This window comes from Achromobacter sp. Root565, assembly GCF_001427425.1.
Taxonomy (GTDB): domain Bacteria; phylum Pseudomonadota; class Gammaproteobacteria; order Burkholderiales; family Burkholderiaceae_B; genus Achromobacter; species Achromobacter spanius_D.
Window position 1 is genome coordinate 2,864,372 of record NZ_LMGO01000001.1, and the last position, 226,811, is coordinate 3,091,182.

The following is a 226,811-nucleotide window of genomic DNA, read 5'->3' on the forward strand; positions in this document are numbered from 1 at the left end:
GTGAGGTATGTTCTTAAACTTGACGTCTAAGGTACTTCACTTCTAGTGAGCACTTGATTTCTTGTGCTTGCGAYYAGGCCGAAACCCAATCGCTGCACYCGCATCAAGCGCCCACACTTATCGGTTGTTTAATTGTTAAAGAGCGGTCTTGCTAATTCTGTACTGCAAACTTCAAATCGCAGCGCTGATTTCCCAGCGCTTAGCGACTATCGAAACGTCAGGGTAAACCCTAATTTTTCGGCAACCGCCAAGCCCTCTACTATAACACAGCTTTTGCAGATTGCGCAACCGGCTTTTGCCTAATTTGCACCGCATCTTGCAACCCCGCTTAGCTTTCAAGCGGCTCCGAGAAACTCGGAGGCTGGTTACTGCACAGGCGGCTGAAATTTCGATTCGGGTAAACCCTGATTCATCATCACCAGCCAAGCCCAAGACTATAGCACAATTTTTGCAGATCTTGCAACTGGCCTCTGCCTAATTTGCTCAGATCTTTGCAATAACCGCTTGGCTTCATTTCTGACTGCCTTTGCGGCAGGCCGGCGAAGCTCGCTGACCTGTTGCACCTGCTTGGTTTCGCTGCTCAAAACTGTTTGAACTGCGAAGGAGCGAGACTATAGCACAGAAATTCTGCGTGTGCGGTCAGCATGACACCCATTTTGCAGAAATGTGATTCTTTATAGGGACGGAGCGCGTTCTAGCCCGCTTAGCCCCGCCCCCTCTCTATATATAGGTGGAGCAAGAGCTAGGGCCAGCGCTCTCTATATGTAGTGGCCTGCTATTGCTATATACGGAGTTCCGTCGTTTCCTTGATCTGCTGGAGCGCGAAGAAGGAGCGCATGTCCACGACCGCAGGGTGGCGCATGAGGGTGTCCATGGCAAAGCGAGAGAAGTGGGCCAGGTCTGCTACCTGGATGCGAAGCAGATAGTCCATGTCGCCGGACATGGCGTAGCACTCGACGACTTCGGGCCAGAGCTGGACGTCGCGTGCGAAGTCGCTCATGGGTGCATGACTGGACCCGCTGTGCTTGTTCAAGCGGATGTTCACGTACGCGAGCAGCCCGAGCCCTACCTTGGCGGCGTCAATGAGCGCTACGTATTTCTTGATGAAGCCCTGCTCTTCCAGGCGGCGGACCCGGCGTAAGCAGGGACTGGGGGACAGGGAGACGCGGTCGGCCAGTTCCTGGTTGCTGAGGCGTCCGTCACGTTGAAGCTCAGCCAGAATCCTTAGATCTGTCCTATCAAGCTCAATTCCAGACATTTTCAACCCCTTAGTTTCAATAACGAGCAATATTATTGCTCAAGTCGCCAGGTTTCGCGCCATGTTTGCAATTGTCTGCCCGTCCTTCGTGCCTACAATCTGCGTCTAGACTTGAAGAACAAGTCGTCCTCACAAAACATGCAAGGGAGCAGACTTATGAGCAGCGCTTTCCAACCCTGGGACAACCCGATGGGCACCGCCGGGTTCGAGTTCATTGAATATGCCGCGCCGGACCCCGCCGCGCTGCGCAAGGTGTTTGAGCTGCTGGGCTTCAAAGCCATTGCCAAGCATCGTCACAAGGACGTGACCCTGTACCGCCAAGGTGGCGTGAATTTCCTGATCAACGCCGAACCCGATTCCTTTGCCCAGCGCTTTGCTCGCCTGCATGGTCCGTCGATCTGTGCGATTGGCTTTCGCGTGCAGGACGCCAACGCCGCCTACAAGCGCGCGCTGGAACTGGGTGCGTGGGGCTTTGACTCCCATAGCGGCCCGATGGAACTGAACATTCCTGCCATCAAGGGCATTGGCGATTCGCTGATCTATCTGGTGGACCGCTGGGCCGGCAAGGAAGGCCACGGCGGCATCGGCGACATCAGCATCTATGACGTGGACTTCATTCCGCTGGATCCAGCCAACGCGCAGACCGATGTGAACTGGCGCGGCGCGGGCCTGACGCTGGTGGACCACCTGACACATAACGTGCATAAGGGCCGCATGGCCGAGTGGTCGGAGTTCTACGAGCGCCTGTTCAACTTCCGTGAAGTGCGCTACTTCGACATCGAAGGCAAGGTGACAGGCGTGAAGTCCAAGGCGATGACGTCGCCCTGCGGCAATATCCGCATTCCCATCAACGAGGAAGGCACCGAAGAGAAAGGCCAGATTCAGGAGTACCTGGATCTCTACCGCGGCGAAGGCATCCAGCACATCGCCATGGCGACCGATGACATCTATGCGACGGTGGAAGCGCTTCGCCAGACGGGCGTCGTGTTTCTGGACACACCGGAGACCTATTACGAACTGCTTGATCGCCGCATGCCGAACCACGGCGAAGACGTGGATCGCCTCCAGAAGAACCGCATCCTGCTGGATGGCGCGCCGGACGGCGGACTGCTGCTGCAGATCTTCACCGAAAACCAGATCGGTCCGATCTTCTTTGAGATCATCCAGCGCAAGGGCAACGACGGCTTTGGTGAGGGCAACTTCAAGGCCCTGTTCGAATCCATCGAGCTGGACCAGATGCGACGCGGCGTTGTGAAGACCGTGGAATAAGGCTTGAAGACAGGCGCCAGGCGCGTGCGTCTACATCGCTTGTTCAAACCCCGCTGCGAAGCGGGGTTTTTCTTTGGGCGCTCAATCGGCGCAACGCAGTTCGCCGAACGGGGCCTTCAGTCGCGCGGAACGATTGCCGCGGCTCAGCGCACCAAGCGATCCTGGAATTGCTTGCGGAATTTGGCAACCTTGGGTGCGATCACAAACTGGCAATAGCCTTGCTCGGGATGCAGGGCGAAATAGTTGCTGTGATAGTCCTCGGCCTGCCAGAAATGCGCCGGCGCCAGCAGCTTGGTCACGATGGGCGCATCGTAGACTTTTTGCGCCTCGACCTCGGCGATGACGGCCTCGGCCTGCTCGCGCTGCGATTCGTTCTGCCAGAAGATGGCGGATTCGTACTGCGGGCCGATGTCGTTGCCCTGCCGCCCCGGGGTGGTGGGATCGTGGGTGGCGAAAAAGACGCGCAGCAGGTCGCTGAACGAGAGTTCGGCCGGGTCGAATTCGATGCGCGCGACTTCGATGTGGCCGGTGTCCTTGCCGCAGACCTGCTCGTAGCTGGGATTGTCGACGTGTCCGCCGCTGTAGCCCGGCAAGACGCTCTTGACCCCACGCAGCTCGGCAAACACTGCTTCGACGCACCAGAAGCAACCGCCGCCAAGAATGGCGACCTCATTGCCCGGTGATGGTTGTTCTGCCATGACGATTCCTTTGCTGTAGACGGCCGCTGCGCGCGGCCGGCGCCCCCGGCTTGGGTGCCGGGGCATGAGAATAAGGCTACTGCTTTGCCGGTGCCAGCGACAAGATCCATTCGGACAAGGCGCGGGCGTCTTCGGGCGTGACGTGGGTTTGGGCGGGCATGGGCACCGCGCCCCAGGCGCCGCGGCCGCCGCCGCGGATCTTGCCTGCCAGGTAATCCACCATGGCGTCGCCCTGCCCTGCGTATCGTTCCGCCACGCTCTTTAAGGGCGGCCCGACCCGTTTGGCTTCCACCTGATGACAGGCCATGCAGGCCTTGCTCTTGGCCAGATCCAGGCCAGTGGTTTGCGCATGCACCGCGCCAGCGCCCAGGGCGCCGGCCGCGGCCAACAACAGACTAATCTTCAAACGCATCGGTTACTGCCCCACGGCTGGCGGTGCTGGCGAGCTTGCCGAACTTGGCAAGCACACCGCGTGTATAGCGCGGCTTGGGCTGGACCCAGGCCTGGCGACGAGCCGCCATCTCTTCGTCGCTGATGTTGAGCTGCAGCAGCAGCTTGTGGGCATCGATGGTAACCGAATCGCCTTCCTGAATGAGGGCGATGGGACCGCCCACATACGCTTCCGGCGCGACGTGTCCCACCACCATGCCCCAGGTGCCGCCGGAAAAACGCCCATCGGTGATGAGCCCCACGGTTTCGCCCAGCCCTTGCCCCACCAGCGCGGACGTGGGCGCAAGCATCTCGCGCATGCCCGGGCCGCCCTTGGGGCCTTCGTAGCGGATGACGACGACGTCGCCGTCGCGAATCTGCTGGGCGATGATGGCGGTCATTGCATCGTCTTCGGAATCGAACACGCGCGCGGGGCCAGTGATGACCGGGTTTTTCAGGCCGGTGATCTTGGCGACGCAGCCTTCGGGCGAGAGATTTCCCTTCAGGATGGCAAGGTGCCCCTGCGGATAGAGCGCGCGATCAATGGGCAGGATGACGTCCTGGTCCGCGCGCGGTGCGTCGGGTACGTCAGCCAGCGTTTCCGCGATGGTCTTGCCCGTGATGGTGATGCAATCGCCATGCAGCAGGCCCGCGTTGAGCAGGAGCTTCATGACTTGCGGAATGCCGCCTGCGCGATGCAGATCGGTGGCCACGTACTTGCCGGACGGCTTCAGGTCGCAGAGCACGGGCACGCGCCGGCGGATGCGTTCGAAGTCGTCGATGGACCACGGCACTTCGGCGGCGTGCGCGATGGCCAGGAAATGCAGCACCGCGTTGGTGGAGCCGCCCGTGGCCATGATGACGGACACCGCGTTCTCGATGGCTTCGCGCGTGATGATGTCGCGCGGGCGCAGGTTGCGCTTGACCGCGTCGACCAGCACTCGCGCGGACTCGGCGGACGACGTGACCTTTTCCTCGTCTTCGTTGGCCATGGTGCTGGAATACGGCAGGCTCATGCCCATGGCTTCGAAGGCGGAGCTCATCGTATTGGCGGTGTACATGCCGCCGCAGGAACCCGAGCCGGGAATCGCGCATTTCTCGATCTGTTTGAAATCTTCTTCGGGCATGCGGCCCATGGTGTATTCGCCGACGGCTTCGAAGACGGACACGATGGTGAGGTCGTTGCCCTTATAGCGGCCCGGCTTGATGGTGCCGCCGTAGACATAGATGCCCGGCACGTTGGTGCGTGCCAGCGCGATCATGCCGCCGGGCATGTTCTTGTCGCATCCGCCGATGACGACGACGCCGTCCATCCACTGGCCCTGCGCGGCGGTTTCGATGCAGTCGGCGATGACCTCGCGCGACACCAGCGAATACTTCATGCCTTCGGTGCCCATGGACATGCCATCGGAGATGGTGGGCGTGCCGAACACTTGCGGATTGGCGCGTGACGCGCGGATCGCGTCGATGGCGGCATCGGCCAGCCGTTGCAGGCCGCTATTACAGGGCGTGATCGTTGAATGGCCGTTGGCCACGCCGATCATGGGGTTCTGAAAATCAGCTTCTTTGTAGCCCAGCGCGTAGTACATGGCGCGGTTGGGTGCGCGCGCGACGCCTTCGGTGATGTGGCGGGAACGTTCGTTGTGCGGCATGGTCAGTGTCTCCTGTCGGCCGTCGGGGCGCGGACATGGCGAACGCACCCGGGGAAGCTGGCTCGCTTGGCATGCGAATCTTCAGTGCTCGCCGGTTATTATCATTCAACTTTATTGTGTCGGGCAGAACATGCTGGAATATCCAAAAATCGACCCCATCGCCCTGCAGATCGGGCCGCTCGCCATTCATTGGTATGGGCTGATGTACCTGGCGGGCTTCGCGCTCGTGTATTTGCTAGGCCGGCACCGCATCAAAAGCGGGCACACCACGTCGCTGAACGTGCGGGACCTGGAAGACCTGATCTTCTATAGCGTACTGGGCGTGGTGCTGGGTGGCCGGCTGGGATATGTGCTGTTCTACAAGCCGGGCTACTACCTGTCGCATCCGCTTGAGGTGCTGTACCTGTGGCAGGGCGGCATGTCCTTCCACGGCGGCCTGATCGGCGTGATTCTGGTGATGCTGCTGTTTGCACGCAAGAAAGGCCTGCCGTTCTTTGCAATCAGCGATTTCATCGCGCCGTTGATCCCGCTGGGCCTGGGCTTTGGCCGGCTGGGCAACTTCATCAATGGCGAACTGTGGGGCCGTCCCACCGACGTGCCGTGGGCGATGGTGTTTCCCGACAGCGGCGACGGATTGCCGCGCCATCCCTCGCAGCTCTATGAGCTGGGCCTTGAAGGCATCGTGCTGTTTGCGCTGCTGTGGTGGTTTTCGAGCAAGCCGCGCCCGCTGGGACAGGTGAGCGGATTGTTCCTGATGGGCTATGGAACGTTCCGCTTCCTGGTGGAATTCACCCGCGAGCCGGACAACTTTCTGGGCCTGCTCGCGGGTGGATTGAGCATGGGACAGTGGCTGTCCCTGCCGATGGTCGCCCTGGGCGCCATCATGTTCAGTCTTACTGCAAAACGATCGTCCCGTTGACGGCGACGCTGACCGTCACGTTCCCTGCTTCGAGGGGAACGCTGACGTCGGCGCTGCTGAAGGAACCGCCTTTCGCCATGGCCGCGCCCATCATGCGCGGCATCGGCGCGGGAGCGCCGGAGCCGCCGAGTTCGAGCTTGGACAGGCGGTAGCCGGAGAAACCGAACGCGTTGGCCGCAGCCAATGCCCGGTCCTTGAACGCCTGCGCCGCTTCTTTCAGAAGCTTGCGCTCTTCGGCTTCACGCGCAGCATTCGACAGCGAGAAGCTGATGTTGGAAATGGCTGTCTTGTCGGAAAGCTTGGCAGCCAGCGCAGCGGCCGCCGCGAAGTCCTTCGATTCGAGCACGATCTCGCCCTGGCCGCGCCACGACGCGATCTTTCCCTTGGTGTTCATGTTGGGCCAGACATTGAAGTTGCTGGTGCGCACTTCCACGTCCTTGGTGTCGCGAGCGCGCTTGACCGCGTCTTCGAGCGCGGCAGTCAGCTTCTGGCCGGCGGCCGGCTGATCCGGCGCTTCGACTTCAGCCGACAGGGCGATGCGGACGGTGTCCTGCTTGACCTCGGAAGACGCCATCGCCTGCAAGGTCAGTTCCGGCGAACGGTTCTCGGCCGGCTCGGCGGCGGTCGTCGCTGCGGGTGCCTGGGCTTGCGCGAAAACGGGTTGAGCCACAGCAATGGCGGCCACGGCTGCGCACGCCGCACCAAGCTTGGTGAGCGAAAAAACGGGGGGTTTGAACATGGACTGGTCCTATGTGGGAGGACGAAGGGGATTTGCCGAGAGGCACCCGACGCGGACCTGCGCTATGGCAGGTCCGCTGGGATAGATGCCCCGCCTGTGCCGTCAAGGCCGGCATCTCGAACCCTGAGGTTCAAGGTGGTCGCGTTCCGAAGAGCATCGGGTTCGTCTGCGAGAGACAATCACTCCAGCTCTGCACTCCCGCAACCAATATGCCAAAAAGACATAGGTTCAGAGAATGTATGGCCTAGTCACGAACACGGCAGGGACAAACTTGAAAATCTTGAATGCAGCGTATGAACGTTAAAGCAGTTTTTCCTGACCCGACAAGGCGTCATCGAGTACTGCGTTCATGTCCTCAATTCTACTCTTGAAGTCGCCGACCGCCAAACCGCCAAGCGGACCGTCAGGCGCTTTCATTGCGAGCAGCTCGCCGGCGATCTGCAATGCGGCCATCACTGCGATGCGTTCATTGCTGGACACCTTGCCCGTGCCCTGGATGCGCAGCATGAGCTGATCGACATGGCGGACCGCGGCCAGCAGCGTGGGCTTTTCTTCGACGGAGCATGCAAGTGAATACTCACGGCCGAGGATCGATACGTCTACACGTTCCATTAGTGTTGCTCTCCGGACGGCGCACCCGGCAAGCGGGCCAGGACGGCGTCGATGCGCTCGCGGGCCGACGCGGCAGCCACACGCAAACGCTGTAGTTCTGTATCGCGCGATTGCAGGCTACCCTGCAGTTCGCTTTCGCGAGCGGCGAAGCGCGACTCGAGCGCGTGGCGCTCGGCGGTTTCGCGAGCCAGTTGTTCGCGCAGCGCGGCTTCCGACCGCTTGGCTTCTTCGAGCAGGGCCGAGACGGCACCGTCGTTATCTTGAAGCTTGCTTTGCAGCGTGACGACCTCGGCCTCGCGGTCAGCAGCGCGCTGCTTGAGCACGCGCTGTTCGGCTTCGAAGTCGTTCAGGCGAAGACGCAACGCGTCACGCTCGGCGTGGAGTTGGCGGGTGCGTTGCACCAGTTGCCCGATTCGGGCGGCGAGTTGGTCTAGATCTTGCAGCATGGGCGCTATCGTAAACCATCCTGGGTTGGACCGGGCCTCTTCACGCAAGGTGAGAAACCCGGCAATATTCAGTAGGAAATACGGTTGGGATTCGGCGCGCGAAGGTTACCGGCTCCTGCCTGCCAAGAAAAGTCCCCCTCCGTCGAAATTGCCGCATCCGGCTGATCCGGCTTTCGCGATTCTTTCTATAAACTTTCACTTAGCTTTCAAAAAGCCCTCAAACTTCCGGCCGCGTTACAAACGGGGATCGGGAGTTCCCCAATTTTAGGGAAAACCCCAGGCTTTCACCGACCTTACAGGGTTTGCAGCGTGGCAGGCGTCCATTACCATTCGGCCTTTCAAGAAACCACGACGTCGCTTTCAGAATAATTAATGGCACCCCGAAGTGCCTTTTTTGTGCCTGTCACTCGCCTTTCGGCGAGCGACTCTCCGGCTACAAACCTCTTTTATCTACATGCTGTAAACAGGAGCCAACCAATCATGCAGCTACGCAATCGACAGGACTTCTGGTCGGGGGTGATGTTCATCGCCCTTGGACTGGGATTCGCCTGGCAGGCCAGCAGCTACCAAATGGGTACTGCTGCCCGAATGGGCCCAGGGTACTTTCCTTTCTGGCTAGGCATTGTTCTTGCATTGCTCGGCGCCATCGTGCTGCTTGGCTCGCTGTCCAAGAAAGCCCATGAAACTCACGTCGACAAGTTCGACTGGCGCATCGTCTTCCTGGTGGTGGGCTCCGTCGTTCTGTACGGTCTGATCCTGAAGCTGCTGGGCGTGTACATCTCGGTGTTCGTGCTGGTGATCGTCAGCAGCCTTGCCAGCCATGAATTCAACCTGAAGGTCGCCATCGCCAACGGCATCTTCCTGGTGGTCTTCACGTACCTGGCATTCATCAAGGGGCTGGGGCTGATTTTCCCGCTGTGGCCGTCGTTTCTGGGCATGAACTAAGGAGCAACCGGTCATGGAATTGTTTGACAACCTGATGATGGGTTTCTCGGTGGCGTTCACGCCCGAGAACCTGCTGTACGCACTGCTGGGCTGCATCCTGGGGACGCTGATCGGCGTGCTGCCGGGCATCGGCCCCGTCCCGACCATCGCAATGCTGCTGCCGATCACGTACGTGCTGCCCCCGGTGGCCGGCCTGATCATGCTGGCGGGTATTTACTACGGCGCCCAGTACGGCGGCTCCACGACAGCCATTCTTGTGGCATTGCCAGGAGAAACGTCCGCGGTGGTGACCGTGCTGGACGGTCACCAGATGGCCCGCAACGGCCGGGCGGGCGCCGCGCTGGCAATTGCCGCGCTGGGTTCGTTCTTCGCCGGTTGCGTTGCCACGCTGCTGCTGGCTGCCTTTGCGCCCCCGCTGGCTGAAGTCGCGTTCAAGTTCGGCCCCGCCGAATACTTCTCGCTGATGTGCCTGGGCCTGGTTGGCGCCGTGGTGCTGGCCTCGGGTTCGCTGCCCAAGGCAATCGCGATGATCATCCTGGGCCTGCTGCTCGGCATGGTCGGTACCGACGTCAACTCGGGCGTTGCCCGCTTCGACTTCGGCGTGCCGGAACTGCAAGACGGTATCGACTTCGCCATCGTGGCCATGGGCGTGTTCGGCTTTGCCGAAATCATGACCAACCTGGAGCAGAAGGAAAACCGCGTCGACATCACCGACAAGATCGGCACGCTGTATCCCAACAAGCAGGAATTCAAGGAAGCCGCTCCCGCCGTGCTGCGTGGCACGGCCCTGGGTTCGGCCCTGGGTATTCTGCCGGGCGGTGGCGCGGTGCTGTCCTCGTTCGCTTCCTACACGCTGGAAAAGAAGATCTCGAAGAATCCGGAACGCTTCGGCAAGGGCCACCCGGCCGGCCTGGCAGGCCCGGAATCGGCGAACAATGCCGCAGCCCAGACCTCGTTCATTCCGCTGCTGACGCTTGGTATCCCCGGCAACGCCGTGATGGCGCTGATGGTGGGCGCCATGACGATTCACAACATCCAGCCCGGCCCGCAAGTCATGACGAGCCACCCGGAGCTGTTCTGGGGCCTGATCGCTTCGATGTGGATCGGCAACCTGATGCTGGTGGTGCTGAACCTGCCGCTGATCGGCCTGTGGGTCAAGCTGCTGAAGGTGCCCTACCGCATCCTGTTCCCGGCGATCCTGGTGTTCTGCACGATCGGTGTGTATTCACTTAACTACAACCCGTTCGACATCTTCACGACGGCCATGTTCGGCGTCATCGGATATGTGTGGTCGAAGCTGAAGTGCGAAGGCGCTCCGCTGCTGCTGGGCCTGGTGCTGGGTCCCATGATGGAAGAGAACTTCCGCCGTGCCCTGCTGCTGTCCCGCGGCGACTTCACCACCTTCGTGACGCGTCCGCTGTCGGCTTCCCTGCTGGCCGTCGCCGTGTTCCTGGTGATCCTGGTGGCCCTGCCGGCCATCCGCAAGAAGCGCGAAGAAACCTTCGTCGAAGAAGAGTAAAGCTCAGCCGCCGCCCTGCCGCGGCGCTGTCCTTCAAAACCCCGGGCCTGCCCCGGGGTTTTTCTTTGGGCGCGCCCTGCGCCATCCGGCTGATGACTACTGAAAATTACCTACAGCAACAAATCGTACCTGGCCGATTTCATCTACGTTAAGCTACGGGTTTACCCCACGCGATGATTCGACATGAATTTCGACTGGAAGAATCCGTATCCGAGTACCCGCACGCCCGTCTTTGCCCGCAATGTTGTCGCCACCTCCCAACCGCTGGCCGCCCAGGCGGGCCTGCGCATTCTGGCGCAAGGCGGCAATGCCGTGGATGCGGCGATTGCTGCGGCAGCAACGCTGGCGCTGGTCGAGCCCGTCAGCAACGGTTTGGGTTCGGATTGCTTTGCCATCATCTGGGCCGGCGCGAAGCTGCATGGGCTTAACGCTTCCGGACCGGCGCCCGCCGCCTGGAATGTGGACTACTTCCGGCGCAAGCATCAGAGCGCGGTGCCGGCGCGGGGTTGGGACAGCGTGACCGTCCCGGGCTGCGTGGCCGGCTGGGCTGCGTTGCACGAAAAGTTGGGCCGCCTGTCTTTCGTCGACATCCTGGCGCCCGCCATTGAATACGCCGAGCGTGGCTTCGCGATCACGCCGATGGTGCACCAGAAGTGGACGGCGCAGGCTGACATGCTGCAACCGCAGCCTGGCTTTGCCGATCATTTCCTGCCGCGCGGGCGTGCCCCGCACACCGGCGAACACTTCGTCCTGCAAGGCGCGGCGGCGACGCTCAAGCGCATTGCCGCAACCGGCGGGCGCGACTTCTACGAAGGCGAGACTGCGCACAAGCTGGTGGCGCACGCGCAGGCGCACGACGCGGCCCTGACGTTGAAGGATCTGGCAGACTACGCGCCCGAGTGGGTCACCCCGATCAGCCAGTCGTACCGCGGCCATACGCTGCACCAGATTCCACCCAACGGCCAGGGCATCGCAGCACTGATCGCACTCGGCATCCTGCAGAACTTCGATCTGGCGGCGCGTCCGGTCGATCATCCCGAGACGCAGCACCTGCTGATCGAAGCGATGAAACTGGCGTTTGCCGATGTCTACGCGCACGTGGCCGATGCGCGTCACATGCGGGTCGCGCCGGAGCAGATGCTGCGCGCCGACTACCTGGCCGAACGGGCGCGTCTGATCGATCCGCGAACGGCACAGACCTTCGCGACCGGCCACGCGCCGCAAGGCGGTACGGTCTACCTGACCGCCGCTGACCGCAACGGCATGATGGTCAGTTTCATCCAATCGAACTACATGGGGTTCGGATCCGGCGTCGTGGTGCCGGGCACGGGCGTCAGCCTGCAGAACCGCGGACACGGATTCAGCACCGATCCCGATCACGCCAACGTAGTCGCGGGCGGCAAGCGGCCGTTCCACACGATCATTCCGGGTTTTCTGATGCGGGATGGCGCACCGGTGATGAGCTTTGGCGTCATGGGCGGCAACATGCAGCCGCAGGGACAAATGCAGGCGCTGGTGCGCATGCTGGACTATGGCCAGCAGCCGCAGGCCGCGTGCGACGCGCCGCGCTGGAAGTGGAACCGCGGCCTGGAGGTGGACCTGGAGCCGACGGTGTCCCCCGCCATCGCGCAAGGACTGCGCGAGCGCGGCCATGTGCTGCAGGGAATGGACGATCCCTACATGGACTTTGGTTCGGGGCAATTCATCTGGCGGCTGGGTGATCCGGCCGTCGACGGCTACGTCAGCGCCAGCGACAGCCGCAGAGATGGACTCGCCGCCGGCTTTTGATTGCGTTAAGGTTAGTGTCCTGAAACAGACCTACCCTTATTCAGCGGAGTCCATTGCATGGCAACGATCGGTACCAAGAGCTACGACGCAGCCGTAGCCCAGAAAGTCGCTTTCCTCGGATTGGGCGTGATGGGCTTGCCCATGGCCGGTCACCTGGCCCGCGCCGGGCACGACGTCACTGTCTACAACCGGACCCCCGCCAAGGCGCAGGCCTGGGTCGCCGAGTTTGGCGGCCATAGCGCGGCCACCCCGCGCGAAGCCGTTGCCGGCGCGCAGATCGTCTTTGCCTGCGTGGGCAACGACGACGACCTGCGCAGCGTCGTGCTGGGTCCGGACGGCGCGTTCGCCGGCATGGCGCCGGGCGCCGTGTTCGTCGACCACACGACGGCTTCGGCCGATGTGGCGCGCGAACTCCACGCGAAAGCCAAGGAGCTGGGCCTGAACTTCGTTGATGCGCCCGTGTCGGGCGGTCAGGCTGGCGCCGTCAATGGCGCGCTGACGGTCATGTGCGGCGGCGAGCAGCCGGTGTTCGACGCCATCAAGCCCGTGGCCCAGTGCTTTGGCCGCGCGGTCACACTGGTCGGCCCTCCGGGCGCCGGCCAGCTTGCCAAAATGGTCAACCAGATCTGCATCGCCGGTATCGTGCAGGGCCTGTCCGAAGCCATCGCGTTCGGCCAGGCGGCCGATCTGGACATGAAGCAGGTGCTGGACGTCATCAGCAAGGGCGCGGCGCAGAGCTGGCAGATGGAGAACCGCGGCGGCACCATGGTCGACGACAAGTTCGACTTCGGTTTCGCGGTGGACTGGATGCGCAAGGATCTGGGCCTGGTGCTGGCCGAGGCGCGCAACAACGGCGCGCGCCTGCCGCTGACCGCGCTGGTGGATCAGTTCTATGGCGACGTCCAGAAACTGGGTGGCGGACGCTGGGACACGTCCAGCCTCATCAAGCGCCTGCGCGACTAAGCGTGCCATCCAAGCCGGCAATTTCCGGCCAATGAAAAGGCGAGCCTTCCGGCTCGCCTTTTTTCGTGATGTCGCCGCGCGAGGTCAGGCGGCGAGCGAGGCTTCGCGGGCGGCCGGCAGCAGCGCGTCGATGCGCTGCTTGGCCAAGGCCAATCCTTCCAGCGCGGCCACTTCACCCATGGCCATGCCTTCCGCGGCAATAAAGGTGACTTCGGTCATGCCCAGGAATGCCAGCATCTGGCGCAGGTACGGCGTCATCGTGTCGGACGGCGTGCCTTCCGCCTTACCGCCGCGCGCCGTCAGCACGACCACCTGTTTACCCTTGACGAGCCCCTCGGGCACGCCTTCCGGCGTATAACGGAACGTGACCCCGGCCCGCGCCAGGTGATCCAGATAAGACTTGAACTGCGCCGGCAGATTGAAGTTGTACACGGGCACGGCAAAGACGATGCGGTCGGCTTCCATGAGCTCGGCGACGAGGGAGTCGCTCAGTTCCACCAGACGTTGCTGTTCGACGGTGCGCGATTCAGCCGGCGTGAACAGGGCGCCAGCGGTGTTGCCGTCGAAGTAAGGAATGGGTTGCGTGCCGATGTCGCGGACCTTGATGGCCGAGGCCGGATTGGACGCCTTGACGCGGGCGATCAGATGATCGGCCAATTGCTTGCTGTTGGAACGTTCGCCGAGAATCGAGGAAAGGATGACCAGGGTTTTCATTGCAGATATCTCCAGTGGGCCCGCCCGGGGCGGACGGTCTGGATCTGTCAGCGCCGCACCCGTCAGGATGATCGGGCGGGGCCTTGCCGCTTGGGCGGCGTTGGCAGATCCTTTGTGCATGGCGAGACTGTAGCGGGACCGATTGAATACATAAATACGGGTATGATGAACTGTTCGTTCCAAACATAGAACAATCATGCAAGATCTCAATGACCTCTACTATTTTTCGCAAGTCGTCGAGCAAGGAGGCTTCAGCGCCGCAGCGCGCGCGCTGGACATTCCAAAATCCCGTCTATCCCGCCGTATATCCCATCTGGAAGAAAGCCTGGGCGTGCGCCTTTTGCAGCGCACGACGCGCCGGCTGCGGCTGACGTCCGCCGGCGAGCGCTACCTGCACTACTGCCGGGAAATGGCCGCGTCGGCGCGCGCGGCGGACGATGCCATGCGGCAATTGCAGGCGGAGCCGACCGGCCCGGTGATCGTGAGCTGCCCCGTGTCGATCGCCCAGGACGTGCTGGCGCCCCTGCTGCCGGAATTCCTGGATGCGTGGCCGGCGATATCGGTGCAATTGCTGGTGACCAACCGGCGGGTGGACCTGATCCGCGAGGGCGTGGACCTGGCGTTGCGGGTGCGCACGAAGCTCGACACGGATGCAGAATTGGTTGTCCGGCACCTGGGCACGGCGCGCGGCACGCTGGTGGCCAGTCCGGGATATCTGCAGCGCCACGGCGCGCCGGATACGCCGCAGGATCTGGCCTCGCACGTCACGCTGAGCTTCAGCGATCCGCAAAACGAAGTGCGGTGGCCCCTGCGCAATGACAAGGGCGAAGAGGTGCAGATCGAGCTGAAGCCGCAACTGTCATGCAACGACTTCATCGTGCTGACGGAAGCGGCCGTGCGCGGACGCGGCATCGCGTTGCTGCCGTCGATCGCCACGCAAGAGGAACTGCGACGCGGGCAGTTGGTGCCGGTGCTGCCGCAATGGCAGTCGCCCGAGGGCATCGTGCACTGCATTTATCCGTCACGGCGGGGCATGATGCCCGCCGTGCGGACGCTGCTGGATTTTCTGTCGCAGCGCCTGCCCTCGATGTACCAGCGGCTGGAGAAGGACGTGACGCCCGCGCCTCAGTAGCCGCGCGAGCGCTCCACCACGCCGGTGATGGATTCGCCGCGCATCAGCCGCGCGACCTTGCCCGCGATCTGTTCGATGCTTTCGTCGCGCAGCGTGCGTGCGGCGATATGCGGCGTGACGTGGACGCGCGGGTCGTGCCAGAAAGGATGGTCCTTGGGCAGCGGTTCGGTGCGAAAGACGTCGAGCGTGGCGCCCGCGATCTCGCCCTCTTCGAGCATCTGCACCAGATCGTCCTCGACCAGATGCTCGCCGCGTCCCACGTTGACCAGATGCGCGCCAGGCAGCAACTGCGACAGCGTTTCGCGATTCAGGATGCCCTGAGTGTCGGGCGTCAGCGGCAGCACGTTGACCAGAAAGCGCGTGCGGCCCAGAAACGCGGGCAAGGCGGCCTCGCCAGCAAAGGATTCGACACCGGGAATGTCGCGCGGCGAGCGTGACCAGCCGGCCACGGGATAGCCGAACTCGGCCAGCGTCTGCGCCACGCGCGCCCCCACCTGCCCCAGCCCGAGAACGCCCACGGGCCAGTCGGCCTGCCGGGTGCCCTCGCGGGTGTCCCAATGCTGCCGGGCCTGAGCCTGGTCGAAGGCTTCGAAATCGCGCGAGACGCGCAGCAGCGCATACAGCGCGTATTCGGCCATCTGCACTGACATGCCGGCGTCTTCAAGGCGCACGATGCGCACGTGGGCGGGGATCTCCGGCATCTTCAGCAAGGCATCGACGCCTGCACCAAGATTGAAGAGCGTCTGCAAGCCGGTTTCGTGCTGGAAGAGCTGGACGGGCGGACGCCACACCAGCGCGACCTCCGCGCCGGACGGCGGGCCGTCGGGATTCCATACCGAAATACGGCAGCCGGGCATGGCGGCCTCGAGGCGAGGCACCCAGGCGTCAGGATCGTGATGGGGACAAGCAAAGAGAATGTGCATGGTGGCAGCGGGGTGGCGAAGAAAAGCCAAAGCATGAGGGATGCCGCCGCACAAATCAAACGGCCCGGCAAAAGCCGGGCCGCGTGTGCCACCTGCAGGGCAAGGCATCAGGCGGTCTGCGGCACCTCGGGCTTGTTCTTGCCCTTGTTGCGGCGCACGAAGGCCCAGACCTGCAGCGCGATCAGCAAGGCGCTTGCGCCAATGAACCACGCGCTGATCGGACGCTCGACGAACACGGCCAGGTCACCGCGCGACAGCAGCAGTGCACGGCGGAAATTCTCTTCGACCATGGGGCCGAGCACGAAACCCAGCAGAATGGGCGCCACCGAGAATTCCAGCGTCATCAGAACCGCGCCGATCACACCGAAGGCCAGCACTTCCCAGATCTGGAAGAGACTGTTCTGCGTGCTGTAGACGCCCACCGCGATGAAGAACAGCGCTGAGGGGAAGAGGTAGCGGTACGGCACCTGCAGCAGCTTGACCCACACGCCGATGAGCGGCACGTTCAGCACCATGAGCAGCACGTTGCCCACCCAGAAGCTGGCGATCAGGCCCCAGAAGATGTCCGGGTGCTCGGTGATGAGCTGCGGGCCGGGCTGGATGCCCTGGATCAGCAGCGCGCCCAGGATCAGCGCCATCACGGCGTCGCCCGGAATGCCCAGGCTCATCGTCGGGATGAAGTCGACCTGCGTCTTGGAGTGCGACGACGCTTCGGGCGATGCCACGCCGGCGATCATGCCGGTGCCGAACTTTTCAGGCGTCTTGGAGACCTTGCGTTCCAGCGCGTAGGCGACGAACGTGGTGATGGTCGGGCCGGTGCCGGGCATGGCGCCGAACAGCGTGCCGACGGCCGTGCCGCGCACCATGGGCCAGAAGGCGGTCTTCAGTTCCTGCTTGCTGGGCCGCATGTCGCGCAGACGCAGCTTGGCGCCGCTGCCGATGATGGTCATGCGGTTCACGCTCATCAGGAAGTCGGCCACGCCGAACAGGCCCATCGAGATCGCGACCAGTTCCAGTCCATCGGAGAGGTCGAGCAGGCCGAACGAAAACCGGATGGTGCCCGTGTTCACGTCGGTGCCGACCACGCCGCACATCAGGCCGAACAGCGTCATCGCCACGCCCTTGAGCGGCGAGCCGCGCGACATGGTGGCGCCAGCCAAGAGGCCCAACAGCATGATCGAGAAGATTTCGGTCGGGCCGAACTTGAACGCGATCTCCACCAGCAGCGGCGAGGCAAAGATCATGACGATGATGCCGACCGACGCCGCGAAGAACGAGCAGATCATCGTGATGCCGAGCGCTGTTCCGCCCTTGCCCTGCTTGGTCAATGGATAACCATCAAGACACGTGACCGCGTGCGGCGGATGCGACGGCAGGTTGAGCAGGATGGCGCCGATGGCGCCGCCGTACTGCGAGCCATAGAAAATGCCGGCCAGCATCAGGATGGCGGGCACGGGCTGCATGACGTAGGTCAGCGGCAAGAGAATGGAAATCGCGGACAGCGCGCCCATGCCGGGCAGCACGCCGATGAGGTTGCCCACCAGCACGCCGAAGAACGACCACATCAGGTTGTGCCATTGGAACGCGACGCCAAAGCCGTACCAAAGGTCTACCAAAGCTTGAGAAATCATGGCGCATCAACCCCAGCGGAACAGCGGAAGCTGCAGTTGCAGCGCCCACCAGAAAACGACGACCGCGATCGCGGACATGGCGACCGACAGCAGGATGGCCTGTTTGATCGTGTTCTTGCGGTCGCCCAGCGCCGAGATGAAGACGATGGCGAACGTGGCGGGCAGCAGGCCGCCGTAATGACCCAGCAGCAGGAAGGCCAGGATGCCGAGCAGGATGCAGACGCTGCCCCTGATATCGGGCATGCCGGTGGGGTGGCCTTCAGCGGGCGCGGGCGTCGAGGGTTCCGCCGAGCGTGCGGACATCGCGATCAGCAAGCCCGTCAGCGCCAGCAGGCCGCCGAGCGCCGCGGGAAAGAAGCCCGGGCCCATGTGGCTGAGCGAGCCGATGTGATAGTCCGTGCCGCCATAGACAGCGGCCAGGCCGATCAGGACCATCAGCGCGCCGCCGTAATAGTCCTTTCTGTTGATTGTCTTTTTCACTTCCGTCCTCCTTCCTTGTACCGGACCGCGCCGGCCTTTCATGCGCTGCACGAAGCGGACAGCGCCCGGCCCCTGACGACAGGCCGGACCGCAGATTACGGAAGGAAGCTGCTAATCCGCTTTCTGTGCGCTGTCGCATTCCTGAATCCGGGGGTTATCCCTGATCGGCAGGCGCGGTGTGCGCGAAAAAAGCGGGCAGTGAAGACGCGGGCCTTGAAGAAGGAGCGATGAATAAGTAGCCGCGTTGTGAAGCGCCTTCTTATTCATCACCCAATTATTGGTCGCCCTTGAGCTGGACCTCGGCGGGGCGCGGGTACTGCGACACGGTGGGCGCCAGCGGCAGCCACAGCACCGACGCGAGGCCGACGCCGCCCTGGTCGTTGGGCTCGCCATCGCGCAGTTCGATGTCGCCTTCGTTGCGCCGGGCATAGGCGCGTGCGATGCCCAGACCCAGGCCGGAACCGGAGGAGGTCACCGGCTTGTCCATGCCCACGCGCTCGAAACGCGTGAATGCGCGCGTGCGCATAACGGGCTCCAGGCCGGGCCCGTTGTCGGATACGGAGACCTGGACGCGGCTGTCGGTGCGGCACACGGAAACCGTGATGCGCGCGCCGATGGGTGCGTAATGGATGGCGTTGTGCACGAGATTGGACAGGGCCTCGTGCAGTTCGGCCTCGTTGCCGGACACCGGCACCGGCGTGTCCTGGCCGTCTTCCGGGTCGGCCTGCACCCAGCCCAGGTCCTGCTGCTTTTCGTGCGCCAGCGGCAGGTACTGCAGCACGACTTCGCGCGACACGGCGTTCATGTCGAGCAATTGGCGCGGGGTTTGGCCGGCCTGGTGGGCGTGCGCCAGAGACAGCAGCTGCTCGGTCAGCCGGCGCGTGCGCCCGAGCTGGTCGACGATGGCGCGCAGTCCTTCGCGCACCCGCGTAGGATCGCGTTCCCGCAGGGTGTACTGGGCCTGCGTCAACATGATGGCGAGCGGCGTGCGCAATTGATGCGAGGCGTCGGCAAGGAAGTTGGATTGTTCGTCCAGCACCCGCCGGTAGCGGGCAATGTGGTGATTGACGGCTTCGACGAGCGGTGCGACTTCGCTGGGTACGCGCGAGGCGTCCAGCGGCGTCAGGTCGTCGGGCCGGCGTGCGCGGATGTCGGCCTGCAGCCGGCGCAGCGGCTTCAGGGCCCAGGACACGCCCCACCAGACCAGCAGCACGACCAGCGCCAGCATCCGCGAATCGCGCAGGATTTCCTGGCGCCGCGCGTTGTTCTCGGCCTCGATGCGCTTGCCGGTGCTTTCGGCCACGACGACGAGCACCTGGCGATGCTGGCCCTGGTAATAGAGATCCCGCACGACCGACACGACGCGCACGGGGTCGTTGCGGTACACGCTGTCGTAGAAGATGGGTTGGCCGTTGGACCGGGGCCAGGACGGCGGGCGCGGCATCTCCGGCATGCCGAGCAGCGTCTTGCCCTGCGCCGGCGGCACGGCCGCACCGTCGGGCAGGGGCGGATCGATTTCCTCGATGCGGAAATACTTGCGCAGGCCCGCCCGCGATTCGAGCATGACCTGCGCGTACAGCGGCGTGGCCACCTGCAAGTTGCCGTCGGGCGTGAATTCCAGGCTGCTTTCCAGCACGCGCGCTGGTTCGACCAAGGCGCTGTCGTAGGCTTCGTTGGTGATCTCGGCCAGGGTGCGGTAGTCGTTCAGGCTGTCGATAACGAGCAGCACCACCACGCCGGGCAGCAGCAGAATGATGAGAAGCGCGCGGATGCCGACGCGCGGCAGTCCGGGTATCCGCAGGCTCACTTAGGGTTCCGCGGACTCGCTGGCGACGCTTTCCAGCATGTAGCCCAGCCCGCGCACGGTCACGATGCGCACGTCGCTGCCGGCCAGCTTCTTGCGCAGGCGGTGCAGCACGACCTCGATGGCGTCCGGATTGGCTTCGCTGTCGTGCGTGAAGACCTTGCCGAACAACTGCGACTTATCCACCGGATAGCCGCTGCGCGTCAGCAGCGCCGCCAGGGCGGCGTGTTCGCGCGGAGTCAGGAACAGCAGCGATCCATCCAGCGTGAACGCACGGCTTTCGCTGTCGTAGGACAGGGAGCCGCATTGCAGGCGCGGATGCTGGCGGCCGCGGCTGCGGCGCACAAGCGCCGTCAGACGGGCTTCGAGTTCTTCGAGCGCGAAGGGTTTGGTCAGGAAGTCGTCGGCGCCGAGATTCAGGCCGCGCACGCGATCCTGCAGCGCGCCCTGCGCGGTCAGGAGCAGGACGGGCGTGCGGTCGTCGCGGTTGCGCATTTCTCGGAGGACGACGAGGCCATGCTTGTCGGGCAGGCGCAAGTCCATGACGATGGCATCGTATTCGGTGCCCGCCATGAAGGCTTCGGCCGTGCGCGCGTCTGCCGCGTGATCGGGCACGAATCCGCTCTGGGCGAGCGCGCGCATCAGCCAGGACGCCATGTCCCGTTCGTCTTCAACCAACAATATGCGCATGACCGTCCGTTCCTTCGGGCAAATTCTCTGCTGCCCGCTGACCATGCACCCGTTGGCGCAGGTAGCGGGTCTCGTGATGGCGCCGAAAGAGGATAGCCGACAACTCGTTCAACGCCTGGGTATAGACGTCTCGCTTGAACTCGATGACAGCATCCAGCGGAACCCAGTACTGGCTCCAGCGCCAGGCGTCGAATTCCGGATGCTGCGTCGCGCGCAAGCAAACATCACTGTCACGTCCCACCAGGCGCAACAAGAACCAAATCTGTTTTTGTCCTTTATAGTGGCCACGCCACTCACGCCGGACAAAGTGATCGGGCACGTTATAACGTAACCAATCGCGTGTACGCCCCAAAATACGGACATGCTCGGGCTTCAGGCCCACTTCTTCATGGAGTTCGCGATACATGGCCTGCACCGGGCTTTCGCCATACTTGATGCCGCCCTGGGGGAACTGCCACGCATGTTCCCTGATACGCTTGCCCCAAAAGACCTCGTTTCTAGTGTTGACGAGAATGATGCCGACATTGGGGCGGTAGCCTTCGCGGTCAAGCATGGGCCACCCCCACCGAATTCAATACAATTACGGTCGATTATACGTATCTGCTGCCACCTTTAAACATGCGCGCATCCAACTACCACATCAACACCCTCAAAGAAGCCCCGTCCGAAGCGGAAGTCGCCAGCCACCAGCTGATGACCCGCGCCGGGATGATCCGCAAGCTCGCGGGCGGCATCTACACCTACATGCCGCTGGGCCTGAAGGTCATCCGCAAGGTCGAGGCGATCATCCGCGAAGAAATGAACGCGGCGGGCGCCATCGAATTGCTGATGCCCGTGGTGCAGCCGGCCGAACTCTGGCAGGAATCCGGCCGCTGGGAGCAATACGGCGCCGAACTGCTGCGCATCAAGGATCGGCACCAGCGCGATTTCGTGCTGCAGCCGACGTCCGAGGAAGTCATCACGGACATCGCGCGCAATGAAATCCACAGCTACCGCCAGTTGCCGCTGAACTTCTATCACATTCAGACCAAGTTCCGGGACGAGCGCCGTCCGCGCTTCGGCCTGATGCGCGGACGCGAGTTCACGATGAAGGATGCGTACTCCTTCGACCGCGACGAAGCCGGCGCCCAGCAGAGCTACGACACCATGTTCGCCGCCTACATGCGCATCTTCGGCCGCCTGGGCCTGGAGTTCCGCGCGGTGGCGGCCGACACGGGCTCCATCGGCGGCACGCGCAGCCACGAGTTCCAGGTGATCGCCGACACGGGCGAAGACCTGCTGGTCTACAACGCAGACTCGGACTACGCCGCCAACATCGAGTTGGCCGAGGCGCCCAGCCTGTACCCGATCCGCGCGGCCGCCGCCCAGGCGATGGAAGACGTTGCGACGCCCGGCGCCGCCAAGTGCGAGGACGTGGCCAAGCTGCTGGGCATTGCGCTGGAACGCACGATCAAGTCGATCGTCCTGGCGACCGATGGCGAAAAGGGCAAGGTCGACATCTGGCTGCTCCTGCTGCGCGGCGACCATGAACTGAATGAAATCAAGGCGGGCAAGCTGCCGGGCCTGGCGGGCTTCCGCTTTGCCACCGAAACCGAGATCGTCGAGCACTTCGGCTGCAAGCCCGGCTACCTGGGCCCGGTCAAGACGGCCAAGCCGGTCCACGTGATCGCCGACCGCACCGTGGCCAACATGGCCGATTTCGTGTGCGGCGCCAACCGCGAAGATTTCCACACCCAGGGCGTGAACTGGGGCCGCGACCTGCCCGAGCCCGAACTCGTTGCCGACCTGCGCAACGTGGTCGCCGGAGACCCCTCGCCCGACGGCAAGGGCACGCTGTCGATCCAGCGCGGCATCGAAGTGGGCCACGTCTTCTACCTGGGCAAGAAATACTCCGAAGCCCTGAAGGCCACGTTCCTGGATGAAACCGGCAAGCCGGCCGTGCTGGAAATGGGCTGCTACGGCATCGGCGTGACCCGCATCGTGGGCGCCGCCATCGAGCAGAACCACGACGCGCGCGGCATCATCTGGCCCCGTGCGCTCGCGCCGTTCGAGGTCGTGATCTGCCCGGTGGGCTGGGGCAAAAGTGAAACGGTGCGTGACACCGCCCAAAAGCTCTATGAATCCCTGCTGGCGCGCGGCGTCGATGTGGTGCTGGACGACCGTGATGCCCGTCCCGGCGTCATGTTTGCCGAGTGGGAATTGATCGGTGCGCCGCTGCGTGTAACAGTTGGAGAACGCGGCCTGAACGATGGTGTGGTGGAATTGCAGGCCCGTCGGGAAACCGAAGCGGCCAAGATTCCGGTAGAGTCCGCGCTTGAGGCCGTGCTGACCAAGCTCGACACGCTCTAACCCTATAGTTGCTACGGACTTCCCGCGTCCCGATCTGCACCATCATCATTTGAGTAACGTGACCGACCCGAAGTCCGCCGAATCCACCCTGCAAGTCCGCGTCTACTATGAAGACACGGATGCCGGCGGGGTGGTTTTCTACGCCAACTACTTGAAATTCCTGGAGCGGGCCCGCACCGAATGGCTGCGGGACCTTGGCGTCAACCAGTCCGGACTGGCCGCCAGCGAGCAACGGCTGTTCGTTGTCCGCGCCTTGGACATGTCCTACCGCAAACCGGCCAGACTGGACGATTTGCTTACCATACGCAGCCGAGTCACCAAACTGGGCCGCGCTTCGATACACTTCGCGCAGCGCGCGGAGCGCAACGGGGAACTGCTTGCCGAAGGCAACATCCAAGTCTGTTGCGTCGATGCCGTTCACATGCGGCCGGCGGAGTTGCCGGCTGACATTCGCGCAAAACTGGAATTCATTCAGGAATAACCATGCAAGTCACCAACGACATGTCGTTGCTTTCGCTGATTTCGCACGCCAGCGTGCCGGTCCAGCTGATCATGCTGATGCTGTTGGGCATCTCGATCATGTCCTGGACCTATATCTTCGCCAAGCGCATGGCCATCAAACGGGCGCATGACCAGACGCGCCGCTTCGAAGACGACTTCTGGTCGGGCGGCGACCTGTCGATGCTGCAACAGGCCGTGGCCTCGCGCCGCGACGAGCAAGGCGCCCTTGCCCGCATCTTCGATGCCGGCATGACCGAATTCCTGAAGGCCCGCCGCGGGAACGCCAGCGGCGACGCCACGGCCGTGCTGGACGGTCCGCGCCGTGCAATGCGCGCCGCTTACCAGCGCGAAATGGACTCGCTGGAATCCCATCTCAACTTCCTGGCGTCCGCCGGCTCGGTGTCCCCGTACATCGGCCTGCTGGGCACGGTCTGGGGCATCATGCACGCCTTCATCGGCCTGTCGAACATGCAGCAGGCCACGCTGGCCTCGGTGGCCCCAGGCATTGCCGAGGCGCTGATCGCCACCGCGATCGGCCTGTTCGCCGCCATCCCGGCCGTGGTTGCCTACAACCGCTTCACGAATGACATCGACCGCATTTCGATCCGCTTCGACAGCTTCGTCGATGAATTCCTGAACATTCTGCAACGGCAGGTGCGCTAATGCCCTCGGTGAGCTCGCGCGGCAGGTCCGGCCGCCGCATGAAGGCCGACATCAACGTGGTGCCGTACATCGACGTCATGCTGGTGCTGCTGGTCATCTTCATGGTGACCGCGCCCCTGATCACGCCCGGGCTGATCCAGCTTCCGTCGGTGGGCGCCGCCTCCGACGTGCCGGTCAAGCCCCTGGAAGTCCAGATTTCAGAAGACGGCAAGATCGCGCTGCGCATGCGCGAAGCCGGCGCCACCATGCAGGACATCGCGCGCACCGAACTGGTCGCGCAAGTGCGTTCGCGCATTACCGCGGAAACGCCAGTGGTGATCGCCGCCGACGGCAAGGTGCCCTACGAGACGGTCGTGAAGGTCATGGACGAGCTGCGCACCAACGGCATCACCCGCCTGGGCCTGCTGGTGGACCAGTCCGGCGCCGCCTCCCAGCCCGCCACCGCCAAGAAACGCTAACGCGCCGCCCTTTGCCGGCCCGGCCGGCATGCACCGCACATGACGCCACCCATAATTCGACACCGCAGCGGCCCGCCGGCCACCCCGCCCAACAACGACAACCGGAATTCGATGATTCTGGCTGTGGCGGTGCACCTGCTGCTGCTGGTTGCCCTGATCTTTGGCGTGAACTGGCATACCGAGAACCCTGGCCCCGTCCAGGTGCAACTCTGGGCAGACGGCAATTCGCCCGTCTCGCCGCCGCCCACGCCGCAACCCGAACCGCCCAAGCCGCAACCCAAGCCCCAGCCCGAGCCGGAGCCGGAAAAGACGCCCGAGCCGCCTCCTCCGCCGCCCCCGCCGCCGCCGCCCGAGCCCGAACCGCAGGTTCAGGCCAAGACCGAGGAAGTCGATCCCGAGATCGCCATCCAGGAAGCCAAGAAGAAGCGCGAGCAGGAAGAGAAGGCACGCGAAGCCGCCGAGGCCGCCAAAGAAAAGGCGCGCCTCGAGGAAGAGCGCAAGCAGGCCGAACTGAAGGAAAAGAAACGCCTCGAGCAAGAACGCCAGGCCGCCGAGAAGGCCGCGGCTGAAAAGGCTGCCGCCCAAAAGGCGGCCGCCGAGAAAGCTGCCGCCGAGAAGGCCGCTGAGAAAGCCGCCGCTGAGAAAGCCGCCGCTGAAAAGGCCGCTGCTGAGAAGGCGACTGCCGAGAAGAAGGCCAAGGAAGACGCCGCCAAGAAGGCGGCTGCTGAGAAGGCCGCCACCGAAAAGGCCGCTGCCGAGAAGGCCGCTGCTGAGAAGGCGGCTGCGGAAAAGGCTGCCGCCGAGAAGGCTGCGGCTGCCAAAAAGGCTGCCGCCGACAAGGCGCTGAAGGACGCGTTCCGCAACGACGCCCTAGGCGCAGCCGGCATTCCTGGCGGCACCGCCGACCGCAACCAGGCTGGCGGCGGACGCGACAGCGGCTATGGCGCCAAGGTCCGCGCCTGCGTGCAACCCGGGGTGGCGTATCCGCCCCCGCCCCGCAGCGGCTCGGGGAATCCGACCGCGCAATACCGGGTACAGTTAGGTTCTGACGGGAAGGTGAATGGCGTTACGTTGACCAGTTCTTCTGGCAACTCCGGTTTCGACCGCGCGGTCGAGACGGGTATCCGCCGTTGCAATCCTTTCCCGAAGCCCTCGACGGGCCGCTACGAACCCATTATTGACGTTGTCTACAGAATGTATGACTGACAGGAGATTGACGAACATGACTCCCGCTTATAGTCGACGAGTACCCACTCTCGCGCTCTGGAGAGCGTATGGAATCGGACTGCTGATGGTGGCGCTTGCCTGCCTGATGGCCATGAAGCCCGCCCACGCACAGCTGCGTGTCGACATCTCCGGCACCGGCGCCACCCAATATCCGGTGGCCATCGCCGACTTCGCCGTTGACGACACCCACGGCCGCGCGCTGGCCGAAGTCATCCGCGCCGACCTCACCCGCACCGGCCAGTTCCGCCTGATCAACGCAGCCGGCTCCGGCCTGAACGTCGATTCCCCGATCGCCCACGACGATTGGCGCGGCAAGGGCGCCGACTTCATCGCCTACGGCAGCATCACCCGCGGGGCTGATGGCCGCTACGACGTGCGCTACCGCCTGGCCGACACGGTCAAGAAGTCGCAACTGGACGGCGTGGCCTTCTCGGGCACCGAGCAGGAACTGCGCCGCGTGGCCCACCAGATCGCCGACCGCATCTACGAAAAGATCACCGGCGTTCGCGGCGTGTTCTCGACCCGTATCGCGTACGTGCTGAAGAAAGGCTCCACCTACGAACTGCAGGTGGCTGACGCCGACGGCCAGAATCCGCAGGTTGCCCTGCGCTCGCGCGAGCCGATCATTTCGCCGTCCTGGTCGCCCGATGGCGCCAAGCTGGCCTACGTGAGCTTCGAGTCCGGCAAGCCCGTCGTCTACGTGCACACGCTGGCCACCAGCGCCCGCGCACCGGTCGCCAACTTCAAGGGCAACAACAGCGCCCCCGGTTGGTCGCCTGATGGCAGCAAGCTCGCCGTGGCCCTGACGCGTGACGGTTTGTCGCAAATTTACGTCGTTAATGCGGCCGATGGCTCGAATCCGAGCCGAGTTACGCGTTCTCCCGGGATTGACACCGAGCCGAGCTTTACGCCCGACGGCGCTTCCATTATCTTTACGAGTGACCGCAGCGGCGGGCCGCAAATCTATCAGACCGGCTCGACAGGCGGCGAAGCACGCCGTCTCACGTTTAATGGTGGTTACAACATTTCACCCCGAATTTCCCCCGATGGATCGACGCTGCTGTACGTTGCAAGACGAGACGGCGCGTTTCGAATCGCATCCCTGAACTTGTCCACTGGTTCCGAAGCATTGCTGACTGATGGTCGTGACGATCAGTCTCCCAGCTTTGCGCCCAACGGCATGCAAGTGCTCTACGCCGCCATCCAAAATGGCCGTAGCGTGCTTGCAGGCGTGTCGAGCGATGGACGCGTACGACAGACGCTTTCGGTACTGAACGGGGAAATACGTGAACCGACTTGGGGCCCATTCATTACCCGATAACACGTGTGACTCTCTTTGCAAAGGAACTATCATGAAGTCGCGCATTGCCAAAAGCCTAACCATCGCCGCTCTGGCTGCCGCCCTGGCAGCTTGCAGCTCCGTCCCTCTCGACGATAAAGCGGGTCAGGGTGGAGGCGCTGGCCAAGGATCTTCGGCCTCTGGCCAAATCCTTGATCCTTTCAACCCCCAAAGCATCCTGGCGCAACAGCGCTCGGTGTACTTTGATTTCGACAGCTACACCGTGTCGGACCAATACCGTGGCCTGGTCGAAACCCATGCCAAGTACCTGGCCTCGCACCAACAGCAAAAGATCAAGATCGAAGGCAACACCGACGAACGCGGCGGTGCTGAGTACAACCTGGCCCTCGGCCAGCGTCGTGCCGACGCCGTGCGTCGCATGATGACCCTGCTGGGCGTCAGCGACAACCAGATCGAAACCATCAGCTTCGGCAAGGAAAAGCCGCGCTCGACGGGTACGACTGAAGCCGACTTTGCCGAAAACCGCCGCGCCGATATCAACTATCTGCGTTAAGCTTTTCGCTTAGTCTGGAGCCCTACCTCGCGTCGGGACGGCCAGCCGGCCGTCCCGACGTTTGTTTTTATACCCGGGAATATTCATGCGCGATTACGTTCTGTCCCTGCGTCCCCTGATTGTGGCCACTGGCCTGGCGCTTGCCGCCCTTACGGCCCCCGCTCACGCTTTTTCCGACGATGAAGCCCGCAAGGCCATCCTGGATTTGCGCCAGCAGGTGCAGCAGCAGAACGAGCAAAGCCAACGCGCCAAGCTGCAACTGGCCGACCAGATCCAGTCGTTGCAGCAGGAAATCGCCCAACTGCGCGACCAGCTTGAACTGGTGTCGCGCCAGCAACCGAGCGCCAAGCCGGGCACCGCGCCGGGCAGCGCCAATCCCCCGGGCGCCTCCGCCGGCGATCCCCAGGAACAGACTGCCTATGACGGCGCGATGGACCTGTTCCGCAAGGGCCAATACAAGGAGGCGGCCGAATCGCTCGCCGCCTTTACCGCGCTCTATCCCAACAGCCAGCTTGCGCCCAGCGCCCAGTTCTACCAGGGCAGCAGCCGCTATGCACTGAAGGACTTCAAGGGCACCATCGAGCAACTGAACGCCATGGTCCAGAAGTCGCCGGATAACGCCCGTGCGCCCGACGCGCTGCTGATCATTGCCGGCAGCCAGATCGAACTGAACAACCGCGCCGGCGCCAAGACCACCTTGCAGCGCATCGTGCGCGACTACCCGACCACGCCGGCCGCCACCACGGCCAAGAGCCGGCTGCAACTGCTGCAGTAATGCGGCACGCCGCAAGCGCGGCAGGCGCTTACCGCCACATTCTTCGCCGCCGGGCGGGGCTTATCGCCCTGCTGCTGGCGGCGATTCTGTTTGCGCTGCTGATCGATTTCACCGTGGGCCCGTCCGGCCTGCCCTGGCGCGCGCTCTGGCAGACGCTGGTCGGGCCGGCCGACGCCGATCCGACCTACCGCGTGATCGTCTGGGACATCCGCCTGCCGTCCGCGCTGATGGCCGCGTTGGTGGGCATGGCGCTGGGCCTTGCGGGCGCCGAGATGCAGACGATCCTGAACAATCCCCTCGCCAGCCCGTTCACCCTGGGCGTGTCGTCGGCGGCGGCGTTTGGCGCGTCGCTGGCGATCGTGCTTCAGTTCGGGCTGCCGGGCATTCCCGCCGGCTGGCTGATTGCCGCCAACGCTTTCCTGTTTGCCCTGCTGGCGGCACTGCTGCTCGATGCGGTGGCCCGGTGGGGCGGCATGAATACCTCTGGCGTCGTGCTGTTCGGCATCGCCATGGTGTTCACCTTCAATGCGCTGGTGTCGCTGGTGCAGTTCACCGCCAGCGCCGAAGCCTTGCAGAACCTGGTGTTCTGGACGATGGGCAGCCTGGCGCGTTCAAGCTGGACGACCGTGGGCGTGCTGGCGCTGGCGTTCGCGGTGGCGCTGCCGCTGGCCATGCGGCAATCCTGGAAGCTGACCGCCTTGCGATTGGGCGAGGACCGCGCCGCGAGCTTCGGTGTGGACGTGCGCCGCGTGCGGGTGTCGGCGCTGGCGCGCGTGAGCCTGCTGTCCGCGCTGGCCGTGGCCTTTGTCGGGACCATCGGCTTCATCGGGCTGGTGGCGCCGCACATTGCACGCCGGCTGTTCGGCGAGGACCACCGTTTTTATCTGCCGGGCAGCGCCCTGGTGGGCGCGGTGATCCTGTCGCTGGCGTCCATCGCGTCCAAGAATCTGATGCCGGGCGTGGTCGTGCCCGTGGGCATCGTGACCGCATTGGTCGGCATTCCGTTCTTCGTTTCCGTCGTGCTGCGCAGGCAATTGCCATGACAGCATCGGCACATTCGACCAAATCTTCCGGACTGGCGGTGCACGCGCTGACGGCCGGCTACGGGCGCGAGGACGTCCTGCACGACCTGTCTATCCCTGCGCTTGCCGCGGGCGAGGTGACGGCACTGCTCGGTCCTAATGGAAGCGGCAAGTCGACATTGCTGAAGGCGTTGGCGGGCCTGGTTCGGCCCCGGACGGGAAGCGCCGCGCTGGACGGCCTGGACCTGACCCGGCTGGACCACGGCGAGCGCGCGCGCCACGTGGTGTATCTGCCCCAGAGCCTTCCCGCGGCGGTGCACCTGCGAGTGTTCGAGTCGGTGCTGGTGGCGGCGCGCGCCAGCGACGCGGCGGCGGGTCCCGTGGATCTGCAGGCCATCGACCAACTGCTGGCGCGGCTGGGCATCGCGCATCTGGCACTGCACTACCTGGACGCGCTGTCCGGCGGGCAGAAACAACTGGTGGGCCTGGCGCAGGCGCTGATCCGCCACCCGCGCGTGCTGCTGCTGGACGAGCCGCTATCGGCTCTGGATTTGAACTACCAGTTCCACGTCATGCGTCTGCTTCGCCAGGAGACGCGCGAGCATGGCCTCATCAGCCTGATCGTTCTGCACGACCTGAACGTGGCCCTGCAGCATGCGGACCAGGCAGTAATGATTCACGAGGGACGTCTGCACGCCGCGGGCGCGCCGGCGGACGTCATTACGCCGGATTCCCTGGCGGCCGTCTATGGCGTGGAGGCGCGGGTGGAGCCGTGCTCGCAAGGCCGGCGGCAGGTGCTGATCGACGGACTGCAGGCGCACCCCGGCTGACAGGGGCGGGCCGGGAGTTCAGGCCCGCAGCGCCACGTCCGCGACCGGCGCGCCGGTCATGTCCGCCAACTGGGCCGGCGACAGGTTGAACACGGTGTGCGGATGGCCGGCGGCCGCCCACAGACTTTCGTAATTGAAGAGATCCGCGTCCAGCAGCATCACGGGCTTGACCGCGTGGCCGATGGGGCAGACGCCGCCGATGGCGTAGCCGGTCATGTCGCGCACGAAACGCGCATCGGCCTTGGCCAGCGGGCCGACCTGCGCGGCCACCTTGGCTTCGTCAACGCGATTGGCGCCGCTGGCAATGACGAGCACCGGCGCGTCGTCGGTGGCGCGGCGAAAGATGATGGACTTGGCGATCTGGGCGACTTCGCAGCCCAGGCCCGCAGCCGCTTCCGCCGAGGTCTTGCCCGACTGGGGCAGCACCACGACGGGTTTGTCGTGCCCCATGTCCACCAGCAGGCGCGCAACGCGCTGGGCGGATTCCGGCAAAGCGGCGATGGATTCTGGCGACATCGTTAAGAACTCCGTTCAAGAAAACAGGCGCGGGCGGACTTGCGCCGGCGCGCCGCAGACGAGTGTATCAGCGTCCGGCACGCCCGCCGCAGCGCTGTGCCGGGCTAGAATGCGGGCCTGGCTCCACGTCCCGATCTCCATGCGTTCCGAACCCGTTCTGCCCCTTCAAACCGCGTCCGTCGGCGGTTACGCCATGTCCTACACCGAGTACGGCAGCGGCACGCCACTGGTGCTGGTGCATGGCTCGCTGTCCGACGCCCGCTACTGGAAGTCGCAGATGGCGCCACTGGGGCGTTCGTTCCGGGTGCTGGCCGTGTGCCTGCGCCGGTATTGGCCCGAAACCTGGGACGGCGAAGGCGGCGGCTTTTCGGTCGAGCAGCACGCCAGCGACGTGCTCGAATTCATCGACACGGTGGCCGGTGGCCCGGCCCATCTGGTGGGCCATTCGCGCGGCGGCCGCGTCGCACTGGAAGCCGCGCTGCGTCAGCCCGACTCGCTGCGCAGTCTTACCCTTGCCGACCCCGGCCTGCCGTTGCCGGGTTGCAGAGATGAACGCGGCGGCTTTCGCCAGCGCGCCCTGACGCTCATCCGGCAAGGTGACATCGAAGAAGGGCTGGCCCTGTTCGTGGATACCGTGACCGGACCCGACACCTGGCAGCGCATGGTGCCGTGGTTCAAGGAGATGGTGCGTGACAACGTGGGCACGCTCTTCGGTCAGGTGGACGAGCAGCCTGACACCTTGACGCCCGGGCAGATCGGCAGCCTGACGATGCCGGTCCTGCTGATCGGCGGCGCGCTCAGCCCGGCGCCCTATCCGGCCGTGCTGGACGCGCTGGCGCAGTGGCTGCCGCAAGCCCGGCGTGTGGACATCGTGGGTTCCTCGCACGGCATGAACCTGGGCAATCCGCGCGCCTTCAATGGCGCCGTCCAGGAATTCATCGGCGGCTGATTCGCGATCCCGTCAGGGTTCGACAGACGGGGTGTGCTTCAAGCGGCGCAGCACAAAGGTGGAGCGGCTGTGCCGCACGCCGCGCAACTTGTACAGACGCTTGCGCAGGAATTCCTCGTAGCCCTCCGTTCCCGCCACGGCGACCTTGATGAGGTAGTCGTACTCGCCCGTCACCAGAAACGCCTCGACGACTTCAGGCAGGCGGCTGATCTCTTCGCCAAAGCGCGCCAGCGTATCGTCGTCGTGGTGCTCCAGCGTGACCTCGATCATCACCGTGTCCGGAAGCCCCAGCGCCTTCTGGTTCAGCAAGGCCGCATAGCCTTCGATAACGCCCGCCTCTTCCAACGCCTTGACGCGGTTCCAGCACGGGGTGGGTGACAGGCCAACCGTTTCGGCCAGCTTCAGGTTCGTCAGCCGCCCGTCCGCGCGCAGCGCGCGCAGGATCTTGCGGTCGGTTTCGTCGAGTTTGGGCAATGTGGGCATTGTTGGCGACATATGAAGACAGAATCCCTGCAAAGCCGGATTCTACAGAAATAAGATTCTTCATATCACGGCAAACGGGCGTGAATCAGGAAACCTATTCTGCGCGTGGACACGTAGACTTTCCCCAAGGCGCGCACCTATCCCACGCGTCCCGATTCGGCGCTCTTGCTGCGGCACAACCCGGCAGGCGCGCCGGCAGTTCCCACGCAGCACGCCCGCGCGCCGATCCGCGCGGCTGGAAATCATGCCCAACGCAGCAGCACCCGCAAAACCTGGTCTCGGCCTGTCCGGCGCCGTCATGCTCTTCAGCGCGCCGGCGCTATTTGCCTCGAACATGGTGGCGGCCCGCTGGGCCCACGACGCCAACCTTCCCCCCGTTTTCCTCGCGTTCGGCCGCTGGCTGATCGCCCTCCTGATCCTGCTGCCCTTTGCGCTTCCCGCCTTGCGCGCCCATCGCCGGGCGCTGTGGCGCGGCTTGCCGGCGTTGCTGCCACTGGCCGTGCTGGGGATGGGCGTGGCGGTGGCGCCGCAATACATCGGCGCGCAAACCACCAGCGCCACCAACATCGCGCTGATCTTTTCATGCAGCCCGTTGCTGGTGACGCTGCTGGAAGCGGTGATCTGGCGCAAGCCGCTGTCCGCGCCGCGCGCGGCCGGCCTGGCGCTGGCGCTGGGCGGCGTATTGGTGGTGCTGACACGCGGCGACGTCAACGTGCTGGCCCGGCTGGCGTTCGGCCAGGGCGACCTGTGGGTGCTGCTGGCGGCCACCGGTTGGGCGTTCTACACGGTGCTGCAAAAGCGCCTGACCCTGCCGGCGGTGCCCGACAGCGCACGGTTGGCGACGATGATGCTGGGCGGTGCACTGGCGCTGGCGCCGTTTGCGGGCATTGAAGCGGCCGCCGGCATGGCGCCCCCCTGGACGGACCCGCGCTTGGCGGCGGTGCTGATGTTTCTGGCGGTGGTGCCGAGCCTGGGCGCCTATTACGTGTACGGCCGGCTCATCGGTCTGGCCGGTCCGGCGACCGCGGGCCTGTCGATGTTTCTGGTGCCGGTCTACGCGGCGCTGCTGGCATGGCCGCTGCTAGGCGAGGCGCCGCAGCTATTTCATGCGTATGGCTTTGCGATGATCCTGCTGGGCGTGAAGCTGGCCGCGTCGCGGTTGCGCCCGGCGGCGGCCGCAGCCGCCGCCTGAAGCACCGCGATCAGCGGCCCGCGCCCTGGGCCGCCATGATTTCCTGCGCCACCTGGCGAGGCGCTTCGGCGTAGTGCTTGAACTCCATCGTGTACGTCGCGCGGCCCTGCGTCAGCGACCGCAGCGACGTCGAATAGCCGAACATCTCGGCCAGCGGCACTTCGGCGCGCACGACCTTGCCGCCGCCGCCCGCGATGTCTTCCATGCCCTGCACCATGCCCCGGCGCGACGACAGGTCGCCCATGACGTTGCCGGTGAAGTCCTCGGGCGTCTCGACCTCGACTTGCATCATGGGTTCCAGCAGCACCGGATCGGCGCGCCGCATGCCTTCCTTGAATGCCATCGAGCCGGCCATCTTGAAGGCGTTTTCGTTCGAGTCGACGTCGTGGTACGAGCCGAAGAACAGCGTCGCCTTCACGTCCACGACGGGATACCCCGCCAGCACGCCGGCATTGAGCGCTTCGCGGATGCCCTTGTCCACCGCCGGAATGAACTCGCGCGGCACGACACCGCCCTTGATGGCGTCGACGAACTCATAGCCCTTGCCCGCTTCTTGCGGTTCGAGCTTGAGCACCACGTGGCCATATTGCCCGCGGCCGCCCGACTGCTTGACGAACTTGCCCTCGATCTCGTTGCAGGTCTTGCGGATGGTCTCGCGGTACGCCACCTGCGGCTTGCCCACCGTGGCTTCCACGTTGAATTCGCGCTTCATGCGGTCGACCAGGATCTCCAGGTGCAACTCGCCCATGCCGGAGATGATGGTCTGACCGGATTCCTCGTCGGTGCGCACGCGGAACGACGGGTCTTCCTGCGCCAGGCGGCCCAGCGCGATACCCATCTTTTCCTGGTCGGCCTTGGTCTTGGGCTCGACGGCTTGCGAGATGACGGGCTCGGGAAAGACCATGCGTTCTAGGATGATGATGTGCGACGGGTCGGTCAGCGTGTCGCCGGTGGTGACGTCCTTGATGCCCACGGCCGCGGCGATGTCGCCTGCGTAGACTTCGGTGATCTCGCGGCGCTCGTTGGCGTGCATCTGCAGGATGCGGCCGAGGCGTTCCTTCTTTTCCTTGATCGGGTTGTAGACCGAGTCGCCGGATTTCACCACGCCGGAATACACACGGAAGAACACGAGCTGACCGACAAACGGATCGGTCATGATCTTGAAGGCGAGCGCGGAGAACGGCTCGTTGTCGGTCGGATGGCGCTCGATTTCGTTGTCGCGCTGGTCATGGCCCTTGATGGCGGGAACGTCCACCGGCGACGGCATGTAGTCGATGACTGCATCCAGCATCGCCTGCACGCCCTTGTTCTTGAAGGCGCTGCCGCACAGCATCGGCACGATCTCGTTGGCGATCGTGCGGGCACGCAGGCCTTCCTTGATTTCCGCTTCGGTCAGGGGTTCGCCGGACAGGTATTTTTCAAGCAGAGTTTCATTGGCCTCGGCGGCCTTTTCCACCATCTTGTCGTGCCATTCCTGCGCCTGGTCCTGCATCGCCGCGGGGATGTCCACGTACTGGAACTTCACGCCCTGGCTGGCGTCGTCCCAGATGATGCCTTTCATCTTGACGAGGTCTATCACGCCTTCAAAGTGATCTTCGGCGCCGATCGGCAACTGGATGGGCACGGCATCGCCCTTCAGGCGTTCGGCGATCTGGCGCTGCACGCGCAGAAAGTCCGCGCCGACGCGGTCCATCTTGTTGACGAAGGCCAGGCGCGGCACCTTGTACTTATTGGCCTGGCGCCAGACGGTCTCGGACTGCGGCTGCACGCCGCCCACGGCGTCATAGACCATGACGGCGCCGTCCAGCACGCGCATGGAACGTTCGACTTCGATGGTGAAGTCGACGTGGCCCGGCGTGTCGATGATGTTGATGCGGTGTTCGGGGTAGTTGCCCGCCATGCCTTTCCAGAAGGCAGTGGTGGCGGCCGACGTGATGGTGATGCCGCGTTCCTGCTCCTGCTCCATCCAGTCCATCACTGCGGCGCCGTCATGGACTTCGCCGATCTTGTGGGTGATGCCGGTATAAAAGAGGATGCGCTCGGTGGTCGTCGTTTTGCCTGCATCAATATGGGCGCTGATGCCGATATTGCGATAAAGCTCGATGCGCGTCTTGCGGGTCATGGCCTCTTCCTACGGTTGGATGAAGATGCGTAAATATTACGCGCCGTGCGGCAAGATACAAGCCTGAAACGGGCTTCCGAAGGGTCTTTGCGATGGCAATGAGTTTGACCCTGCCATACCAACGTATAGGCGAATGCGTGGAGCATAAAAAAGCCCCTCCGAGGAGGGGCCGTGGCGCATGCAGCGGCGCGCGACGCGCACCACTTTGGCGCGCAATTACTTCTTGTCTTCCTTGACGCGGTAGACCAGCACGGCGGTGCTGGCCAGCGACAGCACCTTGGCGGTGACGCTGCCCAGCAGCAGGCGCGACAGGCCGCTACGGCCGTGGCTGCCGATGAAGACCAGGTCGCAGCCGGCGTCGGTGGCGGCCTGGACGATGCCGTCGGCGACATTGAAGTTGGACACGGCACGCGCATCGGCTTTGACGCCGGCAGTGTCAGCGCGGTCGATGATCTGCTTGAGGTACTTGTCGGCTTGCTCGGCGGAGGCCTTTTCGTAGTCTTCGTCGGTGATGGCATAGGCCGCGGCCATGCCGTCAAAACCGATGGTGGCCGCGAACGGCTGCGTCACGTAGAGGGCGACGACTTCGGCGCCAACCGAACGCGCGAAGCAGATACCTGCGTTGGCGGCTTGCGCCGAGAGCGGGGAACCGTCGGTGGGAATCAGGATCTTCTTGAACATCTTGCCTGCTCCTGTTTTAAAGGAATCTTTATGCTACCGGAAAGCCGCCGGGTCCACATCCGTCGAACCGGCGGCCTTGACGAGGGTCAAGGCCGGGTTTATCCCAACTGCTGGGCAGCCGCGAACAGGTTCGTGCAGCGGGTGCCGGTGCGGCAGTATGCCAGGACCGGGCCCGGCAGGGTGCGCAGCAGTTCCGCGAAACGCGCAACGTCGGCGGACGTCATGGCGCTGCCCACGACGGGCTGGTATTCGATCTGCAGGCCGGCTTCCTGCGCGGCGCGCGACACGTCGGCGGCGGTGGGCTGGTCAGGGCCACCCTCGAAATCGGGGCGGTTGATGATGACGCTCTTGTAGCCGGCGGCGGCCACGTCGGCCATGTCGTCGGGACCCAGTTGCGGGGCGACGGCAAAGTTCTGGGTAAGAGGCTTGATGGGTGCGGACATGACGGTTCCTTCGGTGACTAGGCGATGTGGCTTGGAATTATTGATTGTAGGACCCGTTTTGCGCGAAAAGTTTTTCCAGCTCGGCCCAGATTCCCCGATGGTCGGCAACGGATACCGAAAAGCGCAGCATGGTGGACGGCGCCTGCGTCGGCGAAAACAAGGTGCCGGGCGCCAGCAGCAGGCCGCGGTCAGCAGCTTCGCGCGCCAGCACCTCCGAATCGCGTCCGCAATCGGCCCAGACGAACATGCCGCCATGCGGCTCGTGCGGGATGGTCAGTCCCAGTTTCAGCAGCCCCTTCATGCAACGCTGGCGCGCGTCGTCGACCCGGTGCCGCACGCGCTCGATGTGGCGCCGGTACTGCCCTTCCATAAGCACCCGGTGCACGACGCGCTCGCCGAGTTCGGGTGAAGTCAACCCCGCCAGCATCTTCAGGTCGGCCAGCTTCTGCAGCAGTTCGGGGTTGGCCGCCACATAGCCGACGCGCAGGCTGGCCGCCAGCATCTTGGAATAGCCGCTCACAAAGATGACGCGGTTCAGCCGGTCCAGCGCAGCAAGCTTGATGGCGCCCCCCGGATGCAGCTCGCCGTAGGTATCGTCTTCGACCACCATGAAGTCGTGGCGCTCCGCGATGCGCAGGATGCCGTAGGCCGCCCCCGCGGACAGCGTGTGGCCGGTGGGATTGTGGACCGAGCCATTGATGATGAAGAGTTTGGGCTTGTGCTGCGCGGCCAGTTGCTCAAGCAGGTCGAGATCGGGGCCGTCCGGCCCGCGCGGCACGCCGATCAGGCGGGCGCCAAAGGCCGCCAGCCGGCCGAAGATCACGAACCAGGCCGGGTCTTCAACCAGGACGGTATCGCCCGGCTTGACCAGATGACGCGCAATGAGGTCCAGCCCGTGGGTGACGCCGTTGGTCGTGAGCAGGTTGAGCTCGGGATGGGCGGGCACGCCCTCGTTCTGCAGGATCGCGGCGATCTGCTGGCGCAGCGGCGCGAAGCCCTGGGGGCTGCCGTAGCTGACGAGGTTGGCGCGCACCGAGCGGCCCACGGCGCGCACGGCCCCCGCCACCATCTCCGGATCCAGCCAGTCCGCCGGCAACAGGCCCGCGCCGCCCGGCATGCCGGGCGCGGTGGATTCCCGGAACATGCTGCGCAACAGCCATGCAATGTCGACCCGCGCGGGCGGCGCGAGTGTGCTGGGCGCGGCCGCGGCCACCGCCGTCAGCGGGCCGCTGCGTGCCTTCACGAAAAAGCCCGCGCCCCGGCGAGACTGCACCAGCCCGCGCGCCACGAGGCGGTCATAGGCTTCGACGACGGTGAAACGGCTGACGCCCGACTGTTCGGCCATCTTGCGGATGGACGGCAGGCGCGTGCCGGGCCGCAGGCCTTGCTCGTCGATTCGGCGGGCCAGACCATCGGCCAGTTGCGCCACCAGGGTGGCATCGGCCTGGCGCACGGGCTGCCAAGGCAAGGAAGATGGGGGGGAGTGAGCAACTGTCATGGAGATTTGACCAGGCCAGTGATTAAAGTGACTGCGGAGGTGTACCGGTACTGTACTGATGACTGTGCGTAGAGTGACAGCAATGCCGCAAACCTGCAACCGCAGACGTCGCGGCCATGTCACTTTTTACGGTGCCGTCATGTCCCGTCCCGCGCTTTATGCCACGCCTTCGGCCGCCTCCGCCTCCTCGCCTTCCCTATGGGAGGGCTACGGCTACGGTTTCCTGGGCGTGCTGGTGTTTTCACTTACGCTGCCGATGACCCGCGTGGCGGTGGCCGAGTTGTCGCCCTTGATGGTCGGGTTGGGCCGCGCGCTGATCGCCGCCCTGCCCGCCATCGCCCTGCTGTGGTTGACGCGAAGCCGCCAGCCGAACCGGCAGGAGTGGCCCGGCGTGATCCTGGCCGCGCTGGGCATCGTGGTGGGGTGGCCGCTGGCCTCGTCGATGGGGATGCAGACGGTGCCTTCCGCGCAAGGCGCCGTATTCAACGGCCTGCTGCCGCTGTCGACCGCCGCGTTTGCGGCCCTGCGCAGCGGCGAGCGTCCGTCGGCCGCCTTCTGGGGCTGGGCCGTTGCTGGCGCCGCGCTGGTCACCGCCTACGCGCTGCGCCAGGGCGAAGGCACGCTGACGGCCGGCTACCTGTGGCTGCTAGTGGCCGTGGTGCTGGGCGGAATGGGGTACGCCGAGGGCGCGCGGGCCTCGCGCACGCTGGGCGGTTGGCGCACAATATGTTGGGCGCTGACCATCAGCGCACCGGTGGTTGCCCTGCCCGTCGGCTGGATGGCGGCGCAGCAGCCCCATTGGCCCAGTTCCGATGTGGTTGCCGCCTGCGCCTACCTGGCTTTCGGCTCAATGTTCCTGGGATTTTTCGCCTGGTATCGCGGCCTGGCCGCCGGCGGAATTGCCCGGGTGGGACAAGTGCAATTGCTGCAACCCTTCCTTACCGTCGTGGCCGCTGCTTTGCTGTTTGGCGAAAAAGTGGAGGCGACGACGTTCGTGTTTGCCGCTGCCGTGATCGCCGTTATTGCCGGCGGACGCCGCGCCATCGTAAGGACCCCGACATGAACCTGTTTCCCGCCAATTGGGCCGACGTCCCGCTGGCCTCGCTTTCGCTCCTGGGTCCGCTGGCGCTATTTGCACTGGTCAGTTCGATCACGCCCGGCCCCAATAACGTGATGCTGGCATCGTCCGGCCTGAACTTCGGATTCCGGCGCAGCGTGCCGCATCTGCTGGGCGTGAACCTGGGCTTCACGCTGATGATCTTTCTGGTCGGCGTCGGGCTCGGGTCGGTGTTCCAGCAGACGCCCGTCCTCTACACCGTCCTGAAGTACGCCGGCGCGGCCTATCTGCTTTACCTCGCCTGGAAGATCGCCAACTCGGGGCCGCTGGACGAGGGCGAAGCGCGCGGCAAGCCGTTCACGTTCCTGCAGGCCGCCGCCTTCCAGTGGGTCAATCCCAAGGCCTGGGTGATGGCCGTGGGCGTGGTGGCCACCTACACCCCGCAAAACGGGTTCTTCGCCAACCTGGTGATCGCGACCCTGGTCTGCGGCATCGTCAACCTGCCCAGCATCGGCATCTGGGTGACATTCGGCACGGCTCTGCGACGCGTGCTGCACCGGCCCGCCGCGATCCGCGCATTCAATGTAGGCATGGCGCTGCTGCTTGTGGCCTCGCTGTATCCGGTCGCGCTGGAACTGCTGCACTGAAGCGATCAGGCCAGCAGCCCCACCACGACGGCCGGCGTGACCAGCACGTTGAACAGGCCCGCCATGACCATCACCAGGCCCGCGACCGCGCCCTCTTCGGCAGCCAGCTCGCGGGCCTTTGCCGTGCCCGCCCCATGCGCGCCCATCCCGAATAGCGCGCCGCGCGCCAGCGCCGAACGCAGCGGCAGCCAGCGGCACATGAGCTGGCCGATGGCTGCGCCGAAGACGCCTGTGACGATGACGAAGACCGCCGTCAGGTCGGGCACGCCGCCCACGTGAGAAGACACCGCGATGGCGAACGGGGTAGCGACCGAGCGCGGCAGCAGGCTGAGCCGCAGGTCCGGCGGCAAGTCCAGCAGGCTGCCCAGCAGCCATGCGCTGACGCCCGCGATGCCGCTACCCACAGCCACGCCCGCGGCCAATACCGGCCAGTAGCGCCGGATCAGCGCCCGCTGCTCGTAAAGCGGCAGCGCGAACGCCACGATGACCGGGCCAAGCATGGCCATCAGCCAGTGCGAGCCGGCCATGTAGTCGCGATAGCCGGTATGCAGCAGGATGGCTAGCGTCAGCAGCAACGCGGGCGCGACAACCAGCGTGGACGTCCACCAATAGGCAAAGCGGCGGTAGAACAGGCGCGCGCAGACATACGCGGCGACGGTGGCGGCCGGCCAGAACAGCAGGTTGAATTCAGGCTGCATGGCGATTCATCCAGCGATAGCAAAGGTCAATCGTCAGTGCCGTGCCGGCCATGACAAGCGCCGTGCCCAGCAGGATCACGGCCAGCAATTTCACGCCCAGCACGCCCAGAAATTCGCGGTGGTCCAAAAGCGACATGACCGCCGGCACGAAGAAGAGCAGCATTTCGCCCAGCAGCCAGCTCGCGCCCCGCTGCACGTTGCGCACACGCAGCCGCCGCGTCGCCAAGAGGATGAGCACCAGCGCCATCCCGATGACCCCGCCCGGCACGGGCAGGCCCGAAGCCTGCGCCACCGCCTGGCCCAGCAGAGAAAAAAGAACGATCAATGCAATCTGCAGCAGACGGCTGCGGCGCAGCGCGCTGCGCAGGAGAACGGAATGGCGAAAACGGAGCATGAGACGAAAATCCAGCGGCAAGTCCTCGTTTTACGCCCTGCGCAGGCATAGATAAAATGAATTCGATGAATCTCACTTATTCCAAATTGGCATAGCAATGGAATTACGTACGCTGCGCGCGCTGGTCGAGGTCGTCAGGCAAGGCGGTTTCTCCCAGGCGGCCAAAGTGGTCCATGCCACCCAGCCCACGATCAGCAAGGCAGTGCGGCAGCTGGAGGACGAGCTGGGCATGCCCTTGCTGGACCGGCAGGCGCAGCCGCTGCGGCTGACCGTCGCGGGCGAGATCGTGTACCGGCGCGCCGTGAACATGCTGGCCGAACGCGACGACCTGAACGCCGAGCTCGACGACCTGAAGGGCCTGAAACGGGGCGTGTTGCGCCTGGGACTGCCGCCGCTGGGCAGCAGTTCGCTGTTTGCGCCGATGTTCGCGCGCTTTCGCAGCCGCTATCCGCGCATCGAGATCAGCCTGGTCGAACACGGCAGCCGAAGGCTTGAAGAGATGGTGATGGCCGGCGAAATCGAGCTGGCGGGATCGCTCAAGCCCGTGCCGGACCACTTCGAATGGCAGCCCGTCGCGCGCGAACCGCTGGTCGCGCTGATGCCCGCGGACCACCCGCAGGCCCGCGCCAAGTCGGTGGGGCTGCACGACCTGCGCGACTCGCCCTTCGTGCTGTTCGAAACGGGGTTTGCCCTGAACCGCATCATCCACGACGCGTGCCAGCGCGCGGGCTTCGTCCCCACCATCGCCGCGCGCAGCGGCCAGATCGATTTCATCGTAGCGCTGGTGGCCGCCGGACTGGGCGTGGCCTTCCTGCCGCGCATGAAGGCCAACGAGGAACTGCATGCGGGCGTGGCTCGCGTGCCTTTGCGCGATTCAGGGACGGATTGGGAAATGGTCCTGGTGTGGCGCCGTGGCGGATATCTGTCGTATGCGGCGCAGGCATGGCTGGCGTTGACGCGCGAGGTCCACCCCGGCTCGGCCTGACGCCTGCTGCGCCCGGTCCGGCCCGCCATCGGCAGAAATCGGGACAAACTTACGGCGGCCGCGCCGGAGTATGCTGATGCCGGAACCCGGCCCGACTTGCCGGGTCAGACCATTCATGCCCGCCCTGCCCCGATTCTCCGCCCGCCGGCTATTAGCCGCCTCTCTGCTCGTCGCCGCCGGCGTGGTCGGCTGCACTCAGCTCGATTCCTGGCAGCGTCAGACCATTTTTTCGCCGCAGTCCGAACCGCAATCCTGGTGGCGGGATCCTGCCGCAGGAACGCAGGTCTACGACCTGACGCTCGACAACGGCGACAAGGTGCGCGCCTGGTACCTGGCCAGCCCCAAGAAGGGCGCGCCCACCGTGCTGTACCTGCACGGCGCGCGCTGGAACCTGAACGGCAGCGCATTCCGCATCGACGGTTGGAGCCGCATGGGGTATTCCATGCTGGCGATCGATTACCGCGGATTTGGCGCGTCCACGCCGCGCCTGCCGTCCGAAGAAAGCGCGCTGCTGGACGCCATGGCGGGTCTGAAGGAGTTGGCGCGGCTGCAGCCGGACCCGGCGCGCCGCTTCGTCTATGGTCACAGTTTGGGCGGCGCGATCGCCATCGACCTGGCTTCGCGCCCGGAACAGCCAGACTTTGCGGGCCTGATCGTGGAATCCAGCTTCACCAGCATCGGCGCGATGCTGTCCACGCTGCGATGGGGCAATGTCCCCGGCGCCAGCCTGCTGGTCACGCAGCCATTCGCATCGGTGGACAAGCTGGCGCAGTTGCACACGCCCATGCTGTTCATGCACGGCACCGCGGACCGCGTGGTGCCTCACACCATGAGCGACGAACTCTTTGCCGCCGCGCGCAACGTGTCGCCGGACTTGAAGCGGCTGGTGAAAATAGAAGGCGCCTCGCATTCGGGCGCCTTCCGCAGCGGCACGCAGTACGAAACCGCGGTCAGGACCTTCATGCAGGACGCCAGCCAGGCGTACGAGCGCAAGAAGGGTTGAGGCGTCAGGCGCCGGCGGCGGCGGCGCCGTTCCGGCGGGTCAGCCACGCGATCACGCGGGGACGGCTGCGGTCGTACGCCAGGTTGTAGAAGAATGCGTAGGGCAGATAGAACAGCACCAGCGCGATGTCCAGCACGAAGGCTTCCCACAGGCTGATGTTGAGCCACCAGGCCGCCAGCGGGATCACAATCAGGATCAGGCCCAGCTCAAAACCGAACGCATGCAGCACGCGGATGCGGAAGGTGCGGGTCCAGCCCAGACGGTTTTCGACGCGGTCAAAGCCGGCGTTGTAGATCATGTTCCAGACCAGCGCGATCCAGGCGATGACTGCGGTCAGCACGCCCATTTCGAATAGCGACTTGCCCATGGCCCATGCTGCCACGGGCGCACACAGGCCGATGGCGATGATTTCAAACAGAAAGGCGTGGATGAAACGTTCTTTGAGGGTTTTCTTGGCTTGGGTCATGACCCACCTGCGGTCGATTGCTGTGAAGTGACCGCATTGTCCGCGACATTTCCGTTACGAAAAAGATAATATCCATCGGAAAAACCGATACAGAGTTTTCTCATGCGCCACTCTCTAGAATCTCTGGCCGCCTTCGCCCAAGTCGCCTCGGAAGGCTCGTTTTCGGCTGCGGCGCGCAAGCTGGGCAAGAGCCAGTCCACCATCAGCGAGACCATCGCCAATCTTGAGGTGGACCTGAACGTCGCGCTGTTCGACCGCAGTCAGCGCCAGCCTTCCCTGACCGCCGCGGGCAAGGTGCTGCTGGGACAGGCCTTGCAGGTGCTGGCCGCCAACGATCGCCTGAACCGCAGCGCCAGCCAGTTGTCGGAAGGCCTGGAACCCCGGCTCACGGTGGTTCTGTCCGATACGTTCCAGTCGCGCACGTTCGAGGCCATGCTGAGCCAGATCGACGCGCGCTACCCGGCGCTGCGCTTCGAGTGCCTGATCGCGGAATACGAGGACGTGGTGGCGCTGGTGCAGCAGGGCCGCGCGCATGTGGGGTTGATGGCGGCGCAGGAAAGCTACCCGCCGGACGTGGCGCACGCGTGCCTGGCCGAACGCTCTGAAATCGTCCTGTGCGTGGGGCGTTCGCATCCGCTGGCCAGCCTGGCATCGGTCACGTCCGATCACTTGAAGACCGAACGCGAATTGCGCCTGAGCACCTACGAACTGGACGACAAGGAAGCCACACCCGCTCACTCGACGTGGTCGGCGCCCGGCTATCTGATGCTGCTGGAAATGGCCAGCCTGGGGTTCGGCTGGACCGAACTGCCGCGTTGGATGATTCAGCGCTTTGGCCGAGACCAGCTCGTGGAGCTGAAGGTGCCGGGTTGGCCGCGCCACATCCATGTCGACGCAGTCTGGTCCACGCGCCGCGCGCTGGGGCCGGCGGGCGCCTGGCTGCTGGAAAGCCTTACGCAGGGATAGCGCGCGCCAGCACCGGCACACCGGGATCGGCCTGCGTCAACGCCAGGCGCGTGATGCTGACCCCGTTGGCGCAGAGCCAGTCGCCCAGCTTCGGGTTGGCCAGCACGTCGAACTCGGCGCGCCGCTGGCGTGCCATGGCGCTGCCCTGCGCGCTGCCCAGCGCCGGATGGCACATGACAAGGTCGCCTTCCCGCGCGTTGAACAGCCAGGTTTGCAAGAGGTGCGCGTACCGGCGCTCGCCACCGTCGAACGCATACACGCCCAGCAGCCGCCGGTTGGTGCGCAACCCGCTTGAGCGGGCCTCGCGCGCCAGCGCCGCCGCCCCCAACGCGCCGATTACGCGCGCCTTCAACGATTCCTTCAGCGGTATGCCGCACTGCACGCCGGGCGCGGTCTGGCGCAGCCAGGGAGCCTGCACGCCAGTCTGCGTTCCATAACGCTGCGCGAGCAGCGCCAGGACGCGCTTGCGGATGCCGGGCAGTTGATGCACGTGCTGGTGTCCATCGACATAGTCGGGCGCGCGGCCGAAGGCGGCTTCGAAGGCGTCGAACTGCCGGGTGATCTGCGCGTCGACCCACGCCGCATGGAGCAGGCCCGCGTATGCCTTCAGGATCAGCGCGCTCAGCGCAGGCATTGGTTCAGCGCCCAGCTCCAGCGTTTCCGACAGATTCAGGTGCAGGCCGATGTCCACATCCAACGCGGCGAGCCGCGGCGCATTGGCCGCGAACGTGGGGCCCAACGTCAGGCAACTGACCGCGCTGACGCGCCGCATGCCGGCCAGCGCAATCATGCCCTCGTCAATGTCCGCATTCATGCCAAAATCATCACCGCACACCACGACGCGTTTGCTCATCGCCGCCTCTCCGTCTTTCTGTCCGCCACATCCCACATGCGCGCCCTCATCCGGCAAATCACCTTTTTCGTCGCCGTCGGTTGCGCCGCCGCGGCAACGCATTGGGCCGTTGCCGTGGGCTGCGTCGAAGCGTTCGGCGCACCGCCGCTGGCGGCCAACCTGATCGGCTGGATGATCGCCTTCGTGGTGTCCTTCAGCGGCCATTACCGGCTCACGTTCCGACATTCGCCCATACCCTGGACCGTAGCGGCCCGTCGTTTCCTTTTCATTTCAGCGATCGGTTTTTTGATCAACGAATCGGCCTACGCCTGGCTGTTGCACGCCACCAACGTGCCGTACGACATACTGCTGGCACTGATCCTCATCGGCCTGGCGTTCGCAACGTTCATCGCGAGCCGGCTGTGGGCGTTCCGGCACAAAGCCGTTCCTTAAGCGCCGCATCCGCCTGCAACAGCCACATTGCATGCCGAGCGCTGGTGGCGATCGGCTTGACCCCGTGCATCGGCGAGTAGACCGCGCCGTCGCCATGGTTACCCCACACCCAGAACCGCGCGCCGTCCGGCGCCGCGCACAGCCGCGCATTGAATTGGTCGGCGCTGACCAGCACCTGCGCGCCGGTGACCGGATCGAACTTCGCGGCGTCGTACAGTTCCTTGCGCCAGTTATCGCGCACCGGCACTTCCGGATTGAGCCAGTCGTCCACGACCCACGTGGGCCGCGGCGCCCGTGCGTATAGCGCCAGATCGAAAGGGTAGGCGTGCAGCGAGACAAAGGTGTCGTCCGGGCGCGCCTCCTGCCGCACCACCTTGGCCAGCGGCGCGGCGCTGCCCCGGACATTGAACGCCGCAATGCCCACGGCGATGACGCAGATTCCGGCTGCGACGGCAGCGCTGATGCGCACCAGGCGCGGCGTTATCCCGCCCGTGTCGGTGCGCCACGCCGCCAGAATGACCTCGGACAGCAAAAAGGCGAGCGGCGCCAGCGCCGGCAGCACATAGCCAATCAGCTTGGAATGCGGCAACGAAAAGAACACCACCACCACGGCGAACCACACCGCCGCCAGACGCCGCAGGCTGCGCGCTGGCCCCTCGGCCCAAAATGCGCGGCGCAGGATGCCGCCGCCCCACAGCGACCACGGCAGGCTCAGGCCGGCCAGGACCGGCAGATAGAACCAGAATGGCTGGGCATTATTGAAGCCGGCGGCGGCGAAGCGCTGGAAATGCTGATAGACGAAGAAGTAGTCGTAAAAACCGGGATACCGCAGTTGCATCAGCACGAACCACGGCGCGGCGATCGCCACGAACACCAGCAGCGCCGGCGGCCAGACCAGCGCCACCAGTCCGCGCCAGCGCCGCTCCCAGACCAGCCAGAGCAGCAGGATGGCGCCCGGCAGCACCAGGCCGATCAGCCCCTTGGCCAACACCGCCAGCGCGGCCAGCGCCGCGGCACCCACGACCATCCCGCGCGCCCCCTCGCCGTGTTCAACGCGTAGCACACCTTCGGCGGCGGCCAGCACGCACAGCGTGATGAGCCCCGCGACAAGCATGTCCAGGTTGGCGAACTGCGCGCCGCCATAGAAGAATGGCATGGTGCAAAGCGCCAGCACGGACAGCGTGGCGGCAAACGGGTCGCGATGGCGGCGCACGAAGGCGTACAACCCGGCGGCGGCAGCCCAAGCGGCCAGCCAGGACGGCACCCGCGCCGCCCACGGGTGCGCGCCGAACACCGTGAACGACAGCTCGGTCAGCCAGTAGAACAGCGGCGGCTTGTGAAAGTACGGCATGCCATCCAGCAGCGGCACGGCATGCGAGCCGCTGCGCAGCATGTCCCATGCCACCCCGGCATAGCGCCCCTCGTCGGGCAGGGTCAGCGGACGTATCCACGCCAGCCAGGCCAGCCAGATGCCGACGGCCAGCAGAAATCGTCCTGCCGGCGGGGTCCATTCGGAGCGCGCCGGTTTGATGGGGTCCGCCATCATCAGCCCTGCGCCTTACCTGCGGGACGGCCGCGGCTGCGCCGCACGACGAACAGCGGCCGGCCTTTCACCTCGTCGAAGATTCTGGCCACGTATTCGCCCACCACGCCCAGCGAAATCAGATTGACGCCAGCAAAGAACAGCACCGCCGTTACGATGGTCGTCCACCCGGAGACGGCGTTGCCGGACATCAGGTAGCTGCCCACGAGGAACGCGGCATAGGCCAGCGCCAGCACGGCAAACACCACCCCCACCAGGCTGACCATGCGCAGCGGCCACGTCGTGAACGCGGTCAGGCCGTCCAGCGCCAGCCGAAAGAGGCGCATCCCGCTGTAGGTGCTGGTCCCGTGCATGCGCTCGTCCGGCGTGTAGGGCACGGCCTCGCCCTTGAACCCGACCCAGGCATACAAGCCCTTCATGAAGCGCGTGCGCTCAGGCAGCGCGATCAGTGCGTCGACCACGCTGCGGTCCATCAGCCGGAAGTCGCCTGCATGCGCCGGCACCTGCACGCCGCGGGCGTTGCTAAGCAGTTGGTAGAACCAGCGCGCACCCGAACGCTTGAGCCAGGATTCATCGGCGCGATCACGCCGCACGGCGTACACCATCTCGGCCCCGGCGGACCATCGCGCCAGCATCAGCTCGATCAAGGCGGGCGGATGCTGCAGGTCGGCATCCAGGCAGACGACCACGTTGCCGCTGGCGGCTTCCAGGCCCGCGCTCAGCGCGGCTTCCTTGCCGAAATTGCGGGACAACTGCACGTGGCGGAAGCCCTCGTGCTCGGTCCATTCCGCCATCAGCGCGTCGGTGCCATCCGTGCTGCCGTCGTCGGCCACGATGATCTCCCAGCTTGTGCACAGCGCGGAGAGCCGGTTGCGCAGCAGCGGGAGCAGCACCCGCAGGTTCTCGCATTCGTTCAGGCACGGAATCACGCAGGTGACCCGGATGTCATACGGCACGTCGGCCGCCTGCGGCGGCCACACGGACCTCAGTGGCAGAGATTTGGCCAGCACTTGCGGTGCTGGCGGATCGGACCGGAACTGGATGTGCATAAGGTTCTGAAAAGGCGGCATGCGGGACACGATGCGGTGCAGTATGCGCAGGGCCTCGTCGAATTTTCATGAAATGCCGGCGCGGGCCCGGCCGCTAAAATGGCGGCCACCTCCAATCTTCGGGGTTGCCATGCAATACCAAGTCCGTCCCATGCTGGCCAGCGATGTGGACGCGATCCTCCAGGCCCAGACCCTCGCCTATCCGCAGTTCCTGCTGGAAGGCGCCAGCTTTTTCCTGAACCGCCTCGCGCTTGCGCCGCGGTACTGCTGGGTCGCCCAACCGGACTCGCCAATGGCTTCTGGCGCCCTGCTGGGCTATCTGATTTCCTATCCGTGGGATGCGGGCCTGCCTCCCGCCCTGGATGTGCCGCTCTCCGCGCTGCCGGCGCGGGCCGACCACTGGTTTCTGCATGACTGCGCGGTCGTGCCGGCGGCGCAGGGCATGGGCGTAGGCCAGGCACTGGTGGGCGCCGCCGCAGCAAGCGCCATGGACAACGGTCTGACATGCGCCAGCCTGGTGTCTCTGGCATCGGCGGCAGGCTATTGGATGCGTCATGGCTATGCGCCGCTTGCCCCGCAGGCGCCCGGCCTGGCCGAAAAACTGTCTGGCTACGGCGAGGGCGCCAGTTACATGTCGCGCGCCTTTCCCTTCCCGGCGGCACGCCCGTTGCGCCCCTGACGGCGCCCCCCTCCCCGTGTACACGCGCACGGGGCTGGACGTAAGATAGCTTCGCAGTCCGCAAGCGATGCGGCGGCAAGTGGCCTGAACAGCGGGCTTGAACAGCGGGTTTGAACAGCTTGTCTTGCTGCGCCCCGGCGGGGCGCGAAGGTTCATATGATCTCCCTTTCGCCCGTCCAATCCCTACTCGCCTGCTGCCTCGTGCTCGTCATCGGACGAGTCATGACCACGCGCATCGGCGTCCTGGCGCGGTACAGCATTCCGGATCCCATCGTGGGCGGGCTACTGTTCGCGGTGGTGGCCTACCTGCTGTCGACGTGGGGCGGCGTTGCTGTCTCGCTCGAGACCAGCATCAAGCCGACGCTGCTGCTGCTGTTCTTCGGCTGCATCGGGCTGACCGCCAACCTGAAGCTGCTGGCGCGCGGCGGCCCGCGCCTTATCGCCTTTCTGCTTGCGCTGATCCCGTTTCTGGTCCTGCAGAACGCCGTGGGGTTGGGCATGGCGTGGTTGCTGGATATGCACCCGCTCATGGGCCTGCTCGGCGGCACGATCACGCTGGTGGGCGGTCACGGCACCGGCGCGGCCTATGCGACGCGCTTTGCCGACTTCAACAACATTCAGGACGTGATGCCGCTGGCCATGACGGCGGCGACGCTGGGACTGGTGCTGGGCGGCGTGGTGGGCGGCCCCGTGGCGGAATGGATCATGCGCCGCCACAAGGTGTCGGGCAGCCTCGACCACACCGCGGCCGAAGGCCACCAGGCCGTCGACCTGAACGACGATCACCAGCCGCCCACGGCCGGATCGTTCATCCTGTCCATGACCGCCGCGTTCGTCTGCCTGGTCGTCGGGGGCCTCCTGGCGGCGCTGGTGGAAGATGCCCCGGTCAGCCTGCCCAACTTCCTGTGGTGCCTTGCCACCGGCGTGCTCATCCGCAATGCCGGCCCGCTGGTGGGCATCCGGCTGGATGATCGCGCAACCGACATCATCGGCACGATTTCCCTGTCGTTGTTCCTGGGCATGACGATGATGACGCTGGACCTGTCCAGCGTCGCGCGCCTGGCCGGTCCGCTCGCGCTGATGCTGGCGGTGCAGACGCTGGTCTGCGCGCTGTATGCCTCCTGGGTGGTGTTCCGGCTGCTCAAGCGCGACTACGAGGCCGCCATCATGTCCGCCGCGTTCTGCGGCTTTGCGCTGGGCGCCACCGCCACCGCCATCGCCAACATGCAGGCGCTCACGCGCCGCCATGGCCCGGCGCCGGAAGCGTTCATCGTGGTGCCCGTCACCGGCGCTTTCCTGGTGGACATCCTGAACGTGATCGTCCTGAGCTCGCTGATCTCCTTGCCGTTCGTGGGAGGGATGTAGCCATGTTCAAAAGATTCTTGATCGTCCTGCTGTGCGCGATGCTGGCCGCATGCGGCCGCGCGCCCGATGCCGACGCCCTGCGCGCGGACGTCACGCGCAGCCTGAACGCCACGTATGGGCAGGATCTGTTCCGCATCGCAGATCTCAAGCGCATGGGATCGGCCACGGACAGCACCGCCCCGGCCGGCGAAACCCGGCGCGTCGTGTATTACGACGTCGACCTGGAACTGACCCGCGACATTTCGCTGGGCGCGTGGGACCAACCCGGCGCGGCGTCGCTGGTGACGCTGCTGGGCGCCGGTCCGCGCAGCATCAGCGGCGTGAAGTCCGGAGGCAACAAGGCCGGCGACCGCATCATTGCCCATGCCAGCGCCATTTACCGCGAAGACGACGGCGCCTGGAAGCTGGTGACGCCCGCGGGATTCAAGGCGGCCGAGGCGCCCTCGCTGGATACTGGCGCGCCGCCGCCCGTTACGCGCCAGCTACTCGACACGCTAGACCAGATCACCCACTCGGTAACCTACAGCGCGTCCAGCACGGCCCAGCACGTCGTCCAGCAGGAACTGGAACGCTCGGTCGCGCGCATCAACGGCCGGCTGTCCCGGTTGCAGCAGGGTTACCCGCTGGCCGGCGGCCCGGACCGCGGCGAGTACCTGGCCTTTGCCCGCGCGCTGGGCGATGTGGCGCGCGCGCGCCAGATCCGGGTGTCGCCGCTTATCACCGGAGGCGGGGCCGACAACATCGCCTTGCTGCGTGGCGGCGACGCCGTGGTGGCCCTGGCGCAGGCCGATACCGCGCGGATGGCCTACGAGGGCACGGGTCCCTTCGCGGGACAAGGGCCGTTTCCCGGCCTGCGCGCGCTGGGCAGCCTGTACCCGGAAATGGTCCATATCGTCGTGCGCGACGATCCCGCGATTCGCGGTGTGCGGGACCTCAAGGGCAAGACGATCGCGCTGGGTCCCGAAGGGTCGGCCGTGCGCGCCACGCTGCAAACCGTGCTGGCGGCGCACGGTCTGCAGGCCGGGCGCGATTACAAGGTGTCGGATACGCCGTTCGTTGCCGCCCTGCCGCTGCTCCAGTCCAGGGCGGTCGATGCCGCCGCCCAGGTGATCGGGGTGCCTGCCACGCCGCTGCGCGACGCGCTGATTCCCGCGCAGCTCAAACTGCTGCCGCTCGATGCCGAGGCGATCAAGACTCTCACGTCCGGCGACAGCGTGCTGATGCCGCTGGACATCGCAGCCGGCACCTATCCCAATCAGCAGGAACGCATCCCCTCCGTGGGCGTGGCGGCCCTGATGCTGACCACCACCGACCTCACGCGCGACGAAGCGCTTGTCGTGGTGCGCGCGGTCTACCAGGCCGGCCAGGACCTGCTGGCAGCCGGTTCGACGCAGGGCTCGCAGGTGTCGGCGGCCACCGCCCGGCTCGGCCTGAGCGTGCCGCTGCACGACGGCGCCGAGGAAGGCATTGCCCAACTGGAGCTTGCCAAACCGCGCTGAGGCGCGTTGCGTCTATGATGGCGCTCCCTATCAGGAATTCCGATGAACAAATTCGATCTTCAAAAGAACCAGGCCCTCAAGCTGGCCGGCCAACTCAAGCAATCGGCGACGCCCGACCGCTTTGGCGCCTCGTCCCAAGTGCCCGACCGCCGCGAGCAGCGCAAGCTGGATCAGGCCGCCGGCCTGGTGCCCTTCCCGCTGAAGCTGTCGCAGGCGCAGGCCGACAAGCTGCGCGCCGCCGCCGCCGAACGCGGCGTGTCGACCAACGACCTCGTGGCCGAGGCGCTTGAGAAAGCGCTGGGCGCATAAGCGCGATGCACATCTGGGTCGACGCGGACGCCTGTCCCGCCGTCATCAAGGACATCCTGTTCCGCGCCGCGCAGCGCTGGCAGGTGCCTCTGACGCTGGTGGCCAACCAGGGGCTCTACACGCCGCCGTCGCCGCTGATCCGGGCCGTGCAGGTGCCGCGCGGCTTTGACGTGGCCGACGCGCACATCGTGGAGCGGGCGGAAAAGGGCGACCTGGTCATCACCGGCGACATTCCGCTGGCCGCGCAGGTGCTGGAAAAAGGCGCACAGGCGCTCAATCCCCGCGGCGAACGCTATTCGCCGGAAACCATCCGCGAACGGCTGGCGATGCGGGACATGATGGAAGAACTGCGCGCCAGCGGCGTGGACACGGGCGGTCCGTCGTCGTTCAGCCAGTCCGACCGCAAGGCGTTCGCGAACCAGCTCGACACCCTGCTCGCGCGGGTGGCCCGCCAGCAGGCGCAGAAAAGCTAGAAACCGCCGGCAGGGCCCGCGGTCAGTTATCAGCGTCAGTAGAAGGTGATATATGCCTTGTAGATGATCGCGCCGATCGCGGTGACAAGGCCCAGGCCCATCAGGGTCATGCCGAGATTGCGGTCACGAAACCCGAAGCCGATCAACATGAGCGCCACGCCGGTGCAGATGATGATGAGCATGGTGTTGGTATGCGGACCCATGGCCTTCTCCTGTTTTGCTCGGCAGTGATTCGCCGATTTATCGATGATAGGCAGGCGTGCAACACGGCTCGTCGCAACCGGCAGCAGCCAGGTTGCGGCAGATCAGAAGAAGAGTAATGAATCGAAAACAAAAAAGCCAACCGATGAAGGTTGGCTTTTTGCGTGTTGCCTGACTAGTGTTGCCTGGCTACTTACTGCCCGAAAAACAAAACCGATATCGCTGAATTACTGCTGCATTACTTCCGCGACCCAAGCCTTGTCTTTTGGGGCACTTCGAAGGCTGTTAAGCCTGAGAAGGTCTTTGGTGGGTAGTACTGGGTTCGAACCAGTGACCCCTGCCGTGTGAAGGCAGTGCTCTACCACTGAGCTAACCACCCCGAAAGAGGCGAAATAATAGCACGAAAATTTAAACGTGCGCAAGTCGCCCCTGAATAACTTTCAGGCGGCCGCCGCAACCGGCGCATCGAGCTTGCGCCAGATGCTCTCGCCGCCGACGCTCTTGTCCAGCGCGGCCACGTAAGCCTCGTGCTCGGCCAGTTCTTCGGCGCTGGCGTACAGCACCGGCAGCCCCGAGGCGTCAAACTTGGCCAGCACCAGGCCGTCGCTGCCGGTACCCGCGTTGTCGTCCACGTCGATCAGCAGCGCGTCCTGGCCGCGCGTCATCGCCAGCCAGACTTCGGCCAGGAGCTGCGAGTCGAGCAATGCGCCGTGCAGCGTGCGATGCGCATTCGAGATGCCGAAGCGGTCGCACAGCGCGTCCAGTGAATTGCGCTTGCCGGGGAACATCGACCGGGCATGCATCAGCGAGTCGGTGACGGTCTCGCAGAACTCGGTGATGGGACCGCGGCCCGTCTTCGCGAGTTCGGCATTGAAGAACTTCACGTCGAACGCGGCGTTGTGCGCGATCAGCTCGGCGCCCTGGATGAACTTGACGAATTCGTCCGCGACCTCTGAAAAGCGCGGCTTGTCCGACAGGAACTCGGTGGTCAGCCCGTGCACCGCCAGCGCCTCGGGATCGCTGTCGCGGTCCGGATTCAGGTAGATGTGCAGGTTGTTGCCCGTCGCCATCCGGTTGACGAGCTCCACGCAGCCGATTTCGACGATGCGATGACCCTGTGCAGGGTCCAGTCCGGTGGTTTCTGTGTCAAAGATGATCTGGCGCATAACGATTCCGACGCGTCTAGTCCGACGCTTCTATTCCAACGGGTCGATTCCGAAAGGTTTATTCCGACGGGTCTATTCCGAAGTTTGGGGCTGCGAGGCCGGCGGTGTGTGCGGTTGGTGCGCTTCGCTGCCGGACTTGCCTGGCTTCTTGCGTGCGGTGGCAATCAGCGTATAGGCCACCGGCACGACGAACAAGGTCAGTAGTGTACCCAGCAACAGCCCGCCGACCAGAACCCAGCCGATCTGCTGGCGCGATTCCGCCCCCGCGCCCGTGGACAGCGCCAGAGGGACGGTGCCCAGCACCATGGCGCCCGTCGTCATCAGAATGGGCCGCAGGCGCAGCACGCTGGCTTCGATCACGGCCTCGAACAGTTCCCTGCCCTCGTCGCGCAACTGGTTCGTGAATTCCACGATCAGGATGCCGTGCTTGGTGATCAGGCCGACCAACGTGATGAGCCCGATCTGGCTGTAGATGGACAGCGTGCCGCCCGTCAGCCAGAGCGCCAGCAATGCGCCCGTCATGGACAGCGGCACCGACAGCATGATGATGAACGGATTGCGCCAGCTTTCGAACTGCGCGGCCAGCACCAGATAAATGAACGCCAGCGCCATCGCAAAGACCAGATAGATGCTGCCCGACGAGTCGCGGAACTCCCGCGACTGGCCGTCCAGGTCGGTGATGATCGTGTTGGGCAGGACCTCGCGCGCCACCTGGTGCATGTGCTCAAGCACTTCGCCCAGCGCGTAGCCCGGTGCGACGGCCGCATCGATCTTCACGGCACGCAGACGGTTGAAGTGGTTGAGCGACTGCGGCGACACGCCTTCGTGCACGCCCAGCAGGTTGTCCAACTGGACCATGCTGCCGTCACGCGCACGCACATAGATGCCCGAGATGTCGGTGGGATTGGCGCGGTCGCGCGGCGTCACCTGCACGATCACGTCGTACTGCTCGCCTTCGTCCTTGTAGCGGGTGACCTGGCGGCCGCCCAGCATGGACTCCAGCGTGCGGCCCACGACGTCCACGTTGGCGCCCACGTCGGCCATCTTGTCGCGGTCTACGCGCACGCGCAGCTCCGGCGTGTTCAGGCGCAGGTCGGTGTCCAGGTTCAGCAGGCCCGGATACTTGCGCAGCTCGGTCAGGAAAATCTCGGTCAGCCTCGACAGCTCTTCGTACGAGGCCTGGCTCATGATGATGAATTCCACCGGCTTGGACCGGGCCGATTGGCCCAGCGACGGCGGATTGGTCGGGAAGGCGCGCACGCCCGGCAACGACGCGAACTGCGGCTGCAATTGCTGCGTGATGGCCTGCTGCTTGCGCTCGCGTTCTTCCCAGGGCTTCAGGCGCAGGATCGCGGTGCCGTCCGTGACCGTCGGAAAGCCCACCGTGACCTGGCTGCCGCTGGCTTCGGGGATGTCGGCATAGAACTTCTCGATGCCCAGCATGCTGTCCAGCGTGTAGTTCAGCGTAGCGCCCTCGGGCGAGTTCACGATGCCGAACACCACGCCCCGGTCCTCGACCGGCGCCAACTCGCTCTTGACCACCTTGAACAGCACACCGCTGCCCGCAGCCACGGCCAGCCCGATCACCACGACGATCCAGCGGTGCCGCAGCGACGCGCCCAGCAGGCGGCGATAGCCGTTGCTCATGCCGTTCAGCCAGCCTTCGATCAGGTTGTACCAGCGGCTATGGCTGGTCTCGTGCCGCAGCAGCACGGAACACATCATGGGTGTGAGCGTCAGCGCCACGAAGCCCGACACCAGCACCGCGCCGGCCAGCGCCAGCGCGAATTCAATGAACAGCCGGCCCGTGCGCCCCGTGGCGAACGCCAGCGGCGCATACACGGTGACGAGCGTCATGGTCATGGCGACCACCGCGAAGCCGATTTCCTTCGACCCCCGCAATGCCGCTTCCTTGCGCGGCATGCCGTCCTCGATGTGCCGGTAGATGTTCTCCAGGACCACGATCGCGTCGTCCACCACCAGGCCGATCGCCAGCACCATGGCCAGCAGCGTCAGCGTGTTGATGGAAAAGCCGAACAGGTACATCAGCGCGCATGCGCCCACCAGCGACACCGGGATGGTGACGATGGGAATGATGCTGGCGCGCAGGTTGCGCAGGAAGAAGAAGATCACCAGCACCACCAGCACGATGGCTTCAACGATGGTGTGGAACACGGAATCGATGGACCGCTCGATGAACACCGACGAGTCGTACGCGATGTTCAGCTTCATGCCGGCGGGCAGCGTCTCGTTCAGCCGGGCGACTTCCTGGCGGGCCGCCTTGGACAGTTCCAATGGGTTGGCCGTGGACTGCCGGGTGACGCCGATGTTTATGGCGGGCTTGCCATTGAAGCGGGACAGGATGCGGTCATTGGCGGCGGCGATCTCGACCTTGGCCACGTCGCGCATCCGCACCGGATAGCCCTTCACGTTGGCGACGATCACGTCCTCAAACTGGGCCGGAGTCTGCAGATCGGTCGCGGACACCACCGAGAATTCCCGCGCACGCGATTCGATGCGCCCGGCCGGAATCTCCACGTTCTGGCTGCGCAGCGCGGCTTCGACGTCCTGCACCGTCAGGCCGTAGGCGGCCAGCTTGTCGCGGTCGACGTAGATGCGCATGGACGGCAGCCGCTCGCCAAAGACGCGCACCTCCGCCGCCCCCGGCAGCACCGACAGGCGGGTCTTGATGTAGCGGTTGATGTAATCGGACGTCTGGATGGCCGAGAACGATCCGGATTCCACCGCGATGTAGATGATGGGCTGGGAATCCGCCTCGACCTTGCCGATGATGGGCTCGTCGATCTCGTCCGGCAGAAAGCGCCGCGCGCGCGAGACCTTGTCGCGGACTTCGGCCGCCGCGGCGTCCGGGTCGCGCGTCAGGTTGAACTTGATGTTGATCTGGCTGCGCTCGGACCGGCTGCGCGAAGTCATCACGTTCACGCCTTCGATGCCGGCCAACTGGTCTTCCAGCGGCTTGGTCACCTGCGATTCGATCACCTCGGGCGAGGCGCCCTTGTACGTGGTGTCGACCGACACGATGGGTTCGTCGATCTTGGGGTATTCGCGCACCGTCAGGCGCGAATACGAGATCAGGCCGATCAGCACGATGATCAGCGACAGGACCGACGCGAACACCGGGCGCTTGATACAGGTTTCCGAGATACGCATGGTGCTATCGCTGAAAGGGTAAGGGGCCGGCTATTGGCCGTTGCCCACAATGGTCACGGGCGCGCCATCGGTCACGCGCTGCAGGCCCGAGACCACCAGCTGGTCGTTCAGGGCGACGCCGGTCAGGATCTCGACACGGCCCTCGCGGCGCTCGCCGATGGTGACTTCGCGCCGGTGCGCCACGCCGTTCTCGACTCGGTAAACGTACTGCGTTTCGCCCGACGGCGATAGCGCGGCTTCCGGCGCGACCAGCGCCTTGTCCTGGTTGAACAGCAGTTGCACGCGGGCGAACATGCCGGGCCGCAGCACGCCGTCCTGGTTGGCGACGGTGGCGCGCAGCAGGATGGACCGTCCGCCCGCGTCGACCAGCGGGCTTACCGCGTACACGAGCCCTCGGCGCTCCTGGCCGGGCAACGCGTCCAGGCGCAGCGTCAGTTGCTGGCCGACCCGCACCTTGCTCAAGTACATCTCGGGCACGCGGAAATCCACCTTGAGCGGATCGATCGCCTCGAGCGGCGCCAGGTCCTGGCCCTGATTCACGTAGTCGCCCACCGACACGCTGCGCAGGCCGACGATGCCCGCGAACGGCGCGGTGATCGTCATCTTGTCGAGCCGGGCCTGGGCCAGCGCCACGGCGGCCTCCTGCACCTTCAGCGTGCTGGCCGACTCGTCGCGGGCCTGCTGGCTGACGAAGCCTTTGCCCTGCAGCTCGACGGCGCGTCGGTAATGGCTTTGCGCCAGCGTCAGGTTCGCGCGCGCCTGCGCGAGTTCAGCGCGCGGCACCGAGTCGTCCAGGCGGATGAGCAACTGGCCCTGCTTGACGGGCTGCCCTTCCTTGAAGTCAATGGCCTGGATGCGCCCGGCAACTTCCGGGCGTAGGACGACGGATTCATCGGACCGCAGGCTGCCCACGGCCGACAGGCCACGCGCAAAGGGAATTTCCTGGACGGCGGCCACGGCGACGCGGGACGGCGCGGCGGGCGCGGTTTGAGGTTTGGCGTTGACCGGGACGGGAGTGGCGGACGGCGCCAGCCAGCGCGGCACAAACACGCCGAGCGCGGCCCCCGCGGCCAACCCTGCCGCGACGGCGGCCAGCAGTACAGCTTTTTTCATGCGCGAAAGTGGCGGTGTTGCGGCGCGGACCGGGCATGCCCCACTCGGACGTCGCCGCAGGAACTGGAGGAAGGGTTGGCACTTTAGCACCCGGATTTACATACTGGAACAATCCTGAAGCGCGATGAAAGAACTAAATCTGCCCTAGTGGGCCGATTTGAGGGTATATCCCGATGCCCGACGGGGCGACCGATCCGGTTCAGGCGCGACGGGCGACCTCGACGCCCATGTTGGCAAGCTGGTCCGCGCGCTCGTTGCCCGGGTCCCCCGCGTGGCCGCGCACCCAGCGCCACGAGACCTGGTGGCGCTGCACCTGTTCGTCCAGCGCCTGCCAGAGCTCGGCATTCTTGACGGGCTTTTTCTCGGCGGTGATCCATCCGCGCCGTTTCCAGTTGACCAGCCACTCGGTCATGCCCTTCATGACATATTGCGAGTCGGTGTGGATGGTGACGACGCACGGGCGCTTGAGCGCGCGCAGGCCTTCGATGACCGCCAGCAGCTCCATCCGGTTGTTGGTGGTCTGGAGTTCGCCGCCATGCAGCGTCTTTTCGTGCGCGCCGGCACGCATGAGCACGCCCCAGCCGCCAGGACCTGGATTGCCCTTGCAGGCGCCGTCGGTCCACATTTCCACTTTCTGATCGTTCGCTTTGGTGTCCTGCATGGTGCTGCGTGCGTGTCCTTGTTCTTGCAAAGTGAGGCCGGCCCGGCCGTTCAGGAGGGGTCGAAGCCGTCGTCCGCCTGGCGGTTGACCACCACCGAGGCCGCGCGTGCGCGCTTGGGTTTGGTCTTCCAGGCAGGCCCGATGATACGCATGCCGGTCACGCGCTTGACCGCCGACACCATGTAAACCGCGCCGCCCAGGCTCCACCAGCGGGCGCCGGCGGACTCCAGGAAGCTCCAGCGCTGGAGCCATTTTTCGCTGCGGCAGGCCGGCGCGTAGCAGCCGAACTGGCTTTCATCGACCTCCAGCGACAGCAGCTTGAACCAGTCCTTGAGCCGCACCAGCGATACCTGGGACGACGGCGGCTGCGGCAGCCAGGGCTCCATGCCGGGCATGCGGGTGCGCGCGCCCCACATGCTCCAGGGATTGAACCCGGAAATGACGACGCGGCCCTCCGGCACCAGCACGCGCTCGACTTCGCGCAGCACGTTGTGGGGCTCGGGGGTCAGTTCGAAGGCGTGCGGCAGGATCAGGAGGTCGACGCTTTGGGATTCGAATGGCAGGGCCTCGGGCTGCGCGACGACCACGCGCGACTGCCAGCCGGGCATGTTTTCCGGTGTAGGGGTCTCGGTGCCCACATAGCCCTTGAACGGCATGCGGTTCGCCCGCAACAGGTTCAGGTCGGCAAGGCCGACCTGCCAGGCGTAATATCCGAAGACATCCGCGACGGCCGCGTCGAACTGGGCCCGCTCCCACGCCAGCACGTACTGGCCCGGCGGCGTCTGGAACCATTCGGCCAGTTCTACAATCGGCGGAGTTTCTTCTGCCACGTTTTTTCCTTCGAATCCCATGCAAGCCTTGACCGCCCCCGCAGGCGGCCGCGAACGCAACGCCGCGGTCTTGCCTTTGCCAGCCTTTTCCGACAACTACATCTGGGCGATCGTCCGCGACGGCCAGGCGGCTGTCGTGGACCCCGGCGAAGCCGGACCCGTATTGCAGTTTCTGGATCAGCAAGGCTTGAAGCTGCGCGCCATTCTACTCACGCACCACCACGGCGACCATGTGGGCGGCGTGCTCGAATTGTCCCGCATCGAGGGCATCACCGTATATGGTCCGGCGCGCGAAAAGCTGCCGCGTTGCGACGTCCGTCTGGCCGAAGGCGACCGCGTGACGCTGCCGGAACTGGACGTGGACCTCACCGTGCTGGACGTCCCGGGGCACACCGCCGGGCACATCGCCTATGCCGGCCGCGCGGCTGGCGTCGAGCACGCACTGTTCTGTGGCGACACGCTTTTCGCGGGCGGCTGTGGCCGGCTTTTCGAGGGCACTCCAGCGCAAATGTTTGATTCCTTGGAAAAATTTTCCGCTTTACCCCCGGATACAAAAGTTTTTTGCGCACACGAGTACACTCTAGCGAACCTTCGCTGGGCATCGGCCGTCGAACCGGCCAACCGCGACCTGCAAACGTGGCACCTGCGGGCCCAGCAATTACGCGCGGATGGTCACCCCACGCTTCCTTCGACCATCGGTCAGGAACGCGCGACCAATCCGTTCTTGCGCACGCAGCAGCCCGACGTCGTTCAGGCCGCCGCAGGCTGGGCCGGACGCCACCAGAATACGCCGGTAGAGGTTTTTGCCTCCCTTCGCGAATGGAAGAACGACTTCAAGTGACCACCTGATGAATCTATCCCGACTCCTTCTGCCGCTCATGCTGGCAGTCCTCGCCGGTTGCGCAGGAACCAAAGCTCCCGATAGCAAGAACCTCACCACCAATTCCCAAGGCCGATACATCGCCCGGGACACTTCCCGCACGATCGACCTGACCAACCCGCCGGCCGACGCCTGGGACCGCATCCGCCGCGGTTTCGCGATCCCCAACCTGAACACCGATCTCTCCAAGCAGTGGACCGACTACTACGCGTCCCACCCGGAAGCGGTGCAGCGCATGGCGGAACGCGCAGGCAAATACCTGTATTTCATCGTCGACGAGATCAACCGCCGCGGCCTGCCGACCGAGCTGGCACTGCTGCCCTTCGTCGAAAGCGCGTACAACCCGACGGCGTTGTCGCGCGCGCAGGCCTCGGGCCTGTGGCAGTTCGTGCCGGCCACGGGCCAGCACTTCAACCTGAAGCAGGATTGGTGGCGCGACGAGCGCCGCGATCCCATCGCCTCGACCAACGCGGCGCTGGACTACCTGGAAAAGCTGTTTGAAATGCAGGGCGACTGGTACCTCGCCCTGGCCTCGTACAACTGGGGCGAAGGCTCGGTGCAGCGTGCCATGGCCAAGAACGAGGCCGCCGGCCAGAACACCGACTACCTGTCGCTGAACATGCCGGACGAGACCCGCAACTACGTGCCCAAGCTGCAGGCCATCAAGAACATCATTGCGGATCCGCAGCGCTACGCCGTGGCCTTGCCGCCCGTGGGCAACACGCCGTATTTCGTGACGGTGCAGAAGAACAGCGACATCGACCTCGAAATCGCCGCCAAGCTGGCCGAAATGCCGCTGGACGAATTCAAGGCCCTGAACCCGTCCTTCAACCGCCCGGTCATCCGCGGCGACCACGGCCCCACCCTGCTGCTGCCGGCCGACCGCGTCGAAATCTTCAACGCCAACCTCACCAATTACAAGGGCGACCTGTCCGCCTGGAAGGTCTACCATTCGCGCCGTGGCGAGTCCTACGCGGCCATCGCCAAGCGCTTTGGCGTGTCCGAGGCCTCGCTGCGCGAGACCAACGACATCAGCCGCCGCCAGAAGTCCGCGAACGGCCAGGCGCTGCTGGTGCCGGGCGACCCCGGCACGGGCGGCGTGCAGATCGCATCGCTGGCCCCGCCGGTGGGCGCGCTGGACGCGGCGCCGCAAGACAGCAAGGCCGCCGCGCCGCGAGGCCGCGCCGCGCAGGCGCCCGCCGCCCGCGTCGCCAGCGCCCGTCCCAACGTGCGCAGCCACAAGGTCCGCCAGGGCGACACCCTGTTCTCGCTGGCCAAGCAATACGGCACCACGGTCGACGCGCTGCGCGCGCTCAACAACATCAAGGGCAGCGCCCTGAAGATCGGCACGCAGCTTCGCGTGCCGGGTACGAACGCGCGCGGCTGATAGCCGCCACACTCGACGCGGCACCCCGGCGCGGCGCCCCGCACGGGGGCCGCGCCGTCTTGCCCGCTGGCCCGCCAAATTCCCTAAAATAGGCGGCCTCCAGAAGGGAAAAAATTTCAAGGACACATCTATGGGCTTTCTCGCCGGCAAGCGCATCCTGGTTACCGGGGTGCTTTCCAACCGTTCCATCGCCTACGGCATCGCGCGCGCCTGTCATCAGCAAGGCGCCGAGCTCGCGTTCACGTACGTGGGCGATCGCTTCAAAGACCGCGTGAGCGAATTCGCCGCCGACTTCGGCAGCAACATCGTGCTGCCCTGCGATGTGGCCGAAGACAGCCAGATCGACGGCGCCTTTGCCGAGCTGGCCAAGCACTGGGACGGCCTGGATGGCCTGGTCCACTCCATTGGCTTTGCCCCGCGCGAAGCCATTGCCGGCAACTTCCTGGACGGCCTGTCGCGCGAAGGCTTTCGCATCGCCCACGACATCTCCGCCTACAGCTTTGCCGCCATGGCCAAGGCCGCACTGCCCCTGATGGAAGGCCGCAACGGTTCCGTGCTGACGCTGACGTACCTGGGCGCCGAGCGCGTGGTCCCCAACTACAACACGATGGGCCTGGCCAAGGCGTCGCTTGAAGCCAGCGTGCGCTACCTGGCCACGGCGCTGGGCCCGCGCGGCATCCGCGCCAACGGCATCTCCGCCGGGCCGATCAAAACCCTGGCCGCCAGCGGCATCAAGGACTTCTCGGCCATCCTGAAGTTCGTGGAAAGCCAGGCCCCCCTGCGCCGCAACATCACCATCGAAGACGTCGGCAACGTCGCGGCCTTCATGTTGTCGGACCTGGCTGCCGGCGTGACCGGCGAGATCACCCACGTGGACGGCGGTTTCTCGACCATCGTTCCGGGCATGGAAGAGTAAGACTTCCTCGGGCGGGGCCTGGCGCCCCGCGCTCTCAGTCCTGCCGCACGATCAGCGTGGACACCTGCACGTCCACTGCGGTCATCAGCTTGTGGATCGGGCACTTCTCGGCCACTGCCAGCAATTCGTCGATCTGCGCATCGGACAGCTCGCCGTGCAGCGTCAGCTTGGCGGTCAAACGGTAGATGCCTCGGCGTTCCTCGCTGGCATCGCGCACCACTTCCACCCCCACCGATTCCAGCGGCAGGCCCTTGCGCTGCGCGTAGACCATCAGGGTCATCGCCTTGCAGCCGCCCAGCGCGGTATCGAAGTAATCATGCGGATCCGGCCCCTCGCCTTGCGGCTTCGGCATGTCCAGCGGCAGGTCGTGACCTTCGGCCGTTGCGGTGAATTGCAGGGTCTGGGGCGCATTCTGGCGCACGCGGATGCTCATGGATCGGTTCTCCTGTGTTGGGACTGCCAGGGACAGCCTGGATGATCGGGCTGGGCCTGCTTAAGACGGCCGGCCGGCGACAAGGACGTTTGTAGCACTTGCCGCAGCCTTGCGGGGCCGGATCGTCCGCCTGACGGATAGCTGAACTTACTTCCGCGGCCGTGGTCCGATATCCCTGACCGAACGTTTTACAGGAGGCCGCATGAGCGCCCGGCAATTACTCGATCAACTGTTGCAGTCCGGACAAGGCCTGCTTTCCGACACCACGAACCGCGTCCAGAACGCCACCGGCGGCAAGGGTTCGTCCCTGCTGTCCGGCTTGGGCGGCGGGGCCCTGGGGGCTGGCGCCCTCGGCCTCTTGATGGGCAGCAAGAAGGCCCGCAAGATCGGCGGCAAGGTCGCCATGTACGGCGGCATGGCCGCGCTGGGCGCTTTGGCGTATCGCGCCTACGGCGACTGGCAGCGCAAGCAGGCGGGCGCGCCCACTGCCCCGCCCCAGACGCTGGACCGCTTGCCCGCCCCCGAGGCCGAACAGCACAGCAACGCCGTCCTCACCGCCATGATCGGCGCGGCCAAGGCCGACGGCCACATCGGCCCCGAGGAAAAAGCCCTGCTGGAAACGGAACTGGCCAAGCTGTCGTCCGACGCCCAGGACCGCCGCTGGCTGGAAGCCGAGCTGTCACGCCCGCTGGATCCCAGCGTGATCGCCCAGTCGGCCAAGACGCCCGAAATGGCGGCGGAAATGTACCTGGCCAGCCTGCTCGTCGTGGACGAGGAAAGCTACATGGAACGTGCCTACCTGGACGAGCTGGCGCGTCAGCTCAAGCTCGAACCGGGCTTGAAGGAGCAACTGGAGCAGCACGCCAAGGCTGCTGCCTGATCGCAGAAGCCGAAATTGCGGCCGAACACGCGGCCGCATTTCGTTCAATCCGCGCGCAGACCGCTCGCCTCGGTCAGCGCGGTATAGCGGTCGATATCCGCGCCGATCATCTGCTGAAATTCCTGCGGCGAACTGCTGGCGGGCGTAAAGCCCTGCTCGCGCAGCGCCGCCTGCACATCCGGCCGCCGCACGATCTTCGCCACCGCCGCATTCAGCTTGTCGACCACCGCGGGCGACGTCGCTGCCGGGGTCAAAAGCCCGTGCCACTGATCCAGCGCATAGCCTGACACGCCCTGCTCGGCCACCGTCGGCACCGTGGGCATCAGCGGCGACCGCGCGGGCGACGTCACGGCCAGCGCGCGCAGCTTGCCCGCGGCGATCAGCGGCGCCGCGCTGGAAGCCGTCACCACCCCCACGCCCACCTGCCCTGCCATCACATCGGTCAGCGCCGGGCCACATCCTTTGTACGGCACCTGCTGCATCACCGCGCCCGTCTTGCGCGACAGCATCTCGCCCGCCAGATGCTGAGGCGTGCCGTTGCCGCACGTCGCAAACGCCAGCGGCCTGTCCGGCACGGCGGCGGCCACCGCGTCATCAAGATTGCGCAGGGGCGACGCCGCCGGCACGACAAACACCGAGGGCACGAAGGCCACATTGATGACCGCCGCGAAATCCCGCTTCGGAGAGAAACCCAGGTTGCGATAGACGCCCGGGTTGATCGCGAACGAACTGTTCACCATCAACAGCGTGTAGCCGTCGGGCGGCGACTCGGCCACGATCCGCGCGCCGATGTTGCCGCTGGCTCCAGGCCGGTTCTCCACCACCACCGGTTGCCCCAGCGACTCCTGCAGACTGGCGCCAATGCGGCGGGCAAGCAGATCGGTGCCGCCACCCGGCGGAAACGTCACCACGATCGTGATGGGATGCGACGGATACGACGCATCGCCCGGCGCCTCGCCCGAGGGCGGATTGCCGCAGGCCGTCAGCGACAGCACAAGAAGCGTAAGAGACTTAGGCAGCAGGCGTTTCATGTTGGGGACCAATGAAAAGTCAGGCGTCCAGGCCGATGTCCAGCACCTTGGCGCTGTGCGTCAGCCAGCCCACGGCGATCTGATCCACCCCGGTAGCGGCCACGGCCGCCGCGGTGTCGGGCGTGATGCGACCCGAGGCTTCCGTGATCGCCCGACCCCGCGCCATGGCGACGGCGCGGCGCAGGTCATCCAGGCTCATGTTGTCCAGCAGCACCACGTCCACGCCAAGCGATAGCGCAACTTCCAACTGCTCCAGCGTGTCGACTTCCAGCTCGATCTTCACCATGTGGCCCACGCCGGCGCGCGCACGCTCGACGGCCGTTGCCACGCTGCCGGCCAGCGCGATGTGGTTGTCCTTGATGAGCACCGCGTCGTCCAGCCCATGGCGGTGATTGCTACCGCCGCCCACGCGCACCGCGTACTTCTGCACCGCGCGCAGGCCGGGCATGGTCTTGCGCGTGCACGTGACCCGCGCACCAAAGCCGGCGATGACCCGGGCGATCGAGGCCGTGGCCGTCGCCACGCCGCTCAGGTGGCACAGGAAATTGAGCGCCACGCGCTCCGCGCTGAGCATCGCGCGGGCATTGCCGTGAATGCGTGCGATCTCCATCCCCGGCTCCAGATCACTGCCGTCGCGGCGCGACACCGTGAATGCCAGACCCGGGTCCATCGTGCGGAACGCCAGGCGGGCCAGATCCAATCCCGCCAGCACGCCCTCCTGCCGCGCCACCAGTCGCGTCTCGGCGGTGGCGTCGGCCGGCACGACAGCGTCGGTGGTCAGGTCGCCAGCGCGTCCCAGATCCTCCAGCAAGGCCGCCCGCACGAGCGGCTCCAGCATGACGTCCGGCAGCGGCGGAACGGGAAGGCGATCGGCTGCGAGGGGCTTTGCGGCTTTAATGCTCATTTTGAGTATTTGTAGCGTAAAAAAAGGCGCGCAAGATTTGCGCACCACTTATGCTAAATATGAGTATAAGCCTTGTCAAGCGTCAAACGACGCGCGACAGGGGAAGCTTGCTGCCTGCAATGGCCCGCTCCAGCAGCACATCGCGCCGGAACCGGAACAGCTTGGCGGGACGCCCGGCCGTGCCGGTCGCCATGGCGCCGGTCTCTTCGACCAGATCCTGCTGCTCGATGAAGCGGCGGAAATTCTGCTTGTGCAGCCCCCGTCCCGCCAGCGCCTCGACCGCCATCTGCAACTGCAACAGCGTGAATTCGTCGGGCATCAGCTCAAAAACCACCGGCCGATACTTGATCTTGGCGCGCAGCCGGGCGATTCCGGTGGCCAGGATGCGGCGATGGTCGTGACGCATTGGCTGCCCCGGCACCACCGCCGTCTCGCCGGTGCGCCGCACCGACTCGGGCACCAACCCGGCTTCGAACAGCAGCTCGTAGCGCTGCAGCACCATGTCCTCGTTCCACGCCGCGCCATCCAGCCCGAAGGTGATGGCCGCGCGCTGCTGGCGGCGCGCGCGGACCGATGCGTCCGCGCTGCTTTCGCACCATGCGGTAAGCCGCGGCACGATCACGTCCTCGACGAGCGCCGGCGTGCCCGCGCGCCGGTCCTCCCACGGAAAGTAGCGATACCAGTCCTGCCAGCCGACTTGCGCCACGCCCGTCTCGCCCGCTTCGCGCGTCAGGCCCAGGTAGCTGACAGAGATGACCCGCCCGCCCGACTCGTCGGAACGGTCGCCGTCCGCAAAGGTATACAACTGCTCGACATACCCCAGCGGATGATGGGTCTGCGCCTCCACCCAATCGCGCAGGCCGGCCTGCAGCGACCGGTGCGACAGCTCGAACGGCCCGGCCGGCAACGCCCGCGCATCGTCCGTCGTCAGCACGCGCGGCTCGCCATTGGTTACCGCGACCAGCACGGCAACGAGTTCAGCATGGACGGAGCGTTCGACGGATTCGGTCAAGGTGGGCGTGGGGTATCGAGGATGGACGTTCGGTGGAAACGGCGGCGCGAAGCTCGAGATTATAAGGATGCAGTGTGGCAAGTTTTGATGCCCGCGTCCTGCAACAGCCCCTTGCAATCGTGACATCCGGATCGCTGTCTGACTTGGGCGGCGGTTCTAAGATGGGTCCATGTCCAGGCGCGGCGCCATCCTGGCCTCGCGCGCAGTCGGAGCAATCGCCATGCTGAAAACCACCCCTGATCCCACCACCGCGTCCAAGGGTGCGGACGAACAAAAGCCCCCGACCGACCCGCGCAAGGGCACCGAGACCCTGCCCATGCCCGACGAAAGCAAAGTCGTGGCAGGCATGCCGCGCCGCGGCCGCGCCATCGCGGAACCCGGCGAACCCGGCGTCATCACGCCCGAGGACGACGTGCTCGATACCTCGTACGACACGCCCAAGACATAAAGCGGCCGTCGTCGCGCGCACACGGATCGCCGGCGTAAAGCCGGCGATTCACATTTCAGCGGGCAACCCCTGGCAACGCGCCGCCAGGATATCCACAAATGCTTCCGTGACAAGGGATGGCGCCGTCTGCGTGGGATAGGCCATGCTGACGCGCACCGGCAGGCGCGGCGTGAAGGGACGGATGGCAAGCTGCCCTGCAAACACCCCCGCGATGTACGGATTGACGATGCCCAGCCCGCTGCCCGCCGCGGCCAGCGCGCAGATCGTCGATGAATAAGTGGTTTCGATTTCGGAAGCGGGCTGGACGCGGTGGTCTTGCATCGCGCCCCGAAGCTGCAAGTACACGTCGTCATCGGCATTCAGCACAAGCAGCCGGCGCGCGTGCAAGTCCATGATGTCCACGGACGCCCGATCGGCCAACGGATGATCCGGCCGCATCACGCACACTGCCGCGCTTTCATGCAGGCTGCGTAGATCGAATTGCATGCCTTCCAGCGGCGCGGTGGTTACCACCAGGTCATACGTGCCATGCAGCAATCCCTCGCGCAGATACTGGCTGCCGACCGTCTGCATGTTGATATGGACGTCCGGATAGCGCTGCGCGAATTCCTCCACCGCGCCGGGCAGCATGCCCAGGCCCAGCGCTGGCGTGCACGCCAGGCGCAGCACCCCGCTGCCGCTGCGCCGCATCGCCGCGACGCGGTCCTCGATGCGCTCCAATCCCACGAAATGCCGCTGGACCGTATCGAAAAGATCCTTCGCTTCCCGAGTCGGCCGCAGGCGCCCGCGCTCCATGTCGAACAGGCGCAGACCCGTCGCCTGTTGCGTCTGCGCCAGCAGACGGCTGACCGAGGGTTGAGTGGTACGCAGCATCTGGGCGGCGCCGGTCGTGGTGCCCGCCAGCATGACGGCATGGAAGGCTTCGATCTGGCGGAAATTCAGCGGTCGGCTCATGGCATTCACAGGGTATGGCAATTCTGCATAGACTATGTGCAAAAAAGAATTTTTTCAAATAGTCGGCGACTCCTACACTGGCTTGGCCAGGTCGCCGCCAGATGCGCCCGCACCGAATCCACTATTTGGGGAAATCATCATGAATCGACGCCGCTGCCTCTTGCAGGCCATGTGCCTGACCTTCGCGGGCGCCGCCTTGCCGCTCGCCGCCCAGGCCCAATCCCACTATCCCGATCGCCCGGTACGCATCATCGTTCCGTTTACCGCGGGCGGCAGCTCCGACATCCAGGGGCGCCTTCTGGCCGAACATCTGGGCAAGCTGTATGGCCAATCGGTCGTCGTCGAAAATCGGCCGGGCGCCGGCGGTCACATCGGCGGCAAATTCGTCGCGGATTCCGGGCCGGACGGCTACACCCTGCTGCTCGGTTCGATCGGTCTGCATGCCACGTACGGCGTGTACAAGTCGCTCAACTACCAGCCCGCCAAGGATCTGAAGCTGATCACCGTCGTGGCCGAGATGCCGCACGTCGTCGTGGCCAACCCCGCGCTGCAGGCCAACACCCTGGCCGAGCTCACCACGCTGGCCAAGGCGCAGCCCGACACGCTGCACTTTGGCTCGGCCGGCGTCGGCTCATCCGTGCACATGGTCGGCGAGCTCTACAAGATGGCCGCGCAGGCGCCGATCGTTCACATCCCGTATCGCGGCAGTTCGGCCGCGACGAACGACCTGCTCGGGGGCCAGATCCAGTTGCTGTTCGAAAACGTGCCAACCACCATCGGCTACATCCAGGCCAACAAGCTGAAGGCATTAGCCATCACCGGCGCCACCCGCTCGCCCGCCCTGCCCGACGTGCCGACCGCGGCGGAAGCCGGCCTGCCCGGCCTGACCGTTACGTCATGGACCACGCTGGCAGCCAGCAAGGACGTGCCCGACGCGCTGATCGAGAAGATCAGCGCCGACCTCAAGCGGATCTACGCCGACCCTGCGTTTCGCAGCGGCCTGGAACGCCTGGGCATGACGCCCGTGGGCAACTCACCCGCTGATGCGCGCGACTTCGTTGAGCGCGAGCGCGCCCGCTGGAACAAGGTCATCGAAACCGAACACATCACTGCTGGTTGAACTCATGAATCGCATGCTTGCCGCGCCCATCGCCTGCCGCCGCCTGGACGACGCGCCGTATCACCACTTCTTCGGCTACTACAACAAGACCGTCTGGCATCGCGACGGCCGCTACCTGCTGGCCAACCGCACCGCCTTTGCCGATGCCGTGCTGACGCCCGACCTAACCGCGCAGGTGGGCTATTTCGACCTGCTAGATAATGACCGCTACCACGCGGCCGGCGAAACCTCCGCGTGGAACTGGCAGATGGGCTGCCAGCTTCAATGGCTGGACGGCGCCGCCAGCCCGCAGATGATCTACAACTGCCGCAGCGCCGACGATAGCGGCTTTTACCCCGGCTTCCGATCGGCCATCCACGACATTGCCACCGGCCAGACACGTACGCTGCCGCTGCCCATCTACGTCGCCGCCCCCAGCAGCCGCTATGCGCTGTGCGTCGACTACCGCCGCCTCTACATCACCCACCAGACCATCGGCTACAGCGAACACGCCCCCGCCCCCGTCGAACTCGCGCCTGCCAACGACGGCATTCATACGATGGACCTGGAAACCGGCGCGCACCGCCTGCTGGTCAGCTACGCCGACCTGCGCAACTTCCATCCGCGCGACTCGATGGCGCGCGCCATACACTGGGTCAGCCACATCGAGGTCAATCCGTCTTCCACGCGCATCCTCTTCCTGCACCGCTGGACCGAACGCGTCGCGGACGAAACCTGCTTTCTGCATCGGCTCATCACCATGAACGCGGACGGCAGCGACATGCGCCTCTTGGAATGCTCCGACCATCCGCTGCCGCAACTGGCCGATGACTTCGATCCGAACGCCGTGGGCACCTTCGACTACGAGAAGTCCGAATATCAGATCTCGCACCCGCTCTGGCGGGACGACACGTCGATCATCGTCTGGGGCCCCCACGCCGGCAGCATCCACTATCACCTGTATGAAGACGCCCCTGACGGGCACGTACAGGTCGTGGGCGACGGCGTGCTGACCGAAAATGGCCACATGACATTTTCGCCGGTCAACACGCGCTGGCTGCTCAGCGACACCTATCCGGACAGCACGACGCACGAGCGGATCCTGTTCCTCTACGACATGCAGACCGGCCAGCAGCACGCGCTGGGCAGCTTCTATGCCGATCCCAACCTGTCAAAGGAAAACCGCTGCGACCTGCACCCGCGCTGGAGCCGTGACGGCAGACAGGTCTGTATCGACTCCGTGCACGAAGGCGAGCGGCAGATGTATGTGCTGGACGTGTCGCCGATTGTGGAGAGCGACGGGCAGGCCGTTATTTAAACGGCAAATCCGCGACGGCATCGCGCAGTTGTGACGCCCGGTGATAGTTGAGCGCCGCCACGCATCGCAACCTGCCGATCTCTCGCGAATTGCCCGCGCCCCCGCCGATCAACGACATCGAAAACGCACATTGCGCCGTCCGGTATCGCGCGAACTCCTGATTCGAGGCCGCGAGCTTCTTCGCCGCCTCGTCCTGATACTTGCGATCTTCGTCCCAACGCGCCAATGCACCGGCCGCGGCCTTCTCGGCAGCTTGCAGGACCTGCTGACTATCGTCAGCCTTGTCCGCCAGGCAGTCCCGCATCCCAGCCTGGGAATATGTCGAACACATCTCGAGCAGCTCGTGCTCGTTAGAAACCTGGCTCTCTGCCGCGTTGGCGGCAACCTGGGCGATGATCGACACCACGCAAAGCACCAGTGCATTCAGGGCGCGCATGTAGCCCCCTTGGCCGCATTCACCAATCCGATCGCATGCTCCAGCTTTTTCGCGTAGTTCAAATCTGACCGCATTGAGTTGTAGCGAACGGCCACCGACATGGCCGACAGCGGCCGCCAACCGGTGATGATCCGGCGCACCGAAGCCTTCTGATATTTCAAGATCTGCCCAGGACGCAGAACTTCCGCAGCCGGATTGAGCGTCTTCAACACTGCCGTGGTGCTCCCATTGCGTCTTGCAATCTTGTCCATGGTGTCGCCGGGCGCGACCTTGACTTCATACACCTTGGCATCCCGATCCAACACGCTGCGATACTCGTAATTCGCCATGCGCATCAGCAGATACCCAATGCCTGCGCGGATATTGTGTGACGGCATCGTCGTGGCTGAACTCATCGTCAGCCGGCTTTTCCAGATTGGCGGGATGATCAGATCTCCCCCTTCATTGCCTGACAGCAGCGACCGCAGTCCCGGATCCCCTTGCACGCCGATCTGCAATGGCTTGATGTGCCATTGCGGATGGTTCGCGCCCGTCTCGATCCAGGCAATCGCCTTGATCGTCCGCCAATCCAAGGACAAGTATCCGGCCGTGGCGGACAGATGCCTGTTGTACTCGTTGACGGCCGCCTGGATCTCGCAATCCCATGCGTGCCATTTGGCATCCCCCACGGTCCGGGTCAGCCCGTCCTGCCATTCGCTCAAGCTCGTCTTCGCCGGTGCCGCCATCTCCCCTCCTTGCATGCGTATGCGAGTCAAAGAGTGTCGGTCTGTGGCGCAGGAATAAATATAGTCCGCGTCCGAAAGCGGGCAGCGGCCATTGCGTGCTGCATTTTGCGTACTGCGTTGCGTGCAGCATTTTGCGCGGACAAACAAAAAGCCCCTGAATTCGTAAGAATTCAGGGGCTTGCATTCTTGGCGGACAGAGGGGGATTCGAACCCCCGATACGCTTTTGACGTATACACGCTTTCCAGGCGTGCGCCTTCAACCGCTCGGCCACCTGTCCTACTGCATTCCAGGGGCCATTCGATATTGCCGAAAGGCGCTGCTGAAAATGCGAATCCGCGATTCTAGCAGAATTCGCGACAGCACAGCAAGCGGGCAAACAAAAAGGGACGCACTACGCGCGTCCCTTCCCCTGCCGGAGCCATTACTTCGACGCTGGCGGGTCCTGCTCCCGGTAGGAGCTGATCGTGCCGTCCGGTTCGGTTTCTTCGAGCCGGACGCGGAATCCCCACAGCCGAGCCAGGTGCTTCATGACCTGTTCGGCATCCTCCCCTGCCAGTGGCCTGCCGCGGCTCTTCAAGTGGCGCAGCACCAGCGAGCGGTCGGTGTCGCGGTTGAAGCGGACGACCTGGATGTCGGGCACCAGGTTGTCGCGGTTGTGCTGCGCGGCGAGCAGGCGCCGGATGTCGCGGTAGCCCTCGTCGTCGTGGATCGCGGCCACTTCCAGCTTGGGGTTGGCCTGGTGGTCCGAGATCGCGAAGAAGCGGAATTCGCGGATCAGGCGCGGGGACAAATACTGCGAGATGTAGGACTCGTCCTTGAAGTTGCGCATGGCGAAGTCCAGCGTCTTCAGCCAGTCGCCGCCCGCAATGTCGGGGAACCAGCGGCGGTCTTCCGGCGTGGGCGACTCGCAGATGCGGCGGATGTCCGACATCATCGCAAAGCCCAGCGCGTACGGGTTGATGCCGCCATAGCCGCGCTCGTCAAAGCCGCGCTGGCTGACGACGTTGGTGTGGCTTTGCAGGAATTCCATCATGAAGCCGTCGTTCACCAGGCCCTTTTCATGCAGGCGGTTCAAGATGGTGTAGTGCCAGAACGTGGCCCAGCCTTCGTTCATGACCTTGGTCTGGGTCTGCGGATAAAAATACTGCGCGACCTTGCGGACGATGCGCACCAGCTCCTTTTGCCAGGGGGCCAGCTTGGGCGAGTACTTCTCGATGAAGTACAGCAAGTTTTCCTCGGGCTCGGGCGGAAACACCGACGCCGCGATGCGCGTGTCCTTGTCCGCGTCGATGCGCGGCAGCGTGCGCCACAGGTCGTTGTATTGCAGGCGCGCGTGTTCCTCGCGCTCGGCCTGCCGGGCGGCCTCTTCCTTGAAAGAGGCTGGCGTCGGGCGCTTGTAGCGGTCCACACCGTGATGCGACAGCGCATGGCACGAGTCCAGCAGCGACTCCACGGCGTCGATGCCGTACCGGTCTTCGCACGCCATCACGTACTTGCGCGCGAACACCAGGTAATCCAGCACGCCGTCGGCGTCCGTCCACTGCCGGAAGAGGTAGTTGCCCTTGAAGAAGGAATTGTGTCCGTAGCACGCGTGCGCGATCACCAGCGCCTGCATCGGCATGGAATTCTCTTCCATGAGGTAAGAAATGCACGGGTTGGAATTGATGACGATTTCGTACGCCAGCCCCTGCATGCCGCGGCGGTAGAACTGTTCGTTGCGGATGAATTCCTTGCCGTACGACCAGTGCGGATAGCCAATCGGCAAGCCCGCCGACGCGTACGCGTCCAGCATCTGCTCCGAGGTGATGACCTCGATCTGGTTGGGATACGTGTCCAGGCCATATTCGCGCGCGATCTGCGAGATCGCATCGTCATAGGTCTGGATCAGTTCGAACGTCCATTCGGAACCCTGCGAGATCGGCCGGACGCCGCCGTCCGATCCCGGCTCCACGAGCGCACCCATGTTGGCGTTCATGCGGTCTCCTTCTTGAACAGGTCGTGGAACACGGGGAAGATCTCCCCGCGGTCGCAGATGCGCCGCATGACGAAGTGCGGTTCCAGTTTCTGTTCATACTCGGCCCACAGACTGCTCTTGCGGGCCTCCTGCGAGTCGGGGATTTCGATGTAGGCAAAGTAGCGCGACGAAGGCAGCAGATGTTCGGCCAGGAATCGCGCGCTCTTGCCCGCATCGGCGCCAAACGAATCGCCGTCGCTGGCCTGCGCCGCGTAGACGTTCCACGCGGACGGCGGATAGCGCTTTTCCAGGATCTCGCGCATCAGCTCCAGCGCAGACAGCACGATCGTGCCGCCGCTTTTGGGGTCGTAGAAGAAGGTGTGTTCGTCCACTTCCTCGGCGTTGTCGGTGTGGCGGATGAACACCAGATCGACATGCTCGTACTTGCGCGACAGGAAGAGGTAGAGCAGCGTGAAGAAGCGCTTGGCGAGATCCTTCTTGCCCTCGTCCATGGAGCCCGACACATCCATCAGGCAGAACATGACAGCACGCGCCATGGGGATGGCGACCGACACGCGGTTGCGATAGCGCAGGTCCAGGTCGTCCAGGAAGGGCACGCGAGCCAGACGCTCACGGCAATCCTCGACCTCCTGTTCCAGCTCGCGGATTCGCGCTTCTGCCGCGCCGGCAGCCTTCGCCTCTTCCAGCGCGTCCTCGGCATCCTGCAGGTCGGCGCGCGCCTTCACGCCCAACGACACGCGCCGCGCCAGCGACGACTTCAGCGTGCGGCTGATGCTAAGGGTGCTGGGCGAGCCGGTGGTGGTGTAGCCGGCGCGTTGCCATTTCTTCTGGCTGACTTCGCCGAGCTGGTTGCGCGCCAGGTGCGGCAGTTCCAGATCCTCGAAAAAGAGATTCAGGAATTCGGCGCGCGAGAGGCTGAAGGTGAACTGGTCCACCGATTCGCCTTCTCCCGGTTCGGAGCCACCCTCGCCCTGCCCGCCTTGCGGCCGGTCGAAGGTGTCGCCCTTGGCGAATTCGCGGTTGCCCGGATGCACCATTTCGCGGTCGCCGCCCGCGCCGTGCCGGAACGTCGGCTCGGAAATATCGCGGGCGGGCAGGTTGATCTCGCCGCCTTGATCCATGTCCTGGATCGAGCGGTCACGGATCATCCCGTGTACCGCCTTGCGGATCTGATCCTTGTAACGCCGCAGAAAGCGCTCCCGGTTAACGGCGCTCTTGTTGCGCCCGTTAAGACGGCGATCGATCAGTGAATTCATGATTCACCTCGCTCAGGAAGACTTCCTCACACGGAGATACCACTCGCACAGCAGCCTGACCTGCTTTTCCGTGTAGCCCTTCTCCACCATCCGGTCGACGAAGCTCTGGTGTTTCGACTTGTCCTCGGCCGAGGCCTTGGCGTTGAACGAAATCACCGGCAGCAGGTCTTCCGTGTTCGAGAACATCTTCTTCTCGATCACTTCGCGCAGCTTTTCATAGCTGGTCCAGTTCGGATTTCGGCCGCTGTTGTTGGCGCGCGCCCGCAGCACGAAGTTCACGATCTCGTTGCGGAAGTCCTTCGGATTGGCGATGCCAGCCGGCTTCTCGATCTTTTCCAGTTCATCGTTAAGCGCGCTGCGGTCGAAGCTTTCGCCGGTTTCAGGGTCGCGGAACTCCTCGTCCTGGATCCAGCAGTCGGCAAACGTCACGTAGCGGTCGAAGATGTTCTGGCCGTATTCGGAGTAGGACTCGAGATAAGCGGTCTGGATCTCCTTGCCGATGAACTCCGCGTAACGCGGCGCGAGGAAGCCCTTGATGAACTCCAGATAGCGCCGGCGGATCTCGTCGGGATAGTCTTCGCGGCCGATGCGCTGCTCCAGCACGTACATCAGGTGCACCGGATTCGCAGCCACTTCGGTCTGGTCGTAGTTGAAGACGCTGGACAGGATCTTGTACGCAAACCGCGTCGACACCCCGGTCATGCCTTCATCGGTGCCCGCGTAGTCCTTGTACTCCTGCAGCGCCTTCGCCTTGGGATCGACGTCCTTCAGGCTTTCGCCATCGTAGACCCGCAGCTTGGAATAGATGCTGGAATTCTCGGGTTCCTTCAGGCGCGTCAACACCGAGAACTGCGCCATCATGTCCAGCGTTCCGGGCGCGCATGGCGCTTCGGACAGCGAGCTGTGATGCAGCAGCTTCTCGTAGATGCGGACTTCTTCGGACACCTGCAGGCAGTAAGGCACCTTGACGATATAGATACGGTCAAGGAACGCTTCGTTGTGCTTGTTGTTGCGGAAGGTCTGCCATTCCGATTCGTTCGAGTGGGCCAGGATCGTGCCGTTGAACGGGATGGCCGAGAAGCCTTCCGTGCCCTTGAAGTTGCCTTCCTGGGTGGCCGTCAACAGCGGATGCAGCATCTTGATCGGCGCCTTGAACATTTCCACGAACTCGAGCAGCCCCTGGTTCGCCAGGCACAGACCACCGGAATAGCTGTACGCGTCCGGGTCATCCTGTGAATGGCGGTCGAGCTTGCGGATGTCGACCTTACCCACCAGCGACGAAATGTCCTGGTTGTTTTCGTCGCCCGGTTCGGTCTTGGCGATGGCGATCTGGCGCAGCACCGACGGATTCAGGCGCACGACACGGAACTTCGAGATGTCGCCATCGAACTCCTTCAAGCGCTTGACTGCCCACGGCGACATGATGCCGGTCAGGTAGCGCTTCGGGATGCCGTATTCCTTTTCGAGCATGTCGCCGAATCGTTCGGGATGAAACAGCCCGAGCGGCGATTCGTTTACCGGCGATCCCTTCAACGCGTAGATGGGAAAACTTTCCATCAGCGCCTTGAGCCGTTCGGCGATGGACGACTTGCCGCCGCCCACCGGTCCCAGCAGATAGAGAATTTGCTTGCGCTCTTCCAGTCCCTGGGCGGCGTGCTTGAAGAACGCGACGATCTGGCCGATCACGTCCTCCATGCCGTAGAACTCCTGGAACGCGGGATAGCGCCGGATGGTTCGGTTGGAAAACAAACGGGAAAGACGTGGGTCGTTGCGCGTATCCACGATTTCAGGGTCGCCGATCGCGGCCAGCATGCGCTCAGCGGGGCTGGCGTAGGCCATGGGATCACGCTTGGCGAGGCTCAGATACTCCTCGAGCGAGAGCTCTGATTCCTGCTCTCTTGCATACTGCGACTTGAAGCCTTCGACGATGTTTTGCACGGAAACCTCCTACATACAACACGCGAAAAATTCAATACGTCCCTACATGCCCATTGTGCCTCAGCGTTTGCGCATTACTAAACAACTTCGCGGCTTGCGCTTCTGGCACGTCGTTATGTTGCTTTCGCCACACATCAACCATAAGCAGTATCGGACCCTTTCTGATTAGGCTGCCCCCCAGGAATACTAGTTCCGTCAGGGATTGCAACCAACGTGAGCAAGTTCGCTCGTCGTTTCGAGCATAGACCCGCATATTGCGTGCCTGACGCAACCGCACATGAAATGGTCGGCAACGAAACGACGGAATGAGCGATATCCAATGGATTCTTATGGGCCCGGGATAAACCCGGAGCGTTCGCCATGCGATCGCAGCGAACGGGCTGAACGGCGCTAGGCGGCTTCGTTCAGTGGCGTACCGGTCGGTGTTGAACTGCGCCGATTCGCGGCACGGGAATCCGTGGTGACGAGGGCGCGCGGCGGCTGTGCGGGTGGTCCGTGAGCGCGTAGCGCCAAGTCATGCGCTTATGCTAAGCCCGTGACTCTTTTGTGGCAATTCATTTTGCGCGAATATCCAACTGCGTAATCACGCGAAACGCCTTCGTGCACGAAGCCGCACATGTCCATCGCGCATGCCGATCCGCCCGCATAGACAGCGTGCGTCGAGAAGACGCACGCTGCGCGCGGCTTTCAAAGGATTGGCAGCCGCACGCGCGGAGTGCTAACAGCACATTCGTTACGACAGCGCAGGCAGCGCCACGCTTTCCATCAACTGGCGCCACGTGCCGGCCACGCGCGCGCGCACGCACAGATCGGCGCCCACGCGCACAGTATCGGTAAATTCGTAGCGCCGCGCCGCGTCCAGATGCTCGAGCATCGGCAAGCGCACCATGCCCGCCGCGTCGCCAAGCAGCACCGGCGCCAGATACAACAGCAGTTCATCGACGCAGCCGGCGGACACGAGCGCGCCGCTCAGCCCCGCGCCCGCTTCGACGTGCACCTCGTTGAACTGCTGCTCGGCCATCCAGCGCATCATCGCGGGCAGATCGACGCGGCCCGACTCCGTGCCCGGCAAGCACACCACGCGGGCATTTCGGTCCGCCAGGCGCGCCGCCTTCGCGGCATCTTCGCGTGCGGTGAACACGATGACTTCCGCACCATCGAAAAGCCGCGCGGTCTCGGGGATCTCGAAACGGCCATCCACGACGGCCTTGCGCGGCTGGCGCGGCGTATCGACGTCGCGCACGTTCAACTGCGGATCGTCCTTGAGCAGGGTGCCCATGCCGGTCAGAACGACGCAACTGCGCGCCCGCCAGCGGTGTCCGTCGGCCCGCGCTTCCGGTCCGGTGATCCATTGCGACATGCCGTTATGCAGCGCACTGCGGCCGTCGAGCGACGCCGCCATCTTCATCCACACCCACGGCAGACCGCGGCTCATGCGCGAGATGAATCCGACGTTCACCGCCAGCGCCTCTTCGCGGCAGACGCCGGTCGTCACCGCGATGCCCGCTTCGCGCAGCCGCGCCAGCCCCTGGCCGTTGACGAGCGGATTCGGATCACCCATGGCCACCACCACGCGCGCCGGCCGCGCCGCCAGCACCGCGTCCACGCACGGCGGCGTGCGGCCGAAGTGGCTGCAGGGCTCCAGCGTGACGTACAGCGTCGAGCCGGCGACCGACTCGCCGCGCGACTGCGCGTCGCGCAGCGCGCAGATCTCGGCGTGCGGACCGCCCGGCGGCTGGGTCGCGCCTTCGCCCAGCACGCGGCCGTCACGCACGATCACGCAGCCTACCCGGGGGTTGGGTGCGGTGGTGAACATGACGGTGTTCGCCAGCGACAGCGCGCGTCGCATCCAGAAGAGATCGTCAGAATCGGGGGAAATGTCCATGCCGAGGATTGTATGTCCGCCGCGCACCGTTCTGCCGCCCCGTGCGGGAGCAGGCCCGGCGCTGCCCGGAGATGTCCGTTTTGGGCCGCCCGCCGTCTTGGAAGGCGCTCGCGCGCAGACCGGAACGGGAGTAAAAATGGCGTCACCCCCTCGAATTCACGGCCAGGAGCCCCGGAAATGAAACAGGCACTTATCGTCATCGACGTCCAAGAATCCTTCCGCCAACGTCCGTTTTGGGACGAATCGGAGTACCCGGCGTTCCTTTCGCAGATCCAGCCGCTGATCGATGCCGCCGCCGCGCAGGATATCCCCGTCCTGCAGGTATTCCACACCAGCCCCTCCGACGACCCCGCCAATCCATTTTCGGTCGCCTCCGGCCACGTCAAGACGCTCAAGGAATTGCGGATTTCGCCCACGGCGGTGTTCCACAAGACGGTGCATTCCTCGCTGTACGCCAAGGACGAGAACGGCGGCTCGCTGCACGATTGGCTGCTCAAGCATGGCGTGGAAGGCATCATCGTGGCCGGCATCCGTACGGAACAATGCTGCGAAACCACGTCACGCCACGCCAGCGACGCCGGCTTCAAGGTGGTGTTTCCCACTGACGCGACGCTGACCTTCGCCATGCAAAGCCCGTCCGGCAGGACCTACACGCCCGCCGAGATCCGCGACCGGACCGAGCTGGTCCTGCACGGCCGCTTTGCCCGCATCGTGCGCGCAGCCGACGCGTTGGCGGCGTAGGGTCCGGCGGGAGGCGCAGATGATCCCGGTGTATTTCGTGGTGCCGCGGGGCATTGTGCTGCTGGACCTCGCGGGTCCGGCGGAAGCCTTCCGCGTAGCCAACAAGCTGTGCCCGGACACGTTCGCGCAGCATTTCTGCGGACCTTCCCGCGACGTCGAAAGCGGCATCCCCGGCCTGCACCTGGCGCATGTGCAACCGCTGCCGGCTGCCGTGCCCCGCAATGCCCTGGTCATCATCTCGGGCGTGGTGGGCAAGCACACGCGCCTGGACGACGACGATGCCCGCGCCATCGTCGACTGGCTGGCCATCCGGCATCCGGCTGACGGCTTCACCTTGATGACGGTCTGCGCGGGCGCGCTGTTCGCGGCGGCGGCCGGGTTGACGCGGCAGCGCGAATGCACGACGCATCACACCTGTTTGGAACAGCTGGCGGCCCTGGATCCCACCGCCCGCGTGCTGGACAACCGCATTTTCGTCGAGGATGGCAATCTGGTCAGCAGCGCGGGCATCACGGCCGGGATCGATCTGGCGCTGCACATGGTGTCGCGCCATTGCGGCCCCCGCGCGGCCAGCGAGGCGGCGCGCGACATGGTCGTTTACCAACGCCGCGCCGGCTCGGATTCGGCGTTGTCGCCCTGGCTGGACCATCGCAGCCACATGCACCCGGGCGTGCACCGGGTCCAGGACGCCGTCATCAGCGATCCGGCCGCGCCCTGGTCGGCCCAGTCGCTGGCGGATCAGGCGCACACCAGCGCCCGGCACCTGACGCGCCTCTTTCGTGAACACGCAGGCTGCACGCCGATGGACTATCTGTACCAAATTCGTGTGGCGCTGGCGCGCGACCTGCTGCGCGACACCCGGCTGGACCTGGAACGCGTGGCGGAAAAGTCCGGGTTCGGATCGGCGCAACACATGCGCCGCGTATGGCGCAAGTTCCAGCCCCTGACGCCAAGTCTGATGCGGCGCTAGTCCTTGCGCAACTTGCCCGGCAGGAGCGGCCCCTGCATTTCGCGGATGGCCTCGACGAATTCGCCGATGTCCTCGAAGCTCTTGTACACCGAGGCAAAGCGCACGTAGGCCACCTTGTCGAGCTTGCGCAGTTCGGTCATGACGAGTTCGCCGATGTGTTCGGAGGGTACTTCGCGCTGGCCGCTGGCAAGCAGTTGTTCCTCGATGCGCGCCACGGCCGCGTCCACGTCTTCCGTGCTGACGGGGCGTTTGCGCAGGGCCAGGCTGAGGCTGGCGCGCAATTTGACCGGATCATATTCGCTGCGGCTGCCATTGCGCTTGACGATCGAAGGCATGGCGAGCTCCACCCGTTCATAGGTGGTGAACCGCTTGTCACAGGAGAGGCAGCGGCGGCGACGGCGAATGGCGTCGCCCTCTTCGGAGACCCGGCTGTCGACGACCTGCGTTTCGGCATTGCCGCAAAATGGACACCGCATGTGTGATCCCTAAAGGCGCTGAAGGCAATAATTGAGCATATTGTAACGATGGCTTGATGCAAAGCATCATTAGGGACGAATCCGGCGCCGGCGCCGGATCGCCCCATCGTGCGGCAGGATGCCCCCTGCCCGCCCACAAAGACCAAGGGACGGCGCCTTGCGGCGACGTCCCTTGGTCTGATGCTGCCCGGTAGCGGCAAGGCCGCGCCCGGACACCTGCTTACTTCTTGCCGTACACCGGCAGGCGCGAGGTCAGTTCATTGACCTTGGCGCGCACGGCGGCGATGTTCGCTTCGTCGCGCGGGTTGTCCAGCACGTCGGCGATCAGGTTGGCGGTCAGCTCGGCGTCGGCTTCAGTGAAGCCGCGGGTGGTCATGGCTGGCGTACCCAGGCGAATGCCGCTGGTCACGAAGGGCTTTTCCGGGTCGTTCGGGATGGCGTTCTTGTTGACCGTGATGTGGGCCTGGCCCAGCACCGCTTCGGCTTCCTTGCCCGTGATGCCCTTGGAACGCAGGTCCACCAGCATGACGTGGCTTTCGGTGCGGCCCGAGACGATGCGCAGGCCACGCTTGACCAGCGTGTCGGCCAGGACCTTGGCATTCTTGACCACTTGCTGCGCGTAGTCCTTGAACCCGGGTTCCAGCGCTTCCTTGAAGGCCACGGCCTTGCCAGCGATGACGTGCATCAGCGGACCGCCCTGAATGCCGGGGAAGATCGCCGAATTGATGATCTTCTCGTGCTCGGCCTTCATCATGATGACGCCGCCGCGCGGGCCGCGCAGCGACTTGTGCGTAGTCGAGGTGACGAAGTCGGCGTGCGGAACCGGGTTGGGGTAGGCGCCGCCGGCAACCAGACCCGCGTAGTGGGCGATGTCGACCATGAACAGCGCGCCGTTTTCACGGGCGATGCGGGCCATGCGTTCGAAGTCGATATGCAGGGCGTAGGCCGAAGCGCCAGCCACGATCAGCTTGGGCTTGTGCTCCTTGGCCAGCTGCTCGACCTGCTCGTAGTTCAGGACTTCGTTTTCGTCCAGGCCGTACGAGATGAAGTTGTACAGTTTGCCCGAGGCGTTGACCGACGCGCCATGCGTCAGGTGGCCGCCTTCGGCCAGGCTCATACCCAGCACGGTGTCGCCCGGCTTGAGCACAGCCATGTACACGCCCTGGTTCGCCTGCGAGCCGGAATTGGGCTGCACGTTGGCGGCTTCGGCGCCGAAGATCTGCTTCAGGCGGTCGATGGCCAGTTGCTCGACCACGTCCACATACTCGCAACCACCGTAGTAGCGCTTGCCCGGGTAGCCTTCGGCGTACTTGTTCGTGAGCTGCGTGCCTTGCGCTTCCATGACGGCCGGGCTGGCGTAGTTCTCCGAAGCAATCAGCTCGATGTGCTGCTCTTGGCGCTGGTCTTCCTTCTGGATGGCGGCCCAAACGTCCGGGTCAGCCTTGGACAAGGTGAGGTTGCGGTCAAACATGACGGGGGTTTCCTGAGGCGGTAAAGGGGAAGAAAACGAGAGAAGAAAACAAGAGAAGAAATCGGCCGACGAGAAAACGGCGGCGGGTGGGTAAACCCGCAGAATGCTGAGTAGTTTACCCCGTCACGCGGGATCATTTGCGCTCAAAACGGATAGAACCGGGCCAAATTCCGGCGCACGGGCGCGAAAACCACGGCATCGCCTCGGGCCCGGAAACACCCCTCATGACGACTTGAGAAAGATTCATGTAAACGGCGATGGGCAATAAAAAGGGCCGCCCTTGGCGGCCCTGCGTACATGGCGGCGCAGTCAGGCCGACGTGGCCCCGATTTGCTTGGGCGCCAATTCCGGATTGAGCGTATAGGTGCCGGTCAGCGACGCCTGCGCCAGCACGTGCTTCTGAATGGCCCGCAGCGCGTCTTCGCCGTTGAACGAACCTTGCAGGTTCAGGCTGGGCACATCCAGCGCGTACAGCGTGAAGATGTAACGATGGACCAGGGCATCGTTCCAGGGCGGGCACGGGCCGTCGTAGCCGAAATACTCGCCGCTCATGTCGTGGTCATTGGCGAACCACGACGAATAGGAATTGATGCCTTGCCGAGCGTCCATGGGCGCCAGCGGGCCGCCCTTGCCGCGTGGCGTGATGCCGTTGGAAAACGCGCCTTCGTCGATCTCGCGCAGGTCGGCCGGCAGATCGACCAGCACCCAATGGAAGAAATCCACGCGAGCCAGGTCGGCGGGCACTTCGCGGCCTTCCTGGTTGACGTCGTCAGGACGCGAGGGCACATCGGGATCATGGCAGATCAGTGCAAACGACTGCGTGCCCGCCGGGACGTCGTCCCAGGAAAACTGCGGGTTGAAGTTATCTGCCAGCGCGACGTGCGATTGCGCATCGATCTTGCCGAAAGCGTAGCGTTCGGGAATCGACTCGTGATCGGAAAAAGACAAACTCGAAAGTTCCATGTCGTGCTCCTTTAAATGCCGCAGAGGCGCCAAGCGCCCGTGTGATCCCTGAGCGTATCAAAACTTCGCAGTTACGGCTTCAAGTTAACACGTGCAAACTTGCGCTTGCCCACCTGAACGACGTAAGTCCCAGCCGGCAATTGCAACGATTTGTCTTCCACACGATCACCGTTGACGCGCACGCCGCCCTGCTCGACATTGCGCTGCGCTTCCGAGCCGGAGGCGACCAGTCCGGCCTCGCGCAGCAGCTTCAGGATGCCCACCGGCGCGCCGCCGATGTTGACTTCAGGCATGTCTTCAGGAATGGCGCCATCGCGGAAACGCGCCTCAAATGACGCCAGCGCATCGTCTGCCGCCTTGGCGGAATGGAAGCGCGCGATGATTTCCTGGGCCAGCATGACCTTCGCGTCGCGCGGGTTGCGGCCGCCGTCGATCTCCTGCTTGAGCGCCGCGATATCCTCCAGCGAGCGGAAGGACAGCAGCTCGAAGTAGCGCCACATCAGCGTATCGGAGATCGACATGAGCTTGCCGAACATGGAATCGGGCGACTCCGAAATGCCGATGTAGTTGCCCTTGGACTTGGACATCTTCTCTACGCCGTCCGTCCCGACCAGCAGCGGCATCGTCAGGATGCACTGCGGCTCCTGTCCATACTCTTTTTGCAGTTCGCGCCCGACCAGCAGGTTGAACTTCTGATCGGTGCCCCCCAGCTCCAGATCGGACTTCAGCGCGACCGAGTCGTAACCCTGCATCAGCGGATACAGGAATTCATGCACCGAGATCGGGATGCCGCCCTTGAAGCGCTTGGTGAAGTCTTCGCGTTCCATCATGCGGGCCACCGTATAGCGCGATGCCAACTGGATCATGCCGCGCGCGCCCAAGGGATCGCACCACTCGGAGTTGTAGCGGATCTCGGTGCGGGCCGGATCCAGCACCAGGCTGGCCTGGGCGTAATAGGTCTTGGCGTTGGCCTCGATCTGCTCACGCGTGAGCGGCGGGCGCGTGCTGTTGCGGCCGCTGGGATCGCCGATGGTGGAGGTGAAGTCGCCAATCAGGAAGATGACGTTGTGTCCCAGGTCCTGGAGCTGGCGCATCTTGTTCAGCACCACCGTGTGGCCCAGGTGAATGTCCGGCGCGGTCGGATCCAGGCCGAGCTTGATGCGCAGCGGCACGCCGGTGGCGCGGCTCTTGGCCAGCTTGCGGGCGAATTCGGCTTCGACCAGCAGTTCATCGCAGCCGCGCTTGGCTATACGCAGATCCGCTTCGACTTCGGGAGTAATGGGGGCTTCGGTGGGTGACATGACAGGGGGGCCAATGCGGCTTCAGCCGACAAAAAGGTGTAAAAAGTGACGAAAACTATCGTAAATTCTAGCCGAATCGGCTAGGATACCGGCCTAATCATACGCAACTGCCATATGTACGCAGGTGCGTTCGCTCTACCATCCCTTGTTCACAAGATGCGCCCTCGCGCCAGCCCTTGCCCCGGAAACGTGGCGCGCGAGGGCCGTACGTGTACCGCACCCTGCGAGTTCAAGCCACCTGAGAGGGTATTTTCACGATGAATCGTGGCCTCCACGAACTGGCGAGTGGCATCAAGCGCAAAGTCGCTGCCGTATTTGCGCCCGTTGAGCCCAAGCCGCATCGCTCGGGACTTCTCCGCCGCACGCTTCTCGTCACCGCAATTGGTCTGTTCGCAGGCGCCGCCGCTCTCGGCATGGTGCAGCAACCCGACCGCACCGAACTCCCCCCCTCGCGCGTCATCCAGAGCATTTTGCCGCTGACCGCCGAGCAAGTCGAAGTCAGCACGCCCAGCGCCGCCCCCTACATCAGCGAAACCCGGATCCGTCCGGGCGACACGTTGTCGGCAGTGCTGCAGCGCCTGGAACTCGACGCGCCCAACCTGCAATCCTTCCTGACGCACGACGCCAGCGCCCGCAGCATCTACAAGCTGTATCCCGGCCGCTCGGTGCAAGCCGCCACGGACGAACAGGGCAACCTGGTCTGGCTGCGCTACATCCACACGCCCGGCAATGAAACCGACGGGCAGGTCGTGACGCGCATGCTGCACGTGGCCCCGACCGGCGACAGCTACAAGGCCGAGGAAGTCACCGAAAGCACCGAGCGCCAGACCCGCGTTGCCGTCGGCACCATCAAGTCCTCGCTCTTCGGCGCCACGGACTCCGCTGGCATCCCGGACTCGGTCACCATGCAGATGGCCGACATCCTCAGCGCCAAGATCGACTTCCTGCGCGACCTGCGCCAGGGCGATCAATTCCGCGTGGTCTATGAAGTGCGTTCGCACGACGGCCGCTACGCCGGCGCTGGCCGCGTGCTGGCCCTGGAGTTCATCAACGGCGGCAAGACCTACAACGCCGTCTGGTTCAGCCCCGACGAAAAGTCCGGCTCCTACTACGACTTCGACGGCACCAGCCTGCGCGGCGCGTTCCTGCGCACCGCCCTGAAGTTCAGCCGCATCAGCTCGACCTTCGGCATGCGCATGCACCCCATCCACAAGACCTGGACGGGCCACAAGGGCGTCGACTACGCCGCACCGTCGGGCACGCCGATCCACTCTACCGCGGACGGCACGGTCGAATTCTCGGGCTGGCAGAATGGCTACGGCAACGTCGTCATCGTCAAGCACCACGGCAAGTATTCGACGCTGTACGCGCACCAGAGCCGCATCGCCGAAGGCGTCACCAAGGGCTCCAAGGTGTCGCAAGGCCAACTGCTGGGCTATGTCGGTTCCACCGGCTGGGCCACCGGTCCGCACCTGCACTACGAGTTCCGCGTCGACAACCAGCCCATCGACCCGCTGTCGGTGGACCTGCCCGTGGCCCGCGCCCTCGAACCCGCGGAAGTCCGCGCGTTCAACCAGGCGGTCGACCCCTACAAGCAGCAGATCCAGTTGCTGACGCAGTTCCAGCAGACGCTGCCCGACGCGCTGACCAACGTGGCCAGCCGATAAGGCGGGTCGACAAACAGGCCCGCGCGCAGCGGGTGCGGCGGCGGGGCGACAAGCCCCAGCCGCCTTTTTTATTTGGAGGCGCCCGTGAATGCCACCCCGCCCTTGCAGCATGACCGCCGCACGCTCTACATCGGGCTGATGTCGGGCACCAGCGTCGACGGCGTCGACGGCGTGCTGACCCGGCTCGAAGACGGCCACACGCCGCAGGTGCTGGCCAATGCCAGCCTGCCCATGCCAGAAAATCTGCGGCGCGAGCTGCTGGCGCTGAATGCCTCGGGCGGCGACGAGCTTGCCCGCGCCGCCCTGGCGGCCAATGCGCTGGCGCGCGTGTATGCCCAGGCTGTGTCGAAGCTGCTTGCGGATACCGGCGTGGCTGCGGACGACGTCTGCGCCATCGGCGCGCACGGCCAGACCGTGCGGCACCGCCCTGACCTGGGCTACACACTGCAGCTCAATGCGCCTGCCTTGCTGGCGGAACTGACCGGCATTGCGGTGGTGGCGGATTTCCGCACGCGCGACGTCGCCGCTGGCGGCCAGGGCGCGCCACTGGTGCCGCCCTTTCACGCCGCCGTCTTCGGCGACAGCCACGGCCGCGCGGTGCTGAACCTGGGAGGCATTGCCAATGTGACCTTGCTCGTGCCCGGCCAGCCGGCGCGCGGCTTTGACACGGGTCCGGCCAACGTGCTGCTGGACGGCTGGTGCCAGCGCCATCTGGGCCGGCCTTATGACGCAGGCGGCCGCTGGGCCGCCTCGGGACAGGTGCTGGCGCCCCTGCTCGAACAACTGATCGGCAGCGAACCGTGGTTCGGCCTGCCGCCACCCAAATCCACGGGCCGCGACCTTTTCAACATGCAATGGCTGGACGCCCGGCTGGCGGAGTTCGACGGCCCCGCGCCCGCTCCCCAGGACGTTCAGGCCACGCTGCAGCGCTTGACCGCCAGGACCATCGCCGACGCCATCGACCGGGCCGCCGCGGGCACGCGGGAAGTCTTTGTGTGCGGCGGCGGGGCTTACAACACCGGCCTGATGCAGGAACTGGCGTATTGTCTGCAGCGTCCCGTTCGTCCGACCGATGACCTTGGAGTGCCAGCACAGCAGGTGGAAGCCTTGGCGTTTGCCTGGCTGGCGCATGCGTTCATGATGGGCAAGCCTGCCGGGCTGCCCAGTGTGACTGGCGCACGGGGACCGAGAATTCTGGGGGCTTTGTATCCCGCTTGATGCGGGTGATCGCAATGATCGGCACGAAATCAGCGCACCAATGCAAAAAGCCCTTCGGCAAACCGAAGGGCTTTTGTCTTTCCTGCCTGGGCGATTACACCGAGAACGAGGAACCGCAGCCGCAGGTGGTGCTGGCGTTGGGATTGCGGATGACGAACTGCGCGCCTTCCAGGTCTTCCTTGTAGTCGATCTCGGCGCCGACCAGGTATTGAAAGCTCATCGGGTCGACGAGCAGTTGCACGCCGTCCTTGTCCAGCACGGTGTCATCTTCGTTGACGACTTCGTCAAACGTGAAACCGTACTGGAAGCCGGAACAGCCGCCGCCCTGCACGAAAACGCGCAGCTTCAGTTCGGGGTTGCCTTCTTCGGCCAACAGGTCTTTCACTTTGGCGGCAGCCGAGTCGGTGAACACCAGGGGGATAGGCGGGGGGGCCTGAAGGTCGACGGTTTCGGTCACTGCATTCATGGTTCACTCCTGGCCGATTCGGCCATATTTCAGTGAGCGGCGTCGCCGCTCGTATGGTGTCACTATAGCGCAGGGCTTGACCAGACTCAAAGTTCCAGTTTGACACTGCGCGAGGCGCGGACGGTTTCACCCTCGAGGACGCTGACAGTCACACTTTCGGGGACAAATCCGTCGGGCACGGCCAGGATGCCCTGACTGCGCTGGTACTGATCGAACTGCAGGGCGAGCGAGGCGGCAGCCAGGTTCTCGCCCGTGGCCGTGACGGGTCCGGTTTCGGCCTTGACTTGCATGGGAGCAAGGTCGACGGTGACGGTTTCGCCCTTGAGCATCCCGGTGGCCTGAAAACGTAGGGCGCCCGCGAAAGGCGTGCCGCCATTGCGGCCGCTGCGCATTAGCAGCACCTTGTAGCGCAGACCGCCGCCTTCGCGGTCGATCTGCACGCCGCGGATATCCACGGACCCTTCCGGACCGGGCGGCAGCAGTTGTTCATAGAACGCCAGTTGGTCTCGCACCCGGCCGACCTCGGCCTGCGCGGCGTGAAGCTGGGTTTCCAGCTCCTGGCGGGCGGATCGCTCAATGACCAGTTCGCCGTCGGCGGTATCGAGTTGGCCGCGAATGTACCGGAGCTGCGTGGCCTGCTGGCGCATGGCCTCGTCCTGGGCCTCGGCCTGCTGGACACTGATGACCACGGCGTCCTGCGGGCGGTAGAGGTGGCGCGCGTGAAAGAACCCGGCAGCCCCGCCCACCAGCACGCCCAACAGCAGCATCGCGCATAGGCGCACGATTGCGCTATGGTTGGCGCGCGGCTGGGGACGGGCTGAGGGATCTGCGGGCATAAAGAGCAGGGTTGGCGGCCCGCTGGAGCGGGCCGCCCTGGCCTTACGGCAGAATGGCGACCTGGTCGAGGCCGACCGTTTCGGGGATGCCGAACATCAGGTTCATGTTCTGCACCGCCTGGCCGGCGGCGCCCTTGACCAGATTGTCCTGCACCACCATGACGATCAGCAGGTCGCCGTTGCCCGGGCGGCTGAGCGCGATGCGCAGGTTATTGGAACCGCGCACCGAACGCGTTTCGGGATGGCTGCCGGCAGGCATGACGTCCACAAAGGGTTCATCGGCATAGCGCTGCTCGAACAGGGCCTGGAAGTCGGTATCGCGCGCTTCGGGGTTGATGCGGGCATAAATGGTGGAGAACATGCCGCGGATCATCGGCACCAGATGCGGCACGAACGTCAGGCCCACCTTGCCGCCAGCCAGCTTTTCCAGCTGGGCAGAGATCTCGGGGTGGTGGCGATGGCCGGCCACGCCGTAGGCCTTGAAGTTGTCGGAGGCTTCGGAGAACAACGAGCCCACTTCCGCCTTGCGGCCCGCGCCGGACACGCCCGACTTGCAGTCGGCGATCAGCGTTTGCGTATCGACCAGCGGCTTGCCGCCTTCGAGCAGCGGCGCCAGGCCCAGCAGCACCGTGGTCGGGTAGCAGCCGGGGTTGCCGATGACGCGCGCCTTGGAGATGGCCTCGCGATTCAGTTCCACCAGGCCATATTGCGATTCGGCCAGGATGTCCGGGCAGGTATGGGGAATCTTGTACCAGCGCTCGAACGTGGGGATGTCCTGCAGGCGGAAGTCGGCGGCCAGGTCGATGACGCGGGTGCCGGCGGCGATGAGCTCTTGCGCTTGCGCCATGGCTACGCCGTGCGGCGTGGCAAAGAAGACGACGTCGCAGTCCGTCAGCGAGGCCTTTTCCGGGGCCGAGAAGGCAAGCTTTACACGGCCGCGCAGGTTGGGATACATGTCAGCGACGGGCAGGCCGTCTTCCTTGCGGGACGTGATGGCAGTCAGTTCCACGTTGGGATGCTGCGACAGCAAGCGCAGCAGTTCGACGCCGGTATATCCGGTGCCGCCGACGATACCAACCTTGATGCGGGTGTTCGATGCTTGGGCCATGATGGATGCTCTTCGGAGAACGAATGACGATTGTATCGCTCGGGAAACGGGGGATTGCACCGGCGTGCCGGATTTGGCACTGCAAACCTTTTTTCCGACCGGGTGGGCGGCGCGGAGTTCCACGCAGGGCCGGCGATGACGCAGCATTGCCGGCCCAAAAACAAAAAGCCCGCCGAAGCGGGCTTTTTGCAGGGCATTAACGCTTGCTGAACTGCTTGCGACGACGCGCCTTGCGGAAGCCGACCTTCTTACGTTCGACTTCACGGGCATCGCGCGTGACGAAGCCAGCTTGCGACAGCGAGGGCTTCAGCGTGGCGTCGTAATCGATCAGGGCACGCGTGATGCCGTGACGGATTGCGCCGGCTTGGCCGGTTTCGCCGCCGCCGTGCACGTTGACCTTGATGTCAAACGATTCCAGGTGGCCGGTCAGTTCCAGCGGCTGGCGCACGACCATGCGGCCGGTTTCACGAGCGAAGAACTCGTCGACGGGCTTGCCGTTGACGACGATCTTGCCAGTGCCCTTCTTGATGAAAACGCGAGCCACCGAAGTTTTGCGACGGCCGGTTCCGTAATTCCAGTTACCGATCATGGCGTTTCCTTAGAGATCCAGCGTCTTGGGCTGCTGGGCGGTATGCGGGTGCTCGGCACCGGCATAGACCTTAAGCTTCTTGATCATGGCGTAGCCCAGAGGACCCTTGGGCAGCATGCCCTTGACAGCCTTCTGAATGGCACGGCCGGGAAAACGCTCTTGCATTTTCTCGAAGTTCGTTTCACGGATACCGCCCGGGTACGTCGTGTGGCGGAAGTACTTCTTATCCTTCGCCTTGGCACCGGTAACAACGATATCGGACGCGTTGATGATGACGATGTAGTCACCGGTATCAACGTGAGGCGTGAATTCAGGTTTGTGCTTGCCACGCAGACGACGTGCGACTTCGCTGGCCACACGACCGAGGACTTTGCCCTTGGCGTCGATCACAAACCAGTCACGTTGGACTTCATGCGGCTTGGCCACAAAGGTCTTCATGATGGTTCCTAAGAATAAAAATTTGCTCTGGCCGGAACATCCCGCCAGTGTTCTTTCCCAAACTAGACCGCAAATTGCAGCCCCTGGGTTTCAGCCCCTGGCCTACAAATTCCAGCCCTTATCGCCCCCCGCCTAAGCGTTATGAATCCGCCCGTGCAAAGGTCAAAATGAGGGAAAGCCTGAAATTCTAACACGGATGCTCAAAAAATGGGCAAGCGGAAAGATTCCAGATGGCTTGCGGCTGACCGCCACAGGCGGCAGCCGCAAATCTATTCAAGGGGACAGATTAAGCCCCTGCCCGTTCAGGCGCCCAGATAGGCTTCCAGAACGCGGGGATGACCCAGCAGTTCGCGGCCGGTGCCCTTCAGCGCCAGGGCGCCGTTTTCGAGCACGTAGCCGTGCTGCGCGATCTTCAAGGCCTGACGCACGTTCTGTTCGACGAGGAACAGCGTGAGGCCGTCGGCGTTGATGGCGCGCAGCGAACGGAAGATTTCCTGGACCACGATCGGCGCCAAACCCATCGACGGCTCGTCCAGCAGCAACAGACGGGGCTTGGCCATCAAGGCGCGGCCGATGGCGAGCATCTGCTGTTCGCCCCCCGACAGGTTGCCGGCCATGCCGTTGATCCGCTCCTTCAGGCGCGGGAACAGGTTGAACACGTATTCCAGGTCGGTGGCGACGTTCTTCAGGCCGCGGCGGTAGGCGCCGAGTTCCAGGTTTTCCAGCACCGTCATGGTGGTGAGGATGGCCCGGCCTTCCGGCACCTGCACGATGCCGCGCGACACCAACTGGTTCGGCGCGAGGTTGGTGACGTCTTCACCCTCGAAGAGGATGCGGCCGCGCGCCTTGGGCAAGAGGCCCGACAGCGCCAGCAGCGTGGTCGACTTGCCGGCGCCGTTGGCGCCGACCAGGGCGGTGATTTCGTTGGCGTTCAGGTCCAGGTCGATGCCGCGCACGGCTTCGATGTGGCCGTAGTTGACCTCGAGTCCGCGGACTTCCAGCATGGCGCTCATTTGGCGGCCTCCGCTTGTTCGGTGTCTTCGTCGTCTTCGCGGCCCAGGTAGGCCTCGATGACCTGCTCGTTGTTGCGGATTTCCTCGGGACCGCCGCAGGCGATGATCTTGCCGAAGTTCAGCACCGCGATCCGTTCGCACAAGCCCATGACGAAGCGCATGTCGTGCTCGATCATGAGAATGGTGTAGCCGCGATCGCGGATCGCCAGGATCTCGCGCATCAGTTCGGCGCGTTCGCCGGTGTTCATGCCGGCGACGGGCTCGTCCAGCAGCAGCAGCTTGGGCTCGGTGGCCAGCGCGCGCGCCAGCTCCAGGCGGCGCTGCTCGCCGTAGGACAGGTTGTCGGCCAGATCGTTGGCCTTGTGATCCAGGCGCATCCACGTCAGCAGTTCGTGCGCGCGCTCACGGGCGCGCTGCTCGTGCTCGCGGTAGCCGGGCAGGCCCAGCAGGAGGCTGGGGAAACCGTAGTTCATGTGCCGGTAGGCGCCCACGACGACGTTTTCCAGCAGCGTCATCTCCTTGAAGAGGCGGATGTTCTGGAACGTGCGGGCAATGCCCATGCGCGTGATGCTGTGCGGCTTCTTGCGCAGGACGCTTTCGCCCTGGAACGTGATGGCGCCGCCGCTGGGCGGCAAGAGGCCGGTGATCAGGTTGAAGACCGTGGTCTTGCCGGCGCCGTTCGGGCCGATCAGGCCGAAGATGGCGCCTTCGGGCACGGACAGGCTGACGTCATGCAGCACATGCAGGCCGCCAAAGCTCTTGGAGACGGAGGACAGCTCAAGCATGACGCTTCCCTCCCTGGCGGCTTTGACGCATCCAGCGCTTGAAGCGCGCCGGATCCCAGATGCCTTGCGGCAGGAACAACACAATCACCACCAGGATCACTCCATTCGCGATCAGGCGCAGATCCGCAAATCCGCGCAGCAATTCGGGCAGCACCGTAATGATGAAGCTGCCGATCACGGGGCCGGCCAGGCCGCCGATGCCGCCGAGGATCGCCATCGTCAGGATTTCGACGCCGCGGTCGAAGCCGTATTCGTTGGGACCGATGAAGAACGTCAGGTGCGCGTTCAGTGCGCCGGCCAGGCCGGCGATCATCGCGCCGGCGACGAAGGCCAGCATCTTGTTCGAACGCACGTTGATGCCCATCAGGCCAGCCGCCGTCTCGTCGCCACGGATGGCGTCGAAGGAACGGCCGATCTTGGAAGCACGCACGCGCCACAGCACGAACAGCACGATGATGACGGACAGCAGCACGTGCCACCACTGCGTGAGCTGCGGAATGCCGTTCAGGCCCAGCGCGCCGCCCGTGAGGGACTCGGTGTTCAGGATGGTCACGCGGACCACTTCACCGAAGCCCAGGGTGGCCATTGCCAGGTAGACCCCGGACAGCCGCAACGTTGGCAGGCCGATCAAGGCCGCCACCAGCGCGGGCGCGGCCATGCCGCCAGCCAGCGCCACCGCGAACGGGGCGTCGTAATTCATGGTGAGCAGCGCGGCGGTGTAAGCCCCGATGCCCATGAAGGCGGCGTTGGCCATGGCCAGCATGCCGCAGGCCAGCGTCAGCCAGATGGAGAGGGCCAGGAGTGCATTGGTGCCAAGCGTCAGCACCAGGTTGCCGTAGATGGCCCAGAAATTTTCGAATCCGCTCATACCTTAAGCCTTGCGTTGAACCACTTTGCCGAACAGACCTTGCGGGCGGACCAGCAGGATCAGGAACAGCAGGCCGAAAGCCACCGCGTCGCGCATGGTGGAGCCGATGTAAGCCACGGACAGCACCTCGGCGAAGCCCAGGAAGAGACCGCCCAGCATGGCGCCGCGGATGTCCCCCATGCCGCCCAGGATGATGACCGCGATGCCCTTGTGCAGCATCGGTTGGCCCATCAGCGGGAACAGCGCGTTCGAGTACAAGCCGATCAGCACGCCGGCCACGCCGCCCAAGGCGGCCGCGGCGAACGAGGTGGTGATGAACAGCTTTTCGACGTTGATGCCCAGCAGCCAGGCCGCCTTGGGCGATTCGGCAATAGCGCGCAGCGCGCGGCCGAACTGCGTGCGGCGCATGACGTACATCAGCACGGCCATCAGTGCGAACGACAGGAAGATGATGCCCAGCTCGATGACGGTCAGATGCAGGCCGGCGACTTCGATGACTTCCTCGGGCACGGTGCCGTGCGGGAAGCGCAGGTTGCTGGCGCCAAAGATGCTTTGGGCGCCGTTGTTCAGGATGATGCCGACACCAATGGTGGCGATCATGGGAATCAGGTGGGGTGCGTTGCGCTTGCGCAGCGGCTTAAGGACCAGGTAGTCGATGATGACCCCGGTAAAGCCGGCGACGAAGAACGCGACCATCAGCGCGGCCCACAAGGGCAGGCTGAACTGCTGAACCACGACAAGTGCCGCGTAGGCGCCAACCATGAAGACGGCGCCATGCGCCAGGTTGATCACCCCGAGCACGCCGAAGATCAGCGTGAAGCCGAGCGCGAACAGTGCATACACACAGCCCAGCGACAAGGCATTGACGAATTGTTGTTCGAACATGATGGGACTTTCCAGATCTGAGAGGGCCACCTCGCCGTGCCCACAGCGAGGTCTTTTCTGCTTCCGGGGAAGCTTTCTACTTGGGACGGCCCTGCGATAAAAAGCGCCTTGCAGACGGCCGTGAGGCCATCCGCAAGGCGCATCCCCCCGCGCGGGGATGCGTACTGCTTACTTCTCGATGACGTACTTGCCGTCCTTGGTCACGCTGACGATCGGCGCCTGGTCGGCGTCGTAACCGGCCGGCTTGCCGGCGCGATCGTTGGCCTGGCGGAACTTGAACGGGCCGGTGGCGCCGGTCCAGGTCACGGCCGGCAGGGCGTCGCGCAGGGCAGCGCGATCCTTGGCCAGTTCGCCGGAGATCTTGGTGTTCTTCAGGGCCTGGGCGACGATGTACATGGCGTCATACGATTGCGCCGCGAACTGGTCGGGAGCATTCGTGAACTTGGCCTTGTAGGCGTCGATGAACTTGACGTTCTCGGGGGCCTTGTTCTCGATCGACCACGGGCTGCCGATCCAGAGATTGTTCGATGCGCCGCCGGGGGCCAGGTCGAAAATCTTGACCGAGTTCATGCCGTTGCCGCCGATGACCGGCACGTTCAGGCCAAGCTGGCGGGCCTGAACCATGATCGGGGCGCCTTCGGCCAGCAGTGCGGACAGCACGATGGCGTCGGGGTTGGTGCCCTTGATCTTGGTGAGCTGGGCCTTGAAGTCCACGTCGCCCTTGGCGAACGTTTCGGTCGTGGTGACCGGGATCTTCTGGTCTTCCAGGGCCTTCTTGAAGTTGTCGTAGCCGCTCTTGGTGAAGACGTCGTCGTTGCCGTAGAGCACCGCCACGTTCTTCAGGCCGGTCTTGGCCTTGACGGTGGAGATGGTGGCGGGCAGCACGTCGGCTTCGGTGACCGAGTTGCGGAACACGTAGTTGCCGATGGAAGTGATGCCGTCAGCGGTGTTGGAGGTGCCGAAGGCGACCGTCTTGGCGGCCTGGGCGACCGGATCGGCGGCCTGGGCGGAGTTCGACAGGGTGGGACCGAAGACCATCAGGACGTTGTCCTTGAAGATCAGCTTCTTGAAGACGTTGATGGCTTCTTCTTTCTTGCCTTGTTCGTCTTCGATCACCAGCACGATCTTGTTGCCGTTGATGCCGCCTGCGGCATTGATTTCGTCGGCGGCAAGCTGGAAACCGTTGCGGATCGACACGCCATACTGGGCGGCGCCGCCGGACAGGGCTTCAGCCACGCCCAGCTTGATGTCGGCAGCGTGGGCGGCCGGGACGATACCGGCGGCGATCAGCGCGGCCAGCAGCTTTTTGGTCTTGGATTGCATGGTTGTTACCACCTTAAAGTCTGTCTCGGAATATTGGTAATCCGGGCTGATGTAATCCTGCCGGATTGACGTCGATGCTGCCTAAAGGCCGCATGTATGCGCGTCAAGACCCGGGATATTACTCCTTTGTATCAGGCCGAAACTCGAATGCCGTTCAACAAAAGCCTCAAAACCGCCCATTTTTTTGTAAAAAACGTGTGGTTACTAGCACAAACCCTGAAACTCACCGAATGCCATTCGGCACCGGCTTCCTCCTAACTCCTGGCCGACAGCCCCACGCCCAGATATTGGCCGAACGCGCCCTCGGTCAGGCGAAACCACGGCATCTCGCTGTCGCGAAAGCCCATGTAACTATCATGCAATGCCTTGAATCTGGGGTCTTTGGCGCCCAAGTCCTTGTAGACCTGCTGCGATGCCTCAAAGGCTGCGTCCATGATCGACCGGGGAAAAGCGCGCACTTGCGCGCCATTCGTGGTCAGTTGCGCCAGCGCCTGGGGATTGAGGGCATCGTATCGGGCCGTCGCGGTGGTGTGCGCGGCTAGTGCGGCGGATTGCACGACGGCTTGATAGTGCTTGGGCAACTGGTTCCAGACCTCGTCGTTGATGTAGAGGGACAGCTGTTCACCGCCCGCCCACCACCCGGGTGCGTAGTAATACTTAGCTACTTTATTCAGCCCAAGCTTCGCGTCTTCATACGCGCCCGCCCCCGCAACAGCCTGCAGCCCATCTTTCTCGAAGGCCTCGGCCAGCTTGGCCAAGTCGACCTGCTGCGGCACGACGCCCAGACGGGACAGCACGTCGCCCGCCAATCCGCCGACCTGCATCTTCAGGTCTTTCAGGTCGCCGGTGCGCTTGATTTCCTTGACGTACCAGCCGCCCATCTGGGCGCCGGTATTGCCCAGCGGAAAGTTGATGATCTTTTCGGGCTTGAAGAGTTCGCGCGTCAGGCGCAGGCCGTCGCCTTCGCTCATCCAGGCGCTCATCTGGCGCGCGTTCAGGCCGAACGGCACCGCCGCGTCGAAGCTGAAGGCGGGATTCTTGGCGTAGTAGAGGCGCGAGGAGACGTGGCCGCATTCCACCTTCCTGGTGGACACGGCTTCCATCAGATCGGCGGCGGCAACGACTTCGCCGTCCGGAAAGTGGCGGATGTTGAACTTGCCGCCCGTGGATTCGGCAACGATCTTGCAGAAGTTTTCGGCGGCGCCGACGCGCAGGTCCAGGGCGCTGGGAAAGCCTGAAGACAGGCGCCAGTTGATCGAGGGCATGTCCTGGGCGAACGCGGGCGCGCTGACCGCGGCGCCAGCGACGGCGCCCAGGCTGGCGCGCTTCAGGAATGAACGTCGTTGCATCACTTTGCTCCTATACGGCAACACCCGGGACTTTGAGCAATACCCGCCGGATATTACACGGTGGCAATGACCGGAACGGCTAGAGGAAATCCCGAGCGTAAAGGGATTGCAAAGCGGGCAAATAGAGGGAACCGGCGGCGCCTTGGCCGCCGCCGGTCCGCGGGATCAGGTCCCGGCGATCGCCATCTGCTCGATGAGGATCGAGCCCGTGGTCTTGGTGCCGCGCGAAATGGTGTCGGCGCCGACCGCGACGATCTGCTGGAACATGTCGGCCAGGTTGCCGGCGATGGTGACTTCCTGCACCGCGTGCTGGATCTGGCCGTTTTCGACCCAATAGCCGAAGGCGCCGCGCGAGTAGTCGCCCGTCACGTAATTGACACCCTGCCCGATCAGTTCGGTCACGAGAAAGCCCGTGCCCAGCTTCTTGAGCATGGCTTCGAAGTCGTCGCCGCGGCGGGTCTGCGTGGAGCTGAACACCAGATTGTGCGAGCCGCCGGCGTTGCCGGTGGTGGTCATGCCCAGCTTGCGGGCGGTGTAGGACGACAGGAAATAGCCTTCGAGCACGCCATCCGACACCACGTTGCGGCGGCGCGTGCGCACGCCCTCGTCGTCGAACGGCGAGCTGCCCATGGCGCCGCGGATATGCGGGTCTTCGACCAGGTTGATGTGCTTGGGAAAGAGCGGCTTGCCCAGCGAATCCACCAGGAAGCTCGCCTTGCGGTACAGGGCGCCGCCGTTGACGGCCTGGGTCAGTGCGCCGACCAGGCCAAGCGCCAGCGGCGCCTCGAAGAGGACCGGGAACTTGCCGGTGCGCACGCGGCGGGCCGACAGGCGCGACAGCGTGCGTTCGGCGGCATAGCGGCCGATGGCCTCGGGCGAGGCCATCTTGGCGGGATCGCGCTCGGACGTGTACCAGTAGTCGCGCTGCATGCCATTGCCGCGGCCCGCGATGGGCGCCACGGACAGGCTGTGGCGCGAATACGGGTATCCGCCCAGAAAGCCGCGCGTGTTGCCCATCACGAACTGGCCTTCGTACGTGCCGACCGAGGCGCCGTCGGTGTTGGTGATGCGCGGATCAACCTCGCGGGCGGCGCGCTCGGCGCGCAGCGCCAGTTCGGCCGCTTCCTCGGTGGAGACGGTCCAGGCGCGGTGCAGGTCCAGGTCGGGGAATTCGGTGGCCAGCTGGTCGGCGTCGGGCAGGCCGGCGGCCGGGTCGGCGGCGGTATGGCGGGCGATGTGCCAGGCAGCTTCGACCGTCTGGCGCAGGGCGGCTTCGGAAAAGTCGGACGTCGACGCGGAGCCGCGGCTTTGCCCGGCGTAGACCGTCAGGTCCAGCGCCCGGTCGCGCGTTTGCTCAACGGTTTCGATGTCGTTCTTGCGGACCGAGACGGACAGTCCCAGGCTTTCGGAAACTTCCGCGGCGGCGTCGGAGGCGCCAATCTGGCGCGCGTAGGCCAGGGTTTGCTCGACAAGTTCGGAAAAACGCGCGTGATTCGCCGCCAGCGGCAAGGATGAGGAGGTTTTAACCATTGCAGTCCAATTTGCAGAGACGGTTATCATAGCCAAGTCTGTCATTGCGCAGTTTTCCATGAATTCCAATTCCCAAGAAGATTCCGTCGACGACGGTTACGACGAGAACGGCTACGACCGTCCCAGCAAGTCCCAGGTCAAGCGTGACATGCACGCCCTGCTGGACCTGGGTAAGCAGTTGATCGCGCTGTCGCCCGAACGTCTGAAGCAATTGCCGCTCGAAGAACGGCTGTACGAGGCCATCCGCATGGCCCAGCGCACCACTGGCCGCGAGGGTCTGCGGCGTCAGGTCCACTTCGTGGGCAAGCTGATGCGCGACGCGCCGGCCGATGTCATCCGCAAGCAGCTCGACGTCTGGGAGAACGGCTCCCGCGAGGAAACGGCCGCCATGCACCGTCTAGAGGGGCTGCGCGACCGCCTGCTCGATGACGACGACGCCCTGACCCGCCTCCTCAGCCTCAATCCGCAGGCCGACGTGCAGCAGTTGCGCACGCTGATCCGTGCCGCGCGCAAGGAAAAGCTGGCCAATGCATCGCTGCTGCAGGGCCAGGAGCCGCAGAAAAAGCACTACCGCGCGCTGTTCCAGGCGCTCAAGACCCTTACCCTCTGACCAGCCCGACCGCCCGTCCATGACCGCACCGACCGACCTGCTCGACTGCATCGAGATCGAGACCGCCCCCAATCCCACGCATGCCGTGATCTGGCTGCACGGCCTGGGCGCCGACGGCAACGATTTCGCGCCCATCGTGCCGGAACTGCGCCTGCCCGCCGGGCGCGGTGTGCGCTTCGTGTTCCCGAATGCGCCGGTTCAGCGGGTCACCATCAACAACGGCATGTCGATGCGCTCGTGGTACGACATCCTGGTGATGGATCTGGTGCGCGTGGAAGACGGCCGCGGCATCCGCGCCTCGGAAGCCGCCATCCACCAGTTGATCGCCCGCGAAAACGCGCGCGGCATCCCGACGTCAAACATCGTGCTGGCCGGGTTCTCGCAAGGCAGCGCCATGACCTTGCACACAGGCCTGCGCCTGAAAGAAAAACTGGCCGGAATGATGGCGCTGTCGGGCTATCTGCCGCTGCTGGACACGGCTGAGGCCGAGCGCCAGCCCGCCAACGATGCCACGCCGATCTTCATGGCCCATGGCCAGTACGATCCGGTGGTGTCGCTGGCGCGCGCCGAAGCGTCGCTGGCGGAATTGAAGCGGCTGGGCTATGACGTGCGCTGGCACACGTATCCGATGCCGCACTCGGTCTGCGCCGAGGAAGTGGCGGACATTTCGGACTTCCTGAACGAAGTGCTGGTCTAGGCAGCACGGGCCGGGAGCAATATCGGGCGGCGCGCAAGGCGCGGCTCGTGTTCCTGGCCGATGGGCGCGCAGCCCTGGCGCGCCTACGATGGATGAGCCGCCCGCAATGGCTCAAAGTTCCGAACGTCCCCAAAACGCCCCAAAACGTCATTTTGTATACCAACTGGTATTCCAGCGTCGCATTGTCGGGGCTTCGAAGGCGTGCGTCCATAGAGAAAAACGCCAATCGTAAAAGGCTTGTCGCCTGCCTGTCTTGAATATAGTATTCGATCCAAGCCTTACCGGCCCGGGCCAACTCTGTTCGGGCTTCCCTGTTGTTGCAGTCGATCCATCCCATTGGCCGTGTTGCGCCGATCCATTGGCGCATTCAAGACGCAGGAGAAAGTCCCGTGAAGACCTTGCCCTTGCCCCGCCTGGCAGGCGCGGCGCTGCTCGCGCTGCTCGCCCCTCTGGCCGCCCAGGCCGAAGCCCTGAACCCGCCCGTGAAGGTGCGCTACGAAGAAGTGGTGCGATCCATTCTGTATGTGCCGAAGTACGTCGCGCTATCGCAGGGGTACTTCAAGGACGCCGGGCTGGACGTGTCCATGAAGACCTCGCAAGGCACCGACAAGGGCATGACCGCCCTGCTGTCGGGCAGCGCGGACATCGTGCTGATCGGACCCGAGGCGTCCATTTACGTGCAGAACAGCGAATCGCCGGTCAAGCCCAAGATCTTTGCCGGCTTGACCGCCACCGACGGCTTTTTCCTCTTGGCGCGCAAGCCGGTCGACAAGTTCGACTGGTCCATGCTCAAGGGCAAGGAAGTCATCGGCTTTCGCCCCGGATCGAATCCCATCGTGTTCCTGGAGACCGCGCTGCGCAAGCACGGCCTGGATCCCCAGAAAGACGTGAAGCTGCTCAACAACATCGGCATCCCGGCGCGCGCCGGCGCCTGGATGGCGGGCCAGGGCGAGTACGGCATCTTCCTGGAGCCCGAGGCCGGCGAGCTGGTACGCAACGGCAAGGGGCACATCGTCGCGTCCGTCGGGCATGAAGTCGGGCAGGTGGACTACACAGTCTTCACCGCCACCGACAAATATATCCGCGACAATCCCAAGGTCATCCAGGCCTGGACCGACGTGGTGGCGCGCGCCGAGAAATACGTGAAGGACACGCCCGCGGCCACGCTGGCCCCGCAGATCATGACCTTCTTTCCCGGCATGGACCAGGCCGCGGTGACCGAGGCGATCGAGCGCTACAAGCAATATCAGATCTGGAAGACCACGCCGCTGGTGACGGCGCAGGCAATGTCGCAATTGCAGGACATGCTGGTCGCCAGCGCCGTGATGAAGGACAGCGCCCGCGTGAAGTACGAGGACGTGGTGATCGCCGACTTTGCCAAGAAGGCGCAATGATGGGCGCCGCCATCCACAACCTGAAGCCGGCGCCCGCCACGGCCAAGATCGAGCTGCGCGAGGTCTGTCTTTCCTACTTCACGCCGGAGGGCGAGACCGAGGCGCTGTCGAACGTCTCGTTCAGCCTGGCGCCGGGCGAGTTCGTCAGCCTGATCGGGCAAAGCGGCTGCGGCAAGAGCACGCTGCTGTCGTTGATCGCCGGCCTGATTCCGCCAACCTCGGGTGCGGTGCTGGTCGACGGGCAGGCGGTGACCAAGCCAAACGCCCGCATCGGCTACATGCTGCAGCAGGACTACCTGTTCGAGTGGCGCACCATCCTGGACAACGTGATGCTGGGCGCCGAGATCCAGGGGCGGCGTGACGCGCGCAGCGAGGCGCGCGCCGTGCACCTGCTTGAAAAATGCGGCCTGGGCGCGTTCCTGTCGCATACACCCCGGCAGTTGTCGGGCGGGATGCGGCAACGCGCGGCGCTGGCGCGCACGCTGGTGACTGAACCCGATGTGATCCTGCTGGACGAACCGTTTTCCGCGCTGGATTCGCAGACCCGGCTGGCGATCTCCGACGAAGTCGTGGACATCCTGCGGCGCGAAGGCAAGACGGTGGTGCTGGTGACGCACGACATCGGCGAGGCCATCGCAATGACCGACCGCGTGATCGTGCTGTCGCGCCGGCCGGGACGCCTGAAGAGCCAGTACCGCATCCATTACGGCGACGGTCAGGTCCGCCCCACGCCTTTCCAGGCGCGCTCGCGTCCGGAGTTCAACACCTACTTCAAACAGCTCTGGGACGAGCTGGATGTTCACGTGGAGGGCTGACCCATGAACGCGCCGATTGCCAATACCGTTGCGCTGCGCGCCGTACCCGGCCCCAGCGAGAAATACCTGAACTACCTGCGCCGCGACCGCGCCCGCCGCCGCAATATCCGCGTGGCCCAGGCGCTGCTGCTGGCGGTCTTTCTATGCGCGTGGGAAATCCTGCCGCGCATGCACATCCTCAATCCGCTGCTCACCAGCTATCCCAGCGCGCTGTGGCCCACGTTCCTCGAACTGTGGAACCACGGCAGCCTGGGCAAGCACATCATGACGACGCTGTCGGCGACGCTGGTCGGCTTTGTGCTCAGCATGGGAATCGGGATCGTGGTGGCGGCCGCGCTGTGGTGGTCGGACTTTCTGTACAAGGTGCTGGACCCCTTCCTGGTCGTGGCGAACGCCATGCCCAAGATCGCATTCGTGCCGATCTTCTATCTGTGGCTGGGGTCGGACTATGCGGTGTACGGCATGGCGGTCGCGATTGCGGTGTTCGTGACCATCATGGTGGTGTATGCGGGATTCCGCGGCATCGACCTGAACAAGGTGAAGCTTGCCCACACGTTTGGCGCCAGCCGCTGGCAGGTGCTGACCAAGGTCGTGCTGCCGGGCAGCGTGCCCACGCTGATCGCCGCCGTGAAGATGAACATCGGCCTGGCGCTGGTCGGCGTGATCGTGGGCGAATTCCAGTCGGCGGATTCGGGACTGGGCTTTCTCATCATGAACGGCAGCCAGGTGTTCAAGCTGAACATCGTCATGACCGCCATCGTGATGCTGGCGCTGATCTCCAGCGTCATGTATCTCATCATCTACCGCGTCGAGTCCGCCGTGGCGCGGCGATACGGCTAAGGAGGCAGCATGGAATTCCCCCAATGGGTGAAGGATCGCGTCGTGGCTCGCCAAGGCTGCCTGCATCCCTATGACGAACTGCCAGGCGCGCGCACGGCGGTGGTGGTCATCGACATGCAGCAGTATTTCCTGATGCCGGGCTACCAGGGCGAATGCGCCCCCGCGCGTCAGATCATCGAACCCATCAACCGCCTGTGCAGCGCGGTGCGCGATGCGGGCGGGGTCGTGGTGTGGGTGCAGACGGCGTCGGACAACGCGGACGTGTTCTGGTCGCATCACCACGGTGTGATGCTGACGCCCGAGCGCAGCGCCCGCCGCCTGGAGACGCTGCGGCGCGATTCGCCGGGCTTCGCGCTGCACCCGGACCTGCACGCGCAGGCTACCGACCTGCGCGTGGTCAAGCGCTTTTACAGCGCCATGGCGCCGGGTTCGTCGGAACTGGAGCCGCTGCTGCGCGGCCTGGGCGTGGATACGCTGCTGATATCCGGCACCGTCACCAACGTGTGCTGCGAATCCACCGCGCGCGACGCGATGATGCGGGACTTCCGCACCATCATGGTCGACGATGCGCTGGCGGCCGTGACGCCGGCCGAGCACGAAAACGCGCTGCATGGCTGGATGCTGTTCTTTGGCGACGTGCTGTCGGTGGACGAAGCGGCCGCGCGGCTTAAACCGGCGCAGCCGTCCCGCAGGACCGCCTGAAGCATCCCGCCTCGTCTCACCCCAGGTCCAGCCAGACCCGGCGCATCGTCGGATCCTCGGGGTCGCGGTCGTTGGTGAAGCCCAGGCTGGTCATCAGCGCCAGCATGGGCCGGTTGGTCGACAGCACCAGGCCGTCGATGTATTCCAGGCCCTGCTCGCGCGCGGCGTCGATCAGCGCGGTCATGAGCTGACGTCCCAACCCGCGCCGCTGCCAGTCGTCGCCGATCACCAGCGCGTATTCGGCGCCTCGTCCGTCGGGGTTGCGAAGGTAGTGGGCAAAGCCCACCAGCACCTCGCGCGGATGGCCGCGATTGGCGGGATTGGGCACCTGCGTCGCCGCCACCAGCGCGAGCTCGCGGTGATAGTCCACCTGCGTGTAGCGCGACACCATGCGCGGCGTCAGTTCGCGCATCATCGACACGAACCGCATGTAGCGCGACCGCTCCGACAGACCGCGGATGAATTCCTGCAGCGCCTCGCCGTCTTCGGGACGGATCGGGCGCAGCACCCATGGGATGCCGTCATCGAAACGACGCACCTGCACCAGCCGCGCCGGATACGGATGGATCGCCATGTGCGGGTAGCCGGTGGTCTGCGGCGACGCGCAGCCGGGCGTTTCGGTCAGCGTCATGCGCAGGCCGCCGGCGCGCAGATGCGTTTCGCCGGCATAGAGCGGATCGATGTCCAGGGATTCGATGTCGGGCAATTCCGACACCAGTTCGGACACCAGCACCAATGCCTGCTGCAGCGCCTCGGCGGCCAGATGGCCGACCCGGGGAGCCAGCACCCGGCGCCACAGCCGGCTGCGTTCGATGAGCTGGCGCGCCAGATAGCCGTTCAGCGGCGGCAGGTCCATGCCGCGCTCGGCCAGCGACAGCACCGCGTCCGGCCCGCCCGCGCCAAAGCGGATCACGGGGCCGAACTGCGGATCGCGCCGCACGCGGATCGCCATGGGCCGGGACTCGGCCTCGCCCGACGCGGATGGCACAGCGGCATCCGACAGCGGCACATAGAACAACGACAGCAACGTGCGGATCTCGGCGGTGTTCAGTTCGCGCCGGCAATCGGCACGCACGCGCGCAACGATCTCGCGCGCGGCCGCCAGATCCGGCACATGGCTGGCGGGTTCGGGCGGCTGCGTCTGCAACAGCAATTGCTGGTTGTAGTGGTGCGACGCCAGCACGCCGAAAGCGTCCGCGGCCGACTCGGGCGTGCGGAACGCCGACGTGCCCGCATCGTCCAGCATGCGCCGCAACGGTCGCATGCCGGCATCGCCCATGAAGCAGGTCACCACGGGTTTCTTGGCCGACGGCGCGATCTGCGCCAGTTCGCGCGCCACCGCAGGCATGTCGGCCAGGGCATCGGGCGCCAGCAGCACCAGCACGCCGTCGACGCCGGCGTCGTCCAGGACGGCTTCGAGCATGGCGCGGATGCGCTCGGGCGTCATCGGCAGATAGGTGATGACGGGGTTGGCGGTGCCGGCGTCGGGCTCCAGCATCTCGGCCAGCGCGCGCTGCGTGGCGGGCGTCAGGTCGGCGCGCAGCACGGCGGCGTCGGGGCCGATCAGGTCCATGGCGAGCTGCGGAGGGCCGCTGCCGTTGGAGATCAGCGCCACGCGGCGGCCCTTGGGGCGGCGCGTGTAGCCCAGCACTTTGACGGCCGAGAAGAGCTGCACGAAGTAGCGCACGCGCACGGCGCCGGCCCGGCGCAGGGCCGCGTCGAAGATGGCGTCGCTGCTGTCGGCATCTGAGCGGCCGGCCTTGAGCACGATGACCGGCTTGATGCTGGCTGCGGCCCGCAGGGTGCTCATGAATTCGCGGGCGGGCCCGACATCTTCCAGGTAGAGGACGATACTGTCCGTGCGCGGATCGCTGGCCAGGTAATCCAGCAGCTTGGGCAGGCCCACGACGGCTTCGTCGCCCAGCGACACGGCGGTGGAAAAGCCGATGTGCACGTCCTCGGCCCAGTCCATGACTGCGGCCATGATGGAGCGCGACTGCGCCACCAGCGCCACGCGGCCGGCGCGGGCCAGCACCGGGTGCTGGCTGAAATTCAGGCCCGCGTGCGGCCGCTGCGCCCCAAAGGAGCGCGGGCCCAGCAGTTCGCAGCGGTTTTCCTCGGCCCAGGCCCGGCACAGCGCCAACGTGCCACGCGGGTACGGGTCGGGCAGTTCGTGGGGCAGCAGGATCACGGCGCGAGGCGACAGCGGCGCCAGGCGGCGCAGCGTTTCCGGCAGCACGGCGGGCGACACGCAAACCAGGGCCAGATCAGGCCGATCGCCCGCGGCCAGGCCTTCGAGCTTGTCCGGCAGGCAGGGCGCGGCGCCGGGTTCGACGGCGACAACCGTGGTCTTTGCCTTCAGGGCGGGAGACAGGGAACTTGCAGCGGGCAGCGGGCGGTCGGCCACGATCACCAGCGAGGCAGGTTCGAACATCGGCGCAAGAGCGTGTCTCAACATAGGGAGGTCGGGCCAGGGCCTGTTCACACTAATCTAAAATAGCGTTCATCGTATCAAGACAAGCCCGCTGTCCGCTTGATGAGGACACTGCCCGACGCCGCTTTGTGGCGCCGCAGCCGCTAACACTGCCACCTATGACTTCCAACGCCACTACTCCCATTCGCACCCGCTTCGCGCCTTCGCCCACCGGTTTCCTGCATTTGGGCGGCGCGCGCACCGCGCTGTTCTCCTGGGCCTTCGCGCGCCATCATCAGGGCACCTTCGTGCTGCGCATCGAGGACACGGACGTCGAGCGGTCCACCCCGGAAGCGGTGCAGGCCATTCTGGACAGCATGGAATGGCTGGGCATGCAGCCCGACGAAGGCCCCTTCTACCAGATGCAGCGCATGGACCGGTACCGCGAAGTCGTGGCCCAGATGCTGGCCGCCGGCACCGCCTACCACTGCTACAGCTCGCCCGAGGAAGTCGAAGCGATGCGCGAGGCTGCCCGCGCCCGCGGCGACAAGCCGCGTTATGACGGCACCTGGCGCCCGGAACCCGGCAAGACGCTGCCCGCCATCCCCGAAGGCCGCAAGCCCGTCGTGCGCTTCAAGAATCCGCAGGACGGCGCCACGGCCTGGAACGACATGGTCAAGGGCACGATCAGCTTCGACAACACCGAACTCGACGACCTGATCATCGCGCGCCCGGACGGCACGCCCACCTACAACTTCTGCGTCGTGGTCGACGACTGGGACATGGGCATCACGCACGTGCTGCGCGGCGATGACCACGTCAACAACACGCCCCGTCAGATCAACATTCTGCGCGCGCTGGGCGCCACCCTGCCCGAGTACGGCCACGTGCCGATGATCCTGGGTCCGGACGGCGAAAAGCTGTCCAAGCGCCACGGCGCGGTCAACGTCATGGAGTACGACAACGAGGGCTACCTGCCCGAGGCCATGATCAACTACCTGGCCCGCCTGGGCTGGAGCCACGGCGACGACGAACTCTTCTCGCGCGATCAGCTCGTGTCGTGGTTCGACACCAAGCACCTGTCCAAGTCCGCGTCCCAGTGGGATCCCAAGAAGCTGAACTGGGTCAACGCCCACTACATCAAGCAGATGGACAACGCCGAACTGGCCGAGCGCGTGGCCACGCGCGTCGCGTCGCGCGGCGGCTTTCCCGAGAAGATCGACCTGCCGGGCGTCATGGGCCTCTTGAAGGACCGCGCTGAAACGCTGGAGCAACTGGCCGACGGCGCCATGCTGTTCTGCGGCGAGTTCAAGGGCGCGCCGGCCGACCTGGCCGAACAGCACCTGACCGCACCGGCTCGCGAGGCGCTGGCCGACTTCGCGCAGCGCGCGCAGGATGCGGAATGGACGCGCGAAGCGCTGTCCGCGCTGATCAAAGGCGTACTGGCCGACCGCGGGCTGAAGATGCCGCAACTGGCCATCCCGCTGCGCGTGGCGGTCACCGGGCAGACGCAAACGCCTGCGGTGGATGCGGTGCTGGCGCTGCTGGGCAAGGAAACGGTGCTCAAGCGGCTGTCGGCGATCTGAACCCGGGTGTCAGACATGCCCACTACCCAGGTGTCTGACATGCCCAATACCCAGGTGTCTGACATGCCCAATACCCAGGTGTCTGACACCCTTGAGATAAATCGCCGCGCACCCGCGACGGCCTACGCAGGGTGTCTGACACCTGCATAATCCAAGGGTGTCTGACACCTGCATAATCCAAGGGTGTCAGACACCCACCTAAACAAAGGGCCTTCTCATCCCGGGATGAAAAGGCCCTTCTGCTTTCAGTCTGGCGTGGCACGAAGTCGCCTCACCCCTGCTGCAAGGCCGCCCTCGCCTTCAGCGCCCGGGCGAAGAACGCCCCCAGCAGCGGCAACAGCACAGCCGAGCCGCCGAACAACGCGCCCGGTCCGATCTCGTCTACCACCGCCCCCGCCAGCGCCACCCCCGCCGCCTGTCCCATGAACAGGCACGACGCGAACCACGCAACCGCCGTGCCGCGCGCCGACGGCACCATCTGCGTTGCGTTCGTCTGCAGCGTCGCGTGCAGCAGGTAATACCCAAAACCCGCCAGGACGCTGGCCAACAGGCTCCACATCCACACCGGCCCCAACAGGTACGACAGGAACGCCACGCCCAGCACCAATCCACCCGCAACAGCCAGACCGCGCTCGCCGAGCCGCTTGAGGATGCGCCCCGCGACCACCGTGTAGATCAGCCCGCCCACCGCGTACACGGCGACCAGCGCGCCGGCGGCAGTCAGCGAGATGTCGAATCGCTCGTGCAGGTACGAGGGCGCAAAAGCCAGCGCGCCAAACACCAGCAGCCCTTCGATGAACACCGTCGCCAGCACCACGCGCGCCCACGGGGCGCTGAGCACCAGCCGCGCCTGCGCGATGAAGCCCTGCCGGGGCGCGCTGGGATCGACCTGCGCAAAGCCGGCCGCGCGCTGGCGCCGCACTTCCAGATGCAGCAGCACGCCCACGATCAGATAACCCGCCACGAGCGCGGCGAAGGCCCAGCGCCAGCCGACGGTGTCGGCGAACAGGCCGCCCGCAAGCTGGCCGGCGGACATGCCGAGGATGGTGCCGGTCAGAAAGCGCGCCAGCGTCGCCTGCCGGCGCTCGTAGGGGACGTTGTCGCCGATCCAGGCCATGGACAGCGGCACGATGCCCGCGCCCGCGGCGCCCGACAAGGCGCGGCAGAACACCAGCATGTCGAGCGATCCGGCCATCACGGCGCCGGCGCTACCCAGCGCGCACGCCACGGTGGCGACGCTGACAACACGGTACTTGCCATAACGGTCGCCAACCGGACCGAAGAACATCTGCAGCACGCCATACGCCACGGCAAACGCCGTGACCGCTCGCGCAGCCTGTCCGGTGGTGGTGCCGAACTCCGCCGCCAATTGCGGCAGCATGGGATCACAGATACGGAAAGCGCTGGCGCTGACGAAGGCGGCCAGCGCCAGCAGCGCGATCGCGCGTGCTTCGGAGGACAGGGCGGGCATGGATAACCGGCGGCGGGGCGAAAGTCGAAGCCCGCACCTTACCGCAGCCCGGCCCGCTTGGCGAAACCGCCGGGCGAAGTGTCCGCCCGGCGCAACGCTCAATACGGGAGGCGATAGCCCGCCGGCATGCGGCGCGCGATGAGCTGCATGCCGCCGGTCTTGAGCTCGCGCAGCGACAACTTGGTCTTCTCGACCTTTTCGACGCGGTAGCGGTTCAGATAGATCGGATCGGTGGCATCCACCGGCTCGCCCGCCGATTTGGTGGTGCGCATCGTGTAAACGCCGTCTGCCACGCTCCAGCAGCCCGTCTCCCGCAGCGCGGGACGCGTCTTGCGGCCGATCTTGAGCAGGGATTCGTAGGACATCGTGCCGTCGGCCGACAGCACGATCAGCGACTGCATGTCGCCGGCCACATCGCGGGGACGCGAATTCGACAGCCAGGTGCCGATCATCGGATCACCGGCCTTGGCGGGCGTGCAGGCCACCGGCTTGGGCGCTTCCGCGGGCTCGGCCTCGGTAATGGCGGCGGGCTTCCTGGCGGCGCAACCGGCCAGGATCACGAGGGCGCAGGCAACGCCTGCCGTACGCAAAAACACACTGCTCATGACTTCCTCAAGACGTCCGCCGACGCGCCGCGCCGATCACACCGGCACGTCCCAGGCGCAGCGGACTTCACGCACTCTAAATAGGCGTCAGGGAAGAATCAACGGAGATCCGCGCGATGTGCAAATGCGCAACAGTGCGACCGCGAGCGCGCCTGGAATCCGCGCGGAAACCGCAAAAATGCGTTGGTTTCAAGCGACACCGCCCCTCTCTATATATAGAGCGCGTGCCGCGGCTTAGAGCGGCAACCGCTGTTCGTGCTTGATCTCGCGCAGCGCCACGATGGTGCGCGTCTGCCGTATGCCCGGCATGTTGAAAAGGAACCGGTGCAGGAAGCGGTCATAGGCTTCCGGGCTTTCCACCAGGATCTTCAACAGAAAATCCGAATCTCCGGTGACCGCATAGCACTCCAGGATTTCCGGCGCGTCACGCACCGACCGCTCGAAGTTCTCGACCGTGTTGGCCGAGTGCCGCTCCAGGCTGATCTGCGCAAACATGCAGCCCAGCCCCACCTTGCTGCGGTCGACCTGGGCGCTATAGCCCTGGATCACCCCGCTCGCCTCCATCGCTTTCACCCGCCGCCACACCGGCGCGGCGGACAGTCCCACCTTTTCGGAAAGCTGCTGCGCCGAGGCCCGGCCGTCCTCCTGCAGGGCCTTGAGGATGCCGATATCGGTCTTGTCCATTCGTTTGTCTCCTGGTTTTCTTCGAATACGAAATGTTCATTGCGAATTATAGGGATAGCACGATCCGAAAACGCAATAAACCTGATCCCTCGCGAACCTATCATGGTGCCAAATACGAGGAGCATTGACTATGGACGGTACCCCCGCCGCCGCACCCGAGCTGGACCTTGAGTATCAGCTGGCTGACAACCTGACGCGCGAGTCCGGCCGCATCTTCCTGACCGGCACGCAGTCCCTGGTTCGCATGATGCTCACGCAACGCCGGGTGGACCGCGAGCGCGGCCTGAACACCGCCGGCTTCGTGTCGGGATATCGCGGATCGCCGCTGGGCGGCGTGGACATGGCCATGTGGAAGGCGCAGAAGGCGCTGGACGCGAACCAGATCAGCTTCCTGCCAGGCATCAACGAAGACATGGCGGCGACCGCGGTCATGGGAACGCAGCAGGCGGGCGTACGCGACGACCGCAACGTCGATGGCGTGTTCGCCATGTGGTACGGCAAGGGCCCGGGCGTGGACCGAGCCGGCGACGCGCTACATCACGGCAATGCCGCGGGCGCCTCGCGCAACGGCGGCGTCCTGGTAGTGGTGGGCGACGACCACACCGCCGTGTCCTCCTCGATCCCGCACGCCAGCGAAGCCTCGCTGATCGGCTGGCAGATGCCCATCGTGCATCCGACGTCCATCGACGAATACGAGACCTTCGCGTTGTGGGGCTGGGCGCTGTCGCGTTATGCGGGCACGTGGGTCGCGTTCAAGGCAGTGTCCGAGACCATCGAAAGCGGCCACTCCTTCACCCCTGCCCCGATCCAGACCTACGACATGCCCGCGGACCCGGACATGCCGCCCGGCTCGCTTGAGTATTCGGCGCGCGACTTCCTGTCGCTGGCTGTCGAGACGCGCATGAACCTGCGCATGAAGGCGGTCGCCGCGTTCGCGCGCCGCCACAGCCTGGACAAGCTGACCTGTCCGGCGCCCAAGGCAACGGTGGGCATCGTCACGGTGGGCAAGGCGCACCTGGACACCATGGAAGCGCTGGCGCGGCTGGGCGTGGATACGGTCACGGCGAATGCGCCCGTGCGCATCTACAAGCCGGGTCTCACCTGGCCGATGGACACTGGCCGCCTGCTCGAATTCGCGCGCGGCCTGTCGCACATCCTGGTCGTCGAGGAAAAAGGCGCGGTGGTCGAAAGCCAGATCAAGGACATGCTGTTCAACCTGCCGGAGCGCCCGACGGTCGTAGGCAAGAAGGGGCTGGACGGCGAGCCGATGGTGCCGTCCGCCGGCCAACTGCGCCCGTCGCTGCTGGCCGCGCCGCTGGCCGGCTGGCTGTCGCGCGCCGCCGGCATGCCCATGGGCCGCGACCTGTCGGCCTTCGAATGTCAGGCCCCGCTGTCCAACGACGCAGACGGCATGCGCCGCCGCCCCTATTTCTGCTCGGGCTGTCCGCACAGTACCTCGACCAAGGTGCCCGAGGGCAGCCAGGCGCTGTCCGGCGTGGGCTGCCACTACATGGCTGCATGGATGGACCGCGACACGGGCGGCCTCACGCAGATGGGCGGCGAAGGCGTCGACTGGATCGGCCTGTCCCGCTATACGAAGATGCCGCACATCTTCCAGAACATGGGCGAAGGCACGTACTACCACTCGGGCTACCTGGCCATCCGCCAGGCCGTCGCGGCGCGCGCCAACATCACCTACAAGATCCTGTTCAACGATGCCGTGGCGATGACGGGCGGGCAGCCCGTGGACGGCCCCATCTCCGTGCCCCAGATCTGCCAGCAGCTGCGCGGCGAGAACGTGGCGCGCATCGTGGTCACCACCGACGAGCCCGAAAAATATCAGGGCGTGGACCTGGGCCCCGGCATCAAGGTCCACCACCGGCGCGAGCTGGACGCGCTTCAGCGCGAGTTGCGCGAAATCCCCGGTGTGACCGTGCTGATCCATGACCAGACCTGCGCCGCCGAAAAGCGCCGCCGCCGCAAGAAGAACCAGTTTCCGGATCCGGCGCGCCGCATGCTGATCAACAGCGCGGTGTGCGAAGGCTGCGGCGACTGCGGCGTGAAGTCGAACTGCCTGTCGGTCGTTCCGCTGGAAACGCCGTACGGCCGCAAGCGCGCGATCGATCAGTCGAGCTGCAACAAGGACTATTCCTGCGCGGAGGGCTTCTGCCCCAGTTTCGTGTCCGTGATGGGCGGCAAGCCCAGAAAGAGCGCCGCGCCGAAGGCCGACCAGGAGCGCTTGCAAGGCATGATTGCCGGCCTGCCGCAGCCCGATCTCCCCGCGCTGGACCATCCGTATCGCCTGCTGGTCGCCGGCATGGGCGGCACCGGCGTCATCACCATTGGCGCCATCGTGTCGATGGCCGCGCACCTGGAAGGCCTGTCGGCCGCGGTGCTGGACCTGACCGGACTGGCGCAGAAAGGCGGCACCGTCGTCAGCCACATCCGCTTGGCCCCCGCCGGCGCGACCGCCGGCCCCGTGCGTCTGGACTGGCAGCAGGCCGACTCGGCGATCCTGTGCGATCCGGTCGCTGCCGTGGCGCCCGATTCGCTCGGCGCCCTGCGCCGCGGCCACACCAAGGTCACGGTGAACACGTACGTGGCGCCCGTCTCCGACTTCACGCGCAATCCCGACGCCGCGATGCGCCCCGAGGCGCTGCTGGCCAAGATCAAGCATGCGGCCGGCGAGACGCACACGGCGGCGATCGACGCACACGCGGCGGCGCTGGCGCTGTTCGGCGACAGCATCCTGTCCAACATGTTCATGCTGGGCTATGCGTGGCAGCGCGGCGGCGTGCCGCTGTCGCAGGCCGCCATCTATCGCGCGATCGAGTTGAACGGCGTGGCGGTCGCGGCCAACCGCGCCGCGTTCGACAGCGGCCGGCTTGCCGCGCATCAACCCGACGCGCTGGAAGGCGCGCTGCGTCCGCGCGCCCAGGTCGTGCAGCTCCACGTCCCCGAAACGTTCGAACACGCCGTGGCGCGCCGCATCGAAGACCTGACGGCTTATCAGGATGCCGCGTACGCCCGCACCTACCAGCAGGTCGTCGACGCCGTCGCGGCGCGCGAACGGGAACTGGCGCCGGACGCCAAGACGCCCCGCCTGGCGATGGCGGTGGCGCGCGGTCTGTACAAGCTCATGGCCTACAAGGACGAGTACGAAGTGGCGCGCCTCTACACCGGCGACGCGTTCAAGGCGCAGCTCGAGGGACAGTTCGAGGGCGAGTACAGCCTGCGCTTTCACATGGCGCCGCCCATCTTCGCGCGCAAGGACCCGCGCACCGGCGTGCCCCGCAAGATGACGCTGGGTCCGCGCACGATGTCGGCACTGAAATTGCTGACGCGTTTGAAGGGCCTGCGCGGCACGTGGTTCGACCCATTTGGCCACACGGCCGAGCGCAAGATGGAACGGGCGCTGGTCCAGGAGTACCGCCGAACCATAGACCAGCTCGTTGAAGGGTTGACCTCGGACAACCACGCGCAAGCGGCTACAATCGCCGCCCTGGCAGAAAACATTCGCGGTTTTGGCCACGTTAAGACCGCGAATGTCGACAAGTATCGGACCGAATTGGCCCGACTCATGCAGAGCTATACAGCACCGGCTTCGCACGCCATCGCCTTGCGGAAAACCGCATAAACAGCCGGTCTGAGTGGTCACTGACCTGGGCGCGCCTTACAGGGCGCGCCTAGTGCATTTGGTTACAATCTTTTGTGGGATTCGTCTTATCTTCTTCTTGTCCCTGTAAACCTCGATCACTAGAATTAGTGTCCAACGAGGGGTGCTACACTACATCTTGTGGTCGCCCAAGCGCGGATTCCCGCCGGCCACGCCTTTCGGACTAGCCTGTCCGGACGTTGCGACCCCCATTACAAGATCCAATTTTGACCCGACATGACGCCGTCATGCCGTTATCTACGCGCTTTTTCGCACAGGAGCTTCCATGCAGACTACGATCGCCTCTGTGACCCGGCCTTCGGCCGTGCCGCCCTCCCAAACCGACTCCCCCGCCGACGCCAATAGCGGCCAATGGGCCAGCTACAACATCATCCGCCGCAATGGCTCGGTGGTTGGCTTTGAGCCCAGCAAGATCGCCATCGCCATGACCAAGGCCTTCCTGGCCGTCAATGGCGGCCAAGGCGCCGCGTCCGCGCGTGTGCGCGAACTGGTCGAAACGCTGACCGGCCAGGCCGTCAACGCGCTGGTTCGCAACCGCCCCAACGGCGGCACCTTCCATATTGAAGACATCCAGGACCAGGTCGAATTGGCGCTGATGCGCTCTGGCGAGCATGACGTCGCGCGCGCCTACGTCCTGTACCGCGAAAAGCGCACGCAGGAACGCGCCGCCGCTGCTGCCGCCGAAGGCCAGCAGAAGGCCGCCGCCGCGCCGCAGGAACACGTGCTGAACGTCACCGACGGCGGCGTGCGCCGTCCGCTGGATGTCGCCGAACTGCGCGCGACCATCGTCGCCGCCGGCGAAGGCCTGTCCGAGTTCATCGACGCCGAAGCCATCCTGAAGGAAACGGTCAAGAATCTGTACGACGGCATCCCCGTCGACGAAGTCTTCAAGTCCGCCATTCTGTCCGCGCGCGCGCTGGTCGAAAAGGATCCGGCCTACAGCCAGGTCACCGCCCGTCTGCTGCTGCACACGATCCGCAAGGAAGTGCTGGGCGAGGAAGTCTCGCAAGACGGCATGGGCACGCGCTACGCCGAATACTTCCCCACGTTCATTGCCCGCGGCATCGAAGGCGGACTGCTGTCGCCCGAACTGGCCAACTATGACCTGACCAAGCTGGGCAAGGCACTGAACGCCAAGCGCGACCTGCAGTTCGGCTACCTCGGCCTGCAGACGCTGTACGACCGCTACTTCCTGCACATCCGCGGCACCCGCATCGAACTGCCGCAGGTCTTCTTCATGCGCGTGGCCATGGGCCTGGCGCTGCGCGAGACCAACCGCGAAGCGCGCGCGATCGAGTTCTACGAGATCCTGTCCTCGTTCGACTTCATGAGCTCCACGCCGACGCTGTTCAACTCGGGCACGCTGCACTCGCAACTGTCGTCGTGCTACCTGACCACCGTCTCCGACGATCTGGAAGGCATCTACGACGCCATCAAGGAAAACGCGCTGCTGGCCAAGTACGCCGGCGGCCTGGGCAACGACTGGACCCCGGTCCGCGCGCTGCGCAGCCACATCAAGGGCACCAACGGCGAAAGCCAGGGCGTCGTGCCGTTCCTGAAGGTCGTCAACGACACGGCTGTCGCCGTGAACCAGGGTGGCAAGCGCAAGGGTGCGGTCTGCACGTACCTCGAGTCGTGGCACCTGGACATCGAAGAATTCCTGGAACTGCGCAAGAACACCGGCGACGAGCGCCGCCGCACGCACGACATGAACACGGCGAACTGGATTCCCGACCTGTTCATGAAGCGCGTCATGGAAGGCGGTGAGTGGACGCTGTTCTCGCCGTCCGACTGCCCCGACCTGCACGACAAGTACGGCCGCGCCTTCGAAGAAGCCTACGTGGGCTACGAAGCCCGCGTCGCCAGCGGCGAACTGAAGCTCTTCAAGAAGATGCCGGCGCTGACGCTGTGGCGCAAGATGCTGTCGATGCTGTTCGAAACCGGCCACCCGTGGATCACGTTCAAGGATCCGTGCAACATCCGTTCGCCGCAGCAGCACGTGGGCGTCGTCCACAGCTCGAACCTGTGCACCGAGATCACGCTGAACACCAACGAATCTGAAATCGCAGTTTGCAACCTGGGTTCCGTGAACCTGGTCGCTCACATGAAGCCGGCTGCCGGCGGCGGTTTCGAACTGGACCACGACAAGATCAAGCGCACGGTCAGCATTGCCATGCGCATGCTCGACAACGTGATCGACATCAACTACTACGCCGTCGACAAGGCTCGCAATTCCAACGCGCGCCATCGTCCGGTGGGCATGGGCATCATGGGCTTCCAGGATTGCCTGCAGATGATGCGCGTGCCGTACGCATCGCAAGCCGCTGTTGAATTCGCGGACCGTTCGATGGAAGCGGTGTGCTATCACGCCTACTTCGCGTCGAGCCTGCTCGCTGAAGAACGCGGCCGCTATCAATCGTATGAAGGCTCGTTGTGGTCGCGTGGCATCTTGCCGCAAGACACGTTGAAGATGCTGCGTGATGAACGTGGTGGTCACGTCGACGTTGATGAATCGAGCACGCTCGATTGGGATACGTTGCGTACGCGCATCAAAGAACACGGCATGCGCAACTCCAATTGCATCGCAATCGCCCCAACCGCCACTATTTCCAATATCATTGGCGTATCTGCGTGCATCGAACCCACTTTCCAGAACTTGTACGTCAAATCGAATCTCTCCGGCGAGTTCACGGTCGTTAACGATTACCTCGTGCGTGACCTGAAGAAACTCGGTCTCTGGGACGAAGTCATGGTCGCCGACCTCAAGTACTTCGACGGCAGCCTGTCCCGCATCGATCGCGTACCTTCCGAACTCCGCGAACTCTACGCCACCGCGTTCGAAGTCGAACCGAGCTGGCTGGTTGAATGCGCGTCGCGCCGCCAGAAGTGGATCGATCAAGCCCAGTCGCTGAACATCTACATGGCCGGCGCATCGGGCAAGAAACTGGACGACACCTACAAGCTGGCATGGACGCGTGGCCTGAAGACCACGTACTACCTGCGTACCCTTGGCGCCACCAGCGCCGAGAAGTCCACCGGACGCGGCGGCGAACTGAACGCTGTCAGCGCAAGCGGCCATTCCACGGCTTCGGCCATGGGCGCAGCACCTGTTTTGCCGGAACCCGAAATTCTCGGAGCGGTTTGCACCATGCGGCCGGGTGACCCCGGCTTCGAAGAGTGCGAAGCCTGCCAATAACCGCATCCGGAGAATGAATCATGATTAATTGGGACGACGACACCACCGCCACGCAACCTGCACAACCTGCCGCACCCGCGGCGGGTGGTCAGGCTGCCCCGGAAGTTCGGGCGGCGACGGGTGTGTTCGGCGATACCGCCATGCCCACGCCGGCTGCGCCTGAACACGCTGCCGGCCTGGCCGCCAGCGGCTCGGCAACCTCGCAACGCGTGAAGGTTGCCGACAAGCGCATCATCAATGGCCAGACCGACGTCAATCAGCTTGTGCCTTTCAAGTACAAGTGGGCGTGGGAAAAGTACCTGGCCACTTGCGCCAACCATTGGATGCCGCAAGAGATCAACATGTCGCGCGACATCGCCCTCTGGAAGAACCCGAACGGGCTCACCGAGGACGAGCGCCGCATCGTCAAGCGCAATCTCGGCTTCTTCGTGACCGCCGACTCGCTGGCCGCCAACAACATCGTGCTGGGCACCTACCGCCACATCACGGCTCCCGAATGCCGCCAGTTCCTGCTGCGCCAGGCCTTCGAGGAAGCCATCCACACGCACGCCTATCAATACATCGTCGAAAGCCTGGATCTGGACGAAGCCGAGATCTTCAACGCTTATAACGAAGTGCCGTCCATCCGGGCAAAAGACGAGTTCCTGATCCCGTTCATCGACGCGATCGCTGATCCCAACTTCAAGACGGGCACGCCCGAAGCCGACCAGACGCTGCTGAAGTCCCTGATCGTTTTCGCTTGCCTCATGGAAGGCCTGTTCTTCTACGTTGGCTTCACGCAGATCCTGGCGCTTGGCCGCCAGAACAAGATGACCGGCGCTGCCGAGCAGTACATGTACATCCTTCGCGATGAATCCATGCACTGCAACTTCGGCATCGATCTGATCAACACCGTCAAATTGGAAAATCCGCATCTCTGGACGCCGGAATTCCGCGAAGAAATTCGAGAACTCTTCCGCAAAGCGGTCGAACTCGAATACGCTTACGCCGAAGACACGATGCCGCGCGGCGTGTTGGGCTTGAACGCACCCATGTTCAAATCCTACCTGCGCTTCATCGCCAACCGTCGTTGCCAGCAGATCGGTATCGAACCTCTGTACCCCCAGGAAGAAAATCCCTTCCCGTGGATGGCGGAAATGATCGACCTTAAAAAGGAACGCAACTTTTTTGAAACTCGCGTGATCGAATACCAAACCGGTGGCACGCTGAGCTGGGAGTAACGCAGTACGCCATCGAGCCCGGCGCGGGCACGCCCTCTTCTATCGGATGGGCGTCGCGTTCGCGACAGGCTTGATGGCAATCTCCTTGGTCAGGGTGTCTTCGAACACGTAGAACAAGCGGTCGGCGGCCTGTGGACAGGCTGCCTGCCGGCGCCATTTGAAATGGCTCGCGCCAAAGGAGCGGGGGCCATATCAAATGGCTGTGCCGAATTCATTAGCGCAAACCGTAGTAGCTGTTGCTCGCACAGAACAGCGGCATGCGCCGATGAATAGCCCGGGCACGGTCCGCCAATTGGCGGGTCGGGGCACGGGTTTAAGTTCTGGGACCCCTGAACCTAAGGAGCATGACCATGGCAACAGCCAAGAAAGCCGTCAAGAAAGCAGCGGTGAAAAAACCCGCCGCCAAGAAGGCAGTAGCAAAGAAGGCCGCTCCGGCCAAGAAAGCTGCCGTCAAGAAAGTCGCAGTGAAGAAAGTCGCAGCCGCCAAGAAGCCGGCCGTGAAGAAGGTTGCCGCCAAGAAGGCGCCGGCCGCCAAGAAGGTCGTTGCCAAGAAGGCAGTTGCCAAGAAGGCTCCGGCCGCCAAGAAGGCTGTCGCCAAGAAGGCCGTAGCCAAGAAGGCTGTCGCCAAGAAAGCTGTGGCCAAGAAGGCCGTCGCCAAGAAAGCCGTCGCCAAGAAAGCCGTAGCCAAGAAGGCTGTCGCCAAGAAGGCTGTCGCCAAGAAGGCCGTCGCCAAGAAGGCTGTTGCCAAGAAGGCTGTCGCCAAGAAGGCCCCGGCCGCCAAGAAGGCCGTAGCCAAGAAGGCTGCCGCCAAGAAGGCCCCGGCCGCCAAGAAAGCGGTTGCCAAGAAGGCCGTAGCCAAGAAGGCCCCGGCTGCCAAGAAGGCGCCCGCCGCCAAGAAGGCTCCTGCTTCCAAGCCGGCTGTCGCCGCAAAGAAGCCTGCCGCCGCCAAGAAGCCCGCTGCGAAGAAAGCCGCTCCGAAGAAGCCCGCCACGCCGCCGACCACGGCTGCTGCCCCGGGCGCGAAGACCGCGCTGAACCCCGCCGCGTCGTGGCCGTTCCCGACGGGTGGCCGTCCCTAATCCGGACGCGCCGAAGCGTTAGCTTCATCAGAGCCGCCTGGTATTTGCCGGGCGGCTTTTTTGTCGTTTGCGCGTCATGCCATCCAAATGGCTGACCCTTGCACCGGGACTGAAGCACTAGGACCGTACGCAATTTTTACGTCTGGCCGTGCGACAATTGATTCCTCTTTTTTGGGGTGATCGCGTCCATGCTCGGTGAAATCTTCCGCTTCCTTCTCGAAATCGTGTTCACGCTGTTTGGCGCGGCACTGATTGCCCGCGCCTGGATGCACGCGATACGGCTGCATCCCTTCAACCCGCTGGCGCGCGCGATCTACGGGGCCACCAACTGGCTGGTGATGCCGCTGCGCAAGATCATTCCCGCGGGCAACAAGATCGATTGGACCAGCCTGGTGTGCGCATGGCTGTCGGCCCTGGTCTATCTGGTGCTGCTGTGGCTGGTGGCTATCGGCGCGCTGATCCCCGCCGCGCTGCTGCCCGCCGCCATGGGCTCGGCGCTCATCATGACCGCGAAGTGGGCACTGAACCTGGTGGTCTGGCTGACGCTGATCCAGGCGGTGCTGTCCTGGGTCAACCCCATGGCGCCCATGATGCCGCTGCTGCAGTCGCTGACCGCGCCGCTGCTCGATCCCATCCGCCGCATCCTGCCGCGCACCTCGATCGACTTCTCGCCGCTGATTCTGCTGGTGGCGGCGCAGATCCTGTTGATGGTCCTGGCTCGCCTGAGCTACGGCATGATGGGCGTGTAATCAGCTAGACCGGAATGGCGCTGTAGATTTCGATCAGCTTCTTCCGGTCGATCTTGTGATTGTTCGACATGGGCAGCGCCGGACAGGCAACCAGCTCTGACGGCACCATGTACGGCGGCAGGCGCTCGGCCAGCCGCTCCTTCCAGCCGGACAATGCATCCGGCGCCAGCAGCGACGCTTCCTGCGTCGCCGCCTTTGCCCCCGTCACGAAGCCGATGAGCCGCACCGCGGTGCCGTCGGGACGCCGCAGCACCGCGCAGGCGCTTGCCTCGACGTCCGGCAGGCCATGCAGGGCCTCGTCGATCTCGGCCAGCTCAATGCGATAGCCGTTGAGCTTGATCTGGTCATCCATGCGGCCCCGGCAGAACAGCAGCCCGCCCGCTTCCATCAGGCCCAGGTCGCCCGTGCGGAACGCGCGGCGGCCGTCGTCGTAGGTGTAGAGCTTGGCGGCGTTCAGGTCGGCGCGGTTCAGATAGCCGCGCATCACGTGGTCGCCCACGATGCAGATCTCGCCCTCGTCCACCAGCAGCACACTATCCGGCTTGGCATGTCCGACCGGCAAGGGGTCGTGCGCCGCCAGCACGGCATCGGTGACTTCGATCCAGGTGGTGGCCACCGTGGCCTCGGTCGGGCCGTAGGTGTTCAGGATGGATGCGTCGGGAAAGCGCTGGCGCAGCTTCTTGGCCAGCGCTGCCGGCAGAGGCTCGCCGCAGAAGAGGAATGTGCGCAGCGTCGGCAGCGTGGCGGGCGAGAAGTCGCGGTTGGCCAGTTGCTGATGGGCGAACGAAGGCGTGGACACCCACGCCGTGATGCAGTGGCCGGCCAGCCGTTCCATCCACGGGCCGGGCGCGGCGATCTGTTCGCGCGCGTTGAGCACGCAACTGCCGCCGGACGCCAGCGTGGCGAAGACCTCGTACATGGACAGGTCGAAACTGAACGGCGCCTGATTCATGAAGACGGGCGCGTCACCCAAACCAAAGCTGCCGAGCATCCAGTCGCCGAGCAGGCCGACGCTTTCGCGGCCGATCTGCACGCCCTTGGGATCGCCTGTGCTGCCCGACGTGAACATTACGTAGGCCAGGCCGCGCTCTTGCAGCACTTCGCCCTCGCCCGCCGTAAACGTGCCGGCCGCGGCGTCGAAGACGGCGGCCGCGCGCACGATCTCCACGATGCGGCGCAGGCGCTCCGAAGGATAGATGGTATCCACCGGCACGAACGGCGCGCCGATGAGCAGCGCGCCGACCATGGCGACGAAGAACGCGGCTTCCTTGTGCCCGTAGATGGCTACCGGGACGTCGGGCGCCACTCCGTGCTGGCGGGCGGCATCGGCCCAGGCCTGCGCCTCGGTGCGCAACTGCGCCCAGGTCAGGCTGCGGTCGGCGGCGGCGATGGCCAGCGCGTCGGGCGCGCGTTCGTCGTCGACGAACTGGAAGGACTTCAAGTCGAAACGCATGCCGAAGCTCCCGGCGTCAGATGGGACTGCGGCCGCTGAACACGTACAGCGCCAGCGCGGCCAGAATCAGGGTGAGCACGCGCCCGAGAAAGCGCAAGACGGGCTTGGCCAGAAACGCCTGCAAGCCGGGCCGCGTGCGCGCGGCGTTGATCAGCAGGTTGTGGCCCACCGAATACGCGCCGAACATCAGGCCGCTGACGATGTAGTGCAGCGACAGGCCGTTCCACACGCCCATCGCCAGCAGGGTCGCGAAGATGCCGATGTTCTGCGCCGCAAGCCGGTGGCGTCCGAAGAAGCGGGTCTTGCTCAACGCCTTGTAGATTGGCATGAACACGACGTCGCGCAGCCATTCGGACAGGCTGATGTGCCAGCGCCGCCAGAAATCCTGAGGGTTCAGCGTGGCCAGCGGATTGCGGAAGTTGATCGGCAGCGTGAAACCGAACAGCATGCCGATGCCGATCGCCATCGTCGAGTAGCCGGCAAAGTCGAAGAACAGGTAGGCGCTGTAGAGCGAGGCATTCAGCGCCACGCCCGTGAACGAATAATCGTGCGCATCCAGCGTGGCCAGACCGTAGCGCCAGATGAGCTCGGCCAGGCCGAACTTCTGGATCACGCCCACCATGATGAGTTCCAGCCCGGTCAACCAGGTGTTCAGATCGACCCCTTCGTAGCCGCGCTTCAGGTCGGCCTGAAAGGCGCGCCAGCGGTACATGGGACCGGCCAGCAGCGTCAGCGGGAAGAACAGGTAGATGAAGTAATCCAGCGGCGAGACGCGCTCGTTGCGGGGCGCGAACAGCAGGACATCGATGGCGCGGAAGGTGGCGAAGGACAATCCGAGCATGGCGCCCAGGTGCGATACGCCGGTCTTGACCAGCAGCAAAGGCGTCATCGTGATGATCACCGCCAGCCAGGTCGGGATGTAGTTGCGGCGCATGGCCCAGAGCGCGGTGCCAGAGATGGCGAAGAGCGCAATGGGCTGATAGGGCCGCGCCCAGAACACCGCCATCCAGACGCCCAGACAGATGACGCCGATGACGTGGCGATAGCCGATGCGCAGCGGCATGCCGGACGACCGGTAGGCGACGAGGCCGAGGCCGCCAAACAGGGCGCCGCCGAAGAAGCTCAAGCTTGCGAAGAGTTCCATGGTGCGCTCAGAACTGCTGGTATTGGAATTCGACCTTGATCGGTCCGCCGCTGCCGGTCGTGGGCTGCGCCTGCAGCACGAACACGAGGATCACGCCTACATACAGGCACAAGTGCCAGAAGAAGCGGCGCGCCCAGGGCGCGCCCGCATTGCGGGCTTCGTCTTTACGAAAGAATTTCATCGGGAAAAATACTCCGCAATGCCTTGATCGGCCATGGCCCAGCCGAGTTCGGCCAGGTGCATGTCGTCGCGCAGCATGCCCGGCTCAAAGGGAATGCTGTAGAGATCCAGGCACCCCATCTGATAGCGCGTGCACATGCCGGTGATGGCGTCCACCACCGGATCGAAGCGTTCGACGTCCAGGATGAGCTTGGGGTTGAACGGCTGGATGACGAAGTACGCCTTGACCTTGCGCTTTTGCAGCAGCGCCATCACTCGCGAGAGGTCGCCCAGTTCGGTGCGGGTGATCGGATCGATGTCGGCGAATTCATTGCGCGCGGGCGAATACAGCGGCGCGAGGTACTGCTTGTAGTAGTCGTCGCGCACGTCATAGGGGTTGTTGCCGCCCAGGTTGCGCTCGACTTCGCGCGCCTCGTGCGTGATCCGGGACCACTGCCCCGAATTGAGCCTGGCCGACGCCGGCCAGGACACGAAGCGGTGCGCAGGCACGGACAACTTGCTGCGCGGCTTGTCGGGCGCCGGCGCCTGGCGCGCATGCCACCACAGCGCCAGCTTGTCCTTCAGCTCGGACACCTGGCCGTTGGCGATGAGCCATAGCAAGCCCCAGTTCGCGTTGTCGCTGATCCAGTTCTGCATCTGCTCGCGCGTGCTGGGCTGGTCCCACAACCGGTCCCAGACCGGCCCCGTGACGTGCTCGGCAAACGCGCTGCGCGGCAACTGCCCGCCCGAGGCGAACCAGGCCGGCGACAGCATGATGACCAGCCGCGTGTTGGGCGTGAGCGAATCCGACACCGATTCCAGCACGCTGACGATGCCATACGACTGGAACATCGCGTGGCCGTAGGCGAGCGTTGGCACCTTCAGCTCTTCGGGAAAGAATCGGTAGGGAACGAAGCGCAGGTCGTGGCTGGACAATTCGGACGAGCCCAGCACCACCAGCGTGCCGTCGCTCAGGGCATTGCCCAGACGGTTCAGGTTGACGTGCTGGGTGCCCCAGTCCGGCCCGAGGTTGGGCAGGTAGTTGCTCTTGTCGGCCGCGATGGCCGAGGGCGATGACGATGGATTGACGACGCGGCTAAGCAGATCGTCCGCCCCGCAATAAGCCCCTACCGCCAACGCCACCGCCGTCGCTGCCGCAGCGACGTGCGACAGGAACCGGGTATTACGAAGTATGGGCAGCGACATAGCCGGCAAGCACGCGGACCGACTGAAGGTGCTCTGCGATTTCGGGAGCCGGGATGCTGCAGCCGTACTCGGACTCGACCGCCAGCGTGATGTCCACGGCAGCGAGCGAATCGACCAGGCCAGTGGCAATCAGTTGTGTGTCGGGAGTGACTTTCTTCATGACGATCGACTCGACGATCTCGCCGATCTTGGTGTGGAGTTCTTGCTCGGTATGCATAGGTATTGCAGCGTAACGTTGCCTGTTCGGCAAACCATCCCCCGCCCCGGGATTCAGGCGACGAGGATACAGAAAATAGCTGAAACCAAACTGAAAAATTCCAGCCAGCAAGCGGGGCTTCCGGAAGCACGTGGTTACATTAAATCCAGACTGCCGCGCCGTCGCAATCATTGCACTTCGGCCGTGGAATCGCCATGAAACTTATGGAGGAAATGGCGAGAAAAGGCTCGGAAAGGTAACGTTCGCGGGTAAATCCCGGGGGGCCGCGTTGCGGGCGAGCGACATATTCTTACGTTCGATCTGGCGGTGCGATGTCGCGGCGCGAAAAAAAGCCCGCTTGCGCGGGCTTTTCTAGGCGGGCGAACCGATTACATCGGCGTGACGCGGGTCGGACCGGCGCCGCTGATCACCTGGACGCGCTGGCCCACGCTGAGGGCCACGTCCGCGGCCTGGGCAACCACGCGCGTCTCGCCGTTGTCCAGACGCACTGTGACCTCCAGGCCAGAGCTTGTCTGCGCGCGGTTTTCAACGGCGTTGCCGGCAAGGGCGCCGAGGATGGCGCCGCCAACCGTGGCGATGGCGCGGCCCGTGCCGCCACCGATCGCGTTACCGGCCACACCGCCCAACGCACCGCCGGCCACCATGCCGACACCGCTGGACTTGTCGTCCTGAATGACGATCGGACGTACGCTGGTGACCGTTCCGGTGCGGACGATCTGTTCACGCTGCGCTTGATCGTAGGTATAGACGGAGCTGGAGGCACTGCGATTTGCGCAACCGCCAAGCACTGCCATCGACGTCACCACCGCCGCGACAGCCAGCCAGCGGCCGGTACGCGGCGTCACCAGGGAAATAGACTTTATATGATTCATTTGGACTCCTCATTCGGGCACGACCGACGGTGACTGATGATACTCCGCCCGCAACGCCCGGCAAGCGCACCCGCAACAGACTGAAACGCTCCGCCAGAAGCTGCAAACTCGGGACGCGAAACAACGGGCTACAGCCCGTTGCCATTGAATATGCGCCGATATTCGACCTGTGCGCGGGGCAGCGGTTCCCGGGAAGTCCTTGCTAATCAGACGGGCAGGTGGATGCCGTACGTGGCATGCAGGACGGCGTCGATCTCGGCGCGCGTCGGCACATGGTTCTGCGGGCCGCGCGAAGCGATCTTGATGGCGCCCATGACGTTGCCCAGGCGGCAGCTATCTTCCCAGTTCCAGCCGCTGGTCAGGCCGTACAGCAGGCCGCCGCGCTGCGCGTCGCCGCAACCGGTCGGATCGACCACCTGCGACGCTCGCACCGGTTCGATCTGGATGGTCTTGCCTTCGGTGTGCAGCGTCGCGCCTTCGGCGCCGCGGGTCACGACCACGGCCTGCAGGGTGCGCGCGATGTCCGCAACGCTGCGGCCCGTGCGCTGTTCGACCACGCCGGCTTCATAGTCATTGACCGTGAGGGCCTGCGCCAGCTTGAGCATGCGCTCGAGGTCGGCGCCGTCAAACAGCGGCATGGCCTGGCCCAGGTCGAAGATGAAGGGGATGCCGCGCTTGTGCAGGCGTTCGGCGTGGGCAAACATGCCCTCTTTCGCGTCCGGGGCAACGATGGCCCAGGCGGCGTCGGCGTCGCTCAGGTCATTTTGCGCGGCGAACGACATGGCGCCCGGGTGGAAGGCGGTGATCTGGTTGTCGTCCAGGTCGGTCGTGATGAAACACTGCGCGGTGAACGTGTCGGGAATGACCTTGACGCGGCTGACGTCGATGCCCAGGCCCGACAGGCGCTGCATGTACTCACCAGCGTCTTCGCCGATGGTGGCCACCGGCACCGGCGTGCCGCCCAGCAGGTTCATGTTGTAGGCAATATTGCCCGAGCAACCGCCATATTCCTTGCGCATGCTGGGCACCAGGAACGACACGCTCAGCGACTGAATGCGGTCGGCAAGAATGTGCTCCTTGAAGCGACCTTCGAACACCGCGATGGTGTCGAATGCCATCGAACCGCAGACCAGAACAGGAGTTGCCATGCTTGTCATCCTTCACGGAAAAAACTTGTCGAGTTGGTAGCCATTGACCTGAACGCCGGTCACTTCAATGGGGACTGAAATCTTCAACGCGCCCTGGGGACCGAACGGTCCGCGCAGTTGCTCGGGGGTGAGGTAATTCTCGGGCATCAGCACCTTGCGCACGACCACCGTGTCCGACAGGTCGTTCAGCTCAAGCACCAGCGCCGGCCAATGCTGCGGCTTGTCGTAGCGGTTGTGCAGCATCACGGTCAGCACGAGGCGCGTGCGGCCGTCGTCGATGGCGGCGGCGCCTGCCGGCGGCTGCAGCGACGACGACGAAATGCTGATGAGGTCGCGGCGGCGCGCATAGCCGACCGTGCAGTCCAGCGGCCTGCAGGCGGCCTCCAGGACCGGACGCAGCGCCGGCACGGAATTGGCGATCTCGGTCCGGTAGGCGTAGAGCAGTTGCAGGGCCAGCACGATCAGGCCGGCCAGGCACGCGTAGCCCCACAGCTTGCGCAAGAAGCCGCTGCGCTCGATGCGATCCTGGTCCAGGAACTCCGGTGGCGCGCGGCCCACGTCGGTGGCGCTGGAGTAACGCGTGCGCGTGTCCCCCAGCACCGGCTCATGAGCGCCGCGTTCCAGGTCGTCTTCGTCCTCGTATTCGTCGTCGCGCTCAATGTCGCGTACGTCGTCGCGCAGGTCGTCGTGGAAGTCATCGTCCACGTCATGGCGCGGCGTGTTGCGCGGGTCGATGCGCGCGTCGCTGCGCATGTCATTGCGCGAACTTCCGGCGCCCCAGTCCAGCGCCGGCTCGTCGGACCGGCTGGCGATGATGGGTTCGTTACGAAACGCGGGGGCCGGCCGCGCGGGCACGGCCCGGGGCGGCTCGGGCTCGCGCAGGAACGGCTCGCCGTCATCGTCGGCGTCGATGTCTTCCGCGTGATCGTATTCGGCGTGGTCGTCCGGGACCGCCGTTTCGGGCTCGGCACGCTTGCGGATATCGTCGCGGCCGCGCAGCACGGCTGGCGGAATCGGAGGCGTCGTCGCCGCGGGCGGCGCCACGGGTTCGTCTTCCCAGGGCAGGACCACGCGCGGTTCGACCGGCGCGGCGGGGGCCGCGGGCACCGGCGTGAAGGCGGGTTCGGGAATCGGGGCGGCGGGCGGATGCGGCTCGGGTGCGGACAGCACGGGCGCCGCGATCGCTGCGGCGGACGATGGCAGCGGCGCCGTGGCCGGCACGGCGGCCGCGACGGGCGCACCCGGCGCGGACACCAGGCACGCGCGGCCATCGAAAACGGTCGAGCAGGCGCCGCAACGCACCAGCCCATTGCGGACCCGAAGCTGGTCAGGCACCACCTTGAACGAAGTGCCGCACTGCGGGCAGCGGGTAGTCAGAGCCATGAGGCGTGCTCCTGCTGCCGCGGCTCAGGGCTTGCGGCCGTGCAGGCAGACCCAGCCGTCACGCGCGCGCCAGACCGACATGGCGAGCCACGGCGCATAGGCGGCCGCGACTTCCTCGGCCTGGCGTTCCAGCACGCCCGACAACACAAGGTGACCGCCCGCGGCAACGCGGCCGGCCAGCATGGGGGCCAGCACTTTCAGGGGATTGGACAGGATGTTGGCGACCACGACTTCGAATGTGCCGTCCGCCAGTCCGTCGGGCAGCATGGCCTGCAGCTCGACCTTGTTGACCTCGGCGTTGAACACCGTGCTTTGCACCGCCTGCGCGTCGATATCGACCGCCTTGGTCGGGCCGGCGCCGAGCTTGCGCGCGGCGATGGCCAGAATGCCGGATCCGCATCCGTAGTCCAGCAGGGTCGCACCAGCAGGCAACTCGGCTTCGAGCCATGCCAGGCACAGGTGCGTCGTGGGGTGGCTGCCGGTGCCAAAGGCCAGGCCCGGGTCCAGTTCGATATGGATGGCGCCGTCCTGATCGGGCACGGCCGTATCCAGGCCGGGCACATCGGGATTGTCGCGGTGCCAGCTCGGCACGATCCAGAGGCGTTCGGCGATGTGGATCGGGCCAAACTGAGATTGCGTCAGGCGCACCCAGTCGGCGTCCGGCACATCGCGCAGGCTCCACCCGTCGAACACCGATGCATCGAGCTCCCCGGTTTGGCCGGCTTCTTCCATGATCTGCGCGGGATCGGCGCCGTCGGGAAGCAAGGCGACGACAAGATTGCGGTCCCATGCCTGCACATCGGGCTCGGTGCCCGGCTCGCCGAACAACGGGCGTTCGACTTCGGTGCCGAAGTCGGCGTCTTCGACGGAGACCGACAGCACGCCGGCTTCAAGCAAGGCATCCGACAACGCTTCGGCCTGCGCCTCCGAGCAATGGAGCACGAGTTCACGCATGATTTTTCTCTTCCATCTGGTCAACGGGCCGCGGCATGCGCCGCGGCCCGATCAACCTTAAAACATCAACAAGGTAAAACGCAAAAGGGGCCGTGAGGCCCCAAAGTCGGTCAGGGACGCTGCGCCAACTTGTGTTCCAGATAGTGGATGCTGGTGCCGCCTTCGATGAAGCGGGCATCCTGCAGCATTTCGCGGTGCAGCGGGATGTTGGTGGAAATACCTTCCACCACCATTTCCGAGAGCGCGATGCGCATGCGGGCCAGCGCCTGGTCCCGCGTGTCGCCGTACGTGATGACCTTGGCGATCATCGAATCGTAGTTGGGCGGCACGAAGTAGCCATTGAACGCGTGCGAGTCGATACGCACGCCAGGACCGCCCGGCGTGTGCCAGTTGGTGATGCGGCCGGGGCTGGGCACGAAACGGAACGGATCTTCCGCATTGATGCGGCATTCGATCGCGTGGCCTTTGAACGTGATGTCGCGCTGGCGCAGCGTGAACTTTTCTCCAGCGGCAACCAGGATCTGCTGCTGCACCAGATCGATGCCGGTGATCAGCTCGGTGACCGGGTGTTCCACCTGGATGCGGGTGTTCATTTCAATGAAATAGAACTCGCCGTTTTCATACAGGAACTCGAACGTGCCGGCGCCGCGATAGCCCATCTTGCGGCAGGCGTCGGCGCAGCGGTCGCCAATGCGCTCGATCAGGCGGCGGGCAACGCCGGGGGCCGGCGCTTCCTCGATGACTTTCTGGTGGCGGCGCTGCATGGAGCAGTCGCGTTCACCCAGCCAGACCGCGTTGCGGCCGCCGTCGGCCAGCACCTGGATTTCGATATGGCGCGGGTTCTCGAGGAACTTCTCCATATAGACTTCCGGGTTGTTGAACGCGGCGCCTGCTTCGGAACGCGTCATCGTGACGGCATTGAGCAGCGCGGCCTCGGTGTACACCACGCGCATGCCGCGGCCACCGCCGCCGCCCGCGGCCTTGATGATGACCGGATAGCCGACTTCGCGGGCAGTGCGCAGGATCTCCTGGGGATCGTCGGGCAACGCGCCCTCGGAGCCCGGCACCACCGGCACGCCGGCTTCGATCATGGCGCGCTTGGCGCTGACCTTGTCGCCCATCAGGCGGATCGTGTCCGGACGCGGACCGATGAACACGAAACCGCTCTTCTCGACGCGATCGGCGAAGTCGGCATTTTCGGACAAGAACCCGTAACCCGGGTGGATTGCCTCGGAATCCGTGACTTCGGCGGCCGAGATGATGGCCGGCATGTTCAGGTAGCTTTCACGCGACGGCGCGGGCCCGATGCACACGGATTCATCGGCAAGGCGAACGTACTTGGCTTCGCGGTCGGCCTCGGAGTGCACGACGACGGTCTTGATGCCCAGCTCGCGGCAGGCGCGCTGAATGCGCAGGGCGATTTCGCCCCGATTGGCGATCAGGATTTTTTCGAACATGTTCAGCTATCAGCCAATGACGAAGAGGGGTTGACCGTACTCGACGGGCTCACCGTTTTCGACCAGGATTTCTTTGATGACGCCCGACTTGTCGGCTTCGATTTCATTGAGCAGCTTCATGGCTTCAATGATGCACAGCGGGTCGCCTTCCTTGACGGTGGCGCCCACGTCGATGAACGGGGCGGCGCCCGGGTTCGGCGAGCGGTAGAACGTGCCGACCATCGGAGCCTTCACGACATGGCCCTGAATGACCGGGGCGGCGGGCGCGGCCGGTGCAGCAGGCGCGGCGGCAGCCACGGGCGCTGCGGGCACGCCGGCTTCGGGCTGGTGGTAGGCCACCGGCTGCAGCGTCTGCGAGAACTTGACGATTCTGACCTTGCCTTCGCCTTCGGTGATTTCCAGCTCGGCGATGCCCGATTCAGCCACCAGGTCGATCAGGGTTTTGAGTTTTCGAAGATCCATAGAAGCTGCTTCCCGAGATAGTGTCGGCGTCGTCCCAGCGTCGGGGTTCGCGCCGTATAAGATGTAAAAGCGTTGATTTGATGCGAGATCAGTGCCGCACTGCGTAACGCAGCGCCGCCTCGTAGCCGTCCGCGCCCAGGCCGCTGATCAGGCCTTGCGCCAAGTCGGACAGATAAGAGTGATGCCTGAACGGCTCTCGCTTATACAGATTGGACAAATGTACTTCAATAAATGGGATCGCGACCCCGGCCAGCGCGTCGCGAATTGCGACGCTGGTGTGCGTATATGCCGCTGCGTTGATGATGATGAAGTCCGTGCCGTCCTGCCGGGCCGCCTGAATGCGGTCAACCAGCGCACCTTCGTGATTGCTTTGCCACGCAGACAGCGTGGCGCCCAATTCGCCCGCGAGCAACTCGAGACGCTCATTGATCTGGGCAAGCGTAAGACTGCCGTAGATATGAGGTTCCCGGGTGCCAAGCAGGTTCAGATTCGGGCCATGCAATACCAGTATGTTTTGCGCCATGCGCGTGCCAATAAGTGGATTGCCAATTGTTGGCAAAACAGCCGATAAACCAGCTTTTTACGCCAATTCCTACTATTTGTCCAACAGACTTATGCCTTTAAACCCGCAAGCGTGCGATCCAGGTCGTCGGGCTGGACTTCGCCCAATATCTTCCGGTTAATGCTGCCATCTGCATTGAAAACGATAGTAAAAGGCAGCCCGCCACTGGGGTTGCCCAGTTTGCGCAGCGTATCGATGGCACCGGCGCCGATTACCCACAACGGGTACGAAACCTGTACTTTCTCGACAAACTTCTGCATGTTGGCGGCGGAATCAACGCCGATGCCGACAAAGCGCACTTGCGGGTATTTTTTCTGCAAGGCGTCCAGCGCGGGCATTTCCTTGACGCACGGCGCACACCACGTTGCCCAAAAATTGACCACGATGGGCTGGCCCTTCCAGCCGGCCAGCGAGTGCGAGGCGCCGTTCAGGTCCGGAAGCTGCATCCGCATGAGTTCCGCGACCGGGTCGCCCGCGTCGGCCGGCGCGGCGTCGTTCTTGGGCTTGCGCCCCATCAGCGTGTAGCCGCCCGCGACAGTCGTGGCCACCGCCACGGCGGCGGAAAGAAGTAGGCGTCGATTCATGGCGCGATGATAACCGTTGCGGCCGTTTTACGCCGCAGGCGCGGGGCGCGGGCTTGCGGGGCCGCTATATATACAATGCTGGGCAGGAGATTTATCAATGCATCTGCACATTCTTGGCATCTGCGGCACCTTCATGGGCGGGCTCGCGCTGATCGCGCGCGCAGCCGGGCATAAAGTCACGGGTTGCGACGCGGGCGTGTACCCGCCGATGAGCACCCAGCTTTCCGAACAGGGTATCGAACTGATCGAGGGCTTTGGCGCCGAGCAGCTGGCGCTGAAGCCGGACCTGTATGTCATCGGCAACGTGGTCAGCCGCGGCAATCCGCTGATGGAAGCCATTCTGGAATCTGGCGCGCGCTACGTGTCCGGGCCGCAATGGCTGGGCGACAACATCCTGCCCGGCGCGCACGTGCTGGCCGTTGCCGGCACGCACGGCAAGACCACCACCAGCTCGATGTTGGCCTGGGTGCTGGAAGCCGCAGGCATGGCTCCGAATTTCCTGATCGGCGGCGTGGCGCAGGATCTGCACGTGTCCGCCCGCTACGACCCGGCGCGCCGCCCCTTCGTCATCGAGGCGGACGAATACGACACGGCGTTCTTCGACAAGCGCTCAAAGTTCGTCCACTATCGTCCCCGCACGGCCATCCTGAACAACCTGGAATACGATCACGCCGACATCTTCCCCGATCTGGCGGCGATCGAAACGCAGTTCCACCATCTGGTCCGCACGATCCCTGGTTCGGGCCGCATCGTCCGCCCCACGCAATCGGATGCGCTGGATCGCGTGATTGCGCGCGGATGCTGGTCTGATACCGTCACGTTCGGTCCCGATGGGCAGTGGCAGGCTTCGCCGCCGGATACTGATGGCGCGTTCGAGGTCACGCGCGCCGGGGTGCGCGTTGGCACGGTCCGCTGGTCGCTGACGGGGGAACATAACCGCATGAACGCGTTGGCCGCTCTGGCCGCCGCTGAACACGTCGGCGTACCGGTCGAACAGGGCATCGACGCTCTTACCCGCTTCGGCGGCGTCAAGCGCCGCATGGAATTGCGCGGCACGGTCAACGGCATCAAGGTCTACGACGATTTCGCGCACCACCCCACCGCCATCGCCACCACGCTGGAAGGCCTGCGCCGCCAAGTGGGCGCCGCGCGCATCCTGGCCGTGCTGGAGCCGCGCTCCAACACCATGAAACTGGGCACCATGGCGGCACGGCTGCCCGCGGCGCTGGCCGATGCCGATCTGGTGTTCTGCTTTGGCGCCAGCGAAGGCAAGCACGCGCTGGGCTGGAACCCCGCCGAGGTCCTGGCGCCCTTGGGCGGCCGGGCTTCCAGTTACGATGACATCGGCGCGCTGGTGGAAGCCGTCGCCGGCGCCGCCCGCCCTGGCGACCAGGTGCTGGTCATGAGCAATGGCGGCTTCGGCGGCATCCATGGCAAGCTGCTGGATGCGCTGCAGGCGCGCGGCTGATTCCGCCCGCCTGGCCCGCCCGGCGTTTGAGCCTTCAACCGGCCGCCTCCCGCAACGCAGACGGAAACAGCAAGCAATGATCCTCTATCTACACGGTTTCCGATCGTCGCCCGACTCCTTCAAAGCCCGCATGATGGCGGACGCCATGGCCGCCCATGGCCTGATGGATGCGTGGGCCTGCCCGCAATTGCCCGCCAGCCCGCGCGAGGCCATCGACCTGGCGCTGGGCATGGCGCGCGGCCAACTGGCGGACACCGGTTCACCGCGCGAACTGACCGTGATCGGCTCCTCGCTGGGCGGTTTCTACGCCACCTGGATCGCCGAGCAGCTGGGCTGCAAGGCCGTACTGCTGAACCCCGCCGTCCACGCCGCACGCGACCTTGCCACCCAGGTCGGCGAGCACCACATGTATCATTCCGGCGCGCCGTTCGTTTTTTTGCCCGAATATGTGGACGAACTGGCGGCCATCCATGCACCGCGCATCACGCAGCCCGACCGGTATTTCCTGGTGGCGGCGACCGGCGACGAAGTGCTGGACTGGCGCGAGATGCGCGACCGATACGCCGGCTGCCGCCAGCGTATCGTGCAAGGCAGCGACCACGGCCTATCCGATTTCGCGCAATGGATGCCGGAAGTGCTTGAATTCGCCCTAGGCGGCAAGCCGGTACGCGCCTGATAATCAATATCGACTTTCAACACCCACCAAGCTGCGCAAGGCGGCGCGAGGCCGCCGCCCAGGACGATCCCCACCATGTATGTGTTTTACGAAGATGACGGCAGCTTCAAGGCCGGCAATATCCTGTCCGAGACCGACGCCAGCCTGCAGGTGGAGTCGGAGTCGGGCAAGCGCAGCAAAATCAAGCGCGCCAATACCCTGTTCAACTTCGCTTCGCCGGATCCGGCTGCCCTGATGACCCAGGCGGCCGCCACGGCCGAGACGCTGGACCTGCAGTTCCTGTGGGAATGCGCGCCGCAAGAGGAGTTCGACTCCCCCGCCCTGGCCGCCGACTATTTCGGCCACGCCCCCACGCCCGTCGAACAAGCCGCGCTGCTGATGCGGCTGCATGGCGCACCGGCGTACTTCCACCGCCGCGGCAAGGGCCGCTACCGCCCTGCTCCGCCTGACATCCTGGCCGCCGCGCTGGCCGCGCTGGAAAAGAAGCAGCGCCAGGCCGAACAGCAGCAGGAATGGGTCGACGAAATGGCCGCGGGCCGCCTGCCCGAACCCATTGCGCAAGCCGCCGAATCGCTCCTGATCCGCCCGGACAAGAACTCGCAGCAATGGAAGGCCCTGGACGCCGCGTGCGCCAAACTGGGCAAGACGCCTGACCGCCTGCTGCTCGAACTGGGCGCCTGGCCGCACGCGCTCGCCCTGCACAAGCGCCGCTTCCTGGCCGTCAACTTCCCGCGCGGACTCGCTTTCCCCGACGTGGAACTGCCGCCCATCGACCGCGAACTGCCACTGGCCGACGCCGAGATCTATTCCGTGGACGATGTCACCACCACGGAAATTGACGACGCGCTCTCCGTCTCCACGCTGCCTGACGGCCGCGTGCGCGTCGGCGTCCACGTCGCCGCCCCCGGCCTGTCCGTCACCCGTGACAGCGAGCTCGACAAGCTGGCCCGTGCCCGCCTGTCCACCGTCTACATGCCCGGCGACAAGATCCCGATGCAGCCGGACAGCGTCATCCAGGCGTTCTCGCTGGACGCCGGCCGCGAAGTGCCCGCGCTGTCGCTGTACGTCATCGCCAATCCGGAAACCGGTGAGGTCATCGAATCGGAAACCCGGCTGGAACGCATCGTCGTGCGCGAAAACCTGCGCCACAACATGCTGGACAGCCAGGTCACCGAGGCCAGCCTGTCCGACCCGGATGCCGACCTGCCCTATGGCCACTGGCTGCGCCCGCTCTGGAAGCTGGCCCAGGCCCTGTCCGCGCAACGCGAAAACGTGCGCGGCAAGCCGGAAAACAATTCGCGGGTGGAATACAGCTTCTACCTGGACGGCAATCCTGACGATCCGGACACCCCTGTCCGCCTGGTCCCGCGCCAGCGCAACGCGCCGCTGGACCGCATGGTGGCCGAGTACATGATTCTTGCCAACAACCTGTGGGGCGGCCTGCTGAACCAGCACGGCGTGCCGGGCATCTACCGCTCGCAACAGGCCGGCCGCGTGCGCATGAGCACGCAAGCGCTGCCGCACGAGGCCATCGGCGTCCCGCAATATGCGTGGAGCACGTCGCCGCTGCGCCGCTATGTCGACCTGGTAAACCAGTGGCAACTGATCGCCGCGGTGGAACACGGCGTCTCGGCCCGCCTGATCGCCCCCTTCAAGCCGCGAGACGCGGACCTGTTCGCCATCATCGGCGCCTTCGACGCGCAATACGCCGCCTGGGCCGAGTTCCAGAGCGCAATGGAACGCTACTGGTGCCTACGCTGGCTGAAGCAGAACGGCGTGACGCGGACGGTGGCGCATGTGCTGCGGGATGATCTGGTGCGGTTTGCGAATGCGCCGTTGGTGACTCGGGTGGGCGGGATGCCGGAGTTTGAGCGGGGGACGGCTGTTGAGGTGGATATTCTGGGGATGGATGAGTTGTCTCTGGAGTTGGATTGTCGGTTTGTGGGCGAGGTTAAGGGGGAGTCTGCGGCTTCGTAGGCCGCTTTCTTCAGATCTTCGTCGGTCGCGTTGTTCCGTTCTTCGTAGGTCGCCCGACGCCGCGGTCACCGGGGAGGCGAGCGCCCACGATTGCGGTCCGGAGCCCTCGCTCCGGACTCCCCCTTCGTCATCTTCGTCCGCCTTCGGCTCCCTTCAGATTCCCTCGGGCGCATCGACGGCGCTCGCCTCCCCGGTGACCACGACGCCGTGCTGCTAGGGTCTTTGGTATGAGGCGCTACAAGACCTGTGGTCAGGGTAGGAGATCTGCGGAGCCGCCGAGTTGCTGCCGCCCGGGCGGCGGCAACCCGGCATCGGGTCGGTGGGTCGTCGTGGCGGGTGCGCTTCGCGCTGGCGGTGGCTGGTTTGCTTATGGCCGCCGTCACGGTGAGTGGGGCGGTGATGGGCAGCGCGGTGACGGTCCGCCACAACTTGCCGACCCGCACGCGCCGCCCATCGGGCACTTGAGTTCAAGTGCCGATTAGCGGCGAGCCGTGCTCGCACGAAGGTGTCAGACACCCGGCAAAAAACAAGCACCTTCGCCAAGATGGGTGTCTGACACCCTGGAATCACCCTTCAAGCCTGTAGCCCGTCTATGCGGGTGTCAGACACCCAACCGCTACCTACTCGCGAAGCGTCATCACCACAACGCAAGACGCCGCGTAAGTCTCCGGAGGCCGCCCGCGCGGCCGAACGGGGACGGGCATCGCAAGATGCTTCTGGCACGAAATACTCTGCGCAAAAATGCCAAGCACGCTGTCCGTCCCAGCGTCCTGAAGATTTCTACTGATCGAGTCCGGTGCGGTGGCGGCCCGGGGTGCGCGGGGCGTCGATAAGCCCGAGGGAATCTGAAGGGAGCCGAAGGCGGACGAAGATGACGAAGGGGGAGTCCGGAGCGAAGGCTCCGGACCGCAATCGTGGCCCCGCGCGCCCCGGGTCGCCACCGCACCGGACGCCTTAAGAACCGAACCCGCCACCGAGCCGGACGCCTCAAGAACGATAGTCGCCAAGAAGCGCCACGCGTCTAAGTCGGACAACTCAAACGAGAATCCCCAACGCAACGCTAACCATCTCCCCGTTAAACTCCCGATAAAAAACACAACAGGAGGAGAAGACATGCGCATTCTGCTGGTCGAGGACAATCTCGATCTTGGCGATGCCGTTGAGAGCAAGCTGCGTTCGGCGGGTCATAGCGTGCAGTGGGTGCATGACGGCGTGCAGGCGTCGCGGTGGGCGCTCGATGAGACCTGGGATGCGCTTGTGTTGGACATCAACCTGCCCGGCAAGGATGGCTTCACGCTTATCCGTGAGTTGCGTGCCGCTGGGCTCGACGCGCCCGTGCTTGTCATGACCGCGCGCGCCGAAATCGAGGACAAGATCGACATGCTGGATCTTGGCGCCGATGATTACCTCGTCAAACCCTTTGACCTGCGCGAACTCGAAGCACGGTTGCGGGCGCTGTTGCGGCGGCCTGCGGGGCAGACCACCAGTGTTGCTCAATACGGCAATCTCAGTCTGGATTTGGCCAACCGGCATGTTGAACTCGCGGGTGCGCCGCTGGAGCTGGGCCGGCGTGAATTCCGGTTGCTTGAGATTCTGGTCGGAAAGCTTGGGCAGACCGTCGCCAAGGAACGCCTCATGAATCAGATCTTCGATCTGGACGACGGCTCGCTCAACGCGCTTGAGTTGCTTATCTCGCGGCTGCGCAAGAAGCTGGCCGGCGCGTCCGTCGACATCGTCACCGTGCGGGGCGTCGGGTATCAGGCCCGCAGCCATGAAAATCCCTGAAAGCTTTTCCATCCGGCAACGCGTCTTCACGCTGGGCGCCGTGTTGCTTGCGTGCGCGCTCATCGGGCTGGTGTTCTTCCTGCGCGGCTATGCCCAGCGTGCCGCGGAGCAGGCATTTGACCGCTTGCTCGCGGCCTCCGCGTTGACCATCGCCGGATCAGTTCAGATCGAAGACAACGAAGTCACCGTTGAGCCGCCCGTATCGTCGCTGGCCATGCTGTCCGGCGGCGAGCGTGTGTTCTACGAAGCGCGCACCTCCAACGGCAGGCTCATCACCGGTTATGGCGACCTTGCCCCCGGGCTGCCCCTCGCGCAGTCCGCCACGCCCGTCTTCACGTATTTGCGGTATCACGACGAACCCATTCGTGTCGCGACCGTCGGCCGCCTGGTGTCGGCCAGCCAGCATGCCGGCTGGGTCACGTTGCGCGTCGCCGAGACGCTGGGGTCGCGTGAGGCGTTGGCGGGTGAAATTTTGCAGCGCAGTGTGTTGCCACTGCTTGCCGTATCGCTGGTTGCACTGGGTCTCTTGTGGTTTGGCGTGCAGCGCGCCTTTGCGCCGTTGGCCGTCGTCGAACGCGAACTGCGCCGGCGGGCGCCGGATGATCTGGAGCCGCTATCCAAGCCCGTGCCGCGTGAGGTGCGGCGGCTCATTGAAGCGCTCAATGGCTTCATGCAGCGCCTGTCCGGGACCATGAACAGCCTCAATACGCTGGTGGCCGACGCTGCGCACCAGGTTCGCACACCGCTGGCATCGCTGCGCGCGCAGGCCGAGGTTGCGCTGGACGAGACCGATCCGCAGCGATTGCACGCGCGGCTTGAACGCATCCACCTGAACGCCACGCACGCCAGCCAGCTCATCAACCAGCTGCTGATGGACGCCACCATCACCCATCGCATGGGCAAGGGCGCCCGCGCGCTTGTCGGTGTGGCCGAGACCGTCAACGAAACGCGGCGGCGCATCGGGCCTTTGGATGCACAGCGGCTGCGCATCGCCATCGCGCCAGAGGTGCGCCGCGCGCGCATCGCGGGGGATCGTGTCGCGCTGCGCGAGATGTTGCGAAACCTGGTGGACAACGCCCTGCGCTACGCGCCTGAAGGGCCGGTTGAGATTCAGGCCACGCCGATCGCCGGCTATCGCGTCGCGCTCACCGTCTCGGACCGCGGGCCCGGCGTGGCCGACGATGAGAAGGAATCCGTGCAGCAGCGGTTCTCGCGCGGCCGTGCGGGGGAATCCCTGCCCGGGTCCGGATTGGGGCTGGCGATCGTGCGGTCGGTGGCCGTGGCTCATGGCGGCTCGCTGTGGCTGTTGGACCGGCCGGGCGGCGGCCTGACGGCTCGCGTCGTGCTGCCCTTGGCGCGCGCTGGAGCCGGGCGCGCGCTGGCCACCGCCGCGGCCACGCTCTGCGCGGCATGCCTGCTGCTGGCCGCGCCATCGGCCGACGTGCGGGCGGCCGGCGCCGAGACGCGCGCCGCTCCGATCCCCGAAGTCGTCACCCGCTACCCCGCCCCCCAACCCTCCTCCCGCGTCCTCACCATCGCCGGCCCGACCGACACGCCCGTCGTCGCGCCGCTCATCCAGGGCTTCCAGTCCCATCGCCCCGACGTCAGCGTCGTCTACCGCGAGATGGGCAGCCGCGAGCTCTACGAGGCCGCCATCGAAGGGCGTCTGCAGGATGTGGACGTGCTGATGAGTTCGGCATCCGACCTGCAGATCCGGCTTGCCAACGACGGCTACGCACAAAGCTACACCTCCCCCTACGCCGCGCGGCTGCCGTCGTGGGCAATATGGCGGCACGAGGTCTACGGCTTCACGTTCGAGCCCGCCGTCATCGTCTACAACCCCAAGCGCTTTGCTGAAGCAGCCGTGCCGCGTTCGCGCCAGGATCTGCTACGCCTGCTGGAACAGGATCCGTTGCGCCTGCGCGGGCGGATCGGCACCTACGACATCGCTGCCAGCAGCCTGGGTTATCTGCTGGCCGAACAGGATGAACTGGTCTCGTCCAACTTCTGGGGGCTGGCCAACGCCATGGGCCAGGCCGGCGTTCGGCTGGCGGCCACCAGCGCCGAGATCCTGGACGCCATAGAGCGCGACGAACTGGACATCGGCTACAACATCCTCGGCTCGTACGCCCTGTCGCGCCAGGCCGCGGGCCGGCCCATCGGCGTGGTGTTTCCGCAGGACTACGTGCTCGTGCTGGCGCGATCGGTGCTGATCGCGCGCACCGCCCCCAATCCGGACCTGGGCCGCGCGCTGGTGGACTGGCTGCTGTCGCCCGCCGGGCAGCAGGTCGCGTCCAGCCATGCCGCGCTGGGTTCCATCATGGAAGACACGCCGGGGCGCTGGACCTCCGAAGCAGTGCTGGCGCGGTCACAGGGCATCGTGCAGCCGGTGGTGTTGAGTCCGGCGCTGCTGGTCGGCCTGGACCAGCGCCGCCATTCGCGGTTCGTGCAGAACTGGATCCGGCTCGTCACCGATACGCCGCAGCGGCCGTAACGGCAACCCCATGCATGGCGCCGCCGCGGCCCAGGGATTTCCCCTAGCCGTCCGCGGCCGCCATGACAGGACGACGACAGACGCGCACTCCTAAGATGGCTGCACGCGGGCCCCAGAGCCCGCAACAAGCCAAATCAATCGGAGACAACATCCATGCTTGCCAAGTCCAAACTGGCGGCCGCCTGCGCCGCCGCATTCGCCATCGCCACCGGCAGCGCATTTGCGCAGGCAGTGCCCGCAGGCTATCCGGCCGACTACCAGAAGATCCTGGACGGCGCCAAGAAGGAAGGCAAGGTCGTCATCTATTCGACCACCGACACCAAGGCCGCCGGTCCCATCATCAAGGGCTTCGAAGCCCTGTATCCGGGCGTCAAGGTCGAATACAACGACATGAACAGCACCGAGCTCTACAACCGCTACATCAGCGAACAGGCGGCGGGCGGCGGCAGCGGCGACATCGTTTGGAGCTCGTCGATGGATTCGGCCTTGAAGCTGGCCACCGACTACGCGCTCAAGTACCAGTCGCCCGAAGCCGGCAAGCTGCCGGCCTGGGCCGTCTGGAAGGACTCGGCCTACGGCACGACGTACGAGCCGGCCGTCTTCATCTACAACAAGCGCCTCATTCCCGCCAACGAAGTGCCCACCACGCACGGCGCGCTGGCCAAGCTGATCGCCAGCCAGCCCGACAAGTTCAAGAACAAGGTCACCACCTACGACATCGAGAAGTCCGCGGTCGGGTTCATGCTGGCGGTGCAGGACAAGGCCAACGATCCCAAGTACTTCGAGACCCTCAAGGACATCGCCAAGGGCGGGCTGATCGTGCAGTCGTCTACCGGCACCATGATGGAACGCGTGTCCTCGGGCGAAAACCTGATCGGCTACAACATCCTGGGCTCTTACGCCGAGACGCGCGCCAAGAACGATCCGTCGCTGGGCGTGGCCTACCCCACCGACTACGCGCTGGTGCTCTCGCGCGTCGCGTTCATCAGCAAGAAGGCCAAGAACCGCAACGCCGCCAAGCTGTGGATGGACTACCTGCTGTCGCAGAAGGGCCAGGAGATCATGGCCAACCAGGCTGATCTGGCTTCCGTGCGCGATGACATCGAAGGCGACAACGACGTGGACGGCATGACCAAGAAGCTGGGCGCCTCGCTCAAGCCGATTCCGGTCAATGAAACGCTGCTGGACTACCTGGAGCAGAACAAGCGCCTGGAATTCATCAAGCAATGGCGGGCGGCAGCGGGCAAGTGATGCCCGGGCTCCGGGCGGCATCCATGCCTGGAGCCGCCGCCAACGCAGCGGACGGCACGCCGTCCGCCTGACCCTGCCCCGGGGCCGTCGTCCCCGGCGGCGCGGCCAACGCGTCATTTCCGACCACAGGATTTCCCATGCAGTCATTGCGCAGAAAATGGCAGTCCCTGCCACGCGGCGTGGTGGTGCTGATCACGGCGCTCGCCATCTACGTGCCGCTGTCGTTCATCATCATCCAGAGTTTTCTCTCGGCGCCGTTCTTTTCCCCGTCCAAGGCCTGGAGCCTGGACGCGTTCCGCTTCATCTTCGCGGATCCCGATTTCTACAAGGCGCTACGCAGCGGCTTCATCCTCGCATTCGGGCTGGCTGCCATCGCCATCCCGCTGGGCGGCATGCTGGCGTTCCTGATGATCCGCACCGACCTGCCGGGCCGCCGCTGGATCGAGCCGCTGATCCTGGTGCCGGTGTTCGTGTCGCCCATGGTGCTGGGCTTTGGCTACGTGGTCGCGGCCGGTCCGGTCGGCTTCTTCTCGACCTGGGTGCAGAACATCCTGGGCTTCGTGCCCTGGAACGTCTATTCGCTGACCAGCATCGTCATCATCGCGGGCCTCACGCACGTGCCGCACGCCTATCTGTACATCTCGTCGGCGCTGCGCAGCATGGGCTCCGACGTCGAAGAAGCCGCCCGCGTGGCCGGCGCTTCGCCGCTGCGCGTGATGGTGTCCGTCAGCCTGCCCATGGTGCGTCCCGCCATGCTGTACGCCACCGTGCTGCTCTTCTTCCTGGGCCTGGAGGTCTTCGGCCTGGTGCTGGTGCTGGGCGATCCGGAAGGCAACCTCGTGCTGGCCACGTATCTGTACAAGCTGACCAACAAGCTGGGCATTCCGTCCTATCACCTGATGGCCGCCGTGGCCGTGGTGCTGATCTGCATGACCATTCCGCTGGTGATGCTGCAGCGCCGCCTGATGCGCACCGCCAACCGCTTCGTCACCGTCAAGGGCAAGGCCTCGCGTGCGCGGCCGCTGCCGCTGGGCAAATGGCGCTGGGTGGCCGGCGCGGTGGTGGCGTTCTGGCTGTTCGTCACCATTATCGTGCCGCTGACCGGCGTGCTGCTGCGCGCGTTCGTGTCCAACTGGGGCCTGGGCGTCTCGCTCTTTGACGTGCTGTCGCTCGACGCCTTCCGTACCGTGTTCTCGCAGCCGAACCTGATGCGCGCCATCGTCAACTCCGTCGCCATCGGCGTCTTCGGCGGCGCGCTGGCGGTGATGTGCTACATGTTCGTGGGCCTTGCGATGCATCGCAAGCCAGACAACGTCACGCGCTTCATGGACTACAGCGTGCTCGTGCCGCGTGCGGTGCCGGGCCTGCTGGCCGGCCTGGCGTTCCTGTGGGTGTTCCTGTTCGTGCCGATGTGGCTGGACAACGCGCTGGACGTGGACGAGAACGGCTGGCTGTCTGCCCTACCCTTCGCGGAATGGCTGCGCGAGAACTTCGTCGAATGGCTGCGCGCCCTGCGCAGCACCATCTTCAGTGTGTGGCTTGCCTACACGGTGGTGTGGATGGCATACGGCCTGCGCCTGATCTCGTCGACCCTGCTGCAAGTGGGGCCCGAACTGGAAGAAGCCGCCCGCACCGCCGGCGCGCGCCGCGGCCAGGTCACCCGCCACGTCACGGTGCCGCTGGCCAAGTACGGCCTGATCGGCTCGTGGCTGCTGATGTTCCTGATCTTCGAGCGCGAATACTCCACCGGCGTCTATCTGCTGTCGCCCGGCACCGAGACCATCGGGTCCATGCTGGTGTCCTTGTGGGCCTCCGGCGCCATCGACATCGTGGCCGCGCTTTCCTTCATCAATATCGTTCTGGTCGTGATCGGCCTGGGCATCGCCCTGCGATTCGGAGTCAAACTTCATGATTGAGCTTTCTGTAGAAGACCTGCACCTGGACTACGGCGACAACCCGGTGCTCAAGGGCGTGTCGATGCAGCTGCGCCAGGGCGAAGTGGTGTCCTTGCTGGGCCCATCGGGCAGCGGCAAGACCACCCTGCTGCGCGCCGTGGCCGGCCTGGAAGGCCCCAAGCGCGGCCGCATCACCATCGGCGAGAACGTCGTCTATGACGGCGCGGCCCGCGCCGAGATCCCGGCCGAAGAACGCAACCTGGGGCTGGTGTTCCAGTCTTACGCGCTGTGGCCGCACAAGACGGTGTTCGAGAACGTTGCCTACCCGCTCAAGCTGCGCAAGACGCCGGGCGCCGAGGTCCGCGAACGCGTGCAGGCCGTGCTGGACCAGCTTGGGCTGGGCAAGCTGGGCCAGCGCCATCCGCACGCGCTGTCCGGCGGCCAGCAGCAGCGCGTGGCCATCGGCCGCGCGCTGGTCTACAGCCCGCCCGTCATCCTGCTGGACGAACCGCTGTCCAACCTGGATGCCAAGCTGCGCGAAGAGGCGCGCGCGTTCCTGCGCGAACTCATCATCCGCCTGGGCCTGTCCGCGCTGATGGTGACGCATGACCAAAGCGAAGCCATGGCAATCTCCGACCGCATCCTGCTGCTGAACAACGGCAAGATCGAACAGCAGGGCACGCCGCAGGAGATGTACGGATCGCCGTCCACACTGTTCACGGCGGAATTCATGGGCAGCAACAACCGGCTGGACGGCAAGGTCACCGAGCTGCGCGACGGACAGGCTCGGATCAAAGGCGCTGGCTGGTCGCTGTGGGGCAAGGCCGGCGCGGGCGTCGCCGCGGGACAGGACGCCACCGCGGTCATCCGCGTGGAGCAGGTGCGTCTTGCCGATGACCCGGACGGCAACCACGTCGACATGCCGCTTCTGACCAGCATGTATCTGGGCGACCGCTGGGAGTACCTGTTCCGCACGCCGGACGCCGATCCCGCCCGCAGCCTCGCCCTGCGCGCCTATGGCCCCGAGGGCCGCGAACCGGGTCCCTGCCGCCTGGCGCTACCTGCCAGCAAGGTGTGGATCTTCCCCCGGGCCTCCGCCTGACGGGGTCTAGGCCTTCCGTCCGAGGGCGAATACCGCCTTCGGACGGACCGCGCGGCGGGCGTGGACTCGCCTTACAATGCGCTGGTGCAACGCGCTGATTCTCCCTCCATGCTGAGCCGTTACCTCTGGTGGCTGGGCGCCCCCGCCCAGCACTACCTGCGTATCGGCATCGCGATATCGCTGTTGGTGCACGCCGGCGCGCTGGCGTGGCGCTTCAGCGCGCCCACGCAGACGCGCCCGCCCGTGACCAGCCTGGAAGTCGTGCTGCTCAATGCCCGCAGCGAGACGCCGCCGGAAAACCCGCGCACCGTCGCGCAGAATCAGATGACGGGCGGCGGCAACGCCGACCGCGGCGTGTCCACCACCCCGCTTCCCCAGACCGGCAGCTCGGCCGAGACCATCGTCCTGGAAGCCATGCGCCAGCGCCAGGTGCAACTGGAGGCCGAACAGGCCCGCCTCATGACCCAGTTGCGCTCGCCGCACAACGCCGGCCCCGAGCGCCAGGCGGTCAACCCGTGGCCCGACGGCGCCGACGTCGGCCAGGACGCCCAGGACCAGGCCAGCGTCATCCAGAACGCCCAGGTGGCGGCGCTGGCGGCGCGGGTCCAGCAGTACAGCGCCGAGCCGCGTAAACAGTTCATCGCGCCCTCCGCCGAGGCGTCCCGCTACGCCGGCTACCTGGATGCCTGGCGCACCCGGATCGAGACGGTCGGCACCCAGCATTACCCCGACGAGGCGCGCGGCCGCATTTACGGGTCGCTGCGCATCACCGTATCGGTGCGCGCCGATGGCAGCATCGCCGAGGTCGAGATCGACCAGCCGTCGCCGCACGCGGTCCTGAACCAGGCGGCGCGCCGCATCGTCCAGCTTGCCGCGCCCTTTCCCCCTTTCCCGCCCGATATCGCCCGCGATACGGACGTGCTGGTCATCACCCGCACCTGGCATTTCGTCAACGACACTCTGGAAACACAGGCCCCATGACCGAGGCGATTCCTCAAGCCCGCTACGCCGTCATCGGCAACCCCATCGCGCATAGCCGCTCGCCTCAGATCCACGCCATGTTTTCGCAGCAGACCGGCAAGCCCCTGCGCTACGAGCGCCTGCTTGCGCCGGTGGACGGCTTTGCCGACGCCGTCGCCGCCTTCGTGGCGGACGGCGGTCTGGGCCTGAATGTCACGGTGCCTTTCAAGCTTGACGCCTATGCGCTGGCGTCGGGCCGCCTGTCGAACCGCGCCCGGCTGGCAGGCGCGGTAAATACCCTTTCCTGGCGCGATGGCGTCTGGCACGGCTGCAACACCGACGGCGTGGGCCTGGTCAATGACCTGCTGCGCCTGGGCGTGCGCCTGCCGGGCGCCGCCGTGCTGCTGGTCGGCGCCGGCGGCGCAGCGCGCGGCGTCCTGCAGCCCCTGGCCGAGGCCGGCTGCAGCCGTATTCACATCGTTAACCGCACCGCCGCCCGCGCCGAGGAACTGGCCGCGGCCTGGGGCGCGAGCGGCGTGTCGCCGCAAACCCAGGTGACCGCGGGCGCCCTGGCCACCGCCGCCGTCTCCGGCGGCTGGAACCTGGTCATCAACGCCACCGCCAGCGGCCTGCAGAACGCCGCGCCCGATCTGCCGCCCGGCCTGTACGCCGACGGCGCCGCCGCCTACGACATGATGTACGGCGCGCAGCCCACCGCCTTCATGCGGCAGGCCGACGCCGACGGCGCAGCCCTGACCGCAGACGGGCTGGGCATGCTGGTCGGCCAGGCCGCCGAGAGCTTTTTCATCTGGCACGGCGTGCGCCCCGATGCCGCGCCCGTCCTGACGGCGCTGCGCGAGGCGCTGGCAGCCGGAAGCTGAACGGCATGGCGACGCGCACGGGCCGCAGCGGCGGCCGAAATTGGTTCCGGATCACCACCGGTTTGGTGATGGCGCTGGTGTGCGCGATCCTGCTGTACCAATTCTGGCTGTTCGCCCAGGTGGTCTGGTACAACTACCGCGACCCGGGCAGCAGCGCGATGATGCGCGAAGAGCTGTCGCGCTTGCGCAAGGAAGACCCGGCGATCGAGCTGAAGTACGAATGGGTCGCCTACGACAAGATCAACCGCTCGCTCAAGCGCGCGGTGATCGCCTCCGAGGATTCCAATTTCACGGGCCACGACGGGGTCGAATGGGACGCCATCCGCAAGGCCTGGGAATACAACCAGAAACAGGAAGAGGCAGGGCGCTCGAAGATGCGCGGTGGCTCCACCATCACCCAGCAACTGGCCAAAAATCTGTTCCTGTCGGGCTCGCGCAGTTACCTGCGCAAGGGCCAGGAACTGGTCCTGGCCTACATGATCGAACACGTCATGAGCAAGGAACGGATCCTGGAGCTCTACCTGAACGTCGCCGAGTGGGGCGTGGGCGTGTTCGGCGCCCAGGCCGCCGCCAAGCATTATTTCAATACCACCGCCGCCAACCTGGGGAACAGCCAGTCCGCCCGGCTGGCGGCCATGCTGCCCAACCCGCGCTTCTATGACAGCCACCGCAAGTCCAACTATCTGAATTCCCGGGTCGGCGTGTTGACACGCCGGATGCAGATGGTCGACATCCCCTGAAAGGGGAACCGGACAAATCGGTCCCGCCGGCCGTCTTCCGGCTGCGGGATTTGTTAAGCTTTCACGTTTACGCGCTCCACTCCCTTTTCCTTCATGCGTACCGCACGTCGCTACCTGGCCCGAGAGGTCTATCGCTCTTGCGCAGTGGTCCTTCTGGCCCTGCTAGGCCTTTTCACGTTCTTCGCTCTGGTGGACGACCTGGACAACGTGGGCGACAAGTTCTCCATGATGGCCCTGCTGTACATGCAGGCGCTGGCGATCCCCACCCGTCTCTATGACCTGCTGCCCATCGGGCTCCTGATCGGTGCCATTCTGGCGCTGGCGGGCTTGGCCCAACGCAACGAACTCGTCATCCTGCGGGTCTCGGGGGTCAGCGGCATGAAGCTGCTGCGGATGCTCTGGATCGTCACGATTCCGCTGATGATCGGCGCAGGCCTGTTGTCCGAATACGTCACGCCCTGGGCCGAGGTCAAGACCGGCGAGGCCAACCTGATGTTCCGCGGCAAGGCCGGCGGCGACCGCCTCAAAAGCGGCTACTGGTTCAAGGAACCCACCGCCAATGGCGGCACCCGCATCATCAACATCGCCGAACTGAAGGGCGACGGCCAGGTGGCCGGCGTGACCCTCTACGAATTCAAGAAAGACCTGACGTTGTCGGCGCTGTCCACCGCCCCCACGGGCACGTTCACGCGCGGCGACCTGGTCCTCAAGGACGTCTCCGAAACCCGCCTGGACGCCGAGGCCGCCGAGGCGCTCGCCAACGCCCGCCCCCCCAAAAACCCGCCCGCCACGGTCGTGAAGCTGCCCGAACGCTCCATCGACACCACGCTCAGCGCCGAACGCCTGCTGGCGCGCGTGCTGACGCCCGAGCGCATGTCGATCGTCACGCTGCTCGACTACGTGGATTACCTGCGGGACAACCAGCTTCAATACGGCCGCCAGGTCGTCGCCCTGTGGCGCAAACTGGCCTACCCCTTCACCCTGCTGGTGATGATCACCATCGCCGCCCCCATCGGCCTCATGCAGACCCGCCGCGGCGGCGTCGGCGCCAAGGTTTTCGTGGGCATCCTGCTGGGCGTGGGCTTCTTCATGCTGAACCAGCTTGCGCTGAACGTCGGCATGCTGGGCAAGTGGCCGCCCTGGCTGACCGCCCTGGGCCCGAACCTGGGCGCCATGGCGCTGGCGCTGGGCGCCATGAGCTACATGGAATACCGCCACACCATCACCCGTGTCGTCCAACAACGTTGGCCTTGGAGCAAGAGTCCCGCATGAACGGCAGTATCTGGATGATCGGCGACGTGCAGGGCTGCTGCTCGCCGCTGGATCGCTTGCTGTCCCACCCGGACCTGGTTGGCGATCCCAAGTCGCGCTTCTGGTTTGCCGGCGACCTGGTCAACCGCGGCCCGCAGTCGCTAGAAACCCTGCGCCGCATCATCGACCTGGGCGACCGCGCAACGGTGGTCCTGGGCAACCACGACCTGCACCTGCTGGCCGCGGCCGCGGGTGTGCGCAAGCCGTCCAAATCGGACACGCTGGAATCCATCCTGCGGGCACCGGACGCGACGGACCTGCTCAACTGGCTGCGGTTCCGCCCGTTGGCGCATTTCGAGCAGAACCACCTGCTGGTCCACGCGGGCACCCTGGCCAAATGGGACGTCGCCAAAACGCTGGCCCTGGCCGGCGAAGTCCAGGACGCGCTACGCGGGCCGAACTGGCAGAAGGCCCTTCAAAAGATGTACGGCAACGAGCCGGCCACCTGGAAGGAAGACCACAAGGGCGGCAAGCGGATGCGGGTGATCATCAACGCGCTGACGCGGATCCGTTTGTGCACGCCGAACGGGCATATGGAATTTGCGACGAAGGTGACGCCGGGGGCATGGCCGCCCGGGTTGGTGCCTTGGTTCGATGTGCCTAATCGTGCGACGCGTAACGTCACGACGGTGTTTGGACATTGGTCGACGTTGGGGTTGTTGCAGCGGCCGGACGTGATTTGCCTGGATACGGGATGTGTTTGGGGTGGGTCGTTGACTGCTTTGCGGTTGCAGGATCGGAAGCTCGTGCAGGTTAAGTGTTCGCAGTTTCAGGATCCGATGGCGGAGTGAGTGCTGGGCGGTGAGTGGTCTTCGTAGGCTGCGAAATGTCTTCGTAGCTGCAATGCTGTCTTCGTAAGCAAGCCCGTCTTCGTAGGTCGCCCGACGCCGCGGTCACCGGGGAGGCGATCGCCCACGATTGCGGTCCGGAGCCTTCGCTCCGGACTCCCCCGTTGTCATCTTCGTCCCGGCCTGCGGCCGCTCCTTCAGATTCCCTCGGGCGCATCGACGGCGCTCGCCTCCCCGGTGACCACGACGCCGTGCTGCTAGGGTCTTTGGTTTGCGCGCTGCAAGACCTGTGGACAGGGAAGGAGATCTGCGGGGCCGCCGGATTGCTGCCGCCCGGGCGGCGGCAACCCGGCATCGGGTCGGTGGGACGTCGTGGCGGAGTGCGCTGCGCGCTGGCGGAGGGTGGTTTGCTGGTGGCCGCCGTCACGGTGGGTGGGGCGGTGATGGGCGGCGCGGCGACGGTCCGCCACAGCTTGCCGACCGGTTCGCGCCGCCCATCGGGCACTTGAGTTCAAGTGACGATTAGCGGCGTGCCGTGTTCGCACGACGGTGTCAGACACCCGAATCGGTCCTACAAATCTACTGCCGTCTGCTGGTGTCAGACACCCGAATCAGTCCTACGAATCTGCTGGAGTCAGACACCCCACAAAAAACAAGCGCCTTTGCCAAGATGGGTGTCTGACACCCTTGGAACGCCGCTTCAAGCTTGAAGTCCGTGTATGCGGGTGTCAGACACCCAAGCGCCACGTACGCGCGAAGCGTCAATATCACAACGCAAGACGCCGCGTAAGTCGCCGGAGGCCGCCCGCGCGGCCGAACGGGGACGGGCATCGCAAGATGCTGCTAGCCCGAAGGTCTCTGCACAAAAACGCAAAGCACGCTGATCGTCCCAGCGCCCGGCAAATTTCAATTGCCCGAGTCCGGTGCGGTGGCGGCCCGGGGTGCGCGGGGCGTCGATAAGCCCGAGGCAATCTGAAGGGAGCCGAAGGCGGACGAAGATGACGAAGGGGGAGTCCGGAGCGAAGGCTCCGGACCGCAATCGTGGACCCGCGCGCCCCGGGCCGCCACCGTGCCGGACGCCTTAAGAATCAAACCCGCCACCGAACCGGACACGTCAGTAACTAACACCGCATCAACAGCAAGCAGCGTGCAAAACCTACGGTGCTAGTCCACAGCCCGCGAGAAACCACGCAAATCAAAGCACCCGAGCAATCGCATCCCGAGCCTGATGCGACAGTTCCAGCCGCGTCGGCAAACTCCCATCCGGATGACGCGCAGCCAGCGGCGACAGAAAGACCACTTCGACGGATAACCCGGTCACTCCCAGCACCCGCCAAAGATTACCCACCAGCGACTCTTCACCCACAAACGCCGCGTACCCGCTGCGCTTGCCGTGCTGCATGAACCGCAGCGCCACGGGTTGGATTTCAATAGCCGCCGCGCGGGCGGGTTCGAAGAGGCTGGCGTGGAAAGGGAGGAGGTCGAAGCCTTCGGTCGTTGTGCCTTCCGGAAACAGCCCCACCGCGTCGCCCTGTTTGAAGCGGGCCTGCATCGACTCCCCCATCGCATGGACCGCGTGGCGCTGGCCGCGTTCGATGAAGAGCGTGCCCGCGCCGGCGACCAGCCAGCCGATCACCGGCCACGCGCGGATTTCGCTCTTGGCCACGAAGGATGTCGCGCGGGCCGAGTTCAGGACGAAGATGTCGACCCAGGACACGTGGTTGGCCACCAGCAGCACAGGGCCTTCCAGGCGGGGTTCGCCCTTGAGGACGACCTTCACGCCGCAGGCCGCCATCAGCCAGCGCGACCAGCGGCGGTTCAGGCGGGCGCGGGCCGCGGGGCGCATCAGGGGGTAGGCCAGGCCCACGCTCAGCAGGCCGAAAATGATCAGGGGCAGGACAAGGCTCAGCCGTAGGACAAAGCGCAGCAGCTTCAAACTGGAGTCTCCCAGGCCGGTTGGCCACCGACCACGGTGGCTCGCACTCGACCGGGCAGCATCATACCTGCGAAAGGTGTCTGGGCGCTGCGGCTTTGCAGGGCTGCGGGCATCACCATCCATTCGGTGTCCAGGTCCGCCAGGCACAGGTCTGCCGGCGCATCCACACCCAGGTGGCCGCATGGGCCCAGGTGCGGCGCGACGGCGGACAGCACCGCGGCCGGGCCCGACGTCACGCGCGCCAGCGCGTCACCGACAGGACGGCGGCCATCACGCGCCCACTTCAGGGCCAGCGACAGCAGCAGTTCAAGACCGGTTGCGCCGGGCGTGGCGGCCGCGAACGGGGCCGCCTTGCCGCGGGCGTCCACCGGCGTGTGATCCGAGCAGAGCGCATCGATCACGCCGTCCGCCAGCGCCGCCTGGAGCGCGTCGCGGTCGCGTTGGCCGCGCAGCGGCGGCAACAGGTGGTGATTCGTGTCGAAGAAGCCGATGTCCACGTCTGTCAGCAGCAGGCTGTTCATGGACACATCCGCCGTCACAGGCAGGCCTTCGCGGCGGGCCGCGCGCAGCAGGTCCACGCCGGCCGCTGTCGACAGGCGCGACAGATGCACGCGCGCGCCTGTCGCGCGCTGCAATTCGAATATCGTGTGCAGCGCCACGGTCTCTGCCTGCGCCGGCATGCCTTCCAGGCCCAGGCGTTCCGCGTACGGGCCGCTGGCGGCCGAGGTGTCGCGTGCAAGCCAGGGGTCCTGCGGACGCAGCCACAGCGTCTGGCCCAGGCCGCTTGCGTAGCGCATCGCCCCCCACAGCACCCGCGTGTCGGGCGCCAGGGATTCGCCCTGCGCGAACGCGATGCAGCCCGCGCGCGCCAGCAGCGCCATTTCCGTCAGGGTTTCGCCCGCCAGGCCCACGGTCATCGCGCCCAACGGGAGGATGGCGCACTGCCCTGCCTGCGCGTGGCGCATCAGCGCCTCGATCTTGGTCGGTTCGTCTGGCGCGCTTTCGGAATCGGGCGGCAGCACCAGGCGCGTCACGCCACCGGCCAATGCCGCGCGCAATTCAGCGGGCGCGAATCCCCCGTGACCCGCGTTGCCCGCTTGCGCGACGCGTGCCGACAGGTCGATCAGGCCAGGCAGGACAGCCAGGCCCTTTGCATCGATATGCCGATCGGCCTGGAAGGCGTCGGGCGCCGCGCCAACCGCGACAATACGGCCCGCGGCGATGTAGAGGTCGTGCTGGCCATCCACGCCGTTTGCGGGATCGATCAGCCGTCCGTTGGCAATGTGCAGCCTCATGGCGCCGCTCCGGCCAGCGCGCGCAGCACCGCCACGCGCAGCGGTTGTTCAAGGGCCGCGAGACGCGCCTCGGCGGGTTCAAGCGCGGCAGCGATGTCGCCGTCCACTTCCACGCCGGGCGCCAGCCGGCCGGCGGGCAACAGCAGCACATCGGGTTTCGCGGCCGCCAGCGCCGCGGGCGTGATGCCGTGGGTGCAGGCGTACTCGCGCGCGGAAGGAAGCTGCGCGCCGCTGATCTCTTCGACATTCAGCGGCAGCGCGATCACCACGTCCGCATCGCTCAGACTTTCCTGCAGCGTGGCGCAGGCGCGCACGCCCAGTTGGGCAAGGCCGTCCGGCAGCAGCGTGCGCGGCGCCGCAACGCGCACTTCCGGCACGCCCAGCGTGGTCAGCAGATGGATCACGGAACGCGCCACGCCGGCGTGGCGGATGTCGCCCACCAGCGTCACGACGAGGCTGGTGAGGTCAGGCTTGATCTCGGTGATGGCCTGCACCAGCGCCAGCGCGGGCACGGGATCGGCATGCCGGCCGTCGCCCGCATTGAGCACGTGCAGGCCCGGCGCGGAATGAGCGGCGGCGCAATGGGCCGCGCCGCTCTGGCCGTGGCGCAGGATCAGCACGCCCGGCGCCAGCGCGGCGACCGTCTCGGCAAGCGCCAGGGCGGCTTGCGCCTCCAGCGGCACCGGCAGCATCGACAGACTGGCCGCGGCGGCGGCGTAGGCGTCGCGGTCCGCAGTGTTCGTGTCCGGCAAACACAGGAACACCGGCATTTCCGGCGCGGCATGCGGCGGCGAATCGTCGGACGCCGACTGCGCGCGCGCCATGTCAAGCAGCCGCTCGACGTGCCGGCGGGGCAGCCCTTCCGTGGTCAGCAGATGTGTGAGTTCGCCGCGGCGATCGAGTTGCGGATTGAGCATGGGCAAGACAGGCCGCGGGCGTCAGACCGCGGGCAAGGCATCCAGATAGCGTTGCAGGATAACCGCCGCAGCCATCGCGTCATCTGCGGCATGCGTGCCGAGCAGGCGTTGCGCCTCCATGCTGGAGCCGCGTTCATCCACCAGTTCCACGGCGATGCCGAAGCGGCCATGAAGCTGGTTGGCAAAGCGGCGGCAGCGTGCCGTGGCGGGCTGTTCGCCGCCCTCGGCGTCCAGCGCCAGACCGACGACGACGCGATGCGGCTGCCATTCCTGCAGCAGTGCCGCGATGCGGCCAAAGCGCGCGTCGCGGACCTCGCTGAAAATGATTTCAAGTGGGCGCGCCTGGCGCGTCAGCGTATTGCCGATGGCGATGCCGATCTTCTTTTCGCCGAAATCGAAGGCAAGCAGAGTTTCTTCAGGCATGGCCAGCGTCGCCCGCCAGCATCACGGGGTCGATGCCCAGCAGCTTGAGCGCGGCGGGGTAGCGTTCCTCGGGCGGCACATCGAAGATGATGTGCGCGTCCGCGCCCACGCTCAGCCACGCGTTCTGGCCCATCTCGCTTTCGAGCTGGCCCGCGCCCCAGCCGGCGTAGCCCAGCGTGACCAGCATGCGCGCCGGTCCGTTGCCATCAGCCACGGCCTGCAGCACATCGCGTGAGGTGGTCAGCGCCATGTCGCCCAATTTGATGCTGGAGCTGTAGTCGCCAGCCGGCGCATGCAGCACGAAGCCGCGGTCGGTCTGGACCGGTCCGCCAAAAAAGACGAACGTGTCTTTGACCGGTCCGATTTCCAGCGTCAGTTCAATGCGCTCGAACAGCGTGCCCAGCGTCAGGTCGGTGGGGCGGTTGATGACCAGCCCCAGCGCGCCGCGGTCCGTGTGTTCGCACACGTAGATGACGGAACCCGCCAGGCTCCCTTCGACCATGCCCGGCATGGCGATCAGGAACTGGTTGGCGAAGTTGGCCGCTTGCGTCGCAGCGTTTTCGTGATGTTTTTCCGTCATGGCAACCCCTTCATGGGTAGTCTGAGAAAACCGTTCGGAGTGATTGCGCGGACGCAAACGTCATGCCTGACGGCAGTCCGACGGTGACGAAGGACGGGGTATGCCCCATCTTACGAGCCCTGGCGGAATAAGTCGGCGGTACGGCTTCAGATTTCCATCAGTTCGAAGTCCTCTTTGCGGGCGCCGCATTCGGGACAGACCCAGTTGGGCGGCACGTCTTCCCAGCGGGTGCCGGGCGCAATGCCTTCGTCGGGCAGGCCGGCCTCTTCGTCATAGACCCAGCCGCAAATCAGACACATCCAAGTACGCATAGTTCTCTCTTACATCAAAACCCCACCGGCGTCCCCGCGGTGGGGCAAAGGTGAGGGGCTTCCATTAGAATGGGGACAATCTTACCGAAACCCAATAGGGGTTCCCCTGATTCATGCCAAATGAGCCGGGGCGCCCTTAATCAAGCGCAGTCACGTGGCCCCCGTTACTCCCCCTCTCGTTTTGGTCTTCGGCCCGCTCGATCCCTCGGGATCAGACGGTTTGCCCGCGGATGCCGTCACCTGCGCCCGTCTGGGCTGTCATGGCCTGGCGGCCGTGACCGCGCTGACCGTGCAGGACACCGCCGGCATCGAAGAAATCCACCCCGTTTCGCCCGACCTTCTGGACGACCAGGCGCGTTGCCTGCTCGAAGACATGTCGGTGCAGGCCATCAAGGTGGGCGGACTATACACCGCGGAAACGGCCAGCGTGGCGGCGCAGGTTGCCGCCGACTACAGCCAGGTCCCGCTCGTGCTGCACCTGGGCCAGCGCGCGCAGGTGCCCGCCAATGCCGCCGACGAGGACGAAGCCGACGACCTGCTGGCCGCGACCCTCGAACTGGTGCTGCCGCAGACCGACCTGCTGGTCATTGAACACCTGCGCCTCGCGCAGTGGCACGCCGACGGCGACATTGATATCGGGGACGCACCTACGCCCATGCACGCCCTCGTGGCGGCCGGCGCGGCGTGGGTCCTGGTGCTGGGCAGCCCCCAACGCCCCGGTCATTTCGCCAACGTGCTGCTCGGACCCGGCGGCCAGACCCATACGTGGCCCTGGCAGGCGCCACCCGACCGCAACGGCGACGCCGGCGGCCTAGCCGCCACCGCGATCACCGCCATGCTGGCGCAGGGCCTGGAAATGCCGGAGGCCGTGCGTCAGGGGCTAGTCCACGCCGACGCCGCCGTGGCCGCCAGCTTCCTGCCGGGCATGGGCCGGCGCATTCCCAACCGGATCCTGCCCCAATGAAACCGATTCGCTTTCCCGCCGGCCTGTATGGCGTGACGCCCGAATGGGACGATACCGACCGCCTGCTGAAGGCGGTGCGTGACGCCGCCGCGGGCGGCATGCGCTCGCTGCAATTGCGCCGCAAGAACGTGCCGGATGCCGTGCGCGCCGCGCAGGCCCGCGCCCTGGCGCCGCTGTGCCGCGAACTGGGCGTGGTGTTTCTCATCAATGACGACTGGCGCCTGGCGCTGGACGTCGGCGCCGATGGCGCGCACGTGGGCCGCGACGACGAAAGCCTGGCGCACATCCGCCGCGAAGCCGGTCCCGACCTGATCCTGGGCGGGTCCAGCTACGGCGACCTGACGCGGGCGCGTGAATTGCTCGACGCGGGCGCCGACTACATCGCGTTCGGCGCCATGTTCGCGTCCACCGTCAAACCCGACACGGTGCGCGCGCCGCTGTCCGTCCTGACCGAAGCCCGCCGCCTGGCCGACGAACGCGATGCGCCCCGGCCCGCCGTCGTCGCCATCGGCGGCATCACGCCCGCCAACGCGCCGCTCGTGGCCCAGGCCGGCGCCGACAGCATCGCCGTAATCACGGCCCTGTTCGAAGCGCCCAGCGTCCGGGCCGCCGCCGTGGCCTGCTCCGCGCCTTATTCCGCCAACTCCAACCGTAAGCCTTGATCGCCATGTCCAGTAACGCTCAGCTCTTCGACCGCGCCTGCCGCAGCATCCCCGGCGGCGTCAACTCGCCCGTGCGCGCTTTCCGCTCCGTGGGCGGCACGCCGCGCTTCATCAAGCGCGCGCAAGGTCCGTACGTGTGGGACGCGGAAGACAAGCAGTACATCGACTACGTGGGTTCGTGGGGCCCGGCCATTCTGGGTCACTCGCACCCGGAAGTCGTGCGCGCGGTGCAGGAAGCGGCCGTCAACGGGCTGTCGTTCGGCGCGCCGACCGAAGCAGAAATCGAGCTGGCCGAAGTGCTGATCTCGCGTCTGCCCTCGCTGGAACAGGTGCGCCTGGTCAGCTCGGGCACCGAAGCCACCATGACGGCGATCCGCCTGGCGCGCGGCGCCACCGGCCGCGCCAAGATCGTGAAGTTCGAAGGCTGCTATCACGGGCATTCGGACAGCCTGCTGGTCAAGGCCGGATCGGGTCTGCTGACCTTCGGCAAGCCCAGCTCGGCCGGCGTGCCGCCGGAATTCGTGTCGCACACGCTGACCCTGGAATACAACAACCTGGATGCCGTGCGCGAAGCCTTTGCGCAGCATGGCGCCGACATCGCCTGCATCATCGTGGAGCCGGTCGCCGGCAACATGAACCTCATCAAGCCCGCGCCCGGCTTCCTGGAAGGCCTGCGCGAGGTCTGCACGCAGCATGGCGCGCTGCTGATTTTCGACGAGGTCATGACGGGCTTTCGCGTGGGACCGCAAGGCGTGCAGGGCCTGACTGGCGTCAAGCCGGACATCACCACGCTGGCCAAGGTGATCGGCGGCGGCATGCCGGTGGGCGCCTTCGGCGGCAGCGCCGAGGTCATGAAGCACATCGCGCCGCTGGGCGGTGTCTACCAGGCCGGCACGCTGTCCGGCAATCCGGTGGCCGTGGCGGCGGGTCTGGCCACGCTGCGCCTCATCGGCGCGCCGGGCTTCTACGAGAATCTGTCGGCCCAGACCGCCAAGCTGGCACAGGGCTTGCAGGAACGCGCCCGCAAGGCCGGCCTGCCCTTCTCGGCGGATTCGGTCGGCGGCATGTTCGGCATCTACTTCAGCGACCGCATCCCGGCTTCGTTCGCCCAGGTTTCGGCCTGCGACACCGCCGCGTTCAACCGTTTCTTCCATGCCATGCTGGACAACGGCGTGCATTTCGCGCCGTCGGCCTTCGAAGCGGGTTTCGTGTCGGCCACGCACGACGACGCCGTCATCCAGGCCACGCTGGACATCGCGGACAAAGTGTTCGCGGGACTTTAAGCGTTGAATCGAAGCGGGCCGGCGGCCCGCTTCCTTCACGGCGCCTTGTACTGCTCGTACAGGGCCGTCACATTCTTCACATAGGCCTGGGTTTCGGCGTACGGCGGCACCGCGTCGTACTTGCGCACCGCGCCTTCGCCCGCGTTGTACGCGGCCAGCGCCAGATCCAGGCGGCCCGGATACCGGTCGATCAGCCGGCGCAGATGGCGCGATCCGGCCTGCACATTGGTCGCCGGGTCCACCAGCGCGCGCTCCACGTCGTCCACCGACAGCAACGGCGCGGCCGTCGCGGGCATCAGCTGCATCAGGCCCAGCGCCCCCTTGGGCGAGCGGGCATCGCTACGGAAACCCGACTCAATGGCGATGATCGCCGTCAGCAACGCCTGGTCGACCCCGGAATCCAGCGCGGCGCGGGCGATCAGGTTGTCGTGTTTGGTCGTGGGTTTGACAGTGCTCCAGCGCAACGTCGGTTCGGCGGCCACGCGGCTCACGCGGCGGGCGCCGTCGCCGGCTTCCGGCTCACAGCTCAGGCACAGTTTCTCGGCGCCGCCGCGGACCGCCGTCCGTGCCTGCGCGCGCTTGTAGTATTTACCGGTGCCGGTGGGCACTTTCATCGTGCGCCAGACGCCGAACGGGTCCTTGTAGCGGTAGGTGTCGGCGGCCTGCACCGGTGTCGCCAGCGCCAGAGCGCCCGACGCCAGCGCCGCCACCGCCGCCATCCCGCCGGCGCGTGCCAGGATGGCGCGCGTGGCCGAAAAAATGGAGGTAGGGGGTTGGGACATGGGACGGGGCTCCGGCGGCGTCGGAAGACGCGTTGGCGAGCCCCAATGCTGCTTGCACCATCCCGGTTCTGTCTTTCCTGCCGATGATCTAGATCGCGGCGGCGCGGGCGTTTCCCAGGGAGAATCGGGGACGTGACTAGGACATGCGGCCGATAAATTTGCTTGTTACCGCCGGTAATGATCGTCCTTGCAAAGAATATGACGTAATATTTCGTTCAATTACCAAATGATTGAACCGGCCGCTCGTGCCGGGATCGGAGAGAGGGTGAAATGGGCGCAGAAAACATGCTCCAGTTGATGCTGGATGCCGACACCAACGTCCTGACGGCGGTGTACACGCCGCCACCTCGTCCCGAACCCGCCAAGGCAACGGCTGCGGGCACCTCCGACATGGCGGTTGCTGGCACGGAAGGTGGTGACTCGGCCGGGTCTCAGGCTGGGCTACAGAACGACTCTCAGGCCGCCGGCCAGGACGACGACGCGGACGTTGCCGTCGCCGACGAAGAAGCCCCCCCGCTGGTCAATACCGACCTGCCGACGTGGGACGTGCTGGTTGCTGCCGCGGCCACGCAGGGCTGGGGCGCCGACGCGCTCGACAACCACGCCATCGTCGCCTTCATCGATCTGTGCCGCGCAGCCACCGAACCCGTCCAGAGCCCCGTCGGCCAGGTCGTGGACGGCAGCTTCGACATCGAACTGAACGCGACCCGCATGGCGGCAACGCTGACGCTGCACCCGCCCAAGGGCGGCAAGCCCGTCACGCTGGACGCGGTGCACCAGGCCCTCTCAGACCAGGGCATCGTGCACGGCGTGCTGGACGGCGCGCTGGCCGAGGCCGTGGCGCTGGGCCGCGCCGAAACCATCCTGGCCGCGCAGGGTACGCCGCCCACGCGCGGCACGCCCACCCGCTTTGAAAGCCTGCTTGACCGCCTGAAGCCCCGCGCCGAGGACATCGACGAACTGGCCCAGGTGGATTACCGCGATCTCGGCAGCCTGCTGCTCGTGTCGCCCGGCACGCCGCTCATGCGCCGCATTCCGCCGCTGCCCGGCGTGGACGGCACCAACGTGCTCGGCGAGGCCGTGATGCCCGACGAGCTGCCCGATACGCCATTTTCCAAGGAACTGTCCGGCGTCGAGATCGATCCGGAAGATCCGCTGCTGCTGCGCGCGGCCATTTCCGGCACGCCGACGCTCATCACCCACGGCGTGCAGGTCAACCCGATGGTGGAGGTGGACGCCGTCAACCTGTCCACCGGCAACATCAACTTCGAAGGCTCCTTGCAGGTGCGTGGCGACATCGCCGCCACCATGGAAGTGCGCGTGACGGGCGATGTGGTCGTCAACGGCACCATCGAAGCCGCGCTGGTCGAGGCCGGTGGCAGCGTGACCGTCAAGGGCGGCATCATCGGCATGGCCGAAACCGTGCACGACGCCTCGGCGGCGCCGCGCACCGCGCACATCGTCTGCGGCGGCACGCTGCGGGCCAAGTTCATCGAGAACGCGGTCATCAGCGCGGGCCAGGACATCGACGTCGAACGCGAAATCCGCCAATGCAGCATCGCCGCTGGCGGCAGCGTCAATGTCGGCCCGCCCAACACGCAGCAAAGCGCCATCACGGGCGGCGAAACCCGCGCGCTGCTGGCAGTCCGCGCCGGCACCATCGGCTCGCCCGCAGGCATTCCGACGCTGGTGCAAGCCGGCCTGGACCCGCACGCCGACATCAAGCGCTCGGCGCTCACGCGCAAGCGCCTGAAGATGAACGAGGAAAAGGCCAAGCTGGAACAACTGCTGATGTTCCTGCAAGCCAACCCGCAACGGGCCACGGGCGACGTCGTCGAACGGGCGCGCAACACGCACACCAAGCTCATCGGCGAGCTGGCCGGACTTGAAACCGAGGAAGCCCAACTGGCCCGCGACCTGCTGCCCCAGCAGAACGCCACCATCGCCGCCACGCGGCGCTTCTGTAGCGGCACGAAGATCCAGCTGGGCAACAAGATGCAGGAGTTCCTGGAAGACCAGGTGGGCGGCAAGGCCGGGCTGGAAGAAGGCGAGATCGTTATTCGCTAGAGGTCTGAGTTCGAACCCAGGTGTCTGACACCCGGGTGGCATCGCGACAAGCTGTCGGCGGTCTCTCAAGGGTGTCAGACACCTTCGCAGCACGAAGATATCCGGCACCGCGTGGCCATCCGGCCTGCCTACGAACCCAGGTGTCTGACACCCCGGCGGCACTGCGACAAGCTGTCGGCGGTATCACATGGGTGTCAGACACCTTCGCTGCACGAAGATGTGCGGCACCGCGCTGCCAACCGGCCTGCCTACGAACCCAGGTGTCTGACACCCCGGCGGCACTGCGACAAGTTGTCGGCGGTCTCTCAAGGGTGTCAGACACCTTCGCTGCACGAAGATATCCGGCACCGCGCTGCCAACCGGCCTGCCTACGAACCCAGGTGTCTGACACCCCGGCGGCATCGCGACAAGCTGTCGGCGGTCTCACATGGGTGTCAGACACCTTCGCTGCACGAAGATGTGCGGCACCGCGCTGCCATCCGGCCTGCCTACGAACCCAGGTGTCTGACACCCCGGCGGCACTGCGACAAGCTGTCGGCGGTCTCTCAAGGGTGTCAGACACCTTCGCTGCACGAAGATGTCTGGCACCGCGCTGCCATCCGGCCTGCCTACGAACCCAGGTGTCTGACACCCCGGCGGCACTGCGACAAGTTGTCGGCGGTCTCACATGGGTGTCAGACACCTTCGCAGCACGAAGATATCCGGCACCACGTTGCCAACCGGCCTGCCTACGAACCCAGGTGTCTGACACCCCGGCGGCATCGCGACAAGCTGTCGGCGGTCTCACATGGGTGTCAGACAACTTCGCAGCGCGAAGATATGCGGCACCGCGCTGCCAACCGGCCTGCCTACGAACCCAGGTGTCTGACACCCCGGCGGCATCGCGACAAGTTGTCGGCGGTCTCACATGGGTGTCAGACACCTTCGCTGCACGAAGATGTCCGGCACCGCGCTGCCAACCGGCCTGCCCTGATGTCAGGCGCCGTCGTCCGGCATCAATTCCTTGAACCACACGCGCGGCGAGATGCCGCGGTCGGGGCCCAGGATCGAGAAGCCACCGTCGACCGGGATGTCGACGCCGGTCATCCACGATGCCGCGTCGGAACATGCAAAGCACACGGCCGCGGCGATCTCTTCGCCGGAGCCTACGCGGCCCAGCGGATGGAAATGCGCGCCCACCGCGTCGGCCGCCTGGCGTGATCCGCCGGACAGCTGTTCGACCGACGGCGACCACGTCCATGCAGGCGACACCGCCAGCACGCGCACGCCCGACGGCGCCAGTTCCACCGCGAAGTTCTTGGTGATCTGCAGCAGGGCCGCCTTGGACGCCGGATACAGCGCGCGCCCCGCCGCGCCGAACTTGCCGCCGGTGCTGCCCAGATTCACGATCACGCCGCCGCGTGGCAGATGCGCCGCCGCGAGCTGCGTGAAGATCGCCGCCGACACGAGGTTCGTATCCAGCGTGCGGTGCCATTCGTCCCGCGTCGATGCCAGGCCGCGATCCGCATACTGGCAGGCGTTGTTCACCACGAAATCCAGCCGGCCAAAGCGCGCCAGCGCGGCGTCGATGCAGGCCTGGATCTGGGCGTCTTCACCGATATCCGTTTCGCAGTACAGCGCGCGTTCGCCCAGTGCCTGCGCCAGCGCCTCGCCCGCCTCGGCGTTGCGGCCGACCAGCACGACGTTGGCGCCCGCCGCAACGAAGCCGCGCGCGATGTCCGCGCCCAGGCCCTGCGTGCTGCCGGTGACGATGGCGGTCTTGCCCGCCAGGCCGGGAAAGCCTGAGAAATCCATGAGTGCTCCTTGTCAGTTTGACGCCGCGGCCCAGCGTACCGCGTCGTGCACCGATCCCGTCTGCGCGATCAGCCGCATGCTGGCCAGCGACGCCTCGTGCACCGCCGGGTCGGCCGACGCGCAGGCGTCTTCGGCCACCATGACCGAGAAGCCGATATCGGCGGCATGGCGCACCGTGCCCTCGACCACCGAGTGCGTCGCCACGCCCGCCACCACCAGCCGCCGCGCGCCCAGCAGCCGCAGGGTTTCCTCCAGCGGCGTGCCATAGAACGCGCTGATGCGCGTGTGCTTGACGACGAACTCGCGCGCGCTGCCCGCCAGCGGATGCAGGCCATCGTAGAACGCGCTGCCCCACTGCCCTTCCGGCACCGCGCCGATCGTGGCCACGTTGCGGAAGATTGCGCAGTTGGGCAGCAGGTCCGCGTAGTCGGGCCGGAACGCGATGCGCACGTGCACAATGGGCAGCGCGAGCGATCGCGCGCCCTCCAGCAAGGCGGCGGCGTTGTCCAGCAGGCGCTGCCGCGCCCCGCTGTCGGCGTCCAGCCCGACACGGATCTTGCCATCCGGATGCAGCACATCGTTCTGATAGTGCAGCGCCAGCACCGCCACGTCGGTGTTCATCACACAAACACCTCGAACGCGTCGTGCGCATCGTCGCAGTTGACGAGGTCCACGCGCTTCATGCGAATGCGCCAGCCATCGCCCTCGGCGGCCAGCTTGTGGGTGTACCGCCCGGCAAGCTGGCGCGGCTGGCGCTTGCGCCATTCGGTCATCTGAAAGACCGAATGCACCACCAGGTTGCCGGCCGCATCCACACCCTCGACCTGCACGCCGCCCACCAGCCGCACGCTGCGCGTCGGCGGCTGCTGCGACCAGTTGCGCGGGTGTTCCAGGCGCCGGATGCGCACGTCGCGCAGCATGCGGTCTTCCCAGAAAATCGAGATGAAATCGTACGGACTTTCCTGGCCGTGCTTGCGCGGCATCCAGTACATGCCGTCCTCCGTCCAGAGCGCCTGCCAGTCGTCGTAGCGCCGCTCGTCCAGCAGCCGCGCCTCGCGGTACAGGAACTGCGCGATGCGGTGGTAGGCATCGGCGGGCACGTCGGCCGGCGCAAGATTCGCGGTGCCGACGTCGAAATCCAGATCTAGCAGCATGCGCCGTCTCCCTTGGCCGCGGCGCCTGCGCCAGTACCGGCGCCCGCCTCCATGTAAGCCTTCCACGCGCGGAATTGATTGCGCATGGGCAATTCGCTGGTGCCGTTCACGGACACCATGCCGTCGGCCTCGACCCGGTCCGTGCCGTGATAGCGGTGCATGCTGACCCAGTCGCCGCCACGCGTCGCGTTGCCTTCCTGGCAGCGGTTGTAGAGCTCGATGTCGTCCGGCATGACGTTGGACGACGGCGAATTGATGACATTGGCATACAGCATCGCGCGCTTGAACACGCCCTCCGGCGCCCCCTTGCAGCGGAACGTCTGGATCTCGATCAGCGTCCGATCCACCGCCACCGGCCGGATCACGCGGAACTGCTGGAACACCGTATGCGGCGATCCGCTGCCGTAGATCACCGTATTGTGGCGGTTCATCCCCAGAATCTCGCGGGCGCGCTGCTCGCCGTAGGCGCCGGTCAGCGACTCGAAGTGCGCGCGCGACACCGGGTCGCGCTCGGCGGCGCCCGGGTTGAAGATGCCTTCCATGTACCCGTGGCCGTTGTCGTAGGCGCGCAGCTCCAGCTTCTCCCAGAACTCGTAGGGCTCGCCGTTGCCGTCCATGATGTGCAGCTCGAGCGGCATCTCGCCCATTTCCTTGGCCTCGTCGCGCGCGGCGGCATAGGACGATTCATGCGTCACGCGCGCGTGCATCGTGTCGTGCAGGTTCTCGTAGAACACCTTCCAGTTCGAACGCTGCATCACGCGGAAGATGCCGCCCGCCACTTCCACCTCGCCCACCGGCGAACGGTCGCACAGGTTGTCGATGGACGAGCGCACGCCGCCCAGGAAGTCTTGCAGCGCCTGGCCTTCGGCCGACTGGCTGGCGAACACGAAGCCGCGGTAGCTCTCCACGCGCGGCAAACGCCGCATCGAGAACGACGGATCCGTGGGGTCGTACGACGTGCCTTCCAGGCCCTGCTTGAGCGGCACGCCCAGATGGCTGCCGTCCAGCTTGAACGTCCACGCGTGATACGGACAGCGGAAGAACTTGCCCGCACAGCCTTCGCCGTCGGCCACCACCTTCGCGCCCTTGTGCGGGCAGCGGTTGTACAGCACGTGCACGCGGCCGTCGGCGGCGCGCACCATCAGCACATCCTGATCGCCCAGGCGCGTGGTGTGATAGTCGCCCGTCTTGGGCACCTGGCTTTCGTGGCCCACGTAGATCCACGCGCGGCCATAGATGCGCTGCATTTCAAGGTCGAAGATGGCCGGATCGGTGTACAGGTCCCGATGCACGCTGTCGCCGCGCACCAGCCCGCCCAGTTGTTCGTCGGTATAAGGCATGTCGTCTCCCTACTTGTTCTCGCTGTCCTTCCAGCGCGCCATCAGCGTGTTGGAAGGCAGGGTTTCGTCCAGCAGCTTGGCTGCGGTCTCGCGCCCTGCCGTGGGCAGGCCCTTGGGATCGAGCAGGCCCACCTGCACCAGCACGCTGGCCTGATCCCAGTAGATGTGCTCGTGATAAAGCTTGTCGCCACGGAACTTCACGATGGCCACCAGCGGGATCTCCACGGACTTGCCCGTGGGCGCGACGCCCGGCAGCATCCAGTCGATCTCGGTCGTGTGGGTGAAGCAGAACAGCAGTTCGTCCACGATCTGCGTGGCGCCCACCGTGCGCGACAGCGGCACCAGCCGCGTATCGGGCGGGTTGCTGTTCACGAAATGATGCTGATAGAAGCGCGACAGCTCCTTGTAGCCCACGCCGCCCGTCATCGTCGGAATGTGATTGACGTAGGGTTCGGCCACCATCGTCGCCATGGTCGCGGCCACGTCGCGCGTGCCGAATTCATATTCGCAGTGCTTGTCCCACAAGTACGAATAATCGAACTCCGGCCCGATCGTGCGCTGCAGCGCGGCCATGCTGCGCTGATGCGCCATCAGCGCCGACGGCTTGTCGTAGTGATCGCCGCCCGTGCGTGCAAACGCGTGATCCACGCCGGGGTACACGTACAGCTCCACCCCCGGCTTGCCGCCCAGCGCCTCCAGGATGCGCTGGCGAGCCTCGGGCGGACAGAAGCCATCCTGCTCCGCGATGTGCAGCACCAGGCGCCCGCGCAGATTGGCGGCCTCTTCAAGGCTGTCCTCGATGCCCACGCCGTAGTAACCCACCGCCACGTCCGCGTCCGTACGGCACGCCGCCAGATAGGCCAGCTTGCCCCCCAGGCAATAACCCAGCACGCCCGCGCTGCCTTCCTGCTCGGGCAGTTCGCGCAACACGGCCAGCGTCGATGCGATGTCCTTGATGCCCAAGTCCACGTCAAAACCCTTGTACAGCTCGAACGCACGCGGCATGTCCGCAGGGCCGTCCGTCAGCTGGATGCCGGGCTGCTGACGCCAGAACAGGTCCGGCACCAGCACTACGTAGCCCTCCTCGGCCAGCAGCTGCGCGCTGCGCCGCATGAAATCGTTGACGCCAAAGATCTCCTGGCACAACACCAGGCCCGGCCCGCGGCCCGAGGCCGGCACCGCCAGATAGGCGCCAAAGGACTTGCCATCGTGCGAGGCGATCGTCACCTCGCGCGTCGTAATGCGATCAGTCATGCGTATCTCCTGTGTTTCGAAGCCGGCGGCCTACTTCATCTGGCACGAGGCGGCGAAGGGATCCTGGTATTGCGTCAGCACCGTCCCCGACAGCTTGTTCGACAGCTTGCCGCTGGCGTCGGCCTCGACCACGCGCAGGTAATAGTTCTGCACCGGGTACTGATTGCGGTTGAACTTGAAATCGCCGCGCACCGACTTGAAGTCCGCACGGCGCAGCGCCGGACGCAGTGCCTCGGCATCCAGCTTGCCGCCCGTCTGGCGCACCGCGCTGTCCAGCAGCATCGCCGCGTCATAGCCCTGCGACGCATACAGCGACGGGCTGCGGTTGTAGGTCTTCTTGAAGTCCTCGACGAACTTGCGGTTGGCCGGGTTGTCGAGTTCGGCCGCCCATTGCGCCGTGTTGCGCAGGCCCTTGATCGGCGCGCCCACCGCCGCGATCGTGTCCTCGTCGCCCGAAAAGCCCGGCGCCAGCAGCGCGATGTCCTTGGACAGGCCCGCGCCGTTGAACTGCTTGATGAAATTCACGCCCATGCCGCCCGGCAGAAAGAAAAACACCGCATCCGGCTTGCTGGCGCGCAGCTGCGTGATTTCAACGCCATAGTCCAGCTGGCCGAGCTGCGTGTAGATCTCCTCGGCCACGCCGCCCTTGTACAGACGCTTGAAACCGTTCAGCGACTCGCGTCCGCCCGGGTAATCCGGCGCGATCAGCGCCACGCGCTTGTAGCCCTGGTCGGCCGCGTACTTGCCCATCGCAGCCGGAATGTCCTCGTTCTGCCAGGCCACCGCGAAGAAATTCGGATTACAGCCCGCGCCCGCGTAATTTTCCGGGCCCGTATTGGTGCTGAGATAGATCGTGTCCGATTGCAGGATCGCAGGCATCACCGGCAGCAGCACGTTCGAAAACACGATGCCCGTCATCACGTCCACGCGGTCGCGCTTGAGCAGGCGTTCCACCGCCTGGCGCCCGGTATCGGCCTTCTGCTGATCGTCGGCCACCACCACTTCCGCCGTCAACCCGCCCAGCTTGCCGCCCGTATGCTGCAGCGCCAGATTGAAACCGTCCCGGATCTCGTTGCCCAGTGCCGCGCCCGGCCCCGACAGCGTCGTCAGCAGCCCCACCTTCACCTTGTCGGCGGCCGACGCCGCACCCGGCGCGCCCGCCGCAGTCCCCATGCAAACCAGCGCCGCCAGCGCGCGCCGGCTCCATCGATTTCGATTCATGTGCCACCCCGTATTCGCCGCCAGCCGCGCTGGCGGAAAGCTGACAGAACCCGTCTGCCGTCGGTACACGCATGCCGCCGATTCCAGTCGCCCAGCTTACGCGCCGCGGCGCCCTCACTCCAACAGGCGCCGCCCACCGTGCGCGGCGCCTCCCGGCAAGATTAGGCCCGCGCCCTCCCCGGCTCTATCCGAATACCGCCACTCTTATCCGGGATTCACTTAATTCCCAATGGCGCGCGATTCCATTACGCTGCCCGCAGATACGGGATCGGTCCCGTCCCGGAGGCTTCCATGCACGGCTGGTCCCGACTAGAGCTGGCGCCCTTGCTGAAACGGCGCGTCTTCAGCTCCACGCAACAGGATGAGACCCGCGCCCGCGTGTCCGAAGCCTTGAAGGACCACCGCCTGACGTGGAAAGGCGGCCGCGTCGATGCCGAACTGAACCGGGGCCGATTCGGCTCGCTCACCGTCTGTACGTTGCGCTACGGCGCCGAAGTCCACATCGAACCCGACCGCCTCCAGGACTTCATGCTGGTGCAGGTTCCGCTACGCGGCCGTGCCCGCATCGAATGCGGCGACGAAGGCGTCAACGCCGACCCCGACTGCGCCGCCGTCATCGCCCCCAACCGCCGCCTGCGGCTGCACTGGGAAGCCGGCTGCGAACAACTGCTGCTCAAGATTCCAAGAGGAAAGCTGGAAGCCATGGGCCAACGCGCCTTCGGCGACGCCGCCGCCGGCCCCCTGGACTTCAGCCCTGCCCTGCGCCTGGACACCCCCATCGGTGCCGCCTGGCGCAGCATGATGGGCAGCCTGATCCACTTGCTGCCCACATTGGACGACGGCGCACGCCGCCCGCCTGCCGCGTGGCTGGAGCACCTGGAAGACACACTGGTTCTGCACCTGCTCTATAACCAGCCCAACACCTGGCAAACCCACGCAGGCCAGCCCAACATCGTCCCCCGCCGCCTGAGCGTTGCCGAGGCGTTCATGCGCGAACGCCTGGGTGCGCCATTGACCCTGAACACCATCGCTCGCCATGCTGGCGCGAGTGCGACTGCGCTCACCCGGCTTTTTCAGGAACACCGTAATACGACGCCGATGAATGCGCTACGCGCGTTCCGGCTGGACGCCGCGAGGAGCCGGCTGAAGACGCAGCCGGATGCAAGCGTCACGGAGGTGGCGTTGAGTGTGGGGTTTGGGCATTTGGGAAGGTTCTCGGAGTATTACCGGGAACGGTTTGGGGAACTACCGAAAGAGACGCGGCGCGCGGGCGGGTGATGAGTGATTGCGGTGTCTGACACCCGATCCAGTCCCACGCATCGCGCACGGTGTCAGACACCCGGCCAAGACTGCCGCGCAATGACGGCTTTCTCATACGGGTGTCAGACACCTGAAGCCAGCGACATGCCGACAAAAATCCCACCCACAAGCACCGAAGGCCCGCCGCCCTCACCCCCCGGTGCCGGCCGGGAAGCAAAAGCGGCGAACCTTCGATACACCGTCAAATCAAGAAATTACTGCGCAGGCACCACCGCCGTCACTTCGATCTCGACCTTCGCGCGATCCTCCACCAGGTCCGCAACCTCCACCGCCGTCATCGCCGGGAAATGCCGGCCGATCAACTCCCGGTAGTGCTTTCCGATCCCCGGATACGCCGCCACATATTCATCCTTGTCCGTCACATACCACGTCATCCGCACGATATGTTCCGGCTTCGCGCCGCCCTCGGCAAGAATCTGCACGATGTTCAGCAGCGCCTGCCGCACCTGGTCCGCGAAGTCATCGGACTCGAATTGCTGCTGCCCGTTCCATCCCACCTGTCCGCCCACGAACACCAGCTTGCTGCCCACCTGCATTTCGGTGAGCACACCATTCGAATAGCCCCGGGGCGCCATCCAATCCGGCGGTTGCAGAATCTTCATAACGTCTCATCCTATTGATCAAATAAACAAACCACAGGGTGGCGCCCGCTTATGCCGCGGTTGCCAGAAAATGCTGCATGCGTTCCCGCAGATCCGCAGGCAGCGGCATCGACTTCATCGTCCGCAAATCCACCGTCACGATCGTCAGCGTCGCCGACAAACGCAACTGGCCGTCCGGCCCTTCAAAACGCACCAGCGCCTTGAACGACGCGCCGCCAATGCGCTGCACCGACAGCGTCTGACGCAGCTTCTCGTGCCAACGGCTCGGCGCGCTGAAATCGCACGTCACCGACGCCATCGGCGTGCCGATGTGCCGGTCCACGTGCAGCGCATGAAACGGCAGCCCCATTCCCTTGTCGAACCACTCCTCGACGAAATCATTGATCATCTCGAAGTAGCGCGGATAGAACACGATGCCCGCCGGATCGCAATGGCGGAATCGGACTTCGACCTGACTCACAAAGGGAGCCGTCGTGATTGGTGCTGCCATGATGTTTCCTTTGATGCCTCTACCTGCTCATGCCATCTTGCGCAGCGCAAACCGCTGCAACTTGCCCGTTTCCGTCCGCGGCAAAGCGTCCACGAACTCGATCGCGCGCGGGTACTTGTACGGTGCGATGCTCGCCTTCACGAACGTCTGTATCGCCGTCACCAGCTCCGCACTCGGCGCAAAACCCGGCTTGAGCACCACAAACGCCTTCACCACCTGCCCGCGCTCGTCGTCCATCGCGCCCACCACCCCGCACTCCGCCACTGCCTCGTGACGCAGCAGCGCGTCTTCGACCTCGGGACCCGCGATGTTGTAGCCCGCCGACACGATCATGTCGTCGTTACGCGCCTGGTAGAACAGATAACCGTCGTCGTCCTGCACGAACGTATCGCCCGGCAGATTCCAGCCTTGCTGCACAAACCGGCGCTGGCGCTCGTCGGCCAGATAGCGGCAGCCCGTCGGCCCCTTGATCGCCAACCGGCCCACCGTGCCATTCGGCACCGGCTTCATTTCATCGTCCACGATCTGCGCCACATACCCCGGCACCACACGGCCGATCGCGCCGCGGCGCACCGACTCCGGCGGGCTCGACACGAATACGTGGATCATCTCCGTGCCGCCGATGCCGTCGATCATCTCGATCCCCGTTGCATCCTTCCAGAGCTGGCGCGTCGCATCCGGCAAGGCCTCGCCCGCCGACACGCTCTTCTTCAGTGACGACAGATCGAACTTGCCCACCAGCGCCGCCATCTGGCGGTAAAAGGTCGGCGCCGTGAACACGATCGTCGCGCGGAATTCCTGGATCAGTTCCAGGAGGCTCTCCGGCGACAGCTTCTCGGCCAGCACCGTGCTCGCGCCCACGCGCAGCGGGAAGCACAACAGGCCGCCCAGCCCGAACGTGAACGCCAGGGGCGGCGTGCCGCAGAAAATGTCGTCCGGACCCGGCTTGATCACATGCTTGGGGAACAGATCGCACATCGCCAGCACATCGCGATGGAAATGCATGCAGCCCTTCGGCGAGCCCGTCGTGCCGCTGGTGAATGCAATCAGGCACACATCGTCTGCCGCCGTATCGCACGCATCGAACGTGTCGGGCTTACCGGCCGCCAGCGCGTCCAGCGCATCCGGGGCCGCGTCATTGAAGTACATCACCTGCGCCAGACCCGGGCAGTGATTCTCGTGATCCGGCTGCGCGCAGAACTGCGCCTCGTCCTTCAGGCGCACGTCGCACAGCACCGCCTGGATCTGCGCCTTCTCGATGATCTGCTTCAATTCCTTGGATCGCAGCAGCGGCATCGTCGGCACCGTCACCAGGCCCGCCTTGATCGCGGCCAGCCATGACGCCGCCATCATCGGATTGTTCGGGCCCCGCAGCAGCAGGCGGTTGCCCGGCACCAGCTTCATGTCCTCGGTCAGCACGCGCGCGATGCGGTTCGTCAGCGCGGCCAATTCGCCGTAGGTCATCGTCGCCGGCTTGCCGTCCTGGCGCCAGCGCAGCGCCACGCGGTCGCCGTGGCCGCGGCCGACCATCGCGTCCACCAGTTCCACCGCGCAATTGAAGCGCTTCGGATAGGCCACGTCGGGGCCGTCCAGCAGGAACTCAGGCCATTGTTCGCCCGGGGGCAGGTTGTCCCGGGCAAAGGTGTCGATGTGGGCGGATACTTCCATGAAAATTCCCCTTGGCTGTGCGATGCGGTTTACGTTGCAAAAGGCAGGCGCTCGGTGGCCCCTTATGCCTTCAGCAGTTCACGGGCGATGATCAACTTCTGCACTTCGGTGGCGCCTTCGTAGATACGCAGCGCTCTGATTTCCCTGTAAAGCTTCTCCACCGGCATCCCCGACACCACGCCAGCGCCGCCGAACATCTGCAACGCCCGGTCGATCACCGTCTGCGCCGATTCCGTGGCCGTCATCTTGGCCATCGCCGCTTCGCGCGTGGTGCGCAGCTTCTGCACGTCGCGCATCCACGCGGCGCGGTACGTCAGCAGCGCCGAGGCGTCGATGGCGGTCGCCATGTCGCCCAGCGCGGCTTGCGTCAGTTGCAGGTCGGCCAGCGTCTGGCCGAACATGCGGCGCGACTTGGCGCGCGCCAATCCTTCGTCCAGCGCCCGGCGCGCAAAGCCCAGCGCCGCCGCCGCCACCGACGCACGGAAAATGTCCAGCGTCATCATGGCCAGCTTGAAACCTTGCCCCGCGTCGCCCAGCCGGTGCGTCACCGGGATGCGGCAGTTGTCGAACGTGATAGTCGCCAGCGGATGCGGCGCGATCAGGTCGATGCGCTCGGCCACCTCGAATCCCGGCGTGTCCGCATCCACCACGAACGCGCTGATGCCCCGCGCGCCGGGGGCTTCGCCCGTGCGCGCGAACACGACATAGAAGTCCGCGATGCCGCCGTTCGAGATCCACGTCTTCGCGCCGTTCAGCACATAGTGGCCGCCATCCAGCCGCGCCTCGCACGCCAGCGCCGCCACGTCCGAGCCCGCATCGGGCTCCGACAGCGCAAAGGCCGCGATCGCCTCGCCGCGCGCTACGCGCGGCAGGTAATGCTGGCGCAGCGCGTCCGAGCCCATCAATGAAATCGCCCCGCTGCCCAGTCCCTGCATCGCAAACGCAAAGTCCGCCAGCCCTTCGTGGCGCGCAAACGTCTCGCGCAGGATGCACACCGCGCGGGAGTCGACCTCCGGCAGCGCGCCGCCCCACGCCCCGCCCGGGCCGCCCGCCACCGCGTAGCGCAGCCACCCGGCCTGGCCCATGGCCTTGACCAGCTTCTTGCAGGCGGCGTCCGCGTCGTGATGGTCCACGTCGCCCAGCGACTGCTCGCACCAGGCGTCAACCTCATGCGCCAGCTTGCGGTGCGCGTCGTCGAAAAAGGGCCAGTCCAGCCAGCTTGCGTCGCGCATCGTCAATTCCCCTCGAAGACGGGTTTCTGCTTGGCCACGAAGGCCTCATAGGCGCGATGAAAATCGCGGGTCTGCATGCAGATGGCCTGGGCTTCGGCTTCGGCCTCGATGGCTTCGTCCACGCCCATGTTCCATTCCTGGTGCAGCAGCTTCTTGGTGACGCCGTGCGCAAAGGTCGGGCCCGCGGCCAGCTGGGCCGCCAGCGTCTGCGCCGCTTCCAGCAGCTTGCCGGACTCGTGCAGCGCATTGAAAAAGCCCCAGCTCGCGCCCTCGTCGGCCGTCATCGCGCGGCCCGTGTACAGCAGCTCGGACGCACGGCCCTGGCCGATCATGCGCGGCAGCAGCGTGCACGCGCCCATGTCGGCGCCCGCCAGCCCCACGCGGGTAAAGAGGAACGCGGTGCGCGCGGCGGGCGTTCCCAAGCGCATGTCCGATGCCAGCGCCACCATCGCGCCCGCGCCTGCGCATACGCCGTCCACGGCCGCCACGATCGGCTGCGGGCACGCGCGCATGGCCTTGACCAGATCGCCCGTCATGCGCGTGAAGTCCAGCAGTTCCGGCATGCTCATCTTCGTGAGCGGGCCGATGATTTCGTGCACGTCGCCGCCCGAGCAGAAATTGCCGCCGGCACCCGTTACCACCACCACCTTCACGTCGGTGGCATACACCAGCGACCGGAAGAAATCGCGCAGTTCCGCGTACGAATCGAACGTCAGCGGGTTCTTGCGCTCGGGACGGTTCAGCGTAATGGTGCCGACCTTGCCGTCGTCCGACACCTGCCACAGGAACGTCTTCGCCTGATAGCCGGCGACGGGACGCTTGTGATGCTTCATGGTGTGCTCTTCGGGCTGGGTGCTCATGGTGTCTCCGTTCATGAATGCTGGGTGGATGGAACGCCGGCTTCAGCCGGTCATCACTTCGCCGCCGTCGACGGCGATCGCCTGGCCGTTGATGGAGGCGGAGGCCGGCAGCGCCAGCCACGCGACCGTCTCGGCCACTTCCTCGGGCTGCACCAGGCGGCCCTGCGGGTTGCGCTCGGCCAGTTTCAGGCGGGCGGCGTCCGGCGTCATGCCGGTCTTCTCGACAATGTTGGCCACCGCGCCGCGCACGATGTCGGTCTCGGTATAGCCGGGGCACACCGCGTTGACCGTCACGCCCTTCTGCGCGGTCTCCAGCGCCAGCGACCGGGTCAGCCCGATTACGCCGTGCTTTGCCGCGCAGTAGGCACTTACATACCCATAGCCGATCAACCCTGCGGTGCTGGCCACGTTGATCACGCGGCCCCATTTTTCCTGCAGCATGCCGGGCAATGCCGCCTGGATGCAGTGGAACGTGCCCGTCAGATTGACGGCCAGCATCTGGTTCCACAGCGCGGCGTCCGTCCGGTCAAAGCGCTGGCTGACCGCCTGCCCCGCGTTGTTCACCAGGATCAGCACCGGGCCGAACTCGGCTTCGGCCTGCGCGAAGGCAGCGCGCACCGAGGCTTCGTCGGCAATGTCCGCGCTGACCGCCTGCACCTGGCCTAGCCGGGCCAGCTCGTCGGCCGCGGCCTCCAGCGCGCCGCCGTCGCGGCCCAGCAGCGTGACACGGGCGCCGCGCTGCAGCAGCGACCTGGCGCTGGCCAGGCCGATGCCGCGCGCGCCCCCCGTCACGAGGGCGTGACGCCCGGCGAGCGGTAGCGGTTGTGCGTTCATTTGATGTCCAGTTGCGCCATGGCGGCGGCGCGTTCGAAGTTGGTTTCAAGCTGGCGCTTGCCGGCGAAATACTGGCTCGGCCATGAAACATCAACATAGCCCACGCGCGCCGCTTCGCGCAGCGTCCAGGAGGCGTCAGCCAAATGGGGACGTGCCAGCGCGCAGAGGTCTGCACGGCCCGAGGCGATGATGCCGTTGGCGTGGTCGGCCTCGAAGATGGCGCCCACCGCAATCGTGGGGATGCCGGCTTCGTTGCGGACGCGGTCGGCAAACGGCGTCTGGAACATGCGGCCGTACACCGGCTTTTCTTCCTTGCTGACCTGGCCGGACGAGCAATCGATCATGTCGGCACCCGCCGCCTTGAAGTGACGCGCAATCTCGACCGCATCGTCCGCGGTGATGCCGCCTTCCACCCAATCGCTGGCCGAAATCCGCACCGACATCGGCTTGTCTTCAGGCCACACGGCGCGCACTGCATGAAAGACCTCCAGCGGGAAGCGCAGGCGGTTCTCCAGGCTGCCGCCGTATTCATCGTCGCGCTGGTTGGTCAGCGGCGAAATGAAGCTGGACAACAGATAGCCGTGCGCGCAGTGCAGCTCCAGCCAGTCAAAGCCGGCAGCTGCCGCGCGGCGCGCCGCCGCCACGAAGTTGTCGCGCACCTGATCCATGTCGGCCCGCGTCATGGCGCGCGGCGTCTGCGACACGCCCTCGATGTAAGGCAGCGCCGACGCCGACAGCAGCGGCCAGTTGCCCTCCGCCAGCGGATGATCGATCTTCTGCCAGCCGAGTTGCGTGGACCCCTTGCGGCCCGCATGGCCCAGCTGCACGCCGATGCGCGCATCGCTGTTGCCATGCACGAAGTTCACGATGCGGGCAAACGCCTGCTGTTGCTCGTCGTTCCACAGTCCCGGGCACCCCGGCGTGATGCGGCCGTCCGGCGACACGCAGGTCATTTCCACCATGACGAGCCCGGCGCCGCCCATGGCGCGCGCACCCAGGTGAACCAGGTGGAAATCGCCCGGCACGCCATCCGTGCACGAATACATGGCCATCGGCGACACGAGGATGCGATTTTTGAGCCGCACGCCGCGCACCTGGTAGGGCGTCAGCATCGGAATGGCCGGGCGCCGGCCCTCGGGCGTGGCCGAGCCGGCGCGTTCCGCGATCCAGCGCTCAAAACCTTCCAGCCAGGCCGGATCGCGCAGGCGCAGATTCTCGTGCGAAATGCGCTGCGAGCGGGTCAGCAGCGAATACGCGAACTGCTCGGGCTCGAGGTCGGCGTAGCGCTCGACGTTCTCGAACCATTCGGTGGAATTGCGCGCGGCGTTCTGGATCTTCAGCACTTCGACGCTGCGCACTTCCTCATAATGGTGCAGCCCGGCCTCGACGCTACCTTCCGCGCCACTCAGGCAACGCGCCAGTTCGATCGCGTCTTCCAGCGCCAGCTTGGTGCCCGAACCGATGGAAAAGTGCGCAGTGTGCGCGGCATCGCCCATCAGCACGACTGGCACGCGGCGCTCGCCGCGGGCGGTATCAAGCTTGTTCCAGTGGACCCACGTGTTGCAGATGACCCGCGGGAAACGGATCCAGATGGCCGAGCCACGCAGGTGCGAAGCGTTGCTGATCAGCGGATTGCCGTCCAGCCAGGGTGCGAACAGCTTCTCGCAATAGGCAATGCCCTCTTCCTGGCTCATCTGCTCGATGCCGGCGGCCTGCCAGGTTTCCTCGGGCGTCTCGACGATGAACGTCGACATGCCGTCCTCGTACCGGTAGGCATGCGCCTGGAACCAGCCGTGCTCGGTCTGCACGAAGGCAAAGGTGAAGGCATCGAACACCTTCTTGGTGCCCAGCCACACGAAGCGGCAGCGGCGCTGGTCGATGTCGGGATGGAACGTCTCGGCGTACCGGGTGCGGATCTGGCTGTTGATGCCATCCGAGGCAATGACGAGGTCGGCGTCGTATTCGCGGGCGATTGCCTGGTCGTCCTGAACGAAGTTCTCGAACACGAGCTTCACGCCCACGTCTTCGCAGCGCGCCTGCAGGATGTTCAGGAGCTTCTTGCGGCCGATGCCGATGAAGCCGTGGCCGCTGCTGCGGATGCTGCGGCCCTTGAAATGGATGTCGATGTCATCCCAATGGTTGAACGCATCGCCAATGGTCTGAGCCGAAACGGGGTCGGCCTCGCGCAAGTTCTGCATGGTGGCGTCGGAGAACACCACGCCCCAGCCAAAAGTGTCATACGGACGGTTGCGTTCGATGACGGTGACTTCGTTGGCGGGGTTCTGCAGTTTCATGAGCAGACCGAAATACAGGCCGGCGGGACCGCCGCCGATGCAGACTATCTTCATTGCCGTATACGCTCCAAGTACGCGACAGTCGCTCTTGATGCTGGAGCGGAAGCCGCAGATATTTAGGTCTGGATAGTTTAGGCTTGAAATATATATCGGAAGTGGTGGGTGTGCAAATGAGGGAAAGTATTTAGTGATGCTGGAGGGGGTGGGGAAATGGGGACGAGTGGAGGTTGGGTGTAGGGGCGGGGTATCGGGGTGTGGGTGCAGAGGTGCGTACGGGGGGGGGAGTGTGGCCTTGAGGCGGCTTTGACCGTTGGTTCTGGATTGGCGGTTGCTGCGATCTTCTTCCGCCCCTCGGTGCGGGCAACAGGGGGCCGAGCGCCCACGATTGCGGTCCGGAGCCTTCGCTCCGGCCTGCCCCGTCGTCATCTTCGTCCGCCTTCGGCTCCCTTCAGATTCCCTCGGGCGCATCGACGGCGCTCGGCCCCCTGTCGCCCGCACCGAGGAGCTGCGGTGTGCATGATTCGGGGCGCTGCTAAAGCCGTGGTCAGGGACGAGACTTGCGGGGCCCGCCGAGTCGCGGCCGCGCGGGCGGCCACGATCGGCATACGCGGTGTGGGGCGTCGAGACGGTGGTCGCTTGCGCGCTGGCGGCGATGCGGGTGCTAAGGCTCCAGCATCACGGGGGGGAGGCGGTGATGGGCGGCGCGCGGCGACGGGCTGCTACTGCCTGACGGTCGGCACGCGCGCCGCCCATCGAAGACTTGAGTTCAATTGACGATTAGTGGCGAACCGCTTGGTTGTGTCTGACACCTGCCAAAAACGAGCGCCTTCGCCAGGTTGGGTGTCTGACACCCAAGAAACACCCTTCAAGCCTGTACGCAGTCTAGGTGGGTGTCAGACACCAGAGCGCCGCCTACTCGCGAAGCGTCATCACCACGCCGCAAGACGCCGTCTAAGTCCCCGACGGTGTCTGACACCCAAGAAGCCCCCTTCAAGCCTGTAGCCCATCTACGTCAAGATGGGTGTCTGACACCCTGGGAACGCTGCGTCAAGCCTGGAACCCGTCTTTGCGGGTGTCAGACACCAAAGCTTTACCTACTCGCGAAGCGTCATCGTCACAACGCAAGACGCCGCGTAAGTCTCCGGAGGCCGCCCGCGCGGCCGATCGGAGACGGGCAGCGCAAGATGCTTCTGGCCCGAAGGTCTCTACACAAAAAGGCCAAGCACGCCGACCGCCCCAGCTGCCTGAAGACTTGAATTGCCAGAGTCCGGTGCGGTGGCGTCCCGGGGTGCGCGGGGCGTCGATAAGCCCGAGGGAATCTGAAGGGAAGGCCGAAGGCCTGGACGAAGATGACGAAGGGGGAGTCCGGAGCGAAGGCTCCGGACCGCGATCGTGGCCCCGCGCGCCCCGGGACGCCACCGTGCCGGACGCCTCAAGAACCAAAGCCGCCAAATAAAAGCGCCCCCATCACCCCCGAGCCCGCAACCACTCCTCAAGATCCCCCGCAGGCAACGGCGGCGAAAACAGAAACCCCTGCCCCGCCGCACACCCCTGCTCGATCAGGAACCGCCGCTGCTCTTCGTTCTCGACGCCTTCCGCCACAACCGGCAGACTCAAGCTTTCCCCGATCCGGATCACAGCACTAGTCAGCGCCCGAGCAGCGTCATCGCTCTCCAAGCCTTGCACGAAACTGCGGTCCAGCTTCAGTTCGTCGACGATCAGGCGGCGCAAGTGGCCCAAGCTGGAATACCCCGTCCCGAAGTCGTCCATCGAAAGCCGTACGCCCAACCGATGCAATTCGGCGATCGTGCGCAGCGTCCCAGCCGTGGCATCCAGAACAACGCCCTCGGTAATCTCCAGCATCAAATCCGCCGGCGCCAAACCGAATTCAGCCAGCGTCGCCGCAATCATCCGCGGCAGGTTCAGGTTGTGAAAATTCGTCGCCGACAGGTTCACCGACACCGAAGGAACACGCAGACCGTTGTGGCGCCAGATGGCCAGTTGCGAGCAGGCCTCGCGCAATGCCCAGTCGCCCAGATCGCCAATCAGCCCGCACTCTTCGGCCAGCGGCACAAACCGCGCCGGCGAAATGTCGCCCAGCGTCGGATGGCGCCAGCGCGCCAGCGCCTCCACCCCGTACAGGCTGCCGTTCTTCAGGCCAACTTGCGGCTGATAGTGCAGACGCAAAGCCTTCGCTTCCAATGCATCCCTCAGCGCCGCTTCCAGCGCCAACCGTTCCTGCGCCTGACGATTCATCTCGGCGCTGAAGAAGGAAATGCGGTTGCGGCCCGCCGTCTTTGCCTGGTACATCGCCATGTCCGCATGGCGCAGCAGCGTATCCATGTCCCGGCCGTTTTCCGGGAACACGCTGATGCCGATGCTCACCGACGGGTTCAGCGTGATGCCGCCCACCGAGAACGGCTGCGCCAGCGCCACCAGGATGTGTTCGGCGGCCGCGGTCAGGCGGCCATGTTCGAACTCCGGCATCAGCATCACGAACTCGTCGCCCGACAGGCGGCCCACGATGTCCGTCGCCCGCGCCAGCCGGCGCAGGCGTTGCGCCACGTCCCGCAGCAGCGCGTCGCCGATCGGGTGGCCCAGCGTATCGTTTACCTGCTTGAAGCGGTCCAGATCCAGGAACAGCACCGCCACCCGCTTGCGCTCCGGCTCCGCCCGCGCAATCGCCTGCTCGGCCTGCGCCAGCAGCAGATTGCGGTTCGGCAGGCCCGTCAGTTCGTCATAGAACGCCAGTTGGCGGATGCGGGCGCGGGCTTCCTCGCGTTCCAGCGCCAGCGCGCACAGATACACGCACACATCCACCAGACGGTGATGGAAATCATCCGGCAACCGGCGCTCGCGGAAATAGAAACCGAACGTGCCGATCACCCGGCCGTCGCTCGACTTGATCGGCGACGACCAGCAGGCCTTGTATTCCTCCGGCAGCGGCAGATGGCGGTAATCGTCCCACAGCGGATCCGTCGCGATGTCCGGCACGATCACCGGGCGGCCCAGAAACGCCGCCGTGCCGCACGCGCCCACCTGCGGACCGATCGGAACGCCTTCCAGCGCGTCCGAATAGCCCTGCGGCAGGCTCGGCGCGGCCAGCGGGCGCAACAGGCCCGCGTCGTCCACGCGAACCACCGAGGCCGCCACTTCCGGCGCCAGGCGCTCGACCTCGCGGCACACCATGTTCATGACCTCGACCACCGAGGCCTCGTTCACCATCGCCTGCAGCACCCGGCGTTGCAGCACCTCGTGCACCTTGGTCGGCGTGATGTCCGTCAGCACGTCCACGATGTTGACCAGCGTCCCGCGCTCGTCGAACACCGAGTTTGCCATCACCGACACCCACAGCGGCTTGCCGCCGCGGTCATAGACCAGCACGTCCTTGTGGTAGCCCTCGCGACAGGCGATGCGGCGGTGCAGTTCCTCGCGCGTGCCGCCGTCGGCGCGGCCTCCGGACAGCAGTTCGCCCAGGTCCTGGTTGATCGAATCGCCGCGCGAAAACCCCAGCATGCGCTGGAAGCCGTCGTTCACGTAGACGATGCGCCCGTCACAGCCCGACACCGCCACCGCGTTGCCGGTCTCGTTGATGCCCAGCATCAGCAGGCGGATTTCTTCCTGGCGTTCCGCGTCCGCGATCGACTTGCGCGAGATGACCGTCACGCGGCCGACCTCGCCCGCGTCGTTCAGCATCGGCAGGTAGGTCGCCTCGATCCACAGCGAGCTGCCGTCCTTCTTGCGGTAGCGGCAGGTGCCCGAAAAGTGCTGGCCGCGGCGCAGCCGGGCCCAGACCTGTTCGCCGCTGCGCGTGCCCTTGCCTTCGTCCATGCTGTCGCACAGCAGCTCGTGGCGCAGCGTCAGGGCCTCTTCGCGGGTGTAACCCACCGCGGCCAGGAAATTGGTATTGCCGTTCAACAAGGAGCCGGCTGCGTCGAAGTCGAACAGCAGCAGCGCGCGGTCCATCGACGTCAGGTAATTGCCCACATGCCACGCGGCGCCTTGGGGATTCGACTCCGAATCGCCAAGATGAGAATCAAGCATAAGGGGCTCCAACCCGGATAACAGCTGTTCCGGTTTCATTCAGCGCCTCGGAAAACCAAGGGCGACGCGATCGCGTCCGTCCTGCTTGGCCAGATACAACGCCTGATCCGCCCGGCTGAGCGTCTCTGAAAACGTTTCGCCCAACTGGTGATACGCCATGCCGATACTGACCGTCAGCCGCAGGACGTCGTCCCCGGCCGCCACCGCCAGCCCCCGCACATCACTGACCAGCCGGTCCATCACCGCCTGCGCCGCGTCCGGATGCGTATGGGGCAGCAGGACGAGGAATTCCTCGCCGCCCCAGCGGCCGCACAGGTCGTATTCGCGCAGGCTTTCTACCAGCACGCCGGCCAGTTCGACCAGCGCGCGGTCGCCCGTCTCGTGGCCGAAACGGTCGTTGACGGCCTTGAAGTGATCCACGTCCAGCATCGCGACGACAAAGCTGTCGCCGCTGCGCGCGGCGCGCTGGACTTCCTGTTTGATCATCTCCATCAGCGCGCGACGGTTCAACAGGCCCGTCAGCGGATCGCGGCTGGACGTTTCTTCGAGCGCGCGGTTCAAGTCGCGCATCATGTTCTGGTAGTGATCCGAGATCCGCGCGATGCGGGTCAAGCGGCGCAACTGGCGGTCGAACTGGTCGCACAGGCCCAGTTCGCGTTCGTGCGCCATGCTTTGATAGGCATCCGAAAGCTGCGTGACGCGCTGAATGCGCGCCATCTGTTCCTCGGTGTGCCGCCAGAGCGCTTCCAGCGCGTCACGCAGCGGATGGCCGGCATGGGCCGGATCCGCCAGCAATGCGGCGATGCGCTGATCGAGTTCGGCGGCGCCCGGCTTCATTGGCGGCCGACCACCGAGAAGGGGAACGTGCAGTCTTCCTTGAACTCTTCGGCCAGCTCGCCCACGCGCTCGTTGCGCATGTCGTAGAACCACGTGACGCCGACCTCGCGGCCCTTGCGGTGCGCGGCCTCCAGCACGTCGAAGATGTCCATGACGGACTTGATGCTGCTCGTGTTCAGGTACAGAAGTTCCAGCTCCAGCTTCAGCGGCGTATCGCGATCCTGCAGGTACGACTCGACCCATTCAATGACCGGGCCGAACAGCTCGAAGGAATTCTCGGGATAGGAGTCGCCGCGCATCGCCAGCACGCCGGCGGCAGCGTCGGCGGTGATGGCGGGCGTGGACTGGGTCCCGGGAATGTTCAGGTCTTTCATCAAATACTCCGAAAATAATCCTTTTGAGCGCGCGTCCTCAGACCACCACGCTCAGGCTGAAGAAGGCCTTGCCCGGCTGTGCGGCGGGGGTCAGGCTGGCTTCCAGCGGAGCGCCGGCGCGGCGCGCGATGTCGATCAGGCCCAGGCCCGCGCCAGACGCAACGCCCTGCGTGCGCGGCTTGTGCAGCTGTGCCTTGTATTCGGCTTTCAGGGCCGGCTTGTCCAGCGCGGCCAGTTCCTGGATACGGGCCACCAGACTGTGGCCGTCTTCCGCGCTGACCAGATTGCCCGCCGACACCACATAGCGGCTTTCGTCGCGGCGGCCGATCACGACCGTGGCGGAGGCGTCCGCGTCGCCGTTCTGCGCGGCGTACTGGCGGATGTTCTGGATCATCTCGATGTAGACCGAAAACACGTCCATGGCTTCAGCGGGCCGGACGTGCTCAGCGTTCAGGTAGTTCTTCAGCGCATTGCCGATTTCCTCGATCAGGCTGCGCGAGATCGGACCGTTGAAACACAACAGCGTGCGGTTCTGGTCGAATCGCGCGCCCAACGCGTAAAGATCGGAGGCATTCATGGAGGGTACCGCCTTGATAACGATTATTCGAAACGGAAAGACAGCAAGGTGATGTCGTCGCGCTGGGGCCGGCCACCTTGGTACTCGGCGAGCGCCTGGCTGAATGCGGCCGCCTGCTCTGTTAACGGCCGGCGGGCGTGTGTCTTGAGCATGTCGGCAAAGCGCGTATTGCCAAAGCCGAACCCGTGCTCGCCGCCCGCCTGATCCAGAAAACCGTCGGTGGCCAGGTAATACGTCCAGCCCGGCTCCATCTGTAACGCGTTGTTCTCGTAAACCCCCATACGCTTGTCGCCCAGCGCACGGCGGCCGCCGGGAACCTCATGCAGGCTTTCGCCGTCGCTTGCGTACAGGCTGATCTTCGCACCTGCGTACAGCAGCCTGCCGGCTTGCCGGTCAATATATACCAGCCCCGCATCGGTATTGGTTGCCAGGGCCCGGGGCAATTGCGCGTCGGCCAGCATGGCCCGGATGGCGTTGTCGGTACGCGTCAGAATGCCGGCGGGGTCGCCCGGTCCGACCTCGGTGATCGCCAGGTCAATCGCCGCGCGCGCCAGCATCGTCATCAACGCGCCGGGCACGCCGTGGCCTGCGCAGTCCATGATGCCCAGCAGGCAGTTGGCGCCGTCCGAGCGGAACACGTAGAAATCCCCGCCGACCACATCGCGCGGCTTCCACAGCACGAAATGGTGCGCGCCCAGCGACTGCGTCAGCTGGCGGTCCGGCAGGATCGCGCGCTGGATCAGGCTGGCGTAGTCGATCGAGTCGTCGATCTTCTTGTGCGCGGCGGCCATGGCGCGGTTCGCGTCTTCCAGCGCCGAGGTGCGTTCGCGCACCTTGGTTTCCAGTTCGGCCGTGTGCTTGCGCACCTTGTCGGCCATCACGCCGAACGCGCGGCTCAGGTCGCCGATCTCGTCCTGGCCGCCCGGCGGCAGGCGCACGTCGTAGCTGCCGTCGGCAATGGCCCGGGCCGACTGCTGCAGGCGGCGCAACGGGCGCAGCATCAGGCGCTCGATGGCGTAGCCGAAGCACAGCAGCATCGCGGCAAAGAGCACCACCAGGCCAATCGCGGCCGGCCACAGCCAGCCCGTGTCCAGCACGCGGGCCGCGCCCAAATCGACCACGGTCAGCACGTGCCAATGCAGTTCGGGCATGTACGCGACGGACACCAGCTGGCGCACGCCGTCCATCTTGACCCAGGCCGACTGCACCGACTGCGGATTCGCCTGGGCGGCGTGCATGGCCGAAAGCAGGTCGGCCCGGCCCTCGCCCGCGTCCAGCAGGCTGAAGACCATGCCCTTGCCGCCCGCCCCCGACGCGCCCGAGTTGTAGGCGATCAGCGCGGGGTTCATATGCGCCTGGATCGCGCCTTCCTCGTCCACGATGATGGGCGTGACGCCGGGCTGGCCGCTGTTCACGAATTCCTTCAGGAACCCGCCCACGTCCAGGCCCGCGCCCGTCAGGCCGATGACCTTGTCGCCGTCGCGGATCTGCACGTTGATCCAGACCTTGGTGGTCTTGAGCTTCAGGTCCGGGTTGACGTTGATGTTGTAGCGGGCGGGCGACTTGACCGTGGCGTAGAACCAGCCGTCGTCAGCCGCGCTGGGGCTTAGCGTGTAGCGCGGCGCCTCGGACAGCGGCTTGTCGTCGTTGAAGTAGTAATTGCCGGATGCGGCACTGGCGATGAAATACGCGCCGCCGAGCAGGTCGCGCCGATAGCCGTCGGCCTCGCGGAAGAACAGTTCGCGCGCGGCGGGATCATTTTCATTGCGTAGCCAGCGGCGCGTGACCTCGCTGTCGGCCAGGCGCTGCGACAGCGCCAGTTCGCGCGACACCGGCGCCAGGACGCGCTGGCGGTTCAGTTGCGTGAAGTTGTCGGAAAAGGCGCGGCCGAAGTGCTCGCGGACGCCGTCCAGCACCTGCCAGCCAATCAGCGCGGCCGGCGCCAAGGCGACCAGGCACGCCAACAGCAGCGCCATCAGTGATTTCCTGCGCAATCCCCATTTCGCCATGCAAAGTCTTCCTGACAGCCAGATGCGATGCCATGCGCGTAAAGGGGACGCAGATCGGGCGCGCTGACCGTACGAGGCGCCCTGCCCGTGCCTTGCCCCGCCTTTTGAGCCATGAGCCTGAATGCCGGCGCCCCATGCGGGCAACCGGCGCGGCTAGTGTAGATGCCAGGGGGGTTTATTGATACAGGTGCAAACGTCTGGATGCGTTCGAGACACCTTAAGTTTCACCGCAGCAATATATATCGTGTTTTATTGCGTTTTATATCAACGATTGTTACGTCTGGCGGACCCCAATTGCAGCTTTATTACTACACGTTCGCTAGACGCCGAGGTACCGCTCCCAGAGGCTACGGTCAGCATCCAGGGCCTGGGAATCGCCCGTCCACACCACCTTGCCGCGTTCCAGGATGACGTGGCGGTCGGCCAAGCTAAGTAACCTTTCAACATATTTGTCGATCACCAGGATCGTCTGGCCGGCTTGGCGCAGCTGCGCCAGGCAGTTCCAGATCTCTTCCCGGATCTTCGGCGCCAGTCCTTCGGTAGCCTCGTCCAGAATCAGCAGCCGGGGGTTGGTCACCAGCGCACGGCCGATGGCCAGCATCTGCTGTTCACCGCCCGACAACTGGTTGCCCATGTTGCGGGCGCGCTCGGCCAGCCGGGGAAACAGCGCGAACACGCGATCGGGCGTCCACGGTTCGCCGATATCCGGGTTACGCCCGGCCACAAACGCCGTCAGGTGCTCGCGCACCGTCAGGTTGGGAAAGCACTGGCGGCCTTCCGGGACGATGGCAACGCCGGCCCGCGCGATGCGGTCCGAACTCCATCCGCTGATGTCCTGGCCCGCAAAGTGGATCTTCCCGCCGCGCAGCGGCAACTGGCCGAACAGGGTGCGCAGCAGCGTGGTCTTGCCCATGCCGTTGCGGCCCAGCAAGGTCACGACCTGCCCCGCGCCGATTTCCAGGTCGACGCCAAACAGCACCTGGCTGGCGCCGTAGCCGCTCTTGGCCGATTCGATGGTCAGCATCAGACGGTCTCCTCGTCGCCCAGGTAAGCCTGGCGCACTTCGGGGTTGGCGCGGATCTCGTCCGGCGTGCCCGACGCGATCACCCGGCCATACACCAGCACGGACAGGCGGTCCGCAAGACGGAACACCGCCTGCATGTCGTGTTCAACCAGCAGCATGGCGGCGCGCCCCCGCAAGGATTCAATCAGTTCGGTCAGGCGGACGGTCTCGTCCGGTCCCATGCCCGCCATCGGTTCGTCCAGCAGCAATACCTTGGGCCGGGCGGCAAGCGCCAGCGCGAATTCCACCTTGCGCTGTTCGCCGTGCGGCAGGGTGCCCGCAGCGCGGTCGAGCAGGCTGGCGTCGATGGCGCACTCGCGCGCCAGTTCGCGCGCCTGTTCATATAGCGCCGATTCGGCCGCGCGGGGTTTCCAGAAGCGGAAGCTGCTGCCGGCGTGGGCCTGCACCGCCAGCACCAGGTTATCCAGCACGCTGGACTGCTTGAAGATGTTGGTGATCTGGTACGACCGCGACAGGCCGGCCCCCACGCGCTGGTGCGCGTTCATCGCGGTGACGTCGCGGCCGTCGACTTCCAGCGCGCCGGCGTCGGCGGACAGCGTGCCCGACAGCAGATGGATCAGCGTGGACTTGCCCGCGCCGTTGGGGCCGATCAGGGCATGGATCTCGCCTGGCGCCAGGGACAGCGATACGTTGTCGGTGGCCACCAGCGCGCCAAAGCGGCGGACCAGTCCGCGCGCCTGCAGGGCGTGCGTCCCGCCCGCGGCGGCGCCAGTCGTGGCATTCATCGGATTGCTCATGAGCCCACCTTGCCGGATTGCGGCGCCGTGCGCCCACTGAACAGCGGCCCGAACAGGCCGACCAGGCCGCGCGGCGCGCCAAACACCACGCAGAGCAGCAGCACGCCCAGGGGCAGGTGCCAGTATTCGGTCCACAGGCGCAGCACTTCTTCGAGTGTCAGCATCACGACTGCGCCGGCCACGCCGCCGTAGCGCAGGCCGATGCCGCCCACCAGCACCATGATCAGCAGGTTGGCCGACTGGGTCCAATGCATCAGGCTGGGCGAAATGAAGAGGTTGTGGTTGGCCAGCAACGCGCCGGCCAGCCCCGCCGCCGCGCCGCTCAGCGTGAACGCCATGAGCTTGATGCGGTACACGGGATAGCCCATGGACTCCATGCGCGATTCGTTCTCGCGGATGCCCTGCAGCGCCATGCCGAAGCGCGAGGCGACGATGCGGCCGAAGGCCCACATCAGCAGCGCGAACAGCACCAGCACCAGGTAATAGAAGCTGACGTCATGGGCGAGGTCGATGCCCGGCAGGGTCGAGTAACCCGGCAGGTTCAGGCCGTCTTCGCCGCCGTACTGGCGCAGCGAGATGAAGATGTAGAACAGCATCTGCGCGAACGCGAGCGTGATCATGATGAAGTACACGCCGCGCGTGCGCAGCGAGATCGCGCCCGTGATGCAGGCCAGCACGCCCGCCAGCAGCATCGCCACCGGCCAGGACACCAGCGCGGACGTGACGCCCGACATGGACAGGATGCCCACCGCGTACGCGCCCGCGCCGAAGAACGCCGCGTGACCCAAGGCCACCATGCCGCCATACCCCAGGATGAGGTTCAGGCTGGTTGCCGCCAGCGCGTAGATCAGCACGCGCCGCACGAAGGAAATGTAGAAGTCCAGGCCCAGCATCGGCGCCACCAGCGGGAACACCGCCAGCGCGGCCAAGAGGACCACGGTCCAGATCTTGGTTTTCATGGTCAGCCCCGCGCCGGAAATAGGCCAGAGGGCCGGAACACCAGCACTGCCGCCATCAACACGTAGATGGCGATGGCCGCGAGCGTCGGGCCGACGCTGGAGGCCACGGCCGGAGAGAACACCTGGCGCAGCAGCATCGGCAGGAACGCCCGGCCGGCGGTGTCGACCATGCCGACCAGCAGCGCGCCCACGAAGGCGCCCCGGATCGAGCCGATGCCGCCGATGACGATGCACACCAGCACCAGGATCAGGATTTCTTCGCCCATGCCCACCTGCACCGAGGTGATCGGGCCCAACAGCGCGCCGGCCACCGCGGCCAGCATGGCGCCCAGCACGAATACGCCCAGGAACAGGAGCGGCACGCGCACGCCCATCAGCGTGGCCATCTGGCGGTTCGAGGCCCCGGCGCGCACCAGCACGCCGGCGCGGGTCCGCGTCACGAACCAGTACAGGCCTGCGGCCGCAGCCACGCCAAAGACGATGATCATCAGGCGGTACGCGGGATACATCAGATCGGGCAAGAGGCGCACGGGACCAGACAGCACCGCGGGCATGTTCAGCATGACCGGCGCCGGACCCCAGATCATCTTGACCAGGTCATTGGCGATGAGGATGACGGCGTAGGTGCCCAGCACCTGAGCCAGATGGTCTCGCAGCGCCAGGCGGCGGATGAGCGAGAGTTCCAGCACGATGCCGACGATGCCCGTGGCGACCGCCGCCACTAGGACTGCGGCGGTGAACGAGCCGGTACGTTGCATGGTTTCGGCGGCGACATAGGCGCCAGCCATATAGAGCGAGCCGTGAGCCAGATTCATGATGTCCATGATCCCGAACACCAGGGTCAGCCCGGCCGCAATCAGAAACAACATCAACCCAAACTGCAGACCGTTCAGCAATTGCTCGACGATCAGCGTAAACGTCATGAAAACTTCCCCCTTGCCGCGCGCCGCCGAAGGCAAGCGCCGATCACCAAATCCATCTCAATCTGCATCAGCCGCGCATCACCCCCGCGCACGCCGCCGCCCCCAAGCGGGGTCGCGCGGATCCGGCTTTGCCGGTCCGCTGCGACGCCCCCTGGGGGGAAGCGCGCAGCGCTCCGGGGGGGGGTCACATCTTTTTGCAGTCGCCGACGTAGACGTCCTGGTACTTGTCGAACACCTTGCCCACCAGCTTGTTGGTGATGCGGCCGCTGCCGTCCTTTTCGACGACGCGCAGGTAGTAGGACTGGATCGGGTAATGGTTCTTGCCGTAGGTGAAGCTGCCGCGCACCGAGGGGTAGTCGGCCTTTTCCAGCGCCTTCACGATGGCATCACGGTCAGACGCCTTGCCGCCGGCCTGCTTGACCGCGGCGTCCATGGCCATGATCACGTCGTACGCCTGGGCGGCGTACACCGACGGGTAACGGCCGTTGTATTCCTTGCGGAAGGCGTCGACGAAGGCCTTGTTCTGCGGCACGTCCAGGTCATGCGCCCATTGCGCCGTGTTGTACATGCCCAGCATGGGGTCACCCACGGCCTGAATCACGTCCTCGTCGGCCGAGAAGCCCGGGCCGATCAGCTTGACGTTCTGCGACAGGCCGGCGGACACGAACTGCTTGACGAAGTTGATGCCCATGCCGCCCGGCAGGAAGATGTACACGGCGTCCGGCTTGGCGGCGCGGATCTGCGCGATCTCGGCGGCGTAGTCGATCTGGCCGAGCTTGGTGTAGACCTCGTCGCCCGGGGCGGTCTTGTAGCCGCGCTTGAAACCGGTCAGCGCATCCTTGCCGGCCGGGTAGTCCGGGGCCATGATGAACATCTTCTTGAAGCCGCGGTCAGCCGCGACCTTGCCGGCCGCTTCGTGGAAGGCGTCGTTCTGGTACGACGTGCCGAACCAGTAGTTGTTGCACTGCGCGCCGGCGAACTGGCTGGGGCCGGGGTTGTTGGACAGGTACGGGACCTTGGCGGCGAACAGCGCGGGGCCGACGGCCAGCGCCACGTTCGAGCCGATGGGACCCGTGAAGAAGTCGACTTTTTCGCGCTGGATGTAGCGCGTGACGAGCTGGCGGGCCTGGTCCGGATTGCCGCCCATGTCGGTTTGCAGGAACTCCGCGGGCTGACCGCCCAGCTTGCCGCCCAGTTGCTTGATGGCCAGGTTGAAGCCGTCGCGGGCTTCGGCGCCCAGCGCCGAGAACGGGCCCGAGATGTCGTTGGCGATGCCGACCTTGACGGTGTCGGCCTGCGCCAGGGCGGGTATCAGGGCGGCGGCAGCCAGGAAGGAAGTGATCAAACGCATGGTGGTGTGCTCCGTGCGCGAGCCCGCGCAGAGGGTGTTCTTTTTGAAGGTGCGATGCGAAAGACTTCTATGCCCGGCCCGCTGGCGCGATGGTTGCCGCCGTCAGGCCGGTGCCTGCAGAACGGATTGCTCTGCAACGCCCCAATCCCCTTATGCAGCACAGGGAAAACTGGCGTGGTTCATAGTTTAGGTTTAAAGTAATCGGCAAAACAAGTCTAGGGTTTTTACCACCTGCCGCCATGGTCACCCTCTACCGCAACTACGATCGCGCCGAACTGGACGTCCAGTACAACGCTCGCGCGACAGTACCCGACATCCAACCGATACTCAAGAAATACACCGAGGACAGCGCCACGGCGCGCAGCACGCTGGAATGCGCGCTGGACGTGCCTTTTGGCGATCATCCGGATGAATTGCTGGACATATTTCCAGCCGCGGCCGGCAAGACCGGCGCACCGGTCTTCGTGTTCATCCACGGCGGTTACTGGCGCCTGCTGTCCAAGAACGAATCCAGCAACATGGCGCCCGCGTTCACGCAGGCGGGCGCGGTCGTGGTGGCGGTGAATTATTCGCTGGCCCCGGCCGTCACGCTGGACCGCATCGTGGACCAGAACCGGCGCGCACTGGCCTGGATTTACCACCACATTGCCCAGTACGGCGGCGACCCGGCGCGCATCCACATTTGCGGCAGCTCGGCGGGCGGACACCTGGCCGCCGCCCTGCTCGCGGGCGGCTGGCATGCCAGCTACGACGTGCCGCCCGACGTGGTCAAGGGCGCCGCGCCCCTGTCCGGCCTGTTCGACCTGCACCCCCTGGTGCACACCCACATCAACGAATGGATGCGCATGAGCGAGGCCGACGCCATCCGCAATAGCCCCGCCCTGCACTTGCCCCAGGCGGGCTGCCCGCTGGTGGTCAGCTACGGGGAGTCCGAAACCGACGAATTCAAGCGCCAGAGCGATGATTATCTGGCCGCATGGCACGCGCGCGGTTTTCCCGGTAGGTATGTACCAATGCCGGGAACCAATCATTTTGATATTGTCCTGACGCTCAACGATCCGAACAGCCCGCTGACCCAAGCCATCTTCGAACAGATGGGTCTGGCGCCCTCTTCACCCCCGCATTCCCGGTAATCTTCCGAGCCATGACCGATACTCCCGACCTGGAATCCCGCGCCGCGCCTGACGACCATCACGCGCTGCGCCTGTGGCTGCGCATGCTGACCTGCGCCAACCTCATCGAAGGAGAGATCCGCAGCCGACTGCGCAACGACTTCGACACCACCCTGCCCCGTTTCGACCTGATGGCGCAATTGCAGCGCGCGCCCAAGGGCATGAAGATGGGCGAACTGTCGCGCCACATGATGGTCACCAACGGCAATATCACCGGCATCACCGACCAGCTCGAAAAGGAAGGCCTGGTGGTGCGGACCAAGGTCGAGTCCGACCGCCGCAGCTCGCTCATCAAGCTGACGCCGCAAGGCAAGAAGAGCTTTGCGCGCATGGCCCGCGCCCACGAGAACTGGGTCAAATCCATGTTCGCCGAACTGCCCGAGGCCAGCCGCAACGCCTTGTTCCAGGCGCTGGGCGAACTGAAGCTGCAGGTGGTGGCCACGCGCTCGGCGGCGGCCCGCGACTGAGGCCGGCCCAGGACGTTTTCGCGCCGGTCCGGCCTGCCGGATTGGCGCATAATTGCCGCCATGATTCCGGTTTCCCTTCCTGGCGGTAATTTCTATGTGCTGATGGCGGTCTCGCTGGCCTGCCTCTCCACGCTGCTCACCTGGCTGGCCGTCCTGGCCACCTCGCGCGGCGCGCGCGAGTGGCTGTCCGGCCACCGGCGCGGCGGCACCGTGCTGATGGCGTTGCTCGCCGTCGTCGGCGCCATCTTCCCGTATCAGCAATTCAGCCAGTGGTTCTCGGTCCAGCGCGAAGCGCAGGCCGACGACGCGCGCAAGACGGTGTTGTCGCAACCCACGCAACTGGCCGGCGTCCAGATGCCCACGGGCACCACGCTGCGCCTTGCCACGCCCGGCGAGCTGGCCTCGTTCGACCGGGCCGTCTTTCCCGAATCCCATCCGGCCGAGATCCACGGCGTCGCCGCGACGCGCCTGTTCCGCTATCCGGCCACGCCCAAGCAGCCCGAGACGCTGTCTGCCGAGATCGCGCGCGACCAGGCGCTGGAAGGCTGGCTGTGCGCGCACGGCCATCGCATCGAATTCGTGGTCCAAGGCGGACATCCGCAGTTTTCAAGCTGCCACCTTGCCATCGGCAATACGCTGGCCCAGCAACCGGTGCCCGCGGGCGCCTGGTTGAAGGTCGAACCCGCCGCCCGCGGCACGCCGCTGGACAAGACCGGCACGGCGCCCCGCTGGCTGCTGCGCACCGAAGGCAGCGACGCCTTGACCGTCGCCGGAATTCCCCTGCTGAAGGTCGACCTGCAACTGGACGCGCAGCGCCGGATGCTGGGCTTCGAGGGACTGGCGGCCCGCGACACCGTCCTGGGCGACATGACCTACCCGCCGGGCACGCGCGTCCTGGCCGCCAATCCGCGCCTGCAGGGCGCGCAGCCGGGCGATCTGCTGTTTTCGCCCTCGCGCGGCCGCTCGGCGCGCCGGGCGGGCGGCGAAGACGTCCCGGCCGGCAAGTCGGTGCTGCAGGCGCCCGACGGCACGGTACGCAGCGTGCTGAGCAACCGCGAGGCCGGCGTGCTGGACGTGGCCGCCATGCGCATGGCCCCCTGAGGCCGGCGGGCACCCCTCGGGTTGCCGAGGGGACCGGCCCCCCCCGCCGGATCCGGTGGGATAATACGAACCTTTCCCGCGCGCCGCCTTGCCTGGCGGCGGTTCCGTCCCGCTCACTCCAAGAGACGAAGTCATGGCCGTTAATCTGCAGATCCCCTCCGAGTCCGAAATTTTCCCTGTTGCCGGCGTAGAAATCGGCGTCACCGAGGCCGGCATCCGCAAAGCCAACCGGCGCGACCTGACGGTGTTCCGCCTGGCCGAAGGCACCAGCGTTGCGGGCGTCTTCACGCGTAACCGCTTCTGCGCCGCCCCGGTGCAGGTCTGCCAGGCCCACCTGGCCGCCGGCGGCCCGATCGGCGCGCTGGTCATCAACACGGGCAACGCCAACGCCGGCACCGGCGAGGAAGGCCTGAAGAAAGCCAAGGACACGTGCGATGCACTGGGCAAGCTGCTGGGCGTGCCCGCCGCGCAGATCCTGCCGTTCTCCACCGGCGTCATCCTGGAACCCCTGCCCCTGGACCGCCTGGCCGCCGGCCTGCCCGCCGCCATCGCCGACCTGGCCCCCGACCACTGGTTCAGCGCCGCCCACGGCATCATGACCACGGACACGCTGCCCAAGATTTCGTCCGCCAAGGTGCAGATCGACGGCAAGACCGTCACCTTCACCGGCATCAGCAAGGGCGCCGGCATGATCCGTCCCAACATGGCCACGATGCTCAGCTTCCTGGCCACCGACGCCGGCATCGCCCAGCCGCTCCTGCGCAAGCTGGCCGTGGAAATCGCCGATGCCTCGTTCAACCGCATCACGGTCGACGGCGACACGTCGACCAATGACTCCTTCATCATTGCCGCCACCGGCAAGTCGGGCGTCAACGTCAACAGCGAATCCGACGCCGCCTACGCCGCCGTGCGCGACGCCCTGACCGCCGCCGCGCTGGAACTGGCCACCAAGATCGTGCGCGACGCCGAAGGCGCCACCAAGTTCATGACGATCCGCGTCGAAGAAGCAGGCACCACCGAAGAGGCCCTGAAGGTCGCGTACGCCGTGGCGCACTCGCCGCTGGTCAAGACCGCGTTCTTCGCGTCCGACCCCAACCTGGGCCGCATCCTGGCCGCCGTCGGCTACGCCGGCATCGACGACCTGGACGTGTCCAACATCCGCCTGTGGCTCGACGACGTGCTGGTCGCCAAGAACGGCGGCCGCAATCCCGACTACCAGGAAGCCGACGGCCAGCGCGTGATGAAGCAGGCCGAAATCTCGGTGCGCATCGCGCTGGGCCGCGGCCAGGTCAGCGACACGGTCTACACCTGCGATTTCTCGCACGAGTACGTGTCGATCAACGCCGACTACCGCTCCTGACCCCATGACGGCTACCGAGTTCACCACGCTGATCCAGCGCGCCGAACGCGTGCTGGCGCAGCTGGAGGCCTTCCTGCCTCCCGCCCCGCCCGACATCGACTGGACCGCCCACGCGTTCCGCTGGCGCAAGCGCGGCGCGCGCGGCTGGCTGGATGCCGTGCGCCACGTGGCGCGCATCGACATGCAGGACCTGCAGCACATCGAGCGCCAGAAGGCCACCATCGACCGCAACACGCTGCAGTTCCTGGAAAAGAAGCCCGCCAACAACGTGCTCATGACCGGCGCGCGCGGCACCGGCAAGAGCTCGCTGGTCAAAGCCATGCTGGCCGCCTACGGCGACCGCGGCCTGCGGCTCATCGAAGTCGACAAGTCCGACCTCGGCGACCTGGCCGACATCGTCGAACTGGTGGCGTCGCGGCCCGAGCGCTTCATCGTGTTCTGCGACGACCTATCCTTCGAGGAAGGCGAGGCCGGCTACAAGGCGCTCAAATCGGTGTTGGATGGCTCGGTGTCGGCCTCGGGCGACAACGTGCTGATCTACGCCACGTCCAACCGGCGCCATCTGATGCCGGAATACATGAGCGAAAACCTGCAGGCCAAGCACCAGCCCGACGGCGAAATCCACCCCGGCGAAACCGTCGAGGAAAAGATCTCGCTGTCCGAGCGCTTCGGGCTGTGGCTGTCGTTCTACCCGTTCAAGCAGGACGACTACCTGGACATCGTGTACCACTGGCTGCGCGAGCTGGGCTGCCCCGAACCGCACATTGAACCCTCGCGCACCGAGGCGCTGCAATGGACCATCGAACGCGGCTCGCGTTCGGGCCGCGTGGCGTATCAGTTCGCGCGCGACTGGGCGGCCCGCCATGTCTGAAAAAATCGTCGACGTCGCCGCCGGCTTGATCCTGCGCCCTGACGGCAAGCTGCTGCTGGGCCAGCGGCCCGAAGGCAAGCCGTGGTCCGGCTGGTGGGAGCTTCCCGGCGGCAAGCTCGAACCCGGCGAGACCGTGCTGCAGGCGCTGGCCCGCGAACTCCAGGAAGAGATCGGCATCCGTGTCACGCAGTCGCGCCCGTGGGTCACGTACGTGCATGCCTATCCGCACACCACGGTACGCCTAGCGTTCTGCCATGTCACGGCCTGGGAAGGCGAGCCGCAAAGCCTGGAAAACCAGCGTCTGGAATGGGTGGATCCGGCCAATGCGGCCTCGGTGGGCGACCTGCTGCCCGCCACCCTGCCTCCGTTGCGCTGGCTGCAACTGCCCACCACCTACGGCATCAGCGCCATTGGCTCGCGCGCGGGCATCGCGCCGTTCCTCGGCCGCCTGGAAGCCGCGCTGGCGCGCGGCGTGAAGCTCGTGCAGTTCCGTGAACCGCAATGGCCCGATGGCGTGGGCGCCAGTTCGCTGCACGAGGTGCTGCAACAGGTCATCAAGCGCTGCCGCGCCGCCGGTGCGCGCGTGCTGGTCAACAGCATCCATCCCATTGCCTGGTGGAAGGAAGCCGACGGCGTGCACCTGCGCACGGCAGACGCCCTGCGCCTGACCGCCCGTCCTGAATTGCCGCGCAACGCGCTGGTCGGCGCGTCCGCGCATGACAACGCCCAGGTCGTCCATGCCCGCGAACTGGGCGCGGACTTCGCCGTGCTGGGGCCCGTGCTGGACACGCCCAGCCATCCCGGCGCGCCAACGCTGGGCTGGCAAGGTTTTGTCGAAGGCAATCGCGATGCGGGTATTCCGGTGTTCGCGCTGGGCGGCCAGTCCACCCAGACCGTCTCGCAGGCCTTGCGCCACGGCGCGCACGGCATCGCCGGGATCCGCGGCGTGCTCTGACGCATGGCCGGTCGTCTGGCGACTTTGGTTCGCCACCCGGATCAGAATAAAACGGCCCATGCCTCGCATGGGCCGTTTTGTTTTTGATCCGGCCGGGAAAGCGCGCATAGACCAAACCCGCGCGCCGATGCACCCTACATGCCGTGACCGGCCGCCATCACGCGGACGGGGTTGCATGCGTCTGGCGGACAGACGCATGGCATGGCATCAAGGAAACTCATGTCTGACATCGCATTTGCCACCTTGGCCGATCTGGCAGACGGCCTGGCGCAGGGCCGCTACAGCTCGGTGGAATTGACGCGCCACTTCCTGGACCGCATTGACCGGGCAAATCCCACGCTGGGCGCCTTTGTCAGCGTGGACAACGCGGGCGCGTTGCGGCTGGCCGAATCCGCCGACGCCCGCCGGCGCGCGGGCTACGGGCTGCTCAGCCCGCTGGACGGCGTGCCGGTGGCGGTCAAGGATTTGTGCGACATCCAGGGCCAGATCACCACGGCGGGGTCCGAGGCCTGGCGCGAACGCCGCAGCGGCGTCACCGCCACGGCGGTCACGCGGCTGCTGGACGCGGGCATGGTGATGCTGGGCAAGACCCACATGGTGGAATTCGCCTTCGGCGGCTGGGGCACGAACCCGGTCATGGGCACGCCGCGCAACCCCTGGGATCTGGAGCGCGCGCGGGTGCCCGGCGGCTCATCCAGCGGCTCCGGCGTGGCCGTCGCGGCTGGACTGGCTCCGGCCGCCTTGGGCTCGGACACCGGCGGTTCGATCCGGATTCCGGCGGCGCTGAACGGCATTACGGGCCTGAAAACCACGCGCGGCCTGATCAGCCTGCACGGCGCGGTGGCGCTGTCGACCACGCTGGACACCTTGGGCCCGCTGACGCGCGATGCGCGCGACGCGATGCTGCTGACTGGGCTGATGGCCGGCCACGACATCCAGGACCCATTGACGTTCGGCATCCCGGCCTTCGACTACCGCGAGCCGGCCGGCGGCGCGCAGCCGCTGCGCGGCGTGCGCATCGCGGTGATGCCGATTGCGCAGCATCCCATCGCGGTGGAGGCCGACGCGCTGTCCGCGCTGGACGACGCGCGCCGCGTGCTGGCCGCGCTGGGCGCGGACGTGGCCGAGACGCCGCTGCCCTTCGACTTTCGCGAGATGATGCACCGCAACGGCCAGATCATCGCCGCCGAAGCCTATGCCTTGCACCGAGGCTACATCGAGGACGCCGCCAAGCCCATCGGCCAGTATGTGCGCGCCCGCGTGTTGTCGGGCAAGGGCATCTCGGCCGCCGATTACATCTCGGCGCTGCAGGCCCATGCGCAAGCGCGCCGCGACTGGCTGGACTGGATGCAGGAGTTCGACGCCGTCCTCACGCCCTGCGCCCCGTTCGGCGCGCGTCAGTTGGCCGATGTGGACGAAGCGGCCACCCCGCTTGCGGCGTTTACCCGACCCGGGAACTACATGAACGCAGCCGGGCTGGCGCTGCCCGCGGGCTTTACCAACGACGGCCTGCCGCTAGGCGTGCAGTTGCTGGGCAAACCCAACGCGGAAGGCGCGCTGGGCCGGATCGGCATTGCCTTCCAAGCGGTCACCGAATGGCACCGCCAGCGGCCGGATCTGAACGCGGTGGGGTTGTAGGCGCTGCATTTGCGGACGCTGGGCTTGCAGGCGCGGCGCTGGCCGTCTCGACCGGCAGCCCTTCCCAGCCGCCGCCCAGCGCGACGATCAGATTAACGCTGGCCACCAGCCGGCTACCCATGAGGCTCAAGGCATTGCGCTCGCTGCTGAGCGCGGTGGCGTCGACCACGGCCACGCTCAGGTAGTCGACCAAACCCGCCTGATACTGGTTCTGGATAAGCCGCAGCGATTCGCGCGCCGATTCCAGCGCGCGACGCTGCACGATCTGTTCCTGCTCCATCACGCGAAGCTGGATCAGGTAGTCCTCGACCTCGCGCAGACCGGTCAACGCTGCCTGGCGATAGGCCGCCGCCTGCGAGTCGTACGAAGCGCGCGCCTGCTCGACCTGGGCCTCGCGCGCGCCGCCGTCGAAGATCGTCAGCGCCAGCGCCGGACCCAGCGACCAGAAGCGCGCAGGCGCCGTCAGCAGTTCGGCGAATTCACCATTACGGAAACCGCCGTCGGCCGACAGCGTCAGGCTGGGGAACCACGCAGCCTGGGCCACACCGATCTGCGCATTGGCGGCCGCGGCGCGGCGTTCGGCGGCGGCGACGTCGGGACGGCGCTCGAGCAACTCGGACGGCAGGCCCACCGGAATCTGCGGCAGCCGCAATGTGAACACTGCGGGCGGCAGGCTGAACTGCGAAGGCGCCTGGCCCATCAGCACCGCGATCGCGTGCTCGTATTGGCCTCGCTGCCAATCCAGGTCGATGGACTGCGCGCGCGTGCTTTCAAGCTGCGTGCGCGCGACCGCCACATCGGCCTGGCCCGCGACGCCGACTTCATAGCGGTTCTGCGTAAGCTTCAACGACTTTTCGTACGCGGCCACGGTGGCGTCGAGCAGGCGCTTCTGTTCGTCCAGCACGCGCAGTTGCAGGTAGGTCTGCACCAGCGCAGCCTGCGCGCTCAGGCGGGTTGCGCCCAGGTCGGCCAGACTGGCGGCGGCGCTGGCTTCGGACGATTCGACGCTGCGGCGCACCCTGCCCCAGACGTCCAGCTCCCAGCTCACGCTGCCGGTCAGCGAATACTGATTGGACACGTTGCTGCCCGAACCCGTCGACGAACCGCTTTGCCCGCCGCTACCCGCGCGGCTCATGCCCGCCCCCGCGCCCACCGTCGGATAGAACCCCGAACGCGCGCCGCGCACCAGGCCCAGCGCCTGGCGATAATTCGCCTCGGCCTGCGCGATGGTCTGGTTCGACGTGTTCAGCTGAACCAGCAGGCCGTCCAGCGTGGCGTCGTCGTAGACCTTCCACCACGCGCCCCGGTCGGCGTCGTCACGCGGCTGGGCCGGCTTCCAGCCGGGCACCTCGACCTGGCCTTCCTTGTAGGCCGCGCCAACGTCCAGCGCGGGGCGCTGATAGTCGGGTCCGACCGCGCAGGCGCCCAGCAGCGCACACAGCGCCAGCGAGGCCGCGGCGCGGGGAAGAGAGGCGGAGGAAAACGGCTTGGTACGGATCATGTGTGTTCTATGGAAGCGGAATTCCCGCCCCGCGAGGCGCGCCGGCGCGCGGCCCACAGGCGGAAGCGGTCCAGATAAAGATAGACCACGGGCGTGGTGTACAGCGTAAGGATCTGGCTCAGGACCAGGCCGCCCACGATGGTAATGCCAAGCGGCTGGCGCATCTCGACGCCGGCGCCCGTCGCCAGCACCAGCGGCAGCGCGCCAAAGATGGCCGCCATCGTCGTCATCATGATGGGGCGGAACCGCGTGAGGCATGCCTGAAAGATGGCGTCGCGCGGCGACATGCCATGGTGGCGTTGGGCGTCGAGCGCAAAATCCACCATCATGATCGCGTTCTTCTTGACGATGCCGATCAAGAGAAATACCCCGATCAGCGCGATCAGCGTGAAATCATGGCGCACCAGCAGCAGGGCAAGCAGCGCGCCCAGCCCCGCCGACGGCAGCGTGGACAGAATGGTGAGCGGGTGGATGAAGCTTTCGTACAAAATGCCCAGCACGATGTACATGGTCACCAGCGCGGCCAGGATCAGCCAGGGTTGCTGCGCCAGCGTCTGCTGCAACGCGGCGGCAGTGCCCTGAAAGCCGGCCTGGATCTGATCGGACGGCAGGCCCAGGCGCGCGACGGCATTGTCGATTGCGGTGGTTGCCTGCCCCAACGACACGCCGGGCGCGAGGCTGAACGAGATGGTGTCGGCTACGAAAAGGCCCTGGTGACTCACGCTGAGCGGCGCGTTGGCATTTTCAAGTTTGGTGAACGCCGACAGCGGCACGCGGGCGCCGTCCGCCGTGATGACCTCGACCTGACGCAGCGATTCGATGTCCTGCGCGAACTTCGGGTCCACGCCCAGCACCACGTGATACTGATTGAGCGGCCCGTACATGACCGACACCTGGCGCTGGCTGAACGAGTTGTTCAGCACCGTGGAGATGGTGGCCATGCTGATGCCCAGCCGCGTCGCGGCTTCGCGGTCGATGACCAGGTTGATCTCGCGGCCTCGGTCCTCGACGTCGGCGTCCACGTCGGTGATCTCCGGAATCTTGGCCATCGCCTGCTGCACCTTGGGCATCCAGGTGCGCAGCAATTGCAGGTCGCCGGACATCAGGGTGTAGTCGTACGAACCCTGGCTTTGGCGGCCGCCGATGCGGATGTCCTGCTGCGACACCAGGAACAATCGCGCGCCGGGCATGTTCTGCAGCTTGGCGCGCAGGCGGTTGATGACCACGTCGGCGGAAACCTTGCGCTCGCCCAGCGGCTTGAGCTGGATCTGCATGAAGCTGCTGTTGCTGCCGCCGCGCCCGCCCGCATAACCGGTCATGCTTTGCACGGCCGGATCGTCCAGCACGACCTTGCGCAGCGCTTCGAGCTTGGGCAACGTGGCCTGGAACGACGTGCCCTGGTCGACGCGGAAAAATCCCAGCAACTGGCCCGTGTCCTGCTGCGGGAAAAAGCCCTTGGGCACCACGGTGTACAGATAGACGTTCAGGCCCACGGCGATCGCCAGCGTCAGCATCATCAGGCGCCCGTGCGCCAGCGCCCAGCTCAGCGAACGGCGGTAGCCGTCTTGCATGGACTGGAAGCCTCGTTCGGTCCAACGTGCCAGCCGGCCGGGCGGCTTGGGGTCCTTGGGTTCGGGCCGCAGCAGGCGTGCGCACATCATGGGCGTGAGCGTCAGCGACACCACCAGCGACACCAGGATGGACGCAGACAGGGTGACGGCGAACTCGCGGAACAGGCGTCCGACCACCCCGCCCATCAGCAGGATGGGAATGAACACGGCCACCAGCGACAGGCTCATCGACAGCACCGTGAAGCCGACCTCTCGCGAGCCGCGCAGCGCGGCGCGCATCGGCGACATGCCGTTTTCGACGTGGCGCATGATGTTTTCCAGCACCACGATCGCGTCGTCCACCACGAAACCCGTGGCAACGATCAGCGCCATCAGCGAGATGGTGTTCAGCGTGTAGCCGCACATATACATGATGCAGAACGTGCCGATCAGCGACACCGGCACCGCGACGCTGGGAATGATGGCCGCGCGCCAGCGCCGCAGGAACAGCAGCACCACCAGCACCACCAGCCCGACGGCGATGATGAGCGTCAGCTCGGCTTCGTGCAGCGACGCGCGGATGCTGGGCGTGCGGTCCTGCGCGACCGTCATGGTGACGTCGGCGGGCATCAGCGCCTGCAGCACCGGAAGCTGCGCACGCACGGCGTCCACGGCTTCGATGATGTTGGCGTCCGCCTGCCGCCGCACGACCATCAGGATGGCGTTGCGGTCGTTGAAGAAGCCGGTCTGGTACAGGTCTTCGACCGAGTCCTCCACCTTGGCCACGTCGGACACGCGCACCGGCCGGCCGTCGCGCCAGGCGACGATCAGCGGCCGGTACTCCTCGGCCCGGCTGAGCTGGTCGCTGACCATGATCTGCCAATGGTAGCGGTCGTTTTCCAGTACGCCCTTGGGCCGGTTGGCATTGGCGTTGGCCAGCGTGGCGCGCAGTTCGTCCAGCGACACGCCCTGGTTGGCCAGCGCGCCGGGCAGCACGGTGACGCGCACCGCGGGCAGCGAGCTGCCGCCCACCGTGACCTCGCCCACGCCGTCCACCTGCGACAGCTTCTGCGCCACGATGGTGGAGGCCAGGTCGTACAACTGGCCCTGGCTGAGCGTGTCGGACGTCAGCGCCAGCGTCATGATCGGCGCGTCCGACGGATTGGACTTGTTATAGGTGGGATTGCTGCGCAGGCCAGTCGGCAAGAGCGAACGCGCCGCGTTGATCGCGGCCTGCACGTCGCGCGCCGCGCCGTTGATGTCGCGCGACAGGTCGAACTGCAGCGTGATGCGGGTGGAGCCCTGCGAGCTGCGCGAGGTCATTTCGGTGACGCCCGCGATGCTGCCCAGCGACCGCTCCAGCGGCGTGGCGACGCTGGAGGCCATGGTCTCGGGACTGGCGCCCGGCAGGCTGGCCGACACGGAGATGGTGGGGATGTCTACCTGCGGCAGCGGCGCCACGGGCAACAGAAAGAACGCAAGCATGCCGGCCATCACGACCGCCAGGCTCAGCAGCGTGGTCGCCACCGGCCGGACGATGAAGGGGGCCGACAGGATCATCGCGCGTCTCCGGCGGACGGCGCACCCGCGCCGCGCCAACGGCGGGACATGCGATCGAACATCAGGTAGATGACCGGCGTGGTGAACAGCGTCAGCACCTGCGACAGCAGCAGGCCGCCCACCATCACCAGGCCCAGCGGCTGGCGCAGTTCAGCGCCCGTGCCGGTGGACAGCATCAGCGGCAGGGCGCCGAACAGTGCAGCCAGCGTGGTCATCAGGATGGGCCGGAACCGCAGCAGCGCGGCCTCGTGGATGGCCTCGCGCGGCGCCAGGCCCCGCTTGCGTTCGGCATCCAGCGCGAAGTCGATCATCATGATCGCGTTCTTCTTGACGATGCCGATCAGCAAGATGATCCCGATGATGCCGATCATGTCCAGTTCGGTGCCGCTGATCAGCAGCGCCAGCAACGCGCCCACCCCCGCGGACGGCAACGTGGACAGGATGGTGATCGGGTGGATATAGCTTTCATAGAGCACGCCCAGCACGATGTACATCGTGACCACGGCCGCCAGAATCAGCCACAGCGTGCTGGACAGCGAATTCTGGAACGCCAGCGCCGCGCCCTGGAAGCGTGTTTCGACCCCGGACGGCATGCCGATCTCGGCCTCGGCCGCCTTGATGTTCTCGACAGCGTCGGACAGCGAGGCGCCGGGCGCCAGATTGAACGACACCGTCACCATGGGGAACTGGTCGAGCCGGTTCACGGCCAGCACCGTCCGGCCTTCGCTGATGTGCGCAACGGAAGACAGCGGCACCTGAGCGCCCGTGGATGTGGGCACGTGGAGCTGTCCCAGCGCGGCGGGCGACATCTGGAACTGCGGCAGGACTTCGAGCACCACGCGGTACTGGTTGGACTGCGTGAAGATCGTGGAGATCAGCCGCTGGCCGAAGGCGTTGTACAGCGTCTCGTCAATGACGGCGGCGGTGATGCCCAGGCGCGAGGCCGCATCGCGGTCGATTTCCACCCACGTCTGCAGGCCATCGTCCTGCAGGTCGTCGGCCACGTCCATCAGGCCCGGCACGGCGCGCAGGCGGTCGACCAGCTTGGGCGTCCATTCGCTCAGCACCTTCAGGTCGGGGTTGGACAGCGTCATCTGGTACTGCGTGCGGCTGACGCGGTCTTCGATGGTCAGGTCCTGCACCGGCTGCATGTAGACAATCAGGCCGTCCTGCTTGTTCAGGTTCTCTTGCAGGCGCGCCATCACCGTGCGCAGGTCGCCATTTCGTTCGGCCTGCGGCTTGAGCGAAATCTGCATGCGGCCGGCGCTGAGCGTGGCGTTGCTGCCGTCCACGCCGATGAAGGACGACACGGCCTGCACGTCGGGATCTTCCAGCACCAGCCGGGCCGCCGCCTGCTGGCGCTCGGACATGGCGGTAAACGAGATGGACTGCGGCGCCTGCGTGATGGCCTGGATGAGGCCGGTATCCTGCTGCGGAAAGAAGCCCTTGGGCACCACCAGGTACAGCAGCACGGTCAGCGCAAAGGTGGCTACCGCCACGATCAGCGTCAGCGTCTGATGGCGCAGCACAACCTGCAGCATGCGGTCGTAGCCGGCGATGATGCGGTCGATGAAGGCGCCCGTGGCCTGATGAAAGCGTCCGTGCTTGGTCTCGAATTCGGCGCGCAGCAGGCGCGCGCACATCATCGGGGTCAGCGTCAGTGACACCACCAGCGAGATCAGAATGGCCACCGCCAGCGTGATCGCGAACTCGCGGAACAGCCGGCCCACGACTTCCGTCATGAACAGCAGCGGGATCAGCACGGCAATCAGCGACAAGGTCAGCGAGATCAGCGTGAAGCCGATCTGCGACGCGCCTTTCAGCGCGGCCTGCATCGGCTTCTCGCCTTCTTCGATGTGACGGGCGATGTTTTCGATCATGACGATGGCGTCGTCCACGACGAAGCCCGTGGCGATGGTCAGCGCCATCAGCGTCAGGTTGTTGATCGAGAACCCGGACAGATACATGATCCCGAACGTGCCCACCAGCGACAGCGGCACGACGACGCTGGGAATCAGCGTGGCCGTCATGCTGCGCAGGAAGATGAACGTGACCATGACCACCAGCCCGACGGCCAGCAGCATTTCAAACTGCACGTCGGCGACGGAATCGCGGATGGTCTGGGTGCGATCCGACACCACCGCCACGTCCAGTGTGGCGGGCAGCGCCGCGCGCAATTGCGGCATCAGCGCCTGGATGCGGTCGACCACGTCGATCACGTTGGCGCCGGGCTGGCGCTGAATGTTCAGCAGGATGGCGGGCTTGTCGCCGGCCCACGCGGCCTGGCGGGTGTCTTCGGCGCCTTCGACCGCGCGAGCGACGTCGGCCAGCCGCAGCGGCGCGCCGTTCTTGTACGCGATGATCAGGCTGTTGTAGTCGGTGGGCGACTTGAGCTGGTCGTTGGCGTTGATGGTGGTGGAACGCTGCGGGCCGTCGAGGTTGCCCTTGGGCTGGTTGACGTTGGCGCCGACAATGGCGGTGCGCAGGTCCGACAGCGACAGGCCGTTGGCCGCGAGCGCCTGCGGATTCACCTGGACCCGCACCGCTGGCCGCTGCCCGCCCGCCACGCTGACCAGGCCCACGCCCGGAATCTGCGACAGCCGCTGCGCCACGCGCGTATCGACCAGGTCGCGCACCTGCGGCAGCGGCATGGTGGGCGACGTGATCGCCAGCGTCAGCACCGCCGCGTCGGCCGGGTTGACCTTGTTATACGTGGGCGGCACCGGCAGGTCGGACGGCAGCAGGTTCGAGGCGGCGTTGATGGCCGCCTGCACTTGCTGCTCGGCCACGTCCAGCGGCAACGTCAGGTTGAATTGCAGGGTGATGACCGAGGCGCCGCCCGAACTGGTGGACGACATCTGGTTCAGGCCGGGCATCTGGCCGAACTGCCGCTCCAAGGGCGATGTGACCAGCGACGTCATGACGTCGGGGCTGGCCCCGGGGTACAGCGTCACGACCTGGATGGTCGGGTAGTCGACCTCGGGCAGCGCGGAAACCGGCAGGAAACGGTAGGCGATGAGGCCCGCGATCAGGATGGCCACCATCGACAGGGTGGTGGCCACGGGGCGCAGAATGAAGAGGCGCGACGGGCTCACGGCGTTCTCGGCTTACTTGGACGCGGGCGTGGTGCCGGCCGGCGCCCCCGCGCCGAGCGTCTTGTCGCGGGTGGCGGGAATGACTTCGGCGCCGCCCAGGATTTCGACCTTGGCGCCGGCGCGCAGGCGGTCGGTGCCTTCGGTGACGACGCGGTCGCCCGGCTTCAAGCCCTCGTTGACGGCGACCATGCCGCTGTTGATGGCGCCCAGCTTCACCTGGCGCACCGCGATCGTGTTGTCGTCCTGCACCAGGAAGACGAACGCGCCGGCCGAGCCCTGCTGGACCGCAGCCGTCGGAATGGCGGTCACGTCCTTGCGGGTCAGCACGTGCAGACGCACGTTGACGAACTGGTTGGGGAAAAGGGCATCGTCGGCGTTGTCGAACCGGGCCTTGAGCTTGAGCGTGCCGGTGGCGACGTCGATCTGGTTGTCCAGCGTCTCGAGCTTGCCGGTTGCAATGCGGCGGGTATCGGCGCGGTCATAGGCGTCGACCGTCAGCGTCTTGCCAGCGGCAAGTTCGGCGCGCACTTCGGGCAGTTGCGTTTCGGGCAGGGTGAAGACGACGGAAATCGGCTGGGTCTGGGTGATGACGACAAGACCGTTGGTGTCCGAGCTGGACACCAGATTGCCGCGGTCGACCTGGCGCAGACCCAGGCGGCCGCTGATCGGCGCGGTGATGCGCGCGTAGTCGAGCTGCAGCTTGGCATTGTCGACATTGGCCTGGTCGCTCTTGACCGTGCCTTCGTACTGGCGCACCAGCGCGGCCTGCGTGTCGACCTGCTGACGGGCAATGGAATCCTGCTTGAAGAGGGCCTGGTAGCGTTGCAGGTCGCGGCGGGCGTTTTCAAGCTGGGCAAGGTTCTGCATCTGCGTGCCGCGCGCCTGGTCCAGGGCCACCTGGAATGCGCGCGGATCCACCTGCGCGAGCAGGTCGCCGGCCTTGACCTGCTGGCCTTCCTGGAAGGCGACGTCGACCAGTTCGCCGCTGACGCGGCTTCGGACGGTGACGGTGTTGTAGGCGGTGACGGTGCCGAGCGAGCGCAGGAAGATGTCGATGTCCTGCTGGGCGGCGGTGGCAATCCGCACCGGCACGGGCAGGTTGGCCATGGCTGCCATGGGAGGCCGGCCGCCGGCCCGTCCCCCCGGACCGCCCTGTTTGGCCGAGGGCCGGAGCACCAACCACGCGATCGCCGCCACGACGAGGAGCAGCAGACCCAAGCCGACCACACGGCGACGGCTCCAGCGGGAGGTTGGGGATACAGGACGGCTATCGGACATGGAGACGGTTCCGGCACACTCGGAAGGAAAGCCGTATTGTCTACTAGACCGTCCCGGTTTCGGCCCTGATGACCGTCATGCTGAAACGACCCGCAACAGGAATCCGGGCAGCGAAACCCTGCGTAACTTCAGCCTAAGCGCTGCACAGGGTCATCTGGAATGACACGTCGCGGGCCACCTGCTGGGGCTTGAATTCCCCGTCCTGGGTGGAAAAACGTATCCAGATCATGTACTTATTGGCGCTGATCTCGGGAAAGACACCATGAGTGGGGTCCACCCAGACGCGCAAAAGCTGGAACTGCTTGCCGCCCAGCATCTGCTGATAGGCGCCCTGCTCGGCCACGATGTCGGTTTTGCGCCCGGACTCGCGCAACAGGCGCAGCGCCAGGGTCAGGCCGTCGTAGAGGGGAATGAAAGGCGTAACCCAGGCCTGCAGGTCCGCGCAGCGCGCGGCTTCGGGCTTGTTCTGCCAGGCATAGTACGAAGGCATGTCGACCTGCGTGGCGCTGCCGGGCACCGACAGGCGGCCGCGCAGGCTGGTCAGCCATTCGTTTTCGCGCAGCGACTGGCCGGTCTTGCCCAGGGGGGCCAGCGCGCTGGCCACCTTTTCCATTTCGCGCAGCATGCCTTCCAGCGCATCCTGCGCAACGCCCGGATGATCGCGCAGCCCCACCAGCGCAAGGCGCTGGCGTTCGAGGTCTTGCAGGACCGCGCCTTTCACGTCGGTGCGTTCGCACGCGTCGAGCAGATCGAATAGGGAGGTAACGGCAACCTGATGCTGGCGTGAGTCCCCTTCGCGAACAAAGAAGAAGAGCCTGTCGAACAGGTATTCCAGCCGCAGATAAGCACGGATGCGCTCGTTGAAGGGATATTCGTACACAATCACGCTTTTTTACAGGCCCTATCAAGTGGTTGGCCGGCGGGCCAAGAATTTTCAGGGGTGCCGGCCGCCGCTGGCTTACCGGCCCGTGGTGGTCGCCAGCGCCAGCCAGCGGTCATGCAAGGTCAACGCCCGCGCGCGCAACTGTTCCGGCGTTGTCGTTGCGTCGTTGAGTATGACGTCGTCCGCGACCTCCAACCGGCGTGCCCGCGCAGCCTGTGCCGCCATGATACGCCTGATGTCCTGCTCCGTCAGCCCGCTGCGCTGCTGCACGCGAGCCACCTGCGTTTCGGGATCGCAATCGACCACGCAGATACGATCCACGCGGTCTCGCCAACGGTCCAGGGACTCAACCAATAGCGGCACCACAAAGACCAGATACGATCCGCGCGCGGCCGCGGCCTGGCGTTCCGTTTCGCGGCCGATGGCTGGATGCAGCACCGCTTCCAGCCGCCGCCGCACCTGCGGATCGGCGAATGCCTGCGTGCGCATCCACGCGCGGTCCAGGGCGCCGTCGGGCGTCAAGGCCTGCGGTCCGAATTCGCGTTCGATCGCGGGCATCGCGGCGCCGCCGGCGGCGGTGAGAGAGCGCGCGATCTCGTCGGTGTCGACCAACGCCGCGCCCCACTCCGCCAGCATGTCCGCCACGCGGGACTTGCCCGAGCCGATGCCGCCCGTCAGACCAATGTTGAACATGCTGCCTTTCCTTTGTGTCTTGCTTGATAGGCGTTGCGGGGTGCGGCGCCTAATTCATGAACGGCAACAGGCCTTGCTCGCCGCCCAGCAGTAGCATGACCAGCCCGGCCAGTGCCAGATACGGGCCGAAGGGCAAGGGCTGGCCGCGGCTGGCGCGGCCCATGAGCGTCAGCGCCCCGCCGATCAGCACACCCACCAGCGACGCGCTGAGCAGCAGCATCGGCAAGGCCTCGACGCCGAACCACGCACCTAGCGCGGCCAGCAGCTTGAAGTCGCCCTGCCCCATGCCTTCGCGCCCGGTCAACAGGCGGAACACATGAAAGATAACCCACAGGAACAGATAACCGGCCACCGCGCCAACCACAGCCGTCTGCACACTGGTGAACGCGTCGAACAGGTTCACGAGCAGGCCCGCCCACACCAGGGGCTGGGTCAGGACGTCGGGCAGCAGCGTCGTTTCGAAGTCGATCCATGCCAGCGCCACCAGCATGGCCGACAGGCCCATGGCCGCCACCGCGATCGGCGTCGCGCCAAAGCGCAGCGCGCAGGCCGCGAACAGCGCGCAGGTCAGGAGTTCGATGACGGGATAGCGCCAGCCGATGGGCGCGTGGCAGGCCGCGCACCGGCCGCGCAGCAGCAACCAGCCGAGCACGGGAATCCGAGCCATTCTTTCGATGGGCGCCTCGCAGGCGGGACAGTGCGAGGCCGGCGCCAGCAGGCCATAGTGGCCCACGGGCCGCGGCTTGCCGGCGGCGTCCAGGCACTGCGCCTGCCATTCGCGCTCCATCATGCGCGGCAGCCGATGCGTCAGCACCGTCAACCAGTTGCCGGCGAACAGCCCGGCCAGCGCCGCCACGCCGACGAAGACGCCCAGGGGTAGATCAAAGACTTGCCACATCGGCGTCACCGCCCCTTTTGGCCCGGGCGCGCCAGCCCATCCGACTGGCGGGCGATGGCGCAATGAATGAAGCGCCGCACGCGGCGCTGTCGTAATTTGTGCATAAAGTGCCCGGATGCCCGGGAACGGCTAAGGGGAACGTATCGAATCTTCGCATAAGTGCGTAAAATCGGAGACAGACTCAATTCACGGATAAGCTGCCATGGCCGCGCGCGTAGACAACGTTTCCCGCTCCCGCAAACTCAGCGTCATGGGGCTGCTGCTAGCGGGCACCGTGATCGCCGCAACCGGATGCGCCAAGCAGAAAGCCGAAGGCTATTACGACCTGCCGCCCGAAAGCACCGTGACCGACGCGCAGTACCAAGGGTCGGGCGCCGGCTACCGCACTGTCATCCGCGCCCCGTCGCAAGTGCAGATCGAGCTCAAGCCTGACGCACGCCGCCAACAGAACCAAAACCAGCAGGCCGTTGCCGCCGGCCAGACCACCGAAGACGGCCAAGCCGTGCCGGAAGGCGCCGAAGGTGGCTCGGGCAGCTCGGCGCCCGCCCCCGCGGCACCCGCCCCGGCGGCCAACGGCATCACCCACAGCCTGGTGCCGCAGCCGCAAACCTACATGGGCACGCTGCCGTGTTTTTCGCCTGCCATGCAGTGCACCGCCCAGCGCGTGACGCTGACGCTGGCGCCCAATGGCCGTTGGCGCGGCCGCACCGCCTACCTGGACAACGATCCCAAGAAGGGTCCGCCGGTTTCCGAGCAAGGCTGCTGGGACGCCACCGACGAACGCCCGCCGCGCGTCATCCTGATGGACGGCCAAGGCAATGTCCGCGTGGAATTCCTGGTCGCGGCCAACAACGTGCTGCGCGTGCGCTCCATTGGCGGCCAGACGCCCAACCTGAACTACAACCTGACCCGCCAGCCGGATCTGGACCCGATCGACGAACTGGCCAGCGCCGCGGCGCCCAAGTGCCCCTGATCGTTCGGGTGTCCGCCTGCGGCGTTTGATCGCTGCCGGAAACAACGCCGCTGCACGCAACGCCGCCGCACCCTTCCCGGGCCTGACGAACACCTTGTTCGTCAGGCCCGAATTCTTTGGCCGGCCGTCGGATCGCCATCAAGGAGGAACCTCGGGCTTTGCCGGGCAATCGCCGTACTCACTGGCGGGCTCGTGCAATACCTGTGGCTGTGGGCCGGGCCGGACGGGAGGCGGCATGTTGCGGGACGGCCAGCTTGCCCCGGGGACGGGCGATGCGCCGGACTGCCCATGGGCGCACAGCCGGCAGGCGAGCTGCATGGCATTGCGCGCGCCGAGCTTGGCGAAGATGCGGGCGCGGTGGGCCTCCACGGTGCGCAGGGAAATGCCCAGGTCGATGGCGATGACCTTGTTGGCGCGCCCTGCCGCCACGTATTCGACGATCTGGCGTTCGCGGGCGGTCAGGGATGAAAGGGCGGCGTCGAGTTCGGGGTGAGGAAAGGGCATGGAAGCTCGTTTGCAATATAGGATTGCAAACAGTCTGCCCCGCCGGCCGGGCCGCCGTAAGCTAGCAATTCTGATAGGGGCTGATGAAAACGCCTCGCATCAAGCGCCCCGTATCGACCGCCCATCCCCGCCCCGCTTCAGGCCGTATAGACCAATTCCAGGTTGTCGATCAGGCGCGTGGCGCCCAGCTTGGCGGCGGCCAGCACCACGACAGGTTCGCCCGCCTGCAAGTCGGCGGCCTCGGGGCGGTTCAGATCGCGCTGGCGGCGCAGGGCCACGTAGTCGACCTGCCAGCCGCGCTGCGTCAGCCGCTGGACTGCCTCGTTTTCCAGCGCGGCGGCATCGCGTTCGCCCTGGGCCAGGCGGCGGCCGATCTCCTGCAGCTCGGCGTACAGCGCCGGCGCCTCGGCGCGCTCGGCGTCAGTCAGGTAGCGGTTGCGCGAGGACAGCGCCAGTCCGTCGGCCGCGCGCACGGTTTCGTGCGCCAGCACCTCGACGGGCAACTGGAACTGGCGGCACATGTTGCGCACCACCATGAGCTGCTGGTAGTCCTTCTTGCCGAACACCGCCACGCGCGGCTGCACGCAGGAGAACAGCTTCAGCACGACGGTGCTGACGCCGGCGAAAAAGCCGGGACGGAATTCGCCTTCCAGGATGTCGCCCAGATCATCGGGCGGCTGGATGCGGAAATTCTGCGGCTCGGGGTACATCTCGCGCTCGTTGGGCGCGAACAGCACATAGACGTCGCGCGCCGCTTCGAGCTTTTCGATGTCGGCGGCCAGGGTGCGCGGATACTGGTCGAAATCCTCGTTCGGGCCGAACTGCAGGCGGTTCACGAAGATGCTGGCCACCACGGGATCGCCATGCTGGCGCGCCAGCTTCATCAGCGACAGATGGCCTTCATGCAGGTTGCCCATGGTGGGCACGAACGACACGCGGTTCTGTCCGCGCAGGTGATCGCGCAATTCCTGGATGGTGTGTACGACTTTCAAGGGAATCTCCGGAGTGGGCGCGAGCCCGGTCAGGATCAGGCCGCGACGGCCGCCACGCTGGTGTAGGCCAGGCGCACGTAGATGGGCGCATACGGCTCCGCCTGCGTGATCTCCAACAGCGATTCGCGCGCCAGTTCGAGCATGGCAATGAAATGCACGACGACGACCGCGGCGGGCGCGCCCTCGCGGACGCGCTCCATGAAGAGGTCGCCGAATTCCATGAAACGCACGTCGTTCAACCGGCGCAGGATGTGCGTCATGTGATCGCGCACAGACAGTTGCTCGCGCGTGATGTGGTGGTGCTGGTTCAGCTTGGCCCGCTTCATGATGTCGGCCCAGGCCGCGCGCAGGTCGTCCACGCTGACGTCGGGCAGCGCGCGCTCGACGCTGAGGTCGGCCACAGCCTGGCTGCTGACGAAGTCGCGGCCCAGCTGCGGCATCTTGTCCAGTTTCTGGGCGGCCAGCTTCATCTGCTCGTATTCGAGCAGGCGGCGGACCAGTTCGGCGCGGGGATCTTCGGGCTCTTCGCCGGTGTAGGTCTTCTTGACCGGCAGCAGCATGCGCGACTTGATCTCGATGAGCATGGCCGCCATCAGGAGGTATTCGGCGGCCAGTTCGAGGTTGGTGATGCGGATCTGATCCACATACGACAGGTACTGCCGCGTGACATCCGCCATGGGAATGTCCAGAACGTTGAAGTTCTGCTTGCGGATCAGGTAAAGCAGCAGGTCCAGCGGCCCTTCGAAAGCTTCGAGAAAGACTTCCAGCGCATCGGGCGGGATGTACAGGTCCGTCGGCATCTGGAACAGCGGTTCGCCATACAGACGCGCAAACGCCACGCTATCGATGGTGTCGGGCGTGCTGTCGACGGACGGTGCCACTAGCTTGGCCAGGGCATCGCCTGGCACCGAGGGGTTCTGGACCATGTTTGCCGCAAAGGTATCAGTCGGCCTGATACACGTACGGCCTTTGCGCCACGCGTGCCGCGCGGAAGCCTTCGAGCAGCTCTTGATCCTGCGGTTTGTCCCAGAGGCGGGCGCGTCCCTCGCGCTGGCGCTCTTCGGTGCCAGGGTGGGATTTCTTGAAGTCCTTGAGGAACTGGGTGATCTCGGATTCGTAGTTGGTCGCCATGACGCCAATTTCATTAGGTTGCAGATGTCTCGAGTTTACTTCACGGCGGCCGAATCCCCGGCGTTACAATCGTCAGGCTTCCACCGCAGCCGTCCGACATGCCCGCAGAATCCGCCGCCGCAGCCAATCCCGCTCCCCCCTCAACCCCGGATGCTGTGCGCGCGGCGCGCATGATTCCCTTCATCGTCGGGTGCGCGCTGTTCATGCAGATGCTGGACGCCACGGTCGTGGCGACCGCCCTGCCCGCCATGGCCCGGGCCCTGGGATCCACCCCGGTGCGGCTCAACGTGGCCATCACCTCGTACCTGTTGGCAGTCGCCGTTTTCGTGCCGATCAGCGGCTGGGCGGCCGACCGCTACGGCGCCCGGCGCGTATTCATTACCGCAATCGGCCTGTTCACCCTCAGCTCCGTCGCCTGCGCCATTTCGCAGGACCTGCCGCAGCTCGTTCTGGCCCGGATCGTCCAGGGCATGGCGGGCGCCATGATGGTGCCCGTGGGGCGGATCATCCTGTTGCGCACCGTCCCCAAGCAGGATCTGCTGAAAGCCATGTCCTTCCTGTCGATCCCGGCGCTGCTTGGCCCGGTGATCGGACCGCCGCTGGGCGGTTTCATGGTCACGTACATGTCGTGGCACTGGATCTTCCTGATCAACATCCCGATCGGGTTCCTGGGCATTTTTCTGGTGCTGCGGTATGTCACGGAAATCCGCGAGACCGGCACGCCGCGGCTCGACTGGGTCGGCTTTCTGCTTAGCGCCGGCTGCCTGGCCACGCTGGTCACCGGCTTCGAGGCCATCGGCCGCGACGTGATGCCGCTGCCCATGCTGCTCGGCCTCATCGCCGTGGGCATCGTGTGCGGACTGCTGTACGGGGTGCACGCGCGGCGCACCGAACATCCCATCATCGACCTGTCCCTGATGCGGATTCCCACCTTCGCCATCTCCACGCTGGGCGGCAACTTGTGCCGCTTCGCGGTCGGCGCCACGCCGTTCCTCCTGGCCATGCTGCTGCAGGTGGGCTTTGGGCTTTCGCCGTTCTCGGCCGGTCTCATCACCTTCGCCAGCGCCGCCGGCGCGCTGCTGATGAAATTCGTCGCCACGCCCATCGTCCAGCGTTTCGGCTTTCGGCGCGTGCTGACCCTGAACGCGGTGCTGACGGGCGGTTTCATCATCGTCTGCGGCGCCTTCAACCCGGCCACGCCCGTCTGGCTGATGATCGCCATCCTGCTGGTGGGCGGCTTCTTCCGGTCGTTGCAGTTCACGGGGGTAAATACGCTAACCTATGCCGACATCCCGCCCGCCAAGATGAGCCGCGCCAGCAGCTTTTCGGCCATGGCCCAGCAACTGGGCATCACGCTGGGCGTCGGGGTGGCCGCGGTCACGCTGAACATCAGCATGTCGTTGCGCGGCGCCGAAACCTTGGCCGTCAGCGACGTAGTTGCCGGCTTCATCGTCATCGGCCTGCTGTGCATGGCATCGACTTTCTCCTTTAGACGCCTCGACCCGCTGGCCGGGGCTCACCTGAACGGCGCGAAAAACAGTGACGACGAATGAATTTGTCCTAGCCCTGGACCAGGGCACGACCAGCTCCCGAGCCATCGTGTTCGACCGCGACGGCGTGGTCCGCGGCGTGGGCCAACGTGAATTCCGCCAGCACTATCCGCGTCCGGGTTGGGTCGAGCACGATGCCAACGAGATCTGGCACAGCCAGCTCGACGTCGCCCGCGAAGCCCTGCGCAACGCCGGCGCGGCAGCCGCCGACATCGCCGCCATCGGCATCACCAACCAGCGCGAGACCACGCTCATCTGGGAACGCTCGACCGGCCGTCCACTGGCCCGCGCCATCGTCTGGCAGGACCGCCGCACCGCCCCGATGTGCGACCAGCTCCGCCAGGACGGCCACGGCGACTTCCTGCAGGCGCGCACGGGTCTGGTCGTCGACGCCTACTTTTCCGGCACCAAGCTGGCCTGGCTGCTGGACCACGTGCCCGGCGCACGCCGCCTGGCCGAACGCGGCGAACTGGCCTTCGGCACCGTCGACACGTGGCTGATCTGGCAACTGACCGGCGGCGCTGTCCACAGCACCGACCCCAGCAACGCTTCGCGCACGATGCTGTTCGACCTGCACACGCAGGACTGGAACGACGACATCCTGGCGCTGCTCAACATCCCGCGCAGCGTCCTGCCGCAGATCGCGCCCAGCAGCGCCATCGTTGGCGACGCTCTCCCCGAATGGCTGGGCGGCTCCGTGCCCATCGCGGGCGTGGCGGGCGACCAGCAGGCCGCCACCTTCGGCCAAGCCTGCTTCACGCCCGGCATGGCCAAGAACACCTACGGCACCGGCTGCTTCATGCTGATGAACGTGGGCGACAAGCCCGTTGAATCGCGCAACAACCTGCTGTCCACCGTCGGCTGGGGCCTGCCCCAACCCGGCCAGGACAAATGGAAACCGACCTACATGCTGGAGGGCGGCGTCTTCGTGGCGGGCGCTGCGGTCCAGTGGCTGCGCGACGGATTGGGCATCATCCAGCGTTCAGAAGAAATCGAATCCCTGGCCGCCAGCGTCTCGGACACCGACGACGTGTTCATGGTCCCGGCCTTCGCCGGCCTGGGCGCCCCCCACTGGGATCCCTACGCGCGCGGCACCCTTGTTGGCCTGACTCGCGGCACCACACGCGCCCACATCGCACGTGCCACGCTGGAATCCATCGCCCTGCAAAGCGCCGAACTGCTGACGTGCATGAACGCGGACAGCGGCATCGCTTTGACGGAATTGCGCGTCGATGGCGGCGCTGCCCGCAACGATTTGCTGATGCAGATGCAGGCTGACATTCTGGGCGTTCCGGTTGTGCGTCCGCGGGTCCCCGAATCCACTGCTCTCGGCGCAGCGGGCCTCGCTGGCTTGGCCGTGGGCTTCTGGTCGGGTCAGGAAGAATTTGCATCGAAGTGGCAGGCCGAACGCACCTTCACGCCCTCCTGGCCCCAATCCGTGCGGGATGCGCGGATGAAGCGGTGGCGGCAGGCTGTGGAGTTGTCGAAGGGCTGGTCGGCTGGCGTGACGAAGTAAGGCGTCGGTTATTGGCTTGCCGGCGGTGTCTGACACCCTTGGGAGACGCACTAGGCATGAAGCGAATCTCACCAGGGTGTCAGACACCTGGAGCAGAAGCAGCCACTCGCGAAGCGTCATCGCCACGACGCAAGACGCCGCGTAAGTCACCGGAAGCCGCCCGCGCGGCCGAATTGCTGCCGCCCATCGGGCACTGGAGTCCAATNCGGTGTCTGACACCCTTGGGAGACGCACTAGGCATGAAGCGAATCTCACCAGGGTGTCAGACACCTGGAGCAGAAGCAGCCACTCGCGAAGCGTCATCGCCACGACGCAAGACGCCGCGTAAGTCACCGGAAGCCGCCCGCGCCGCCGAATTGCTGCCGCCCATCGGGCACTGGAGTTCAATGGACGGTTAATGCCGTCTGTGCCTGAACCTGGCGAGAGCGTCGGCCGCTGCCGGTGTCTGACACCCTTGGAGAGCGTCTGCCGCTGCCGGTGTCTGACACCCTTGGGAGACGCACTAGGAATGAAGCGAATCTCACCAGGGTGTCAGACACCTGGGGCAGAAGCAGCCACACGCGAAGCGTCATCGCCACGACGTAAGACACCGCGTAAGTCACCGGAAGCCGCCCGCGCGGCCGAATTGCTGCCGCCCATCGGGCACTGGAGTCCAATGGACGGTTAATGCCGTCTGTGCCTGAACCTGGCGAGAGCGTCTGCCGCTGCCGGTGTCTGACACCCTTGGGAGACGCACTAGGCATGAAGCGAATCTCACCAGGGTGTCAGACACCTGGAGCAGAAGCAGCCACTCGCGAAGCGTCATCGCATGAAGCGAATCTCACCAGGGTGTCAGACACCTGGAGCAGAAGCAGCCACTCGCGAAGCGTCATCGCCACGACGCAAGACGCCGCGTAAGTCACCGGAGGCCGCCCGCGCGGCCGAACGGTGACGGGCATCGCAAGCTGCTTCTCTCCCAGACGAATGCGTGCAAGAACCTCAAGAACCCAATCCGCCCCAACGCCCGTAGAGATTCAACAGTAGAGCCCGGTGCGGCGTGGGCCTGGGGTGGGCGGGGCGTGTAGATGCGCCCGGCGGAATCCGAAGGCAGCCGCCGCAGGCGGCAACGAGGATGAGCACGGGGCAGTCCGGAGCGAAGGCTCCGGACCGCAATCGTAGCCCCACCCACCCCAGGCCCACGACGCGCCGGGCGTCTCAAGAATTCAACTCGCCGCAATACCGCCACACCGCGCGCCTCAAGAACTCACTCTCGAGCAAAAACGCGGCACTGGTCGCCTCAAGAACTCACTCTCGAGCAATAACACGCGGCACTGGTCGTCTCAAGAACTCACCCTGCGGCAATACCCATAAAGCATCATCAAGCCGCCCGAACCCCAATCGCCACCACCCTCGCAGTAAACCCCTTCAACAACTCCTCCCGCATCGCCTCAGCCCGCACCATCGACGCCTCCTTCACGTGCCCATACCCGCGAATCTCCTCGGGTACGCTAGCCAACGCCACCGCCTTATCCAGATTCCCGCGATTCAACTTCCCCAGAATCGCCGTCATCGTCGCCCGATACTCCCGGATCAACTCCCGCTCCGCCCGCCGCTCCTTCGTATACCCGAACGGATCAAACCGAGACCCCCGCAAGAACCGCATCCTTGCCAGCACCCGAAACACCTTCAGCATCCCCGGCCCATAAGACCGCTTCACCAGATGCCCATCCTTATCCCGCCGCGCCAACACCGGCGGCGCCAGATGAAAGCGCAGCTTCCAGTCCCCCTCGAACTGCTCGCCCACCCGCTTTAAAAACTCCCCATCCGAATACAACCGAGCCACCTCGTACTCGTCCTTGTAAGCCATCAGCTTGAAGTAATACCGCGCCACCGCCACCGTCAGCCGGCTCGTGCCCGTAGCCTCCCGCTCCGCGTGCGTCACCTTGTCCACCAGATCCGTGTACTGTTTGGCATAGTCAGCGTTCTGATACTGCGTCAGGAACGCCTTGCGCACCGCCACCATCTGTGCCAATTCACCCGCCGGCTTCTTTAGATCCACCACTGGACTCGCCACCCGCGGCCGCGTGATTTCGATGATGTCTTCCGGCTGCGCGGCCGGCACCCCGCCATTGGCCATCAAGCGCGCCACCGCCGCCGGCTCGTGCGCCGCGCGCCGTCCCCACGCAAAGGCCGCAAGATTGTTCGACACCTGCTGGCCGTTCAGCTCGATCGCCCGCAACAGCGCCGCGCGCGACAGCGGTATCCAGCCCTTTTGAAACGCGTAGCCCATCATCAGCGGATTCGAATAGATCGCATCGCCCAGCAGCACCACCGCCATCGCCGCCGCATCCACCGCGTCCAGGTTGTCCTTGCCGCACGCGCTCTGCAGATCCGCCGTCAGGTTGGCGCCCGGCAATGTCCAGCCCGGGTTCGACACGAACGCCGCGGTCGGCGCCGTGTCGCTGTTCAGCAGCACGTGCGTGCGCCCCGGACTCACGCGAGCCATCGCCTCCGCGCTCGTCGCCACCACCAAGTCGCCCGCCAGCAGCAGATCTGCCTCGCCCATCGCCACCCGCGTGTTCAGCAGATGATCCGGCGTGCCCGCCAGCACCACGTGCGAAAACACCGCGCCACCCTTTTGCGCCAGCCCCGCCATGTCCAGCACCGAACAGCCCTTGCCCTCCAGATGCGCCGCCATGCCCAGCAACTGCCCGATCGTCACCACGCCCGTGCCGCCCACCCCCGCGATGAAGATGCCATAAGGCACATCCAGACTACGCACACGGGGCGCCGGCACATCCTCGTCCGGCACGCCGCCCGATTGCGCCAGCGCAGGCGGCTTCTTCAGCTTGCCGCCCTCTACCGTCACCAGACTCGGGCAAAAGCCCTTCAGACAGGAGAAGTCCTTGTTGCAGCTCGACTGGTTGATCTTGCGCTTGCGCCCGAACTCCGTCTCCAGCGGTTCCACCGACAGACAGTTCGACCTCGACGAGCAATCGCCGCAGCCCTCGCACACGCGTTCATTGATGACCACGCGACGCGCCGGGTCCGGATAGGCGTTGCGTTTGCGGCGGCGGCGCTTCTCAGTCGCGCAGGTCTGGTCGTAGATCAGCACCGACACGCCGGGATGCTCGCGCAGCTCGCGCATCACGGCGTCCAGCTCGTCGCGATGCCGAACCGGCACGCCCGGCGCCAGGTCGGACACGTCCACGTACTTGCCGGGATCGTCCGTCACCACCACGATCTTCTCGATGCCCTCGGCCGCCACCTGGCGAGTGATCATCGGCACGCTGATGGGGCCGTCCACCGGCTGCCCGCCCGTCATCGCCACCGCGTCGTTGAACAGGATCTTGTACGTGATGGGCGCCTTGGCGGCCACGGCCGCGCGGATCGCCAGCAGCCCCGAATGAAAGTAGGTCCCGTCGCCCAGGTTCGCGAAGACGTGTTTTTCCTCGGTGAACGGCGCCTGCCCCAGCCACGGCACGCCCTCGCCGCCCATCTGCGTGAAGACGTCGGTGCTGCGGTCCATCCAGCGCACCATGTAATGGCAGCCGATGCCCGCCATGCCGCGCGAACCTTCCGGCAGGCGTGTCGACGTATTGTGCGGACAGCCCGAACAGAACCAGGGCTTGCGTTCTTCGATCACGCGCGGGCGCGCCAGCGCCGCTTCGCGCGCGCGGATGAATTCCACCCGCGCCTCGATGCCGGCGCGCACGTCGTCCGGCAACGCGAAACGCAACAGGCGCGCCGCGATGGCCTTGGCGACCATCGCGGGCGAGAACTCGTAGTGCGCCGGCAGCAGCCAGTTGCCTTGCGGCACGGACCACTCGCCGCCGTCCTTGTCGTCGAACTTGCCCACCACGCGTGGAATCTTCTTGCCGCTGCCGATCCAGCTGAACAGTTCCTCCTTCAGCTGATACTCCAGCACCTGGCGCTTTTCCTCCACGACCAGGATCTCGTCCAGCCCTTCGGCGAACCGCTGCGTCCCGGCGGACTCCAGCGGCCACACCATGCCCACCTTGAATAGGCGCAGGCCGATACGCCGGCACACGTCTTCGGACAGGCCCAGGTCCGACAACGCCTGGCGTGTGTCCAGATACGCCTTGCCGGACGTCATGATGCCGAAGCGCGCATCGCGCTGCGGCACCTCCCAGAGCTCGCGGTTCAGCCCGTTGGCGCGCGCATAGGCCAGCGCGGCGTACAGCTTGTAGTCCAGCAGCCGCGCCTCCTGCTGCAACGGCGTGTCGGGCAGCCGGATGTTCAGGCCGTCCGGCGGCAGTTGGAAATCCTCGGGCAGCACGATGCGCACGCGATGGGGGTCCACGTCGACCGACGCCGACACCTCCACGATGTCGGTGATGCACTTCATGCCCACCCACACGCCCGCGTAGCGGCTCATCGCCCAGCCATGCAGGCCGTAATCCAGCACTTCCTGCACGCTGGCGGGAAACAGCGCAGGAATCATGCAGGCCTTCAGGATGTGATCGCTCTGGTGCGGCAGGGTCGAGGACTTGGCGGGGTGGTCGTCGCCCGCCACCACCAGCACGCCGCCGTGGCGCGCGGTTCCGGCCGCGTTGGCATGCTTGAAGACGTCCCCGCAGCGGTCCACGCCCGGTCCCTTGCCGTACCACATGCCGAACACGCCGTCGTACTTCGCGCCCGGAAAGAGGTTCACCTGCTGCGAGCCCCACACCGCCGTGGCGGCCAGGTCTTCGTTGATGCCGGGTTGGAATTCGACGTGATGCGCCTTCAGATGGGCGGCGGCCTTCCACATGTTCTGGTCGACGCCGCCCAGCGGCGAGCCCCGATACCCCGACACGAATCCCGCCGTGTTCAGCCCCGCCTGCGCATCGCGCACGCGCTGCATCATGGGCAGCCGCACCAGCGCATGGATGCCGCTCATCCACGCGCGGCCGGATTGCAGGGTGTATTTGTCGTCGAGCTGGACGGACTCAAGCGCCGCGCGGACGGCGGGCGTAAGGGGGGCATTCATGTCTACTCCAACATCGGATGCCCCCACCAGCTTCGCGCGCCTCTAGCCAGAACGCACGCGGGCCAACAAGGGCCGTGAAAGTGAAGTCCTGATGCGTTCGCGCCTCTGCGGGCGGAATCGCGCTTGCCGCGCCCGCTGCCCGAAAAAAACGGGGCCGGCTGGCGTTAGTCCTTTCGGTTGTAACTCCTGGCTCCCAGGCGGGCAATAGGGCGATGCGATAATTGCCGGCATGGACTTCGCCCCTCGCATCGTCGCCTGGCAGCGCCAGCATGGCCGCCACGATCTCCCCTGGCAGAACACCCGGGATCCCTACCGGATCTGGCTTTCTGAAATCATGCTGCAGCAGACGCAGGTGGCGACCGTCATCCCCTATTACGAGCGTTTCCTGCAACGCTTTCCGGACGTCGCGGCACTGGCCGCCGCCTCGCAGGAAGACGTGATGCCGTACTGGGCCGGCCTGGGCTACTACGCCCGCGCCCGCAACCTGCACCGCTGCGCTCAGGAAATCGTGCGCGACTGGGACGGCCGCTTTCCGCCCACCGCCGAGGCCATCGCCACGCTGCCGGGTATCGGCCGGTCGACCGCTGCGGCCATTGCCGCGTTCTCGAACGGCGAGCGCTCGCCGATTCTGGACGGCAACGTCAAGCGCGTATTCACACGCCACTTCGGCATTGCGGGCGACCCCGCCAAGCGTGAAGTCGAGCAGCGTCTCTGGGCGCTGGCGCATGCGCAGGTGGATGCCGCGCCCGGACTGGACATGGCGGCCTACACGCAGGGGTTGATGGACCTGGGCGCCACGCTTTGCACGCGCGGCAAGCCCGCCTGCGACAGATGCCCGGTGGCAGAGACCTGCGTCGCCCGCCGCGAGGGGCGTCAGGCAGAGCTGCCCACGCCCAAGGTGCGCAAGGCGATTCCCGAGCGCGAGACCTGTATGTTGGTGCTACGGCACAAGGGCGCTTTCCTGCTGCAGCAGCGTCCCGAACCGGGCATCTGGGGCGGGCTGTGGAGCCTGCCGGAGTTCGACGCGGCAGGCGACCCCGACAGCGCATCACGCGCTTTGGGGCTGGAACCGGAGCAGCGCTTCGAACTGGCTGCCTTCGCCCACACATTCACGCATTACCGCCTGCACATCCGCCCGTGGCTGGTGCCGGTACGCGCGGTCGCCCTGCGCGAACCGGCGCTCCCGGAGCGCTGGGTGCCGGCGGACAAGCTGGGGACGATGGCGCTGCCTGCGCCGGTCAAGAAGCTGCTGCAAGGGCTGGTGGATGCCGGGATGCAGGACAGCCTGTTCGGCGAGGAAAACGCGGCGTAGCGTTTGGGGCAGGTCTGACCGGTGTCAGACACCCGCCCCGCTCAGCAGCATCACCAGTTTCAGATCCGGGTGCGTCGCCAGGCGGAACGTGATCTGCTGGTACGCCAGCTTGCCGCGTTGCGGGTGCTGGAATTCGCGCAGGCCGCCTTCGCGTTCGACCACCGCGTGCCGCGTCCACCAGTGCGAGAAGACCACGCTTTGCCGGCTAAGGCTGTCGAGCAGTGCCAGCACCGCGGGTTCGTCCAGGTGCGCGCCGGCGTCGGCGCGGAATTCGGCCACCACGCGGCGGGCGCGTTGGTCCCAGTCGACCACCAGCTCGCGCGCGGCGGGGTCCAGGAAGATGTAGCGCAGAAGGTTGGGCTCGGGGTCGCGCTCGGGCCAGTGGTCGAACAGGTCGACAAGCGGCGCGTTACAGGCCAGCACGTTCCAGGCGCGGTCCAGCACATAGGCCGGCGCATTGATCGCGTTCACGCATTCCTGCAGTGGGCCCGGCGTGCCGCCGGCGTCGTCGCGGGCGTGCTGCGGGTCGGCGCAATCGGCAAGGTCGAAGAGGTATGCGCGTTCCGCCCGCGCCAGTTGCAGCACGCCCGCGATGCGCGACCACACCGATGGCGACACCGAGACCTCGCGCCCCTGCTCGATCCACGTGTACCAGGTGACGCTGATGCCGCAAAGCTGCGCCACCTCTTCACGCCGCAGGCCGGGCGTGCGGCGGCGCGATCCCTCGGGCAGGCCAGCCATCTGCGGCGTGATGCGCGACCGCGCGCTGCGCACGAATTCGCCCAACGCGTGGCGGCGTAGATGAGAGCCTTCGTGGCCGGAGGTGAGTGGCTGGGGGGAAGTGGTCATACCAGGATGAGTAATGGGCTTGTACGTGTATACGAGCCCGCCTATCTTAGCGCCTGCATCCTTTCGCAATCCCGAAAGGATGCCCGGCAACAAAAACCGCAGCAATCCAGACCGCATCCAACAGCCTTCCCGACACAAGGACCCCTCATGACCGCCAGCTCTCACGACGCCGCCGTCGACCGCCAATTCAGCCCCCGCGCCGCCGCCTACCTGACCAGCGCCGTCCACGCCCAGGGCGAAGACCTGCTGCAGATGGCCGCCATCGCCAGCCAGCATTCGGACGCGCGCGTGCTGGACCTGGGCTGTGGCGGCGGGCACGTGAGCTTTCACGTGGCGCCGAAGGTCGCGCATGTGACCGCTTACGACTTGTCGCAGCAGATGCTGGACGTGGTCGCGGCCGAAGCCGCCAAGCGCGGGCTCGCCAATCTGGTCACCTGTCAGGGCAAGGCCGAATACCTGCCGTTCGGCGACGGCGAATTCGACCTGGTGATGTCGCGCTATTCCACGCACCACTGGCAAGACGCCGGACGCGGCCTGCGCGAAGCCTTCCGCGTGCTCAAGCCGGGCGGCATCGCCGTGTTCGCCGACGTGGTGTCGCCGGGTGAACCGCTGCTCGACACCTGGTTGCAGACCATCGAAGTGCTCCGCGACACCTCGCACGTGCGCGATTACTCGGTGGCCGAATGGACCCGCATGCTGACCGAGGCCGGCTTCACGCTGCAGGAACTGGCCCCGCGCCGCCTGCCGCTGGAATTCCAGTCGTGGGTCACGCGGATGCGCACGCCCGACACGCTGGTCGCGGCGCTGCGCCATATGTTCGGTATCGCGCCGGACGTCGTGCGCGCGCATTTCGAGGTGCGCGAGGATGCCTCCTTCACGAGCGACACAGCGACGATCGTGGTGAAAAAGCCGGGCTGAATCAGCCCGCCGACGCCCGATACATCGCGGACAAGGCGCCCGCCACACCCAGGCTGCGCAACAGCTGCGCAGCCACGCCCACCACCCGCACGAACCGCGGCTCCTGACCCAGGTCACCGAACACCGGCTCAAACCCCGTCATGACGCCTGCCCACGCCAGCATCGCGGCGGGTCCCTCGCCCGCCTGCCGCGCCGCCTGTTCGGCCTGTTCATACCGATGCGCCAGCGCGTCGGCCATCGGATCCTGAATCTCGTAGACGCGCCCGGCCTCATCCTGACCACGCAGGAAAAGAAGCCACCCAGCCACCGCCAACGCAAGACCTGGGATCGGCGCACCCGCCGCCAGCCGGTCGCGCACGGTGTCCAGCAGCCGCTGCGGCAGCTTCTGCGAGCCATCCATCGCGATCTGCCGCGTCTGGTGCCTGAGCGCCGGATTGGCGAATCGCAGCAATAGCCCCTGCCGGTACTTCTCAACATCCAGGCCCGGCAGCGGCGGCAGCGTCGGTTCGATCTCCTGACGCATCAGCTCGCCCAGGAACCGCCGCATGCCGGACTGCGCCATCGCCTCGTCGACGGTGGACCACCCCGCCAACACCGACAGATACGCCAGCGCGGAATGCGCGCCGTTGACCATGCGCAGCTTCAGCGTCTCGAACGGCGCGGCGTCCGCCACGAAGCGCGCGCCGCCCGCCGTCCAGTCCGGCCGGCCCGCCGCGAACCGGTCTTCGACGACCCATTCCAGATAGGGCTCGGCCACCACCGGCCAGGCGTCCCGCACGCCCAGCGCCGCAGCGATCTCCCGCCGATCGGCGTCCGTCGTGCGGGGCACGATGCGATCGACCATCGAGCAGGGAAACGTGCACGCCGACGCAATCCAGTCCGCCAGCGCGGGATCGACGCGCGCCGCGAACGTCACCACCAGCGCCCGCAGCAGGCGGCCATTGGCCGGCAGGTTATCCAGCGACATGACGGTGACTGCCGGCAGGCCCGCCGCGCGGCGGCGCTGCAACCCGTGCACCACGAACCCGATGACGCCGCGCGGCGCCGCCGGGTTTGCAAGGTCATGCACGATATCGGGATGATCCAGATTCAGCCTGCCGCTGGCGGGATCGTGGCAATAGCCCTTCTCGGTGACCGTGATGCTGACGATACGAGTGCCGGGCGTGGCGATACGCGCCAGCACGGCTTGCGGATCCTCGGGCGCCACCCGCGTTTCAAGCAGGCTGCCGATGACCCGCAAGCGTTGCCGCGACGCCCCGCTGCCATCGGCATCGCGCAGGGCCAACGCATACAGGCCGTCCTGCGGCGCCAACGCATCGCGCGTGTCGGCATGGCGCAGCGAGACGCCGCAAATGCCCCAGTCCGGCCCGGCCCCGGCGCGCATCGCCGCGTCGTTCACCGCCGCCAGATGCGCGCGCACGAAGGCGCCCAGGCCCAGATGCACGATGCCGATGCCGAGCGCGTCCCGGTCATAACCCGGACGCGCCACCTGCGCGGGCAGGCCGTGCAGCGAGGCCGCGTTCAGCCGGCCGCCATCGGCTACCAGTTCCATAGCGTGCCGTCGTGCTGCAGCCGGTTCACGGGCAGATAGGCGCGCTGATACGGATATCGCGCCGCCAGTTTCTCGTCGATGTCGACGCCGTGGCCCGGCGCTTCGCCCGGATACAGCATGCCCTGCTCGAACGTATAGGCGTGCGGGAAGACGGCGTCGGTTTCATCGGTGTGCCGCATGTATTCCTGGATGCCGAAATTCGGCACCCATAGGTCAAAGTGCAGCGCAGCGCCCATGCAGACCGGCGACAGGTCCGTGGCGCCATGGCAGCCGGTGCGCACCTGATAGAGCGACGCCATGTCGGCAATGCGCCGCAGGTGCGTAATGCCGCCCGCGTGAACAACCGTGGTGCGGATGTAGTCGATGAGCTGGTTCTGCACCAGGTCTTTGCAGTCCCAGATGGTGTTGAAGACTTCGCCCACCGCCAGCGGCGTGGTGGTGTGCTGGCGGATCAGCCGAAAGGCCTCCTGGTTCTCGGCGGGCGTGGCGTCTTCCATCCAGAAGAGGCTGTAGGGCTCCAGCGACTTGCCCAGCCGCGCGGCCTCGATGGGCGTCAGCCGGTGGTGCACGTCGTGCAGCAGATGGTGTTCGAAGCCCAGCTTGTCGCGGATGCGGTCGAACAATTGCGGCGCGTGGCGCAGGTATTTTTCGGTGGACCAGTCGTGCTCGCTGGGCAGGTCCGCGTCGGCGGGCTCGTAGAACAACGTGCCGCGCCCCACGCCGTACACCTTTTCCAATCCCGGCACGCCGCTTTGCGCGCGGATGGCGCGATAGCCCATGTCGGCGTAGCGCAGCACCTCGTCCACGGTGTGCTCGATGTCCGAGCCGTTGGCGTGGCCGTAGACCATCACGCCGCTGCGGCTCTTGCCGCCAAGCAACTGGTACAGAGGCAGGCCGGCGGCCTTGGCCTTCAGGTCCCACAGCGCGGTGTCCACGCCGGCGATGGCGGTCATCGTGACCGGCCCGCGCCGCCAGTAAGCGCCCTTGTACAGGTACTGCCAGATATCCTCGATCTGATGCGCATCGCGCCCGATCAGGCAGGGGATGACGTGCTCGGTCAGATAGGCGGCCACCGCCAGCTCGCGCCCGTTCAGCGTCGCATCGCCAATGCCCGTCAGGCCCTGGTCGGTTTCGATCTTCAGGGTCACGAAGTTGCGGCCCGGAGAACAGACAATCACGCGTGCATTCGTAATCTTCATCTTGGACTTCCGGCTACAGGAAAGGGACGGCCGCACGAGGCGGCCGCAGGATCAGAACATCACCATCACTTTCATCGCCTGGTTGCGATCACCCGCCAGCGCAAAGGCGTCGTGCACACGCGCGACGGGCACCGCGGCCGTCAGCAGCGGCGACACGTCCACCAGGCCGCGGGCCAGGCAATCGACGGCCATCGCGTATTCGTCCACGAAGCGGAAGCTGCCGATGCACGACAGGCTCTTGACCATGATCTGGTTGAAGGGGCAGTCCG

204 protein-coding genes, 2 tRNA genes, 1 other RNA gene and 1 pseudogene (1 of these 208 cut by a window edge) are annotated in these 226,811 nt (G+C 65.5%); 83 read left to right on the top strand and 125 right to left on the bottom strand.

Going from position 1 to position 226,811, the window contains the following annotated elements; genetic code table 11:
* Positions 1 to 781: 781 nt before the first annotated feature.
* Positions 782 to 1,258 (bottom strand): Lrp/AsnC family transcriptional regulator, encoded by a 477-nt coding sequence (locus ASD71_RS12810; RefSeq protein WP_056566859.1) that lies wholly within the window; start codon positions 1,256 to 1,258, stop codon positions 782 to 784.
* Between the two features lie 156 nt (positions 1,259 to 1,414).
* On the opposite strand from ASD71_RS12810, the gene hppD reads away from it, so the two are divergent.
* Positions 1,415 to 2,527 carry a 4-hydroxyphenylpyruvate dioxygenase gene (hppD, locus tag ASD71_RS12815; protein WP_056564167.1) on the top strand — a complete coding sequence of 371 codons (1,113 nt, stop codon included), beginning with the start codon at positions 1,415 to 1,417 and terminating at the stop codon, positions 2,525 to 2,527.
* A 143-nt stretch (positions 2,528 to 2,670) separates the two neighbouring features.
* On the opposite strand, the gene msrA is transcribed toward hppD, so the two are convergent.
* The 3 genes from msrA to ilvD form a co-directional block, all read right to left on the bottom strand.
* Entirely contained in the window at positions 2,671 to 3,225 is a 555-nt protein-coding gene (gene msrA / locus ASD71_RS12820; protein ID WP_056564168.1) for a peptide-methionine (S)-S-oxide reductase MsrA, read from the bottom strand.
* Positions 3,226 to 3,301: 76 nt separating this feature from the next.
* Positions 3,302 to 3,637 carry a c-type cytochrome gene (locus ASD71_RS12825; protein WP_056564170.1) on the bottom strand — a complete coding sequence of 112 codons (336 nt, stop codon included), beginning with the start codon at positions 3,635 to 3,637 and terminating at the stop codon, positions 3,302 to 3,304.
* Positions 3,621 to 5,306 (bottom strand): dihydroxy-acid dehydratase, encoded by a 1,686-nt coding sequence (ilvD, locus tag ASD71_RS12830; RefSeq protein ID WP_056564171.1) that lies wholly within the window; start codon positions 5,304 to 5,306, stop codon positions 3,621 to 3,623. Before ilvD ends, ASD71_RS12825 begins: the two co-directional genes overlap by 17 nt.
* 130 nt (positions 5,307 to 5,436) lie before the next feature.
* On the opposite strand from ilvD, the gene lgt reads away from it, so the two are divergent.
* Positions 5,437 to 6,225 carry a prolipoprotein diacylglyceryl transferase gene (lgt, locus tag ASD71_RS12835; protein ID WP_056327922.1) on the top strand — a complete coding sequence of 263 codons (789 nt, stop codon included), beginning with the start codon at positions 5,437 to 5,439 and terminating at the stop codon, positions 6,223 to 6,225.
* Here the strand turns inward: lgt and ASD71_RS12840 are convergent.
* The 4 genes from ASD71_RS12840 to ASD71_RS12850 all read right to left on the bottom strand — a co-directional run bounded on the left by ASD71_RS12840 (position 6,200) and on the right by ASD71_RS12850 (position 8,022).
* The gene (locus ASD71_RS12840) at positions 6,200 to 6,964 is read right to left on the bottom strand and encodes an SIMPL domain-containing protein (RefSeq protein WP_056564172.1); all 765 of its coding nucleotides are present in this window, start codon (positions 6,962 to 6,964) and stop codon (positions 6,200 to 6,202) included. The genes lgt and ASD71_RS12840 overlap by 26 nt on opposite strands.
* A gap of 83 nt (positions 6,965 to 7,047) precedes the next feature.
* Positions 7,048 to 7,233: non-coding RNA, 6S RNA (gene ssrS, locus ASD71_RS27680), on the bottom strand.
* Positions 7,234 to 7,264: 31 nt separating this feature from the next.
* Positions 7,265 to 7,576, bottom strand: a complete 312-nt coding sequence (locus ASD71_RS12845; RefSeq protein ID WP_056564173.1) for a cell division protein ZapA — start codon at positions 7,574 to 7,576, stop codon at positions 7,265 to 7,267.
* On the bottom strand, positions 7,576 to 8,022 hold the full coding sequence (locus tag ASD71_RS12850; RefSeq protein WP_056564183.1) for a hypothetical protein: 447 nt from the start codon (positions 8,020 to 8,022) through the stop codon (positions 7,576 to 7,578). The genes ASD71_RS12845 and ASD71_RS12850 overlap by 1 nt, the downstream gene beginning before the upstream one ends.
* A 480-nt stretch (positions 8,023 to 8,502) precedes the next feature.
* Here ASD71_RS12850 and ASD71_RS12855 point away from each other — a divergent pair, with 480 nt between their 5' ends.
* From ASD71_RS12855 to ASD71_RS12870, 4 genes are all read left to right on the top strand, one after another.
* On the top strand, positions 8,503 to 8,967 hold the full coding sequence (locus tag ASD71_RS12855) for a tripartite tricarboxylate transporter TctB family protein (protein ID WP_056564185.1): 465 nt from the start codon (positions 8,503 to 8,505) through the stop codon (positions 8,965 to 8,967).
* Positions 8,968 to 8,980: 13 nt separating this feature from the next.
* Positions 8,981 to 10,486 (top strand): tripartite tricarboxylate transporter permease, encoded by a 1,506-nt coding sequence (locus tag ASD71_RS12860; RefSeq protein ID WP_056564188.1) that lies wholly within the window; start codon positions 8,981 to 8,983, stop codon positions 10,484 to 10,486.
* A gap of 183 nt (positions 10,487 to 10,669) precedes the next feature.
* Complete coding sequence (locus tag ASD71_RS12865) at positions 10,670 to 12,274, top strand: gamma-glutamyltransferase family protein (RefSeq protein ID WP_056564190.1); 1,605 nt, start codon at positions 10,670 to 10,672, stop codon at positions 12,272 to 12,274.
* Between the two features lie 57 nt (positions 12,275 to 12,331).
* The gene (locus ASD71_RS12870; protein WP_056564192.1) at positions 12,332 to 13,237 is read left to right on the top strand and encodes an NAD(P)-dependent oxidoreductase; all 906 of its coding nucleotides are present in this window, start codon (positions 12,332 to 12,334) and stop codon (positions 13,235 to 13,237) included.
* An 84-nt stretch (positions 13,238 to 13,321) separates the two neighbouring features.
* On the opposite strand, the gene ASD71_RS12875 is transcribed toward ASD71_RS12870, so the two are convergent.
* Positions 13,322 to 13,951, bottom strand: coding sequence for an FMN-dependent NADH-azoreductase (locus ASD71_RS12875; RefSeq protein ID WP_056564195.1), 630 nt, complete (start codon positions 13,949 to 13,951; stop codon positions 13,322 to 13,324).
* Positions 13,952 to 14,147: 196 nt separating this feature from the next.
* Between ASD71_RS12875 and ASD71_RS12880 the strand changes: the two genes are divergently transcribed.
* Entirely contained in the window at positions 14,148 to 15,083 is a 936-nt protein-coding gene (locus tag ASD71_RS12880; RefSeq protein WP_056564198.1) for a LysR family transcriptional regulator, read from the top strand.
* Here ASD71_RS12880 and ASD71_RS12885 read toward each other — a convergent pair.
* The 6 genes from ASD71_RS12885 to ASD71_RS12910 all read right to left on the bottom strand — a co-directional run bounded on the left by ASD71_RS12885 (position 15,077) and on the right by ASD71_RS12910 (position 21,164).
* Complete coding sequence (locus ASD71_RS12885; protein WP_056564199.1) at positions 15,077 to 16,006, bottom strand: glyoxylate/hydroxypyruvate reductase A; 930 nt, start codon at positions 16,004 to 16,006, stop codon at positions 15,077 to 15,079. The genes ASD71_RS12880 and ASD71_RS12885 overlap by 7 nt on opposite strands.
* A 107-nt stretch (positions 16,007 to 16,113) precedes the next feature.
* Positions 16,114 to 17,637, bottom strand: a complete 1,524-nt coding sequence (locus ASD71_RS12890; protein WP_056564202.1) for a tripartite tricarboxylate transporter permease — start codon at positions 17,635 to 17,637, stop codon at positions 16,114 to 16,116.
* Positions 17,638 to 17,643: 6 nt separating this feature from the next.
* Positions 17,644 to 18,072, bottom strand: coding sequence for a tripartite tricarboxylate transporter TctB family protein (locus tag ASD71_RS12895; protein WP_056566861.1), 429 nt, complete (start codon positions 18,070 to 18,072; stop codon positions 17,644 to 17,646).
* Positions 18,073 to 18,391: 319 nt separating this feature from the next.
* Positions 18,392 to 19,924: a sensor histidine kinase gene (locus ASD71_RS12900; RefSeq protein ID WP_200949393.1), complete on the bottom strand. Its 1,533-nt coding sequence runs from the start codon at positions 19,922 to 19,924 to the stop codon at positions 18,392 to 18,394.
* On the bottom strand, positions 19,925 to 20,611 hold the full coding sequence (locus ASD71_RS12905) for a response regulator (RefSeq protein WP_056327910.1): 687 nt from the start codon (positions 20,609 to 20,611) through the stop codon (positions 19,925 to 19,927). It abuts the gene before it with no gap.
* Entirely contained in the window at positions 20,592 to 21,164 is a 573-nt protein-coding gene (locus tag ASD71_RS12910) for an RNA pyrophosphohydrolase (protein ID WP_056327909.1), read from the bottom strand. The genes ASD71_RS12905 and ASD71_RS12910 overlap by 20 nt, the downstream gene beginning before the upstream one ends.
* Before the next feature lie 65 nt (positions 21,165 to 21,229).
* On the opposite strand from ASD71_RS12910, the gene ASD71_RS12915 reads away from it, so the two are divergent.
* The 10 genes from ASD71_RS12915 (at position 21,230) to ASD71_RS12960 (ending at position 30,289) form a co-directional block, all read left to right on the top strand.
* The gene (locus ASD71_RS12915; RefSeq protein WP_056564205.1) at positions 21,230 to 22,960 is read left to right on the top strand and encodes a proline--tRNA ligase; all 1,731 of its coding nucleotides are present in this window, start codon (positions 21,230 to 21,232) and stop codon (positions 22,958 to 22,960) included.
* A 58-nt stretch (positions 22,961 to 23,018) separates the two neighbouring features.
* Positions 23,019 to 23,441, top strand: a complete 423-nt coding sequence (gene ybgC, locus ASD71_RS12920) for a tol-pal system-associated acyl-CoA thioesterase (protein ID WP_056564208.1) — start codon at positions 23,019 to 23,021, stop codon at positions 23,439 to 23,441.
* 2 nt (positions 23,442 to 23,443) lie between these two features.
* Complete coding sequence (gene tolQ / locus ASD71_RS12925) at positions 23,444 to 24,124, top strand: protein TolQ (protein ID WP_056564211.1); 681 nt, start codon at positions 23,444 to 23,446, stop codon at positions 24,122 to 24,124.
* Entirely contained in the window at positions 24,124 to 24,582 is a 459-nt protein-coding gene (gene tolR / locus ASD71_RS12930; protein ID WP_056564214.1) for a protein TolR, read from the top strand. Before tolQ ends, tolR begins: the two co-directional genes overlap by 1 nt.
* 39 nt (positions 24,583 to 24,621) lie before the next feature.
* Positions 24,622 to 25,788: a cell envelope integrity protein TolA gene (gene tolA, locus ASD71_RS12935; RefSeq protein ID WP_056564217.1), complete on the top strand. Its 1,167-nt coding sequence runs from the start codon at positions 24,622 to 24,624 to the stop codon at positions 25,786 to 25,788.
* 16 nt (positions 25,789 to 25,804) lie between these two features.
* Complete coding sequence (gene tolB, locus ASD71_RS12940) at positions 25,805 to 27,130, top strand: Tol-Pal system beta propeller repeat protein TolB (protein WP_056564220.1); 1,326 nt, start codon at positions 25,805 to 25,807, stop codon at positions 27,128 to 27,130.
* 31 nt (positions 27,131 to 27,161) lie between these two features.
* Positions 27,162 to 27,662, top strand: coding sequence for a peptidoglycan-associated lipoprotein Pal (gene pal, locus ASD71_RS12945; protein ID WP_056564223.1), 501 nt, complete (start codon positions 27,162 to 27,164; stop codon positions 27,660 to 27,662).
* A gap of 85 nt (positions 27,663 to 27,747) precedes the next feature.
* Positions 27,748 to 28,437 (top strand): tol-pal system protein YbgF, encoded by a 690-nt coding sequence (gene ybgF, locus ASD71_RS12950; protein ID WP_056564227.1) that lies wholly within the window; start codon positions 27,748 to 27,750, stop codon positions 28,435 to 28,437.
* Positions 28,437 to 29,480 carry an iron ABC transporter permease gene (locus ASD71_RS12955; RefSeq protein WP_056564230.1) on the top strand — a complete coding sequence of 348 codons (1,044 nt, stop codon included), beginning with the start codon at positions 28,437 to 28,439 and terminating at the stop codon, positions 29,478 to 29,480. The genes ybgF and ASD71_RS12955 overlap by 1 nt, the downstream gene beginning before the upstream one ends.
* Positions 29,477 to 30,289 carry an ABC transporter ATP-binding protein gene (locus tag ASD71_RS12960; protein ID WP_056564233.1) on the top strand — a complete coding sequence of 271 codons (813 nt, stop codon included), beginning with the start codon at positions 29,477 to 29,479 and terminating at the stop codon, positions 30,287 to 30,289. The genes ASD71_RS12955 and ASD71_RS12960 overlap by 4 nt, the downstream gene beginning before the upstream one ends.
* Before the next feature lie 18 nt (positions 30,290 to 30,307).
* Here the strand turns inward: ASD71_RS12960 and ASD71_RS12965 are convergent, their stop codons facing one another.
* Entirely contained in the window at positions 30,308 to 30,805 is a 498-nt protein-coding gene (locus ASD71_RS12965; RefSeq protein ID WP_056564234.1) for a YbaK/EbsC family protein, read from the bottom strand.
* Positions 30,806 to 30,944: 139 nt separating this feature from the next.
* Here ASD71_RS12965 and ASD71_RS12970 point away from each other — a divergent pair, with 139 nt between their 5' ends.
* Positions 30,945 to 31,754, top strand: coding sequence for an alpha/beta fold hydrolase (locus tag ASD71_RS12970; RefSeq protein WP_056566867.1), 810 nt, complete (start codon positions 30,945 to 30,947; stop codon positions 31,752 to 31,754).
* A gap of 12 nt (positions 31,755 to 31,766) precedes the next feature.
* On the opposite strand, the gene ASD71_RS12975 is transcribed toward ASD71_RS12970, so the two are convergent.
* Complete coding sequence (locus ASD71_RS12975) at positions 31,767 to 32,237, bottom strand: Lrp/AsnC family transcriptional regulator (RefSeq protein WP_056564235.1); 471 nt, start codon at positions 32,235 to 32,237, stop codon at positions 31,767 to 31,769.
* A gap of 244 nt (positions 32,238 to 32,481) precedes the next feature.
* Between ASD71_RS12975 and ASD71_RS12980 the strand changes: the two genes are divergently transcribed.
* Positions 32,482 to 33,429: a DMT family transporter gene (locus ASD71_RS12980; protein WP_235512124.1), complete on the top strand. Its 948-nt coding sequence runs from the start codon at positions 32,482 to 32,484 to the stop codon at positions 33,427 to 33,429.
* A 10-nt stretch (positions 33,430 to 33,439) separates the two neighbouring features.
* On the opposite strand, the gene fusA is transcribed toward ASD71_RS12980, so the two are convergent.
* From fusA to ASD71_RS13000, 4 genes are all read right to left on the bottom strand, one after another.
* A complete protein-coding gene (gene fusA, locus ASD71_RS12985) occupies positions 33,440 to 35,551 on the bottom strand; it encodes an elongation factor G (protein ID WP_056564237.1) in 2,112 nt (703 codons plus the stop codon).
* 216 nt (positions 35,552 to 35,767) lie between these two features.
* A complete protein-coding gene (locus tag ASD71_RS12990; RefSeq protein WP_056564240.1) occupies positions 35,768 to 36,232 on the bottom strand; it encodes a universal stress protein in 465 nt (154 codons plus the stop codon).
* Between the two features lie 98 nt (positions 36,233 to 36,330).
* Positions 36,331 to 36,675 (bottom strand): TIGR01244 family sulfur transferase, encoded by a 345-nt coding sequence (locus ASD71_RS12995; protein WP_056564244.1) that lies wholly within the window; start codon positions 36,673 to 36,675, stop codon positions 36,331 to 36,333.
* Between the two features lie 37 nt (positions 36,676 to 36,712).
* On the bottom strand, positions 36,713 to 38,128 hold the full coding sequence (locus tag ASD71_RS13000; RefSeq protein ID WP_156395203.1) for a PLP-dependent aminotransferase family protein: 1,416 nt from the start codon (positions 38,126 to 38,128) through the stop codon (positions 36,713 to 36,715).
* Between the two features lie 184 nt (positions 38,129 to 38,312).
* Between ASD71_RS13000 and ASD71_RS13005 the strand changes: the two genes are divergently transcribed.
* Positions 38,313 to 39,236 (top strand): DMT family transporter, encoded by a 924-nt coding sequence (locus ASD71_RS13005; RefSeq protein ID WP_056564248.1) that lies wholly within the window; start codon positions 38,313 to 38,315, stop codon positions 39,234 to 39,236.
* Entirely contained in the window at positions 39,233 to 39,877 is a 645-nt protein-coding gene (locus ASD71_RS13010) for a LysE family translocator (RefSeq protein WP_056564249.1), read from the top strand. The genes ASD71_RS13005 and ASD71_RS13010 overlap by 4 nt, the downstream gene beginning before the upstream one ends.
* 5 nt (positions 39,878 to 39,882) lie before the next feature.
* Here the strand turns inward: ASD71_RS13010 and ASD71_RS13015 are convergent, their stop codons facing one another.
* Positions 39,883 to 40,575, bottom strand: a complete 693-nt coding sequence (locus tag ASD71_RS13015) for an LrgB family protein (protein WP_056564250.1) — start codon at positions 40,573 to 40,575, stop codon at positions 39,883 to 39,885.
* The gene (locus tag ASD71_RS13020) at positions 40,565 to 40,969 is read right to left on the bottom strand and encodes a CidA/LrgA family protein (protein WP_056564251.1); all 405 of its coding nucleotides are present in this window, start codon (positions 40,967 to 40,969) and stop codon (positions 40,565 to 40,567) included. Before ASD71_RS13020 ends, ASD71_RS13015 begins: the two co-directional genes overlap by 11 nt.
* Before the next feature lie 97 nt (positions 40,970 to 41,066).
* Here ASD71_RS13020 and ASD71_RS13025 point away from each other — a divergent pair, with 97 nt between their 5' ends.
* Positions 41,067 to 41,954, top strand: coding sequence for a LysR family transcriptional regulator (locus ASD71_RS13025; protein ID WP_056564254.1), 888 nt, complete (start codon positions 41,067 to 41,069; stop codon positions 41,952 to 41,954).
* A 115-nt stretch (positions 41,955 to 42,069) separates the two neighbouring features.
* Complete coding sequence (locus ASD71_RS13030; RefSeq protein WP_056564257.1) at positions 42,070 to 42,957, top strand: alpha/beta hydrolase; 888 nt, start codon at positions 42,070 to 42,072, stop codon at positions 42,955 to 42,957.
* Between the two features lie 4 nt (positions 42,958 to 42,961).
* Here the strand turns inward: ASD71_RS13030 and ASD71_RS13035 are convergent, their stop codons facing one another.
* Positions 42,962 to 43,423, bottom strand: a complete 462-nt coding sequence (locus tag ASD71_RS13035) for a multidrug/biocide efflux PACE transporter (protein WP_056564259.1) — start codon at positions 43,421 to 43,423, stop codon at positions 42,962 to 42,964.
* Between the two features lie 102 nt (positions 43,424 to 43,525).
* Between ASD71_RS13035 and ASD71_RS13040 the strand changes: the two genes are divergently transcribed.
* Positions 43,526 to 44,389, top strand: a complete 864-nt coding sequence (locus tag ASD71_RS13040) for a LysR family transcriptional regulator (protein ID WP_056564263.1) — start codon at positions 43,526 to 43,528, stop codon at positions 44,387 to 44,389.
* Here the strand turns inward: ASD71_RS13040 and ASD71_RS13045 are convergent.
* A complete protein-coding gene (locus ASD71_RS13045; RefSeq protein ID WP_056564266.1) occupies positions 44,376 to 45,242 on the bottom strand; it encodes a ChbG/HpnK family deacetylase in 867 nt (288 codons plus the stop codon). The genes ASD71_RS13040 and ASD71_RS13045 overlap by 14 nt on opposite strands.
* A 36-nt stretch (positions 45,243 to 45,278) precedes the next feature.
* Between ASD71_RS13045 and ASD71_RS13050 the strand changes: the two genes are divergently transcribed.
* Entirely contained in the window at positions 45,279 to 45,674 is a 396-nt protein-coding gene (locus ASD71_RS13050) for a GtrA family protein (RefSeq protein ID WP_082578887.1), read from the top strand.
* Here the strand turns inward: ASD71_RS13050 and ASD71_RS13055 are convergent.
* Positions 45,628 to 47,217, bottom strand: coding sequence for a glycosyltransferase family 39 protein (locus tag ASD71_RS13055; protein WP_056566872.1), 1,590 nt, complete (start codon positions 47,215 to 47,217; stop codon positions 45,628 to 45,630). The genes ASD71_RS13050 and ASD71_RS13055 overlap by 47 nt on opposite strands.
* A gap of 2 nt (positions 47,218 to 47,219) precedes the next feature.
* Positions 47,220 to 48,266 (bottom strand): glycosyltransferase family 2 protein, encoded by a 1,047-nt coding sequence (locus ASD71_RS13060; RefSeq protein ID WP_056564271.1) that lies wholly within the window; start codon positions 48,264 to 48,266, stop codon positions 47,220 to 47,222.
* A 151-nt stretch (positions 48,267 to 48,417) separates the two neighbouring features.
* Between ASD71_RS13060 and ASD71_RS13065 the strand changes: the two genes are divergently transcribed.
* The 5 genes from ASD71_RS13065 (at position 48,418) to ASD71_RS13085 (ending at position 52,591) form a co-directional block, all read left to right on the top strand.
* A complete protein-coding gene (locus ASD71_RS13065; protein WP_056564273.1) occupies positions 48,418 to 48,945 on the top strand; it encodes a GNAT family N-acetyltransferase in 528 nt (175 codons plus the stop codon).
* A 156-nt stretch (positions 48,946 to 49,101) separates the two neighbouring features.
* Positions 49,102 to 50,310 carry a sodium/glutamate symporter gene (gltS, locus tag ASD71_RS13070; RefSeq protein ID WP_056564275.1) on the top strand — a complete coding sequence of 403 codons (1,209 nt, stop codon included), beginning with the start codon at positions 49,102 to 49,104 and terminating at the stop codon, positions 50,308 to 50,310.
* 2 nt (positions 50,311 to 50,312) lie between these two features.
* Positions 50,313 to 51,809 (top strand): TAXI family TRAP transporter solute-binding subunit, encoded by a 1,497-nt coding sequence (locus ASD71_RS13075; RefSeq protein ID WP_056564279.1) that lies wholly within the window; start codon positions 50,313 to 50,315, stop codon positions 51,807 to 51,809.
* Between the two features lie 42 nt (positions 51,810 to 51,851).
* Positions 51,852 to 52,118, top strand: coding sequence for a hypothetical protein (locus ASD71_RS13080; RefSeq protein ID WP_056564281.1), 267 nt, complete (start codon positions 51,852 to 51,854; stop codon positions 52,116 to 52,118).
* A 5-nt stretch (positions 52,119 to 52,123) separates the two neighbouring features.
* On the top strand, positions 52,124 to 52,591 hold the full coding sequence (locus ASD71_RS13085; RefSeq protein WP_056564282.1) for a YaiI/YqxD family protein: 468 nt from the start codon (positions 52,124 to 52,126) through the stop codon (positions 52,589 to 52,591).
* A gap of 35 nt (positions 52,592 to 52,626) precedes the next feature.
* Here ASD71_RS13085 and ASD71_RS28220 read toward each other — a convergent pair whose 3' ends face one another.
* The 7 genes from ASD71_RS28220 to ASD71_RS13115 all read right to left on the bottom strand — a co-directional run bounded on the left by ASD71_RS28220 (position 52,627) and on the right by ASD71_RS13115 (position 59,733).
* Positions 52,627 to 52,794: a hypothetical protein gene (locus ASD71_RS28220; protein ID WP_175125403.1), complete on the bottom strand. Its 168-nt coding sequence runs from the start codon at positions 52,792 to 52,794 to the stop codon at positions 52,627 to 52,629.
* A 302-nt stretch (positions 52,795 to 53,096) separates the two neighbouring features.
* Positions 53,097 to 53,171: transfer RNA gene (locus ASD71_RS13090), tRNA-Val, on the bottom strand.
* 61 nt (positions 53,172 to 53,232) lie between these two features.
* Positions 53,233 to 53,958 (bottom strand): DNA polymerase III subunit epsilon, encoded by a 726-nt coding sequence (dnaQ, locus tag ASD71_RS13095; protein WP_056564283.1) that lies wholly within the window; start codon positions 53,956 to 53,958, stop codon positions 53,233 to 53,235.
* 72 nt (positions 53,959 to 54,030) lie between these two features.
* Positions 54,031 to 57,129 carry an efflux RND transporter permease subunit gene (locus ASD71_RS13100; protein ID WP_056564286.1) on the bottom strand — a complete coding sequence of 1,033 codons (3,099 nt, stop codon included), beginning with the start codon at positions 57,127 to 57,129 and terminating at the stop codon, positions 54,031 to 54,033.
* A gap of 30 nt (positions 57,130 to 57,159) precedes the next feature.
* Entirely contained in the window at positions 57,160 to 58,242 is a 1,083-nt protein-coding gene (locus ASD71_RS13105; RefSeq protein WP_056564289.1) for an efflux RND transporter periplasmic adaptor subunit, read from the bottom strand.
* Positions 58,243 to 58,441: 199 nt separating this feature from the next.
* On the bottom strand, positions 58,442 to 58,903 hold the full coding sequence (rnhA, locus tag ASD71_RS13110; RefSeq protein ID WP_056564292.1) for a ribonuclease HI: 462 nt from the start codon (positions 58,901 to 58,903) through the stop codon (positions 58,442 to 58,444).
* A 50-nt stretch (positions 58,904 to 58,953) separates the two neighbouring features.
* Positions 58,954 to 59,733, bottom strand: a complete 780-nt coding sequence (locus ASD71_RS13115) for a class I SAM-dependent methyltransferase (protein ID WP_056566875.1) — start codon at positions 59,731 to 59,733, stop codon at positions 58,954 to 58,956.
* 19 nt (positions 59,734 to 59,752) lie between these two features.
* Here ASD71_RS13115 and gloB point away from each other — a divergent pair, with 19 nt between their 5' ends.
* The 3 genes from gloB to fabI all read left to right on the top strand — a co-directional run bounded on the left by gloB (position 59,753) and on the right by fabI (position 62,916).
* On the top strand, positions 59,753 to 60,574 hold the full coding sequence (gloB, locus tag ASD71_RS13120; protein WP_056564295.1) for a hydroxyacylglutathione hydrolase: 822 nt from the start codon (positions 59,753 to 59,755) through the stop codon (positions 60,572 to 60,574).
* Positions 60,575 to 60,581: 7 nt separating this feature from the next.
* The gene (locus ASD71_RS13125) at positions 60,582 to 62,000 is read left to right on the top strand and encodes a transglycosylase SLT domain-containing protein (RefSeq protein ID WP_056564301.1); all 1,419 of its coding nucleotides are present in this window, start codon (positions 60,582 to 60,584) and stop codon (positions 61,998 to 62,000) included.
* 130 nt (positions 62,001 to 62,130) lie between these two features.
* A complete protein-coding gene (gene fabI / locus ASD71_RS13130; protein ID WP_056564303.1) occupies positions 62,131 to 62,916 on the top strand; it encodes an enoyl-ACP reductase FabI in 786 nt (261 codons plus the stop codon).
* 34 nt (positions 62,917 to 62,950) lie between these two features.
* Here fabI and ASD71_RS13135 read toward each other — a convergent pair whose 3' ends face one another.
* Positions 62,951 to 63,349 (bottom strand): OsmC family protein, encoded by a 399-nt coding sequence (locus ASD71_RS13135; RefSeq protein ID WP_056564306.1) that lies wholly within the window; start codon positions 63,347 to 63,349, stop codon positions 62,951 to 62,953.
* A 202-nt stretch (positions 63,350 to 63,551) separates the two neighbouring features.
* Here ASD71_RS13135 and ASD71_RS13140 point away from each other — a divergent pair, with 202 nt between their 5' ends.
* Positions 63,552 to 64,229: a tellurite resistance TerB family protein gene (locus ASD71_RS13140; RefSeq protein ID WP_056564309.1), complete on the top strand. Its 678-nt coding sequence runs from the start codon at positions 63,552 to 63,554 to the stop codon at positions 64,227 to 64,229.
* A 44-nt stretch (positions 64,230 to 64,273) separates the two neighbouring features.
* Here ASD71_RS13140 and ASD71_RS13145 read toward each other — a convergent pair whose 3' ends face one another.
* The 3 genes from ASD71_RS13145 to ASD71_RS13155 form a co-directional block, all read right to left on the bottom strand.
* Positions 64,274 to 65,260 carry a tripartite tricarboxylate transporter substrate binding protein gene (locus tag ASD71_RS13145; protein WP_056564312.1) on the bottom strand — a complete coding sequence of 329 codons (987 nt, stop codon included), beginning with the start codon at positions 65,258 to 65,260 and terminating at the stop codon, positions 64,274 to 64,276.
* Positions 65,261 to 65,279: 19 nt separating this feature from the next.
* Entirely contained in the window at positions 65,280 to 66,164 is an 885-nt protein-coding gene (gene nadC, locus ASD71_RS13150; RefSeq protein ID WP_056564315.1) for a carboxylating nicotinate-nucleotide diphosphorylase, read from the bottom strand.
* 82 nt (positions 66,165 to 66,246) lie between these two features.
* On the bottom strand, positions 66,247 to 67,176 hold the full coding sequence (locus ASD71_RS13155) for a hypothetical protein (protein WP_056564317.1): 930 nt from the start codon (positions 67,174 to 67,176) through the stop codon (positions 66,247 to 66,249).
* 220 nt (positions 67,177 to 67,396) lie between these two features.
* On the opposite strand from ASD71_RS13155, the gene ASD71_RS13160 reads away from it, so the two are divergent.
* Complete coding sequence (locus ASD71_RS13160) at positions 67,397 to 67,624, top strand: hypothetical protein (protein WP_056564320.1); 228 nt, start codon at positions 67,397 to 67,399, stop codon at positions 67,622 to 67,624.
* 48 nt (positions 67,625 to 67,672) lie between these two features.
* On the opposite strand, the gene ASD71_RS13165 is transcribed toward ASD71_RS13160, so the two are convergent.
* Positions 67,673 to 68,578 (bottom strand): LysR substrate-binding domain-containing protein, encoded by a 906-nt coding sequence (locus tag ASD71_RS13165; RefSeq protein ID WP_056564323.1) that lies wholly within the window; start codon positions 68,576 to 68,578, stop codon positions 67,673 to 67,675.
* A 139-nt stretch (positions 68,579 to 68,717) separates the two neighbouring features.
* Here ASD71_RS13165 and ASD71_RS13170 point away from each other — a divergent pair, with 139 nt between their 5' ends.
* Together ASD71_RS13170 and ASD71_RS13175 are read left to right on the top strand one after the other, a co-directional pair.
* The gene (locus ASD71_RS13170) at positions 68,718 to 69,698 is read left to right on the top strand and encodes a tripartite tricarboxylate transporter substrate binding protein (RefSeq protein ID WP_056564325.1); all 981 of its coding nucleotides are present in this window, start codon (positions 68,718 to 68,720) and stop codon (positions 69,696 to 69,698) included.
* A 4-nt stretch (positions 69,699 to 69,702) separates the two neighbouring features.
* Positions 69,703 to 70,995, top strand: coding sequence for a hypothetical protein (locus tag ASD71_RS13175; RefSeq protein WP_056564328.1), 1,293 nt, complete (start codon positions 69,703 to 69,705; stop codon positions 70,993 to 70,995).
* On the opposite strand, the gene ASD71_RS13180 is transcribed toward ASD71_RS13175, so the two are convergent.
* The 7 genes from ASD71_RS13180 to ribD all read right to left on the bottom strand — a co-directional run bounded on the left by ASD71_RS13180 (position 70,988) and on the right by ribD (position 79,211).
* Positions 70,988 to 71,431, bottom strand: a complete 444-nt coding sequence (locus tag ASD71_RS13180) for a lysozyme inhibitor LprI family protein (RefSeq protein WP_056564330.1) — start codon at positions 71,429 to 71,431, stop codon at positions 70,988 to 70,990. The genes ASD71_RS13175 and ASD71_RS13180 overlap by 8 nt on opposite strands.
* Positions 71,419 to 72,132 carry a LysM domain-containing protein gene (locus ASD71_RS13185; RefSeq protein WP_369818954.1) on the bottom strand — a complete coding sequence of 238 codons (714 nt, stop codon included), beginning with the start codon at positions 72,130 to 72,132 and terminating at the stop codon, positions 71,419 to 71,421. Before ASD71_RS13185 ends, ASD71_RS13180 begins: the two co-directional genes overlap by 13 nt.
* A 211-nt stretch (positions 72,133 to 72,343) precedes the next feature.
* Positions 72,344 to 72,434: transfer RNA gene (locus ASD71_RS13190), tRNA-Ser, on the bottom strand.
* Positions 72,435 to 72,578: 144 nt separating this feature from the next.
* Entirely contained in the window at positions 72,579 to 74,132 is a 1,554-nt protein-coding gene (locus ASD71_RS13195; protein WP_056564336.1) for a SpoVR family protein, read from the bottom strand.
* Positions 74,129 to 75,388: a YeaH/YhbH family protein gene (locus tag ASD71_RS13200; RefSeq protein ID WP_056564338.1), complete on the bottom strand. Its 1,260-nt coding sequence runs from the start codon at positions 75,386 to 75,388 to the stop codon at positions 74,129 to 74,131. Before ASD71_RS13200 ends, ASD71_RS13195 begins: the two co-directional genes overlap by 4 nt.
* 12 nt (positions 75,389 to 75,400) lie before the next feature.
* A complete protein-coding gene (locus ASD71_RS13205) occupies positions 75,401 to 77,317 on the bottom strand; it encodes a PrkA family serine protein kinase (RefSeq protein ID WP_369818967.1) in 1,917 nt (638 codons plus the stop codon).
* A gap of 742 nt (positions 77,318 to 78,059) precedes the next feature.
* The gene (gene ribD / locus ASD71_RS13210) at positions 78,060 to 79,211 is read right to left on the bottom strand and encodes a bifunctional diaminohydroxyphosphoribosylaminopyrimidine deaminase/5-amino-6-(5-phosphoribosylamino)uracil reductase RibD (protein ID WP_056564344.1); all 1,152 of its coding nucleotides are present in this window, start codon (positions 79,209 to 79,211) and stop codon (positions 78,060 to 78,062) included.
* Positions 79,212 to 79,388: 177 nt separating this feature from the next.
* Between ribD and ASD71_RS13215 the strand changes: the two genes are divergently transcribed.
* Both ASD71_RS13215 and ASD71_RS13220 read left to right on the top strand, forming a co-directional pair.
* Positions 79,389 to 79,952, top strand: a complete 564-nt coding sequence (locus tag ASD71_RS13215) for a cysteine hydrolase family protein (protein ID WP_056564347.1) — start codon at positions 79,389 to 79,391, stop codon at positions 79,950 to 79,952.
* A 19-nt stretch (positions 79,953 to 79,971) separates the two neighbouring features.
* Entirely contained in the window at positions 79,972 to 80,922 is a 951-nt protein-coding gene (locus tag ASD71_RS13220; protein ID WP_056564350.1) for a GlxA family transcriptional regulator, read from the top strand.
* On the opposite strand, the gene nrdR is transcribed toward ASD71_RS13220, so the two are convergent.
* The 4 genes from nrdR to tyrS form a co-directional block, all read right to left on the bottom strand.
* The gene (gene nrdR / locus ASD71_RS13225; protein WP_056564353.1) at positions 80,919 to 81,398 is read right to left on the bottom strand and encodes a transcriptional regulator NrdR; all 480 of its coding nucleotides are present in this window, start codon (positions 81,396 to 81,398) and stop codon (positions 80,919 to 80,921) included. The genes ASD71_RS13220 and nrdR overlap by 4 nt on opposite strands.
* Before the next feature lie 220 nt (positions 81,399 to 81,618).
* Positions 81,619 to 82,869: a serine hydroxymethyltransferase gene (gene glyA, locus ASD71_RS13230; protein ID WP_056564356.1), complete on the bottom strand. Its 1,251-nt coding sequence runs from the start codon at positions 82,867 to 82,869 to the stop codon at positions 81,619 to 81,621.
* A 309-nt stretch (positions 82,870 to 83,178) separates the two neighbouring features.
* Positions 83,179 to 83,832, bottom strand: coding sequence for a YbhB/YbcL family Raf kinase inhibitor-like protein (locus tag ASD71_RS13235; protein WP_056564359.1), 654 nt, complete (start codon positions 83,830 to 83,832; stop codon positions 83,179 to 83,181).
* 71 nt (positions 83,833 to 83,903) lie between these two features.
* The gene (gene tyrS, locus ASD71_RS13240) at positions 83,904 to 85,133 is read right to left on the bottom strand and encodes a tyrosine--tRNA ligase (protein ID WP_056564362.1); all 1,230 of its coding nucleotides are present in this window, start codon (positions 85,131 to 85,133) and stop codon (positions 83,904 to 83,906) included.
* Positions 85,134 to 85,390: 257 nt separating this feature from the next.
* Here tyrS and ASD71_RS13245 point away from each other — a divergent pair, with 257 nt between their 5' ends.
* Positions 85,391 to 86,800 (top strand): peptidoglycan DD-metalloendopeptidase family protein, encoded by a 1,410-nt coding sequence (locus ASD71_RS13245; protein ID WP_056564365.1) that lies wholly within the window; start codon positions 85,391 to 85,393, stop codon positions 86,798 to 86,800.
* 84 nt (positions 86,801 to 86,884) lie between these two features.
* Positions 86,885 to 88,018 carry an anhydro-N-acetylmuramic acid kinase gene (locus tag ASD71_RS13250; protein ID WP_056564368.1) on the top strand — a complete coding sequence of 378 codons (1,134 nt, stop codon included), beginning with the start codon at positions 86,885 to 86,887 and terminating at the stop codon, positions 88,016 to 88,018.
* A gap of 94 nt (positions 88,019 to 88,112) precedes the next feature.
* On the opposite strand, the gene erpA is transcribed toward ASD71_RS13250, so the two are convergent.
* From erpA to pmbA, 12 genes are all read right to left on the bottom strand, one after another.
* Positions 88,113 to 88,484: an iron-sulfur cluster insertion protein ErpA gene (gene erpA / locus ASD71_RS13255; RefSeq protein WP_056564370.1), complete on the bottom strand. Its 372-nt coding sequence runs from the start codon at positions 88,482 to 88,484 to the stop codon at positions 88,113 to 88,115.
* Positions 88,485 to 88,570: 86 nt separating this feature from the next.
* Complete coding sequence (locus tag ASD71_RS13260; protein ID WP_056564373.1) at positions 88,571 to 89,320, bottom strand: DUF6776 family protein; 750 nt, start codon at positions 89,318 to 89,320, stop codon at positions 88,571 to 88,573.
* A 43-nt stretch (positions 89,321 to 89,363) separates the two neighbouring features.
* On the bottom strand, positions 89,364 to 90,428 hold the full coding sequence (gene argC, locus ASD71_RS13265) for an N-acetyl-gamma-glutamyl-phosphate reductase (protein ID WP_056564375.1): 1,065 nt from the start codon (positions 90,426 to 90,428) through the stop codon (positions 89,364 to 89,366).
* A 196-nt stretch (positions 90,429 to 90,624) separates the two neighbouring features.
* Positions 90,625 to 91,017: a 30S ribosomal protein S9 gene (gene rpsI, locus ASD71_RS13270; RefSeq protein WP_008163098.1), complete on the bottom strand. Its 393-nt coding sequence runs from the start codon at positions 91,015 to 91,017 to the stop codon at positions 90,625 to 90,627.
* 9 nt (positions 91,018 to 91,026) lie between these two features.
* Complete coding sequence (gene rplM / locus ASD71_RS13275; protein WP_056564379.1) at positions 91,027 to 91,455, bottom strand: 50S ribosomal protein L13; 429 nt, start codon at positions 91,453 to 91,455, stop codon at positions 91,027 to 91,029.
* Between the two features lie 302 nt (positions 91,456 to 91,757).
* Positions 91,758 to 92,468, bottom strand: a complete 711-nt coding sequence (locus ASD71_RS13280) for an ABC transporter ATP-binding protein (RefSeq protein ID WP_056564380.1) — start codon at positions 92,466 to 92,468, stop codon at positions 91,758 to 91,760.
* Positions 92,465 to 93,253, bottom strand: a complete 789-nt coding sequence (locus ASD71_RS13285) for an ABC transporter ATP-binding protein (protein ID WP_056564383.1) — start codon at positions 93,251 to 93,253, stop codon at positions 92,465 to 92,467. The genes ASD71_RS13280 and ASD71_RS13285 overlap by 4 nt, the downstream gene beginning before the upstream one ends.
* Positions 93,246 to 94,121, bottom strand: coding sequence for a branched-chain amino acid ABC transporter permease (locus ASD71_RS13290; RefSeq protein WP_056564386.1), 876 nt, complete (start codon positions 94,119 to 94,121; stop codon positions 93,246 to 93,248). Before ASD71_RS13290 ends, ASD71_RS13285 begins: the two co-directional genes overlap by 8 nt.
* Positions 94,122 to 94,124: 3 nt before the next feature.
* On the bottom strand, positions 94,125 to 95,006 hold the full coding sequence (locus tag ASD71_RS13295; RefSeq protein WP_056564389.1) for a branched-chain amino acid ABC transporter permease: 882 nt from the start codon (positions 95,004 to 95,006) through the stop codon (positions 94,125 to 94,127).
* A 168-nt stretch (positions 95,007 to 95,174) separates the two neighbouring features.
* Positions 95,175 to 96,329, bottom strand: a complete 1,155-nt coding sequence (locus ASD71_RS13300; RefSeq protein WP_056564393.1) for an ABC transporter substrate-binding protein — start codon at positions 96,327 to 96,329, stop codon at positions 95,175 to 95,177.
* A 254-nt stretch (positions 96,330 to 96,583) separates the two neighbouring features.
* Complete coding sequence (locus ASD71_RS13305; protein ID WP_056564396.1) at positions 96,584 to 97,678, bottom strand: TRAP transporter substrate-binding protein; 1,095 nt, start codon at positions 97,676 to 97,678, stop codon at positions 96,584 to 96,586.
* Positions 97,679 to 97,843: 165 nt separating this feature from the next.
* Complete coding sequence (pmbA, locus tag ASD71_RS13310; protein WP_056564398.1) at positions 97,844 to 99,208, bottom strand: metalloprotease PmbA; 1,365 nt, start codon at positions 99,206 to 99,208, stop codon at positions 97,844 to 97,846.
* Between the two features lie 58 nt (positions 99,209 to 99,266).
* On the opposite strand from pmbA, the gene yjgA reads away from it, so the two are divergent.
* The 6 genes from yjgA (at position 99,267) to ASD71_RS13340 (ending at position 104,266) form a co-directional block, all read left to right on the top strand.
* Positions 99,267 to 99,818, top strand: coding sequence for a ribosome biogenesis factor YjgA (gene yjgA / locus ASD71_RS13315; protein ID WP_056564400.1), 552 nt, complete (start codon positions 99,267 to 99,269; stop codon positions 99,816 to 99,818).
* 19 nt (positions 99,819 to 99,837) lie between these two features.
* Positions 99,838 to 100,515, top strand: a complete 678-nt coding sequence (locus tag ASD71_RS13320; RefSeq protein WP_056564403.1) for an alpha/beta hydrolase — start codon at positions 99,838 to 99,840, stop codon at positions 100,513 to 100,515.
* A gap of 389 nt (positions 100,516 to 100,904) precedes the next feature.
* Positions 100,905 to 101,909 carry an ABC transporter substrate-binding protein gene (locus ASD71_RS13325; RefSeq protein ID WP_056564406.1) on the top strand — a complete coding sequence of 335 codons (1,005 nt, stop codon included), beginning with the start codon at positions 100,905 to 100,907 and terminating at the stop codon, positions 101,907 to 101,909.
* The gene (locus tag ASD71_RS13330) at positions 101,909 to 102,724 is read left to right on the top strand and encodes an ABC transporter ATP-binding protein (protein ID WP_056564409.1); all 816 of its coding nucleotides are present in this window, start codon (positions 101,909 to 101,911) and stop codon (positions 102,722 to 102,724) included. The genes ASD71_RS13325 and ASD71_RS13330 overlap by 1 nt, the downstream gene beginning before the upstream one ends.
* A 3-nt stretch (positions 102,725 to 102,727) precedes the next feature.
* A complete protein-coding gene (locus ASD71_RS13335; RefSeq protein WP_056564413.1) occupies positions 102,728 to 103,564 on the top strand; it encodes an ABC transporter permease in 837 nt (278 codons plus the stop codon).
* 9 nt (positions 103,565 to 103,573) lie between these two features.
* Positions 103,574 to 104,266 carry an isochorismatase family cysteine hydrolase gene (locus ASD71_RS13340; protein WP_056564416.1) on the top strand — a complete coding sequence of 231 codons (693 nt, stop codon included), beginning with the start codon at positions 103,574 to 103,576 and terminating at the stop codon, positions 104,264 to 104,266.
* A 16-nt stretch (positions 104,267 to 104,282) separates the two neighbouring features.
* Here ASD71_RS13340 and ASD71_RS13345 read toward each other — a convergent pair whose 3' ends face one another.
* Positions 104,283 to 106,724, bottom strand: coding sequence for a GNAT family N-acetyltransferase (locus ASD71_RS13345; protein ID WP_056564420.1), 2,442 nt, complete (start codon positions 106,722 to 106,724; stop codon positions 104,283 to 104,285).
* A gap of 134 nt (positions 106,725 to 106,858) precedes the next feature.
* Between ASD71_RS13345 and gltX the strand changes: the two genes are divergently transcribed.
* On the top strand, positions 106,859 to 108,265 hold the full coding sequence (gene gltX, locus ASD71_RS13350) for a glutamate--tRNA ligase (RefSeq protein WP_056564422.1): 1,407 nt from the start codon (positions 106,859 to 106,861) through the stop codon (positions 108,263 to 108,265).
* A gap of 271 nt (positions 108,266 to 108,536) precedes the next feature.
* On the opposite strand, the gene ASD71_RS13355 is transcribed toward gltX, so the two are convergent.
* The 3 genes from ASD71_RS13355 to ASD71_RS13365 form a co-directional block, all read right to left on the bottom strand.
* A complete protein-coding gene (locus ASD71_RS13355; protein WP_056564425.1) occupies positions 108,537 to 109,736 on the bottom strand; it encodes an MFS transporter in 1,200 nt (399 codons plus the stop codon).
* A 98-nt stretch (positions 109,737 to 109,834) separates the two neighbouring features.
* The gene (locus ASD71_RS13360) at positions 109,835 to 110,341 is read right to left on the bottom strand and encodes a hypothetical protein (protein ID WP_056564427.1); all 507 of its coding nucleotides are present in this window, start codon (positions 110,339 to 110,341) and stop codon (positions 109,835 to 109,837) included.
* Positions 110,342 to 110,575: 234 nt separating this feature from the next.
* Positions 110,576 to 111,025 (bottom strand): Lrp/AsnC family transcriptional regulator, encoded by a 450-nt coding sequence (locus ASD71_RS13365; protein ID WP_008159001.1) that lies wholly within the window; start codon positions 111,023 to 111,025, stop codon positions 110,576 to 110,578.
* Between the two features lie 130 nt (positions 111,026 to 111,155).
* Between ASD71_RS13365 and ASD71_RS13370 the strand changes: the two genes are divergently transcribed.
* The 5 genes from ASD71_RS13370 to ASD71_RS13390 all read left to right on the top strand — a co-directional run bounded on the left by ASD71_RS13370 (position 111,156) and on the right by ASD71_RS13390 (position 120,945).
* Positions 111,156 to 114,662, top strand: coding sequence for an indolepyruvate ferredoxin oxidoreductase family protein (locus ASD71_RS13370; protein WP_056564430.1), 3,507 nt, complete (start codon positions 111,156 to 111,158; stop codon positions 114,660 to 114,662).
* A gap of 304 nt (positions 114,663 to 114,966) precedes the next feature.
* Entirely contained in the window at positions 114,967 to 117,897 is a 2,931-nt protein-coding gene (locus ASD71_RS13375) for a ribonucleoside-diphosphate reductase subunit alpha (protein ID WP_056564433.1), read from the top strand.
* Positions 117,898 to 117,917: 20 nt separating this feature from the next.
* Positions 117,918 to 119,117 carry a ribonucleotide-diphosphate reductase subunit beta gene (locus tag ASD71_RS13380; protein ID WP_056564436.1) on the top strand — a complete coding sequence of 400 codons (1,200 nt, stop codon included), beginning with the start codon at positions 117,918 to 117,920 and terminating at the stop codon, positions 119,115 to 119,117.
* 350 nt (positions 119,118 to 119,467) lie between these two features.
* On the top strand, positions 119,468 to 120,196 hold the full coding sequence (locus ASD71_RS13385; protein ID WP_056564439.1) for a histone H1-like DNA-binding protein: 729 nt from the start codon (positions 119,468 to 119,470) through the stop codon (positions 120,194 to 120,196).
* A 188-nt stretch (positions 120,197 to 120,384) separates the two neighbouring features.
* The gene (locus ASD71_RS13390; protein WP_056566878.1) at positions 120,385 to 120,945 is read left to right on the top strand and encodes a YggT family protein; all 561 of its coding nucleotides are present in this window, start codon (positions 120,385 to 120,387) and stop codon (positions 120,943 to 120,945) included.
* Between the two features lie 4 nt (positions 120,946 to 120,949).
* Here the strand turns inward: ASD71_RS13390 and ASD71_RS13395 are convergent, their stop codons facing one another.
* The 13 genes from ASD71_RS13395 to ASD71_RS13450 form a co-directional block, all read right to left on the bottom strand.
* Positions 120,950 to 122,398, bottom strand: a complete 1,449-nt coding sequence (locus tag ASD71_RS13395; RefSeq protein WP_056564440.1) for a D-alanine--poly(phosphoribitol) ligase — start codon at positions 122,396 to 122,398, stop codon at positions 120,950 to 120,952.
* Positions 122,399 to 122,414: 16 nt separating this feature from the next.
* A complete protein-coding gene (locus ASD71_RS13400; protein ID WP_056564443.1) occupies positions 122,415 to 123,542 on the bottom strand; it encodes an MBOAT family O-acyltransferase in 1,128 nt (375 codons plus the stop codon).
* Positions 123,543 to 123,549: 7 nt separating this feature from the next.
* Positions 123,550 to 123,723 (bottom strand): hypothetical protein, encoded by a 174-nt coding sequence (locus ASD71_RS28225; RefSeq protein ID WP_128829895.1) that lies wholly within the window; start codon positions 123,721 to 123,723, stop codon positions 123,550 to 123,552.
* On the bottom strand, positions 123,720 to 124,907 hold the full coding sequence (locus ASD71_RS13405) for a D-alanyl-lipoteichoic acid biosynthesis protein DltD (RefSeq protein ID WP_056564447.1): 1,188 nt from the start codon (positions 124,905 to 124,907) through the stop codon (positions 123,720 to 123,722). The genes ASD71_RS28225 and ASD71_RS13405 overlap by 4 nt, the downstream gene beginning before the upstream one ends.
* Positions 124,885 to 125,124 carry an acyl carrier protein gene (locus ASD71_RS13410; protein WP_008159625.1) on the bottom strand — a complete coding sequence of 80 codons (240 nt, stop codon included), beginning with the start codon at positions 125,122 to 125,124 and terminating at the stop codon, positions 124,885 to 124,887. The genes ASD71_RS13405 and ASD71_RS13410 overlap by 23 nt, the downstream gene beginning before the upstream one ends.
* Positions 125,125 to 125,492: 368 nt before the next feature.
* Positions 125,493 to 125,996, bottom strand: a complete 504-nt coding sequence (locus ASD71_RS13415) for a glycine zipper 2TM domain-containing protein (RefSeq protein ID WP_056564450.1) — start codon at positions 125,994 to 125,996, stop codon at positions 125,493 to 125,495.
* A gap of 206 nt (positions 125,997 to 126,202) precedes the next feature.
* Complete coding sequence (locus ASD71_RS13420; RefSeq protein ID WP_056564452.1) at positions 126,203 to 127,144, bottom strand: carbohydrate kinase family protein; 942 nt, start codon at positions 127,142 to 127,144, stop codon at positions 126,203 to 126,205.
* A gap of 12 nt (positions 127,145 to 127,156) precedes the next feature.
* Positions 127,157 to 128,527, bottom strand: a complete 1,371-nt coding sequence (locus ASD71_RS13425) for a DUF3426 domain-containing protein (protein ID WP_056564455.1) — start codon at positions 128,525 to 128,527, stop codon at positions 127,157 to 127,159.
* Between the two features lie 24 nt (positions 128,528 to 128,551).
* The gene (gene prmA / locus ASD71_RS13430; RefSeq protein WP_056564458.1) at positions 128,552 to 129,481 is read right to left on the bottom strand and encodes a 50S ribosomal protein L11 methyltransferase; all 930 of its coding nucleotides are present in this window, start codon (positions 129,479 to 129,481) and stop codon (positions 128,552 to 128,554) included.
* 110 nt (positions 129,482 to 129,591) lie between these two features.
* On the bottom strand, positions 129,592 to 130,938 hold the full coding sequence (gene accC, locus ASD71_RS13435; protein ID WP_056564461.1) for an acetyl-CoA carboxylase biotin carboxylase subunit: 1,347 nt from the start codon (positions 130,936 to 130,938) through the stop codon (positions 129,592 to 129,594).
* Between the two features lie 9 nt (positions 130,939 to 130,947).
* Positions 130,948 to 131,400 (bottom strand): acetyl-CoA carboxylase biotin carboxyl carrier protein, encoded by a 453-nt coding sequence (gene accB, locus ASD71_RS13440; protein WP_056564464.1) that lies wholly within the window; start codon positions 131,398 to 131,400, stop codon positions 130,948 to 130,950.
* A gap of 88 nt (positions 131,401 to 131,488) precedes the next feature.
* Positions 131,489 to 131,923: a type II 3-dehydroquinate dehydratase gene (gene aroQ, locus ASD71_RS13445; RefSeq protein WP_056564467.1), complete on the bottom strand. Its 435-nt coding sequence runs from the start codon at positions 131,921 to 131,923 to the stop codon at positions 131,489 to 131,491.
* An 89-nt stretch (positions 131,924 to 132,012) separates the two neighbouring features.
* The gene (locus ASD71_RS13450; RefSeq protein ID WP_056564470.1) at positions 132,013 to 132,546 is read right to left on the bottom strand and encodes a TlpA disulfide reductase family protein; all 534 of its coding nucleotides are present in this window, start codon (positions 132,544 to 132,546) and stop codon (positions 132,013 to 132,015) included.
* A 97-nt stretch (positions 132,547 to 132,643) separates the two neighbouring features.
* On the opposite strand from ASD71_RS13450, the gene mpl reads away from it, so the two are divergent.
* From mpl to ASD71_RS13515, 13 genes are all read left to right on the top strand, one after another.
* Positions 132,644 to 134,014, top strand: a complete 1,371-nt coding sequence (mpl, locus tag ASD71_RS13455) for a UDP-N-acetylmuramate:L-alanyl-gamma-D-glutamyl-meso-diaminopimelate ligase (RefSeq protein WP_056564473.1) — start codon at positions 132,644 to 132,646, stop codon at positions 134,012 to 134,014.
* Between the two features lie 76 nt (positions 134,015 to 134,090).
* Positions 134,091 to 134,690, top strand: coding sequence for a YqiA/YcfP family alpha/beta fold hydrolase (locus tag ASD71_RS13460; protein WP_056564476.1), 600 nt, complete (start codon positions 134,091 to 134,093; stop codon positions 134,688 to 134,690).
* Between the two features lie 75 nt (positions 134,691 to 134,765).
* Positions 134,766 to 136,667, top strand: coding sequence for a ribonuclease catalytic domain-containing protein (locus ASD71_RS13465; protein ID WP_056564479.1), 1,902 nt, complete (start codon positions 134,766 to 134,768; stop codon positions 136,665 to 136,667).
* 1,113 nt (positions 136,668 to 137,780) lie between these two features.
* Positions 137,781 to 138,452 (top strand): response regulator transcription factor, encoded by a 672-nt coding sequence (locus ASD71_RS13470; RefSeq protein ID WP_056564482.1) that lies wholly within the window; start codon positions 137,781 to 137,783, stop codon positions 138,450 to 138,452.
* Positions 138,439 to 140,946 carry an extracellular solute-binding protein gene (locus ASD71_RS13475; protein ID WP_056564486.1) on the top strand — a complete coding sequence of 836 codons (2,508 nt, stop codon included), beginning with the start codon at positions 138,439 to 138,441 and terminating at the stop codon, positions 140,944 to 140,946. Before ASD71_RS13470 ends, ASD71_RS13475 begins: the two co-directional genes overlap by 14 nt.
* A 153-nt stretch (positions 140,947 to 141,099) precedes the next feature.
* The gene (locus tag ASD71_RS13480) at positions 141,100 to 142,197 is read left to right on the top strand and encodes an ABC transporter substrate-binding protein (RefSeq protein WP_056564489.1); all 1,098 of its coding nucleotides are present in this window, start codon (positions 141,100 to 141,102) and stop codon (positions 142,195 to 142,197) included.
* 137 nt (positions 142,198 to 142,334) lie between these two features.
* Positions 142,335 to 144,113: an iron ABC transporter permease gene (locus ASD71_RS13485; protein ID WP_056564492.1), complete on the top strand. Its 1,779-nt coding sequence runs from the start codon at positions 142,335 to 142,337 to the stop codon at positions 144,111 to 144,113.
* The gene (locus ASD71_RS13490) at positions 144,106 to 145,194 is read left to right on the top strand and encodes an ABC transporter ATP-binding protein (protein WP_056564495.1); all 1,089 of its coding nucleotides are present in this window, start codon (positions 144,106 to 144,108) and stop codon (positions 145,192 to 145,194) included. The genes ASD71_RS13485 and ASD71_RS13490 overlap by 8 nt, the downstream gene beginning before the upstream one ends.
* A gap of 81 nt (positions 145,195 to 145,275) precedes the next feature.
* Positions 145,276 to 146,175, top strand: coding sequence for a TonB family protein (locus ASD71_RS13495; protein ID WP_156395206.1), 900 nt, complete (start codon positions 145,276 to 145,278; stop codon positions 146,173 to 146,175).
* Entirely contained in the window at positions 146,172 to 147,035 is an 864-nt protein-coding gene (gene aroE / locus ASD71_RS13500; RefSeq protein ID WP_056564499.1) for a shikimate dehydrogenase, read from the top strand. Before ASD71_RS13495 ends, aroE begins: the two co-directional genes overlap by 4 nt.
* A 5-nt stretch (positions 147,036 to 147,040) precedes the next feature.
* A complete protein-coding gene (gene mtgA / locus ASD71_RS13505) occupies positions 147,041 to 147,775 on the top strand; it encodes a monofunctional biosynthetic peptidoglycan transglycosylase (protein ID WP_056564501.1) in 735 nt (244 codons plus the stop codon).
* A 93-nt stretch (positions 147,776 to 147,868) separates the two neighbouring features.
* Positions 147,869 to 149,047, top strand: a complete 1,179-nt coding sequence (gene lptG, locus ASD71_RS13510; RefSeq protein WP_056564503.1) for an LPS export ABC transporter permease LptG — start codon at positions 147,869 to 147,871, stop codon at positions 149,045 to 149,047.
* Positions 149,044 to 149,877 (top strand): symmetrical bis(5'-nucleosyl)-tetraphosphatase, encoded by an 834-nt coding sequence (locus tag ASD71_RS13515; protein WP_056564506.1) that lies wholly within the window; start codon positions 149,044 to 149,046, stop codon positions 149,875 to 149,877. The genes lptG and ASD71_RS13515 overlap by 4 nt, the downstream gene beginning before the upstream one ends.
* 1,192 nt (positions 149,878 to 151,069) lie before the next feature.
* On the opposite strand, the gene ASD71_RS13520 is transcribed toward ASD71_RS13515, so the two are convergent.
* From ASD71_RS13520 to ASD71_RS13545, 6 genes are all read right to left on the bottom strand, one after another.
* Positions 151,070 to 151,810, bottom strand: coding sequence for a 1-acyl-sn-glycerol-3-phosphate acyltransferase (locus ASD71_RS13520; protein ID WP_056564507.1), 741 nt, complete (start codon positions 151,808 to 151,810; stop codon positions 151,070 to 151,072).
* Positions 151,807 to 153,105 carry a dihydroorotase gene (locus tag ASD71_RS13525; protein ID WP_056564510.1) on the bottom strand — a complete coding sequence of 433 codons (1,299 nt, stop codon included), beginning with the start codon at positions 153,103 to 153,105 and terminating at the stop codon, positions 151,807 to 151,809. Before ASD71_RS13525 ends, ASD71_RS13520 begins: the two co-directional genes overlap by 4 nt.
* Positions 153,102 to 154,022, bottom strand: a complete 921-nt coding sequence (locus tag ASD71_RS13530) for an aspartate carbamoyltransferase (protein WP_056566880.1) — start codon at positions 154,020 to 154,022, stop codon at positions 153,102 to 153,104. The genes ASD71_RS13525 and ASD71_RS13530 overlap by 4 nt, the downstream gene beginning before the upstream one ends.
* 21 nt (positions 154,023 to 154,043) lie before the next feature.
* On the bottom strand, positions 154,044 to 154,445 hold the full coding sequence (ruvX, locus tag ASD71_RS13535) for a Holliday junction resolvase RuvX (RefSeq protein WP_056564513.1): 402 nt from the start codon (positions 154,443 to 154,445) through the stop codon (positions 154,044 to 154,046).
* Positions 154,438 to 155,025: a YqgE/AlgH family protein gene (locus ASD71_RS13540; RefSeq protein WP_056564516.1), complete on the bottom strand. Its 588-nt coding sequence runs from the start codon at positions 155,023 to 155,025 to the stop codon at positions 154,438 to 154,440. The genes ruvX and ASD71_RS13540 overlap by 8 nt, the downstream gene beginning before the upstream one ends.
* Positions 155,026 to 155,171: 146 nt before the next feature.
* Positions 155,172 to 155,336, bottom strand: coding sequence for a rubredoxin (locus ASD71_RS13545; RefSeq protein ID WP_003814980.1), 165 nt, complete (start codon positions 155,334 to 155,336; stop codon positions 155,172 to 155,174).
* Positions 155,337 to 155,475: 139 nt separating this feature from the next.
* Here ASD71_RS13545 and ASD71_RS13550 point away from each other — a divergent pair, with 139 nt between their 5' ends.
* The 3 genes from ASD71_RS13550 to hemL are packed head-to-tail and all read left to right on the top strand — an operon-like array spanning position 155,476 to position 158,245.
* Positions 155,476 to 156,300, top strand: coding sequence for a hydroxymethylpyrimidine/phosphomethylpyrimidine kinase (locus ASD71_RS13550; protein ID WP_156395141.1), 825 nt, complete (start codon positions 155,476 to 155,478; stop codon positions 156,298 to 156,300).
* Positions 156,297 to 156,962 (top strand): thiamine phosphate synthase, encoded by a 666-nt coding sequence (gene thiE / locus ASD71_RS13555; RefSeq protein WP_056564522.1) that lies wholly within the window; start codon positions 156,297 to 156,299, stop codon positions 156,960 to 156,962. Before ASD71_RS13550 ends, thiE begins: the two co-directional genes overlap by 4 nt.
* A 5-nt stretch (positions 156,963 to 156,967) precedes the next feature.
* Entirely contained in the window at positions 156,968 to 158,245 is a 1,278-nt protein-coding gene (hemL, locus tag ASD71_RS13560; protein ID WP_056566883.1) for a glutamate-1-semialdehyde 2,1-aminomutase, read from the top strand.
* A 35-nt stretch (positions 158,246 to 158,280) separates the two neighbouring features.
* On the opposite strand, the gene ASD71_RS13565 is transcribed toward hemL, so the two are convergent.
* Positions 158,281 to 159,027 (bottom strand): lytic transglycosylase domain-containing protein, encoded by a 747-nt coding sequence (locus ASD71_RS13565; protein ID WP_056564525.1) that lies wholly within the window; start codon positions 159,025 to 159,027, stop codon positions 158,281 to 158,283.
* Between the two features lie 270 nt (positions 159,028 to 159,297).
* On the opposite strand from ASD71_RS13565, the gene ASD71_RS13570 reads away from it, so the two are divergent.
* Positions 159,298 to 161,094 (top strand): DUF342 domain-containing protein, encoded by a 1,797-nt coding sequence (locus tag ASD71_RS13570; RefSeq protein ID WP_056564527.1) that lies wholly within the window; start codon positions 159,298 to 159,300, stop codon positions 161,092 to 161,094.
* Positions 161,095 to 162,069: 975 nt separating this feature from the next.
* Here the strand turns inward: ASD71_RS13570 and ASD71_RS13575 are convergent.
* Genes ASD71_RS13575 through ASD71_RS13600 form a run of 6 tightly spaced genes read right to left on the bottom strand, consistent with a single transcriptional unit; the run spans position 162,070 to position 167,857 of the window.
* Entirely contained in the window at positions 162,070 to 162,888 is an 819-nt protein-coding gene (locus ASD71_RS13575; protein ID WP_056564530.1) for an SDR family oxidoreductase, read from the bottom strand.
* 12 nt (positions 162,889 to 162,900) lie between these two features.
* A complete protein-coding gene (locus ASD71_RS13580) occupies positions 162,901 to 163,509 on the bottom strand; it encodes a cysteine hydrolase family protein (protein ID WP_056564533.1) in 609 nt (202 codons plus the stop codon).
* Positions 163,509 to 164,042 carry an aromatic-ring-hydroxylating dioxygenase subunit beta gene (locus ASD71_RS13585; protein ID WP_056564537.1) on the bottom strand — a complete coding sequence of 178 codons (534 nt, stop codon included), beginning with the start codon at positions 164,040 to 164,042 and terminating at the stop codon, positions 163,509 to 163,511. The genes ASD71_RS13580 and ASD71_RS13585 overlap by 1 nt, the downstream gene beginning before the upstream one ends.
* The gene (locus ASD71_RS13590) at positions 164,033 to 165,382 is read right to left on the bottom strand and encodes an aromatic ring-hydroxylating dioxygenase subunit alpha (protein WP_056564540.1); all 1,350 of its coding nucleotides are present in this window, start codon (positions 165,380 to 165,382) and stop codon (positions 164,033 to 164,035) included. The genes ASD71_RS13585 and ASD71_RS13590 overlap by 10 nt, the downstream gene beginning before the upstream one ends.
* Before the next feature lie 9 nt (positions 165,383 to 165,391).
* Positions 165,392 to 166,636, bottom strand: coding sequence for a dienelactone hydrolase family protein (locus tag ASD71_RS13595; protein WP_056564543.1), 1,245 nt, complete (start codon positions 166,634 to 166,636; stop codon positions 165,392 to 165,394).
* Positions 166,637 to 166,666: 30 nt separating this feature from the next.
* Positions 166,667 to 167,857: an ABC transporter substrate-binding protein gene (locus tag ASD71_RS13600; protein WP_056564546.1), complete on the bottom strand. Its 1,191-nt coding sequence runs from the start codon at positions 167,855 to 167,857 to the stop codon at positions 166,667 to 166,669.
* Between the two features lie 291 nt (positions 167,858 to 168,148).
* Between ASD71_RS13600 and ASD71_RS13605 the strand changes: the two genes are divergently transcribed.
* On the top strand, positions 168,149 to 169,135 hold the full coding sequence (locus ASD71_RS13605) for an AraC family transcriptional regulator (RefSeq protein ID WP_056564549.1): 987 nt from the start codon (positions 168,149 to 168,151) through the stop codon (positions 169,133 to 169,135).
* A gap of 236 nt (positions 169,136 to 169,371) precedes the next feature.
* Here ASD71_RS13605 and ASD71_RS13610 read toward each other — a convergent pair whose 3' ends face one another.
* The 17 genes from ASD71_RS13610 to ASD71_RS13690 all read right to left on the bottom strand — a co-directional run bounded on the left by ASD71_RS13610 (position 169,372) and on the right by ASD71_RS13690 (position 190,052).
* A complete protein-coding gene (locus tag ASD71_RS13610) occupies positions 169,372 to 169,779 on the bottom strand; it encodes a RidA family protein (protein ID WP_056564551.1) in 408 nt (135 codons plus the stop codon).
* Between the two features lie 49 nt (positions 169,780 to 169,828).
* A complete protein-coding gene (locus tag ASD71_RS13615) occupies positions 169,829 to 170,269 on the bottom strand; it encodes a thioesterase family protein (protein WP_056564554.1) in 441 nt (146 codons plus the stop codon).
* 27 nt (positions 170,270 to 170,296) lie between these two features.
* Positions 170,297 to 171,937, bottom strand: a complete 1,641-nt coding sequence (locus tag ASD71_RS13620) for an AMP-binding protein (RefSeq protein ID WP_056564557.1) — start codon at positions 171,935 to 171,937, stop codon at positions 170,297 to 170,299.
* A gap of 62 nt (positions 171,938 to 171,999) precedes the next feature.
* Complete coding sequence (locus tag ASD71_RS13625; RefSeq protein WP_056564560.1) at positions 172,000 to 173,169, bottom strand: acyl-CoA dehydrogenase family protein; 1,170 nt, start codon at positions 173,167 to 173,169, stop codon at positions 172,000 to 172,002.
* Positions 173,170 to 173,171: 2 nt separating this feature from the next.
* On the bottom strand, positions 173,172 to 174,029 hold the full coding sequence (locus ASD71_RS13630) for an enoyl-CoA hydratase family protein (RefSeq protein WP_056564562.1): 858 nt from the start codon (positions 174,027 to 174,029) through the stop codon (positions 173,172 to 173,174).
* Positions 174,030 to 174,071: 42 nt separating this feature from the next.
* Entirely contained in the window at positions 174,072 to 174,863 is a 792-nt protein-coding gene (locus tag ASD71_RS13635; RefSeq protein WP_056564566.1) for an SDR family NAD(P)-dependent oxidoreductase, read from the bottom strand.
* Complete coding sequence (locus ASD71_RS13640) at positions 174,860 to 177,211, bottom strand: bifunctional salicylyl-CoA 5-hydroxylase/oxidoreductase (protein ID WP_056564569.1); 2,352 nt, start codon at positions 177,209 to 177,211, stop codon at positions 174,860 to 174,862. Before ASD71_RS13640 ends, ASD71_RS13635 begins: the two co-directional genes overlap by 4 nt.
* 1,413 nt (positions 177,212 to 178,624) lie before the next feature.
* Positions 178,625 to 181,201: an EAL domain-containing protein gene (locus tag ASD71_RS13645; protein ID WP_235512130.1), complete on the bottom strand. Its 2,577-nt coding sequence runs from the start codon at positions 181,199 to 181,201 to the stop codon at positions 178,625 to 178,627.
* Positions 181,202 to 181,240: 39 nt separating this feature from the next.
* Positions 181,241 to 182,038, bottom strand: coding sequence for a biofilm regulation diguanylate cyclase SiaD (siaD, locus tag ASD71_RS13650; protein ID WP_056564579.1), 798 nt, complete (start codon positions 182,036 to 182,038; stop codon positions 181,241 to 181,243).
* Complete coding sequence (gene siaC, locus ASD71_RS13655; protein ID WP_056564583.1) at positions 182,035 to 182,412, bottom strand: biofilm regulation phosphoprotein SiaC; 378 nt, start codon at positions 182,410 to 182,412, stop codon at positions 182,035 to 182,037. Before siaC ends, siaD begins: the two co-directional genes overlap by 4 nt.
* A 37-nt stretch (positions 182,413 to 182,449) precedes the next feature.
* Entirely contained in the window at positions 182,450 to 182,989 is a 540-nt protein-coding gene (siaB, locus tag ASD71_RS13660) for a biofilm regulation protein kinase SiaB (RefSeq protein WP_056564586.1), read from the bottom strand.
* Positions 182,990 to 183,012: 23 nt separating this feature from the next.
* The gene (siaA, locus tag ASD71_RS13665; RefSeq protein WP_200949395.1) at positions 183,013 to 184,998 is read right to left on the bottom strand and encodes a biofilm regulation protein phosphatase SiaA; all 1,986 of its coding nucleotides are present in this window, start codon (positions 184,996 to 184,998) and stop codon (positions 183,013 to 183,015) included.
* A 319-nt stretch (positions 184,999 to 185,317) separates the two neighbouring features.
* Positions 185,318 to 186,022 carry an ABC transporter ATP-binding protein gene (locus tag ASD71_RS13670; RefSeq protein WP_056564592.1) on the bottom strand — a complete coding sequence of 235 codons (705 nt, stop codon included), beginning with the start codon at positions 186,020 to 186,022 and terminating at the stop codon, positions 185,318 to 185,320.
* Positions 186,022 to 186,807, bottom strand: a complete 786-nt coding sequence (locus ASD71_RS13675) for an ABC transporter ATP-binding protein (protein ID WP_056566886.1) — start codon at positions 186,805 to 186,807, stop codon at positions 186,022 to 186,024. Before ASD71_RS13675 ends, ASD71_RS13670 begins: the two co-directional genes overlap by 1 nt.
* Positions 186,808 to 186,815: 8 nt before the next feature.
* Positions 186,816 to 187,778 (bottom strand): branched-chain amino acid ABC transporter permease, encoded by a 963-nt coding sequence (locus ASD71_RS13680; RefSeq protein WP_056564595.1) that lies wholly within the window; start codon positions 187,776 to 187,778, stop codon positions 186,816 to 186,818.
* A gap of 2 nt (positions 187,779 to 187,780) precedes the next feature.
* Positions 187,781 to 188,701 (bottom strand): branched-chain amino acid ABC transporter permease, encoded by a 921-nt coding sequence (locus ASD71_RS13685; RefSeq protein WP_056566889.1) that lies wholly within the window; start codon positions 188,699 to 188,701, stop codon positions 187,781 to 187,783.
* Between the two features lie 184 nt (positions 188,702 to 188,885).
* Positions 188,886 to 190,052 carry an ABC transporter substrate-binding protein gene (locus ASD71_RS13690; protein WP_056564598.1) on the bottom strand — a complete coding sequence of 389 codons (1,167 nt, stop codon included), beginning with the start codon at positions 190,050 to 190,052 and terminating at the stop codon, positions 188,886 to 188,888.
* 239 nt (positions 190,053 to 190,291) lie between these two features.
* Between ASD71_RS13690 and ASD71_RS13695 the strand changes: the two genes are divergently transcribed.
* The 7 genes from ASD71_RS13695 to ASD71_RS13725 all read left to right on the top strand — a co-directional run bounded on the left by ASD71_RS13695 (position 190,292) and on the right by ASD71_RS13725 (position 197,616).
* A complete protein-coding gene (locus ASD71_RS13695) occupies positions 190,292 to 191,185 on the top strand; it encodes an alpha/beta hydrolase (RefSeq protein ID WP_056564600.1) in 894 nt (297 codons plus the stop codon).
* Between the two features lie 11 nt (positions 191,186 to 191,196).
* The gene (locus ASD71_RS13700) at positions 191,197 to 191,691 is read left to right on the top strand and encodes a MarR family winged helix-turn-helix transcriptional regulator (RefSeq protein ID WP_056564603.1); all 495 of its coding nucleotides are present in this window, start codon (positions 191,197 to 191,199) and stop codon (positions 191,689 to 191,691) included.
* A gap of 60 nt (positions 191,692 to 191,751) precedes the next feature.
* Positions 191,752 to 192,792, top strand: coding sequence for a hypothetical protein (locus ASD71_RS13705; protein ID WP_056564605.1), 1,041 nt, complete (start codon positions 191,752 to 191,754; stop codon positions 192,790 to 192,792).
* A gap of 133 nt (positions 192,793 to 192,925) precedes the next feature.
* The gene (gene argJ, locus ASD71_RS13710; RefSeq protein WP_056564609.1) at positions 192,926 to 194,152 is read left to right on the top strand and encodes a bifunctional glutamate N-acetyltransferase/amino-acid acetyltransferase ArgJ; all 1,227 of its coding nucleotides are present in this window, start codon (positions 192,926 to 192,928) and stop codon (positions 194,150 to 194,152) included.
* Between the two features lie 4 nt (positions 194,153 to 194,156).
* Positions 194,157 to 195,023, top strand: a complete 867-nt coding sequence (locus ASD71_RS13715; RefSeq protein WP_056564611.1) for an ATP-binding protein — start codon at positions 194,157 to 194,159, stop codon at positions 195,021 to 195,023.
* Positions 195,016 to 195,978 carry a Nudix family hydrolase gene (locus ASD71_RS13720; RefSeq protein WP_056564613.1) on the top strand — a complete coding sequence of 321 codons (963 nt, stop codon included), beginning with the start codon at positions 195,016 to 195,018 and terminating at the stop codon, positions 195,976 to 195,978. The genes ASD71_RS13715 and ASD71_RS13720 overlap by 8 nt, the downstream gene beginning before the upstream one ends.
* Positions 195,979 to 196,197: 219 nt before the next feature.
* Entirely contained in the window at positions 196,198 to 197,616 is a 1,419-nt protein-coding gene (locus tag ASD71_RS13725; RefSeq protein WP_056564616.1) for an amidase, read from the top strand.
* On the opposite strand, the gene ASD71_RS13730 is transcribed toward ASD71_RS13725, so the two are convergent.
* The 7 genes and pseudogenes from ASD71_RS13730 to ASD71_RS13760 form a co-directional block, all read right to left on the bottom strand.
* Positions 197,567 to 199,117 carry an efflux transporter outer membrane subunit gene (locus ASD71_RS13730; RefSeq protein WP_056564618.1) on the bottom strand — a complete coding sequence of 517 codons (1,551 nt, stop codon included), beginning with the start codon at positions 199,115 to 199,117 and terminating at the stop codon, positions 197,567 to 197,569. The genes ASD71_RS13725 and ASD71_RS13730 overlap by 50 nt on opposite strands.
* Positions 199,114 to 202,227, bottom strand: coding sequence for a multidrug efflux RND transporter permease subunit (locus ASD71_RS13735; protein WP_056564621.1), 3,114 nt, complete (start codon positions 202,225 to 202,227; stop codon positions 199,114 to 199,116). Before ASD71_RS13735 ends, ASD71_RS13730 begins: the two co-directional genes overlap by 4 nt.
* On the bottom strand, positions 202,224 to 205,322 hold the full coding sequence (locus tag ASD71_RS13740) for an MdtB/MuxB family multidrug efflux RND transporter permease subunit (protein ID WP_056564624.1): 3,099 nt from the start codon (positions 205,320 to 205,322) through the stop codon (positions 202,224 to 202,226). The genes ASD71_RS13735 and ASD71_RS13740 overlap by 4 nt, the downstream gene beginning before the upstream one ends.
* A 12-nt stretch (positions 205,323 to 205,334) precedes the next feature.
* Entirely contained in the window at positions 205,335 to 206,600 is a 1,266-nt protein-coding gene (locus ASD71_RS13745) for an MdtA/MuxA family multidrug efflux RND transporter periplasmic adaptor subunit (RefSeq protein WP_056564632.1), read from the bottom strand.
* A gap of 133 nt (positions 206,601 to 206,733) precedes the next feature.
* On the bottom strand, positions 206,734 to 207,486 hold the full coding sequence (gene zapD / locus ASD71_RS13750; RefSeq protein ID WP_056564637.1) for a cell division protein ZapD: 753 nt from the start codon (positions 207,484 to 207,486) through the stop codon (positions 206,734 to 206,736).
* A pseudogene (gene coaE / locus ASD71_RS13755) lies at positions 207,483 to 208,176 on the bottom strand (dephospho-CoA kinase). The gene zapD and the pseudogene coaE overlap by 4 nt, the downstream one beginning before the upstream one ends.
* A 49-nt stretch (positions 208,177 to 208,225) precedes the next feature.
* Positions 208,226 to 209,074: an A24 family peptidase gene (locus tag ASD71_RS13760; RefSeq protein ID WP_056564645.1), complete on the bottom strand. Its 849-nt coding sequence runs from the start codon at positions 209,072 to 209,074 to the stop codon at positions 208,226 to 208,228.
* Between the two features lie 202 nt (positions 209,075 to 209,276).
* Between ASD71_RS13760 and ASD71_RS13765 the strand changes: the two genes are divergently transcribed.
* Entirely contained in the window at positions 209,277 to 210,047 is a 771-nt protein-coding gene (locus tag ASD71_RS13765) for a copper resistance protein NlpE N-terminal domain-containing protein (protein ID WP_056564648.1), read from the top strand.
* Positions 210,048 to 210,185: 138 nt separating this feature from the next.
* Here the strand turns inward: ASD71_RS13765 and ASD71_RS28535 are convergent, their stop codons facing one another.
* The 4 genes from ASD71_RS28535 to ASD71_RS13785 form a co-directional block, all read right to left on the bottom strand.
* Positions 210,186 to 210,551 (bottom strand): response regulator transcription factor, encoded by a 366-nt coding sequence (locus tag ASD71_RS28535; RefSeq protein WP_056564652.1) that lies wholly within the window; start codon positions 210,549 to 210,551, stop codon positions 210,186 to 210,188.
* A 137-nt stretch (positions 210,552 to 210,688) separates the two neighbouring features.
* Complete coding sequence (panC, locus tag ASD71_RS13775; protein ID WP_056564655.1) at positions 210,689 to 211,543, bottom strand: pantoate--beta-alanine ligase; 855 nt, start codon at positions 211,541 to 211,543, stop codon at positions 210,689 to 210,691.
* A 35-nt stretch (positions 211,544 to 211,578) separates the two neighbouring features.
* Positions 211,579 to 212,469, bottom strand: coding sequence for a ScpA family protein (locus ASD71_RS13780; protein ID WP_056564658.1), 891 nt, complete (start codon positions 212,467 to 212,469; stop codon positions 211,579 to 211,581).
* A gap of 16 nt (positions 212,470 to 212,485) precedes the next feature.
* Positions 212,486 to 212,674, bottom strand: coding sequence for a DUF3460 family protein (locus ASD71_RS13785; protein WP_056564661.1), 189 nt, complete (start codon positions 212,672 to 212,674; stop codon positions 212,486 to 212,488).
* A 98-nt stretch (positions 212,675 to 212,772) separates the two neighbouring features.
* On the opposite strand from ASD71_RS13785, the gene ASD71_RS13790 reads away from it, so the two are divergent.
* Entirely contained in the window at positions 212,773 to 214,227 is a 1,455-nt protein-coding gene (locus ASD71_RS13790) for a DHA2 family efflux MFS transporter permease subunit (protein WP_056564664.1), read from the top strand.
* Positions 214,214 to 215,740, top strand: coding sequence for a glycerol kinase GlpK (gene glpK, locus ASD71_RS13795; protein ID WP_056564667.1), 1,527 nt, complete (start codon positions 214,214 to 214,216; stop codon positions 215,738 to 215,740). The genes ASD71_RS13790 and glpK overlap by 14 nt, the downstream gene beginning before the upstream one ends.
* Positions 215,741 to 217,097: 1,357 nt before the next feature.
* On the opposite strand, the gene ASD71_RS13800 is transcribed toward glpK, so the two are convergent.
* On the bottom strand, positions 217,098 to 220,712 hold the full coding sequence (locus tag ASD71_RS13800; protein WP_056564670.1) for an indolepyruvate ferredoxin oxidoreductase family protein: 3,615 nt from the start codon (positions 220,710 to 220,712) through the stop codon (positions 217,098 to 217,100).
* Between the two features lie 229 nt (positions 220,713 to 220,941).
* Here ASD71_RS13800 and mutY point away from each other — a divergent pair, with 229 nt between their 5' ends.
* Positions 220,942 to 222,024: an A/G-specific adenine glycosylase gene (mutY, locus tag ASD71_RS13805; RefSeq protein WP_056564673.1), complete on the top strand. Its 1,083-nt coding sequence runs from the start codon at positions 220,942 to 220,944 to the stop codon at positions 222,022 to 222,024.
* A 24-nt stretch (positions 222,025 to 222,048) separates the two neighbouring features.
* Here mutY and ASD71_RS13810 read toward each other — a convergent pair whose 3' ends face one another.
* The gene (locus tag ASD71_RS13810) at positions 222,049 to 222,873 is read right to left on the bottom strand and encodes a helix-turn-helix transcriptional regulator (RefSeq protein WP_056564676.1); all 825 of its coding nucleotides are present in this window, start codon (positions 222,871 to 222,873) and stop codon (positions 222,049 to 222,051) included.
* 147 nt (positions 222,874 to 223,020) lie between these two features.
* Here ASD71_RS13810 and ASD71_RS13815 point away from each other — a divergent pair, with 147 nt between their 5' ends.
* A complete protein-coding gene (locus tag ASD71_RS13815) occupies positions 223,021 to 223,791 on the top strand; it encodes a class I SAM-dependent methyltransferase (RefSeq protein WP_056564679.1) in 771 nt (256 codons plus the stop codon).
* A gap of 1 nt (position 223,792) precedes the next feature.
* Here ASD71_RS13815 and ASD71_RS13820 read toward each other — a convergent pair whose 3' ends face one another.
* The 3 genes in view from ASD71_RS13820 to ASD71_RS13830 are tightly spaced (at most 51 nt apart) and all read right to left on the bottom strand, a layout consistent with a single transcriptional unit that may run on beyond the window.
* Entirely contained in the window at positions 223,793 to 225,343 is a 1,551-nt protein-coding gene (locus ASD71_RS13820; RefSeq protein WP_056564682.1) for a mannitol dehydrogenase family protein, read from the bottom strand.
* Positions 225,331 to 226,542 (bottom strand): D-mannonate dehydratase ManD, encoded by a 1,212-nt coding sequence (gene manD, locus ASD71_RS13825; protein WP_056564685.1) that lies wholly within the window; start codon positions 226,540 to 226,542, stop codon positions 225,331 to 225,333. Before manD ends, ASD71_RS13820 begins: the two co-directional genes overlap by 13 nt.
* A gap of 51 nt (positions 226,543 to 226,593) precedes the next feature.
* A protein-coding gene (locus ASD71_RS13830; RefSeq protein ID WP_056566891.1) for an L-idonate 5-dehydrogenase crosses the window boundary here: on the bottom strand, positions 226,594 to 226,811 show its end. Its footprint extends 820 nt past the window's final position; the window shows 218 of its 1,038 coding nt (coding positions 821–1,038); the start codon falls outside the window, past its right edge; it ends in the stop codon at positions 226,594 to 226,596.

Bases quoted from the DNA above. Each gene is read 5' to 3' on its own strand.
- ASD71_RS13145 (WP_056564312.1), bottom strand. From the start codon at position 65,260: ATGAAACGCCTGCTGCCTAAGTCTCTTACGCTTCTTGTGCTGTCGCTG.
- tolB (WP_056564220.1), top strand. From the start codon at position 25,805: ATGACTCCCGCTTATAGTCGACGAGTACCCACTCTCGCGCTCTGGAGA.
- ASD71_RS12855 (WP_056564185.1), top strand. From the start codon at position 8,503: ATGCAGCTACGCAATCGACAGGACTTCTGGTCGGGGGTGATGTTCATC.
- ASD71_RS28220 (WP_175125403.1), bottom strand. From the start codon at position 52,794: ATGGGTCCGCATACCAACACCATGCTCATCATCATCTGCACCGGCGTG.
- ASD71_RS13355 (WP_056564425.1), bottom strand. From the start codon at position 109,736: ATGCCCGCCCTGTCCTCCGAAGCACGCGCGATCGCGCTGCTGGCGCTG.
- ASD71_RS12880 (WP_056564198.1), top strand. From the start codon at position 14,148: ATGCAAGATCTCAATGACCTCTACTATTTTTCGCAAGTCGTCGAGCAA.
- ASD71_RS12990 (WP_056564240.1), bottom strand. From the start codon at position 36,232: ATGTTCAAGAAGATCCTGATTCCCACCGACGGTTCCCCGCTCTCGGCG.
- ASD71_RS13490 (WP_056564495.1), top strand. From the start codon at position 144,106: ATGATTGAGCTTTCTGTAGAAGACCTGCACCTGGACTACGGCGACAAC.
- ASD71_RS13015 (WP_056564250.1), bottom strand. From the start codon at position 40,575: ATGCAGCCTGAATTCAACCTGCTGTTCTGGCCGGCCGCCACCGTCGCC.
- ASD71_RS12970 (WP_056566867.1), top strand. From the start codon at position 30,945: ATGCGTTCCGAACCCGTTCTGCCCCTTCAAACCGCGTCCGTCGGCGGT.
- ASD71_RS13160 (WP_056564320.1), top strand. From the start codon at position 67,397: ATGCTGAAAACCACCCCTGATCCCACCACCGCGTCCAAGGGTGCGGAC.
- ASD71_RS12825 (WP_056564170.1), bottom strand. From the start codon at position 3,637: ATGCGTTTGAAGATTAGTCTGTTGTTGGCCGCGGCCGGCGCCCTGGGC.
- ASD71_RS13735 (WP_056564621.1), bottom strand. From the start codon at position 202,227: ATGATCCTGTCGGCCCCCTTCATCGTCCGGCCGGTGGCGACCACGCTG.
- gltX (WP_056564422.1), top strand. From the start codon at position 106,859: ATGACTTCCAACGCCACTACTCCCATTCGCACCCGCTTCGCGCCTTCG.
- dnaQ (WP_056564283.1), bottom strand. From the start codon at position 53,958: ATGCGCCAGATCATCTTTGACACAGAAACCACCGGACTGGACCCTGCA.
- ASD71_RS13010 (WP_056564249.1), top strand. From the start codon at position 39,233: ATGAACCTGTTTCCCGCCAATTGGGCCGACGTCCCGCTGGCCTCGCTT.
- thiE (WP_056564522.1), top strand. From the start codon at position 156,297: ATGAAACCGATTCGCTTTCCCGCCGGCCTGTATGGCGTGACGCCCGAA.
- ASD71_RS13590 (WP_056564540.1), bottom strand. From the start codon at position 165,382: ATGCCTTATACCGACGAACAACTGGGCGGGCTGGTGCGCGGCGACAGC.
- ASD71_RS13485 (WP_056564492.1), top strand. From the start codon at position 142,335: ATGCAGTCATTGCGCAGAAAATGGCAGTCCCTGCCACGCGGCGTGGTG.
- ASD71_RS13175 (WP_056564328.1), top strand. From the start codon at position 69,703: ATGAATCGCATGCTTGCCGCGCCCATCGCCTGCCGCCGCCTGGACGAC.
- ASD71_RS13525 (WP_056564510.1), bottom strand. From the start codon at position 153,105: ATGAGGCTGCACATTGCCAACGGACGGCTGATCGATCCCGCAAACGGC.
- ASD71_RS13540 (WP_056564516.1), bottom strand. From the start codon at position 155,025: ATGACGGAAAAACATCACGAAAACGCTGCGACGCAAGCGGCCAACTTC.
- ASD71_RS12995 (WP_056564244.1), bottom strand. From the start codon at position 36,675: ATGTCCGCACCCATCAAGCCTCTTACCCAGAACTTTGCCGTCGCCCCG.
- pal (WP_056564223.1), top strand. From the start codon at position 27,162: ATGAAGTCGCGCATTGCCAAAAGCCTAACCATCGCCGCTCTGGCTGCC.
- ASD71_RS13260 (WP_056564373.1), bottom strand. From the start codon at position 89,320: ATGCCCGCAGATCCCTCAGCCCGTCCCCAGCCGCGCGCCAACCATAGC.
- ASD71_RS12890 (WP_056564202.1), bottom strand. From the start codon at position 17,637: ATGATTTCTCAAGCTTTGGTAGACCTTTGGTACGGCTTTGGCGTCGCG.
- ASD71_RS13450 (WP_056564470.1), bottom strand. From the start codon at position 132,546: ATGAATCGACGCCTACTTCTTTCCGCCGCCGTGGCGGTGGCCACGACT.
- ASD71_RS13610 (WP_056564551.1), bottom strand. From the start codon at position 169,779: ATGAAGATTCTGCAACCGCCGGATTGGATGGCGCCCCGGGGCTATTCG.
- ASD71_RS13335 (WP_056564413.1), top strand. From the start codon at position 102,728: ATGAACGCGCCGATTGCCAATACCGTTGCGCTGCGCGCCGTACCCGGC.
- ASD71_RS13625 (WP_056564560.1), bottom strand. From the start codon at position 173,169: ATGCGCGACGCAAGCTGGCTGGACTGGCCCTTTTTCGACGACGCGCAC.
- ASD71_RS13695 (WP_056564600.1), top strand. From the start codon at position 190,292: ATGGTCACCCTCTACCGCAACTACGATCGCGCCGAACTGGACGTCCAG.
- ASD71_RS13390 (WP_056566878.1), top strand. From the start codon at position 120,385: ATGCTCGGTGAAATCTTCCGCTTCCTTCTCGAAATCGTGTTCACGCTG.
- argC (WP_056564375.1), bottom strand. From the start codon at position 90,428: ATGGCCCAAGCATCGAACACCCGCATCAAGGTTGGTATCGTCGGCGGC.
- ASD71_RS28535 (WP_056564652.1), bottom strand. From the start codon at position 210,551: ATGCCCTTTCCTCACCCCGAACTCGACGCCGCCCTTTCATCCCTGACC.
- ASD71_RS13370 (WP_056564430.1), top strand. From the start codon at position 111,156: ATGGACGGTACCCCCGCCGCCGCACCCGAGCTGGACCTTGAGTATCAG.
- ASD71_RS13600 (WP_056564546.1), bottom strand. From the start codon at position 167,857: ATGAATCGAAATCGATGGAGCCGGCGCGCGCTGGCGGCGCTGGTTTGC.
- ASD71_RS13405 (WP_056564447.1), bottom strand. From the start codon at position 124,907: ATGTCGCTGCCCATACTTCGTAATACCCGGTTCCTGTCGCACGTCGCT.
- accB (WP_056564464.1), bottom strand. From the start codon at position 131,400: ATGGATCTTCGAAAACTCAAAACCCTGATCGACCTGGTGGCTGAATCG.
- ASD71_RS13760 (WP_056564645.1), bottom strand. From the start codon at position 209,074: ATGTGGCAAGTCTTTGATCTACCCCTGGGCGTCTTCGTCGGCGTGGCG.
- ASD71_RS13020 (WP_056564251.1), bottom strand. From the start codon at position 40,969: ATGCTCCGTTTTCGCCATTCCGTTCTCCTGCGCAGCGCGCTGCGCCGC.
- ASD71_RS13745 (WP_056564632.1), bottom strand. From the start codon at position 206,600: ATGTCCGATAGCCGTCCTGTATCCCCAACCTCCCGCTGGAGCCGTCGC.
- ASD71_RS13630 (WP_056564562.1), bottom strand. From the start codon at position 174,029: ATGAGCACCCAGCCCGAAGAGCACACCATGAAGCATCACAAGCGTCCC.
- gloB (WP_056564295.1), top strand. From the start codon at position 59,753: ATGCAAGCCTTGACCGCCCCCGCAGGCGGCCGCGAACGCAACGCCGCG.
- ASD71_RS13105 (WP_056564289.1), bottom strand. From the start codon at position 58,242: ATGAAAAAAGCTGTACTGCTGGCCGCCGTCGCGGCAGGGTTGGCCGCG.
- gltS (WP_056564275.1), top strand. From the start codon at position 49,102: ATGATCTCCCTTTCGCCCGTCCAATCCCTACTCGCCTGCTGCCTCGTG.
- ASD71_RS12810 (WP_056566859.1), bottom strand. From the start codon at position 1,258: ATGTCTGGAATTGAGCTTGATAGGACAGATCTAAGGATTCTGGCTGAG.
- ASD71_RS13780 (WP_056564658.1), bottom strand. From the start codon at position 212,469: ATGGTCCAGAACCCCTCGGTGCCAGGCGATGCCCTGGCCAAGCTAGTG.
- fabI (WP_056564303.1), top strand. From the start codon at position 62,131: ATGGGCTTTCTCGCCGGCAAGCGCATCCTGGTTACCGGGGTGCTTTCC.
- msrA (WP_056564168.1), bottom strand. From the start codon at position 3,225: ATGGCAGAACAACCATCACCGGGCAATGAGGTCGCCATTCTTGGCGGC.
- ASD71_RS13050 (WP_082578887.1), top strand. From the start codon at position 45,279: ATGCGCGCCCTCATCCGGCAAATCACCTTTTTCGTCGCCGTCGGTTGC.
- ASD71_RS13670 (WP_056564592.1), bottom strand. From the start codon at position 186,022: ATGCTGACCATCGAATCGGCCAAGAGCGGCTACGGCGCCAGCCAGGTG.
- prmA (WP_056564458.1), bottom strand. From the start codon at position 129,481: ATGCGTGAACTCGTGCTCCATTGCTCGGAGGCGCAGGCCGAAGCGTTG.
- ASD71_RS13460 (WP_056564476.1), top strand. From the start codon at position 134,091: ATGATCCTCTATCTACACGGTTTCCGATCGTCGCCCGACTCCTTCAAA.
- ASD71_RS13385 (WP_056564439.1), top strand. From the start codon at position 119,468: ATGGCAACAGCCAAGAAAGCCGTCAAGAAAGCAGCGGTGAAAAAACCC.
- ASD71_RS13690 (WP_056564598.1), bottom strand. From the start codon at position 190,052: ATGCGTTTGATCACTTCCTTCCTGGCTGCCGCCGCCCTGATACCCGCC.
- ASD71_RS13420 (WP_056564452.1), bottom strand. From the start codon at position 127,144: ATGGCAACTCCTGTTCTGGTCTGCGGTTCGATGGCATTCGACACCATC.
- ASD71_RS13300 (WP_056564393.1), bottom strand. From the start codon at position 96,329: ATGCAATCCAAGACCAAAAAGCTGCTGGCCGCGCTGATCGCCGCCGGT.
- siaD (WP_056564579.1), bottom strand. From the start codon at position 182,038: ATGAAGCCGGGCGCCGCCGAACTCGATCAGCGCATCGCCGCATTGCTG.
- ASD71_RS13365 (WP_008159001.1), bottom strand. From the start codon at position 111,025: ATGGACAAGACCGATATCGGCATCCTCAAGGCCCTGCAGGAGGACGGC.
- nadC (WP_056564315.1), bottom strand. From the start codon at position 66,164: ATGAGCATTAAAGCCGCAAAGCCCCTCGCAGCCGATCGCCTTCCCGTT.
- ASD71_RS13635 (WP_056564566.1), bottom strand. From the start codon at position 174,863: ATGAACGCACAACCGCTACCGCTCGCCGGGCGTCACGCCCTCGTGACG.
- nrdR (WP_056564353.1), bottom strand. From the start codon at position 81,398: ATGCGGTGTCCATTTTGCGGCAATGCCGAAACGCAGGTCGTCGACAGC.
- ASD71_RS13395 (WP_056564440.1), bottom strand. From the start codon at position 122,398: ATGCGTTTCGACTTGAAGTCCTTCCAGTTCGTCGACGACGAACGCGCG.
- lptG (WP_056564503.1), top strand. From the start codon at position 147,869: ATGCGTACCGCACGTCGCTACCTGGCCCGAGAGGTCTATCGCTCTTGC.
- ASD71_RS13065 (WP_056564273.1), top strand. From the start codon at position 48,418: ATGCTGGCCAGCGATGTGGACGCGATCCTCCAGGCCCAGACCCTCGCC.
- rpsI (WP_008163098.1), bottom strand. From the start codon at position 91,017: ATGATCGGTAACTGGAATTACGGAACCGGCCGTCGCAAAACTTCGGTG.
- ASD71_RS12845 (WP_056564173.1), bottom strand. From the start codon at position 7,576: ATGGAACGTGTAGACGTATCGATCCTCGGCCGTGAGTATTCACTTGCA.
- ASD71_RS13195 (WP_056564336.1), bottom strand. From the start codon at position 74,132: ATGAACGCCAACATGGGTGCGCTCGTGGAGCCGGGATCGGACGGCGGC.
- ASD71_RS13055 (WP_056566872.1), bottom strand. From the start codon at position 47,217: ATGGCGGACCCCATCAAACCGGCGCGCTCCGAATGGACCCCGCCGGCA.
- ASD71_RS13180 (WP_056564330.1), bottom strand. From the start codon at position 71,431: ATGCGCGCCCTGAATGCACTGGTGCTTTGCGTGGTGTCGATCATCGCC.
- hppD (WP_056564167.1), top strand. From the start codon at position 1,415: ATGAGCAGCGCTTTCCAACCCTGGGACAACCCGATGGGCACCGCCGGG.
- ilvD (WP_056564171.1), bottom strand. From the start codon at position 5,306: ATGCCGCACAACGAACGTTCCCGCCACATCACCGAAGGCGTCGCGCGC.
- ribD (WP_056564344.1), bottom strand. From the start codon at position 79,211: ATGGACATTTCCCCCGATTCTGACGATCTCTTCTGGATGCGACGCGCG.
- ruvX (WP_056564513.1), bottom strand. From the start codon at position 154,445: ATGCCTGAAGAAACTCTGCTTGCCTTCGATTTCGGCGAAAAGAAGATC.
- mtgA (WP_056564501.1), top strand. From the start codon at position 147,041: ATGGCGACGCGCACGGGCCGCAGCGGCGGCCGAAATTGGTTCCGGATC.
- erpA (WP_056564370.1), bottom strand. From the start codon at position 88,484: ATGAATGCAGTGACCGAAACCGTCGACCTTCAGGCCCCCCCGCCTATC.
- ASD71_RS13800 (WP_056564670.1), bottom strand. From the start codon at position 220,712: ATGAATGCCCCCCTTACGCCCGCCGTCCGCGCGGCGCTTGAGTCCGTC.
- ASD71_RS13360 (WP_056564427.1), bottom strand. From the start codon at position 110,341: ATGAGCAGTGTGTTTTTGCGTACGGCAGGCGTTGCCTGCGCCCTCGTG.
- ASD71_RS13170 (WP_056564325.1), top strand. From the start codon at position 68,718: ATGAATCGACGCCGCTGCCTCTTGCAGGCCATGTGCCTGACCTTCGCG.
- ybgF (WP_056564227.1), top strand. From the start codon at position 27,748: ATGCGCGATTACGTTCTGTCCCTGCGTCCCCTGATTGTGGCCACTGGC.
- ASD71_RS13040 (WP_056564263.1), top strand. From the start codon at position 43,526: ATGCGCCACTCTCTAGAATCTCTGGCCGCCTTCGCCCAAGTCGCCTCG.
- ASD71_RS12875 (WP_056564195.1), bottom strand. From the start codon at position 13,951: ATGAAAACCCTGGTCATCCTTTCCTCGATTCTCGGCGAACGTTCCAAC.
- ASD71_RS12850 (WP_056564183.1), bottom strand. From the start codon at position 8,022: ATGCTGCAAGATCTAGACCAACTCGCCGCCCGAATCGGGCAACTGGTG.
- ASD71_RS13290 (WP_056564386.1), bottom strand. From the start codon at position 94,121: ATGAGCGGATTCGAAAATTTCTGGGCCATCTACGGCAACCTGGTGCTG.
- ASD71_RS12910 (WP_056327909.1), bottom strand. From the start codon at position 21,164: ATGCTTGACCGCGAAGGCTACCGCCCCAATGTCGGCATCATTCTCGTC.
- ASD71_RS13820 (WP_056564682.1), bottom strand. From the start codon at position 225,343: ATGGAACTGGTAGCCGATGGCGGCCGGCTGAACGCGGCCTCGCTGCAC.
- ASD71_RS13025 (WP_056564254.1), top strand. From the start codon at position 41,067: ATGGAATTACGTACGCTGCGCGCGCTGGTCGAGGTCGTCAGGCAAGGC.
- ASD71_RS12915 (WP_056564205.1), top strand. From the start codon at position 21,230: ATGCGCGCATCCAACTACCACATCAACACCCTCAAAGAAGCCCCGTCC.
- accC (WP_056564461.1), bottom strand. From the start codon at position 130,938: ATGTTCGAAAAAATCCTGATCGCCAATCGGGGCGAAATCGCCCTGCGC.
- ASD71_RS13415 (WP_056564450.1), bottom strand. From the start codon at position 125,996: ATGAATCATATAAAGTCTATTTCCCTGGTGACGCCGCGTACCGGCCGC.
- ASD71_RS13730 (WP_056564618.1), bottom strand. From the start codon at position 199,117: ATGATCCGTACCAAGCCGTTTTCCTCCGCCTCTCTTCCCCGCGCCGCG.
- yjgA (WP_056564400.1), top strand. From the start codon at position 99,267: ATGAATTCCAATTCCCAAGAAGATTCCGTCGACGACGGTTACGACGAG.
- siaA (WP_200949395.1), bottom strand. From the start codon at position 184,998: ATGGCGAAATGGGGATTGCGCAGGAAATCACTGATGGCGCTGCTGTTG.
- ASD71_RS13045 (WP_056564266.1), bottom strand. From the start codon at position 45,242: ATGAGCAAACGCGTCGTGGTGTGCGGTGATGATTTTGGCATGAATGCG.
- ASD71_RS13720 (WP_056564613.1), top strand. From the start codon at position 195,016: ATGTCTGAAAAAATCGTCGACGTCGCCGCCGGCTTGATCCTGCGCCCT.
- tyrS (WP_056564362.1), bottom strand. From the start codon at position 85,133: ATGTCACCCACCGAAGCCCCCATTACTCCCGAAGTCGAAGCGGATCTG.
- ASD71_RS13245 (WP_056564365.1), top strand. From the start codon at position 85,391: ATGAATCGTGGCCTCCACGAACTGGCGAGTGGCATCAAGCGCAAAGTC.
- ASD71_RS13330 (WP_056564409.1), top strand. From the start codon at position 101,909: ATGGGCGCCGCCATCCACAACCTGAAGCCGGCGCCCGCCACGGCCAAG.
- ASD71_RS13725 (WP_056564616.1), top strand. From the start codon at position 196,198: ATGTCTGACATCGCATTTGCCACCTTGGCCGATCTGGCAGACGGCCTG.
- mpl (WP_056564473.1), top strand. From the start codon at position 132,644: ATGCATCTGCACATTCTTGGCATCTGCGGCACCTTCATGGGCGGGCTC.
- mutY (WP_056564673.1), top strand. From the start codon at position 220,942: ATGGACTTCGCCCCTCGCATCGTCGCCTGGCAGCGCCAGCATGGCCGC.
- ASD71_RS13765 (WP_056564648.1), top strand. From the start codon at position 209,277: ATGGCCGCGCGCGTAGACAACGTTTCCCGCTCCCGCAAACTCAGCGTC.
- ASD71_RS12905 (WP_056327910.1), bottom strand. From the start codon at position 20,611: ATGCGCATATTGTTGGTTGAAGACGAACGGGACATGGCGTCCTGGCTG.
- lgt (WP_056327922.1), top strand. From the start codon at position 5,437: ATGCTGGAATATCCAAAAATCGACCCCATCGCCCTGCAGATCGGGCCG.
- ASD71_RS13620 (WP_056564557.1), bottom strand. From the start codon at position 171,937: ATGGAAGTATCCGCCCACATCGACACCTTTGCCCGGGACAACCTGCCC.
- ASD71_RS13285 (WP_056564383.1), bottom strand. From the start codon at position 93,253: ATGCTTGAGCTGTCCTCCGTCTCCAAGAGCTTTGGCGGCCTGCATGTG.
- ASD71_RS13100 (WP_056564286.1), bottom strand. From the start codon at position 57,129: ATGCGTATCTCGGAAACCTGTATCAAGCGCCCGGTGTTCGCGTCGGTC.
- ASD71_RS13085 (WP_056564282.1), top strand. From the start codon at position 52,124: ATGCACATCTGGGTCGACGCGGACGCCTGTCCCGCCGTCATCAAGGAC.
- tolA (WP_056564217.1), top strand. From the start codon at position 24,622: ATGACGCCACCCATAATTCGACACCGCAGCGGCCCGCCGGCCACCCCG.
- manD (WP_056564685.1), bottom strand. From the start codon at position 226,542: ATGAAGATTACGAATGCACGCGTGATTGTCTGTTCTCCGGGCCGCAAC.
- ASD71_RS12885 (WP_056564199.1), bottom strand. From the start codon at position 16,006: ATGCACATTCTCTTTGCTTGTCCCCATCACGATCCTGACGCCTGGGTG.
- ASD71_RS13685 (WP_056566889.1), bottom strand. From the start codon at position 188,701: ATGACGTTTACGCTGATCGTCGAGCAATTGCTGAACGGTCTGCAGTTT.
- tolQ (WP_056564211.1), top strand. From the start codon at position 23,444: ATGCAAGTCACCAACGACATGTCGTTGCTTTCGCTGATTTCGCACGCC.
- ASD71_RS12860 (WP_056564188.1), top strand. From the start codon at position 8,981: ATGGAATTGTTTGACAACCTGATGATGGGTTTCTCGGTGGCGTTCACG.
- ASD71_RS13320 (WP_056564403.1), top strand. From the start codon at position 99,838: ATGACCGCACCGACCGACCTGCTCGACTGCATCGAGATCGAGACCGCC.
- ASD71_RS12955 (WP_056564230.1), top strand. From the start codon at position 28,437: ATGCGGCACGCCGCAAGCGCGGCAGGCGCTTACCGCCACATTCTTCGC.
- ASD71_RS13815 (WP_056564679.1), top strand. From the start codon at position 223,021: ATGACCGCCAGCTCTCACGACGCCGCCGTCGACCGCCAATTCAGCCCC.
- ASD71_RS13380 (WP_056564436.1), top strand. From the start codon at position 117,918: ATGATTAATTGGGACGACGACACCACCGCCACGCAACCTGCACAACCT.
- ASD71_RS13340 (WP_056564416.1), top strand. From the start codon at position 103,574: ATGGAATTCCCCCAATGGGTGAAGGATCGCGTCGTGGCTCGCCAAGGC.
- ASD71_RS13075 (WP_056564279.1), top strand. From the start codon at position 50,313: ATGTTCAAAAGATTCTTGATCGTCCTGCTGTGCGCGATGCTGGCCGCA.
- ASD71_RS13410 (WP_008159625.1), bottom strand. From the start codon at position 125,124: ATGCATACCGAGCAAGAACTCCACACCAAGATCGGCGAGATCGTCGAG.
- ASD71_RS13790 (WP_056564664.1), top strand. From the start codon at position 212,773: ATGCCCGCAGAATCCGCCGCCGCAGCCAATCCCGCTCCCCCCTCAACC.
- ASD71_RS12865 (WP_056564190.1), top strand. From the start codon at position 10,670: ATGAATTTCGACTGGAAGAATCCGTATCCGAGTACCCGCACGCCCGTC.
- ASD71_RS13215 (WP_056564347.1), top strand. From the start codon at position 79,389: ATGAAACAGGCACTTATCGTCATCGACGTCCAAGAATCCTTCCGCCAA.
- ASD71_RS13785 (WP_056564661.1), bottom strand. From the start codon at position 212,674: ATGGCGACCAACTACGAATCCGAGATCACCCAGTTCCTCAAGGACTTC.
- ASD71_RS13680 (WP_056564595.1), bottom strand. From the start codon at position 187,778: ATGAAAACCAAGATCTGGACCGTGGTCCTCTTGGCCGCGCTGGCGGTG.
- ASD71_RS12975 (WP_056564235.1), bottom strand. From the start codon at position 32,237: ATGCCCACATTGCCCAAACTCGACGAAACCGACCGCAAGATCCTGCGC.
- ASD71_RS13135 (WP_056564306.1), bottom strand. From the start codon at position 63,349: ATGAGCATCCGCGTGCGCCAGAATGCGCCCCAGACCCTGCAATTCACC.
- ASD71_RS13280 (WP_056564380.1), bottom strand. From the start codon at position 92,468: ATGAGCGCCATGCTGGAAGTCCGCGGACTCGAGGTCAACTACGGCCAC.
- ASD71_RS13005 (WP_056564248.1), top strand. From the start codon at position 38,313: ATGTCCCGTCCCGCGCTTTATGCCACGCCTTCGGCCGCCTCCGCCTCC.
- rnhA (WP_056564292.1), bottom strand. From the start codon at position 58,903: ATGCAGGACACCAAAGCGAACGATCAGAAAGTGGAAATGTGGACCGAC.
- tolR (WP_056564214.1), top strand. From the start codon at position 24,124: ATGCCCTCGGTGAGCTCGCGCGGCAGGTCCGGCCGCCGCATGAAGGCC.
- ASD71_RS13305 (WP_056564396.1), bottom strand. From the start codon at position 97,678: ATGCAACGACGTTCATTCCTGAAGCGCGCCAGCCTGGGCGCCGTCGCT.
- ASD71_RS13705 (WP_056564605.1), top strand. From the start codon at position 191,752: ATGATTCCGGTTTCCCTTCCTGGCGGTAATTTCTATGTGCTGATGGCG.
- ASD71_RS13035 (WP_056564259.1), bottom strand. From the start codon at position 43,423: ATGACCCAAGCCAAGAAAACCCTCAAAGAACGTTTCATCCACGCCTTT.
- ASD71_RS13580 (WP_056564533.1), bottom strand. From the start codon at position 163,509: ATGAACACCGACGTGGCGGTGCTGGCGCTGCACTATCAGAACGATGTG.
- ASD71_RS13465 (WP_056564479.1), top strand. From the start codon at position 134,766: ATGTATGTGTTTTACGAAGATGACGGCAGCTTCAAGGCCGGCAATATC.
- ASD71_RS12870 (WP_056564192.1), top strand. From the start codon at position 12,332: ATGGCAACGATCGGTACCAAGAGCTACGACGCAGCCGTAGCCCAGAAA.
- siaB (WP_056564586.1), bottom strand. From the start codon at position 182,989: ATGAATGCCTCCGATCTTTACGCGTTGGGCGCGCGATTCGACCAGAAC.
- argJ (WP_056564609.1), top strand. From the start codon at position 192,926: ATGGCCGTTAATCTGCAGATCCCCTCCGAGTCCGAAATTTTCCCTGTT.
- ASD71_RS13165 (WP_056564323.1), bottom strand. From the start codon at position 68,578: ATGAGCCGACCGCTGAATTTCCGCCAGATCGAAGCCTTCCATGCCGTC.
- ASD71_RS13575 (WP_056564530.1), bottom strand. From the start codon at position 162,888: ATGGATTTCTCAGGCTTTCCCGGCCTGGCGGGCAAGACCGCCATCGTC.
- aroQ (WP_056564467.1), bottom strand. From the start codon at position 131,923: ATGGCGCAAAACATACTGGTATTGCATGGCCCGAATCTGAACCTGCTT.
- ASD71_RS13585 (WP_056564537.1), bottom strand. From the start codon at position 164,042: ATGCTGCTAGATCTGGATTTCGACGTCGGCACCGCGAATCTTGCGCCG.
- hemL (WP_056566883.1), top strand. From the start codon at position 156,968: ATGTCCAGTAACGCTCAGCTCTTCGACCGCGCCTGCCGCAGCATCCCC.
- ASD71_RS13810 (WP_056564676.1), bottom strand. From the start codon at position 222,873: ATGACCACTTCCCCCCAGCCACTCACCTCCGGCCACGAAGGCTCTCAT.
- glyA (WP_056564356.1), bottom strand. From the start codon at position 82,869: ATGTTTGACCGCAACCTCACCTTGTCCAAGGCTGACCCGGACGTTTGG.
- ASD71_RS13125 (WP_056564301.1), top strand. From the start codon at position 60,582: ATGAATCTATCCCGACTCCTTCTGCCGCTCATGCTGGCAGTCCTCGCC.
- ASD71_RS13700 (WP_056564603.1), top strand. From the start codon at position 191,197: ATGACCGATACTCCCGACCTGGAATCCCGCGCCGCGCCTGACGACCAT.
- ASD71_RS13605 (WP_056564549.1), top strand. From the start codon at position 168,149: ATGCACGGCTGGTCCCGACTAGAGCTGGCGCCCTTGCTGAAACGGCGC.
- siaC (WP_056564583.1), bottom strand. From the start codon at position 182,412: ATGAAAGACCTGAACATTCCCGGGACCCAGTCCACGCCCGCCATCACC.
- fusA (WP_056564237.1), bottom strand. From the start codon at position 35,551: ATGACCCGCAAGACGCGCATCGAGCTTTATCGCAATATCGGCATCAGC.
- rplM (WP_056564379.1), bottom strand. From the start codon at position 91,455: ATGAAGACCTTTGTGGCCAAGCCGCATGAAGTCCAACGTGACTGGTTT.
- ASD71_RS13595 (WP_056564543.1), bottom strand. From the start codon at position 166,636: ATGACTGATCGCATTACGACGCGCGAGGTGACGATCGCCTCGCACGAT.
- ASD71_RS13060 (WP_056564271.1), bottom strand. From the start codon at position 48,266: ATGCACATCCAGTTCCGGTCCGATCCGCCAGCACCGCAAGTGCTGGCC.
- ASD71_RS12965 (WP_056564234.1), bottom strand. From the start codon at position 30,805: ATGTCGCCAGAATCCATCGCCGCTTTGCCGGAATCCGCCCAGCGCGTT.
- ASD71_RS13675 (WP_056566886.1), bottom strand. From the start codon at position 186,807: ATGAATGCCACGACTGGCGCCGCCGCGGGCGGGACGCACGCCCTGCAG.
- ASD71_RS13080 (WP_056564281.1), top strand. From the start codon at position 51,852: ATGAACAAATTCGATCTTCAAAAGAACCAGGCCCTCAAGCTGGCCGGC.
- ASD71_RS13530 (WP_056566880.1), bottom strand. From the start codon at position 154,022: ATGCTCAATCCGCAACTCGATCGCCGCGGCGAACTCACACATCTGCTG.
- pmbA (WP_056564398.1), bottom strand. From the start codon at position 99,208: ATGGTTAAAACCTCCTCATCCTTGCCGCTGGCGGCGAATCACGCGCGT.
- ASD71_RS12840 (WP_056564172.1), bottom strand. From the start codon at position 6,964: ATGTTCAAACCCCCCGTTTTTTCGCTCACCAAGCTTGGTGCGGCGTGC.
- ASD71_RS13645 (WP_235512130.1), bottom strand. From the start codon at position 181,201: ATGCTTGATTCTCATCTTGGCGATTCGGAGTCGAATCCCCAAGGCGCC.
- ASD71_RS13295 (WP_056564389.1), bottom strand. From the start codon at position 95,006: ATGTTCGAACAACAATTCGTCAATGCCTTGTCGCTGGGCTGTGTGTAT.
- ASD71_RS13570 (WP_056564527.1), top strand. From the start codon at position 159,298: ATGGGCGCAGAAAACATGCTCCAGTTGATGCTGGATGCCGACACCAAC.
- ASD71_RS13475 (WP_056564486.1), top strand. From the start codon at position 138,439: ATGAAAATCCCTGAAAGCTTTTCCATCCGGCAACGCGTCTTCACGCTG.
- ASD71_RS13220 (WP_056564350.1), top strand. From the start codon at position 79,972: ATGATCCCGGTGTATTTCGTGGTGCCGCGGGGCATTGTGCTGCTGGAC.
- ASD71_RS13480 (WP_056564489.1), top strand. From the start codon at position 141,100: ATGCTTGCCAAGTCCAAACTGGCGGCCGCCTGCGCCGCCGCATTCGCC.
- ASD71_RS13375 (WP_056564433.1), top strand. From the start codon at position 114,967: ATGCAGACTACGATCGCCTCTGTGACCCGGCCTTCGGCCGTGCCGCCC.
- ASD71_RS28225 (WP_128829895.1), bottom strand. From the start codon at position 123,723: ATGAAATTCTTTCGTAAAGACGAAGCCCGCAATGCGGGCGCGCCCTGG.
- ASD71_RS13425 (WP_056564455.1), bottom strand. From the start codon at position 128,527: ATGGCTCTGACTACCCGCTGCCCGCAGTGCGGCACTTCGTTCAAGGTG.
- aroE (WP_056564499.1), top strand. From the start codon at position 146,172: ATGACCGAGGCGATTCCTCAAGCCCGCTACGCCGTCATCGGCAACCCC.
- ASD71_RS13030 (WP_056564257.1), top strand. From the start codon at position 42,070: ATGCCCGCCCTGCCCCGATTCTCCGCCCGCCGGCTATTAGCCGCCTCT.
- ASD71_RS13235 (WP_056564359.1), bottom strand. From the start codon at position 83,832: ATGGAACTTTCGAGTTTGTCTTTTTCCGATCACGAGTCGATTCCCGAA.
- ASD71_RS13715 (WP_056564611.1), top strand. From the start codon at position 194,157: ATGACGGCTACCGAGTTCACCACGCTGATCCAGCGCGCCGAACGCGTG.
- ASD71_RS13545 (WP_003814980.1), bottom strand. From the start codon at position 155,336: ATGCGTACTTGGATGTGTCTGATTTGCGGCTGGGTCTATGACGAAGAG.
- ASD71_RS13565 (WP_056564525.1), bottom strand. From the start codon at position 159,027: ATGTCCCAACCCCCTACCTCCATTTTTTCGGCCACGCGCGCCATCCTG.
- ASD71_RS13470 (WP_056564482.1), top strand. From the start codon at position 137,781: ATGCGCATTCTGCTGGTCGAGGACAATCTCGATCTTGGCGATGCCGTT.
- ASD71_RS13640 (WP_056564569.1), bottom strand. From the start codon at position 177,211: ATGAAGATAGTCTGCATCGGCGGCGGTCCCGCCGGCCTGTATTTCGGT.
- ASD71_RS13400 (WP_056564443.1), bottom strand. From the start codon at position 123,542: ATGGAACTCTTCGCAAGCTTGAGCTTCTTCGGCGGCGCCCTGTTTGGC.
- ASD71_RS13200 (WP_056564338.1), bottom strand. From the start codon at position 75,388: ATGAATTCACTGATCGATCGCCGTCTTAACGGGCGCAACAAGAGCGCC.
- ASD71_RS13615 (WP_056564554.1), bottom strand. From the start codon at position 170,269: ATGGCAGCACCAATCACGACGGCTCCCTTTGTGAGTCAGGTCGAAGTC.
- ASD71_RS13345 (WP_056564420.1), bottom strand. From the start codon at position 106,724: ATGTTGAGACACGCTCTTGCGCCGATGTTCGAACCTGCCTCGCTGGTG.
- ASD71_RS12895 (WP_056566861.1), bottom strand. From the start codon at position 18,072: ATGGTCCTGATCGGCCTGGCCGCTGTCTATGGCGGCACGGACTATCAC.
- ASD71_RS13140 (WP_056564309.1), top strand. From the start codon at position 63,552: ATGAGCGCCCGGCAATTACTCGATCAACTGTTGCAGTCCGGACAAGGC.
- ASD71_RS13515 (WP_056564506.1), top strand. From the start codon at position 149,044: ATGAACGGCAGTATCTGGATGATCGGCGACGTGCAGGGCTGCTGCTCG.
- ASD71_RS12960 (WP_056564233.1), top strand. From the start codon at position 29,477: ATGACAGCATCGGCACATTCGACCAAATCTTCCGGACTGGCGGTGCAC.
- ASD71_RS12980 (WP_235512124.1), top strand. From the start codon at position 32,482: ATGCCCAACGCAGCAGCACCCGCAAAACCTGGTCTCGGCCTGTCCGGC.